The 197,014-nt window shown below is 32.5% G+C and carries 186 protein-coding genes, 1 tRNA gene, 1 other RNA gene and 1 pseudogene (1 of these 189 cut by a window edge); 53 read left to right on the top strand and 136 right to left on the bottom strand.

Features of this window, described 5'->3' with window-relative positions:
- On the bottom strand, positions 1–1,108 hold the 5' portion of the coding sequence (locus LQ189_RS08980) for an aminotransferase class I/II-fold pyridoxal phosphate-dependent enzyme (RefSeq protein WP_230155972.1). Its footprint begins 119 nt before the window's first position; the window shows 1,108 of its 1,227 coding nt (coding positions 1–1,108); it begins with the start codon at positions 1,106–1,108; its stop codon lies beyond the left edge, outside the window.
- A gap of 268 nt (positions 1,109–1,376) precedes the next feature.
- Here LQ189_RS08980 and LQ189_RS08975 point away from each other — a divergent pair, with 268 nt between their 5' ends.
- Entirely contained in the window at positions 1,377–1,835 is a 459-nt protein-coding gene (locus LQ189_RS08975; protein ID WP_230155963.1) for an Lrp/AsnC family transcriptional regulator, read from the top strand.
- 135 nt (positions 1,836–1,970) lie between these two features.
- Positions 1,971–3,374, top strand: coding sequence for a dihydrolipoyl dehydrogenase (lpdA, locus tag LQ189_RS08970; protein WP_230155961.1), 1,404 nt, complete (start codon positions 1,971–1,973; stop codon positions 3,372–3,374).
- 56 nt (positions 3,375–3,430) lie between these two features.
- Here lpdA and LQ189_RS08965 read toward each other — a convergent pair whose 3' ends face one another.
- A complete protein-coding gene (locus LQ189_RS08965; protein WP_230155957.1) occupies positions 3,431–4,324 on the bottom strand; it encodes a DUF4349 domain-containing protein in 894 nt (297 codons plus the stop codon).
- Positions 4,325–4,564: 240 nt separating this feature from the next.
- Here LQ189_RS08965 and LQ189_RS08960 point away from each other — a divergent pair, with 240 nt between their 5' ends.
- From LQ189_RS08960 to LQ189_RS08945, 4 genes are all read left to right on the top strand, one after another.
- Positions 4,565–5,851 (top strand): anthranilate synthase component I family protein, encoded by a 1,287-nt coding sequence (locus LQ189_RS08960; RefSeq protein ID WP_230155955.1) that lies wholly within the window; start codon positions 4,565–4,567, stop codon positions 5,849–5,851.
- A 14-nt stretch (positions 5,852–5,865) separates the two neighbouring features.
- Positions 5,866–7,176 (top strand): tRNA lysidine(34) synthetase TilS, encoded by a 1,311-nt coding sequence (tilS, locus tag LQ189_RS08955; protein ID WP_230155953.1) that lies wholly within the window; start codon positions 5,866–5,868, stop codon positions 7,174–7,176.
- Positions 7,176–9,209, top strand: a complete 2,034-nt coding sequence (locus tag LQ189_RS08950; RefSeq protein WP_230155951.1) for a protein-disulfide reductase DsbD — start codon at positions 7,176–7,178, stop codon at positions 9,207–9,209. Before tilS ends, LQ189_RS08950 begins: the two co-directional genes overlap by 1 nt.
- A gap of 109 nt (positions 9,210–9,318) precedes the next feature.
- Entirely contained in the window at positions 9,319–11,169 is a 1,851-nt protein-coding gene (locus LQ189_RS08945) for a CocE/NonD family hydrolase (RefSeq protein ID WP_230155943.1), read from the top strand.
- Between the two features lie 142 nt (positions 11,170–11,311).
- On the opposite strand, the gene LQ189_RS08940 is transcribed toward LQ189_RS08945, so the two are convergent.
- The 4 genes from LQ189_RS08940 to LQ189_RS08925 form a co-directional block, all read right to left on the bottom strand.
- A complete protein-coding gene (locus LQ189_RS08940) occupies positions 11,312–12,628 on the bottom strand; it encodes an ammonium transporter (protein WP_230155941.1) in 1,317 nt (438 codons plus the stop codon).
- Positions 12,629–12,907: 279 nt separating this feature from the next.
- Positions 12,908–13,285, bottom strand: a complete 378-nt coding sequence (locus tag LQ189_RS08935; protein WP_086455037.1) for a PH domain-containing protein — start codon at positions 13,283–13,285, stop codon at positions 12,908–12,910.
- A 6-nt stretch (positions 13,286–13,291) separates the two neighbouring features.
- Complete coding sequence (locus tag LQ189_RS08930; protein ID WP_230155939.1) at positions 13,292–14,599, bottom strand: amidohydrolase family protein; 1,308 nt, start codon at positions 14,597–14,599, stop codon at positions 13,292–13,294.
- Between the two features lie 55 nt (positions 14,600–14,654).
- Positions 14,655–17,642: an amidohydrolase family protein gene (locus LQ189_RS08925; protein ID WP_230155937.1), complete on the bottom strand. Its 2,988-nt coding sequence runs from the start codon at positions 17,640–17,642 to the stop codon at positions 14,655–14,657.
- A gap of 228 nt (positions 17,643–17,870) precedes the next feature.
- On the opposite strand from LQ189_RS08925, the gene LQ189_RS08920 reads away from it, so the two are divergent.
- A complete protein-coding gene (locus LQ189_RS08920) occupies positions 17,871–19,406 on the top strand; it encodes a YifB family Mg chelatase-like AAA ATPase (protein WP_230155934.1) in 1,536 nt (511 codons plus the stop codon).
- 231 nt (positions 19,407–19,637) lie between these two features.
- Here the strand turns inward: LQ189_RS08920 and LQ189_RS08915 are convergent, their stop codons facing one another.
- The 12 genes from LQ189_RS08915 to LQ189_RS08860 form a co-directional block, all read right to left on the bottom strand.
- Positions 19,638–20,951, bottom strand: coding sequence for an amidohydrolase family protein (locus LQ189_RS08915; RefSeq protein WP_230155932.1), 1,314 nt, complete (start codon positions 20,949–20,951; stop codon positions 19,638–19,640).
- Between the two features lie 91 nt (positions 20,952–21,042).
- Positions 21,043–21,351: a hypothetical protein gene (locus LQ189_RS08910; protein WP_230155930.1), complete on the bottom strand. Its 309-nt coding sequence runs from the start codon at positions 21,349–21,351 to the stop codon at positions 21,043–21,045.
- A gap of 20 nt (positions 21,352–21,371) precedes the next feature.
- Positions 21,372–22,016 carry a CatB-related O-acetyltransferase gene (locus LQ189_RS08905; protein ID WP_230155928.1) on the bottom strand — a complete coding sequence of 215 codons (645 nt, stop codon included), beginning with the start codon at positions 22,014–22,016 and terminating at the stop codon, positions 21,372–21,374.
- Between the two features lie 208 nt (positions 22,017–22,224).
- Positions 22,225–23,199: a hypothetical protein gene (locus LQ189_RS08900; protein ID WP_230155926.1), complete on the bottom strand. Its 975-nt coding sequence runs from the start codon at positions 23,197–23,199 to the stop codon at positions 22,225–22,227.
- Positions 23,200–23,545: 346 nt separating this feature from the next.
- Complete coding sequence (locus tag LQ189_RS08895; protein ID WP_230155922.1) at positions 23,546–23,740, bottom strand: hypothetical protein; 195 nt, start codon at positions 23,738–23,740, stop codon at positions 23,546–23,548.
- 75 nt (positions 23,741–23,815) lie between these two features.
- Positions 23,816–25,012, bottom strand: coding sequence for a serine hydrolase (locus LQ189_RS08890; RefSeq protein WP_230155913.1), 1,197 nt, complete (start codon positions 25,010–25,012; stop codon positions 23,816–23,818).
- 14 nt (positions 25,013–25,026) lie between these two features.
- Complete coding sequence (locus LQ189_RS08885; protein ID WP_230155905.1) at positions 25,027–26,085, bottom strand: serine hydrolase; 1,059 nt, start codon at positions 26,083–26,085, stop codon at positions 25,027–25,029.
- 158 nt (positions 26,086–26,243) lie between these two features.
- A complete protein-coding gene (locus tag LQ189_RS08880) occupies positions 26,244–27,383 on the bottom strand; it encodes an AraC family transcriptional regulator (RefSeq protein ID WP_230155904.1) in 1,140 nt (379 codons plus the stop codon).
- A 387-nt stretch (positions 27,384–27,770) separates the two neighbouring features.
- Positions 27,771–28,292, bottom strand: coding sequence for a GNAT family N-acetyltransferase (locus LQ189_RS08875; RefSeq protein WP_230155903.1), 522 nt, complete (start codon positions 28,290–28,292; stop codon positions 27,771–27,773).
- 83 nt (positions 28,293–28,375) lie between these two features.
- Positions 28,376–28,984 carry a short chain dehydrogenase gene (locus LQ189_RS08870; RefSeq protein ID WP_221917238.1) on the bottom strand — a complete coding sequence of 203 codons (609 nt, stop codon included), beginning with the start codon at positions 28,982–28,984 and terminating at the stop codon, positions 28,376–28,378.
- 76 nt (positions 28,985–29,060) lie between these two features.
- The gene (locus LQ189_RS08865) at positions 29,061–29,636 is read right to left on the bottom strand and encodes a Crp/Fnr family transcriptional regulator (RefSeq protein WP_230155902.1); all 576 of its coding nucleotides are present in this window, start codon (positions 29,634–29,636) and stop codon (positions 29,061–29,063) included.
- A 170-nt stretch (positions 29,637–29,806) separates the two neighbouring features.
- The gene (locus tag LQ189_RS08860) at positions 29,807–30,574 is read right to left on the bottom strand and encodes an MBL fold metallo-hydrolase (protein WP_230155901.1); all 768 of its coding nucleotides are present in this window, start codon (positions 30,572–30,574) and stop codon (positions 29,807–29,809) included.
- Positions 30,575–30,736: 162 nt separating this feature from the next.
- Here LQ189_RS08860 and LQ189_RS08855 point away from each other — a divergent pair, with 162 nt between their 5' ends.
- Positions 30,737–31,402 carry an MBL fold metallo-hydrolase gene (locus tag LQ189_RS08855; protein ID WP_230155900.1) on the top strand — a complete coding sequence of 222 codons (666 nt, stop codon included), beginning with the start codon at positions 30,737–30,739 and terminating at the stop codon, positions 31,400–31,402.
- Position 31,403: 1 nt separating this feature from the next.
- Here LQ189_RS08855 and LQ189_RS08850 read toward each other — a convergent pair whose 3' ends face one another.
- From LQ189_RS08850 to LQ189_RS08790, 13 genes are all read right to left on the bottom strand, one after another.
- Positions 31,404–31,976 (bottom strand): Crp/Fnr family transcriptional regulator, encoded by a 573-nt coding sequence (locus tag LQ189_RS08850; protein WP_221917235.1) that lies wholly within the window; start codon positions 31,974–31,976, stop codon positions 31,404–31,406.
- Positions 31,977–32,433: 457 nt separating this feature from the next.
- Positions 32,434–33,195: a tryptophan synthase subunit alpha gene (gene trpA, locus LQ189_RS08845; RefSeq protein WP_230155898.1), complete on the bottom strand. Its 762-nt coding sequence runs from the start codon at positions 33,193–33,195 to the stop codon at positions 32,434–32,436.
- Between the two features lie 52 nt (positions 33,196–33,247).
- On the bottom strand, positions 33,248–33,568 hold the full coding sequence (locus LQ189_RS08840; protein WP_230155887.1) for a gamma-glutamylcyclotransferase family protein: 321 nt from the start codon (positions 33,566–33,568) through the stop codon (positions 33,248–33,250).
- A 215-nt stretch (positions 33,569–33,783) separates the two neighbouring features.
- Complete coding sequence (trpB, locus tag LQ189_RS08835; protein ID WP_230155885.1) at positions 33,784–34,965, bottom strand: tryptophan synthase subunit beta; 1,182 nt, start codon at positions 34,963–34,965, stop codon at positions 33,784–33,786.
- 18 nt (positions 34,966–34,983) lie between these two features.
- Positions 34,984–35,628, bottom strand: coding sequence for a phosphoribosylanthranilate isomerase (locus LQ189_RS08830; protein WP_370634892.1), 645 nt, complete (start codon positions 35,626–35,628; stop codon positions 34,984–34,986).
- Positions 35,629–35,720: 92 nt separating this feature from the next.
- Positions 35,721–36,506 (bottom strand): indole-3-glycerol phosphate synthase TrpC, encoded by a 786-nt coding sequence (gene trpC, locus LQ189_RS08825; protein WP_230155883.1) that lies wholly within the window; start codon positions 36,504–36,506, stop codon positions 35,721–35,723.
- A 77-nt stretch (positions 36,507–36,583) separates the two neighbouring features.
- On the bottom strand, positions 36,584–37,576 hold the full coding sequence (gene trpD / locus LQ189_RS08820; protein ID WP_230155881.1) for an anthranilate phosphoribosyltransferase: 993 nt from the start codon (positions 37,574–37,576) through the stop codon (positions 36,584–36,586).
- 63 nt (positions 37,577–37,639) lie between these two features.
- Complete coding sequence (locus tag LQ189_RS08815; protein WP_230155879.1) at positions 37,640–38,251, bottom strand: aminodeoxychorismate/anthranilate synthase component II; 612 nt, start codon at positions 38,249–38,251, stop codon at positions 37,640–37,642.
- A gap of 67 nt (positions 38,252–38,318) precedes the next feature.
- Entirely contained in the window at positions 38,319–39,719 is a 1,401-nt protein-coding gene (locus tag LQ189_RS08810) for an anthranilate synthase component I family protein (RefSeq protein WP_230155877.1), read from the bottom strand.
- A 301-nt stretch (positions 39,720–40,020) separates the two neighbouring features.
- Positions 40,021–41,289 carry a hypothetical protein gene (locus tag LQ189_RS08805; RefSeq protein ID WP_086454062.1) on the bottom strand — a complete coding sequence of 423 codons (1,269 nt, stop codon included), beginning with the start codon at positions 41,287–41,289 and terminating at the stop codon, positions 40,021–40,023.
- A gap of 341 nt (positions 41,290–41,630) precedes the next feature.
- Positions 41,631–42,200, bottom strand: coding sequence for a YceI family protein (locus LQ189_RS08800; protein WP_230155874.1), 570 nt, complete (start codon positions 42,198–42,200; stop codon positions 41,631–41,633).
- A gap of 30 nt (positions 42,201–42,230) precedes the next feature.
- Entirely contained in the window at positions 42,231–42,863 is a 633-nt protein-coding gene (locus LQ189_RS08795) for an NAD(P)H-dependent oxidoreductase (RefSeq protein ID WP_230155872.1), read from the bottom strand.
- 12 nt (positions 42,864–42,875) lie between these two features.
- On the bottom strand, positions 42,876–43,331 hold the full coding sequence (locus LQ189_RS08790; protein ID WP_230155870.1) for a MarR family winged helix-turn-helix transcriptional regulator: 456 nt from the start codon (positions 43,329–43,331) through the stop codon (positions 42,876–42,878).
- 268 nt (positions 43,332–43,599) lie between these two features.
- Here LQ189_RS08790 and LQ189_RS08785 point away from each other — a divergent pair, with 268 nt between their 5' ends.
- Positions 43,600–49,638 (top strand): PAS domain S-box protein, encoded by a 6,039-nt coding sequence (locus LQ189_RS08785; RefSeq protein WP_230155869.1) that lies wholly within the window; start codon positions 43,600–43,602, stop codon positions 49,636–49,638.
- Between the two features lie 102 nt (positions 49,639–49,740).
- Here the strand turns inward: LQ189_RS08785 and LQ189_RS08780 are convergent, their stop codons facing one another.
- The 4 genes from LQ189_RS08780 to LQ189_RS08765 form a co-directional block, all read right to left on the bottom strand.
- Positions 49,741–50,580: a methyltransferase domain-containing protein gene (locus LQ189_RS08780; RefSeq protein ID WP_230155868.1), complete on the bottom strand. Its 840-nt coding sequence runs from the start codon at positions 50,578–50,580 to the stop codon at positions 49,741–49,743.
- Between the two features lie 75 nt (positions 50,581–50,655).
- Positions 50,656–52,071, bottom strand: coding sequence for a rhodanese-like domain-containing protein (locus LQ189_RS08775; protein ID WP_230155867.1), 1,416 nt, complete (start codon positions 52,069–52,071; stop codon positions 50,656–50,658).
- A gap of 74 nt (positions 52,072–52,145) precedes the next feature.
- Complete coding sequence (locus LQ189_RS08770) at positions 52,146–52,937, bottom strand: sulfite exporter TauE/SafE family protein (protein WP_230155866.1); 792 nt, start codon at positions 52,935–52,937, stop codon at positions 52,146–52,148.
- A 38-nt stretch (positions 52,938–52,975) separates the two neighbouring features.
- Positions 52,976–53,605 (bottom strand): Crp/Fnr family transcriptional regulator, encoded by a 630-nt coding sequence (locus tag LQ189_RS08765; protein WP_230155865.1) that lies wholly within the window; start codon positions 53,603–53,605, stop codon positions 52,976–52,978.
- Positions 53,606–53,867: 262 nt separating this feature from the next.
- On the opposite strand from LQ189_RS08765, the gene LQ189_RS08760 reads away from it, so the two are divergent.
- The gene (locus LQ189_RS08760) at positions 53,868–54,179 is read left to right on the top strand and encodes a rhodanese-like domain-containing protein (RefSeq protein WP_086454053.1); all 312 of its coding nucleotides are present in this window, start codon (positions 53,868–53,870) and stop codon (positions 54,177–54,179) included.
- A gap of 50 nt (positions 54,180–54,229) precedes the next feature.
- Positions 54,230–55,810: an NADP-dependent glyceraldehyde-3-phosphate dehydrogenase gene (locus LQ189_RS08755; protein WP_230155863.1), complete on the top strand. Its 1,581-nt coding sequence runs from the start codon at positions 54,230–54,232 to the stop codon at positions 55,808–55,810.
- 188 nt (positions 55,811–55,998) lie between these two features.
- Here LQ189_RS08755 and katG read toward each other — a convergent pair whose 3' ends face one another.
- Positions 55,999–58,251: a catalase/peroxidase HPI gene (gene katG, locus LQ189_RS08750; RefSeq protein WP_230155861.1), complete on the bottom strand. Its 2,253-nt coding sequence runs from the start codon at positions 58,249–58,251 to the stop codon at positions 55,999–56,001.
- 186 nt (positions 58,252–58,437) lie between these two features.
- On the opposite strand from katG, the gene LQ189_RS08745 reads away from it, so the two are divergent.
- On the top strand, positions 58,438–58,947 hold the full coding sequence (locus tag LQ189_RS08745; protein ID WP_230155853.1) for a TerB family tellurite resistance protein: 510 nt from the start codon (positions 58,438–58,440) through the stop codon (positions 58,945–58,947).
- Between the two features lie 72 nt (positions 58,948–59,019).
- On the opposite strand, the gene LQ189_RS08740 is transcribed toward LQ189_RS08745, so the two are convergent.
- The 11 genes from LQ189_RS08740 to LQ189_RS08690 form a co-directional block, all read right to left on the bottom strand.
- Positions 59,020–59,619 carry a hypothetical protein gene (locus LQ189_RS08740; protein ID WP_230155851.1) on the bottom strand — a complete coding sequence of 200 codons (600 nt, stop codon included), beginning with the start codon at positions 59,617–59,619 and terminating at the stop codon, positions 59,020–59,022.
- Positions 59,620–59,692: 73 nt separating this feature from the next.
- The gene (locus LQ189_RS08735; RefSeq protein ID WP_230155849.1) at positions 59,693–60,448 is read right to left on the bottom strand and encodes an OprD family outer membrane porin; all 756 of its coding nucleotides are present in this window, start codon (positions 60,446–60,448) and stop codon (positions 59,693–59,695) included.
- Positions 60,449–60,736: 288 nt separating this feature from the next.
- Positions 60,737–61,234, bottom strand: a complete 498-nt coding sequence (locus LQ189_RS08730) for a DUF6691 family protein (protein WP_230155847.1) — start codon at positions 61,232–61,234, stop codon at positions 60,737–60,739.
- A gap of 10 nt (positions 61,235–61,244) precedes the next feature.
- Positions 61,245–61,808 (bottom strand): YeeE/YedE family protein, encoded by a 564-nt coding sequence (locus tag LQ189_RS08725; protein WP_230158649.1) that lies wholly within the window; start codon positions 61,806–61,808, stop codon positions 61,245–61,247.
- A 233-nt stretch (positions 61,809–62,041) separates the two neighbouring features.
- The gene (locus tag LQ189_RS08720; RefSeq protein WP_230155845.1) at positions 62,042–62,263 is read right to left on the bottom strand and encodes a hypothetical protein; all 222 of its coding nucleotides are present in this window, start codon (positions 62,261–62,263) and stop codon (positions 62,042–62,044) included.
- 49 nt (positions 62,264–62,312) lie between these two features.
- On the bottom strand, positions 62,313–62,621 hold the full coding sequence (locus tag LQ189_RS08715) for a DUF202 domain-containing protein (protein WP_230155843.1): 309 nt from the start codon (positions 62,619–62,621) through the stop codon (positions 62,313–62,315).
- 322 nt (positions 62,622–62,943) lie between these two features.
- A complete protein-coding gene (locus tag LQ189_RS08710; RefSeq protein ID WP_230155842.1) occupies positions 62,944–63,159 on the bottom strand; it encodes a hypothetical protein in 216 nt (71 codons plus the stop codon).
- Positions 63,160–63,241: 82 nt separating this feature from the next.
- Positions 63,242–63,559: a rhodanese-like domain-containing protein gene (locus LQ189_RS08705; RefSeq protein ID WP_230155840.1), complete on the bottom strand. Its 318-nt coding sequence runs from the start codon at positions 63,557–63,559 to the stop codon at positions 63,242–63,244.
- A 10-nt stretch (positions 63,560–63,569) separates the two neighbouring features.
- A complete protein-coding gene (locus tag LQ189_RS08700) occupies positions 63,570–64,970 on the bottom strand; it encodes a rhodanese-like domain-containing protein (RefSeq protein WP_230155838.1) in 1,401 nt (466 codons plus the stop codon).
- Between the two features lie 84 nt (positions 64,971–65,054).
- On the bottom strand, positions 65,055–65,723 hold the full coding sequence (locus LQ189_RS08695; RefSeq protein ID WP_230155836.1) for a carbonic anhydrase: 669 nt from the start codon (positions 65,721–65,723) through the stop codon (positions 65,055–65,057).
- 103 nt (positions 65,724–65,826) lie between these two features.
- Entirely contained in the window at positions 65,827–66,624 is a 798-nt protein-coding gene (locus LQ189_RS08690) for a sulfite exporter TauE/SafE family protein (protein ID WP_230155835.1), read from the bottom strand.
- Positions 66,625–67,040: 416 nt separating this feature from the next.
- Between LQ189_RS08690 and LQ189_RS08685 the strand changes: the two genes are divergently transcribed.
- The gene (locus tag LQ189_RS08685) at positions 67,041–68,285 is read left to right on the top strand and encodes an acyloxyacyl hydrolase (RefSeq protein ID WP_230155834.1); all 1,245 of its coding nucleotides are present in this window, start codon (positions 67,041–67,043) and stop codon (positions 68,283–68,285) included.
- A gap of 646 nt (positions 68,286–68,931) precedes the next feature.
- Here the strand turns inward: LQ189_RS08685 and LQ189_RS08680 are convergent.
- The 15 genes from LQ189_RS08680 to LQ189_RS08610 form a co-directional block, all read right to left on the bottom strand.
- Positions 68,932–69,333 carry a hypothetical protein gene (locus LQ189_RS08680; RefSeq protein WP_230155833.1) on the bottom strand — a complete coding sequence of 134 codons (402 nt, stop codon included), beginning with the start codon at positions 69,331–69,333 and terminating at the stop codon, positions 68,932–68,934.
- 314 nt (positions 69,334–69,647) lie between these two features.
- Positions 69,648–70,118 (bottom strand): phage holin family protein, encoded by a 471-nt coding sequence (locus LQ189_RS08675; protein WP_230155831.1) that lies wholly within the window; start codon positions 70,116–70,118, stop codon positions 69,648–69,650.
- 238 nt (positions 70,119–70,356) lie between these two features.
- On the bottom strand, positions 70,357–72,777 hold the full coding sequence (locus LQ189_RS08670) for a hypothetical protein (protein ID WP_230155829.1): 2,421 nt from the start codon (positions 72,775–72,777) through the stop codon (positions 70,357–70,359).
- 10 nt (positions 72,778–72,787) lie between these two features.
- On the bottom strand, positions 72,788–73,453 hold the full coding sequence (locus tag LQ189_RS08665; RefSeq protein WP_230155827.1) for a hypothetical protein: 666 nt from the start codon (positions 73,451–73,453) through the stop codon (positions 72,788–72,790).
- Between the two features lie 18 nt (positions 73,454–73,471).
- A complete protein-coding gene (locus LQ189_RS08660; protein WP_230155825.1) occupies positions 73,472–74,482 on the bottom strand; it encodes a hypothetical protein in 1,011 nt (336 codons plus the stop codon).
- Positions 74,483–74,628: 146 nt separating this feature from the next.
- Positions 74,629–74,922 (bottom strand): hypothetical protein, encoded by a 294-nt coding sequence (locus tag LQ189_RS08655; RefSeq protein WP_230155824.1) that lies wholly within the window; start codon positions 74,920–74,922, stop codon positions 74,629–74,631.
- Positions 74,909–75,196: a hypothetical protein gene (locus LQ189_RS08650; protein WP_230155823.1), complete on the bottom strand. Its 288-nt coding sequence runs from the start codon at positions 75,194–75,196 to the stop codon at positions 74,909–74,911. Before LQ189_RS08650 ends, LQ189_RS08655 begins: the two co-directional genes overlap by 14 nt.
- A 209-nt stretch (positions 75,197–75,405) precedes the next feature.
- Positions 75,406–75,741 carry a hypothetical protein gene (locus tag LQ189_RS08645; protein WP_230155821.1) on the bottom strand — a complete coding sequence of 112 codons (336 nt, stop codon included), beginning with the start codon at positions 75,739–75,741 and terminating at the stop codon, positions 75,406–75,408.
- Between the two features lie 3 nt (positions 75,742–75,744).
- Positions 75,745–76,215 (bottom strand): hypothetical protein, encoded by a 471-nt coding sequence (locus tag LQ189_RS08640; protein WP_230155819.1) that lies wholly within the window; start codon positions 76,213–76,215, stop codon positions 75,745–75,747.
- Between the two features lie 4 nt (positions 76,216–76,219).
- The gene (locus tag LQ189_RS08635) at positions 76,220–76,702 is read right to left on the bottom strand and encodes a M15 family metallopeptidase (RefSeq protein ID WP_230155818.1); all 483 of its coding nucleotides are present in this window, start codon (positions 76,700–76,702) and stop codon (positions 76,220–76,222) included.
- Between the two features lie 357 nt (positions 76,703–77,059).
- Complete coding sequence (locus LQ189_RS08630) at positions 77,060–77,368, bottom strand: hypothetical protein (protein WP_230155816.1); 309 nt, start codon at positions 77,366–77,368, stop codon at positions 77,060–77,062.
- The gene (locus LQ189_RS08625) at positions 77,343–77,918 is read right to left on the bottom strand and encodes a zincin-like metallopeptidase toxin domain-containing protein (RefSeq protein WP_230155814.1); all 576 of its coding nucleotides are present in this window, start codon (positions 77,916–77,918) and stop codon (positions 77,343–77,345) included. Before LQ189_RS08625 ends, LQ189_RS08630 begins: the two co-directional genes overlap by 26 nt.
- Positions 77,919–78,136: 218 nt before the next feature.
- Complete coding sequence (locus tag LQ189_RS08620) at positions 78,137–78,448, bottom strand: hypothetical protein (RefSeq protein ID WP_230155812.1); 312 nt, start codon at positions 78,446–78,448, stop codon at positions 78,137–78,139.
- A 3-nt stretch (positions 78,449–78,451) separates the two neighbouring features.
- The gene (locus tag LQ189_RS08615) at positions 78,452–78,724 is read right to left on the bottom strand and encodes a zincin-like metallopeptidase toxin domain-containing protein (protein WP_230155805.1); all 273 of its coding nucleotides are present in this window, start codon (positions 78,722–78,724) and stop codon (positions 78,452–78,454) included.
- Complete coding sequence (locus LQ189_RS08610; protein ID WP_230155803.1) at positions 78,721–78,972, bottom strand: hypothetical protein; 252 nt, start codon at positions 78,970–78,972, stop codon at positions 78,721–78,723. The genes LQ189_RS08615 and LQ189_RS08610 overlap by 4 nt, the downstream gene beginning before the upstream one ends.
- Here LQ189_RS08610 and LQ189_RS08605 point away from each other — a divergent pair.
- The gene (locus tag LQ189_RS08605; RefSeq protein WP_230155801.1) at positions 78,962–79,165 is read left to right on the top strand and encodes a hypothetical protein; all 204 of its coding nucleotides are present in this window, start codon (positions 78,962–78,964) and stop codon (positions 79,163–79,165) included. The two genes, LQ189_RS08610 and LQ189_RS08605, sit on opposite strands and share 11 nt — an antisense overlap.
- A gap of 563 nt (positions 79,166–79,728) precedes the next feature.
- Here LQ189_RS08605 and LQ189_RS08600 read toward each other — a convergent pair.
- The 7 genes from LQ189_RS08600 to LQ189_RS08570 form a co-directional block, all read right to left on the bottom strand.
- Complete coding sequence (locus LQ189_RS08600; protein ID WP_230155800.1) at positions 79,729–80,163, bottom strand: hypothetical protein; 435 nt, start codon at positions 80,161–80,163, stop codon at positions 79,729–79,731.
- A 6-nt stretch (positions 80,164–80,169) separates the two neighbouring features.
- The gene (locus tag LQ189_RS08595) at positions 80,170–82,353 is read right to left on the bottom strand and encodes a hypothetical protein (protein ID WP_230155798.1); all 2,184 of its coding nucleotides are present in this window, start codon (positions 82,351–82,353) and stop codon (positions 80,170–80,172) included.
- 39 nt (positions 82,354–82,392) lie between these two features.
- Entirely contained in the window at positions 82,393–82,737 is a 345-nt protein-coding gene (locus LQ189_RS08590; protein WP_230155796.1) for a hypothetical protein, read from the bottom strand.
- A gap of 420 nt (positions 82,738–83,157) precedes the next feature.
- A complete protein-coding gene (locus LQ189_RS08585) occupies positions 83,158–83,583 on the bottom strand; it encodes a hypothetical protein (protein ID WP_230155795.1) in 426 nt (141 codons plus the stop codon).
- 142 nt (positions 83,584–83,725) lie between these two features.
- On the bottom strand, positions 83,726–85,057 hold the full coding sequence (locus LQ189_RS08580) for a DUF2586 domain-containing protein (RefSeq protein WP_230155794.1): 1,332 nt from the start codon (positions 85,055–85,057) through the stop codon (positions 83,726–83,728).
- Between the two features lie 297 nt (positions 85,058–85,354).
- The gene (locus LQ189_RS08575; RefSeq protein WP_230155793.1) at positions 85,355–85,534 is read right to left on the bottom strand and encodes a hypothetical protein; all 180 of its coding nucleotides are present in this window, start codon (positions 85,532–85,534) and stop codon (positions 85,355–85,357) included.
- Positions 85,535–85,635: 101 nt separating this feature from the next.
- Positions 85,636–86,223 carry a hypothetical protein gene (locus LQ189_RS08570; protein ID WP_230155792.1) on the bottom strand — a complete coding sequence of 196 codons (588 nt, stop codon included), beginning with the start codon at positions 86,221–86,223 and terminating at the stop codon, positions 85,636–85,638.
- 279 nt (positions 86,224–86,502) lie between these two features.
- Between LQ189_RS08570 and LQ189_RS08565 the strand changes: the two genes are divergently transcribed.
- A complete protein-coding gene (locus LQ189_RS08565; RefSeq protein ID WP_230155790.1) occupies positions 86,503–87,303 on the top strand; it encodes a S24 family peptidase in 801 nt (266 codons plus the stop codon).
- 146 nt (positions 87,304–87,449) lie between these two features.
- Here the strand turns inward: LQ189_RS08565 and LQ189_RS08560 are convergent, their stop codons facing one another.
- The 20 genes from LQ189_RS08560 to LQ189_RS08465 all read right to left on the bottom strand — a co-directional run bounded on the left by LQ189_RS08560 (position 87,450) and on the right by LQ189_RS08465 (position 108,389).
- Entirely contained in the window at positions 87,450–88,103 is a 654-nt protein-coding gene (locus tag LQ189_RS08560; protein ID WP_230155788.1) for a hypothetical protein, read from the bottom strand.
- A 108-nt stretch (positions 88,104–88,211) separates the two neighbouring features.
- Entirely contained in the window at positions 88,212–88,916 is a 705-nt protein-coding gene (locus tag LQ189_RS08555) for a hypothetical protein (protein WP_230155787.1), read from the bottom strand.
- A 10-nt stretch (positions 88,917–88,926) separates the two neighbouring features.
- Positions 88,927–89,883, bottom strand: coding sequence for a hypothetical protein (locus LQ189_RS08550; protein WP_230155785.1), 957 nt, complete (start codon positions 89,881–89,883; stop codon positions 88,927–88,929).
- Between the two features lie 7 nt (positions 89,884–89,890).
- Positions 89,891–90,526, bottom strand: a complete 636-nt coding sequence (locus LQ189_RS08545) for a DUF4280 domain-containing protein (RefSeq protein WP_230155784.1) — start codon at positions 90,524–90,526, stop codon at positions 89,891–89,893.
- Positions 90,527–90,528: 2 nt separating this feature from the next.
- Complete coding sequence (locus tag LQ189_RS08540; protein WP_230155783.1) at positions 90,529–91,527, bottom strand: hypothetical protein; 999 nt, start codon at positions 91,525–91,527, stop codon at positions 90,529–90,531.
- Positions 91,528–91,536: 9 nt separating this feature from the next.
- Positions 91,537–92,838 (bottom strand): hypothetical protein, encoded by a 1,302-nt coding sequence (locus LQ189_RS08535; protein ID WP_230155777.1) that lies wholly within the window; start codon positions 92,836–92,838, stop codon positions 91,537–91,539.
- Positions 92,831–93,388, bottom strand: coding sequence for a DUF6046 domain-containing protein (locus LQ189_RS08530; protein ID WP_230155775.1), 558 nt, complete (start codon positions 93,386–93,388; stop codon positions 92,831–92,833). Before LQ189_RS08530 ends, LQ189_RS08535 begins: the two co-directional genes overlap by 8 nt.
- A 12-nt stretch (positions 93,389–93,400) precedes the next feature.
- Positions 93,401–93,868, bottom strand: a complete 468-nt coding sequence (locus LQ189_RS08525; RefSeq protein ID WP_230155773.1) for a hypothetical protein — start codon at positions 93,866–93,868, stop codon at positions 93,401–93,403.
- 383 nt (positions 93,869–94,251) lie between these two features.
- Positions 94,252–94,446: a hypothetical protein gene (locus tag LQ189_RS08520; RefSeq protein ID WP_230155772.1), complete on the bottom strand. Its 195-nt coding sequence runs from the start codon at positions 94,444–94,446 to the stop codon at positions 94,252–94,254.
- A gap of 815 nt (positions 94,447–95,261) precedes the next feature.
- Positions 95,262–95,786, bottom strand: a complete 525-nt coding sequence (locus LQ189_RS08515) for a hypothetical protein (RefSeq protein ID WP_230155770.1) — start codon at positions 95,784–95,786, stop codon at positions 95,262–95,264.
- A 30-nt stretch (positions 95,787–95,816) separates the two neighbouring features.
- Positions 95,817–96,497 carry a hypothetical protein gene (locus LQ189_RS08510; RefSeq protein WP_230155768.1) on the bottom strand — a complete coding sequence of 227 codons (681 nt, stop codon included), beginning with the start codon at positions 96,495–96,497 and terminating at the stop codon, positions 95,817–95,819.
- 391 nt (positions 96,498–96,888) lie between these two features.
- Positions 96,889–97,209 (bottom strand): hypothetical protein, encoded by a 321-nt coding sequence (locus tag LQ189_RS08505; RefSeq protein WP_230155766.1) that lies wholly within the window; start codon positions 97,207–97,209, stop codon positions 96,889–96,891.
- A gap of 380 nt (positions 97,210–97,589) precedes the next feature.
- Positions 97,590–102,716 (bottom strand): BspA family leucine-rich repeat surface protein, encoded by a 5,127-nt coding sequence (locus LQ189_RS08500; protein WP_230155764.1) that lies wholly within the window; start codon positions 102,714–102,716, stop codon positions 97,590–97,592.
- Positions 102,717–102,719: 3 nt separating this feature from the next.
- Positions 102,720–104,324: a hypothetical protein gene (locus tag LQ189_RS08495; protein WP_230155762.1), complete on the bottom strand. Its 1,605-nt coding sequence runs from the start codon at positions 104,322–104,324 to the stop codon at positions 102,720–102,722.
- Between the two features lie 19 nt (positions 104,325–104,343).
- A complete protein-coding gene (locus LQ189_RS08490) occupies positions 104,344–104,844 on the bottom strand; it encodes a hypothetical protein (protein WP_221917189.1) in 501 nt (166 codons plus the stop codon).
- 173 nt (positions 104,845–105,017) lie between these two features.
- A complete protein-coding gene (locus tag LQ189_RS08485; RefSeq protein WP_221917188.1) occupies positions 105,018–105,215 on the bottom strand; it encodes a hypothetical protein in 198 nt (65 codons plus the stop codon).
- A gap of 17 nt (positions 105,216–105,232) precedes the next feature.
- Positions 105,233–106,066, bottom strand: coding sequence for a hypothetical protein (locus LQ189_RS08480; RefSeq protein ID WP_230155760.1), 834 nt, complete (start codon positions 106,064–106,066; stop codon positions 105,233–105,235).
- 4 nt (positions 106,067–106,070) lie between these two features.
- On the bottom strand, positions 106,071–106,889 hold the full coding sequence (locus LQ189_RS08475) for a hypothetical protein (protein ID WP_230155758.1): 819 nt from the start codon (positions 106,887–106,889) through the stop codon (positions 106,071–106,073).
- Positions 106,890–107,517: 628 nt separating this feature from the next.
- Positions 107,518–107,715 carry a hypothetical protein gene (locus LQ189_RS08470; protein WP_230155757.1) on the bottom strand — a complete coding sequence of 66 codons (198 nt, stop codon included), beginning with the start codon at positions 107,713–107,715 and terminating at the stop codon, positions 107,518–107,520.
- A gap of 23 nt (positions 107,716–107,738) precedes the next feature.
- Entirely contained in the window at positions 107,739–108,389 is a 651-nt protein-coding gene (locus LQ189_RS08465; RefSeq protein ID WP_230155756.1) for a hypothetical protein, read from the bottom strand.
- 381 nt (positions 108,390–108,770) lie between these two features.
- Here LQ189_RS08465 and LQ189_RS16250 point away from each other — a divergent pair, with 381 nt between their 5' ends.
- From LQ189_RS16250 to LQ189_RS08430, 8 genes are all read left to right on the top strand, one after another.
- On the top strand, positions 108,771–108,896 hold the full coding sequence (locus LQ189_RS16250; protein ID WP_255667819.1) for a hypothetical protein: 126 nt from the start codon (positions 108,771–108,773) through the stop codon (positions 108,894–108,896).
- Positions 108,889–112,842 carry a hypothetical protein gene (locus LQ189_RS08460; protein WP_230155755.1) on the top strand — a complete coding sequence of 1,318 codons (3,954 nt, stop codon included), beginning with the start codon at positions 108,889–108,891 and terminating at the stop codon, positions 112,840–112,842. Before LQ189_RS16250 ends, LQ189_RS08460 begins: the two co-directional genes overlap by 8 nt.
- Positions 112,843–112,869: 27 nt before the next feature.
- Entirely contained in the window at positions 112,870–113,601 is a 732-nt protein-coding gene (locus LQ189_RS08455) for a hypothetical protein (RefSeq protein ID WP_230155754.1), read from the top strand.
- A gap of 267 nt (positions 113,602–113,868) precedes the next feature.
- Positions 113,869–115,722 carry a M23 family metallopeptidase gene (locus LQ189_RS08450; RefSeq protein ID WP_230155753.1) on the top strand — a complete coding sequence of 618 codons (1,854 nt, stop codon included), beginning with the start codon at positions 113,869–113,871 and terminating at the stop codon, positions 115,720–115,722.
- 67 nt (positions 115,723–115,789) lie between these two features.
- Positions 115,790–116,509: a hypothetical protein gene (locus LQ189_RS08445; protein ID WP_230155751.1), complete on the top strand. Its 720-nt coding sequence runs from the start codon at positions 115,790–115,792 to the stop codon at positions 116,507–116,509.
- 321 nt (positions 116,510–116,830) lie between these two features.
- Positions 116,831–117,787: a hypothetical protein gene (locus LQ189_RS08440; RefSeq protein WP_230155749.1), complete on the top strand. Its 957-nt coding sequence runs from the start codon at positions 116,831–116,833 to the stop codon at positions 117,785–117,787.
- A 457-nt stretch (positions 117,788–118,244) separates the two neighbouring features.
- Complete coding sequence (locus tag LQ189_RS08435) at positions 118,245–119,858, top strand: CHAP domain-containing protein (protein WP_230155747.1); 1,614 nt, start codon at positions 118,245–118,247, stop codon at positions 119,856–119,858.
- Positions 119,859–119,877: 19 nt separating this feature from the next.
- The gene (locus tag LQ189_RS08430) at positions 119,878–120,780 is read left to right on the top strand and encodes a hypothetical protein (protein WP_230155746.1); all 903 of its coding nucleotides are present in this window, start codon (positions 119,878–119,880) and stop codon (positions 120,778–120,780) included.
- Positions 120,781–121,080: 300 nt separating this feature from the next.
- Here LQ189_RS08430 and LQ189_RS08425 read toward each other — a convergent pair.
- Positions 121,081–121,154 (bottom strand) — tRNA-Arg (locus LQ189_RS08425).
- Positions 121,155–121,227: 73 nt separating this feature from the next.
- Positions 121,228–121,443: pseudogene (locus LQ189_RS08420) on the bottom strand (GatB/YqeY domain-containing protein); the annotation flags it as partial.
- 178 nt (positions 121,444–121,621) lie between these two features.
- Between LQ189_RS08420 and LQ189_RS08415 the strand changes: the two are divergent.
- The 8 genes from LQ189_RS08415 (at position 121,622) to LQ189_RS08380 (ending at position 128,717) form a co-directional block, all read left to right on the top strand.
- Positions 121,622–123,307, top strand: a complete 1,686-nt coding sequence (locus LQ189_RS08415; RefSeq protein WP_230155744.1) for a hypothetical protein — start codon at positions 121,622–121,624, stop codon at positions 123,305–123,307.
- A gap of 31 nt (positions 123,308–123,338) precedes the next feature.
- The gene (locus tag LQ189_RS08410; protein ID WP_230155742.1) at positions 123,339–124,397 is read left to right on the top strand and encodes a hypothetical protein; all 1,059 of its coding nucleotides are present in this window, start codon (positions 123,339–123,341) and stop codon (positions 124,395–124,397) included.
- Between the two features lie 148 nt (positions 124,398–124,545).
- Complete coding sequence (locus LQ189_RS08405) at positions 124,546–125,184, top strand: hypothetical protein (RefSeq protein ID WP_230155740.1); 639 nt, start codon at positions 124,546–124,548, stop codon at positions 125,182–125,184.
- 80 nt (positions 125,185–125,264) lie between these two features.
- On the top strand, positions 125,265–125,513 hold the full coding sequence (locus LQ189_RS08400; RefSeq protein WP_230155738.1) for a hypothetical protein: 249 nt from the start codon (positions 125,265–125,267) through the stop codon (positions 125,511–125,513).
- Between the two features lies 1 nt (position 125,514).
- Positions 125,515–126,312, top strand: coding sequence for a hypothetical protein (locus LQ189_RS08395; protein WP_230155736.1), 798 nt, complete (start codon positions 125,515–125,517; stop codon positions 126,310–126,312).
- A gap of 62 nt (positions 126,313–126,374) precedes the next feature.
- Positions 126,375–126,755: a hypothetical protein gene (locus LQ189_RS08390; RefSeq protein WP_230155735.1), complete on the top strand. Its 381-nt coding sequence runs from the start codon at positions 126,375–126,377 to the stop codon at positions 126,753–126,755.
- Between the two features lie 101 nt (positions 126,756–126,856).
- A protein-coding gene (locus LQ189_RS08385; RefSeq protein WP_230155733.1) for an IS3 family transposase occupies positions 126,857–128,088 on the top strand; the annotation gives its coding sequence in 2 pieces (ribosomal slippage) (positions 126,857–127,217 and positions 127,217–128,088; 1,233 coding nt in all).
- A gap of 110 nt (positions 128,089–128,198) precedes the next feature.
- A complete protein-coding gene (locus tag LQ189_RS08380; protein WP_230155732.1) occupies positions 128,199–128,717 on the top strand; it encodes a hypothetical protein in 519 nt (172 codons plus the stop codon).
- 362 nt (positions 128,718–129,079) lie between these two features.
- Here LQ189_RS08380 and ssrA read toward each other — a convergent pair.
- Positions 129,080–129,476: a transfer-messenger RNA gene (gene ssrA, locus LQ189_RS08375) on the bottom strand.
- 63 nt (positions 129,477–129,539) lie between these two features.
- Positions 129,540–130,739 (bottom strand): serine hydrolase, encoded by a 1,200-nt coding sequence (locus tag LQ189_RS08370; RefSeq protein WP_230155731.1) that lies wholly within the window; start codon positions 130,737–130,739, stop codon positions 129,540–129,542.
- Between the two features lie 247 nt (positions 130,740–130,986).
- On the opposite strand from LQ189_RS08370, the gene LQ189_RS08365 reads away from it, so the two are divergent.
- Together LQ189_RS08365 and LQ189_RS08360 are read left to right on the top strand one after the other, a co-directional pair.
- Complete coding sequence (locus LQ189_RS08365) at positions 130,987–132,189, top strand: NAD(P)-dependent oxidoreductase (protein ID WP_230155730.1); 1,203 nt, start codon at positions 130,987–130,989, stop codon at positions 132,187–132,189.
- Between the two features lie 327 nt (positions 132,190–132,516).
- Positions 132,517–133,581 (top strand): tetratricopeptide repeat protein, encoded by a 1,065-nt coding sequence (locus tag LQ189_RS08360; RefSeq protein WP_230155729.1) that lies wholly within the window; start codon positions 132,517–132,519, stop codon positions 133,579–133,581.
- 54 nt (positions 133,582–133,635) lie between these two features.
- Here LQ189_RS08360 and fumC read toward each other — a convergent pair whose 3' ends face one another.
- Positions 133,636–135,018 carry a class II fumarate hydratase gene (gene fumC / locus LQ189_RS08355; RefSeq protein WP_230155728.1) on the bottom strand — a complete coding sequence of 461 codons (1,383 nt, stop codon included), beginning with the start codon at positions 135,016–135,018 and terminating at the stop codon, positions 133,636–133,638.
- A 205-nt stretch (positions 135,019–135,223) separates the two neighbouring features.
- On the opposite strand from fumC, the gene LQ189_RS08350 reads away from it, so the two are divergent.
- On the top strand, positions 135,224–135,394 hold the full coding sequence (locus LQ189_RS08350; RefSeq protein WP_086453821.1) for a hypothetical protein: 171 nt from the start codon (positions 135,224–135,226) through the stop codon (positions 135,392–135,394).
- Between the two features lie 98 nt (positions 135,395–135,492).
- Here the strand turns inward: LQ189_RS08350 and LQ189_RS08345 are convergent, their stop codons facing one another.
- Both LQ189_RS08345 and LQ189_RS08340 read right to left on the bottom strand, forming a co-directional pair.
- On the bottom strand, positions 135,493–137,949 hold the full coding sequence (locus LQ189_RS08345; protein WP_230155727.1) for an outer membrane beta-barrel family protein: 2,457 nt from the start codon (positions 137,947–137,949) through the stop codon (positions 135,493–135,495).
- A 92-nt stretch (positions 137,950–138,041) separates the two neighbouring features.
- On the bottom strand, positions 138,042–138,386 hold the full coding sequence (locus LQ189_RS08340) for an ArsC/Spx/MgsR family protein (protein ID WP_230155725.1): 345 nt from the start codon (positions 138,384–138,386) through the stop codon (positions 138,042–138,044).
- 78 nt (positions 138,387–138,464) lie between these two features.
- Between LQ189_RS08340 and LQ189_RS08335 the strand changes: the two genes are divergently transcribed.
- Both LQ189_RS08335 and LQ189_RS08330 read left to right on the top strand, forming a co-directional pair.
- Positions 138,465–139,385, top strand: coding sequence for a CPBP family intramembrane glutamic endopeptidase (locus LQ189_RS08335; RefSeq protein WP_230155723.1), 921 nt, complete (start codon positions 138,465–138,467; stop codon positions 139,383–139,385).
- A gap of 25 nt (positions 139,386–139,410) precedes the next feature.
- Positions 139,411–140,460: an AMP-binding protein gene (locus LQ189_RS08330; protein WP_230155721.1), complete on the top strand. Its 1,050-nt coding sequence runs from the start codon at positions 139,411–139,413 to the stop codon at positions 140,458–140,460.
- A 71-nt stretch (positions 140,461–140,531) separates the two neighbouring features.
- On the opposite strand, the gene LQ189_RS08325 is transcribed toward LQ189_RS08330, so the two are convergent.
- From LQ189_RS08325 to prfB, 3 genes are all read right to left on the bottom strand, one after another.
- Positions 140,532–142,160, bottom strand: coding sequence for an acyl-CoA carboxylase subunit beta (locus LQ189_RS08325; RefSeq protein WP_230155719.1), 1,629 nt, complete (start codon positions 142,158–142,160; stop codon positions 140,532–140,534).
- A gap of 162 nt (positions 142,161–142,322) precedes the next feature.
- Positions 142,323–143,321 carry a UDP-3-O-(3-hydroxymyristoyl)glucosamine N-acyltransferase gene (lpxD, locus tag LQ189_RS08320; RefSeq protein WP_230155717.1) on the bottom strand — a complete coding sequence of 333 codons (999 nt, stop codon included), beginning with the start codon at positions 143,319–143,321 and terminating at the stop codon, positions 142,323–142,325.
- Positions 143,322–143,762: 441 nt separating this feature from the next.
- A protein-coding gene (gene prfB / locus LQ189_RS08315; protein WP_182650915.1) for a peptide chain release factor 2 occupies positions 143,763–144,858 on the bottom strand; the annotation gives its coding sequence in 2 pieces (ribosomal slippage) (positions 143,763–144,794 and positions 144,796–144,858; 1,095 coding nt in all).
- Positions 144,859–145,035: 177 nt separating this feature from the next.
- Between prfB and LQ189_RS08310 the strand changes: the two genes are divergently transcribed.
- Entirely contained in the window at positions 145,036–146,058 is a 1,023-nt protein-coding gene (locus tag LQ189_RS08310) for a low specificity L-threonine aldolase (protein WP_230155715.1), read from the top strand.
- A 73-nt stretch (positions 146,059–146,131) separates the two neighbouring features.
- Here the strand turns inward: LQ189_RS08310 and LQ189_RS08305 are convergent, their stop codons facing one another.
- Positions 146,132–146,452 carry a YbaB/EbfC family nucleoid-associated protein gene (locus LQ189_RS08305; protein ID WP_086453816.1) on the bottom strand — a complete coding sequence of 107 codons (321 nt, stop codon included), beginning with the start codon at positions 146,450–146,452 and terminating at the stop codon, positions 146,132–146,134.
- A gap of 66 nt (positions 146,453–146,518) precedes the next feature.
- On the opposite strand from LQ189_RS08305, the gene LQ189_RS08300 reads away from it, so the two are divergent.
- Positions 146,519–148,654 carry a S9 family peptidase gene (locus LQ189_RS08300; protein WP_370634838.1) on the top strand — a complete coding sequence of 712 codons (2,136 nt, stop codon included), beginning with the start codon at positions 146,519–146,521 and terminating at the stop codon, positions 148,652–148,654.
- Positions 148,655–148,724: 70 nt separating this feature from the next.
- On the top strand, positions 148,725–149,765 hold the full coding sequence (locus LQ189_RS08295; RefSeq protein WP_086453818.1) for a PLP-dependent cysteine synthase family protein: 1,041 nt from the start codon (positions 148,725–148,727) through the stop codon (positions 149,763–149,765).
- A 139-nt stretch (positions 149,766–149,904) separates the two neighbouring features.
- On the opposite strand, the gene LQ189_RS08290 is transcribed toward LQ189_RS08295, so the two are convergent.
- Positions 149,905–150,615 carry a YebC/PmpR family DNA-binding transcriptional regulator gene (locus LQ189_RS08290; RefSeq protein WP_086453819.1) on the bottom strand — a complete coding sequence of 237 codons (711 nt, stop codon included), beginning with the start codon at positions 150,613–150,615 and terminating at the stop codon, positions 149,905–149,907.
- A gap of 58 nt (positions 150,616–150,673) precedes the next feature.
- Entirely contained in the window at positions 150,674–151,756 is a 1,083-nt protein-coding gene (gcvT, locus tag LQ189_RS08285) for a glycine cleavage system aminomethyltransferase GcvT (RefSeq protein WP_230155713.1), read from the bottom strand.
- 451 nt (positions 151,757–152,207) lie between these two features.
- On the opposite strand from gcvT, the gene LQ189_RS08280 reads away from it, so the two are divergent.
- The 3 genes from LQ189_RS08280 (at position 152,208) to LQ189_RS08270 (ending at position 154,293) form a co-directional block, all read left to right on the top strand.
- Positions 152,208–153,071, top strand: a complete 864-nt coding sequence (locus LQ189_RS08280) for an NAD(P)H-hydrate dehydratase (protein WP_230155711.1) — start codon at positions 152,208–152,210, stop codon at positions 153,069–153,071.
- Positions 153,072–153,137: 66 nt separating this feature from the next.
- Positions 153,138–153,932 (top strand): HipA family kinase, encoded by a 795-nt coding sequence (locus LQ189_RS08275; RefSeq protein ID WP_230155709.1) that lies wholly within the window; start codon positions 153,138–153,140, stop codon positions 153,930–153,932.
- Complete coding sequence (locus LQ189_RS08270; protein WP_230155707.1) at positions 153,910–154,293, top strand: DUF3037 domain-containing protein; 384 nt, start codon at positions 153,910–153,912, stop codon at positions 154,291–154,293. Before LQ189_RS08275 ends, LQ189_RS08270 begins: the two co-directional genes overlap by 23 nt.
- A gap of 58 nt (positions 154,294–154,351) precedes the next feature.
- On the opposite strand, the gene LQ189_RS08265 is transcribed toward LQ189_RS08270, so the two are convergent.
- The 15 genes from LQ189_RS08265 to LQ189_RS08195 all read right to left on the bottom strand — a co-directional run bounded on the left by LQ189_RS08265 (position 154,352) and on the right by LQ189_RS08195 (position 171,948).
- Positions 154,352–154,876, bottom strand: a complete 525-nt coding sequence (locus LQ189_RS08265; protein ID WP_230155705.1) for a GNAT family N-acetyltransferase — start codon at positions 154,874–154,876, stop codon at positions 154,352–154,354.
- A 372-nt stretch (positions 154,877–155,248) separates the two neighbouring features.
- Complete coding sequence (locus LQ189_RS08260; RefSeq protein WP_230155704.1) at positions 155,249–156,220, bottom strand: alpha/beta fold hydrolase; 972 nt, start codon at positions 156,218–156,220, stop codon at positions 155,249–155,251.
- Complete coding sequence (locus tag LQ189_RS08255) at positions 156,204–157,814, bottom strand: GMC oxidoreductase (RefSeq protein ID WP_230155703.1); 1,611 nt, start codon at positions 157,812–157,814, stop codon at positions 156,204–156,206. The genes LQ189_RS08260 and LQ189_RS08255 overlap by 17 nt, the downstream gene beginning before the upstream one ends.
- Before the next feature lie 288 nt (positions 157,815–158,102).
- Positions 158,103–158,702, bottom strand: coding sequence for a DUF6624 domain-containing protein (locus tag LQ189_RS08250; protein WP_230155702.1), 600 nt, complete (start codon positions 158,700–158,702; stop codon positions 158,103–158,105).
- 89 nt (positions 158,703–158,791) lie between these two features.
- Positions 158,792–159,172 (bottom strand): hypothetical protein, encoded by a 381-nt coding sequence (locus LQ189_RS08245; RefSeq protein WP_221917159.1) that lies wholly within the window; start codon positions 159,170–159,172, stop codon positions 158,792–158,794.
- 365 nt (positions 159,173–159,537) lie between these two features.
- Positions 159,538–160,026, bottom strand: coding sequence for a DUF4199 domain-containing protein (locus tag LQ189_RS08240; RefSeq protein WP_230155701.1), 489 nt, complete (start codon positions 160,024–160,026; stop codon positions 159,538–159,540).
- 632 nt (positions 160,027–160,658) lie between these two features.
- The gene (locus LQ189_RS08235; protein WP_230155700.1) at positions 160,659–161,792 is read right to left on the bottom strand and encodes a PAS domain-containing sensor histidine kinase; all 1,134 of its coding nucleotides are present in this window, start codon (positions 161,790–161,792) and stop codon (positions 160,659–160,661) included.
- A gap of 63 nt (positions 161,793–161,855) precedes the next feature.
- The gene (locus LQ189_RS08230; RefSeq protein WP_230155698.1) at positions 161,856–164,267 is read right to left on the bottom strand and encodes a multicopper oxidase domain-containing protein; all 2,412 of its coding nucleotides are present in this window, start codon (positions 164,265–164,267) and stop codon (positions 161,856–161,858) included.
- Positions 164,268–164,278: 11 nt separating this feature from the next.
- Positions 164,279–164,992 carry a heavy-metal-associated domain-containing protein gene (locus tag LQ189_RS08225; protein WP_230155697.1) on the bottom strand — a complete coding sequence of 238 codons (714 nt, stop codon included), beginning with the start codon at positions 164,990–164,992 and terminating at the stop codon, positions 164,279–164,281.
- 536 nt (positions 164,993–165,528) lie between these two features.
- Complete coding sequence (locus tag LQ189_RS08220) at positions 165,529–168,723, bottom strand: PAS domain S-box protein (protein WP_230155695.1); 3,195 nt, start codon at positions 168,721–168,723, stop codon at positions 165,529–165,531.
- 542 nt (positions 168,724–169,265) lie between these two features.
- Positions 169,266–169,715 carry a VOC family protein gene (locus LQ189_RS08215; RefSeq protein WP_230155693.1) on the bottom strand — a complete coding sequence of 150 codons (450 nt, stop codon included), beginning with the start codon at positions 169,713–169,715 and terminating at the stop codon, positions 169,266–169,268.
- Positions 169,716–169,743: 28 nt separating this feature from the next.
- Positions 169,744–170,160, bottom strand: coding sequence for a VOC family protein (locus tag LQ189_RS08210; RefSeq protein WP_230155691.1), 417 nt, complete (start codon positions 170,158–170,160; stop codon positions 169,744–169,746).
- Between the two features lie 411 nt (positions 170,161–170,571).
- Positions 170,572–170,790, bottom strand: a complete 219-nt coding sequence (locus LQ189_RS08205; RefSeq protein WP_230155690.1) for a DUF4287 domain-containing protein — start codon at positions 170,788–170,790, stop codon at positions 170,572–170,574.
- 6 nt (positions 170,791–170,796) lie between these two features.
- Positions 170,797–171,168 carry a DoxX family protein gene (locus LQ189_RS08200; RefSeq protein ID WP_230155688.1) on the bottom strand — a complete coding sequence of 124 codons (372 nt, stop codon included), beginning with the start codon at positions 171,166–171,168 and terminating at the stop codon, positions 170,797–170,799.
- A gap of 213 nt (positions 171,169–171,381) precedes the next feature.
- The gene (locus tag LQ189_RS08195) at positions 171,382–171,948 is read right to left on the bottom strand and encodes a hypothetical protein (RefSeq protein ID WP_230155681.1); all 567 of its coding nucleotides are present in this window, start codon (positions 171,946–171,948) and stop codon (positions 171,382–171,384) included.
- A 223-nt stretch (positions 171,949–172,171) separates the two neighbouring features.
- Here LQ189_RS08195 and LQ189_RS08190 point away from each other — a divergent pair, with 223 nt between their 5' ends.
- Entirely contained in the window at positions 172,172–173,242 is a 1,071-nt protein-coding gene (locus LQ189_RS08190; protein ID WP_230155648.1) for an IS110 family transposase, read from the top strand.
- Between the two features lie 427 nt (positions 173,243–173,669).
- On the opposite strand, the gene LQ189_RS08185 is transcribed toward LQ189_RS08190, so the two are convergent.
- Positions 173,670–174,167 carry a gliding motility-associated C-terminal domain-containing protein gene (locus tag LQ189_RS08185; RefSeq protein ID WP_230155678.1) on the bottom strand — a complete coding sequence of 166 codons (498 nt, stop codon included), beginning with the start codon at positions 174,165–174,167 and terminating at the stop codon, positions 173,670–173,672.
- 185 nt (positions 174,168–174,352) lie between these two features.
- Between LQ189_RS08185 and LQ189_RS08180 the strand changes: the two genes are divergently transcribed.
- Positions 174,353–175,291, top strand: a complete 939-nt coding sequence (locus LQ189_RS08180; protein ID WP_230155661.1) for an IS110 family transposase — start codon at positions 174,353–174,355, stop codon at positions 175,289–175,291.
- Positions 175,292–175,840: 549 nt separating this feature from the next.
- Here LQ189_RS08180 and LQ189_RS08175 read toward each other — a convergent pair.
- From LQ189_RS08175 to LQ189_RS08165, 3 genes are all read right to left on the bottom strand, one after another.
- Positions 175,841–176,362, bottom strand: a complete 522-nt coding sequence (locus LQ189_RS08175) for a hypothetical protein (protein ID WP_230155677.1) — start codon at positions 176,360–176,362, stop codon at positions 175,841–175,843.
- Between the two features lie 169 nt (positions 176,363–176,531).
- Complete coding sequence (locus tag LQ189_RS08170; protein ID WP_230155675.1) at positions 176,532–177,077, bottom strand: hypothetical protein; 546 nt, start codon at positions 177,075–177,077, stop codon at positions 176,532–176,534.
- 215 nt (positions 177,078–177,292) lie between these two features.
- Positions 177,293–177,688, bottom strand: coding sequence for a hypothetical protein (locus LQ189_RS08165; protein ID WP_230155673.1), 396 nt, complete (start codon positions 177,686–177,688; stop codon positions 177,293–177,295).
- A 231-nt stretch (positions 177,689–177,919) separates the two neighbouring features.
- Here LQ189_RS08165 and LQ189_RS08160 point away from each other — a divergent pair, with 231 nt between their 5' ends.
- Both LQ189_RS08160 and LQ189_RS08155 read left to right on the top strand, forming a co-directional pair.
- Positions 177,920–178,792, top strand: coding sequence for a transposase (locus tag LQ189_RS08160; RefSeq protein WP_230155671.1), 873 nt, complete (start codon positions 177,920–177,922; stop codon positions 178,790–178,792).
- Between the two features lie 19 nt (positions 178,793–178,811).
- Positions 178,812–179,570 carry a transposase gene (locus LQ189_RS08155; RefSeq protein ID WP_230155669.1) on the top strand — a complete coding sequence of 253 codons (759 nt, stop codon included), beginning with the start codon at positions 178,812–178,814 and terminating at the stop codon, positions 179,568–179,570.
- A 96-nt stretch (positions 179,571–179,666) separates the two neighbouring features.
- Here LQ189_RS08155 and LQ189_RS08150 read toward each other — a convergent pair whose 3' ends face one another.
- The 3 genes from LQ189_RS08150 to LQ189_RS08140 form a co-directional block, all read right to left on the bottom strand.
- Positions 179,667–179,813, bottom strand: coding sequence for a hypothetical protein (locus tag LQ189_RS08150; RefSeq protein WP_230155667.1), 147 nt, complete (start codon positions 179,811–179,813; stop codon positions 179,667–179,669).
- 2 nt (positions 179,814–179,815) lie between these two features.
- On the bottom strand, positions 179,816–180,346 hold the full coding sequence (locus LQ189_RS08145; RefSeq protein ID WP_230155665.1) for a hypothetical protein: 531 nt from the start codon (positions 180,344–180,346) through the stop codon (positions 179,816–179,818).
- Between the two features lie 211 nt (positions 180,347–180,557).
- Positions 180,558–181,283 carry a hypothetical protein gene (locus LQ189_RS08140; protein WP_230155663.1) on the bottom strand — a complete coding sequence of 242 codons (726 nt, stop codon included), beginning with the start codon at positions 181,281–181,283 and terminating at the stop codon, positions 180,558–180,560.
- A 212-nt stretch (positions 181,284–181,495) separates the two neighbouring features.
- Here LQ189_RS08140 and LQ189_RS08135 point away from each other — a divergent pair, with 212 nt between their 5' ends.
- Positions 181,496–182,434: an IS110 family transposase gene (locus LQ189_RS08135; protein WP_230155661.1), complete on the top strand. Its 939-nt coding sequence runs from the start codon at positions 181,496–181,498 to the stop codon at positions 182,432–182,434.
- A gap of 529 nt (positions 182,435–182,963) precedes the next feature.
- On the opposite strand, the gene LQ189_RS08130 is transcribed toward LQ189_RS08135, so the two are convergent.
- The 3 genes from LQ189_RS08130 to LQ189_RS08120 form a co-directional block, all read right to left on the bottom strand.
- Positions 182,964–183,245 (bottom strand): hypothetical protein, encoded by a 282-nt coding sequence (locus tag LQ189_RS08130; RefSeq protein WP_230155659.1) that lies wholly within the window; start codon positions 183,243–183,245, stop codon positions 182,964–182,966.
- Between the two features lie 8 nt (positions 183,246–183,253).
- Positions 183,254–183,595 carry a hypothetical protein gene (locus LQ189_RS08125; protein ID WP_230155657.1) on the bottom strand — a complete coding sequence of 114 codons (342 nt, stop codon included), beginning with the start codon at positions 183,593–183,595 and terminating at the stop codon, positions 183,254–183,256.
- A 211-nt stretch (positions 183,596–183,806) separates the two neighbouring features.
- On the bottom strand, positions 183,807–184,490 hold the full coding sequence (locus LQ189_RS08120) for a DUF4304 domain-containing protein (RefSeq protein ID WP_230155656.1): 684 nt from the start codon (positions 184,488–184,490) through the stop codon (positions 183,807–183,809).
- Positions 184,491–184,734: 244 nt separating this feature from the next.
- Here LQ189_RS08120 and LQ189_RS08115 point away from each other — a divergent pair, with 244 nt between their 5' ends.
- Genes LQ189_RS08115 through LQ189_RS08105 form a run of 3 tightly spaced genes read left to right on the top strand, consistent with a single transcriptional unit; the run spans position 184,735 to position 186,436 of the window.
- A complete protein-coding gene (locus LQ189_RS08115; RefSeq protein ID WP_230155654.1) occupies positions 184,735–185,607 on the top strand; it encodes a transposase in 873 nt (290 codons plus the stop codon).
- Positions 185,608–185,626: 19 nt separating this feature from the next.
- Complete coding sequence (locus LQ189_RS08110; protein WP_230154442.1) at positions 185,627–186,166, top strand: transposase; 540 nt, start codon at positions 185,627–185,629, stop codon at positions 186,164–186,166.
- A 15-nt stretch (positions 186,167–186,181) separates the two neighbouring features.
- Complete coding sequence (locus tag LQ189_RS08105; RefSeq protein WP_230155652.1) at positions 186,182–186,436, top strand: transposase; 255 nt, start codon at positions 186,182–186,184, stop codon at positions 186,434–186,436.
- A 102-nt stretch (positions 186,437–186,538) separates the two neighbouring features.
- Here LQ189_RS08105 and LQ189_RS08100 read toward each other — a convergent pair whose 3' ends face one another.
- Positions 186,539–186,838, bottom strand: a complete 300-nt coding sequence (locus LQ189_RS08100) for a helix-turn-helix domain-containing protein (protein WP_210788449.1) — start codon at positions 186,836–186,838, stop codon at positions 186,539–186,541.
- 1 nt (position 186,839) lies between these two features.
- Complete coding sequence (locus LQ189_RS08095) at positions 186,840–187,178, bottom strand: type II toxin-antitoxin system RelE/ParE family toxin (protein WP_230155650.1); 339 nt, start codon at positions 187,176–187,178, stop codon at positions 186,840–186,842.
- A gap of 248 nt (positions 187,179–187,426) precedes the next feature.
- On the opposite strand from LQ189_RS08095, the gene LQ189_RS08090 reads away from it, so the two are divergent.
- Together LQ189_RS08090 and LQ189_RS08085 are read left to right on the top strand one after the other, a co-directional pair.
- Positions 187,427–188,497 carry an IS110 family transposase gene (locus LQ189_RS08090; RefSeq protein WP_230155648.1) on the top strand — a complete coding sequence of 357 codons (1,071 nt, stop codon included), beginning with the start codon at positions 187,427–187,429 and terminating at the stop codon, positions 188,495–188,497.
- 433 nt (positions 188,498–188,930) lie between these two features.
- Entirely contained in the window at positions 188,931–189,404 is a 474-nt protein-coding gene (locus tag LQ189_RS08085; protein WP_230155646.1) for a hypothetical protein, read from the top strand.
- Between the two features lie 149 nt (positions 189,405–189,553).
- Here LQ189_RS08085 and LQ189_RS08080 read toward each other — a convergent pair whose 3' ends face one another.
- The gene (locus LQ189_RS08080; RefSeq protein WP_230155644.1) at positions 189,554–190,006 is read right to left on the bottom strand and encodes a hypothetical protein; all 453 of its coding nucleotides are present in this window, start codon (positions 190,004–190,006) and stop codon (positions 189,554–189,556) included.
- A gap of 146 nt (positions 190,007–190,152) precedes the next feature.
- On the bottom strand, positions 190,153–190,755 hold the full coding sequence (locus LQ189_RS08075; RefSeq protein WP_230155625.1) for a M48 family metallopeptidase: 603 nt from the start codon (positions 190,753–190,755) through the stop codon (positions 190,153–190,155).
- Between the two features lie 217 nt (positions 190,756–190,972).
- On the opposite strand from LQ189_RS08075, the gene LQ189_RS08070 reads away from it, so the two are divergent.
- Positions 190,973–191,485, top strand: a complete 513-nt coding sequence (locus LQ189_RS08070; protein WP_230155642.1) for a hypothetical protein — start codon at positions 190,973–190,975, stop codon at positions 191,483–191,485.
- Positions 191,486–192,290: 805 nt separating this feature from the next.
- On the opposite strand, the gene LQ189_RS08065 is transcribed toward LQ189_RS08070, so the two are convergent.
- The 5 genes from LQ189_RS08065 to LQ189_RS08045 form a co-directional block, all read right to left on the bottom strand.
- The gene (locus LQ189_RS08065; protein WP_230155640.1) at positions 192,291–192,812 is read right to left on the bottom strand and encodes a CbrC family protein; all 522 of its coding nucleotides are present in this window, start codon (positions 192,810–192,812) and stop codon (positions 192,291–192,293) included.
- A 194-nt stretch (positions 192,813–193,006) separates the two neighbouring features.
- Positions 193,007–193,897 (bottom strand): hypothetical protein, encoded by an 891-nt coding sequence (locus tag LQ189_RS08060; RefSeq protein WP_230155638.1) that lies wholly within the window; start codon positions 193,895–193,897, stop codon positions 193,007–193,009.
- Between the two features lie 169 nt (positions 193,898–194,066).
- On the bottom strand, positions 194,067–194,981 hold the full coding sequence (locus tag LQ189_RS08055; protein WP_230155637.1) for a hypothetical protein: 915 nt from the start codon (positions 194,979–194,981) through the stop codon (positions 194,067–194,069).
- Between the two features lie 168 nt (positions 194,982–195,149).
- Entirely contained in the window at positions 195,150–196,388 is a 1,239-nt protein-coding gene (locus tag LQ189_RS08050; protein WP_230155636.1) for a metallophosphoesterase, read from the bottom strand.
- Between the two features lie 190 nt (positions 196,389–196,578).
- Positions 196,579–197,004: a hypothetical protein gene (locus LQ189_RS08045; protein WP_230155635.1), complete on the bottom strand. Its 426-nt coding sequence runs from the start codon at positions 197,002–197,004 to the stop codon at positions 196,579–196,581.
- Positions 197,005–197,014: the final 10 nt, after the last annotated feature.

The following is a 197,014-nucleotide window of genomic DNA, read 5'->3' as shown; positions in this document are numbered from 1 at the left end:
CAGTCAATCCCATTTCTATTTGTTCTTCCATTGGAATTTCGCTTGAAGTTGATGTTCCTGGTGCGCTAAATAAAGTTTTATAAAATCCTAGACTCACAGCTAGGTAACCTAAGTTTTTTTCTTGCATTAATTCCATCAAGGCATTTGCTTTTTCTAAAGTACCTACATCAAGCGTCATCATACCTCCAAAACCATACTCATGATTAATCATAGACGAATATAATTCATGACTAGGGTGACTTTTTAAACCAGGATAAACCGTTTTTAACCCTTCATTTTCAAAACGTTCGGCTAGATACATAGCATTGTAACTGTGTTGTTTTATTCTTATGTGAAGCGTTCTCAAGTTTTTCATCACACTAGCTGAACGCAAACTATCCATTGTAGGTCCTAATAACATGCTGGCTCCACTATTTACATTTTTTAAGCTATTGATAAATTCTTGCGATGCACACGTTACACCTCCCACAGTATCACTACTGCCATTAATGTATTTTGTTAAACTATGAATTACAATATCAGCGCCTAATTTTGCAGGAGAAACAGATAATGGCGAAAAAGTATTATCAACAACTAGTGTTAAGTTGTATTTTTTAGCAATCAAAGAAAGTCCTTTTATATCCGCTACTTCAAGTAACGGGTTACTCACGGTTTCACAATATAGAACTTTTGTATCTGGAGTTATAGCAGCTTCTATAACATCTAGTTTTGTAATATCAACAAAGGTGGTTTTGATGCCTAATCTTGGAGTGAAATTCTTCAAGAAAGCATACGTACCACCATAAATTGTTCTGCTCGAAACAATGTGATCACCAGTTCCACAAAGTTGCAATAAGGTAGGTGTAATAGCTCCCATTCCCGATGCCGAAACATTTGCCGACTCTGTTCCTTCCATAGCAGCTAAGGCTTTGTCTAAGTATAAATTACTTGGTGAGGAATGACGGGAATACAAGTAGCAACCTTCCATATTTCCTTCAAACGTATCGAACATGGTTTTTGCCGAAAGAAAGGTATAGGTTGAGGAATCAGAAATCGATGGATTTACACCTCCAAATTCTCCAAAATACTGTAAATCTTGAATTTTATCTGCGGGATTGAAATTTTTCATAAGTTTTTTTTTGAAGCTATTCCTGCTATTCGCTATATCTTTTATTCGCTGAGGCGCATAAAAGGATGTCGCTTCTATCAGGGCTAGGGGATTACGGTTTTAAGATTAATTCTATTTCAAATTAAAGGTGTTCTAGATTAATAATCAATATTACTCGTTAATTTTAGATTTTAAAACTATAAAAAACATTAAATGGTATTAAATTTTCTAATTTAGCATCAAAAATAGGATTGGTATAGATTTTTTTTCATTTATAAATTTCAAGAATATGATTTTAGATGCTATTGATAAGAAACTCTTGTATTTATTACAATCAGACAGTAAAAAAACAACCAAGGAGCTTTCCTTAAAGTTAAATTTATCTGTAACTGCAGTCTATGAGCGCATTAAAAAATTAGAGAGGGAAGGTGTTATCGATAAATATGTTGTCTTAATAAATCGTTCGAAAGTCGAAAAAGGTTTTGTGGTTTTTTGCCATCTTAAATTAATTCAGCACACTAAAGAGTTCATAGCAAAGTTTGAAAGTGAGGTCATTCAGCTTAAAGAAGTTATTGAATGTCATCATGTAAGCGGAGATTATGACTATATTCTAAAAATAGTTGTAAAAGATATGGAAGCTTACAGAGAATTTTTAGTTACCAAACTGACCACTCTACAACATATAGGCAGTACACATAGTACCTTTATGATAAATGAGGTGAAAAACACCACTGTTATTGATGTCTAATACTATTTTTTATTAAATTCATCTTTTTAAATTCGGTAAATTAATCCTAAAAAAGCTGATCAATACGACCTTAAACAAAACTAATTTCTTAATTTTGTAACACTTTTATATAAACATCACAAAAATTAACATATTATGAGTTCATTTGACGTAGTCATTATAGGTTCAGGCCCAGGCGGATATGTATCTGCTATTCGTTGCGCACAATTGGGATTTAAGACAGCAATTATTGAAAAATATTCTACCCTAGGTGGAACTTGCTTAAATGTAGGATGTATTCCTTCAAAAGCATTGCTTGCTTCTTCTCATCATTACAGTGAAATTGCACATTTTGCAGATCACGGTATTGAACTTTCTGGTGATGTAAAAGTTAATCTTGAAAAAATGATTGCACGCAAACAAGCGGTTGTAGATCAAACTTCGGGAGGTGTTAAATTCTTAATGGATAAAAATAAAGTAACTGTTTTTGAAGGTTTAGGTTCTTTTGTTGATGCTACACATGTAGCTGTAGCAAAAGCTGATGGAACTTCAGAAACTATCGAAGCGAAAAATATTATCATAGCAACGGGTTCTAAACCATCTTCTTTGCCTTTTATCAAAATTGATAAAGAAAGAATTATAACTTCTACTGAGGCATTAAAACTTAAAGAAGTGCCAAAACACCTTGTAATCATTGGTGGTGGAGTAATAGGTATAGAATTAGGTCAAGTCTATTTAAGATTAGGAGCACAAGTTTCTGTAGTTGAATATTTAGACCGAATTATTCCAGGAATGGATGCATCTTTGTCTAAAGAATTGACAAAAGTATTAAAGAAACAAGGTATGAAATTCTACGTTTCTCACAAAGTGAAATCAGTAGAAAGAAATGGAGAAGGAGTTGTTGTTCAAGCCGAAAATGCTAAGGGGGAAACAATAACATTAGAAGGAGATTATTCATTAGTTTCGGTAGGGCGTCGTCCGTATACCGATGGATTGAATGCAGATAAAGCAGGTGTTAAAATTTCTGAAAGAGGAATGGTTGAAGTAAATGATCATTTACAAACAAATATTCCTAATATCTATGCAATTGGAGACGTAGTTCGTGGTGCAATGTTAGCACACAAAGCGGAAGAAGAAGGTGTTATGGTTGCTGAGATTATAGCAGGACAAAAACCACACATTAATTATAATTTGATTCCAGGTGTTGTTTACACTTGGCCAGAAGTTGCTGCAGTAGGACAAACTGAAGAGCAATTGAAAGCTGCTGGTGTTGATTTTAAATCAGGTAGTTTTCCATTCAAAGCTTTAGGACGTGCACGTGCTGGTGGTGATTTAGATGGTTTTGTAAAAATCCTAGCTGACGCAAAAACAGATGAAGTACTTGGAGTTCACATGATTGGTGCTCGTTGTGCTGATTTAATTGCAGAAGCAGTTACTGCTATGGAATTTAGAGCGTCTGCTGAAGATATTTCAAGAATGTCTCATGCACATCCAACTTTTGCAGAAGCGATAAAAGAAGCTGCTTTAGCTGCAACTGATAATAGAGCATTACACGTATAAGTAGACTATATTTTAACAAAAACCCGTTCAATCTAATTTTTGAACGGGTTTTTTATTTAATTGACTTTGCGAAAGTATTTTTTGTATGCGAAATAGCCTATAATGCCAATTAAAATGATCGACCATAATTGAACGATTACCGCAACTATTCCTTCAATAAGATACCAGCCATTTTCGAGTCCATCAACTATTTTCGAACCAAAACCTTGACGAAATTCCTTTTCATTAGCAATCATTTCTTTTTTGATGGTTTCACGTTGGTAAATTTGTAGCGTTAAAGTGCTAAAATTTACTTGGTCAGCTAATGAGATATTTTCGAGTTTGCTGTTATCTTTTTGTTCGCTTTTTTGATTTAGGTCATTTTCTGCTTGCACCACTTCATTTAGTTTTTTGCCTTTGCTATCAATCGCTTTTATAAGGCGCTTTTCTTGATTTGCGTCTCTTTTTTCTTTTAATTGATTGGAGAGCAGTTGTAATGAAACATCGTCAGCCTTAATTATACGATACTCCAGAAAATCAATTTGTTTCGAAATGGTTTTGATTACCGTATCCATTTTGGTATTGGGAACCCGAATGGTGATGTTATTCTCAACAGTATATTTCGTGATTTCTAAAGTACTGTCTTGGCTAATTTTAACCTCTTTTTTTTCAGAAATTGTGCTTTGTAAATTGGTGTAAGTTACAAAACCTCCAAATTTGTTGGTGGCGTTTTCAATAATGTAAGTTGAGTTGGGAACATTTTTTACCTTAAATTTAATATCGGCAGTTCGTACAAATTTTCTATCACTATTTTTTGGTTGTACTGCTGCAGCTGAAGAAACAGTATAACTACTATCTATTGAAGAAGTTGTTGTTTTAGAAGCAGTTTCATCTAAAGAATCGGCTTTTTTACAAGAAATAGCTAAAATGATTAGCAGTAAAGGGAATAGGGCATGGTGTTTTTTAAGCATAATTTTTTGTTTTACAGGTTAATAATTTATTTGTTAATAGGTGTTTTCTTGTTTGCTGGCTTTTTAGATTTTAAGTAAAATGCTACAATTCAAATTTCATGCCATCAAAATAAACTTTGTTTAAATGGGCAAGGAATTACGTTTAAAAGCTGTGTATATTCTTGCTTTTAGAATCAGTCATGATTACCGATTTAACATAAAAATGTTGTAATTTTGAGCTATAAAAAACATTTCAATTCCTTGAGAACATCCATCATAAAAAATGTCGAAAATTCATTACAAATCAAGCAACAACTTGTAACATGGGCGCAACAGTTTCGTGAAATTATTTTTTTAGATAGTAATTCGTATCCACAAGAATACTCCTCTTTTGATTGCGTGCTTGCAGTTGACGCTTTTACCTCTTTAAAAACAGATTATTACAATGCATTCGATGATTTGAAACAATATCAAGAAAGTACTAAAGACTGGTTGTTTGGTTACTTGTCTTATGATTTAAAAAACGATGTTGAAAAGGTTTCATCAAAAAACAATGATTTTTTAGATTTTCCAGATTTATTTTTTTTTCAACCCAAAAAAGTATTTATACTCAAAGGAAACACACTTGAAATTCAATATTTGAATTTTTGTGATGATGAAATAGATTATGATTATGCAACTATTTTGTCTACAGAATGTCCTATCAATACCATTGTTGAAACAGTTCATGTAAAACAGCGGATTTCAAGAGAAAATTATTTGAAGAAAGTGATTAAAGTAAAAGATCACATTCACCGAGGGGATATTTATGAAGCTAATTTTTGTATGGAATTTTTTTCTGAAAATACAGCAATTGATCCATTGCAAAAATTTTTAAAATTAAATTCCATCTCAAAACCACCTTTTGCAGTTTATTTTAAGAATCATCAACATTACATACTTTCGGCGTCACCGGAGCGTTATTTAAAAAAAGAAGGAGAATTAATAGTTTCCCAGCCCATAAAAGGTACATCTAAACGTTTTTTGGATACAACTGAAGATGAAGAATCTAAAAATAAATTAGCATCAGACCCAAAGGAACGTGCAGAAAATATAATGATAACTGATTTGGTTCGAAATGATTTGGCACGAACAGCTCAAAAAGGCAGTGTTCAAGTAACAGAGCTATGCAAGATTTACTCATTTTTGCAAGTGCATCAAATGATTACGACTATTACCTCGAAACTTGATTCTCAATATGCTGTAATTGATGTCTTAAAATCAACTTTTCCAATGGGAAGTATGACAGGGGCACCAAAAATTTCTGTCATGAATATTATTGATGAACTTGAAGAAACCAAAAGAGGCGTTTACAGTGGAGCAGTCGGGTATTTTACTCCTAACGGGGATTTTGATTTTAATGTAGTTATCCGAAGTATTCTGTACAACAGTGCTTCAAAATACGTTTCTTTTTCTGTGGGAAGTGCCATTACTTCTTTATCGGTTCCAGAAAAAGAGTATGAAGAATGTTTGCTAAAAGCTCATGCAATGCTTGAGGTTTTGAGTTAGTTAAGTTAAATAAAATGATACAACAAATAGAGAAACATATTCAGCAAAAGCTATCTTTTTTACTAGGTAAAAAGGTGCTTTTGGCAACCAGTGGTGGTATAGACAGCATGGTTATGGTTCATTTGTTTCAGCAAATGGGATTTAACATGGCTATTGCTCATTGTAATTTTCAGCTTCGAGGTTTAGAAAGTTTTGAGGATCAAAAATTTGTTCAAGAGTACGCATCAAATAACAATATTCCTTTCTTTTTTACCCAATTCGACACCAAGGCATTTGCCGAAGATTATAAAATATCCACACAAGTTGCCGCCAGAGAGTTGCGTTACAGCTGGTTTTACGAAATTTTAGAGCAAGAACAGTACGATTACATTCTTACGGCACACCATGCTGATGACGCTCTTGAAACTTTTATAATCAATTTAAGTCGAGGAACTGGCATTGAGGGTTTGACCGGAATTCCTCAGCAAAATGATCGTGTAGTAAGACCACTTTTGGCATTTAGCCAAGATGAAATTACACGTTATGCCCAAGAGAACAATATCAAATGGAGAGAAGACAGCAGCAATGCCACAGATAAATACCTTCGAAACAAAATCCGACATCAGGTTATACCTTTGTTAAAAGATATTAATTCTAATTTTTTGTCATCATTTCTTAATACGCAAACCTATCTTCAGGAAGCTCAAGTTATGATGGAGGATGCCGCTATTATGATTTATCAGCAGGTGGCAAAGCAAGAGAATGAAATTATATATCTTGATATTAGAAAATTAAAACAATTACCTAATTATAAATCCTATTTGTACCAATGGCTCAAAGAATTTGAGTTTAAATCTTGGGATGATATTTATGCACTTGTTGAAAGTCAATCAGGCAAGTTTGTTCTTGCTCCTCAATACCGATTATTAAAAGATCGTGATTATTTAATCCTTAGTCCGATAAATTTCGTAAATACCAATGAGGAATATTTTATTTCTGAAAATCAAAGAGAAGTTAATATTCCCTTAAATCTGACTTTTTGCAAAGTAGCCGACATTAGTATCGCCACAAATACTTCTATCTTTGTTGATGCAGATTTATTGCACTACCCATTGCGATTACAAAAATGGAGTGAGGGAGCTGTTTTTCATCCTTTTGGTATGCAAGGGAAGTCAAAAAAAGTGAGTAAATTTTTTAAAGATGAAAAATTATCTCTAAATGAAAAAGAAAAAACTTGGTTGCTATATTCCGATGAAACAATAGTTTGGCTTGTTGGATTAAGACCAGACGAACGGTTTAAAGTAACCGAAACAACTAAAAATATTTTAAAAATAGAACTACGCTAATGAAAAAAATAATCCTTTTACTTATAGCATTTTTGGCTTTTACCAATGGTAATGCTCAAATTTTAGATCCAGCAAAATGGACTACTAAAATTGAAAAAAAGTCAGATACTAGATACCTCTTGATTTTTAATGCTGTAATTGATAACGAGTGGCATTTGTATTCCCAATTCACGCCAGATGGGGGACCACTTCCTCTTGAAATTATTTTTAAAAACCAAAAAGGAAATTTTAAACTTATTGGCAAAGCCAAAGAAAGCAAAACAAGAACTGCCTTCAATGATATATTTGAGGTAAACGAAACTTTTTTTGAGAAAAAGGCTCAAATTCAACAAGAAATTGAACTTACAAATACTAAGCTTACTGAGGTTAAAGTTGACTTTAATTATCAGGTTTGTAAAGATGTCTGCATCAATGTTGAAAAGAATTTTACTTTAAAAATTCCTCAAAACGAAAGTGCAACCACAGAAGTAGCATCGGTGATAAATGTTGCGACCGGGGATTCAACCCTGTCAAAAGAGGTTGTTGATACTGTGAAAACAGAGGTGAAAGCTGAGAAAACCGCTAAAATAACTGCTCCTATAGCTGAAAAACCAGAGGAAAAAAGAGGTTTATTATCTATCTTTTTTATTGCATTTTTATCTGGGTTTGCAGCATTATTAACACCATGCGTTTTCCCAATGATCCCTATGACGGTTAGTTTTTTTACCAAACAAAGTAAAACTAAGGCAAAAGGAATTCGAAATGCTATTATTTACGGTATTGCTATCATTTTTATTTACGTAGTTTTAGGTTTTTTGGTAACGGCAATATTTGGAGCTGATGCCCTAAATGCTTTATCTACTAATGTATGGTTTAATATCATTTTCTTCATTTTATTAGTTGTTTTTGCCTCGTCCTTCTTGGGTGCATTCGAAATCATGTTGCCAAATTCTTGGGCAAATAAAGTAGACAATCAAGCAGACAGAGGTGGTATTATTGGTATTTTATTCATGGCATTGGCTCTAGCTATAGTTTCTTTTTCATGTACGGGGCCTATTGTAGGAACTCTGTTAGTAGAGGCAGCTTCCAAAGGCGGTATTGCACCTATTGTAGGAATGTTTGGTTTTTCATTAGCACTTGCATTACCATTTATGTTGTTTGCTATGTTCCCAGGTTGGTTGAACTCATTACCTAAATCAGGTGGGTGGTTGAATACGGTTAAAGTAGTATTAGGTTTCTTAGAACTGGCATTGGCCTTTAAGTTTTTATCTAATGCTGACTTGGTATTGCAGCTCCATTTCTTGGAAAGAGAAGTGTTTTTAGCTATTTGGATTGCTATTTTTGGAACATTAGCTTTATATCTTTTTGGAAAAATTACACTCCCACACGATAGTCCATTGAATCATATTTCGGTAGGAAGATTGTCTTTAGGATTAGTAGTTTTAGCTTTTACGCTGTATCTAATTCCAGGGATTTGGGGAGCGCCATTAAAATTAATTTCAGGTTTTCCGCCACCTATGACCTATAGCGAAAGTCCTTATGGAGTAGGAAATTCAAAAGGAGGCTCAGCAACAACAGCTCAAGTTTTACCAGATGGAGCTCATTTAGGACCACATGATTTAATAGCTTTTGAGGATTATGACAAGGGAGTAGCTTACGCAAAATCAGTTAACAAACCTATTCTATTAGATTTTACAGGTTATGCGTGTGTGAATTGTAGAAAAATGGAAGACTATGTTTGGTCCGATCCAATGATTTTAAAAATATTACAAAACGAGGTTGTGCTTATTTCATTATATGTTGATGATAAAAGGGAACTTCCAAAAAAAGAGCAATACGTATCTAAAGAAACTGGAAAAGAGGTGGTAAGCGTAGGAAATAAATGGAGTGATTTTCAAATTACCAAGTTTAAAGCAAATGCACAGCCATACTACATTGTTATGGACACTGATGGGAATATGCTATCAGATAAACCAGAAAGTTACAACTCAGATATCAATGCTTACAAAGATTGGTTGAGAGACGGAATAGATTCATTTAAAAAGGCCGAATAGGCCTTTTTTTTATGCTTATTTTTTTACAATGAATTTATTTTAGTGTCTTTAAACTGTTTTTATTTCCACATATTTTTTATCTTTAAACCCTATTAAATTTAAAAAACACATGAAAAAACTACTAAGTATTGCATTATTGATATTTGGTGTCTTATTATCCTCGGCTCAGGATTCTAAACCAAATTATGTAGCAGAAAATTACACTAAAAAAGAAGTGCATATCAAGATGCGCGATGGGGCCGAGCTGTTTACCTCAATTTATGCTCCAAAGGATACTTCAAAAAAGTATCCAATCATCATGCAAAGAACACCTTATAACTCGGGGCCTTATGGCGCTGATAAAATGAAAAGGTCGATTTCACCAAGTGAAACGATGATGAAAGAAGGGTATATTGTAGTTTACCAAGATGTTCGTGGTAGGTTTATGAGTGATGGTTTGTATGATAACATGCGTGGCTATGTACCTAATAAAAAATCAAAGACTGATATTGATGAAGCATCTGATACGTATGATACAATAGATTGGTTGGTAAAAAATGTACCTAATAATAACGGAAACGTAGGAACATGGGGAATATCTTATCCAGGTTTTTATGCAACGTATTCTTTATTAAGTAATCACCCGGCATTAAAAGCAGTTTCGCCACAAGCATGTATTGCTGATTTCTTCTTTGATGATTTTCATCACAATGGAGCTTATCTTTTAAGTTACTGGAAAGTGACACCTTTATTTGGACCACAAAAAAAGGCACGTACCACAGAGCCATGGTATACTTTTACCAATACGGGAACCAATGATGATTATCAATTTTTTCTTGATGCTGGCCCACTTTCAAATTTAGATAAGTATTACGGAGCCGATAATGAATTTTGGCAACAGCTAAAAGATCATTCTAGTTACGATGATTTTTGGCAAAAGCGAGGTATTCTTCAACACTTGAACAATATTAAACCTGCAGTTATGACTGTTGGTGGTTGGTTTGATGCAGAAGATTTATACGGTCCTTTAAATACATACAGTACGATTGAAAAGAGCAGTAAAAATTACAATACCATCGTAATGGGGCCGTGGAGTCACGGAGATTGGGCTCGTAATTCTGCTAAACAAGTTATTGGGAATATTAATTTTGGCGATAGCATTTCAGGTTTTTATCAAAAAAACATTGAAGCTAATTTTTTCCGTCATTTCCTGAAAAATAATGGAAAAGGTGAAAACACACTTCCTGAGGCTTATGTTTTTGATTCGGGTAAAAAAGAATGGAAAACGTATGATGCGTGGCCTCCAAAGAATACGGAAAAGAAAGCATTTTTCATGCAAGACAACAAGTTGTCACAAATGGCAAAAAAGAATTTTGCCTTTGAAGAATTTATTAGCGACCCAAAGAAACCGGTTCCTTATTCTGAAGATGTTAAACAACAAGGTCTTACACCTAGAAAATACATGACAGATGACCAGCGATTTGCAGCAAGACGTCCTGATGTTCTTGTTTTTGAAACCGAAATTTTAACAGATGATACAACACTTGCTGGCGATATTTTAGCGCAATTACAAGTAGCAACCACAGGTACAGATGCGGACTGGGTTGTAAAAGTTATTGATGTTTTTCCTAATGAGGAGCCAGAGACTAAAGAGATAGCTCCTCATTTAAAAATGAGCAATTATCATATGATGGTGAGAAGCGAAGTAATGAGAGGTCGTTTTAGAAATAGTTTTAGTAAACCAGAACCGTTTGTGGCTAATGAAAAAACAGCAGTAAATGTTAAGTTGCAAGATGTGTTTCATACCTTTAAGAAAGGGCATAAAATTCAAGTACAAGTTCAAAGCACTTGGTTTCCATTGATAGATCTAAATCCTCAAACTTTTGTAGAAAATATTTTTTATGCAAAACCAGAAGATTTTCAAAAACAAACTCATAAAGTGTTTAATGATTCTAAAATAGAATTTACTATTCTTAAATAAAGAGTTGTTAAGATTTATATCTTTTATGAATCAGTCCATTTGAAATTAAAATACCTCAAAAAGTTATTACTTTTTGAGGTATTTTTTTTAACATAAATTACAAGATAATTATCTATTGCTTATTGTAATAAATAATGTTTGATTATAAAAATTCACCATGTTGAGAAATGTCAAGTCCTAATTCTTCTTTTTCCTCGCTTACACGTAAAGGTGTTATTTTGTTAACAATAAAAAATAAAACATACGATGCGGTAAAAGCAAAAATAGAAACCACAACTAAAGCTTTAAATTGATTTAGAAATAAGGTAGTGTCTCCAAAAATTAAACCTTGATTATCTCCTACAACAGAATTAATTGATTTTGACGCAAAAACACCAGTAAGTAGCATTCCTACCATACCGCCCACACCATGACAAGCAAAAACATCTAATGCATCATCAATTTTGCCTTTATGAAATGCTCTCACTACAAGATTACTTATTATACTAGCAATTGCTCCTATAAACATAGCGTGTGGAATACTTACAAAACCTGCAGCTGGTGTTATAGCCACTAAGCCTACAACTACGCCAATACAAGCACCCATTGCTGATAATTTGTGTCCTAGAATCTTATCTAGAAATACCCAAGCCATACCAGCAGCAGCAGCAGCAACGGTAGTAGTTCCTAATGCTTGTACTGCAAGGCCATTTGATCCTAGTGCTGATCCTGCGTTAAAACCAAACCAGCCAAACCACAGTAAACCAGTTCCTAATAATACATAGGTTATTCTTGCTGGATTAACCTTTTGAACTTTTCTTTTTCCAAGGAAAATAGCTCCTGCAAGTGCTGCCCATCCTGCACTCATGTGTACTACTGTGCCTCCAGCAAAGTCAAGTACTCCCATTTTGAAAAATAAACCATCAGGATGCCAAGTCATGTGCGCAAGCGGAGTATAGATAAATAATATGAACAAAACCATAAAAAGTAAATAAGCCCAAAAACGGATACGCTCTGCAAATGCTCCAGTTATCAAGGCAGGTGTAATGATGGCAAACTTAGCTTGGAATAAGGCAAATAGCATAAACGGAATGGTAGGAGCAAGACTCCATGCGGTGTTAGTCCCTACGCCTTGAAAAAATAAGTTAGGAATTGGATTTCCAATAATACCACCAATTGTAGGGCCAAATGAAAGTCCGAAAGCAATGATAACCCATAAAACGGTAACAATTATCATGGCCATAAAACTTTGTAACATTGTACTAATGACATTTTTTTTTCCAACCATACCGCCATAGAAAAAGCCTAGCCCAGGAGTCATTATAAGCACTAGAGCTGTAGCAACAATAATCCATGCGGTATCGCCAGTATCAAATTTTACAGCCTCGGTTGGAGCAGGTGCGTCGATTAAGAAATAATTTGAAAAAAGGGTAAATAACAAGATCGCAATTAACAGCACACTCAAAACAATTTTTCTCATAGTTTTTTGATTTAAATTTCAATAAAAGTATAAAAATGTTGTTTATGCCCCATTAAAAATAACAGTATGAGTCAAACTTTTAAATATATATTAAAATGACCCCTATTTTTTTAAGGGTTAGTTATAATTTAATCTTAAAATTTACAATTTAACAAGGCCAATTTGAACTTTTTAAAAATTTTGTTATCAATCTTGATTATTTACATGAATTTATGGCATAAAAAAAGACACTAAATTGAAAATATCAATCAGTGCCTATTAAATGTATTGTGCAAACTATTATTTCAACGTGTGTCTACTTAAAATTTGATACACCTCGTTAATGTTGTTACCGCCTTTTCCAAATTGTTTGCTAATGGGGGCATCATCATTATTAAGCCAAATTTTTAATTCAGCATCCATATCCAATAATCCTGCACTTTCTTTTGAGAATTTTTTGATACTAGAGTAGGGAATGGTTAAGTAATCTACTTTAGTTCCTACTAATTGTTTTTCAATCAAGATCAATCTTTTATTGGTGAAAATAAACATATCTCGAATGAGTTTGTATGCTTTTTCAATTACCTCACCCTCAATCAAGATTGGTTCAAATTCTGTAGCAATATTTTGAATATTTACCTCAGACGCATTTCCTAGAATAGCATTAAATAATCCCATAATAATTTATTTTTGATTGTATTTTGTTTTGTAACGATCGTTTAATTTAGTTTGATGTGTTTCTAAGCTGATCATTCTACCTTGTATGAAAGCATTTGTAAGCTTGTTTGTTCTCATATCAAGTGCATCACCATCAGATAAAAATAAGGTTGCATCTTTTCCTTCTTCAAGAGTACCGCATTGTGCATCAATACCTAATATTTTAGCAGTATTTGATGTTATAAGTTGTAAAGCTTGTTCTTTATCTAAACCGTAAGCAGCACAAGTTCCAGCTAAAAACGGTAAATTTCTGGTGTTCATTCTTTCATGTGACCCACTGTTTTCAAGTCCTACAAGTACTCCTTTGTCAGTTAGTAGTTTTGCATTTTTATAAGGTAAATCAATATCATGATCATCATTTTCTGGCATTTCATGAACTCTTTTTAATAGAACACCAATGTTGTTTTCTCGTAATAAATCGGCAGTTTTATAAGCTTCATATCCACCAACAATAACCATTTTTTTGATTCCGCTTTGTTTAGCAAACTGTACGGCATCAATAATTTGTTTTTCTTCATTGGCATGGATATACAAAGTTTGAGTACCATCAAAAAGACCTTTTGTAGATTCTAAAACGATGTTTCTTTCTTTTGAGGATTCGCCTAAATAGGCTTTGGCGTTAGCAAGATAAGACCGTAGTTCTTGAACTTCTTTTGCATATTCTTTGTTAGCTTCAATATTTCCTGGTTCTGCCCACCAGCCGCTTCTTCTAAAAGTGGATGGAAAGTTAACGTGAATTCCATCATTTTCTTTAACCAATGCATCTTTCCAGTGCCAAGCATCCAGCTGAACAATTGAGGATGTACCAGATATTACTCCGCCTCTTGGGGTAATTTGTGCCATTAAAATTCCGTTTGGTCTTACTGTTTCAATAACTTTTGAATCAGCTGTATAGGCAATGATACTTCTTACGTGAGGTTTCATAGCACCTATTTCATCTTCGTCATCAGATGACTTAACGGCATCTATTTCAACAAGACCTAAAGTAGAATTTGGAGCAATAAATCCAGGATAAACATGTTTTCCAGCAGCATTGATCGTAACATCATAAGCACCAGCCGCAAGACGTATCACGGTAGCATCTGCAATGAGTGTGATTTTTCCGTTTTCAAAACCTAAAGCACTGTTTTCAATCACTTTGCCATTTCCTAGATGCGCAGTTGCATTCATGATCAAAACAGATTTGGTTTGTTTATTTGCGGGTGTTTGTTGCGCTTGAGCTAGTATTGGCAAACCGAGTGCCAAAACTAAGAGATATATTTTTTTATAATTCATTTTATATTTTTTTAAAGTTGCTTGACTAAGCTTAAAGTATGAAATTGAGAAAGTGTTACTCCTCAAGAGTATCGCACTCATATTCTTTTCTTTCTTTCTTTTTAGGTTCTTGTGTGATCATTCCTTTGTTTTTTTCTTGTAACAATTGACCAATCAGTTCACTTCTTTCTTTTGTGATTTCCGTTCTTTTTTCAATATCTTTCTTAGCATCAAAGTAAACAACTCCTTCAATTAAAGTTTGCTCTGCTTTTGCATAAATAGATAATGGATTATCGCTCCACAAAACGATATCAGCATCTTTACCTGTTTTTATACTACCTACTTTATCATCAATACGTAATAATTTTGCTGGGTTTAATGTTACAAATTTCCACGCATCCTCCTCAGATATATTTCCGTATTTTACAGCTTTTGCAGCTTCTTGATTTAATCTTCTTGACATTTCAGCATCATCAGAGTTGTAGGCAACTACAAGTCCAGCGTTGTGCATAATAGGACCATTAAAAGGAATGGCATCATTTACTTCAAATTTGTAAGCCCACCAATCAGAGAAAGTAGAAGCTCCCACACCGTGCTCTTTCATTTTATCAGCAACTTTGTAGCCTTCTAATATGTGAGTGTATGTATTTACCCTAAAGTTGAATTTTTCGGCAACATTCATTAACATTAATATTTCTGATTGTACATAAGAGTGACAAGAAATAAAACGTTCTTTATTTAAAATTTCAGCAAGAGTTTGTAGTTCTATGTCAACTCTTGGCGCTTTTCCTTTTTTATTGCTTGCATTAAATGTTTTCCAGCTCAAATCATATTCTTTGGCTCTTTGAAAATAATCAATAAAAACTTGTTCAACACCCATTCTTGTTTGCGGGAAACGAGTAGGATTTGTATTTCCCCAGTTTGATTGTTTTACGTTTTCTCCAAGTGCAAATTTTATAAATCCAGGCTGATTTTTGTAAAGCATCTCTTCAGGAGCTGCTCCCCATTTCCATTTTACAATAGCAGATCTACCACCAATAGGGTTTGCTGAACCGTGTAACAATTGTGATGTTGTTACACCACCAGCTAGTTCTCTGTAAATATTTACGTCTTCAGAGTTTACTACGTCTTGAATGGTTACTTCGGCACTAGAGTTGTGTCCGCCTTCATTCACACCATTAGAAATAGCAATGTGAGAGTGCTCATCTATAATTCCGCTTGTAAGGTGTTTTCCTTTGGCATCAATTACTGTAGCAGAGGCATCCGAAATGTTTTTACCTACTGCTGCAATTTTTCCGTTTTTAACCAAAACATCTGTTTCGGTTAGGATTCCTTCTTTTTCGTTTGTCCAAACTGTTGCATTTTTATACAAGATAGTTTGCGCAGCAGGTTTACTAAGATTTCCAAATGCTGTATTTGGGAATGTTCTAGGGATTACAAAATTGTTTTTTTCAACTTTAGTAGAATCGATGGTTTTTACAAATGGAGCTGTTTTTACTGCAGACCATTTTACTTCTTTTCCGTCAAATAAAACTGCTTTTCCAGAAAGGGTTTGAGTGTCATCAATAAACCCAATTAATCTTGTAAAACTAGTTTTGGTTGAATCCAAAGGTTTAATCACGGTAGATAACCAATTGTTACTCATTGAAAGTTTTGAGTTTACTTTTTTGGCATCAACAGTAGTGATTTCTGATTTTGGTGCGCTAACTTCACCATTAATTTTCCATTTGAATTTTTCATTGTTGATGGTAAGGTCGTAATTTCCTCTAATATCTTTGATGGTTAAATCATTTATTACGAACTTATTACCTTGTACCCAGTTTTCATATAAAATTGTTTTTTCATCAAATATCGCTCCAGATGCAATTACGAAATTAGCTAAGCTTCCGTTTTTTAACGATCCAACTTCATTGCTTTTTCCTAAAATAGCTGCAGGAATTGTAGTCAATGCTTCTAGAGCTTTGGTACTGTCAAAACCAAATTTTATAGCTTTTAAAAGATTTGTTCTAAAATCCTCAATTTTCTTTAATTTATCAGTTGTAAGTGCAAATACCACTCCGTTGTCTGATAAAACTTTTAAGTTAGTAGGAGCTTGATTCCAAAAACGCAAGTCTTTTAACTCCATTTGATTGGCTTGGTTTGGATCCGAAACATCATACGCTTCTGGGAAATTTACGGGAATTATAAATTTAGAATTGGTGTTTTTAATTTCTTCAATTCTTTCAAATTCGTTTCCGTTTCCTTTTAAAACATAGTTCAAGCCAAATTCTTTAGCAATTTTGGCCGCACGTAAACTGTTTAATTTGTCCTCCGATGCAAATATTTGAACTAATTTTTCATTATTTGCAAGCGCCTCAAGCGAAAGATCTTTTGTAGCAGAGTTTCCTTTTTTATACCAATCTAAATCATGATACATTTGTCTCAATAACGCCATCATTCCCATTAAAGACCCAGGATAGGATTGATTTGTGGTAACGCTCCTTGTAAAAGCAAAGTGATTGGTTAACTTGTCTGCCAGCAATTGGTTTTGCTTTTCAAAATTATTCAATGCTATTAAAGTTCCTGTTCCTCTTGCAATACCGTTAGGAACGTGTGTTCCTACTACTCCAAAACCAGCTTTTAGCAATTCTTCTGCTTTGGTTTGGTCATACTTGAAGTTTTCGAAAGCATTTGCTTCGGCTAGGATGCTTTCATTCCAGTAATAGCCTATTCTTTTAGTGTCATATGTAGGCATACGCGGACCTGCAACACTTTTTGGTTTTTCTATACCAAAATTAGTGTAGATGTCTATAAAGGAAGGATAAACTGTTTTTCCCTCAAGGTCTATCGTAGTACAGTTTTTAGGAATGTTAACCGAGGTTCCCGCACTTACTACTTTCCCGTTTTGGATCAGTAAGGTACCTTTTTCAATAATTTGAGTTGGAGTTACATAAATTTTAGCATTTGTAAATGCAGTAAAATTGGTACTCTTGTTTTGTATACTTTCGTTATTAGGAAAGTACTCCTGCGCATACGTTTTAGATAGCACCACGCTAAATAAAAGTAGAAATAGAATTTTTTTCATAGTTTAGTTTCTAATTAGTTCTTAAAAGTAAAAAATTGTTCAAAGAGTGTGGACTGTTTACATGAATTTAACATTTGTTTTTTATTATGTTGATTTACTAAGTATTATAAATTAGAATATGTTTCTATTTTATGAAATTATATAAAAGATACTATTTTTTTATATTGTTTTTGTAGATGTTAAAATATAAGAAATGTTTTTACTAATTTTAATTTAAAATAATAATATATGTTAGTAAAGGTTTTTGGGAGTGCTGTTTTTGGAGTTGAGGCTACAACAATTACAGTTGAAGTTAATATGGATAAGGGTATAGGCTACCATCTTGTAGGTTTGGCAGATAACGCTATAAAAGAAAGTAGTTACCGTATTGCTGCTGCGCTTAAAAACAATACCTATGCTATGCCTGGAAAAAAAATCACCATTAACATGGCGCCTGCAGATTTACGTAAGGAAGGTTCAGCCTATGATTTGACATTGGCAATTGGCATTTTAGTGGCTTCTGGCCAAATCAAAGCAGATGCTCTTGAACAATATATTATAATGGGTGAATTGTCTCTTGATGGAAGTTTGCAACCTATAAGAGGAGCCTTGCCAATAGCAATTAAAGCTAAAGAAGAGGGCTTTAAAGGTTTTTTTCTGCCTAAACAAAACGTAAAAGAGGCAGCCATTGTAGCGGGACTTGAAGTCTATGGTGTTGAAAATGTTCAAGAAGTGATTGATTTCCTTGAAGGTAAAGGAACTCTAGAACCTACCACAATTGATACACGAGCCGAATTTTATAAATCCTTAGACTTTCCTGAATTCGATTTTAGTGATGTTAAAGGACAAGAAAGTATAAAGCGTTGTATGGAAATTGCTGCTGCTGGTGGACATAATATTATATTGATAGGTCCGCCTGGTGCAGGAAAAACAATGCTTGCCAAAAGATTACCAAGTATTTTGCCGCCCATGACGTTGCGCGAAGCACTTGAAACTACAAAAATTCATAGTGTTGCAGGTAAACTTAAAGAAGTGGGTTTAATGAATCAAAGACCATTTAGGAGTCCTCATCACACTATTTCTAATGTTGCCTTAGTAGGTGGCGGAAGCTATCCTCAACCTGGAGAAATTTCTATGGCGCACAACGGAGTTCTATTTCTAGATGAGCTACCAGAATTTAAAAGAGATGTACTTGAAGTCATGCGTCAACCTCTTGAAGATAGAGAAGTTACTATTTCTAGAGCTAAGTTTACGGTCACATACCCATCATCGTTCATGCTTGTTGCTAGTATGAACCCTAGTCCGAGTGGTTTTTTTAATGATCCAGATGCTCCACAAACTTCCTCACCACATGAAATGCATCGGTATTTGAGTAAAATATCTGGTCCATTGCTAGACAGAATAGACATTCATATTGAAGTAACTCCTGTTCCTTTTGATAAACTTTCAGATGATCAAAAAGCTGAGAGTAGTGTCGCTATTAGAGAACGAGTGACTGCAGCTCGAGAAATACAATCTAAACGTTTTGATCACATGGACCACATTCATTACAATGCCCAAATGAATACCAAACAAATCAGGGAGTATTGCGCTCTAGATGAGGTGTCAAAACAATTATTAAAAACAGCTATGGAACGATTGAATTTATCTGCAAGAGCTTACGACCGAATTTTAAAGGTAGCGCGAACTATAGCTGATCTTGAAGCATCCCCAGCAGTGCAGTCAAATCATATTGCCGAAGCCATTCAATATCGAAGTCTAGACCGCGATGGTTGGTTGGGATAATTTTTTTGATGAATTTTAGGTGTATTTTACGACTTTTATCCAATGAAATACAACCTTAATCAAATAGGCAAAGTAAATTCAACGGATTACTTTATATTTTGAATTCTATTTTTACTGAATTTATTTCTATGTATGTGCAACTAGGACAAAAAAAGTGCTGTACATATAACGGATTATTATAATTGTTAAAAAGTAAAAAGTAGTAAAAAATAGGTTAAATTAGCTAATGAATCATTGAACTTCCCCCTTGTAAACAACCTTATGAATTTTTTGAGTGTTTTTGATGTCTAATAATGGATTTTCATTAAGAATTAATAAATCTGCTTGTTTATTTTTTTCAACGGTTCCCTTGTTATAGTTTTTCCCAAACCATTCTGCGGGGTTAACAGTAGCGGTTTTAAGAGCTTCATAATTAGTTAATCCAGCATCTACCATACGTTCTAGTTCTTGATGTAAAGATAATCCGGGTACAAGCCATGGATTAGGGAAATCGGTTCCAGCTAGAATTTTTGCATTGTTTTTATGTAGTAATGCGACTGTTTTTTTTTGGAAATCAATGTACGTTATCACATTTTCTTTTTTACCGTAACCTACGCTAGACCACCAACCAAGTAAACCGTCTAAACCATCACCAATTTTATTTTTAAGTATGCTCTTACAAAATACTTCGTCTGTTTGATTATAAAATAGTACAAGGGTAGGGCAGTTCCATATGTTATAGGCTACCGTCTTACGTACAGCATCATTAAGTTTATTGAAGTCAATATCTTTTGCGGAGATTTCATCAAAAGGGACATCATAATTTTTGAGAAGAATTTTTTTAGGCAAAGAATCGAGTTTTGACGCATATCTAGAGTAGCCGCTAAGGTGTTCTATTTCGCCTCCATTTATATCAAAAAAATGCTGTTTCTGTAATGTCACGGGAATATGATAAGCGACTTTGAAACCTTGTTTTTTGGCGTAAGAAAGTCCTTTTCTAAAAGAGTTTTCATCTAATCGGCTGTATAATTTTATAAAATCATACCCTTTTTTTATTTGCTCGTAAATGATTTTTTCAATATCGGATTCAGATGTTACAATTGGGCCACTGTGGTCTTTGCCAAAAGATGGTGGATTACCATCAATCAATTCAGATGCAGAATATATATCAGGTGAATTACGCAATAATTTCTTGTTAATGCTGTCTCTCTTTTGTAAAACTTGATCATTTCCTGCCATAACCCTTACGGTTGTAATTCCATATTTTAAAAACAAGGGTAAAGAATACTTATCCATGAAAGGATTAAGATGTACGTGCATATCAGTTAAAGCAGGAATAACATATTTTCCAGTTGCATCAAGTACAGTTGTATTGGATGAATTTTTCCAACTTGAACTATTTACAACAGCAATAATTGAACTGCCAGAAATGAGAATGGTTTTATTTTTTAAAATAGCATTCTCTTTTAACGTGATTACATTACAGTTTGTAATTGCTAAATCAATTTTTTGACTATAACTTGCATACAAGCAGAAGTGCAGTACAATTAAAATAACTTTTCTCATATTATTTATATATTTCATTAACTAAAGCAATGGTGTGACAATATTTTTGATAAAAACTAAATTAACAAAAAATAGTTAAATGTCTAAAATTTTATATGGCAATATCAACAATAGCAACAAAAAACGGAATTAAGACTATAAAAAAAGCAATAAAATAGTCTTTTTTATTTTGCCCTTTGCTACAAATTGCAAATAAAAATGAAGTTAATAGGCAGGCTAAAAAAGGTCCCACAACCATCATTAATAATCCAGCTCCTGCTGCGCCACACATTGATTTTGATAGTAACGAATCCATGTTGTGAAAGAAATAAAAAATGAAACTCCACCAAATTAAATATAAAAATAAGATTAGGGTTGTTTTTTTATGTCTTTTGGTATAATCAAAAATAGTTGTAGTCATTTTAATAAACATATTTGAATTTACAGCTCAAGGTTATTTGCCGAATTTATAAACAAGTCAATTTTATCATCAGTAAGATTTTGAATGTTTTTAGTAATTTTTTCAATATCCCAATTCCACCATTGTATTGTTAACAATTTTTCAATTTGTTCTTTTGTAAATCTTTTTTTTATCTCATTAGCGGGATTCCCTCCAACAATGGAGTAGGGTTCTACATTTCTAGTTACCGTCGAATTCGAAGCAATTATCGCCCCGTCACCTATTTTTATTCCGGGCATTATAGTAGAGTTATACCCAATCCAGACATCGTTTCCTATCTCTGTATTTCCTTTATTAGGATACTGTTTTCCTTCCATGGCATTTTTCCAGTCCTCTCCAAATATTGCAAAGGGATAAGAACTGATTGATTTTGTGAGATGATTTGCCCCATTCATTATAAATTTTACACCAGAAGCAATCATGCAAAATTTGCCTATGATTAGTTGATCACCTATAAAATCAAAATGATATTTTACATTTTTTTCAAAATTAGAAACGTTTTCAAAATCATCATAATAGGTATAATCTCCAATAATTATGTTAGGATTTGTGATTGTGTTTTTTAAAAAACAAAGTTTATTGTAATTTTCTAATGGAAATTGGGTGTCTTTATTTGGTATTTTCATTTTTGAATTTTTCTAGATGATTTTTAATTTATTTATTAAAAGAGATTATTTTTTCTTTTAAAAGGCCCACATTATCTGTAAATCATTGGTCATGTTGTAAGTTGAGGATGATAGTAGACTCAAAAGTAATGGTCCTATTGTTTTTAATTTTAAGTGTAGGTAATTTAATTAAATTGGAAATACACTTATATAATTTTTCTTAATTTTTTTACTCCATCAAATCAATTTTGTAACCAATACCAATATCAAAAATGGGGTACTCCTTATTTTTAGAATAGATAATTGGTTTTTCGATTTGTCTCCACTTTGAATCTTTTTCATAATCAAATCGATAAAATGTTTTAGTATCATTTTGCTTTTCAATAATAGGGATGTTTGGTAAAATCCATTTTATAAATTTTTTATCAGCAAATTTTTTATTTACGTCATAAGGCATTTCAATAATTAGGGAATTATTTTCATCAACTTTACCGATAAATGTTATTGCAACAAACAAACCCTCTTCGGGGATTTTAATGTTTTTTTCAAAGTTTGTGGTAAAAGAATCATTTATACGTTCGGAATAGATTACCTCATACTTACAGTAATTATTTAAATTTTCACCAGGCATTCCATCAACACATTCTAATATTTCTAGTTTTATTAAAGTTTTATATGGATATTGTTTCTCGGGATACATATTTCTTGTAACATCATTAGCTTTTTTAAACACCGGAATTTCAATACTTTTTAAATAATTTATTTTTGTTTCATGTGAATTAATTTTAAAAGCAAACTTCAAGCCTATTGCGCTATGATACATCTTGTTATAATCACTATGGATTATTGGTTTTGAATTTATTTTTTTTGCAACATTTAATTTTTGAGTGTTTTTAATTATGATTTCATCTAATTTTATATTTTTTGGTTTTAAAAAAACTATTGAATCGTTTAATTTTTTTAAATCATTTTTTTTTAATTCGTAAGATATGTGTGATATTTCAATTGACTTGATATTAATGTCACTAATATTAATGTCACCATTTTCACTTGAAAACAGTCCATATCCATTTAGAAAATTGATGTTTGCATACTTTACGGGCATTTTTGAAATACTGTCTAAAATGTTTAATTTTCTATTCTGAGAATTTGAAAAATAAATATTAAATGCCGAAAGTGAAATACATAAAAAAAGTTTTTTCATTCAATTAATGTTAATTATAAAAAGTTTTTAGTTCAAACTATAAGACTAAAAGTAAATCAGTAAAGAAACTTCTTTTTTTTAAATTTTAGTATAAATATAGTAGATTTAAACTACAAAAAATATTTTTTTGTAAAAATAATCTGTTGAATGTACGAAATAAAGAGGATACTGAATCCTCTTTATATTCTCTCTTTGTAATTTACGATAACTTTATTGTTTTTGCCAGTACTAGTTCTTGGTTGTCCGTGGTGGATGATTCAACCGGTTTTTAATACTTCATCCGTTTGCTATCGATCGGGCGTTCGTTTGCTTTGGTAATACAACCCAAGTTTACAATTGACTGCAACTATTTTTTAACAGCAATTAATTGAACTTTGCTATTCAGATTATCCCTTGTTATGATTACAGCATTTGGCTTCCCTTGGTCAAATTCAAAATGTAATAAGTTAGGATAATCGATAATTCTAAATAATCCATTTTTTAGATACACTAACTCATTATCATTTTTTCCTTTGAAATGTTCTAAAATAGGTGATTCCACATAGAGGCGATTATTTTTTTTCAACTATCTTAGTTTCCATTCCTTGACCATAAAGAAAATCATCATAAGTTCCAATTAGTTTTTCTTCAAACTTGCAGGTATTTCTTGAATGTCATCAGTAGATGCTTTGTTCCAATCCATTACTTTCAGAATTTTATTTCGAGTATAATTCATCACAGGAAAACGATTGGGTTTTTCACCATTGGCAAGATATATTAATCCGTTGCCATCAGTCATTGTTGCTAAAATATTACCACCAACTCCTGTATTAGAACCATTACACGAAAACCAATCATAGTTATTGTAACCGAAAGACTTTTGCCATCCATAGCCCCAGCCGCCAACAGCATTTTTTAACGCGGTGACTGCTGTTACTTCTTTTGCCACAGTATTAGAAATTACTTTATTGTTTTTATTGCGTAACGCATTTTGAATTTCAATGGCAAGTTTAGCTAAATCAGTTGGTGTAGACCACATGCCTGATGCCGCTACTTGTGGCGTAATTGGCAATCCTGTTTTAATCACTTTCCCGTCTTTATCATGAACAAGAGCCACATTAGTTAAAAATCCATTTTCATTTGGCTGAATCATTGTTGTGTTTTTCAAACCAAGAGGTCCAAAAATATGTTCTTCTGCAAGCTCAGCAATAGATTTTTTCAAAGTGTCTTCTAATGCCATTTGAATAATGGTATAACCACCACCGCTATATTCAAAACTAGTACCAGGCGTAAACAAGAATTCAATTTTTTTATCGTATCTCGGAATCTGTCCTAAAAGACTTTGCTTTATTGTTGGAATTGTGTCTCCTTCATAATAGTCGGCAAACCCACCTTGACTTGTACCAGCTGTATGATTGAAAAATTGTTTCCAAGTTGGACTATTATTTTGTGTGAACTTACTTTTTGGCAAATGCCAACGTTTTAGGTAGTTATCTATGGGTTCATCTAAATTAATCAAGCCTTTTTCTTCTAAAATAAAACAAAGAAGAGCCGTTATTGGTTTTGAAATTGATGCTGTTGAAAAAGCAGTGTTTTCATCTATCTTTTCTTTGGAATTTACCGATTTTACACCAAATTGCTTCGAATAAACGATTTCATAGTTTTCAAAAACAACCACACTAAATCCCGCCAATTTGTGTTTTTCTAATTGTTTATCAATGTTTAAAGTATCCGTAAGAAAGCTGTAATCTCTCTTTTTTGTCAATGATTTATTATTTGTTTGACCACTCGAGATCGTTACTAAAAAAAGTAGTAAATAAAAAGGGTTTTTCATGGTATCTGATTTTTTTATTTTAAAATTGTATTATGAATTTTGTCCAAAAGGTCTTGTCTCATTTTAGAATTTCTTTGATTAAGCAATATTATAATGCCCCAGTTTTGAGCTCTATTGTAACATAGAATAGAACATTGACCCATAGAATCTCCAGACTTCATGTAAATAGTATTTTTGTCATCACTTACGATGTTTAAACCCAATCCCATTTCTCTCTTTTCATCTTTATAAATTATTTTTTCTGTAACTATGGATGCTATACCTACTTTAGTTTCTTTATTTAAAACTGCTTTTAAATAGGTAATCATATCCCTAGCGTTTGATTTTACTAATCCAGCAGGTGCTGTTACATTCCATTCAAATAATTCTTGAGTGCCACCATCAGCATTGTAACCCATTGCTCTATTTTTCACGTTAAAGTCCTTAGTCATGGTTTGGGTCATTTTTAATGGCACTAACATTTTCTCTCTAATAATTACATCATAACTTTTACCATAGACTTTCTCTAAAATTTGTCCCAATAAAGTATAGCCAATAGTAGAATAGCGATATTTACCATAATCTTTCAGTTCAGTACAAGTATTGATGATGTCGGTTAGTGTTTTTTGAGTGACACTACTTACAGGCTGTTGCGGATTTATCTCTATCAACTTTCTAAAATCAATATCAGTCAAACCAGATTGATGAGAAGCTAAATCTGATATTTTTATCTTGTTTTTAAGATTTTTATCTAAAACATATTGTTTAGGAAGGTAATTGTCTATATAGTCGTCCAATTTTATTTTGTTTTCAACAGTCGCTTGTGCAATCAAATTAGAAGTTAATATTTTAGTGATAGAGGCAAGTTCGAATAAGGAATTTTTGTCTACATCAATTGGACTTTCTTTACTTAGTTTGCCATATGAGGTGAAGAATTCTTCGTTGTTTTTAATTACACCAACGCTAATACTTATGTTAGGATTTTTTTGATAATTATCTTTTATTATAGAATCTACTCTTTTAGAAATGTCCTGTGCAAAAGAGAAAGTGCTTGTTAGTAATAGCACTGCTAAAAATTTTAAAGAAGTTTTCATTGTATCGTTTTTTTTTTTTAGTTAAAAAATTATTTCGATACAAATTTGAGACAGAAATCAAGACTAGGCGACCGAGTGGAAGTATTCGAACGCTTTTGTTTTAAAAAATAAGTACGAGTAAATTAAATAACAAGTACGAATAATTACAAAAATCTGGTTTATAATGTTTTACGATAATCAGTAGGTGTGTAACCAGTATGCTTTTTAAAAGCCGTATTAAAAGAAGATTTTGAATTAAAACCTACTTGGTACAAAATTTCTAAAATAGTTACCTTGCTTTTTGTAGTATCTTTTAAAATTTCCATCGCTTGTTCTATACGGTAGGAATTAACGAAATCATAAAAATGCTGGTTTAAGTGATGATTGATTAAAATGGATAACTCTCGAGTTGGGATTTGAATTGTATTGGAAATATCTTGAATAGTTAATGAAGGATTTAGATAAGGTTTTTCAGCCATCATAAACTGTTGTAATTTCGATAACGTTTCATCTTGCTTTTTTTCATTTTCTGCCAAAGGCTCCTCCACTTTATCTTCCAGAATAATATCAGCAACTAATTTTAATTTTGAATCGATATTTCGAAATAAACTAGGATTGTTTAATGCTTTCAATAAATACCAACAAGTAATAAACAACTGAAAAATTAGGAGTCCGCTATTTACCCATTCAGAAATGTATTCATATTGTGAAAATTTAAAAATGTTTTTTACAAGCGCAATCAAATATAAAATGGTTAGTGCTATTGTAAACTGGAACAACCACTTGTATGATTTAATATTAGCTCCTGCATAATTTTCAAGGTATATTTTTTTTGTTTTTCGCAATAGCATAAAAACAGCAATAAGATAAACAACGATTTGAGTATGAAAAAGAATATGGTTGAATTGCAATTCAAGTACACTTTGACGATTTTGCAGCAGATTAATTTTAGAAGCTACATTTACGAAGTAAAAACGAGGCAATAAAATAACATTTGCCAACAAAAATGGTAGCAGATGCAATAGGTATTTAGGCTTAAGCTTAAAATCGGAATAGCAAACTGATAAAACATACAGATAAAAAATAGGAATTTGTAAGAACGCCAATGTATTTCTAAGCATTCCTAGATTTGATAGATTTTGAACGATTAAACTTAGCAAAGGTCCACTTAAATCTATTGCAGTTATAATTAAAAACGTTGCAAAAAGGGCATTGCTTGTTTTTTGTTTTGTTTTAACGGATAATAGAAAAATGGCAAGAAACAATGAAATGAACAAAGAAATAGAAGTTGTAATAACCAATAAATTAATGTCATTCATTATTTGTTTTCTTTTGTTGAATTCGTTTTTTAATACTTCAATTGAGGTTTTATAGAAACAAATATAACAAAAACTTGTTATTAAAACAGGATTTTTCGTATTTTAGGGATGTAATATCATAAGGATTTTTGAATTTCAAAAAAGTTTTCAAGAATAGACGAGGCTATAATTTTAGATAATCAATAACGTTGTGTTGACCCATTTGTATTGTTTATCGATTTTTAAAATAGATTTTAATACAAGGTTTTATAAAAAACCTCTTGAACGCATCACTATTTGAATCAAAACTCATGGATTCGATATTTTTTATCATGATGCGCCAAACAAACGTTGATATGCTAGGTATACTCCGTTCCTTGATTAGTGGGAACTGTTTATTTGATTTTGTTATTTCGGAAGTAAATCCATTTGAAATAAACTAACCGTTGCGTTGTCATAATGTGCAGGAAGTCCTTCAGTATTTTTAAGTTTTAATAAACCTAAAAACTCAAAGCCACATTTTGTGTAGTAATTAATCAATCCTGAATTATCGCCAACTGTATCCATTCTAATGAATTTTTTTTGATTTTCAATAGCATAAATTTTTGCCCACTCAACGATTTTACCCACTAAATTTTGTCCGCGAAAATCAGGACTGGTTGCTATTCGGTGAATGTAAATAGCTGGTTCTTCGTTACGTTCCTCCCAAATTTGTGGATCGTCAAAAGTTGTCGCCCAGACACAAGCAATTTTACCATCAACCACTACTTTCCATTGTCTGTTTTCTAAAATTTCAGTTTCAATAAGTTGTCTGTCAAATTCTGGCCAGTGATGGGTAAATCTCGTCTTCTGAAAATCGGTTGCGATTTTGTATAAACGGAAAATTTCGTCGGTATCGGTACTGTTGCTATTCTGTATTTGAAAGTTCATTTTTGATTTTCTTTTTATTTTATAATAAACAGCATATAGTCAATTTCTTTTTTGAAAAGACTATATGCTGTAATTTTTGTTAATTATGCATCAACAAGTATCACTTGACCAGTAATAAATCCATCAACCGATCGCTCAAACGCTTTACCAACCAATGCACTTGGTACAGGTTGAAATCCTGGCATCATATCGCCGTAAACATCCCAAGCCTCCGCTAAAACTGTTGGATTTACTGAATTTACACGAATACCTCTTGGCATTTCGAAGGATACACATTTTACAAAGGTATCAATGGCACCACTTGTAGTTGCATCTGCAATAGCAAAAGGAATTGGCTTTAAATTTAGTATACCTGTAATAAGCGTAAAGGAACCTTTATCAGCAATGTATTCCTGACCTATTCTAACAATATTGATTTGCCCCATCATTTTACTCATTACTGTAGTCATCCATTGCGCTTCAGTCATTTCCTCGAAGGTTGCATATTCACATACGCCAACTGTATTCACAACTGCATCAAAGTGACCAACCTCCTTGAATAATTTTCTCAAAGATTCTTCACTGGTAATGTCAACTTGGAAGTCACAACCGTCTTGAGAGCGACCTGCTGTAATCACTTTGTGTTTTCCTAAACCTGTAAGTGCTGCTTTTCCCATTTTCCCATTAGCACCTATTAAAATTACTGTTTTCATATATTTAATTATTTTTAATTTGAAGTGCAAAATTACACTCCTGCCCTACTAAGCACGTAGGACATTTGTCTAATAATTAAATCGATGCTCTTATTCTACTTAAATGTCTTTGAGTAATTCCAAGATAGGACGCTATATAGTGAAGTGGAATTTGTTGTACAAATTGTGGATGGTTGTGTATCAAATCTACATATCGTTTTTGGGCGTTGGATTTTTGATGATTAAATATCCATTTTTCGAGTTCAACATATTCTTTTTCAGCAATTATTTTTAAAAAATTCAACCATTTATTGTTTGATTCCGCAAGGTTTTCTAATTCTTTTTTTGAAATTGAAATTATTTCAGAATCGGTTAAAGCTTGTAAATTTTCTTCTGATTTCTTCTGTGTAATAAATGAAGAATAAGCCACTAATAATGTATTAGGAAAGGTAAAACAATAGGTTATTTCTTCGTCATTATTAGAATAATAAAATGATCGAAAAATACCAAAATTCACGAAGGAAAGCGTGGTACAGATTTCATCTTGTTTAATGAAAAAATCTCCTTTTTTTATCGTAGAAATAGTCGCTAAACTCATAAATTCATTTATTTCACTATCTGTAAATAAATTGTATTGTTTTAAGTATTCCAACAGTTGATTTTTCTTAAACATAGTACTTGTTTTAAGCTTTAATTCTATAATTCGTATTTATATTTTGCTGCTTTGCAAAGTTAGCAATTACAAGTGTAGAATTTTAAATCCCTTTCAAATCATTGATGATATAAAAAATATGACATTGATTTACTGGCTGTTTTTCTATAAAATCATTTGTACTTAGTTTATTAAAATAGCCTACTTTCTCCATCATTTGGAATAAAAACCTTGTCAGAAAGTCCAATTTTTGAAACTTCTATTTCTAATTGTTGTCGTGTCGTCGGGCAATGATTTACTGCTTCTAAATGATTGGCGATTACTTGGTTTGGTGCATTTTTTACAAACTTCAAAATGTCATCCATTCGCATTAACAAAGGTTGAAAAATATCTAATTGAGCCGTTCCACAAGCTACAACTGCAATTTCTGGTTTTAATTGCGTTAGTACTTTATGCACATCGTCTGTATAAATGGTATCTGCACTTAAATAGATTGATTTTTCATTCGGTAATTTTAGGTAAAAACCCATAACATTTCCCATTGGTTTAGCTACAAATCCATAACCATGAACGGCTGGAATCCCTTGAATTGTCCCTCCTAAAAAAGGGTTTGTTATCCAATATTCTATAGTCTGAGAAACTTTTAAACCTTTTTTTATTAATGCATCTTCGTCTTTTATGCTACAAATAACAGGAACTTGTTTGGAGCGAAGAAAATTTTCAGCCTCCTTGTCTAAATGATCTGGGTGCAGATGTGTAAGTAAGCAATGGGTTGTTTTTTCAACAATATCCATTGCATTGCTTGGTAAATCCACAATAGGATTTCGTTGAGGTTTGAAACGGAAAAGTGTAAACGTGGGTCCAGCAGTTCCTTTTTTTCCAAGCATAGGGTCAACTAAAATTACTTTGTCTCCCGTTTCTATGATCATAGTGGCATTTCGCAAATGGTGTATTTTCATTTTTTGATGTTTTAAATTGAAAGAACAAAGTTGCTTATTGGCACAATAGATTCCATTGATTGAAATCAATAAATGAAAAAAATAAAGTTTACTCGATATTGATTTGAATCAATGCATCTAAATTTATTCAATATTATTTTTGCAATAATAAAAATTACAAAAATGAATTATAAAGTTGAAGTACTATCGAATACTATTTTTGCAACAAATTCTTACTTAATAATTGATAATCATAACAATGCATTAATTGTTGACCCCAGTTTTGATCCTCAAGCAATCGAACAAAAAATTGTTTTTTTAGGTTTGAAAGTTGTAGGTATATTGGTAACACATGCGCATCAGGATCATATTTTTTGTGTACAACATTTTATGGATTTATACAGAGTCGATGTTTGGGCTTCTGAAAATTCAAAAGAATTGTTTGGAGATCGTGTGCGCAATCTTAGTTTTATTGGTTCTCAACATTTTGGACTAGAGGAAACTATTTTGGATGTTCCAGTAAAAATTTTGGAAGATCAAACCACCTATCAAATAGAAAACTTTATTTTTACAACCGGTATTTATCCTGGTCATAGCATTGGTTGTACTGTTTTTGATTTTGGAGAATTTATGCTGACTGGTGATTTTATTTTCAAAGGAACTATTGGGAGAATAGACTGGCCTGGCTCCAATCCTGAGGATATGAAGAACAGTTTGATGTTATTTAGAGATAGATATAAAACAATCGATATGCCAATATATGCTGGACATAATGATGCTTCAACTATACAAAAGGAATTGGCTACGAATATTTTTTTATTAGATCCAGCAAATGTAAAATGGTTGTAGGCTATATTCGTTTTCTAATTCTGCTTAATGTTTCAGGAGTGATTCCTAAATACGAAGCAATATGATATTGTGGTATTTGTAGTAACCAGTCCGGTTTTGTCTTCATAATATCGAGATATAATTCTTCGGCGGTATTTACAAAATGGTTGAATTCTTCGGTTTCTTTATTGACAACAATTCGTTGAAAAATGGTTTCAACAAATAACTTACCACAATTGTATTGGTTAGTAAATGTCGAAAATATTTCTTTTGATAAAACTCTCAAATCAACATCAGTTAAACATTCTTGGTATTTTTTTGTAGCGGTAGCGTGTGCAAAGGATGAAAAATCGGTTATAAAACCGGCATCTGTAAAAAAATTGATATTTTTTTCTTTGTCGGTGGTTGCATAATATTCTCGGATTATTCCTTGATCTAAAAAACGAAGTTCATTTTCTACTTTTCCATTTTCTAAAATGATTTCCCCTTTTTTGAATGATTTTACAGTAAAAGTATTTACAAATTCATCTAAACCTTCTTTGTTAAAAGGAAATTCATTACTAAAAAAAAGTGATAATTTGTCTGATTTTGTCATATTTATTCTTAAGATAATTTTGCAGTTCGTTCAATAAATTGCTACCAATTTGTCTAAACATAAAATAACCCTTTTTTTAAAATTAAATTATATGTTTATGCGGGGATATGTTCTATCTTTTAATGTCAAATGTATTTAATTTTTCTAATAAAAGGATCTAATGAATCTTTATTTAGTAAATACTTTTCGTTCTAAATTTTGTGTAAAGTAAGTTTGTTTTTCTGAAGTTCTAAATGAAATAATGCAATGAATTCTTAACTTAATTTTTAATTTAAAAAGACTTAATATGCATAATTATTTTATAAAATAATTGAACTGTAATTGTTCATTATCAACGTTCTTCTGTTGTCTATTTAAATAGCTAATAGAACTGGAATTATTGTAATCTTTTAATTGGTTTACAAAAAAAACGGCGCTTCAAGTTACACTGAAACGCCGTTAGCTATTTTTAAACTGATTATCGAATACTTTTTACAAATGTTGCTATATTTTGGGTTCCGTTTTTAGTTAAATCCTGAATAAACGCACTGCCTATAATGGCTCCTTTTGCAAATTGTGTGGCCTGATTAAAAGTTTCGGCATTGTTGATTCCAAAGCCTATAACTTGTGGGTTTTTCAAATTCATGTCGGCAATTCGTTTGAAATATGCTTCTTGTGTGGCTCCAAAACCAGTTTGAGAACCGGTAACACTGGCTGAACTAACCATGTAGATAAATGCATCAGAGACGCTGTCTATGAAATGAATGCGTTCTACAGAAGTTTGTGGTGTTATTAAGAAAATATTTTTAAGACCGTATTTTTCAAATATATCTTTGTAAGAATCAGCGTATACATCTACGGGTAAATCTGGAATGATTAATCCGTCTATTCCTATTGCAGCACATTTTTGACAAAAATTTTCAATTCCGTATTGCAACATAGGGTTAAAGTAGCCCATGATGATAAGCGGTATGGAAACTGTCTCTCTTATTTTTTCTAATTGGTCAAATAACACTTGCGTAGTCATCCCGTTATGCAAGGCTTGGGTAGAGCTTTCTTGAATAGTAGGGCCATCTGCTAGCGGATCACTAAAAGGCAGTCCAATTTCAATCATGTCAACTCCATTTTTTTCTAAGTCTTGGATTATTTGTACGGTATCATTCAAGCTAGGATACCCCGCAGAAAAGTAAATGGAAAGGATTTTATTGTTTTCTTGTAATTTTTTATTAATTCTGTTCATGATATATTAATTTCCCTTTTTGATTAGGGTTTAGTGAAAGGCTTATTTATATTTAAATTACGGCACTGTAGGCCCAAGCTTTCTGGTTTGACTGTAATTGCACTTCAACTCTTTTATAATGCAGCCCTTCATATAAATCAGATTGATGTAACTCCTTAGTACTGATGTCGTACACAATACCGTTTATAGTGTCTTCTTGATTTTCTGTTTGGGTAATGATGGGGTAGTTGACAATGCCAAATTCTTCTTCAATTTGAATTTGTTTTACCACATAACCTATTAATGTTTCTGGAGTGCCCTCTAGAATGCGCCCAAACAGGTCTTTTTGTACGTCCTCGTTTTGTAAACTACCGTAAGCAAATAATTTTTCCATAATGTGGGTTTGACAAATTTAATTTAAAACGTGATATGCTATTCTTGATTGCGTTAAGGATTGCAGCGGTATCTCCCGGTTTAGAAAAACAAGGCTTTTGCCGTAGTTTTTGTTAATCGGGAATTTAGCGTACAGCCTGACCTCGCTTTTTTCGGCGAGGGAACGCCCTAAAATTAAGTCAAAAAAAACATCTCACAGGATAATAGTGTACTAAATTATAATTTAAAATAATCTATGTAAGTATTTAAATCCTTGTCACCACGGCCAGAGAGATTAATTACTACAATATCGTCTTTCTTGAATTTCATTTCGTCTAATACTGCAAAGGCGTGTGCACTTTCTATGGCAGGAATTAAGCCCTCCATTTTAGATAATTTGATACCCCAGTCCATGGCTTGTGCATCTGTAATTGAGATAAATTGAGCTCTTCCAGTAGTGTATAAATTAGCGTGCATGGGGCCAACACCAGGATAATCAAGTCCAGCTGATATGGAGTAAGGCTCTGTTATTTGTCCATCGTTGGTTTGCATTAATAGTGTTTTACTACCATGAATAACGCCTATTTTTCCTAGTGCTGATGTGGCTGCGCTTTCCCCTGAATCTACGCCTAGTCCAGCTGCTTCTACAGCAATAATGTTGACTTCTTTTTCGTCCAGGAAATGATAATACGTTCCTGCAGCATTACTACCACCGCCTACGCAGGCAATGACGTAATCTGGGTTTTCTTTGCCTTCTTTTTCAAGTAATTGCTCTTTTATTTCTTTGGAAATGACACTTTGAAAACGCGCCACCATATCAGGATAAGGGTGTGGTCCCACTACCGATCCTATGATGTAATACGTATCTAAAGGATTGTTAATCCAGTCTCTAATAGCTTCATTAGTAGCATCTTTCAAGGTTTTGGATCCAGACTTTGCAGGTCTTACTTCGGCGCCAAGCATTTTCATTCGGGCTACGTTTGGCGCTTGTCTTTTTATATCTACTTCACCCATGTACACAATACATTCAAGTCCCATTAAGGCACATACAGTTGCCGTAGCTACACCGTGTTGTCCAGCGCCAGTCTCGGCAATAATTCTTTTTTTGCCCAATCGTTTGGCTAGGAGTATTTGACCTATGGTGTTGTTTACTTTGTGCGCACCCGTGTGACACAAATCTTCTCTTTTGAGGTAAATTTTAGTATTGTATTCTTCGGATAAGCGTTTCGCAAAATACAAAGGAGTAGGGCGGCCTACATACTCTTTTAGCAAGGCATCAAACTCTTCTTGAAATTCAGGTTCTGCGGTGATTTTCAAGTAATTTTGACGAAGTTCTTCTACATTTGGGTATAACATTTCAGGAATGAATGCACCACCAAATTCTCCATAATATCCTTTTTCATTAACGTTGTAACTCATTTTGTGTATGTTTAAAAGTTAAAGTTGTAAATTATGTTGCAACTTTTGTAATAATGTAATGTCTTTTAATCCAGGCTCTGTTTCAAATTTACTGTTTAAGTCTAGAGCGTGAATTGGTAAATTGGTATTCAAGATTTGTTTTATAGATTCAACCTCATCAAGGCTTATCCCACCACTTAAAAAAAACGGTTTAAGCGAAGGATATTTTTCTAAAACCCGCCAGTCAAATGTATTTCCGTTCCCACCCGGAAGTTTGCCTTTGGTATCAAATAAAAAGTAATCGCATACCGTTTCAAAAGGTTCTAGGTTTTGAAAATCAAAGGTGTCATTAACCGAGAAAACCTTGATGATTTCTATTTTTTTTTCTTTTAATTTTTCTTTCAAATCACTACAAAAAGCAACCGACTCATTTCCATGCAATTGTATAGCTTGTAAATTATATTTTTCGGCTTTCGCCAAAATTACTTCGATTTCCTCTTGTACAAATACCCCCACTTTTTTTATGGATGCTGATATTGCAGGCATCTCTCCATCAAAATAACGACTTGATCTATCCCAAAAAATAAATCCCAAATAATCAGGTTGTAGGGCAGCAAGTTCCAAAATGTTTTCCGGATATTTCATGCCACAAACTTTTACTTTTACACCCATTTTTCCTGACATAACGGGAGACGAAAGGGGAGTTGTATTTGGGTTATTTATTGAAGGTTGCATAATGACTACCTGTTTTAATTGTTGTGTTTTATTTTTGTAAATTAAGAAAGTAGTTTCTGGATAAATTCAGTAGCTGCTTTTCCTGCATTGTCTGTTTTCATAAAATTTTCTCCTATCAAAAATCCTTTAAAACCATACGGTTTGAGTTCGTTAATAGCTTCCACGCTAGCAATTCCACTCTCGGATACTTTTACAAAATCATCTGGAATTTGTGAAGCGAGTTGCTTGCTGAAATCCAAACTCACTTCAAAAGTTTTTAAATTTCTATTGTTAACTCCTATCATGTCAAGTGACGGCATAATAGATTTTTCAAGCTCCTCTAGATCATGAACTTCAAGTAACACTTCTAGTCCTAAACTATGTGCAAACTCAGATAAATGTTTGATTTCCTCTCGTGTTAAAACCGCAGCGATTAGTAAAATTAAATCGGCGCCGTGAGCTTTTGCTTCTAGAATTTGGTATTCATCAACTATAAATTCTTTGCGCAAAAGCGGAATGTTGACTGTTGCTCTAGCCAAAAGTAAATCATCAAGAGAACCACCAAAATACTTCCCATCAGTAAGTACCGATATCCCACAAGCACCTGCAGTTTCATATCCTTTTACCACTTCTTCAACCGTAAAATTATAATTAATTTCAGCTTTTGATGGTGACCTGCGTTTGTGTTCAGCAATTATTCCAGAGTTACTGGCTCTAAGTGACCGACTTAATGAAATTGTTTTTTTTGTGAAAAATACTGAGGATTCTAGCTGCGATACCGGAATTATTGTTTTTTTGAGAATCACTTCTCTTTTTTTGTCAATTATAATTTTATCTAGGATATTCATTCAATTTTTTGTTTAAAATTTACTTTGTTTAATTTTAAAGGTGTTTGAAATTCCAACAGCCTTAATTTTAAACTATTTTATTTGCTTAATTCTTGTAATTTCTTCAAAGATAAAAGTCCTTTACCAGATAATAAACTTTCTTTTGCTATTTGAAATCCTTCTAAAGGCGAGCAATTTGTAACCGTTGCAATAGCCATTGCAGCATTGGCACAGACGACATTATTTTGAGCTTCGGTTCCTTTTCCAGCAATAATTGTGGTAAACATTTGAGCTGATTCTTCAATGGTTGTTCCGCCTTCAATTTCTTTTTGGGTCAGTAGGTTTACACCAAAATCTTCGGGATTCAACATCCCTTCTTTGGTTTTTGATATTGTTTTTGAAGCGCCAGTCAGGGATATTTCATCATATCCATCTAAAGAATGAAGTATGGTGAAGTTTACATCTGTATTTTGATACAAATACGCATACATTCGGGCTAGTTCTAAGTTAAAAACACCTACCAATTGATTTTTTGGAAAAGATGGATTCACCATAGGTCCTAGCATATTAAAAAATGTTTTTACAGCCAGTTCTTTTCTAATAGGACCCACGTTTTTCATTGCAGGATGAAATAAGGGTGCGTGTAAAATACAAATCCCAGCTTGGTCCATACAACTTTCTAGAAAAGCATTGTCATTACTAAAACGGATACCTAGTTTTTCCATTACGTTACTAGATCCTGAAATAGATGAAACACCGTAATTGCCATGTTTAGCTACTTTTATTCCGGCACCTGCCGCTACAAACGATGCTAATGTCGAAATATTAAACGTATCCTTACCATCACCGCCAGTACCACAAAGATCTATAGTGTTGTAAGCAAATAGATCAACTCGAATACACAATTCTAAAAGCGCTTCTCTAAAGCCAGCAAGCTCCTCAATAGTGATGCTACGCATCATGTAAACGGTAAGGAAAGAAGCTATTTGGCTGTTGTTGTAACCTCCGTTTGAAATAGTAATCAATACGTTTTTCGCTTCCTCTCTAGAAAGGGTTTCGTGATTGATCAATCGGTTTAATATGTTTTTCATTTTTGATAGTTGTTCTTAATGGTAAACTTTTTGTGTGATGTTTTACTAGGAAATTTTTTGAAACTAATTTTTAATCCAGTTTTCCAAAATTCGTTTTCCGTTAGGTGTCAATACACTTTCAGGGTGAAACTGCACCCCACGTACATCATATGTTTTGTGACGCAGAGACATTATTTGTCCATTTTCGTCAAGAGAGGTAATCTCCAAAACATCAGGTAAATTTGTATCTACAACCCAAGAATGGTAACGCCCTACCTCAAAGGAGTTTCCTAAACCTTCAAAAAGAAGTTCATCAGTCACGGTAGTTTCTACCATAGAGGCAACACCATGATATACTTTGTCAAGATTAGAAAGGGTTCCACCGTAAACCTCACCTATGGCTTGCTGCCCTAGACAGACTCCAAAAATACTCTTGGTAGGTCCATATTTGCGAATCACTTCTTTTAACAAACCCGCTTCTTCAGGAATTCCAGGCCCTGGTGAAAGCAGAATTTTATCGAAAACTGAAATTTCATCAATATCAAATTGATCGTTTCTATAAACGGTAACTTCACAGTCTAAATCTTCAAGATAATGTACCAAATTATAGGTGAAACTATCGTAATTATCAATGACTAAAACTTGCTTTCTTACAGCAGTTGTTGAAGTAGATAGAGTGGTTATATTGTTGCTCATTTTGTTTTTTATTTTAATATTTTCTTGAAAATTAAATCCTTTTACAAGGAATTTATTAGAATTGGATTTAAATCGTTTCGGCTAAATCTAATGCGGCATTTAAGGCTCTTAATTTATTGTATACTTCTTGCATTTCACTTTCTTCATCAGAGCTTGCCACAATTCCGGCACCCGCTTGACAATGCAATTGATGATTTTTGCTTAAAAAACTTCGGATCATAATGGCATGATTGAAATTACCATCAAAATCCATAACACCTATTGCACCTCCATAAAAATTTCGACTTGTTTTTTCGTATTCTTCAATGAGTTGCATGGCACGGTGTTTTGGTGCACCACTAAGCGTACCTGCTGGAAACGTATCAGCAACGACTTGCATAGTTGAGGCTGTGTCATGTAAATGTCCTGTAACTTTAGATACCAAGTGAATAACGTGCGAAAAGAATTGTATTTCTCTATATTTTTCTACTTGAACATCATGACCATTTCGGCTTAAATCATTTCTGGCTAAGTCAACTAGCATAACATGTTCACTGTTTTCTTTTTTATCTTCAGATAATTGTTTGGCAAGGTTTGCATCTTTCTCATCATCTCCTGTACGTTTAAAAGTTCCAGCAATGGGATGAATTTCGGCTTTTCTATCTTTTACTACAATTTGAGCTTCGGGAGAGCTTCCAAAAATTTTGAAATCACCATAATCAAAGAAAAATAGGTAAGGAGAAGGGTTGATGCTTCTCAAGGCTCGGTATACATTAAACTCATCACCTTTAAAGCCTTGCGTAAATCTTCTTGACAAAACGAGTTGAAACACATCACCTCTAAAACAATGTTTTTTAGCCAAAGCTACATTTTCCTTAAATTCTGCATCAGTCAAATTAGAGAAACCGTCACCTTCTTTTGAAAATTTATAAGAAGCAATATTTCTAGATTGAAGCAGTTGTTCTATCTCTGCAATATTATTACGACCGTCTAAGCTGTGGCAAAAAAGAAAGGCTTCATTCTTAAAATGGTTAATAGCAATAATATTTTGGTAAACCGCATAATACACATCAGGAATGGAATTGCTGTTTTCTTTTTTTGCGATTGTAACTTTTTCAAAATATCGAACCGCATCATACGAAATGTATCCAAATAACCCGTTGTTTATGAATTTGAAATTGTTTTTATCAGATTTAAATTGTCCAGAAAATTCTTGAATTACAGCTGGAATATCAGTGCTTGCATCAATATTTATTTTTTCAGAACTACCGTCAGGGAATGATTTATAAATCACTTCATTTTCTATTTTTAAGGATGCAATAGGATTGCAACAAATATAGGAGAAGCTATTGTCATTACCGTGATAATCACTACTCTCTAGTAAAAGACTATTGGGGAATTTATCTCTAATCTTAAAATATACACTCACTGGGGTAATGGTGTCAGCTAAGATTTGCTTGTATTTAGTTTGTAATGTAAATGATTTCAATTTTTTATATTTTAAGTGTTGTGTCAATTTTTATCAAAAAAAAAAGGCTTGTCGTGATGACAAGCCTTTTATATTTATAGTTTTAAAAAAATACCATAGGAGCTTAGTTCACGACGTTTGACGTAAATTGTTCCACCACCAAGTATTGTTTAAAATTGTGTTCATTGTTGTTTTATTTAATGCAAATATATAAATGTAAATTCAATTATGATACGTTTTAATATAAAATTAAATATTTTTTTTTCTATTTTTTGTTACAAATGTAAAACGTAGCTTCACTTAGCATTGGTTTTAATATGAATTACTTACTAGCTAAATTTGTGTAGGATCTTAAGCGGAAATCTGGAGTTTTTTTCAATGATGGTTGAATGAAAAAATCTAAAGTTGGTATAGTTGTATAGTCAAATGCGAAGGAGGCGTTGCTGTACCAATTTTCTATTTCAACGTTATTCCCAACTACTTCACTAATTATTTTTGCAGAGCAATTATTAGCAATTACTCCTCTAAAGCTAACTCGATTTAGATTTTCACTGATATATCCTATCTTTGAATCTAAAACAGCAATTGCAGAAAAGCCATGTATTACGCTATTATCTAATGTTAAAAAACACTTATCTTTAATATAAATTGCTTCTTTTACAAGCCCTTGATTGTTTTCTTGTGTGTTCAATAAAGTAATATTATTTGCAGTTACCTGTGTGGCTTTCTTAGTAAAATCACAGTTTTCTATTTTATCATAATTGTCTATTTCAAAGCATCTAGAGCCTGCAACATCACTTGAAAAAGGATCTCTTATGGCAACACTATTGGTAATCTTAGCTTGGGCTCCTTGAGTAAAATCAAAATCATCATCAGTTGCTCTATATGATATTATGTTGTTTAATGTTGCTTTCCCACCATAACATTCAAAAGAATCATCATTAGAAAAACTAATTTGAATATTTTCTAGTTTGGTCTTATTCCCAACTCCTGCAAGTGATAATCCATTAAGTTCTTTTTGTTCTTTGAGTTTTCTACCAGAATATTCAATACGTACATATTTTAAAATTCCAGAACTGTCCTCTTCATTAGTTCCACCGTAATAGCTTACTTCTTGATTTAAATTAAAATCTAAGAAACCGATTCCGCCAATCCTATTGATAGGAGCATCACCAAGAATTACAATTCCACCCCAATCACCTGGTTTTCTTGATAAAACATTATTGTTAGAAGTAAAAACAATAGGAGCAGTTTCATTCCCTTCGGCCATTATTTTAGAACCTTTTGTAATTACAAGCGTTCCACAGCTTTCTTTATCACCACGAATAACGGTACCTGCCTCAATAGTTAGTGTTGCTTTGTTCGTAACGTACACAACGCCTATTAATCGATAGGTGTTTTTACGTTGTAAGGTCATGTTACTACTTATAACCCCAGTTAGTATCGTTGTTGCTTCATTATATTCAGTACTAGCGGGTTTGAAATTAGTCCAATTGTTAAACCAGTTGTCTTCTCCTAATATTCCTTTAAGTTGTTGCGCGTTAATATACAAACAAGAAAGTAATAAAAGTAGTGTCATTTTTAGTTTCATAATATTTGTTTTTGTAGGTTCGGTTATCATAAGATATGGAGGTTTTTAACAATCCAAATTTACTTATGATCTGTTAAGACAGACTCTACTTAATATTATGAGTTTATTATGAATAATCAGCGTATGTTATTTTTATGCAACTTAACTTAATTTGTTGCGCTATTTTAAATTTATTTTGTATTAAAAGTGAAATTCTACTTCTAATCAATTAATAATTATAATTTTAAGATATTTTGAGTCAAGGTTAAACTATTGAGACGGTTAATAAATAATAGAAACTTGTTTAAATACAAAACCCTATCAATTGCTTGATAGGGTTTAGAGTGGTATTTAATTTGAAATTAGAATTTCAAATTTACAGCTAAAGTGAAATCATCATTGATTGCTTTGTCACCAATAGTACTAAAGATGCTAGCTGAGTTGTACTCTATTTTATATTTAGTTCTGTCAACAACAACATTAGCAGTCGCTGTATTAGGAGTAGTAGCCAAATCAAAAGTTACAGGCTTAGTAATTCCTTTTATAGTTAAATCAGCAGTTACAGTGTAAAGATTAGCTGATTTGCTTGCTATTTTTTTGAAAACCAAAGTTGAAGTTGCAAATTTATCAGTTCCAAAAAAGTCATCTGCTTTTAAGTGTCCTTCTAATTTTTCTTTTCCTTGACCTGCTTTCAAGTCAGTTACAGTCATTGATGTCATATCAACAACAAAAGAACCTCCAGCTACTTTTTTTCCTTTGAATACAAGGTTTCCGCTTTTAAGATTGATAGTACCTTCATGTGCTCCTGTTACTTTTTTTCCAACCCAGTTGATAGTACTTTTAGATACATCTACTGCTTTTGTTTGAGCGTTTACTGTTACTGTTGTTAGCGCTATTACTGCTGCTAATACAATTGATTTTAAGTTTTTCATTTTTAGTGTGTTTAAAGTTGATTAAAAAAATTATAGTGTAATAAATAAATCCTCATTATATTTTCTCACTTTTTTATAATGCTGTGTTGCATCTTCTTCATGGCGGTATCCTATTGTTGCAAGTAATGTTGCATTTAGACCTAGTTTATCAAGTCCTAATATTTCATTAACCTGAGCAGGGATGAACCCTTCCATAGGAGTAGCATCAATTTTCAATTCAGCTGCACTGTTTAATAAGTTTCCTAAGGCAATATAGGTTTGTTTTGCTGACCATAAGTTTCTACTTTCTTCTGGCAATCCTACAATATTTCCTTTCATATAATCTACGTACCCTTGAATACTCTCTAACGGAATTTCGCGAGTTTCGCTCATGGTTCTTGCAAAATTATCAATCCCTTCAGCACCAAAGTTTAATTCATTTGCAAAAACAATTAAATGTGAGGCATCTACAACTTGAGCTTGTCCGTAGGCAGCAGGCTGTAATTGAGCACGTAATTCAGGATTTTCTACTATAATAATTTTGTAGGGTTGTAATCCATAAGATGATGCTGTTAAACGAATAGCTTCTTTAAGCGTAGCCAAATCTTCGGCTGTAATTTTTTTTGATGCATCAAATTTTTTAGTTGCATATCTCCAATTCTGGTTTTCTATAAAAGTACTCATAATTATTTTTATTTATTGTTTTCTGTATTTTTCTAATAAAGCGTTTAACTGTTCAATTTCATCGGATGTTAGATTTTGAGCAAAAAAACGTTCATGTGCTATTACTTTTGGATCTAATTCTGATAAAACCTCTAATCCTTTTGATGTAATTAAAACTTCTATTTTTCTACGATTATCAGGACAAACCTTTCTAGTTACATATTCTTTTAGTAGCAATTTGTCTACAAGACGAGTAGTGTTGCTCGTTTTGGCAAGCATTCTCTCTTGAATTACAGACATGTTTGCTGGATTTCCTTTTTGACCTCTTAGAATTCTTAACACATTGTATTGCTCACTAGATATTTCAAATGGCTTTAATATTTCATTAAAATTTTCTGTAATCACATTTTGTGTGTACAAAATATTAAGGATAATTTTTTTTGAATTATCCATTGCAACAGTTGATTTTAATATTTCTTCAATTTTCATATTTGTATATATGTAATTTGTCGGTACAAATATACCATTAATTATTGTTGTATATACAAATGTGTTTTAAATTTTTGTTAAATTTTAGTTTTTAAATGGTAAAAGCCGCATTACTAGGAATCAAAAAACTTTCGTTTTGTTTTTTTATATCGTTTGTTTAACTAGCTAGATGAGTATTTGGACGGCTAAGATGTAAGTTTCATCATTTAATTTTTTAATAGATTATTTTTTTTGTTATATTTAGCATTTACTTTAATACTAATGTTTTATGAATGAGGCTAATTACAGCTATGATGAATTGCTTATTTTAGTAAAGCAAAAAGAATTACAACTTCAAACCTTAATAGAAAAAGAATCTTGTAAAAAAAACTTTGAACAATTGATTCATAGCTCACAGGATTTTGTGTGTGTTGCTAATGCCGATTGTTATTTTAAAGAAATAAATCCAGCTTTTGTTGCGGTTTTAGGGTACACAGAACAAGAACTTTTATCACAGCCTTTTCTAAATTTTATTCATCCTGAAGATCTTGAAAAAAGTTTAAAAGAAGTAAAAAGGCTTGGTACAGAAAAAGAATCAATAAACTTTGAAAATCGTTATGTAAAAAAAAATGGTGAGATTATTTCGATTCAATGGATTATTACCGTTTCTCATCAACATGGTCTAGCTTATGGTATAGGAAGAGACGTCACTTGTATAAAAAGAATTCAAGAGCAATTATTAGAAAGTGAAAAATTACTCAATGATGCCCAACATATTGCAAAATTGGGTAGCTGGAGATATGAGTTAGACACCAAAGAAATGTTTTGGTCCAAGGAATTATATACCATTTATGAATTAACAAAAGTCCCTTATCAAGATTTATATCAGGAATTTTTAAAAATCTTTTCATCCCAAGACGTTACTTTTTTTCTTGATAAAGTTAATCTAGCACTCATTGATAAGAAGGAATTTGATTTTGAACGAAAGGTAGTACTATCTAAAAATAATGAAAAATGGCTGTATGCTATAGTTACACCTCAAGTAGACCAATCAGGTAACGTAATTGCTTTTCACGGAACTGTTCAAGATATAACTGAAAAAAAGCGCATCGAATATGAAATTAAAAAACGTGAAAAAGTTGAGGTTGCTCAGCAGATACAATTAATTCAGCGAGAAAGTGATTTAAAATTTAAAAATTACATAGAAAATGCTCCAGATGGTGTATTTGTTTTAGATGAGTACGGTAATTATCTAGAAGTGAACCACGCTGCAACTGTGCTTTCTGGCTATTCCAGAGAAGAGTTGCTCACTAAAAAGTTTGGGGATTTATCAGGAATGGAAAATCATAAGGAGTATTATAGGGAATTTAAAAATTTAGTTGAAAAAGGAGTTGCCAAAAAAGAAATTCAAGCAATTTTAAAAGACGGCTCTAAACGATATTGGCAAGTTGAAGCAGTAAAAATTGCCGAAAATAGGTTTCTAGGTTTTGTAAAAGATGTTACAGAAAAAAAAGCTATTGAAGATAAAATTGCTCAAAACGAACGTCGTTTTAGAGCATTAATAGAAAATAATGTAGACATCATTTCCTTAGTAGATGAGAAATTAAACATCATTTTTAGGAGCGAGTCAGCACAAAGAGTTACTGGATGGTCACATGAAGATTTCGACAATATTTCAGTTTTTAATTTTATTCATCCTGATGATCAAAAAGAAATTCCATATCTATTAAAAAAAGCACTCAGTGAACCAAGTGCGCCCTTTTTTATTTCCTTACAATTAAAACACAAAAAAGGGCATTACATCTGGCTCGAAGGCTATGTAAACAATTTACTGCATGATCCTGATATAGGTGGAATTGTTATTAATTTAAGAGATGTAACATCTACTAAAAAAGCACAAGAATTATTAAATGAGGAACGCAATAAATTTCAAAAAATTGCCGCAACTTCACCGGGTTTAATATATTCCATGAGACAAAATAAAGACCAATCTTTGTCTTATACGTATGCTAGTAATGCCATTCAAGAAATTTATGGATTTCATTTTGAAGATATTGAGTTTGATACTTCAAAACTATTTGAGCGCATTCATCCAGATGATATTAATGATGTTATTGATAAGATAAAAATAACCAAAACCAAATTAGTACCACTCAAGACACAGTATCGTTATTTTCACCCGCAAAAAGGTTTGGTTTGGCATGAAGTTAACTCATTACCAGTATTGGAACCGGAAGGGACTGTAATTTGTCATGGTATTATTACAGATATCACTGATCGAATTCTAGCTGAACAAAAAATCATTAAAACCAATAGATTGTATTCATTTATAAGTCAAATGAATCAAATGATTGTGCGTACTACAGATGAGCAAACTTTATTTAGAGAAGCGTGTACAATTGCTGTAGAAATAGGTAAGTTTAAGCTGGCATGGATTGGTATGATTGATCCAGTTAGTGAAAAAGTACTTCCTGCCATGGTTGCCGGGGAGTATGAAAATTATGTTTCTGTAATCAAGACAATTTCTACAAATAAAAATATTCCTGCCGGTCAGGGGCCTATAGGAAGATCGGTTAATGATAAAAAGCATGTTGTTTGCAACAATATTGAGACTGATTCTTCAATGAACCTTTGGAAACAAGAGGCATTGAGTAGAAATTACAAATCTCTATTGGCTATCCCTATTAAGAAGTTTGGAAATGTAGTAGGAGTCATTACATTTTACGCTGGTGAGATTAATTTTTTTGATGATGAAGAGATTACTTTACTTATCGAGGCCACAGAAGATATATCTTTTGCACTTGAAATTTTTGAAAAAGAAACATTAAGAAAAAAAGCTGAGGAAATAATTTTTGAAAGTGAACAACGCTACCATACCTTAACAGAGGTTTCTCCTGTAGGTATTTTTAGAACTGACCCTATAGGGTATACCACGTATGTAAACCCATACTGGAGTCAATTATCAGGTTTGTCTTTTCAAGAAGCATTAGGAAATGGATGGTTTAGGGCGGTGCATCCGGATGATATAGTTAATCTTGCAGGTCGCTGGAATAACGATACAAAAAAATTAAGTTCTTCATTTTCTGAGTATAGATTTGTACGTCCAGATGGATCAATATCTTGGGTAATGGGCAAGGCTATACCAGAGCGAAATGTAAAAAATGAAATACTAGGTTACATAGGTACAATTACTGATATTACCGAGCGTAAACTTGCTGAGTCTGAAATTTTGAAAGAAAAACAGCTTTCTGAGGTTGTTATAAATAGCCTTCCTGGAATTTTTTACCTCTATGATGAAAAAGGTAAATTTGTAAAATGGAACCAAAATTTTGAAGAAATCACGGGATATAATGAAGAAGAAATTTTGAATATGAGTCCGCTTGATTTCTTTGATGACGATCAAAAAAAGAGACTCGCTCCCCGGATACAATCTATATTTGATACCAAACAAGGCAATTCGGATTTAAATAGTGAAGGTTTTGAGCTTGAATTCTTTACTAAATCTAAAAATAAAATTCCGTACTATGTAAACTCAAGATGTATTTCATACGAAGGTAAAAAATGCATTGTAGGGATGGGAGTAGATCTTACCGAAATTAAAAAAGCTGAAGAGAAAATTAGAGCTGCCAATGAGCGTTTTGAAATGATCTCAGCAGCTACAAATGATGCTGTTTTTGAAGTCAACTTAATTACAGGAGAGAGTTGGAATAATCAAGCATTTATTGATCTATTAGGTTTTGGTAGCACAATATCAAATGGTATCAATAATATGACTGTCTGGCGTTCAAAACTGCATCCAGATGATAGAGATAGAGTTATTGAAAAACTGGAAGAAACATATGCTGGAACTACTAATAATTGGTCTGATGAGTTTCGATTCATGAAAGCTGATGGAACCTATGGGATATTTTTTGACAGAGGTATAATTTCTAGAGATGAAGAAGGTAAAGCAATACTACTTAATGGTGCATTAACCGAAATTACTGAATTAAAGAATATCAAAGAGCAACTTATTAACAGTGAAGAGCGATATAAAAGTTTGATAGAGCAAGCCTCCGATGCTATAATGATCAGCAATAGTAAGGGTAAATTACTTGAAGTTAATGATAGCGCTTGTAAAATGCTAGGTTTTACAAAAGAGGAATTATGTACTAAGAATTTTGAAAACTTATACATTATAGATGATCTTGTCAAAAGACCAATAATCTTTAATGAATTGATAAATACAGAGCAAACATTGATGGAGTGCAATATGTTGCACAAAAATGGTGCTTCTATTGCTGTAGAGATTACAGCTAAAAAAATTGTAGACGGTAGAATTGTAGCTATTGTAAGGGATGTAAGTGAGCGTAAACAAATTGATGATGAGTTTATGCGCATGCACAAAAAAATGGAGGCTATACTTGGCGCAATTCCAGATATGCTTTTTGAAATTAATCTTGATGGTAAAATTTTTAATTATCATTCCCGAAGAGACGATTTACTTGCTGTACCACCAGAATATTTTTTAGATAAAAAGTTTTCGGATGTGCTGCCTGAATCTGCCTCAAACATAATTCTTGAAGCTATCAATGAAGCTTCGGTTGATGGATTTTCAGCGGGTAAGCAATACATTCTTGAGTTAGCTCAAGAAACACATTGGTTTGAACTTTCGGTTGCACCAATGAAAGAAAATTTAGATAACGAAATTCACTTTATTTGCCTGTGTAGGGATATTACTAAAGCGAAACAATCTGATATTGCATTCTTTAAAAGTGAAGAACGATACCGCGGATTATTGAATAACCTTGATGCAGGAATCATGGTATACAAACCTGATGCCTCCATTATTGTAAACAATCAAAAAGCAAATGAATTATTAGGACTAACCGATGAAGAGTTGAAAGGTATTTCTACTCATGATAGAAATCTTACTCTTTATGATGAATTTGGAAATGAATTGTTAGTTGAGAAATATCCAGTGAACCAAATTATTTCAACTAAAGCGTCCTTAAAAAACTTTAAGATGGGTGTAGTTCACACCTCTAGAAAAGAACCAATATGGGTTTTGGTAAACGGGTATCCTGACTTTGATCACTGTGGAGATATCAATGAAATTGTAATTAGTTTTATGGATATAACAGATCAAAAAGTGCTTGAAATGGAACTCCTTAAAGCTAAAGAATTAGCTGAAGCTGCAAACAAAGCCAAGACAGATTTCTTAGCTAATATGAGTCATGAAATTAGAACACCCTTAAATGGTATCATAGGATTTACACATTTATTAATGAAGTCTAATCTTAAGAAAAATCAAGCGGAGTATATGACCACTGTCAATGAATCTGCTACTTCATTAATGGATATTGTAAATGATGTTTTGGATTTCTCCAAAATAGAATCGGGTAAACTAGAATTGAATCTTGAAAAAGTAAATCTGTTTAAACTAACAAATCAAGTAATCAACTTGTTTAAGATTCAGGCCATCAAAAAAAATATTAACTTAATCCTTGATATTGATAAATCAGTGCCACAATACATCATTGCGGACTCTGTTAGACTCAAGCAAATTTTAGTAAACTTGTTAAGCAATGCAATAAAGTTTACTCATTTTGGAGAAATTAGATTGGACATTAGTCAAATTGATAAAAATAAAAAACAATCAGCAACAATTAAGTTTTCGGTTAAGGATACTGGTGTTGGGATTAAAACTTATAACAACGAAAAAATATTCAAATCCTTTGTACAAGAGGACAATTCTACAAATAGAAAGTTTGGTGGTACAGGATTAGGATTGGCTATCTCAAATCAGTTGCTAGCATTAATGGATAGTAAGTTAGAATTAATCAGTAAATACGGTGATGGTAGTGATTTTTACTTTGTAGTCAAATTTACAAGAGCGAGTTTCAAAAATGATTTAGACACACCAATTATTCCTAAAAATAATATCGTAACTAGCTTGCCGGAATGTATTTTAGATGATAAGAGAGTTTTGATTGTTGAGGATAATAAAATCAATATGTTGCTAGCTAAAACATTAGTGAAAAGAATCATTTCTAATTGTCAAATTTTTGAAGCCAAAGATGGTAACGAAGCTGTGGAACTTTATGAAAAAGAAAGACCTGATGTAATTCTTATGGACATACAAATGCCTAATAAAAACGGTTATGAAGCCACTGATGAGATTAGAAAATTTGAAAACTCTCAAGACATCCCTATCATTGCCATTACAGCAGGAATCATGGTAGGGGATAAAGAAAAATGTTTTGAAGCAGGAATGAATGATTATCTTCCTAAACCAATAATTCAAACAGATTTAGAGCGTGTTTTACAAGCTTGGTTAAAAAAATAACTTTCATCAATGAGGTTCTCAATAAAAAAGGTATTTGAACAGTCAAATACCTTTTTATAATTTACCTATTATGTTACAATATTAACTAGTAAAGCATATTTTCTAGGTAGTACTATGCGGTGCAATTGAATAACTAGCGTCATATATAAGCGCATCTTGAAGTTTTTCAATGGCCACTACTGAGTGACTTACAATGACAATTTCCTGGAAGTTTGTATTTATTGAAACTTGAACTACACCTTCAATTATAGTTAATTTTGATTCTATTGTTTTGGCACAGGTGGAGCATGTAACTCCGTTTAATTCATACAAGTTCACAATAACATTCGTCTTTTTTTCAAACATAAAAAACAACTCAGAGTTTGCTCTTGGCGCAACAGAATTTCTTGCTATTTCCATTTTTTGAATTTGGAAAGCATTTTCAAAAAGGCTTTCATATTCTTTTTGGCTTCCACCAAAGGGAGGTCCAGCTTCAAAATTTCTATTGAAAAGAAGTCCTGCTAAAACTCCATTTTTTGCCAGCAGCTGATGCATTTTCCAAAGGTATTTTTGCCTCATAAACGGTGGAATAGCACAAAAGAAGGTTTGCTCAATAATACAGTCATATTGACCAGAATGTGTAAAAAAATCACCTTGAATAATCTTTATGTTTGGATTGTTAGCATGTTTTTTTGTCAAGGCTGCCACGGGTGATGGTGCAATATCTATAACGGTAATGTTACTAAAACCATTTGCTAAAAGATATTCAGCCTCATAACTATTACCGCAACCCGGAATCAAAATACTACAGTCTTTATTGGTTATAGTATTTATAAATTCTTGAAGTGGTGGTGCTATGGTTCCCAAATCCCACTTTGTAGTTTGTGCAACATATTGCGATTCCCAATAATTTGCATCTTTGGGTTGCTCGCAGCTAACAATGCAACATTTTAAATCAGACATAGTTTTATTATATCAAATCAAATGACTTATCATTTTGACATAAATAAGATAGAATCAATTGATTATAGTTTATTGTTATTTTAATATTTTACTTTGGCAAACAAAATCTGTTTTGGGAATATTTGTTTTTGCAATGGCGTTAAATCCCCCTTCAATTTCGGTAAAGTTTCTAAAACCGCGAGCCTCAAGGATAGAAGCTGCAATCATACTGCGGTATCCTCCAGCACAGTGAATGTAAAAATGTTCTTTTGGGTCAATATCTTTAATCCAATCATTTATAGCAGCAAGTGGTTTATTATAAGCATCGTCTACGTGCTCTGCGCTATATTCAGTCTCTTTTCTTATATCAACTATTTTGCTTTCACCTATTTTTACTTCTTGTTCAAATTGTGCAGCCGAAATTCTATTGATTGTATCTATTTCATTTCCAGCATTAACCCATGCATCAAATCCTCCTTCAAGATGACCTAATAAGTTATCAAACCCTACACGGCTCAATCGAGTTACTGTTTCTTCTTCTTGTCCTACTTCACAAATTATCAATATAGGTTGTTGTACATCAGCCACTAGCGCACCTACCCAAGGAGCGAAATCACCGTCAATACCAATATTTATAGACTGCGGAATAAAACCTTTTGCAAAGACACCATTATTACGAGTGTCAAGAAGTAACGCCCCATTTTGCTCAGCACTGTTTTCAAAATCTTTTGGTGTAAGCGCTTGCATTCCTAAATTTAATACATTTTCAAAACTATCGTACCCTTTTTTATTCATGGCTACATTCATACCAAAATATGCTGGTGGAGGCAATAAACCATCTGTAACTTCTGCAATAAATTCTGCTTCAGTCATGTTTGCTCTTAAGGCGTAATTAGTTTCTTTTTGGTTCCCAATGGTAGAAACGGTTTCTTTACTCATGTTTTTACCGCAAGCACTTCCCGCGCCATGTGCGGGATACACAATAACATCATCTGCCAAAGTCATAATTTTATCACGTAGCGAATGGTACAAAGTAGCTGCAAGTTGTTCTTGTGTCATGTGAGCCGCTTTTTGAGCTAAATCAGGTCTTCCAACATCACCTATAAATAAGGTGTCACCAGAAAAAATGGCATGGTTTTTTCCGTTTTCATCAATGATTAAAAACGTAGTGCTTTCCATGGTGTGTCCTGGAGTATGCAACACCTTAATTTTCACATTTCCTAGAGTAAAAATTTGGCCATCCACAGCAGAGATACAGTCAAATTCGCAAGTTGCATTAGGACCATAAACAATAGGTGCATTTGTAGCACGACTTAAATCTAAATGTCCTGAAACAAAATCAGCGTGAAAATGCGTTTCAAAAATGTATTTTAATGTTACACCATCTCTTTGTAATCTGTCAAGATATGGCTGCGTTTCTCTTAATGGGTCTATAATGGCAGCTTCACCATTAGAAGTAATATAGTAAGCACCTTGTGCTAAACATCCTGTATATATTTGTTCTATTTTCATTTTTATAATTTATTTAGAGTACAAATGTACTTCTGTTTTTTAGTATTAACAGTGATATTTGTTACATAAAGTTTTTATTTAAAGAAAAATTCTTTGGTAATAATATAGATTCCCATAACAAGTACAAACCATCCAAATATAGGTTTTAGTTGTGCTCCATCTATTTTTTTTGAAAGCTGCAAACCAATGATCATTCCTATGAAGGCCATTCCCGATATCAAAAAAAGAATTGTATAATTTATGGGTGTACCAATGTATAAATCTCCACCAAAACCAATACTGGAATTGATGAAAATTATTAATAACGAGGTTCCTACTGCTTGTTTCATAGGTAAATTTGCAAAAAATAAAAGAGCAGGTATAATTAAAAATCCTCCACCAGCTCCCAGAAATCCCGTTACAATCCCGATTAGAAATCCAATGCCACTCAGCTGTAAATAATTAGTTTTAGTTGATGCGACTGCTATTAATTTAGACTTTCTAATCATGGCTAGAGCCGATGCAATCATTAAAACCGAAAAAACAGACATAATAAGAACATTTTTTGAAACTTGGTAAGAAGCAATCGTAAATAGGGTTGAGGCTATGTTAGGGAATATTACTTCGCGAATTATTAATATTGACATTACTGATGGTATGGCAAAATACAATGCCGATTTGATTTTTAAATTTCCCATCTTGTAATGACTAATACAGCCAAATAATGCCGTAACGCCCACAATAAAAAGGGAGTAACTTGTTGCAATTTCAGGGTCTATTTTAAAAAGGTACACTAAGATAGGTATAGTAAGTATGGAGCCACCACCACCAATTAATCCCAGTGAAATTCCAATTATGATAGACGCTATATAACCAATAATTTCCATAAATAGAGGTATTGAAAATAAACTATTCTCCTTTAAAATTATTTAGAAAGTAGTTCAATATTATTACGATGAAGCAACACAATTCCTCTTTGTTCCATTTTTTTTAACAATCTAGAAATTACTTCTCTTGAGGTATTTAAATCAGATGCTATTTCTTGATGCGATAGTTTAAGCTCTTTACAGCCGCAAGAAGTAGCGTGGCGTTGCAAATAAAATTCTAATCGTTCATCCATAGCTCTAAAGGCAATGCTGTCAATCACTTCAAGAACTTCTTCAAATCGGCTTCTGTAAGTATCAATAACAAATTCGTACCAGCTTCGGTGTTGCATCATCCATTTATCCATTAGTGGCAACGGAATCATCAGCAGTTCAACATCTTCAACAACAAGGGCCATAATTTGACTTTTTTCATTTTTAGTAGCACAAATCATAGAAATAGCACAAGCTTGTCCTGGTTGTAAATAATACATGAAAAATTCTCCTCCATTTTCATCCTCTCTATAAATTTTTATTTTTCCTTGAATAACCAGTACGGTACTTTTTATATACTGCCCCGTTCTCATAATTACAGATCCCACTGGATACGTTTGTATGACTGCATTTTTTTCTATTTCTTGAACTAAATCAGTTGAGAAGGATTGGAAAATTTTTTTTAGGGAGTCAATCATTTTTTAGGATTATATATTTTTTATAAAGGTAATCTAAACGCAAAAAACATCCATAGTTTTCAAGAGAATATTAAGATTAAAATACTCATTAACAGATTGTTAAAATTAATATTCCTATAGATTTTATAGGCTTTAAAAAGTTTGGTTTATTGATTTGATTATGAATATTTTACGCAATCGTTTTCTTAGGATTAATATCTAATTAACAATTAATTCAATAATTGTTTGATAAAAACATCGTATTTTTACAAAAAAGAACACTATGAATTTAACACAAGAAGAGTGGGTTTCTCAATATGAGGCCGACGAAAATACAGTAATTTTAGACGTAAGAACTGAAGATGAATTCAATGATGGTTTTATAGCTAATGCCATAAATATTGATATTCACAGAGGACAAGATTTTGTAACTGCCATTGAAGCTTTAGACAGAGATAAAAAATATTATGTTTATTGCAGGTCTGGTATGCGTAGTGCTAAAGCTTGCGAAATAATGAATCAGTTGGGTTTTGAGAATACCTATAATTTATTAGGAGGTATTTTAGATTGGGAAGGAGCGGTAGTAACGCCTTAATTTTTTTCATGGCATGCGCTTGATAGTTTCTAATTTTAAAACCTTAAAAAATGAATGTGATTCCCGAAGAATATCAGATTAAAAGTTTATTAAATCAAGACACCTATCTTGTTGATGGTGAATTAAAAAAGTGGGAGGGACAAACTACAGCCGTTTTCTCAACCATTTCTTCTACTAATGAATATGGACCTACTATTCTGGGGTCAATTCCATTTATGGGTGAAGAGGAGGCAAATGAAGCGGTACAAGCAGCAAGTAATGCCTATAACAATGGCCAAGGACTATGGCCAACCATGAAAGTATCGGATCGTATCAAGTGCATGACAAATTTTGTCAAGCAAATGAAAACTACTCGTGCCGAAGTAGTGAAATATTTAATGTGGGAAATAGGCAAGTCACTACCAGATTCTGAAAAAGAGTTTGATAGAACCGTGGAATACATTTATGATACTATTGAAGATTATAAATTATTAGATAGAAATTCATCCCGATTTACTAAAAGTCAAGGTGTAAATGCCATGGTGCGTCGTGGGCCGTTAGGGGTAGTATTGTGTTTAGGACCTTATAATTATCCTTTAAACGAAACTTTTTCATTGCTAATTCCTGCATTGATTATGGGTAATACTGTAATTTTTAAGCCAGCAAAACATGGTGTACTTTTAATTTCACCTTTGTTAGAAGCTTTTAGAAATAGTTTTCCAAAAGGAGCCATCAATATTATTTACGGTAGAGGTCGCGAAGTAGCTTCGCCAATTATGAAATCTGGGAAAGTGGATATTTTGGCGTTAATAGGGAATAGTAAATCAGCTATTGCACTTCAGGATCAGCATCCAAACAAAAACAGATTGCGATTAATATTAGGACTTGAAGCAAAAAACCCAGCCATTATTTTACCAGATGCTGATCTTGATTTGACGATTCAAGAATGTATAGCGGGTACATTATCCTTTAATGGACAGCGTTGTACAGCATTAAAAATAATATATGTTCATGAAAGTATTGCTGATGAATTTAACACTAGGTTTGCTGCCAAAGTTGATGCTCTCGCTTTTGGGAATCCTTGGGACAACGGGGTAATGTTAACTCCTTTGCCAGAAAAGGAAAAGCCAGCTTACATACAGGAGTTAATTGATGATGCAATTAAAAATGGTGCTACAATCCTCAATGAAAAAGGGGGTGAGCATATGCCAAATTATATTTTCCCAGCAGTATTGTTTCCGGTGAATAAAGAAATGCGAGTGTACCATGAAGAGCAATTTGGTCCTGTTGTTCCTGTAATGACTTTCAAGGATATTCAAGAGCCATTGAACGATATGGCTGAGTCTAACTATGGACAACAAGTTAGTTTATTTGGTAGGGATATTAAAACCATTGCACCATTAATTGATAGTTTGGTAAATTTAGTATGTAGAGTAAATTTGAATAGTTCTTGCCAAAGAGGTCCTGATGTGTATCCGTTTACAGGTCGTAAGGATTCTGCGGTGGGTACTTTGAGTATTCATGATGCGTTGCGCTCGTTCTCCATTAGAACCTTTGTTGCCTCAAAGGATAATGAGTATAATAATGAAATATTACAAGCATTATTAAATAGTAAAGAATCAAATTTTGTGAACACTGATTATACTTTGTAATCCGATTTCATATTTATATTTAGCCATCTCCAAAAGATGGCTTTTTTTATGAATTTTATATTTTGGAATACTTCGTAATTTTTGTTTAAAAAAGGAACCAAGATTATGACGATTTTAATGTAAAATACTTTAATAAAAAAAGGTGATCTATTGCTAGACCACCTTTTAAACAAATTAAAATTCAATATTTACACTAAGTCAAAACGATCAAGGTTCATCACCTTAGTCCATGCAGCTACGAAGTCAGTTACAAATTTTTCATGTGCATCATGGTATCCGTAAACTTCTGCAAGTGCTCTTAATTCAGAGTTAGAACCAAAGATTAAATCAACTCTTGTTCCAATCCATTTTAATCCACCAGCCATTCTATCACTACCTACAAAAGCATCGTCAGATTCTGAAACGGCTTTCCAAGTAGTTCTTAAATCTAATAAGTTTACAAAGAAATCATTAGTAAGTGTTTCAGGTCTGCTTGTAAAAACTCCATTTTGAGATTTATCAAAATTAGTGTTCAATACGCGCATACCGCCTACAAGAACTGTCATTTCTGGAGCTGTTAATGTCAATAACTGCGCTTTGTCAATTAACATTTCCTCGGCAGAAACGGTATATTTAGTTTTTACATAATTTCTAAATCCATCAGCTTGTGGCTCTAAAACTGCAAACGACTCAACATCTGTTTGCTCTTGTGAAGCATCCGTACGTCCAGCGGCAAAAGGAACTTTAACTTGAATTCCTGCATTTGCTGCAGCTTTTTCAACTGCTGCATTTCCTGCTAGTACAATTAAATCGGCAATAGATACTTTTTTATCAGTATTATGAGAATTGAATTCATTTTTGATATTCTCTAACGTAGCTAAAACACGATCAAGTTGAGAAGGATTGTTTACTTTCCAACTTTTTTGTGGTTCTAGTCTAATACGAGCACCGTTTGCCCCACCACGCTTATCAGATCCTCTAAAAGTAGAAGCCGATGCCCATGCTGTACTTACAAGCTCTGAGATACTTAATCCAGATGATAAAACAGAAGCCTTAAGTGCTTCAACGTCTTGCTCGTTAATTAATTCAAATGTAACCTCAGGAACTGGATCTTGCCAAATTAGCTCTTCAGCTGGTACTTCGTTTCCTAAATAGCGTACTTTTGGCCCCATATCTCTATGAGTCAGCTTAAACCATGCTCTTGCAAATGCATCATTAAAAGCATCAGGATTTTCGAAAAAGTGACGAGAGATTTTCTCATAAGCAGGATCAACGCGTAAAGATAAATCGGTTGTAAGCATCATTGGTTGGTGCGTTTTTGATTCATCATGAGCATCAGGAATTGTTCCCGCACCGCCATTTCCTACTGGCTTCCATTGATGAGCTCCTGCAGGACTTTTTGTTAATTCCCATTCAAAGCCAAATAGGTTTTCAAAATAATTATTACTCCAGTTTATTGGTGTAGTAGTCCAAGCTCCTTCTAGTCCACTAGTAATAGTATCTGCACCATTTCCTGTACCATACGTATTTCTCCAGCCTAAACTTTGTTCTTCAATAGATGCGCCTGCTGGTTCAGCGCCTACATATACATTAGGATCAGCAGCACCGTGAGTTTTTCCTAGTGTGTGTCCTCCTGCAATCAAGGCAACTGTTTCCTCATCATTCATAGCCATGCGTGCAAATGTCTCTCTAATGTCACGTGCTGCTAATAGTGGATCTGGATTTCCATCTGGTCCTTCTGGGTTTACATAAATAAGCCCCATTTGTACAGCAGCCAAAGGATTTTCTAACTCACGATCTCCTGAGTAACGGCTGTGTGGTTCTGTACTTAAAGACAACCATTCTTTGTCTGGTCCCCAATAAATATCTTCTTGTGGTTCCCAAACGTCTACACGACCTCCAGCAAAACCAAACGTTTTAAATCCTGCTGATTCTAAGGCACAGTTCCCCACTAATACCATTAAATCTGCCCATGAAACTTTGTTGCCATATTTTTGTTTTATGGGCCATAACAACAAACGAGCTTTGTCTAAGTTGGCATTATCTGGCCAGCTGTTTAATGGTGCAAATCTTTGTGTTCCAAAACCAGCTCCACCACGACCATCTGCAATACGGTATGTTCCTGCACTGTGCCAAGCTAAACGTATAAAAAAGGGACCGTAGCTTCCGTAATCTGCAGGCCACCAGTCTTGAGAAGTTGTGATAACTTCTTTAATATCATTTTTTAAAGTCTCTAAATCTACTTTTTTGAATTCTTCGGCATAATTAAAGTTGGCTCCCATGGGATTGTTCTCTAATGAATTTTGACGCAGAATTTTTAAATTAAGTTGGTTAGGCCACCAATCACGATTTGTTTTACCGTGAGTAGTGCTTTGTTTTGGAGCAGATGTTGAAGCTCCAGAGAAAGGACATTTACTCTCTCCGTTAACATTGTAAGAGGTTGGTTTTGCATTATTTTCCATAGTATGTTTGTTTTTATTTTTCTGATTACAAAGTTATTTAAAACATTCGTAGTGAATTAAAAATTCAATAGATAAAAATTATAGTTTAAATTAATATTTATATGCTAATATATAAAATGTTCCTCTTTTAACCTCAATTTTAGGCTGTTAAGTTTGTGTTAGTCTCTTGTTATTATGAATTTTTTTATGACATCAAAATATACACACACTCAAGATTGTTTTTATAAATGGTTAATTGTAAATTTAGCAAAAAATATTTTGGAAAACGACATTAATACTATGGGAGAAAATCCAATTCAATCTGAAGCTGAGGCTTGGTTAGGAATTTTATATACTTGTATAAAAGCGGATCATCATATATCTGAAGCCGAAAGAAAATCGCTATCAAGAATACTGTATTCTAAGGAAAAATTTAAGAATGTAGATTTTGGACCTTATTATGAAACTGCCATTGCATTTTATAAAGAGTTGGGACAGCTTAAATATATCAAAGCATGTTGTTCTTGGATAGAAACCGAAGATAAAGAAACCTTGTTTGCTCTAGCCTTAGATGTCTTGTTAGCTGACGGAACATTAGAAAAAGAAGAAAAAAGTCTTATTGAAATTTTATCCAATCATTTAGGTGTGAGCACCTCTATGTCTAGTAAAATTATAGAAGTTATGTTTTTAAAAAACAGAGGGAATATTAAAGTGTAGTTGTGGTTTAGCGCTAAATAAATGTTCTTTTTTTTAGTAATGAGACTACAGTCTTTATTATAAAACAAGGGCTTAAAAATTGAAGTTGACTATTAAATTGATATTACCCATGTTGGTCTTATTGAAAATAAAATTTTTATTGCCGTAATTTTCAACTAAATTGAATTTGTGTACATACAATATTTGCGCGTCAAAACCTTTTAACATTCCTTGAAATTGATAGCGAAAATCTACATTTGTTTGAACATAAGAAGGCAATCCGTATTTATTCAGGGCAACGTATTTTACATCTGGTAAATCAAAATATCCAACTGCTAGTTGCGATTTGAATCTCTTTTTAGGATTTGAATATTGTATTTTGGTCATTAAAGCGTGCACATCCCCAAAACCTTCATTTCGTTCTCTGGCCATAAAGGTGTAAAACGGGTCTCGACCCCATTCTCTGGGCATGAGATACCGACCTTTAGCCGTTATTCGGTTGTAGTTTAAAGTAAATTCTATTTTTTTATTTTGCCAACCTAATCTTCCTCCAAAGGTTTGAGAAGTACCATTTTTTTTGAAATAAGTTTTGCTTTGATCCTCATTTCCGCCAAAATTCAATGCATTTTGATAAATTGATTGAAAGCCAAAAAGCAGTTTAGAATTGGGATTCAAATCGTATTTATAATCCATTTGGAACAATGCAGAATTGAATATATCCTCAGCATATTGGTTCCATAAAAGTATCTTTAAATTTTTTATAGATTCATTTTGTAAACCAACAATATAAATTCCACTTTTGTCTAAATTTCCAGCATAATTTGATTTTGTTCCATCGGGATTGATGCCGGAGGGGTAAATGCCTATAGATTCCCAGGTCAAAATATTTCATGGTGCTTCGTGGTGAAATTCCATATAGGTAGCCCAGATTTATTTTAGTTTTCTTGATTTCGTTAAAATCAATCCAAATTCCATCCACTACGGTTGGGCGCATTCTTCCGTCTTGCAGATTTATAAAGGATGTATTGAGTAATTGTTTTCCAAGATTTATATTCGAATTTTTGAAATTGTATTTCACATGTAATTCCTCTAGTCGATTCAAATTGTTTTTGTTTGATGGATTTTGAATGTCAAAAAGCCCAATCTCGTATCTGTTTGATAAATTGGTCACAGGATCTTTTTTAGAAAAATCAGAAGAACCAATATTGAATATGTAATAACCGCTGACACCAAATTGAAAATTATGAAATTTTGCAGTTTCAAATTTCACGCCTCCACCAAGGGCATTGGCATAATAATCAGATAAGCCACTTTCATTATTAGTACTCATAAAAAAATAGCGGAAGTGACCATTGAAATTACCGTTTTTGAAAGCATTTAGAATTGAGGTAGAATCAACTTTTTCGTTATTTTTTTCTTTCCAAACCGTTGGCTTTTCTGAAATTTCCTGATGTTGTGCCACAGCATTATAGCTACTAAAAATAATACCGATTATAAGTAAACTATTGAAAAAATATTTCATTTGTAAGTCATTAAGTTTAGGCAAAACAATCTCAATAGATAGCGGCAATAGGTCTCCTAAATTGTACTGTTTCGTTTTCTAACATCCCTTTTTGTGGGTAGTAACATTTAGTGAAAAGAATTTTACCTCATTATCATGGAGCCAAGCAGTTTTATTGAGGAATTAAAAAACAAAACGACTGATAAAAGTCCTCACAAGAAAACAACAACTGCAAACAGATGTATCAATTTTTTTTTAAGAATGTAATAGATCGTTCTGCAGTTTCTTTCTTTGAAATCATAAAATATATTAATGAGGCAGTTTATCTCTAAAATATCCATAAACCCATGTTCCAACGATTGCAAAGAATAGGGTTACAATCATCACGGTGGCTCCCGTTCCAATTTGTGCAAACAACGGTCCTGGACAAGCTCCGGTTACTGCCCAACCCAACCCAAAGATAAGTCCACCATAAACCTGTCCTTTGTTGAATGTTTTGTCGTGGAACTCAATTTTTTCTCCATAAATGGTTTTGATATTGAATTTTTTTAGCAGGAAAACGGATATTATTCCCACAACAACTGCACTTCCAATTACGCCGTACATGTGAAAAGATTGGAAACGAAACATTTCCTGAATTCGGTACCAACTGATAATTTCTGCTTTGATGAAAACAATTCCAAACAAGATACCAATGACAAGATATTTTAAATTATGGTACCATTTGTTTTGCAATTGGCTTTCGTTAATACAAACGGTGTCTAGTGAACGTGTTTCGAAATCTGTATTTTGATCTTTTATATTCATAATTAGTAATTTAAAGTGAAAGAATAAATGGTAAAATAAGGTTTGCCATAATCAATCCGCCAATGAAGAAACAACATGTTGCAATTAATGATGGTATTTGTAAATTAGACAAACCAGAAATAGCGTGACCACTTGTGCAACCTCCTGCATAACGAGAACCAAAACCAATGAAAAAACCACCAACGACCATCATGAAAAATCCTTTGAGTGTAAACAAACTTTCCCACGAGAATAATTGTTCTGGCAACATTCCGTAAATTTCAGTTATGCCATAGCCTGCTAATTCGGTTTGTAGATTTCCATCAATGATAATCGGATTAGGATTTGACAAAAAGCTGTAAGCAAGTATGCCACCCAATAAAATACCGAAAACAAAAAACATATTCCAGATTTCTTTTTTCCAATCGTATTTGAAAAATTTGATGTTTGCTGGTAAGCACATGGCACAGGTATGACGTAATGAGGCGCTGATACCAAATGATTTGTTGCCAATGATTAACAAAGCTGGAACTGTAAGTCCAACTAATGGGCCTGCAATATACCACGGCCAAGGTTCTTTGATCAATTCTAAAATTTCCATAATTATATTTTTATGGTAACAAAGGTTGTAATTACAAATGAGTAGTTATGTTACTTTTGTCACACAAGGAAAAATTTATGCTAATAAATTCCATTTTTATTTTAGAACGCTGAAACACATGGATATATAAACCCTATAAATTTGATTTTTAGAGGGATAAGCTGAAAAGTAACATGTTTTTTTTAAATGATTTTTGAAATAATTTTTTTTCACTAAAAAAATGGTACTTAAACAGTAAAATAATTGGTAATGGCTTTTGTAATTCCAAATGCAATAATAAAAGATAGAATAGCCGTTTTTGAAGCAATACCAAATTCAATTTCAGCGAATTTTGGAATAATAGTTCGTTCCATTCCTATCATTCCACCAACAAACGCATTGACAATAACCAAAATGGTAAACTGTTTCCAATTTTCTTTCAGTCCAAGTTTGGTTTTGTTTGTTTTCAATTGAGGTGGATTTTTTTAGAAAAGAAATTTGGTGCTTTAAGAGTCACGATTATAATTTGTAATATTCTAATTGATAGTCACCAATGTGTTTTTTATTTTCTGTAATGGATTTTTTGTGCTTAAAATAGTTCACTGTTCCAAAAACAAAAATGATAAAGGAAGTAATAAAAAGTGCTATCTCAATTAGTAAACTATTTTCAATCATCAATAAATTTCTCAAGCTCAAACCTGCGATCAAAAAATACATTGACGTTCTCAAAAAGGAAAGAAAAGTAGATTGATTAGCCAAAGTAGTTCGTTGTAATGCTAATTTTTCTCTTAAAATTAAGTCTTTGTTTGCTGGTTTTATGTCTTCCATATTATTTTTTTCTTATTGATTTTAAAGGTAATTACAACTGTCTTTGATGGATATAAAAAGAAAAATTTAATACCATTTTTTCCAATGACTTTCAAATTTACCTATTTTAAAGCAATTTAAATGTTTAATTTTTTCTAGGTGATTTTGCAAACATATTAAAAATCAAACCTTCTATTAACCACCATATAAAGTGATATTTAAAGGTTTGGATGTTATGGCAAAAGTACGGAATCGCAACCTATGTTCGGATAATACAAATAGCTGACAATTGCTCAGAGAATCACACTAACAACTTTTTTGATGATTGCTTTTTTTAATACTATTAATTTTCCTTGCTGATTTTACTTTCTGATTTCGGAACAGCGCAACCATTTGAACCGCAAAAACTAGTATTTAATAGTGCCATTCCGGTAAATAAAATTCCGGGAAGCAGGAACAAATAATTTTTAGTATAAACAGCTTGAATCATCACAATAAGCCCTAAAATCATACGGATAACTCTGATGTAATTCCAATTGGTGTACATATTTTTAATCATATCTTGATATTTAAACAATTGTGTAGTTTAAAACAAAAAAACGGTTTTGTTTTAAACTACACAGATGTAAATTTTCTGAAGTCTATTTATGAATCATTTCGTTTACATCCTGCCAAGTTCCGCCATTGGTAACGTTTTTGAAACCATTTTGTTCCAAAATCATTTTGGCTTGACCACTGCGATTACCGCTTCGGCAGAAAACAATTATATGTTCTTTTCCTTTGAATTTTTCTAGTTGGCTTGCCACTTTATCCAAAGGAATATTGGCAGAGCCTTTTACGTTACCTTCAGCAAATTCTGCTGCTGTGCGAACATCTACAAGAAACGCACCTTCTTTTATTATTTTTTCCATTTGTGTGGTGTCTTTTTTTGAAAACATATTTTTAAAAATTGTGAACATAATTCTTTTTTTAGTATTCAATTGGATTGTTTTGGTTCACCCATTCATTCATTCCAGGACTATAATTAAGTACATTTTTATAACCATTTTTTGCCAATAAAGAATAGGCAATTGCCGCTCTATCTCCTCCTTGACAATGAATTAATACTTTTTTATCTTTACTTATTTTGTCTAGATTATTTACTAAAGTACCTACAAATACATTATCAGCTCCTTTTATATGACCAGCATTATATTCTGCAACACCTCGAAGATCAACCACCTGAACGTCTTTTTCTTGTTGTAAGGCTTTAAATTCTTCGATAGTAATCTGATTCACATTCTCCAAAGAACCGCCGTTTTCTTCCCATATTTTTGTAGAAGGAACATAACCTTGAATATTGTCTAGTCCTATTCTCATTAGTTTTCTGGTCAAATCATCCAATTGTGACTCATCGGCAAGCAAGATAAAAGGTTCTTCATACGTAAGGAACCATCCTGCCCAAGTAGCAAAGGAATTGTTCCCCTGAATGTTGATGCTTCCTGGAATAAATCCTTTAGAAAACTCTGCTTTATCTCTGGCATCAATTAATTTAGTTCCATTGGCTAAAGCCGCTGTTAATTCATTGTAATCCAATTGTTTTAATTTTGGAACAGCCGTAAGAAGCGGACGATTTACTTTATTAAGTTTTTTCATCATTGCAAAATACTTAGGTGGTTCTGGTTGGTCTTCCAATAAATATTTTACAAATCCAGCTTCATCATTTTTATGCTGAAAAGCCCAGTTTCTTACTTTTTCATAACCTACCGTTGTACTTGGTACAGCTCCTAATGCTTTTCCGCATGCAGAACCCGCTCCGTGGCCTGGCCAAACTTGAATGTATTCAGGTAATGCGTCAAATTTATTAATTGACTGATACATTTGCTTTGCGCCTGCATCTTGAGTTCCTTTTATTCCTGCTGCTTTTTCAAGTAAATCAGGTCTTCCTACATCTCCCACAAACACAAAATCACCGGTGAACAACATAACTGGTTCTTCGCTAGCAGGTATATCTGTCAACAAAAAGCTGATGCTCTCTGGAGTATGTCCAGGTGTGTGAACTACTTCTATTTTTAAATTTCCTACTTTTAGAACATCACCATCTTTTATATCAACATGCGGGAATTCATATTTCCAGTCAGGACCACCTTCTGCTGAAAGGTACATTTCTGCTCCTGTTAAAGCTGCTAATTCTCTAGAACCTGCAAGGAAATCAGCATGAATGTGTGTTTCTAAAATATGAGTAATTTTCATATTGTTTTGTTTGGCAATTTCAAGATAGGTGTCAACATCCCTTTTTGGATCTATAACTGCTGCTACTCCTGCTTTTTGACAGCCAATAAAATAACTTGCTTGAGCAAGACTCTTGTCGTAAATGTGTTGAAAATACATATTTTTATTTTTTTAAGATTCTAATTTATAGGACAAAATTAATGTATGAATTATTGAAATTTAGTGACTTATGTTACATAGCCCTTATAACCTAATTATTTGGCCTGTATGTACGTCATAACGCATAGAAATAATTTTAGTTTTGTGCTCTTTTACAATTGGATTTTCTTGAATCAGCCTATTTGAGTGTTCAATATTTGCATTGATGCAACCCAATATATTATCTTGTTTTGGAGTTTGTTTTTCAGCTTCTAATTCTTCTTTTTCCTCTGCAATAGTTTCAATTATGTCATCAATATGAGTTAGATGTTTTTTGTAACTTTTATTTTCATCATTGATATAAGCTTTAATAGCTCCGCATTCTGTGTGTCCTAAAATGACGATTAATTTTACATCCAGATGCTGAACTGCATATTCAATACTACCCATATCAATATCAGAAATCAAATTTCCCGCATTCCTGATTACAAATAAATCGCCAATTCCCTGATCGAACAGAATTTCAGGTGAAACTCTGCTGTCTGAGCAAGTGACTACAACAGCAAAAGGATGTTGTGCGTTTTGATTGTCTAAAATTGATTTTTTATTTTGATGCGGATGAATTGTTTTTTCTTCTAAAAAGCGCTTATTCCCCGAAACTAATTTTTCTAATGGAGACTGGTTTTTATTTTCATCCAAATTTCTTGTTTCAGTTTTATCAGATACACTTACAGTGAAAAGTATTAAGAAGGCAACTAAAATTATTTTTTTCATCCTACTATATTTTTTCTTTACATGAGCTGCACTAATTTCAATAGTTTAATTAAGACTTAAAACTTCGTAATTGTTAGTAAGAGAATTCCAAACGCTAACTTTGTTACTTCATAAAAAGCTCCTTTGTAATGATATAAATTCCCATGACTAAAACAAACCAACCAAAGGCAGGTTTCAGTTTATTCCCATCAATTTTTTTTGATAATGCTGTACCAATGAAAATTCCAACAATTGCAAATACAGAAATGGTAACTAGAAATTGCCAATTGATACTGTTTTCTTCACCTTCTCCAAAGAAACCAATCAATGATTTGGCAGCAATTATTACTAACGAAGTTCCAACGGCTTCTTTCATAGGAAGTTTACTTAAAATAACCAAAGCTGGAATAATCAGGAATCCACCTCCAGCTCCTACAAGCCCAGTGATAACGCCTACTAATGCTCCTTCAATAAGAATAATTGGGTAATTGAATTTTTGTTCCTCAGGTTGGTCACAAGGCATTTTTTTTTCTTTTTTTATCATGCTGTATGATGCAATAATCATGATTACAGCAAAAAGCAACATCAAAAAGAGATCCTTAGTGAGGATAAAATCGCCTACCGAAAAAATTTCTTTAGGAATTTTAGGAACTATCAAAGCTCGTGTAGTAAAAACTGCAACAATAGATGGAATTCCAAAAACCACTGCTGTTTTTATGTTTACCAAACCTTTTTTGAAATACCCAACACTACCCACGGCACTTGTCAAACCCACGATGAATAGGGAATAAGCTGTTGCAATAACAGGCTCAACAGCAAATAAATATACTAAAACGGGAACAGTAAGAATACTACCGCCGCCGCCAATGAGTCCTAATGCAACACCTATTAATATTGATGCAAAATATCCGAAATATTCCATAACTATAAATTTTATGATGCAAATATTATCCGTTTAAATTGCTGTTACAGTAACATTTATCACACAGCGAAATTTTTTTAAATCAAAGCAAAGATGTTAAAGCCTTTGAAAGAGCTTTTTAGTCTTGATAATCAATTGTTTAATGAGTTATATTTATTGATTTCTATTTTAAATTTTCACTTTTTCATATTTTAATTTTTTCTTTTTTTACTGATAAAAAAGGAACGGGTAACTTTAATTAGGAATAGATTTTTAAATTAAAATCTGCGAAAGTTGAATTTAATTTCATGTGATCATATAAAAAGACTTTGAAACTAAAATAAGATTTTATGGTAAGGTCATTCTTTTTATTATTTTTACCGCTTTTTTAAGGATAGCATTATGAGTATGCGCCTAATAATTTATTGTAGTAGAATATGGTTTCAAGGATAGTATTTTTATTTCTAATTTTTTCATTTTGGGTAGGTTACGCACAAGATATTGATTCAAATGGTAAGAAGGATCATCGTTTTATAGGACTTGGTTTTTCTATGGGTAAAACATTGCCATCAATAAGTATTTTTCCCGAGACTGAAAATCAAAAAGGTATTGATTTAACTTTTGGAAAAACCACCTATCAAAATAAAACATGGGCTAAATTCCTGAATTATCCCAAAACTGGAATTGCAGTCACGTACGCCGATTTTGGTAATCTTAAGCAAGTAGGATACAGTGTTGCCGTTTTACCTTTTTTAGATTTTGGAGTATTTCAAAGTTTTACAAATAGAGTTCGTTTTCAACTAGGACTTGGTGCTTCCTATCACAGTGTGATTTATGATAAGGTTACAAATCCAGGGAATTTTGGGGTTTCAACGCCTATTACTTGGGCATTTAGATCGTTTGTGTATTATGATGTAGCACAAACAAACCAAGTTGCTGTAAAATTAGGAGTGGGGGCAACACATTTTTCTAACGGACATACAAGATTGCCCAATCATGGTTTGAATTCGGTTTTGGCCACGCTTAAAACCGAATTTAAGTATTCTAAAAAAGAGCATATTGACTCGAACAAAATTATAGATGCTAGCCCGTCAATGACACATAATTATGTTTCAACACGTTTTGGTCTAGGGCAAAAAGTTTTGGCAAGAGGTTATAACTCGGTTAAAAACGTGTACACAGCATCATTTGCCATTGGAAAAATAAAAAATAAGACCTACAAATATGGTTTAGGTATGTATTACCGTTTTTATGATGATTATTATGATTTTATAAAAAGTAATGATGAGTTGTCAAAGAATCAATTTGCATACTTAAAAGAAAATCCATTTCACAACGCAACCACATTAGGAGCGTATGCTAATTTTGAAATTTTAATGAATCATTTTAGTGTCGAAACGGAATTGGGTGTGAATTTTTACAAACCTGCCTATAAATTAGATTGGTACTTAAACAACGGAAGTTCAAGCTCAGGACAATATATTGCACAAGATTTTGCGTCTAAAGCCAAGATAAAACAAGTAATTTCATCACGATTAGGTTTTAGATATTATGCCTTTTCTTCTCAAAAATCCCCGCAACACAACGTTTTTCTTGCAGCCAATATAAATGCTAATCTTGGGCAGGCAGATTTTACGGAGCTAAGTCTAGGTTATGTTCATACTTTTAAGCCTAAAAAGTAATTAGCATCAATAATAGTCTTGACATTTACATTTTTATTAAAGTCTTTAATGGCAGTATAGCGGGTACAATTGTTAATTATTAATTATTACGCAATTGTATAGTAGTTGTGTTAAGAGCTAATTCCAAATTATAAAATTATTTCAATTTCAATACGAGTAGTTGTTTTTGTTGCAATAAGACTAAAAAGGACAGCAACATAGTGCACAAACAATTTTTAAGGTTTGGATTTTATTGCTGTTGGAATAAATTTTAGAATTGTTGGGAAGTAAAAAAATAATCCGTAAATACCTTTTTATAAGGTTTTTACGGATTATTAAAGTGGAGTGAATTGGACTACAATCGAACACATAATACCGATATTGACGTTTTTTGAGAGCTTAAAAATATGAGTTAATTGCTTTATTTTTTATCACTTGAATTTTTGGAAGCTTTGACTTTGGCATAGTCAAGTGTCCAGACTTTTATTGTACCAATTTAAAACTGTATTTCATTATTAAAACCCATACTCTTTCTGGCTTTTTTGCTTTTGTGCCAGTTCTTATGTAAGTCTTTCTTCAATCAAATCTTTCCGGTACTCTTTTTTATAAAAAGTTAGTGTTAGATGTAGAGCAATTTTTATTCGTTTGAAAAGAATTTTTTGTCAATTTATTTTTTAAAAATTATTAAACCTTTTTCTACCCCGTCAGATTCCACAAAAGAACTATTTTCTTGATCAAATTGTATTGTAAAATCCGTTTGATAATCAAGAATTTCAAATTGTGATCCGTCACCGGTAAGAGTTATGCCTAAACATTCTTTTAAGGCATCTATTTCTTGGTCACAAATCAATTCGTTGCCGGACAAAAATAAGGTATAACTTTTTATTTCTCTACGACTTTCGGTCCTGAATGTTACTTTATAAATTTCTGCATCAAATAATGCCGAGGATGCTTCTCCATTCACAACAGTGAAAGAATTACTTAAATCTATTGTATTTTTTATTCTTTTTATCTTAAATATTCGCTCTAATAAATAGGGAGTGTTTTTAGTTGTTGATTTCAATTTCATGGGTTATGTTATTCGCTATAATTCGGTAAAAAAATGGCAATAGTTTAATCTCGAGTTATTTATTGTGAAAAATATTTATGAAGTTAATTTGTCTTTCTTGGGTAGAAAGCGGAATTAGGATAGAAGGCATAGGAATCGATAAGGTTATCTTTTCTCCACTATTTTTTTTATTTGATGATCTTAAAAAGTAAATTCAGTATGTGTTTTTATCTTTTTTATAAATGAATAAAACAACTGTTTTTTTTACAGTTGTTTTATTTATTTTGAAATTTGTATAAATTAGAACAGGTCCTATTCTATTGTGAGGTGTTGGTCTATTTGTCTACGTGGTATTTAGGGTCAAATGTAACCAAAAGTCTTTTAAATAGTTGTATTAGACCAGTTCTTATTGCTTTGAGTGTAAGAGTCATTGCGTCAAAATTCTCTACCTCTTTTTTTGTTTTTATAGCAATAATATTACTGATTATTGAAATGCCATCACTAACAATAAGTAAATCCATCACTATGGTTACAAACCATTTAAAGTTGTAATTGAGTCCTTTACTCATTAATGCCAAGGCTGTAGGTATTAGCAATACGGCTAACTTGGATACAAATCCTAAGACTAATTTTTTAAAACTAAATTGGTCATTTAATACTATGGTTTTGATTACTCCTAAAAAAGTATCCATTACCATTAAGTAAAACAATACTTTAACTATTCCCGTATCCATATCCAAGTACATAAAAATCCCGTAAAGCAATAATTTTATCTCATTTAAATATTCTGAAATTTTTTGCACCATTGATTTTTTTTAATTTTTATTGATTTTCTATTGTAACTTTTTTGATTAAGAGTCTATTTAAATTTTATTGTAAGCTTTCTTATTCTACTTTATAGCTACAACATCATTAATTTTTATGCAATAGCGCTGCTATTCTATATAAACTCACTTCGTTTAGCTCAAAAACATTAAAAGTCCACAAAAATTATAAATAATCTTTTGGGGTTTTACACCCCAAAAGATTACAAACTAAACAATCTTATTTTGCAATTACTTCGTCACGGATTGGTGCATTATGCGCCACAATTCCAGCAATTACGTAATTATCTACTGACTCAACATCCAATACAGCCACTTCTAATGGCTCTTCTTTAAAGATGATTGATTCAATGGTTTTGATCTTTCCTGTTTTGTCTATTAATGACATACTATTTACTACATTCTTTGTTCTTAACCATTGCACATTTACTCCATCTTGAGTTGTTAGTAATGAGTGTTCACCCGTTACTTTTACAACAGTCCCATCTTGAGCTGTAATTTCATAATAATTATTAACCAGAGCTGTTTTTTTGTTAATTACTGTTACCGCTGCTTTGCTGGCTTCATTTAGTTTTCCTGTCCAGGCCAAATAGTCTCCTTCAGACTCATCGACTTCGTTAGGAAAAGAGAAGCCTTGAAGCTGATCTCCAACCACCACATTCTTTAATTTTTTTGATTGCCCTGATGCCATGGTTACCAGAGATTCAACATCGAAGCAATTACCAAAATCTAGATCTGTAGTTACCAAAACCTCAGAAGTGAATTCAGAAACATTACCTATACTATTTTTAGCCCTTACTTTATAATAATAATTAGTATTGTAATAATTTCCGGTATCATAAAAATAGTTTTCAGAAACATCAGCCGTATATATTAAACTAGATATACCTCCAGCTGTTCTTCTCCATACCTCAAAACTAACAACATTTTCATTTGCTAATGCAGCACTCCATTGAATGTATATCTCATTTATATTTTGTACATACCCGTATATATCATTTGGAGCTGAGGGCTGAGTAAGATCAATAGTATTTGTTGTTACACTTACGATATTACTATCTGCTGATACATTTCCTGCCTCATCTTTTGCTTTAACATAAAAAGTATAAGATGTGCCAGGTGTCAAGCCATAAATAGTTCGGTTGAAAACATTACCTACTGAGATTGGCGAAATAGCGTTTCCGTATACAATATAATCTGTAACACCAAATTCATCAGTTGCTCCTGACCAATTTAAAGATACACTTGTAGTATCAATGCTTGCTACCATTAAGGTTGGCGCTGTTGGTGCTGTTTTATCACTTGGACGTCCTGTATATTCTATGAAATGTACCACTCGATAAGGAGACATATTTGTATGTGATAGATTACCTCCTTTAAAATCTGTATAAGGATTATTCCCTTCAGAACCATCCGATCCAACTGCAACTCTACCAGATCCAGTCTGGCTATTTGATTGATTTGAAATAGTATGATTGTGTGAAGGCATTTCTTCAATTGATAAAGCATGTTCACGTTTACCTCCTGCATGACCAAGAGTTTTCAAATTATAATTGATCCTATCAGCACCTTGTGTATATACTGGGTCCAAACCAATAGGCATTTTGCCTCTTAAATCTACGTACTCCTCCCAACCTTCTGGAAATGGTGCTGTTTTACCCCAAATAGCAATCATTCCGATAGGCACGGCGATTGCTGGTTTGTTTTCTAAAGCTGTGATACGACTAAGTAATGAGTCGATTAGTGTGTCGCTTTTTGTGACCTGATTTAATCCATCTATTACTAGCAAAGAACCTGTTGAATTCGATGAATTGATATTGTTTAAATATACTTTTCCTCCTACATAAGTATTGGTCCAATCTGGCCCATAATTTAAAGTAAGACTTGTGTTTGATTGGTCACTACTATCTACCAAAGCTCTTCCGGTAGAATCCGTTGGGTTAAGCAATCCTTTTCTTTGAGCCGATCCTAATCTAAAATCTGCTACTCTAACTTTTGCAAAACCACCTTCTTTTATATCTAATTTTGACAATTGATGGGTCCCAAGATCTAAATCTCCTTGCATGGCTTTTGACCCGTTAATCGGGAGATACGATTCGTTAATTAGATTTATATCTTCTTCAATCGTATTGATATTAGCTTGAATTGCATCAATGCTCAAATTTATCGCTTTTAGGATTTCATCGATTGTTTTGATATCTGTAACAGGCACCAAATTGCTTACATCATAATATTTGATCGTTTGCACGTCGCCACTTTTAGTAACGACAACCTCATCATTATATTTCTGCGAGCTATATTCTGCTTCATAATCATAATAGGCCGTTTGAGACGCGCTAGTTCCGTAGATTAAATTTACAGCTGTTCTGGTGGTTTTTAAATAAGGTTTTTGAGTTCCAATAGTAATAGGATACAAAATTCCTACGTTATTTCCTGGGTTTACGGGATCTTCCTGACGGATAACTGCCCAGCCTTTTTGCTGACTTGTTGCATGAGCCAGAATATAATCGTTGGCGAGATCTATACTAAAATGTCTTTTTAAAGCCTCGTACAACTCAGATCTGTAAGCTGTTTGAAGCCTCTCTAATGTTTCTTGCTCTAGGGGAAATCCTCCCGAATTACTAAAATTTACTTGTTTCATTTTTATTGATTTAAATGTCTGTAGTTTTTTCTATTTTTTTATCTGAGGGTTTTTTGGGTAAATACGAATAACTTTCATAACTCTTGCCCGCTAGTTTATAAAAATTAAGAAGACTGTGATACTTAATAGTGGCTACGTTTATAGCTTCTGTATCTATAGCTTCGTCACTTTGGGGCTGAACAACAATACCATCTCCCGTTCCGATTAAAGTTTCTGGTATATATACTCTAAAATTAGCGTAAGCAACGGACGTATAATCTTTGCGATGGGCTAGATAAATGGGTTGGTTATTTCTGTTGTTATAATCATCATGCTTAAATATTTTTAGTTGCGGAATTATTAACGTTCCATTTGGTTCATAATACTCTTTGTGGAGATATAGATATTGTAAAGTAGGCTTGACAGACTCGTCAATATAAATTAACCCTTGTACTCGCTTCTCCTCAATACTTAAATTGGGATTATATTTTGCAAATTGATTAAAGGCTTCGTTGAGTACTTTCTCAAGATAAATAACTTGACCTGTATGTTGCATTTTATACAACGTTTCCTCGTAAATGTTTCGAAGAGGAGTGAGTACAGCCTCAAGCCAATCAAAATGTGTTTTCTTTCTAAGAATTGGAGGAATGAGCCATAGCAATAGCTTTCCCCATTTTAAAACGGTGTAATTATTCATTGGTATATAAAATTTAGACTATTGTTTATCTCGGTAGAAGGTATAAGGAATGTAGTTTACATTAATTTTAAGTTGATCTAAATCGAAATATCCCGCTTGAGGAATGAAATATTCCATTTTAGTAACTTCGGTTAGTGATGGATAATTTTGATTGTTAGGATTTTTTGCCAAAGAAGTATGAATTTTATTAAGTACAGGAATTTTCACCCCTTGAGCTTTCTGAATAGCATCGACTAAAAAAGTTTTCACAAAAGCACCGTTAAACTCGATATTCTTTAAATGATTTTTAATAGCTTCTTCTACAGGTTTTGTTGAAGTGTCTAAAATTAAAGAACCATTGTCCTTATTAAAATTATGGATTACTTTTGGTTCAGGATTTTTAACTATATATTTATAAGCTTCAATGTCTTTAGGATCAATGAAAATTGTCATTGGATCTACATAAACAGTAAGATTCAGTTCTAATATATCTCCTGGGCTTGAGATAATATGCACTTGGTTTCCAGCATCCTTAATTCGAGCAATATATTCTTTAAAACCAGCCAGTTGATCAGGAACATCTATTCTCGAAATTTTACCATTATTTTCAGTAGCTACTTTTATAAAAACAACCCCTACTTTATTACGAAAATAGTCCGAAAAAATTTCATCTACATCTTTATTAGGTTTAAGAACCGTTTCTAAATCTACTTCACTAACTGCACAATACTTGATGATTTTAGCCTTTTCAATTTCTTTATCATCAATAAATCCAGTAGTATCAAATTGATAAGAACCGTCTTTCCATTCAAGTTCTGCCCCATGAATGTAATTTAACGCCTGTTCTCTATACCAGTTTAAAGTGTGTGGTCTAGAAACCAAAGCATTTTTTTCGACTATTTTTTCGTGTACCCAAATTGCAGTTGCCACAATGTTTACCCAAAGTCTCCAAATACTTGTTTTTGAAGAGCTTGTCAAGCCTTTTAAAGCCGATTGATTATCTTTCTCGTTCAGAATTTCATTCTGTATTTCAGCAATTGTACGTGCCATATTTTATTTTTTAGATATAGTTTAGCCTGTAAGACATATGTAATATGCTTATAGATAATTTTTTATGTTTTTTTCTTGTAAATACTACAGAGTTGTAGTTTTCTTTTAGAGACTTCTAAAAGTTGAGATTAATTTTTGATAAATGACTAATGAATGATAAAATCATCTTCTATAATCATATAATCAATTCCTGAGAAGTAATACCCCTCTTCTTCAGTAAGAGCAGTTGCAGGTTTTAATTTTCTGGAATTGTAATATTCTACAATATCTTTTTTAAAGGCCTCTCTACCAATTTTTAAATCTTCGTAAACACAAAGATCATCTGTAATGTCAAACTTTTCATTGTCTTCTAGCAGGTCGAATACTTTTTCTATGCTTCCATATTCTTGCAAAGAAATGTCAAAAATGTTCTGATTTTGTTGTGGTTTAATAGTTTCCATCGATTTTAATGTTTTGCAAATCGTTAACATCTAGTATTTTAATATAAAAGTTGTCATACGATAATTGTTTATCTATTTCGTTTTCTAGTCTTAGCCTAGAGGTTGCATCTGGGCTGTTAATGTATTTTTTAATTCCTACGCCAAGTATAGGAAACTCCTTGTAGCTTCCTTTTTGGCTTAGCAAAAGGTGTTCGATATTTTGCTGATCTGAATCTTTGATGGCAAAATCTCCATTAATAATTAATAAATCGTCTTCAATAATGAAATCTTTCATATTTTGTTGCTTTGTGGGTTAATATCACCTTTGAATTTGCGCGCCATATCCAAAAGATGCTGTTTTATTTGATACTGTAAAAATACGCCATGCTTTACCCTTAACCAAGATTTTGAAGACTTGTAATCAGTAGTTTCAGCAGGTTGTGCATTACAACAAAAAACTATTAATCAATAAATTATGGTGCTTTATTTTTATTCAGAATTAAATTATTTCGTTCTAGGAATAATCACGTCCATAATTACTTTTAAAATAATTTTCACTATATTTTTTTTAATAGTGTTCAGTCTTATTTTTGACAACCCATTGGCCTGAAGTGTTTTTAAAACAACTATATCCAACTGACTTTTTAACAACCATTCTAATTCTTCTTTGGTTATATCTCCAGTAGAAAAAAGAATCATGCAGCGTTCTAATTTACTCTTAGAAATCTCAAAAAAAGTATCAAAATCTTTTTCTAGCTGTGACTTAATATCTTCATAACTATGGAAGAAAACTACTTTTAATTCCTCCTTAATGTTTTCAATTACTTTGTCGTTATTCATGGCTTATGTATTGAGGTTGATTAGATCTAGCAAGGCCTCTTTAGATTCTTTGTCTTTTTTTACTTCATATTGAATGAGTAAATCGAAAGCTTCTAAAATTTGTTTTTTAAATTCCTCTAAAAATGATTTTGACACAATACCATTTATTTCCCATCGTTTAAAAAATCCAGCCAAAAGATTTTTTTCTTTATCGGTCAACATTTTCCACATAGCAAAAGTGATGTCATTGTTGGGTTTATTCTTCTCATATTCTATCAATTTTTCTATGTCTAAGAATAAGTTTTCGACCTCTTCTTTATGAACAACATAAGGAGTAGCTGCTTTATTTATTAGTCTATTGGTGGCCACTTTTAACTCTATGGTTTTTTCGTAAGAGTACTGATCAAAAAGAGCCGTTCTAGTAAGGCTGCAAGAGGAAAAGATCAAAGAAAAAACGATTAAAAAGGCAAAGTGTTTTAGTTTTAAATGTTTCATTTGTTTATTTATATAAGATTACATAGTTTTTTTTGTCCCGTTTTAGCTTGCTTAGTACTTTCCAATCGCTGTATCCTTTTTTATCAAAATGCGAAAGATCTTTAAAGGTTTTCCAGTCACCGCCCCAGTTCCAATTATATTTGGCGAAAATTTTCACACATTCCTGCCAGTCCGAAATCTGGTCATTGTCCCAGTCTTTTGCCGTATCCCATGAGGCTACTTTCCCGTCTATAATTAAACAAATGTCAACGGCAAAACCATAGTTGTGAATCGATTGTCCCCCTTTGGCATTGGTGACTTTTTTTCCCGGTTTTGTTCTACCAAAAGCATAAAGATCCTCTTGTTCCTGAAAAGTTCTAAGACCTTGCGTAATGCGCACTTTTGCTCTTCCTGTTAAAGCAAGATTGCATTCCTCGATAATTTTAGTAACTTCTTCCCTAACCGAAGGATGAAGTAAATCAATGTGTTTTTTTGTTGTTTGATCCATATTTGTATGTAATAATGATTTTAGATTTTGAGAATAAAAGGCCTATCCCGATGGTTCGAAAACAATCACGGTATAAATGAAAGGCGGTAAGGTGATGTTGCTTTGAGAGGTATTTATGACTGCAATAACTCCTGAAAAATGTTCTTTTTTGGATTGCAATAGCCGTTTTTAAGAACACTGTAAAAATACATCGAAATAGCGTGTGCAAAAAATAATATGGCTTTGCAAAACAGTAGTTTCAGTAGAAGATTTTTTCTTTTTATGATTTTTATATTGTAGCTTGAAATTTAGATGAAAAACAAAAAAACACCCGTTTTTCTAGAGGAGAAAAACGGGTGTTTAATATAGATGATTTTTTTAATAAGAACCATCAACTTCTATGTATCCAGCTTTTTTAAGTATATAGAGTAATTCTAAGGTTTCAGCATCAAAATAGGCAAAACAATACATTCCTTCAAATAACGAAATGATTTCGCCGTTTTTATCATATTCTATTTTGTCTTCTGTCTTAAAAGACACTACATAAACCTCTTTATTAGTTTTATCTCTTAGAATAACTAATTCTTTATTGTCACAATCCAAGCCAATATCCTTATCGTATGAGATAACATTTGTTTTTTTTATCCATTTTTTTAAGTTTTCAATTACTTGTTCTTTTGCTTCCATAATCTATTTCTAATTGTGCCTCACTAAATCTAGTTTTATTCTTCATAATTTCATCGAACACATATTCTTCTCGTTTGTAAGTTCTTACAAGATCTAACTCAAGATCTCCACTTACGGCTCTCATCCCTCCAATGTATTCATCTTTCCCAAGTATTCTATATTCTTCTAAGTGTTTAAACTTATGAAAAACTTCGTAATCTGTCATGCCTTTTTGAACATATAAATTACCATTAAATGGATTAAAACCAGCCTTATTTCCGTTCAATAATTTATGCCCTTCAGGAAGTATAATTAGCTTCGATTCTCCCTCCGAAATTACATTTATTTTTTTGATACATTCTTTAATTTCTTTTCTATTTAGTTTTTTAGCTCCTAAATAAACTATTTTGCTAACCTTTCTTCCTTCCCATTTTGATAAATAATCAAAAAAATCATCATATTCTTTGTTGCTCATTTTAGCAACATCTTTGCGTGCTTCTGTTTCAACAAGTCGATTTACTTCCTCGGCAACTCGTCTTATTTCTTTGGCATCTTCTACTGTTTCAGCCAATTCGGCGGCGGCTTTTCCTTCTCGGGCTATTTTGGATAAATTGGGTAGACCAAAAGAAGCTAGATCTACCGTAACACTAAAGGCTATCCAGCCATAACCTTTTTACCACAACGAAATAAGGTACTTGAAAAACAAAAAAACACCCGTTTTTCTGGAGGAGAAAACGGGTGTTAGTGCATAAGTAGTCAATATCTCATTATTCCACTTTTATAAAAGAATCAATAAGATCCATCGACTTCTATATACCCTATTTTTTTCTTGATGTATAATAAATTTAATGTTTCTGCATCAAAAACTGCAAAACAATACATTCCTTCAATAAACATATCAATTTCACCTTTTTTATCATAGGTTATGTAGTCTTCTGTTTTAAAAGATACTACATAAACTTCTTTCTCAGTTTTGCCATCTCTCAATGTTTCTAATTCTTTATCCCAACATCTAAAGCCAATATCTTTATCATAGGAAATAACGTTTGTTTTTCTTAGCCAAATTTTTAAGTTTTCAATTATTTCTTCTTTTGTATTCATAGTCTATTTTATTTTTGTTAAATCAATATCACTGTCAATACAATTTTTAATGACTTTATTCATGTAATCTTGGGCATCTTTTAATTGTACTTCACTAAATCTAGTTTTATTTTTCATAATTTCATCGAACACATATTTTTCTCGTTTGTAAGTTCTTATAAGATCTAACTCAAGATCTCCACTTACGGCTCTCATCGCTCTAATGTATTCATCTTTCCCAAGTATTCTATATTCTTCTAAGTGCTTAAACTCATGTAAAACTTCGTAATCTGTCATGCCTTTTGAACATATAAATTACAGCTAAATGGATTAAAACCAGCCTTATTTCCGTTCAATAATTTATGACCTTCTGGATGTATAATTAGCTTCGATTCTCCCTCCGAAATTACATTTATTTTTTTGATACATTCTTTAATTTCTTTTCTATTTAGTTTTTTAGCTCCTAAATAACCTATTTTGCTAACCTTTCTTCCTTCCCATTTTGATAAATAATCAAAAAAATCGTCATATTCTTTGTCGCTCATCTTAGCAACATCTTTGCCTGTTTCTGTTTCAATAAGTCGATTTGCTTCCTCAGCAACACGTCTTATTTCTTTGGCATCTTCTGCTGTTTCGACTAGTTCGGCGGCGGCTTTTCCTTCTCGGGCTATTTTGGATAAATTGGGTAGACCAAAAGAAGCTAGATCTACCGTAACACTAAAGGCTATCCAGCCATAACCTTTTTACCACAACGAAATAAGGTACTTGAAAAACAAAAAAACACCCGTTTTTCTGGAGGAGAAAACGGGTGTGTTTTATAAAGTATGTTTTTGAAATCTAATTTAATCAATACTAAGATACATGGATTTGTTTTCATCCAAGCACTCTTTTGCAATTAAATAAATATCATTAAAAGCTCTTAAATCCATATCATTAATTTCATTTCTGGTATCTACTTCAATTTTTTCTCCAAAGACTGTTATAGTATATCCATCTTTTATGGGCTTCCTAATAGAAAGTAAATGATTTATTTAACGTTCAAAAACGGCTTTTATTCCCAACGTTTCTTCCGCTGACAATTCAACATCCATTATCTCTGTTTTATTCGCTTTCTCTGGAATGATCTCTTTGAGTAAATCTAAAACAATTAGGTATTTAAGGTCTAAGTCTTTATTACTGACCCATTTTTTGTTTTTGGATTATAAATCAAAAGGATTAAACTCCCTATTAGTTTTTCCCTCTATAATTGAATTACTAATAAATATCCACTCTCCATTTTCGTACAAATGATTCCCCATTTCTTATTTCTTATAAAAATATTTTAACGGCTGATTAGCTTTTATGTGTTCCTCTAAAAGCTTTTTAAATCCGGTTAAATTATATATAAACTTATCAATTTCATACTCTCTTCCTTTATGATATAAATAGTATGTCACTCCTTTGTATTTGAAAGGTTGATTTTCGAATTGTTCAGGAAATTGTTCTCTTAATTCTTTTTTAAAAGGATTGAAATCAGGATGCTTCAATAGTTCATCAATTCTATACTCAGAAGCAAGAACAATTTCCGACATTTCATTTGTACTAATTTCAAAATTATTTTCAGAAAAAATGCGAAGTTTTAAGCTTTTCTTTAACTCTGGACTTATATTCAAATTGGAATAATGATTAAATGCTGTTTCAAGATCTGAACCGCCATATCTTTTCCCATCTACATCTAAAATGTGTAAATATTTCATGATTAATTATTTTATTAAAATTACTATAATAGATTCTCCTTCGCTCACACTTTTAATTTTGGAAAAGCCTTTATGTTTCATTGTATTAAAAAAAGTCGTACTTTCAACAGCTTTATTAACATCCCAAAAAACATCCATAGATTTTGTAAACTCTTTATAGCCTAACGACTCACCATCTGGATATTCTGGTAATTGTTTCCATTCAGCTTTTATAGATTTAATATTGTTTCCAAAAATTTCAAATGCTTCATCTACCCATTTTTTTCCTAAACCACTAACACCGTATGTGTTAAAATCAAACTCTAACTCTCCTCCCCAAAGTCTTGCCTTATTATTCCACATGAATTTAGGGTCATCTACTTTCCAAACAATTTCATCTGAATATTCAAATATATCATATTTTTTATTATTAAATTCTTTGTTTGTTTGAGAAATCAATCCTTGTCTTTCAAAAGTATTTAAGGCAATCTTTTCTTGATTTTTAGAATCTTCTAGTTTTGTTGTTTTTTCAACAAACTTCTCAAACTGCTTTTCGCTCATCTTAGCAACATCTTTGCCTGTTTCTGTTTCAATAAGTCGATTTGCTTCCTCAGCAACTCGTCTTATTTCTTTGGCATCTTCTGCTGTTTCAGCCAATTCGGCGGCGGCTTTTCCTTCTCGGGCTATTTTGGATAAATTAGGTAAACCAAAAGAAGCTAGATCTACAGTAACACTAAAGGCAATCCACAAATTGGCAAGCCAGCCGTAGCCGTTTGCATGCCATTTTTCTAAAGTGCCATTACTTAGCATGGCGTAATGAGTGGCATCTTTTGCCAAAATTGCACCCGCCAATGCTCTTGTGGCTACAGGTACTCCTTTGGCCAAAACAATTCGCAACGCCCCATAAGCAGATAGCAAACTTAATAAATCTGTCGCAATATTGAACAAATCCCAATTTGATTGTTTAGTAGCCATGTCGTGCAGTTTCAAGGCAATAACGAATGTATTGTCATCGCCTATTTGTTCGCCAAAATTGCCCAATTTTGTACCAAAATTTAATTTTGCTAATGGATTAAATGGTTTGTTATGAATGTAATATTCTGGAGCATAGACCTCTTGTACTCCCGGAGGGTACATTCTGTCTAGTTCTTTTGGGTTATAAGATACTCTTGGTTTTCCTACAAGCTTGGTTTTGTCTTGATAATTATTTAGATTAATTGTAGTCCCTGACCAATCGGTTTTTACATGAACGTCTCTAAATAAGTAGTAGGTGTTGTCAAAATATACAATATCTATTGGTTTTGTGTTATCAAAATCGGAGACTAAGTGAGTTAAAAAGCGTAATAAGTCTTGCACTTCTTCACCATGAAGTTTAGTATAGATTTTATATAACAAATCAGTATCCCGAAGTTTTACATATAAAGATTCTTTGTCCTTTATTGCATAAAGAATTTGCAAAATGGCTTTATCCTCATTTGTCCCTACAAAACCGGACATTGCCGACATATCATTTAAAATGAGATCAAGATGCTCATACAAATCATTATCATTTATTTGTCCAAATACAATTTTTGGAAGCGATTCATAAATAACATCTAATTTGTTAGGATCCTTTTTGGCTTCTTCTATTTTTTTGAGATATTGATCAATTACGATTCTGCTCCCAGTATCGGTATATTTAATCCCTAACGACTCAAAAAGAGCCAGAAAAAGATCAAAGTCATGAACTGTAAATTCAAATGCCGTATCAACTAAATCATGGTTAAAAATTGTTAAGGTAAAATTGGTATTCTCTGTCCCAAATTCAATTGCTGTTTTAAAATTTTTAGTTATTAAATTTATTCCCGTAAAAGGAACCCATTTTAAAAGTATTACTCCCTCTTTTACATTTTCCTGACTATTATGATATGTCACATTTTCTGCATTTACAGGAACGTTCATTTCATAAATTGGCATTCCAACTAAATCATTAAAAAGCATTTTATCATGAATACTTCCAATATGTCTTTTAATACTCTCTACAACTTTTTTTATTGATATAAAATTAGTCGTATTATTTATCTTCGAAGATTGAGCATACTGTAGCATTTCAGCAGTATTTTTCTCATCTTCCATCTGCTGACGCCAAATGCTAAGCATAGTTTGCCTAAAGCGAGCCATTTCAGAAGCACTGGTATCTTTAAGTTCTATAGTATGGTTTTTAATAATCATTAGGGAAGTTTTTACAGAAGGATAAAATGGATTTTGTTATTACAAAATCTCTATTGTAACTGGTTTGGGTTGGATATGGTCTGAAAATGCTGTGGTGATATTAAGGCGTAAATCGTCTTCTTGCTCTATTTTGCCATCGCCTCCCAAATAACAGTTTTTGAAAAGCACTTCGAGTGCTTTGAATTCATCCATTTTGGAGGCTTGCAGCACCGCAGAACGAATGCTCATATCTGGTTTTCTGAAATAAGCAAATAGTCGTGTTTCATCATCATCTGCAATGGTAAGTTTAACTACTTTTTTATGCTTGTATTTCCATTGATTGAATTGCGCTTGAGTAATGTTTCCGTCAAGAATATTGGTTTTTTTTGAGGGTACTGTTTCCATGTTGAAACTTAATTATTGGTTGTATGATTGAGTTCTTATTGTCTGAGTTGAAAAGGGCCTTTTGCTTTTTATTTTGATGGTTTAATCAAAATAGCCATACCAGCTGTTGTTTATTGACACAGGTATCGATGTCATTGTTATAGTAACTAATTGACTTTTGGATCGTTTATGTCAATTACATCATTAAAAAAGAGGCTGCTTGAGTTATTCGTTTTGAGTTAAACAATCTCAACACAGCCTCTTGAGGAAGATTCCTAATCTAAAACGGACGAATAAAGAGTCTGTAAAATGGTTTGCATGCAAAAGTTATATTCCTGTTGAATTCGTTTTGCGTAATGCGATTGAATGTTTGGTTTCTCTTTTAAGTCGGTTTTTAGCAATAGAAAAGGGCATTGTACTTTTAGGAATTAATCAGGATGATTAGTTCCACTCAATATGTGAGCAAATCAAATCAAAAGAAACCGCAATTTTGGTATCGCCTTGGCTAATTCCTCTGCTGTTTGAGTTGAACTCACAGTTTCTTACAGTATGTGTAATTACTTCGTTACTATCATCAAGGTAACTTACGATGATACTGAAAGGGTTTACATCTTGCAATCTTTGTCCTTTTGGTAAAGCCGCCAAAATAGATTCTACTTCGTAGTTGTATAAAGTAATTGAAGCTTTTGCTTCATACTTCCCTCTACCTCTGTGTACTGGCATGTCTCCAGCTCCATAATGGTTTTCTTTAGATACTGAGTCACTATAGTTTACAGCAGTGATACCAGTAACGATATTGCCTGCAATACTTACTTCAATTGATGACCAGCTGTGTTGTTGTCCGTTAATTAATGGTAATTTATTCATATCTAGCGTTTATTTGTTTTTTTTATCCCGATAACGATCAGGAGCTATACTCTTTTATTTATTTGTTTTTTATCACAATCCAATTAGAAGGGTAGTGGTTGTGATTTTTTTATTGTTGGTGAATTATAACGAATTCAATACATTATGCTTTGTCGATTCCGAAAGGATTTTTGAATCCTAAATCAACCATAATTTTACGAGCTGTACCAATTGGGGTGATTTCTGCTTTCACTTTTAATTCTGATGTTGCCAAAATGTTTTGTTTTGGATCTACATATACATCAAAATCTGAAACTTCCTGGTTCGCCACCATTCCTTCTAAAGCAGATCTACATAAGCCTTCAAAGCTTTTTGAAACGGATTGAGGTAATTTTCCATCAATATCTACCAAAACTGGAGAAGCTAATTTTGGTAATAAAGCAGTACGCAATAAACGAGTTGCTTTATTTATTGTACGGTTGTTCTCTACATAAGCAAAGTCTGATGTACCCATAGTACAAGTGTGGCTGTCGTTAAAATAAACACCTGATAATCCTGTGTGGGTTCTAGCAAAAATGAATCTCTTTTCGTTTAGCCCGTTTAAAGTTCCTAACGTTTTAATTTCTTTACCGCCTACAAAACCAGCTTTGGAAAAACCCTCGCCAGTAAGATTGAATTTTTCGATCCAAGCGATGTTCTCAGATACTTTTGCTTTAGAGATAGCCCCTAATGCTAATCCTACTGCTGCTGTATTTATGTAAACCTCTTTGAAAGTGAATTCAAGCCCCTCTTTATCGTCATTATTACTGTTATCGATTTTCTGCACCTTGTAAATATTATAAGAATTTTCTACTGGCACTAATTTCTCGTTATAAGCTAAAGTATAGAGTTTGTCATTCTCTGCTGTACTACCTTTCATAAACAATTTTTGCTCAAAAGCTTTCTCAACATCAATGGCAATTACAACAGATACATTTTCTGCGTTCAATTCAGATAGATTCATAGCAGTATCAGGATCAAACCCTTTTCCCTCTAAAATTACCTCAAAAGGCATGTAATCTTTGTAACCAAGGGCTGCTTGTGTTTGTGCTTTTAAAACAGCAGCTTGTGTGTCGGCAAATGTAGCTTCTCCAGAAAAAATAATTGCCAATTGGCGAATATTCCCGTTGGCCTGTTCCTGCATAGCCATTGCTTTATCAACAATGTCCTCATAAGAAGTTGCCGATGTTCTCATAATATACAAGTCTCCAGAAGGATTCATCCTGAAAAATTGTTGAATTTGATAGTAAGCCGATTGCCCGTTTACATCGTAATCAGCAGTAATTCCTAAGGCTTCTGCATCTTCTAATGAAGCCAAACGCTCTACTTTTTCAAAAAGTAATTTTGAAGTTGGAACTCCGTCAAAAAGTAATCCTGAAACCATGTCTTGATCTGGTGTTCTTCTCCCTAATCCGCCTGATAGTTTGTTAATCACAACATCATTTAATGTACTCATAATATAAATTGTTTTAATTGTTTAAATTTTACTTTTGCGTTAAAAAGAGGCAAAAGATGGACTGTAAAAAGTTTAAAAACTTTTTATTTTTAATGATTTTAATTTTAAAAAGGTATTTGTAATCTGGAATCCAAAAAGTAGTTTACTATTTTTGGAAAGCTTTCAAAAAACAGTTTTTTAAATTGAATTTTACTCTTGGCCAAGAGATAAACTTGCTTTTGATATCAAGTACAAATTTAAAGTTCAAACTTGCTTTTTCCAATTTTATTGACTGTCAAAACCAGTAGTTTCAGTGTTTTAGGCTCTGGCTTCAGTAGCGAGCCCTTCGTTTATAATGGTATAAATTGTACGCTCTGTGAGAAACAAGTTATCCGAAAGCTCAGATACGACAACTTTCATTTGTTTTGCTTGATTCATATTCAAATAATTGATTACATATTCTCTTCTTTTGTTTAATAGTGTTCTACTTCTTTTCATGTTTGGGGTTTAAAAAAGGGTATTAGGTTAAATAAATTTTAGATTCGGTCGTTGTCGTTTGTATATGTGTTGTCTGCTCTTAATTTAATAGCGCTAAGATTTTAAGTAGTAGTTGCTGAAGCTGTGTCTAAATCTACAGTTCCTTCAACTTGATTTGGGTTGATTCCAATTATCCCTGAGTTTAAGTCGTAGCCAAGTGCCTCTAGCTCTTCATTACTCAATCCATTATTGAAAAGGATGTATTTCTTTTTCAAGATATTTTCGACCAATGTTGTTTTATAGGTCATTTCCCAAATAAAATAGTCGTTTTTAGCCCAATACACTTCCTCATTGTTCCATTGCTTTTCTTTTACCTTAAACGTTGAATTAGTGTCTAAATTGGCATTACTACTACTAGTGGTCAATATCGCTTTATCTATGCGATGAGCGATTTCGAATACATCCTCGTAGCTTGTTGAAGAAAGGGTACCAACTGGCAGCACTACATAAATACAAAAAGACACATCTGCTTTATAGTTTTTTTCAGAAGATGTTTCCCAAGCAACAGTATCATATTTGAACATTACGATTGGACTTGTAACTGCTGTTTTAAAAACTGCATCACTGTAAAGATGTACTATTGGCGCATTAGAAGAAAACTCCGTTTCGATAGCGCTCTTTTTTTCGTTATAAAATTCGTTTAAAATCATATGATGGATTATTTTTTTACAAATATACAACATATGTTTTATTGATTACAACATATTACGTTAAATAATGCAGTGATTTCAGTAATATGATTTAATAATTTTATATTGAAGTTACAGTAACACAATGAGAAAGAAGCTACAAACATACTGAAAACCAGTGAATTTAGAATAAAATAAACAAATAAAAACTATTTTTTGCTTTATATTATCTAACTTTGCAACATATAGCTGAATCCCTTAAAGAAAAACAAAACATATTACACAAAAAGTATTCATACTATGGAAATACATACTAAGATAAAACATATTATAGACGAGCTTAAATTAAACAATAACTCATTTGCCAAAGTAATAGGGGTAACTAGCACCACAATAGATAGTATTACCATTGGCCGATTGCAAGCCGATGGTGAAAGAAAAAGAACCAAACCAGGATTTGACTTGCTTCAAAGTATAATTACTCATTGTAATGTAAATCCTGATTACCTTTTTAAAAATAGTGATGAAATTTTCGTCAATAAAACAAACAATCAAGTTAGTTTGAACATTCCAAAGATTATCACGGTAGATGCTCACGGTGAAGAAAACATCAATTTTGTTGGAGTAAAGGCTCGTGCTGGTTATTTAGACGGTTATGCTGACCCAGAATACATGGAAACACTTCCTTCATTTAGCATGCCTATGTTAAAAAACGGTACCTATAGATGCTTTGAAATAAAAGGAAACTCAATGTCGACTACAATTCATGATGGGGATTACCTTTTTGGAAAATATGTCGACAACTTTGATGATATCCTTGACGGCAGAATTTATGTAGTAATAAGTAAAAATGACGGTGTCGTAGTAAAAAGAGTTTTAAACAGAATCAGAGAAAGTGGCAAATTAATTCTAAAATCCGACAATAGAGACGGAAACTACCCCATGTATTCTATTTATGCAGAGGATATTCTAGAGATTTGGTACGCCAGCATGTATGCCTCTAAGCAGATGCCAGATCCTATTAACATCTATGAAAAACTTCATGCCCTAGAAAGTAAAGTTTATGAAATGGAAGAGGCTTTAAAGAAAAAACTGAATTAAATCCAACAAAAAACCGCAATACATTGGTTGCGGTTTTTTTGTTAGATCTAAATGTTACAACATAAACGGAGTCATAAGTAGAAAAAGGAAAGTGAGATTATTGCTTTTCTTACCATAGTTTGCAAGGTTCTTTGACCTGTTTAAAGTTATTTAGTCGGTGAAGGAAGAGTTTCATACTTTGTTCTGATACCTAAATTATTAAAATATTTTTCTAAATCATTGTACATATAATCGCTTAGGTCTAAATTTTCTATTTTTTTAAATGATTCTTTTGTTTTGCATTCAAAACAAATTTCTAAATAATCAAATACTTTACCATTCTCGTCAAAAAATAAAATAGCATTTCTAGGCAGGTAACAACCTCTGATGATCTGTGAGCAATTAGCATTTAATCTGGAACAAGTGTTGTACAATATATCAGATAATTTTTCTACTTGAGAAAGATTTAAGGTTTTAATTTGAGTTACATTTTGCAGTGAAAGTGAATCTAAGTTTTTTCTTGGAAGCTCAATTCCAATATTATAATCCAGAGTTGTTACAGTTTTTCCTGTTTCTTTGTCATAAGTTTCTTTTGAAACTCTGGTCATACCATCAAAATTTAAATTGTACGATATGATTTTTATTTGAGAAGCTTTTTTAAAAGGATAAGAATTAATTCGTTTTGAAAGATTAAAGTTCGTTTTGGTTACTTTTTGACTCTTGTGGCTTTCAGATCCGCTAGTCTGTGAAACTTTACGTTGCGCATTTACAATAGTTGTAGTAAATAAGCTAAGACACAAAATGATTCTTATAATCTTCATAAATTTATTCTTTAAAATCTGAACACCTTATTTATACACTTTATGAAACAGAACTATATATTGAAATTTCCTCTTTGTGTTTTACCTTGTGAAGAAGTCAATAATGTTTTATTTATGCTCATCACGCAATACGCCTGGTTTGTCTTCTAATACTTGCCCGCCAATTGGTCCTTCTAAGTTTACACCAAACATTTTCATTATCATTTCCTCTTTTTTACTGCACATATCGAAACCTACTAATTCTTTATTACTAAAACTTGTCCGACGAAATACCTGACTTGGAAAAGCAATATAGTCTTTGTCTTTTCCGTTTTTTACAAATACTAAAATAATCTTAGGATACCTATCTTCAATCCCGTCACAACCTGTTATTTTGTATCGAAATTCTATAGTGTTATCATATTTTATCTCATAATAATTAAATAGGATATCCGAAATTTTATTTAACTGCTCTTCTGTAACTAAAATCTTTGAGTCGTGAAATTTAGATTTTAAATAATTTCGGGGTTCCTTATCTACGTAGTATTTTGGTGTTACAACATAAACGGAGTCATAAGTAGAAAAAGGAAATAGCATTTTTCTCTCCTCCAAGGGAATATTGAAAAGCGAAACAAGTGTATCTTGTTGTACTTTGGGTTCTGGGGGTGATACTGGAAGATTTAATAAAGCTTTACGAAAATTTAAATTTTCATGAAAGAATTCACAATTATCGCCACAATACTTACTGCGTAATTCTGTCAATTTTTTTTCTTGGGCATTGCTTACAATTGTTAGGAATAAAACCATCCCACTTACTATTATTTTTGATCTCATGGTGTTACTTTTATTTAAAATCCGGATATTTTTGTTCTATTTGTTTTTTCCAATTTTCATAGCTTATTGTGGTAACATTTTTTCTGTGGAATGTCTCATATTTCTTCGAAAAATATAATTGGGCATAATGTTCTTTATCAATTTGTACTTGTGTCAATTTACTTTTTCTATCCAACAAAGTGTATATTTCCTTTCCTTTACTATGTAACCAAAGCTCTTTTTTTGTAACAATTAACTCTTTTAGTTTAGTATCATAATATAACCATCCTCTTGTGTCTTGCCATGCAGATGACAAGTAAGTATTTAAAATGGAATGATAGTTATAAATGGTTAATTTACCATATTTGTAATCACTTCCATCATCAATGATAGAAAAATTAGTATTGCCAAATATTTTGATGTTTTTAATCGTGAAATCCGCGAGCTCTTTTAAAAAAGCTGATTCATCTGCTTCATTACAAGCTACCGAAATGAAGGCTCCTTCATCTAGCAAACCACTTATTAAAATTTTTAAACCTAAAAAGGTTTTGATTTTTAATTCATCGGGACCATTTTTAGCAAACACAAGTTTTGACTTTTCTAATATTTTTAAAGCATATGCATCATCTATAGCGTCTGGAATTTCCCCCAACCTGGAAATAACTAATTTTATTTCACGTATTTTATTAGCAAATAAAATTGCCCAACTCGCTTTACCTATAGAAGTGTCAGAAAATATATTCCCATGATGAACAATGCAAATGTTTTTAAATTCAAATGTAGTACAAAGTTTTCTAATTTTACTTAAGTCAGCGAGACTTTCCAGCTTAATAACTTCCCAAATATCATTATAAGTTCTTTTAAATTGTGCTACACCTCCTAATTCCAGAACAATCAAAAGATTAATCTTCTTTTTTTCTACAATTAACGTTTTTTCTTGAAAACTAGTATCTCCATTTACTTCTTTTATTCTAAATGTTCTTTCCATTTTTTAGCTACTCGTTTATGTTTTCAATTGAGAGTTCTTCTTTCAAAATAGCCTGTCCATCTGCATTTACTTCCCCACTAAATTTTAGTAGTTTTGTACCTGTTTTGATGTCTTTTCCATTTACCTCATCAATTACAATGACAATCGTTTCTCCCTCTTTATAGTTTTTTGTTTCTACTATTAAGCTTACTTTATCACCAATATTGGCAGTAGTTATATCGCTGTCTAAATTTGCATTTTTCCAAGTGACACTTATAATTTGTTTTTCTAACTGTATTATTTCGACAGGTGAATAGTCATTAAATATAACTATTTTAGGATCAGTTTGAAGTGCATTTGTAATACTTATCTTTCCTCCAACAGTACATTTTACTGTTGAGGTCTCTAAAAGGGCTTTTTTATTATTTTCGAAAACATTACTTGCTGGCTTTTCCCATTTTGAAGGTATAATGGGGGCGCACGGATTATTCTGATTTGCTGCACAAGTTCCGAAAAAAGGACTCTTAAAAATTACATCTTCATCAGAAGCCATCAATTTGTTTTGGATGAAAACGGTATTTTGGGATTTTACATCCAAAATACCAGGTGCAGACCCTTTATCGCACATACATATAGCGCCGTTGCATACATATTTGGTTGCCATAATTAATTAATTTTTACGTTACTGCCACTAATTGTAGTATCTCCAGAAGCATTGATGTTTATCTTTTCGCTAGATTTTAGAGTAATGTTTTTTGCTTCGATGTTAATGTCGCCTTCAGATTTTAGAGTAATGGCTGTTTTTCCTTTTAATTCAATTAAATTATTATCGTCTTTTTTTAATCGAATACTGTCACTTTCTCCATTAAGTTCAAACGCTAATTTTTTTAGTTCATCATCTTCAAATAAATATCCTGCAATTTTGTTGCCTTCTATTGAAAATGAAGATTGTTTTTTATCTTGATCATTTTTTAATAAAACAACCTGTTTCTCTGGAGTAGTAAAAATTGAATTCAACTCTCTACCTTCGTTATTCTTGAATTTTAAAGTAACATTATCTTTAGATGCAGCTAAGGTCAAACGTTCTTTTATTTCTTTGTTTTCAATCAAATTAAAAGACGTTGTTAGGCTATCAGGTGTAAAAAGTGTAGTCGCTAATGTTTTTTCATCTTCATCAAAATAGCTTATCTTAAAATTTTGATCTTTGTCAAATTCGATTTTAGCAACATCAGTAATTTTCGTTTCATTCTCCTCCGTTTCGGTATCGGTTTTTATATACCGAATGTGCAGCTTATCACCATCAACACTATAGTCAAAAAATAATTTTGGATTATTTTTAGCTTCTATTCTCCCCATTAACCTATCAACTTCCGAAAACTGAGAAATAAACGCCCTTGTTTCTACTCCATCAATAATAGAAGCCAACACCCAACTATCCTTTTTGGGAATGGTAATGATTCCTTGTTCTAAGTCCAGAATAGAAGCTTTCAAACGTACGTTTTTAATGATGGCTCCATCGGCTCTCATAATATTTACAGTATAAGCGTCTTCTGGATTATGGAGCGATTCAGTTTCTGTATTTATTTCAATGACTTTTGCCGCAAACGTTTCAACAAGTTGATTCTTGCTAGCGACATCTTTTATTAGATCTTTTATATTTCCCATTTTGTATTTTTAAACTGTTTCTACTCTTCGTCCTATGTAAATCTTTTGCCTGTAACCGTTTTCACCATAACTTCGCTCAACTTTTTCGACCTGAAAGGTGCCGTTTTTTTCTTTATCCTTAGCGTTTTCCAGAATTACTTTGTCTGTAGGCCTTACAAAGGGTTCTCCAAAAGTTAAAAAATAACCTTCAAATCCATTTGGTTTAGACTGCATGGCTCTCAAGGCACCATATTGATACAATACTGAAGTCGCTTCCGTTGTTGCTTTTTCGAAAGCTTCAATGTCTTTTGGTAAGTCTTCATTATCATTATGTAGGACATGAGTTTTTATTAATTGCCCATTCGGATCACCTAATTCGATATAAACTGGAGTGTTTGAATTCTTAAAGTATTTTTCTACTCGTACACGGGTATTCTTTGTAGATTCATTCACTACTGTTAATTTATCCTCTATAATATTGTAACGAAATTTAAAACGCACTTCACCCGAGAAGACATCAGAATCGGATCGAGTCATTTTACTCAATTGAGATTTTAAAAGACTTAGTCCTTGGTTAATTAACTTTTTTACAACAGCACCTGCTAGAGGGCTTTTTATAAAATTCCGATCTATAAAACCCGCTAGTTCTGTAGCTGTATGTTGTTGCGGATTATTGGTAATTGTAAGTACTGGCCCTGAAGCTTCGGTTTTAAAATAAGTATATATTCCTTTATCTTTCAACATTTCGAAAACCTGAGCCAAGCTTTGATCTCTGTTAATCATAACATTCCCCAATTCTTCGTCAAGAGCATTTACTTTAAAAGGTAATTTTAGTTCTTTTATCCTTTTTTCAAAGAACATTTTGGGATTAAAACTTTCAACATTTGTTGTTGGATTTGTTGACACTACATTGTACATATCATTCTTATCCTGAACATCATTATCTTTTACAGCTTTTACTTTCTTAAAAGCATACATCACGTCTTCACAAGATATTCTAACATTTACATCCGTTTGTACTCCTTTGACATACCCTCTGAAAGCTGGTTTGTAATCGTCATCATATCCTAAAAATATTTCGATGAAACTTTCGAGTTTAAAAAAATCATGGATTGTTTTTTGCGCACCACTTGCATTTGCAAATAAACTCTGGTCAAATCCTTTGGTGTCAGTATATACTTTTTGAGGCATTACAATAGTAGCAGTATCTGTAAGCGTTTTATAAGAACTGCTTATCTCGACATTTTTTACATATGTAAATTCATAAAATTTAGGGGTTGGAATGAGTCTGATGGTTTCGTAAACTCTAATTTTAGCATTTAATTTAAGCATTGTCTCTCATTATTAGTTCTACAGTTTCATCTGATGTGGCACTGGCAGTAAATTTTTGAATATTTTTTGTTCCAGCAATAGATGGGATAGAGTAGGAGTCTATTACTAGTTCATAAATGCCAAATCGGTTTAAGATGGCATGTGTTACTCTTAATGAATAGGGAGCATTAAGGAATTGTTTCAGTAAGAAAAGTTTTTCTTTTGGATACTCATCGCCCGTTTCATTGGCAATTAATCCCTCTATCGAAATACTAAAATCGCCATTTGATATATGCTCTTTGATTGTTGAATCTCGCCCTTCTATACTCTCTTTTTTTATGTTTTTTGAGCGATTTAAATTAACCGTAACAGCATCTACTCGCAAACTTGGTAGATTAAGATCGCTTTTTACCAAAGGCTCAAATACTAAAGGAGCAAAAACCCTCAGGTTAAATTCCCCTCCTGTTTTATCTATAATAAAATCTTTCGATTCTGATTCGTTATAATTGATCCCAGCGTATTCGATGTCCTTGGTATCTAAAATTTCGTTTACATTAAAATTGAATTTCATATTTTTTTATTTTTAATTTGAAAATGTTTTAGCAAAGGCCGTTATGAAGGTGTTTTCTAGTCTTGTCTCCTTGTGTTTTTGTAACCACAGCGCCTCTTCTAGTAATTTGTAAAACTCATCCATAGCTAATTGATAGGGATCTATCTTAAAAGCATATCTGATAAGCGCTGCAGATTTCTTAAATTCATCCTTCTGAGGTGTAAAATCAATGGCAAATTCACTATCTTTTTTTATCATGGCTACAATAGAATTCCCTGCCGAAAGCATGAATTCATCATCATAGATCTCTTTATCCAATACACATTCTTGAAACAAAAACAATATCGCTTCATGTGGATTGTCTTTGTATTTATCTTGATAGTTTAAAAATGTAGTGAACGATGGTTTTCTGCAATAAACGTTTGTTAATTGGTCCTCAGAAGTAAGTTTTAATACGCTACCGTATTTTTCTTTTAGTTTTTCTATTGTTTCGTTTGGCATTTTTTTAGGCTTTACTTATTTTGTGTTTTTACAATGATTAAAAATTAGGCTTTTGAAATTATCCTTAGTTGTGCCATTTCATAGCATAAATTGACTGTCTCTTTTTCACAGACTTTAGCATTTCTGCACTCTGAGACTTTGCGAGTCCAGCTTCACGCAAAGCCACAAAGACGCAAAGTATATTTTCAATACCTTGAATATTGGTATGAGTTACGGATAGTTCGATTAAATTATGACTGTCCACTAAGCAGACGAACAATTCAACACAGAGGGGAGAGATTTTTACTCGTTTTTATATAAAAAATTGTTTTTTTTAACCATTTAAAATCTATGTTGTTCGGGTTCTATTCTCAAAACCGGAAGAAATAGCCGATGGTCAAATTTTAAATCGCACTATCTCTACTTTCTCTTTTTATGACTTCGGCCAAATCTTCATTTTTTTCGGATGTAGTTAAAGGCGTAATCATAAAACTCTCTATAAAAATGTTTCCTTCTAAAGGCTGTCGCAAAGGATTTTTAAAGTTGCTCATGTCTGCTGTTTTAGGTGTTTCGCCTAAGTCTCTTGGTGTAATATCCATGATTATTTACTATTTAGTTATTGATTAAGATTAGTATGGGAGACCTCTAAAATTGAGGTGATAATTCTCGAAAATCTTCTGAGAACGAATAGCACTATTATGTCTGTTTTTAAGTAGTAATAGTGGCTATTGGAGGGTGTAAAAATAATGCAGAAAACCATAAAAAAAGAAAAACAAGACGCCTGTTTTCAGTAGTTTCAGTAAAACAAAAACCTTTACAAAATCTTGTAGAACAACAAAATACACTAACAAAAAGCAATCATAAAAACTATTAACCATAAGGGTTGTGATCACTACTATTTTTCTAATTAAACAACATCTGTTTTTAAATAAAAATGCGCCAAAACCTACAAGAGCACTAAATGCTCTGATAGCCTTTGACGCAATAGTATAAGTGATAAATCAGCATCTGTGTTGGCTTTGAAAAACTCTTAACGCGAACCTCAACTTATTTTATTTACATAAGTTGTCAATGTAATATTGAGGCTATTATTAGGTTTAACCAACATTGAAAGCTGGCTTAACCGATTCGCTGTTTAACAGCTGCTTTGTGCCTTCTATATTGTTCTTTTATTTTTTTGAACTTTACCTTTATCAAGGATTTTCTTTAAGATTTGATGATACTTGTTCATTTCGATTTTTGATTGATTATATTTGCACCTCTCACATCATAAATTAAAATAGCAAAGCCAGCATTAGAAGACTTATGTCCTCCAACGCTGTGGCTTTATGCTTAATTAAATTACCGTGAGAAAGTTTTTAATTGTTGGAGGACTTTTTTTATTTCACGTCCTCCCGATGAAGTTAACCGCATATTAATCTCCTACGACAGGCGGCGGATCTAGCAATGAAATATTAGTCAAAATTCCGTTAATAAAAATGATCTCGTTTTGATGGTTTATTGAAACAGCTCCGCTATAGCCACTAGGCTGATTAGGCGCGTTGATAGCAATTAATTTAAATAAGTGATCAACATTATCTCCAGCTGATGAAAGAGCTAAAACAACAAAGGAATTTAAAGAAGGGTCGAAACGAATAGTCAGCTCGTGTGTATGACCCGAATCAGAACTAGTCGTTTTTGTAATGTTATTTCGAAAGCTTGAAATTAGATATTCAAATTCCGAAGCCATTATTTTTAGAAAGTGAAAATGACCATCTACCATAAGATCACCCACCATAAAATTATAAAGCAAAAAATCCCTAGATTCTTGATCAATAGTTTTTTTTCTCACTTTCCCCTCTGGAGTGATTACTAATTGCTGTGCCGTTCCTTGCTCTATCTCTGTAGCTACAGGAACGTTCATTAGTCTTAATTTCTTTCCAATTACCTGTTTTGACATATTTATAAAAATTTAGTTAATATTAATTTTCTAATTCGGAATAACATAAAGATTAGATATACTTTCTTCATTAAGATCTTCTATACTAATTTGACCCTCTCCAGGTGCGTTATAGAAATAAGTGTACTCTTCAATTTCTTGCAAATCGTTAAACGATAGTTGATCTAAACTGAAAACCGTGACGCTAATGAATTCCCCTAATTGCGAGTAATGAGCTATGTAATATTGAATTGTTTTATCGGTTCCAGCGACAACACTAAATGTTACACTTGTTCCTGCAATAACATTTGAGATATTAAAAAGGGCACCTTCGGTACTATCAGGATCAACATAACTACTAAGCAGTTCAAAATTACCACCGTAAAAAGTGCCAGCATTGAGATATTCACTCTCAACCATTCCCGTTACCGTGTCGCCAGTTAGGGGTTCGTCCGCAAAAAACATAAGGTTGTTTCTGTTGATTAAGAAACGCCCGGTTGTTTTGATTTGGCCAAACAAGTCAGCATGTGCATCTGGATTGGTTAAGTGATTTTGCAAAGCCTCCTGGTCTGCTTTCTCAGCTAAAATATTTTCAATGTCATCAATTGCGGTGATTGGAATCTTTTCATCTTTATGCCTAAAAGAATCCCAAGTGTCCCAAAACTGAGTTTGACTGGGTTTTAGACCGGTTTTAAACCAGTCCTTTATAGTATTTAATGTTTGTAATGCCATATTTATTTGTTTTTAAATTGTTAATTTCTACGAATTCAATATTTTATTGTTTTGGACAAAAGTGAATTAGATGATGATTGCTGTGTGTCGTTAGAAGAATAAAAAAGCGAAATCCTATAAGTCGCGTGAGTGAGAATAAATTCTGATTAAACCCCTAAACAAGCTTGCACGAAACCATCAACCAATAATTAAGCTGATTTTTATTCTAAAGGACAATGAGTCTTTCTTTTTTATCGAAAAATTGGGAGTTTTATTGATCAAGTAGAATTTCAAGAATACCTTCTGACAATAAAATCGAGTTTCAGAAAAACGCTTAACACTAACCTCAGCCCCATTTATTCACATAAGTTGTCCATGTAATGTTTAGGCTATTATTGGGTTTAAAATAATTCTATACCTTCCAGTCTATCGCATCCAAACAATGCTTTTTGGTTAGTATAAAAACGAGGGCTTTTCCTGTTGTGGTTAGGGTTTCGTTTTGAATATTTTTACCCACAACATTTGAAATAGTTTCATTACTGTTTCCAAAATCATAACCATCCCATTTGATTAGTGTTTTGTTCCAAAGTGTTCTAAATTCTCTGTTGGCTAATTTGTCTAACGTAACAGCAGAATCTCTGAAATAGCCTTTGTTGCGTACCAAAAGGAAATTGATTAGCGTAAGTGGTAGATACAAGAGGTAAGCGATTATGAATAAAAGGAATTCTAGCATAACTCCCAATCATTAGGTAGTTGACCATAAATGGTGCGTTCAGAATCAACTAGATCATTTTGCACGAATAGTAATAACCCTTTTTTAGCTTTTTCCCAATCAGATTCTGTTTTTGACATTCCATCAAAATCTCCATCAAGCTCAACAATCTGAGCAAGTTGATTTATCTCTGAGTTTTTTACTCTTTTTTGTCTTGAGTTTATTAATCTCTTTGCTCCATTTTCATCTACAATGAAATCTTCTATTTCATATATTGTAGCGTCCTGTATTACGTTCCATGAGGCTATTTCTATTTGTAGGGTTCCTGTAATTGGAATGGCTCTTTCGATGTGTGTGTATAGGGTGTTTTTAATTGTATCATGATGTATTGTTTTTTTATATTACCAAGTTTTACGTCCAATGGCTGCTTCGAAATTATCTATTATTGTATGCAAGGCTACTACTTCTGCATCCGGAAGCCCTTCGTGTATGGCGGTGAATTGGATGCGTTGATTGGAGTAACCAAAAGGACTACTACTTTGATTTGATGCCCCAATATATATCCCACCTGTTGATGCAGTGCCACCGCCTGTTCCACTTGCTTTTAATGTTTTATTTATGAATAATTTATTTTCACTTATGGAATTACGAAGACCAGTAAAAACACCTCTACAATCAACATTATTTGTAAAAAATGCTCCATTTGCCTGATTGTAGGAAGAAAAATAAGATAGCTTGCTAGTGTTGCTTTGTCTGACGGCAAGCCTAAACATATTTGTTGCAGAAGCTGGATTTGTAGATCCCATCTCTGTTACATCTGAACCGGAATTCGCGTTGTTTGTACCGCAAACAATCGTAGCACCAAAAGAATTAATATTAGCATTAAGGTTGACCGCAAAAAAACTATTAGCATAAGCATTCGTACCATTACATTGATAGCCTAAATTACTATGTGTTGCTCCACCAAAGAATTGTAATCTAAAGGCCGCATTGGTGTCTAGTGGGTTTTTAGCGTTCCATTTGTGCTGCGCTTGGGTTGTGCCCAGAAATGGGTAAAAGGCTTGGATTTTTGTATATAAATTTTGATTTTTCAATCCTATAAACATATCATCAATAATGTCTTGATAAAAAGAATTGGATGAAGCATTTATATAAGCAATAGCATCAGTATCGGTAGCTGTTTTATTCGTAGTTGTAAAATTTACAGCATTACTAAAAGCAGATTTATTATAAAAAACATCCACCGCTAATACGGTAATATTGTAATTCGTAGCAGGAGTTAATCCCGTGATAAATTCACCACTGTTTTTGATTTCTTTGCTTAATTCACCATTAACATAAACTTCATAAAAATCAATACCATTTACTGCTGTTGGAGTAGTAAAATTTAGTTGTACCGATGTATTGTAAATTTTGACTGTTGATAAGTCTGTAATTGGATCTGGTAGATTTTCGTTATACGTAAAACTTACTATTCCCCCGTTGCTCAGAAAAAAAGATACATCACCTTCCAATCCTCCTGAGTTAGATGTTTGCACAAAAGGGTCAATTACCAATCTAGACCCACTAATCAAAGTGCTTCCAGAAAATACTTGAGACTCCCTTAATGAAGAAGCCCCTAAACTCTTTTGTTTAGGAATAATAATTGTTTTTAAACTTGGCAAAGATTGAAATATTTCTTGTGATGAAGTAAAATTAAAAGTGGTTAGTAATGGGGCTTTAAATACTTTTAATGAGTTCATAATCCTACAACCACAATACCCTCCAGTCCATGCGGTAAGTTTAGGTAATATCAATTCTCTTAACTTATGAGAACCTAGAAAACACTCGTCACTTAAAGAAGTTACATTTGGAAAATTTACCCATAACATATTTGGGGCAGAACGAATGAACCTATAACCAAAAGCAGTGATCAATCCTTCTCTGTCATCAAAATACATTATAGTTGAATCATTATTAAACCCCAGAGAAGCTCCAGTATAACTTCCTCCGATGACTATACATTCTACATCCGAACCTGTAACACTAAAGTTTTCTATTCTGTTTGTACTAATGCCTAGTTTTGTAGCCAGTAAAGCTGGAGTATTAATCGTACTACCTATTCCTCCGATATATGTATTAGCAATGCCATCAATAGATCCTCCGTCTCCTATCGTCCAATTATTTGGTGTCATTATCAAAATATCTTTACCCGCTGAACTTGCAGTTGAATGTTTTGCTGTACCAAATGAAATAGTAATTGGTGTTTTTACTGGTCTTGAACTCCATCCATTATAAATTGCATCTAAGTTTGCTGCAGAGAATGTTACTGGAGTTTTACTAAGCATAAAGTTTGTAAAATCTGTAACACTTGATACATTCCAACTACCAATATTTTGGTCAAAAGCTGCTGCTCCATTAAATGTCTGATTCATTGAAGTTACTTTACTCACATTCCAATTATTTAGAGGTTGATTAAATAAAGTGCAGTTCTTAAATGCTCCTGCAAGTGATAAAGTGCCAGTTGTATTTAAAACCCAGTTATTAATATCAGCAGAACCTCCATTGTTAAACTTGTTCGCTCCATTAAACATATCTGAGAATGATACATTTTTAGACATATTTAGTATCCCTAAATTTTGATTAAAAGAAGTTGCATTAAAAAACATAGTATTACAATTTGTAACATTTGACAAATTCCACAACATATCTCCAGCAACACCTGAAGCTAATCCATTATTAAAGACTAATAAATTTGCAAACATTCCAGAAGAGTTTGTAACTGCTGACATATTCCAAGAGCTAATATTCTGGTTAAACGAACCAACTGTTAATGTTCTTCTAAACATATCTTGCGTAGTCGTAACTTTAGAGACATTCCAATTTCCAACTGGCTTATTAAAGGCACAATTTGAAAACATACTGGTCATAGATGTAACGTTAGCCGTATTCCAGTTGTTTATACTATCACTTCCACCATTATCAAAAGCTAAAGCGCTTGCAAACATTGCTGTCATACTAGTTACTTTAGAAGTATTCCAAGACCCCATATTTTGATTAAATAAAATTGCTCCAAAAAACATGTTATTCATTAAAATAGAACCAGTCGTATTTAATGTCCAATTGTTTATATCAGTAGAACCTCCATTATTGAATTTACTAGCGTTTTGAAACATACTAGTAAAGTTTGTACATAATGGTAGATTTAGAGCACCAAGATTTTGATTTAATGAAGTAGCATTTAAAAACATATTATTAACGGTTGTCGCTTCTTGTAAATTCCACAACATATTTCCAGCTACTCCAGAAGTAAGTCCGTTATTAAAAGCACTTGCTCCAGAAAACATAGATGCTGTAGTTGTAACCTTTATTGTATTCCAATTTCCTATTGATTGGTTAAATACCGTTGCGTTTAAAAACATCGAATTCATTGTTACTGGACTCGTTGTATTCAAAGTCCAATTGTTGATGTCTATAGAGCCTCCATTATTAAATTTTGTTGCTCCATTAAACATATCCGTAAGAACTGTGTTTTTAGACATATTAACTGCTCCTAAATTTTGTTCAAAAGAGGTACTATTGAAAAACATTGCACTAGTGCTCGTAACATTTCTAAAGTTCCAAAACATATTCCCTGCTACTCCTGAAGCTAATCCATTATTAAAGTTTGTAGCCCCTTGAAACATAGAAGCCGTACTTGTAACATTTATTATATTCCAATTACCTATTGGTTGGTTAAATACTGTTGCGTTTAAAAACATCGAATTCATTGTTACTGGACTCGTTGTATTCAAAGTCCAATTGTTGATTTCTATAGAGCCTCCATTATTAAATTTTGTTGCTCCATTAAACATACTAGTAAAATTAGTACATAACGACAAGTTTAGAACTCCTAAGTTTTGGTTAAAATCACTAGCATTTTGAAACATTTGTGATACGTTTGTTACTTTTGACATATCCCAAAACATATCACCAGCAACACCCGAAGCTAGCCCATTGTTAAACCCTCCAGCTGTAGATGACTTATAAAACATTCCTGCCATACTTGTAACTTTTGATGTGTTCCAGTTGCTTATATTTTGATTAAAAGCGCAATTTTGAAACATATTAGCCATAGTAATAACATTTGAAGTATTCCAGTTTCCAATACTTGGACTACCTCCATTGTTAAAGTTCCAAGCACTGGAGAATATAGAAGACATATCTATTACTGCAGAAGTATTCCATCCTCCAATATTTTGGTTAAAAGATGTAGCTCCAGAAAACACATTATTCATCCCCTGAACATTTCCTACTGGCCAGCTATTTACATTATTAATTGTTGTAATTGAAGAACAACCACCAAAAAAACTGGACATAGAAGTAACATAATGTAAATCTAAAAACCCCTGAACATTTTGAAGACTTAAATTGGAACAACCATGAAAAACATTACCATTAGATAGTTGTAATCTACCCCAATCTACTATTGAAAGTAATTTTAATCTATCGCCAGAATTCCCAAAATACCATCCATTACACACTCCATTTATTCTAACAGTGTAAGTTCCAATTGCTGAATAAGTATGAACAGTATCTACTTGATTCCAAGCTGTTATAATGTTTTGTGTTCCATCTCCCCAATCTACAGTAAAATTGTAACTCCCACTACTAACAAGTGGTAATTTAATCTGTGTAGTAGATGAAGAGCCAGTAGAAATGTTGTCTGTTTTCCAAGTTGATATGAAATCATTTGACGCTAAAGTTGTAACTGTTATTTCATTAGAAAAATCACCTTTGTTGTAGAACATATCTACTGCTCTTATTTTTATTCTATAAGAAGTGCTTGGTAATAAACCTGTAGCTAAAAAATCTCTTGTATCGTTATTATATTTCCCATCAACATACACCTCATAAAAATCAATTCCGTTTACACTACTTGGTGGAGTAAAATTGAGTTGTACTGCTGTATTATATATTACTCCTAACGATAGGTTGGAGATATTGTTTGGTGGAGTGAAGTTGGTGACATATCGAATGATAGAACCTACACTTCTTGCATATGCAACCTGCGCATCTTCACCTCCAGTATTAGAAGTTGCTAAAAAGGGGTTTAAATATATAGTAGGTCTTGATCCTGTTGCAAATATATTATTTTGCTCAGGTATAGTCGTTAACAAAGGCATATAAATAACTTTTATCACACCAGCACCTTGGAAAGTTTGCCTAAGAACTTGAGTGCATTTTGGGAAGAATGCTCTTAATATTGTATTATTGTTTGACCTAAACGGGTGGGGCTGAAGAGATGTACACTTTCCTTCAATATCATCAAAATATGTGATACCTGTTGTATTTCCTGACCAAGCATCCATTGGCATTGTATAACTACCACCAACAACCGCACATTCTATATCTACCCCTTTAATCTTAAACGACTTAATCCTATTTACATTAATACCCAATCTAGCAGCCAACAAAGCTGGTGTATTTATTATACTACCAATACCACCTATAAAGGTGTTTGGTTTTAATTTCTGCCTTCCAAAATAAAATTTCTTAAAAGTTTGCATAGTCTAAAAGTCTAATAAAATTGTATTTGTGTTACCTCTTCTCATAAGACTACCTGTTGTTTTCTCAGGTGTTGTAGACGGCGTTGTTTCCCAAGTAAATGGTGCTGTAATAGCCCAAGTCACTGTAACTCCTGCTAATGTTCTAAATACAAATCCATATTGTGATAAAAGAGTTGCAGGAACCGTAATGGTACAATTAGCTGTAAATAGAATGGTTTTGCCATTCCAAGAATAATTTACTATTGCATTCGCTCCTATTTCAATTTGAGAATCATTTAGAGCATTGCCTTCTACCGTCCAAGTATCTATGGCTATTTTCCTCAACCTTCTTGTTTCACCTTTGACAGAAGACAAAGATAAGTTTGTAACAAAAGTTATTCCTGCACCCCCAACTGTAACTGTACCATCACCTTGTTGTACAAAGTCTAACTCACTACCTATGGGCAATGGCTCCAAAGCATTCGTAGGGACTGTTAGAACTATAGGATTAGCATTAGTAAAAAGAACGCATTTATTTCTAGAGAAATAATTAGCATTAAGAGTAACAGCAATTGACGCATGAGTATCTACAACTGTTTCTTTATTTGCTTTTGCAGCAAAGCTTTCTAATACAGGTACTCCTATTTGTCTTAAAACAGGATCGGAAATATTGCTTGAGTCATATACAAAACTTATTGTTACTCCTTTTTTAACTTCATGAGTTCCGCTTTCAATACCTTGAACACGAACATAACCTGATGAAGGCATAGCGGGTCCTTCCAAAGCCAAAGGTTCATTTAGCTTATTTATTAAGGTAAATATTTTTCCATTATAAGGTTGAAATCCATTAGCAAATGATATACTAGTTAAGAAAGCACCATTTGGAGCAGCACTTATGACAAAAGTTGATTTTGTACTTGCTATACCGGTAACAAATCCATTCTCATCTGGAACAATACTTAGATAGTCACTCTCGCTTTTATCAACTTTTACTGCATCCAGTTTTTTCCCCATCTCAGCCGTTAAAGCCTTGGTCATTCCACCAGTAGTAAGGTCGTTTACTAAGATTGTACTTAGTGATGCTTGAACCGTTTCGACAGCGTCTACCAACTCCTGTAGCGTGTCTAAATTCACGTTATCAGAAGTAAGCAAGTTGTTGATGGCGTTAACTTGCATTTGCAAAACCTTTCCTTGTTCCGCGCTCAAAAGCGATTCAGCACCACCCGTAACCAAGTCGTTTACAATGTTCAAATATTGCGCTGCCAATTTGGTAAATTCATCCAATGGAGCGTAACCATCGGGTGCGCCTTTTTGGGTTTTATCTTCTTTATCATTAAACAAATCAGCGTGAGCAGCATCGTCTGTTAAATGATTATCCAAAATCATCTTATCCGCTTTCGAATCGATGATCTCATCCAATCCTTCGACCTCTGTCACAGGCACTTTGTCGTTTTTGTGCCTGAACGAATCCCAAGTGTCCCAAAATTGAGTTTGACTGGGTTTTAGACCGGTTTTAAACCATTCTTTTATAGTATTTAATGTTTGTAATGCCATATTTGTTTGTTTTTTAAATTGTTTTTCATTTTTGTAAGTACTCTTTTCTGTGGGCGTACCCATTAGAATCTCCATAGCGTTCTGTTTGGCGACCTTAATTAATGGCATCACTAACAGCGTCTAAATCATCTAGGTCAGCATATTTGTTTAAGTCGTTTTCGTTCCAAAATAAAATGGCGCAAATCATTGCGTTTGCCTCAACAAGAATTAAATCAGGATTAGAAACGAAATCAATCCCTGTTTTGACTTTTAAAAACTCGTAACCGTTACGGAATATGTTTTGCAAAAAGCCACCACCACGAAATTTAAAACCGTCTCCAGATGCTTGGTCGCCATTGCCTCCACGATTAGCATATACATAGTTTGCGCAATGCTGGGGGTTGTGTAAAAAAGAACGAACAAACGAGTCTGTTATATTCTTAAATGGTGTTTTGAAAGTACTTCTAAGCCTGTCCACAGATGTAAAAAATAAATTTTCTCGCCTTGCAACTAAACCGCTCTCGTGTTCTAATTGCGCCATAAAATGTGCAGTTCTTAGAGGCGTGTTAATTTTATTCTTATCTAAAAGCGATTTATATTTTAAATGAAGATTCATGGCTTTTTGTTTTTAACCATCAATATCCATCGATGAATAGTGAAGCCGACGGTAATCAAGAACGCCGTAACTTTCATCCATTTTTCGGCTTCTGAAAACTGAACAGTTAAGCAAAAAATGCCCATAGACGACACTTGTGAATCGATAAGACATTGAAGGTTCTTTTTGTTGTTTTACAATTGTTTTGAAAGTTTTTTGGCGTTGTATTTACTGGTAAAGAAATACCCGTAAATAAGGGCTCCAAGTCCTTCGACAAATTTTATTTGCAGCGCCGAAAGCCCGAAACCGTTTAGGATGTCAAATGTGTGCTCCAATGTAAAAGCCACAATCATCCCTATTAAAATCCAGTATTTTTTGATGAAGTTTTTCATTGATTATAATTTTAAAATTATTTGTAAACTCTTATTTCAATGCAGGTGTTAAACATCAGATTATCAGAAAATGAAGTAGTTTGAGCACCTGAGACAGTGGCTGTTCCTAAAAAAATTGATGAATCACCAAAAATATCTAATCTAGTAAGTGTATTTATATTTTGTCTTCCAACAACGGCAAAAAACTTTGATAACTGAAAAGAAGCATTACTGAAGCTGCCCCTATATTGCCCGCTGGACAGCCTTGTCCATGTTACTGTGTCTCCAAAGGTATTTTCCAAGACTGTAGCTACTGGCGCGTTAGTACCATTTTGCGACAATATAGCTGTATAAACCCAATAGGGACTTGAATTTATGGTAATATTTCCGTTTGCATCTGCGTAATTTCCATTAACAGAAACCGCAAAAGTTTTGTCAATTGCAGCGTTGTTTGGGTATTTGGTATAACTTCTATTTCCAAATGAATCTGTAAAAGCTATTCCCTCTGAAAATAATTCCGCTTTAGTTGGGGTACTAGTCAAATTAGTCCTTTCAATTATTATCCCGTCGCGATATGCAAGTACTGAAGCGTATGGATTTTCAAATTTCAATCCACCACTAAAAGTATGTATAAAATTGTCCCATGGTTGATTTAAAATTTCCTGAAAGCTTTTATCGGTTCCTGAGCCACCTCCAAAAGCACTCCTAGGCACAAATTTCATAATTTTATCGGCGCCAAGAACCAACACGCTATCGGCAGCGGTTCCTTTACCAACCGAGGTTAATTTTAAGGGTTTCGCAATAAGTTGAGGAGCCTGCGCATTCGCCATCATCCCAATGGCTAAAATGCATACTATAAGTAGTTTTTTCATTTTTTTATAAAATATTTTCAGGAAATAACACCGCAGTAAATAAGGGCAAATTGTATATTTCTCTAGTAGTATTGTCCGTAATTTGAACATACAAAACAAGGCAGTAATCAGATTTTCTAAAGTCGGTATAAAAAGAAAAAGTGGTCTGTTTTCCATTATAATTCATAAACACATCCTTGTCAATATCAATATTCAAGAACACATCATTTTCTTGTTTTATCAAGTCTATCGTGAAGTCATTCAAATCTGGAAAATTCTCAAATAAAGAGGGATCATAAGTTAGTGCTACTAGTTCCTCTTCTGTATTAGGATCCAACAAAATCACTCTTTGTGCATCTTCAACGGTACCCAAATGGCTTTCGTATATTATTTTTTGCGCTACATCTCGATAAACGTATGAACTCACTAGCACCTCATTGTTAGCCATAATCAAACTTCGCTGGGTATTTTTGTAATAAAAAGCAAAAGCGGTGGGCAAAACCTCTGGTTGTATGTAACTAGTCAATAGCATTGGATCACCACCATAATAGGTTCTTGCATTCAAAAACGCTCCCCCTACATACCCAATTACGGTATCATTAGGTTCAAGTATAGTAGTATCTAATCCGTTATCAGGGTGTTTTAACAGAAACAACTGTCCCGATTTATAAATTGCCTTCGGAGACAATTGACACGATACTTCATACATCCCCTCAACCATAGCGACGGCTACTTTTTCGTCTTTGTCCCTGAACGAATCCCAAGTGCCCCAAAACTGATTTTGAGTAGATTTAAAACTGATCTCAAACCAGTTCTTTACAGTACTTAATTTTTGTAATGCCATATTTTGTTTGCTTTAAGTTACAGACCCCATATCCACTCAATTCTTTGATTCTTGAAACAATGATGAATTTGAATAAATGTTATAATGACACTATTAGAACAAAACTGGTACCAAATAGTAACATAAAAACCTACAAAACTTCCTTACTGTTTAAAAAAATAATATTTTTTTAACCCTATTTAACTTTTAAAAAATAAATGTAGAATGTTAAAAATAAAACAGAGAAACATAATGAATACAAAACAAACACTTGTGTATACAGTAGTTTCAACAGAAATTAGTTTACTAAAAATCAAACCATTATTGCAATAATTCAAAGCCCATAGATATAATCGCTGCTTTTACTATTTAAACACTGTTTAACAAATATTTAAACCTTAGTAATTCTCATTTTGGCAAATTAAATTACAAAACGACCATGACCCAAACCCAGAACCTACATTAGACTTGCCTATCTTTACGAATAACCTACATCGCATGACAAAATGCACTTAATGAATTAAAAATAAGACCGCAGAGATACCTTTCCCATACTCAACCCACAAAATCCATCGATGAATAGTGCTACAAAAAAAGCCATACAAGACACTTGTGAATCGATAAGACATTGAAGGTTCTTTTTGCTGTTTTAAAATTGTTTTGAAAGTTTTTTAGCGTTGTATTTACTCGTAAAAAAATATCCGTAAATAAGTGCTCCAAGTCCTTCTACAAATTTTATTTGCAGGGTTGAAAACCCTAAACCGTTGAGAATGTCAAATGTGTGCTCCAAAGTAAAAGCCGCAATCATCCCAATTAAAATCCAGTATTTTTTGATGAAGTTTTTCATATTGATTATTTCTTTTTAATGTTTTATCTTGTTTTCGCTAATTCTGGCACTATATATTCTTCTGAATCGTCCAAACCGCCAATAGTATCTGTTAATTTAATAATAGTACCTGGAGTTAATTCAAGCCATGTAACCCATGCTTGAGGGTAGGTACCACTAGGCCATGCACTCAAAAAATCGAGATCGCCTGGTCTTTTATACATAATATAAACTCCATTATAGGCGCCACAGCTGTATGCCCTTTGCAATACTTCATCATTAAGTTCATAAGTAATTACGTCACCATTGTATTGATCGTAAGAATTGAAGGCTATAATTCGCCCTACTTGATTATTGGATTGAGTGTAACTACTCAACAACATCGGATCGCCGCCATAATAAGTTCCTGAATTCAAAAACTCTCCTTCTACATGTCCTATTACGGTATCGTTGGGTTCAAGTATAGTCGAATCTAATACGTTATCGGGGTTTTTAAAAATAAGCAACTGACCCGTTTTATAAATTGTCTTGGGAGGCAGTTGATCCAATAATTGATCGATCCCATCTACTTCTTCCACAGGCACTTTTTCGTTTTTGTGTCTGAACGAATCCCAAGTATCCCAAAACTGAGTTTGAGTGGGTTTTAGACCGGTTGTAAACCAGTTCTTAATGGTAGTTAATGTTTGTAATGCCATATTTTGTTTGTTTTTAAATTATAGTAATAAGGTTTAGATTGTGATTTCATTCCATCCTTTGTTTTTTCAAACAAAGGAGAATTTGCATTAGATCCATAATGACTGTTATAGAGCGGAACTTGATTTTCTATGAGCCTGTTCAAATAATGGCTTCATAAAAACGAAAGCTACTCTTGTCAGGTTTTTTTAGGCTTTTCTCTTATGCCTATCGATAATAAAAAATTCATAGGGACTATTGTTTTTAAGGTGATTACTATATAATGTAGTATGTGATTTTAGAAAAAATGCAGGAGAAACAACAAATTAAGAGTGCCCGCCAATTCCTTTTTTGAGGGTGTAAAAGTAGCACAGAAGCATACAAAAAGAACAAAAAAAGGCCCTGTGAATTCAGTAGTTTCAGCAAAAACAAAACCTACTGAAACTACTGAATACAAGCAGTTTGAAATACAAAAAAAGACAAACTTTGACATTACTTTTACACTCAGAAAAACACCTAGCGATGAGTAAAAATGTAATTCATAATTTCAATCTTTCAATACAAAATAGTGCTGATATAAAAAGCGCTGAACATTTAACCAATGTCTTCATAAAAGAGTTGGCCAAAGTCTCTAAAGAAATGAGCCAACAAAAAGATATAGTACAAATATGGCAGGAACAACAACTGCACAATACTATTACAAACGATCCTAATTCCTCAACCGAAGGAGGCGCCATCGATAACACTGCTGCAACCATCGAAAAAACAGCACTATCCACTGGCACTACTCCTTCGGCTAATGGGGATTCTATCAAAAATAATACTACTAGCTCAACAGTAGCTGTTGGCCAAGTAAAAAATGCAACTTCAAGTCTTCCAGACGGAGGAGGCGTTACTGATACCACTGATAAAACGGCAATGCGTTCTCTCACATCAGTCAACACTACTCCTCCGATTTCGGAAGTCGAAAACGACACGACGAACAAAGGGATCACTAGTATCGCTCCGCAACCTTATGCTAATGTAGGCACTCAAGAAAGTGTTCGTTTGCCACAACACTTAAAAGAAAACAATCTAGCACCTACTATCAATGAGGTGAAAAAAGGGGTGCAAAACCAATTAAATAACGCCATAAAAAATAACGATACAGAAGCCATAAAGTATTGGTCCGATGTATTAGATAAATTAGAAAAAGGCGCTTCTATTGCTGATTACAAAAATGATCCCCGCTTTAATTTAATGTACAACGAATTGAAACCCCTTGGAGGTGAAACAGCAACCTTTCATTGGGACAACATTCGATTAAAAATGATTGCTGCCATAGAATCCAAAATTTTGAATGACCAAATTAGTCTTGGGTCTAAGAATTACTGGAACACTATTTTAAAAGAATTAAAAAATGAACAAGTCAATATTGCCAACCTTTTTGAGCAATACGACGAATTATTTTTATTACTAAGAGAAGTAGAAGGCTTAACCGAATTGCCCAACAGCATAACATTTTTCACCAAAACTAAAGTATATCCAAATTTGAGTCCAGATAAAATGTATGCCAATTTAGGTGCACAAAATGTTTATGCTTTCTTAAAGGAATTAAGTGCGAAAGATGATATAGGAGCTGGTGTCAACAAAGGTGCGGTATTTATTAAAAACACATCGGCTAAAACCTTTATACTAGGCGAAAGTTTAGAATTTGGCTTAAACGAAAAATTAGTAAATCAAAGAAAGTTTGCCAAAGAGAACATCAATTGGGTGGTTTACTTGAACAACAAAAAAGAAAAAACTTTTGTAAACGAAGGCCCTAATTTTAGTTATAATTTTGAAAAACTAGGGAACTATATCATTGAAGCTTATGGAGAAAAAACAGACGCTATTAAAGATAAAAAACATTCTGCTTATGTTGATATCAACATCATAAAACCAGAAATTGAAATTATTGCCCCAACAAATTTTAGTGCTAGCTATGCCCGACCATTTACAGAGGCAAAACAATTTGCAGTAAAATTAAAAGCAAATAAAGCTGCTAAACCAAAAAATCCTTTACAATTATTTTATCAAATTGAACATAAAGCAAAAGATAAATTTGTTTCTATTTCTGAAATTAAACCATTGTCTGAAAATGGTTTATTTAATGTATCGTTACCAAAATTAGGCACTTATACTGTTATTGTTACAAGTAACGGTCAGTATCCGATTAATGGAAAAGTTGATTTTAAAGTAAAAGAAAATTATGTCAAAAAAATAAGTATAACTAAAAACTTTAGGAAAGATAACATTTATTTAAAGTTAGAAAAATTACAACAAGTAGAATATAAGGCCACTGAATTTTTATTTAATCCAGCCACTACAGAAGAAATGAATAACGTAAAATGGGTGTTGTATAATGAAAAAGAACTTCAAGAATTTAACAAAGAGAACCCCACAACAAAACAACCTTTTGCAAAAGGAACAAAAGCCACATTTAATTTGCCTTTAACAGAAGGCAAATATTGGGTTGAAGCCTACAGCAACACCCGCGAAGGCAAAAAATCGACTTCATCGCAACAAATACAAGTGGTACATCCAACAGTCACTGAAGCCAATTGGACAGATGCCAGCGGCACGCCTAAAACCACATCTGGTTTTATAGGCGAAATCAACTATGTTAAAGCTACTGTTCCTAATTTTTGCAACGAAGAGGTTAGAATATATTTTCATGTAAAAGCACACAAAGACAGTACTTACTACAAAAACAGATATTTTATAACTACTAAAACCGATAGTGAAGGAAAAATAAATACAGCAGTTAGTTTTTCAAAAGAAATGAAAGCTAAGTTAGGAATTTCAAATTGGAATGTTAACCTGAAATTTGCACTTGTAGGCGTAGTCGATAATCAATTATATGCTTTTAAAGGAATTAGCTATCCCGTATCAAATGCTGAGTTAAAAGTAACCACCAAAAAAGAAATTTTAGATGTATATTTTAAATATCAAGGAAAACGCTTATTGACCGCAGACCGTGTTCCCTATGGCGAAAAAACAACAAACTTAATTGTATTGGCTAAAACGCGAAATATGGTAGGCGATAGTATAAAATTTATAGCTCATCAATTAAACGAAGATTCTATTTTAGAAGATAAACCAGCCGTAAAAATAGGGTCAAATGGATATGCAGCACTAAATTTTGTCGTTTTTAATAAAGAAAAACTAAAAAAAGGATCAACTTTAACTTATTATGCAGGTGTTGAAGGATTTTCTACAAAACATTTTAAGGATAAAACTTTAGTGCTTGAAGTTGGTGCGAAGTGGGATACTTATCTTATGGATGCAAATGATCCGCAGTTGGTTTGGGGAGATAAAGTGAGTAAGGAATTTAGGTTGAAACTATTAAAAATTTGTGCCGAATTATGGGGAGAATCTAGAAAATATGAAATGGCAGACGCTATGATGATAAGTATGTCTGTAGAAACTGGTGAAACATTCAGTAGTTCAGTAATAATCAATAACAATCAACCTTATTCCAAAGAAGCACATAAAAAAAATCCAAATTTAGTAAAAGGCAAACCTGTTGGATTGGTTCAGTTTACAACAGCTCCTATTAAATCATTAATTTTACAAGAAAGGGGATTAACAGAAAACAAAGATAGATTAGATGCAATTACTACAGATGAAATAAATAAATATAAACAAAAATTAGCATTATTATCTCCTATAGAACAGTTAGATTATGTAAAAAAATACTTTATGTTATATAATAATTATAAAAAAGTACAACGCCCAGAAGATATTTATATGGTAATTTTTGCACCAAGTGCTACTGGTAAAGGCGACAAAGTTGATATTTACAAAAAATATTTAGATGGAAAAATAAATCCAAGTTATCGTGATAACTCAGGGATGGACACAAAAAATGACGGTTTCAATAAAGGAAATAATGATGGGATAATTCAATCGGGCGAATTATTAGCAAGATATAGAGAAATGAAAAGTAAAGGTATTCGTTACGCATTAAGCTATAATGAAACTCGAAAATTAAATCAAGTATTAGCTGAAAAAATTATTAAAGAAAAAAGAATTGCATTTTCAAATTCTCATGTTTCAGGAGTTATTGATAAAGCCATGGCAATAGATAATATAAAAGATGCAAGTGCTGGTAAAAACGCGAAACGAAGTGACTATGGTAATGCTCCTGGCGGAGAAATTGAACTTTTATCCAATATGTTGTATATCATGTATATGTTAAGTAAGGATTATACTTTTAATGTTTCTGAAATTGCTGGTGCTGAACACTCAAATAAAAGTCGTCATTACAAAGGAATGGCCTTTGATATCAACATTATAAATAAAGTACATATGGGGGAAAAAGGACATCCAAATTTTAATGAATCATTTCATGTAGATATACGAAACAAAGCAAAAAATCTTGGAGCGAATAAAGTATTGGATCCTTATAATGAAAAAAAACAACATTATAACCATATACATATTGAGATATAATTTACATTTGTAACAAAGTTTAAAAAAATGAAAAAAAACATATTGATATTACATATTATTCTAATGATATTAATTTCATGTACAAAAAAAGATGAAATAATTCAAAAATATACAGTAGAAAATCAAGATTTAGTTACAGAAACTATAGTTGTAAATAAAAAGATTAATAATAAAGACACTATTAAAGCTTTTTATCTAAAAGGAAAATTAATATCTATAGCAGTTAAGGATTATATTATTTCAGAGTATGACACTAAAGAAGAGCCTCCGTTTTTTTATGAAAATTTCTACTTAATTAACGCTAAAAATATTTTTTATGCATCAAAAGACGAATTAAACAACATCGTGCGAATAGCTAATTATTGTAAGAATAAAGAATATGATATAAAAAATAAAAAAATAATAGAAACATCATCAATTTCTTCTTTTTTTTATGATTATGAAATTTTAAATTTGGATTTAGCTTTAACTAAAATAGGTATCTATATTTATCCCAAGCCCGCGTTTACTGTTCCTGAAAAAGATTTAAATTCTTATTACACAGATCAAAAAAACAGGATAAAATTATACGACATTACAAATATGCGTCTAGTTAAAGAGATCGAGACTAAAGATTTCTCATTTAGATATTTAAGGAATATAAAAGTAATTAATAATAAAGAAAAAATAATATTTGCTAAAATCATTAATGATGAGGATGATAAATTATATTATATTAATCTTAAAGATATAAAAGGAGATATTAAATTTGTAGACTAATTATCACCTATCCAAAAAAATCAGTCAGTAAAAAAGTTAATTTAAGATAGGTTTTATCAAAGTAACCTAAAGCTACTCTCACCAGTAGCTTTTTTTATATCTCTACTATTTTTCAGCTATCAAAATTACTTGCTAAAAAAACAACTTAGAAGCAAGCTTAAAAGAATTTCCAAAACAAAGCAAGCTACTAAACGTTATAAAAAACCTGCCCAAATAATAGACAATATACGAGAATAAAAAAAATCGACTTCATCGCAACAAACACAAGTGGTACATCCAACAGTCACTGAAGCCAATTGGACAGATGCCACCGGCACGCCTAAAACCACATCTGGTTTTATAGGCGAAATCAACTATGTTAAAGCTACTGTTCCTAATTTTTGCAACGAAGAGGTTAGAATATATTTTCATGTAAAAGCACACAAAGACAATGCTTACTACAAAAACAGATATTTTATAACTACTAAAACCGATAGTGAAGGAAAAATAAATACAGCAGTTAGTTTTTCAAAAGAAATGAAAGCTAAGTTAGGAATTTCAAATTGGAATGTTAACCTGAAATTTGCACTTGTAGGCATAGTCGATAATCAATTATATGCTTTTAAAGGAATTAGCTATCCCGTATCAAATTCAGAGTTAAAAGTAACCACCAAAAAAGAAATTTTAGACTTGTATTTTGAATATAAGGGCAAGCGATTGGTGCCAACAGATAGAGTACCTTACAATAGCAAAACACCTACTAAAATAAAAATGGTAGCTCATACCAGAAATATGATAGGCGAAAAAATTAAATTCACTGCTCATGCCTTAAAAGACGATTCTATACTTGAAAATTTGAACGAATCCACAATTAAAGCAAATGGTATTACTGAACTAAGCTTTCAAAAAAAGGCACCAGCCCACTTGAAAAAAGACGACACCGAAACCTATTATGCAGGTGTTGAAGGATTTTCTACAAAACATTTTAAGGATAAAACACTGGTGTTTAAGGTTGGAGCGAAGTTGGATAGTGGAGATGTTTTTGATAAAAATGATCCACAGTTGGTTTGGGGTGCTAAAGTGAGTAAGGAGTTTAGGTTGAAAGTTGTAAAAATATGTAAGAATATTGAAAAAGAAAAAGAAATCTCTTTTTCTCCGAATACTTTAATGAACATTATGGCTTTCGAAACAGCAAATACTTTTTCTCCATCTGCTGGAACTTTTAAAGCAGATCCTAGAGATTCTAGAAAAGGGGGGTTTGTAGGCTTAATTCAGTTTGGAAAAGAAGCTGCTGAAGGTCTTAATATTAAAAGGACTGAGCTTATGAAAATGACCGCAGAAAAGCAATTAGATTATGTAGAAAAATGGTTTTTACTCAAATCTAAAAGTCAATTAAAATCTGCTACAGATATATATTTATCAGTAAATTACCCTAAAGCAGCTGGTAAAGGTCATATTGATAAAGAACCTGTTTATGGCGATCCAAATGCGGCTTATCGTGCCAATAAGCCATTTTTAAGAGAAGCTGATGAGATAAACGAAAAAGGCAAAAAAATAGGTAAAGTTGGTGGTAAAACATATGTTTGGGAAGTCCGCGAAGCATTAGAAGAAAATTATCATGAAGGAGAATATACAAGGAATATTTGGTATAATCCGTTAAAAAAAATGGAATTAAGGGGGTGGTATCGTTCAGGTTGGCTTCCAAATGAAAGTGAATATTTATTAAAAACCAATGTTAGAGATAGTGGAATGCATCAAGGTTTAGATTTATATGCTCCAGTTGGAACAACAGTTTATGCATGTGTAGATGGCGTCAGAGTTAGAGTAGGTCCTGACGTATCTGAAACATATGGCAAAACGATTACAATCAAAGGTTTTTATGAAGGAAAAGAATATTATTTCTTTTATGCACATTTAAGTGAAAGACGTATTAAAATTGGAGACAAAGTAAAAGCGGGAGATATAATAGGTGAAACGGGAAAAACAGGAAATGCTAATAATTTATCTTCAAAAATGGAGCATTTGCATTTTGAAGTTAGAAACAAAAAATCAGCACAAGGCGCTGCTGTAGAACCATTTAAAACTATTAAAGAGCTTAAAAAAAATGTTAAAATAAATCCAGATAAAAATACTCAAATATAATTTGTTTAATTTAAAATGATAATGAAGAAATATTTTTATTTTAGTCAATGAAAAAAATGATAGACAAATGAAAAAAATAACGATTATAACCATTTTAGGAATTTTAATTATTTCCTGTGGAAAAAGTAATAAAAAGAATAATAAACTGATTACTCAAAAAGACAGTTTGACAAGGATTATTGCTAATTCTAAAATTAAAGTGGGAGTAAGTCTTGAGAAAGATTATCAAATAGGAAAGATATATAATGATGTTGATTTTCAATCTGAGTCAAATAAATCTCTAATGACATATGGTATAAATATAAATTATAATGTAGGGAAATTTACTCCTTATGAGAACGAGAATTTATTAGTAGATTCTACTTTAAGTGCCTCAAAACGTGAAGAGAGAGTTTTAAACTTCATAGGGCCTAATAAGGAGTTCGACGAAGAAGCCTTATTAAATATTGATGAATTCTCAGTTGCATTAGCGAAATATAAAAACATTATCCACTTTTTATTATTAAAAAAAGTTTCGGAAAATAGTATAAAAATTCTTGATAAAAAAGTATTAGGAGCTCATAGAGACAATGAAGAGCATTTAAGTTTTTTAAGTGAAAATAGATTTTTTTCACATATATGCCATAGTAGTGAAAAAAGAGAATATTTTGGGATAGTTATAGACAAACTAGATAAGAATAGAAAATATGAAAAAGTGATAAAAGTCTGGAAATTAGATTTAATTAATGAAAAATTTGAGGAAATCGATCTTAAAAAAGAAAAAATTGAATGTTTACCAGAGGATTAAAATTTTGCATGAACATGCTTACTGAGTTTAATTTGAGTGAAACAAATGGCAAAACACAAGTTTTAAAAACAATGTTTTCCTGATTAAAAAAAATTAAAGCTACTTTCGAGTAGCTTTTTTTAAATAAAAAATAAATGCGAAAAATTATAGTTTTAACCATTTTAGGAGTTTTAATTATTTCCTGTGGAAAAAGTAATAAAAAGAATAATAAACTGATTACTCAAAAAGACAGTTTGACAAGGATTATTGCTAATTCGAAAATTAAAGAGGGATTGCTCATGATGGATTTATTGGTTATTTTAGACAAAAATTTTAAAAATTATGTATCAAGCCCTAAAAAAAGTATTATTTATATCTCTTCTAATTGTAGCGTATTCTTGCAAAAATAAACAAGAGAAAAATATTGATGATAAGTTAATAATTGAATATAATTTTGATAAATTCATAAAATTTAAAAACCATGATTATATATATAAAACTAACGAAAATGGCGGTTTTTTTACAACATCTTATGATTATGGAATTACATATGACCCAAAAGGCGGTAATGATTTTGGAAATTTAGTAACTTATTTAATCCCTAAAGACTTTTTGTTTTTTAAAAATAATTTAGATTTTAAAGAATTCAATGATACATATCATCATAATTGGGAAAAAATTATTAACAAAATGAGTGTCAAAGAAATAAAAGAATATTTTGATATCTATGTTTTTTTTATTGATAAGAAGTATTTAATTCCTACTCCTAATGCTGATAGTCCTAATAAAGAAAAAGATAAACACGACATTGATTTGTATCAATACAAAGACAACAAATGGCTAAAATTAGACACATACTCTGGGTTAAAAGAAGAAAATTCAAATCAATATGAATGGAAAGATAATTATATCCAAAAAGTATGTAAAAAAAAGCAAGAACAATTTTTCAATTCTATTTCAAAATTAAAAATTGATGATTTTTGGTACAGAAGCTATTATAAACTGTTCGATTACTTAGAATACAATTGTGATTATGAAATAATTATTGATAAAAATGAATGTTCACTGATTGATCGAAGTTTAAATGATATACTAGTTCCTTATCAATCAAAAGACACTTTGTTTTTATTTCACAAAAAAAGTTTAGGAATGGGTGCTTATAATGGTGAAGTAAATTTGCCTGATATCGTAATCACAAAAGTTAATAATCTATATTATATCCAAAAGCAATCTTTTTTAAAAAATAGAGAGAACATAAAAGAAAAAGTATATGACTATGGTTATTTAGAAGATAAATAGAAAACAAAAAAAGCTACTCACACCAGTAGCTTTTTTTTATATCTCTACTATTTTTTCAGCTATCAAAATTACTTGCTAAAAAACAACTTAGAAGCAAGTTTAAAAGAATTTTAAAAACAAAGCAAGCTACTAAACGTTATAAAGAACCCGCCCAAATAATACACAATATTCGAGAATAAAAAAATCGACTTCATCACAACAAATACAAGTGGTACATCCAACAGTCACTGAAGCCAATTGGACAGATGCCAGCGGCACGCCTAAAACTACATCTGGTTTTATAGGTGAAATCAACTATGTTAAAGCTACTGTTCCTAATTTTTGCAACGAAGAGGTTAGAATATATTTTCATGTAAAAGCACACAAAGACAGTGCTTACTACAAAAACAGATATTTTATAACTACTAAAACCGATAGTGAAGGAAAAATAAATACAGCAGTTAGTTTTTCAAAAGAAATGAAAGCTAAGTTAGGAATTTCAAATTGGAATGTTAACCTGAAATTTGCACTTGTAGGCATAGTGGATAATCAATTATATGCTTTTAAAGGAATTAGCTATCCCGTATCAAATTCAGAGTTAAAAGTAACCACCAAAAAAGAAATTTTAGATGTATATTTTAAATATCAAGGAAAACGCTTATTAACCACAGACCGTGTTCCCTATGGTGAAAAAGCAACAAATTTAATTGTACTGGCTAAAACGCGAAATATGGTAGGCGATAGTATAAAATTTAAAGCTCATCAATTAAACGAAGATTCTATTTTAGAAGATAAACCAGCAGTAAAAGTAGGGTCAAATGGATATGCAGCACTAAATTTTGGAGTTTTTAATAAAGAAAAACTAAAAAAAGGATCAACTTTAACTTATTATGCAGGTGTTGAAGGATTTTCTACTAAACAGTTTAAGGATAAAACGCTGGTGTTTCAGGTTGGAGCGAAGTGGGATACTTATCTTATGGATGCAAATGATCCGCAGTTGGTTTGGGGTGACAAGGTGAGTAAGGAATTTAGGTTAAAGGTAGTTGAAATTTCTAAAAGAATAAAAGTTAACCCAAATTGGATAATGACTATAATCGCAAAAGAAACTATTGGAACATTTGATCCAAAAATTGATAATGGTGTTGGCTATATAGGTTTAATTCAATTTAGTGAAGATTCAGCCAAAGGAGTTGGAACAACACAAGCTAAATTAATAAAGATGAATGCTGTCGAACAATTAAATTATGTTGAAAAGAGATTTGTCAATTTAATGAAGAGTGATGGTTATAAATCATTAACTGATTTATATATGGCAGTATTACAACCTAAAAGTGTAGGAGAAGGAGCTACCGACTCAAATGTTCTTTGGACAAGTGAGAGAATGGCATATTATAATAATCCATCGTATCACAAAGAAAAAGGCGAATATGATAATAAGATAAAAAAAGGCAAAAAAAATAAAAGAGGTTTTGAAGAAGGAACTACCTATATGTGGGAAGTTAGACAAGAATTGGAAAAAATAGAACTAAAAGGGGAAGAATTTAAAAATGTAAATTTGGTAAAAGGTACATTTGATTCTGTTTTAGAAGAAATGAAAACTTTGGTTGATAAAAATATTCCTTATAGTCAAGAGGGTGTAAGAGATTCTTTAACTGAAAAAGGTTTGAAAGCATTAGATTGTTCAGAATTAGTTTCTATATATTTGTACAAGTTAGGGATAACTAAAAGTGTTAAAAATATACATACAGGTATAATGACTAATGAGACAGATTTTAGAAAAGCTATTGACTGCAATGATATTAATTTTATATCTGGAAGTGATAAATCTGATTTTAAACCTCAAAAAGGAGATATTTTTGTTTGGAGAAATGGTAATGGACATACAGGCATAGTTTACAAGTATGAAGAAAAAACAGATTTGGTAACTATATTGGAAGCAATTGGAAATATTGGCGCAAGAGAGGAAAGCCAACAAGTAGCTAATGGAGGATCTTCAAAAAAAGGTTGTACTCGAACAGCGATTTACAAAAGAAAAAGTCAAGCACTATTCAAACATCCTGGCTGGAAAGGTTATTTTAGACCAAAAAAATAAAATTAAACAAAAATAAAATATGAAAATTAATGTATTTCTTTATGGGCTTTTTTTTGCCTTTTGTTCAATTAGTTGTAATAAAAAAAGTAATGATACTGCAAAAGAATTTGGATTAAAATCTGATTCATACAATTTTGAAAATATTTTAAAATGTGGCTATTATGATTTTAGGGAAACTTATTTTGTCACAACAGATAATGGATGTGTTTATAATGAAAAATCTAATAGTATTGGTAATGCAGTCATAATTTTAGTCCCAAAAAAAGAACTAAATAAAAAAATAACTGAAAATGTAAACGATTATATTTCCAAATTAAACACTAAAGAAATTAAAGAAATTTTTAAAATATTTATAAGTATAATACCCAAAAAATTTTTAGTAAATACTCCAGAGGGTTACTATCAAAAAGATAAATATATAAGAAATTTATACAACTATAAGGAAAAGAATGGTGAATGGGTTCTAATAGACACTAAAGAAATTAACTCAAAAGAAGAGGAACAAAAAGATTTTACATTTATTGAGTCGTTCATTCAGAAAAATCTTAATCAAAATGATGGTTTGAAAATTGATGAAAAATGGATTGGAGATTTTCAATTTGATTTTGAGGGATCAAAAATGGAAGAAGATTTTGAAGGAAATATAGTTTTTCATCTAAGTGAAAAAGACGTGTATTTAACTCAAAATTCTACTTCATTTAATTCAGAGACAGGTAAAATCGCACAAAAATCGATTAAAGATAATATTTTTGCAAAAATTATTAAAAATACTGTTGATACTCTAGTTGTTAAAACAATTGAAGAAAATAGAGAATATATTTTATTTAAAGAAAAGGGAAGTTCAAATTATGGTGTTACAGGAAAAGATGTAAAAATTATTAATCCTGAATATGATACATATACATTGACAAAAATAAAATGATTATTATATTCTTAAAATCTTCAATCGTGAGATAAACTCTTTTCGCTAAAAATAAAAAATCACAAATACTGAAACTAAAATTAAGTTTTTTATTGTTACAACAATACAATTTTAAATTTATTGGGCTAAAATTATTACAATCCTTTATTATAAAATGGGAAGTAATACAACAATAGGAGCGATGTGAGTTTTTTGGGGTAATCAACCATACGTGGTTCTTTTTTTAGTTACCCACAAACTACAAAAGGCGTGAAGATTACCAATAGGTTTAATCTTCACGCCTTTTATTTTTCGAGTTTGTGACCACGGCAGGGTTCGAACCTGCAACCCTCAGAGTCGAAATCTGATATTCTATCTAGTTGAACTACGCAGTCAATAGTTATAAAATTAAATTTTAAAATTCCAAACTCCAAAAAAAATGGAATTTGGAATTAAAAAAAATTAAAATTAAGACAATAATTTTTTCACAATTGTTGAAATTGTTTTGCCGTCTGCTTTTCCAGCTAATTCAGCAGATGCCAATCCCATTACTTTACACATAGCTGCCATTCCTGATGCATCGCTATCAGCAATGATTTTAGCTACCACAGCTTCTAATTCAGCTTCGCTTAATTGTGCAGGCAAAAATTGTTCGATAACAGCCGCTTGTAACAACTCTGGTTTTATAGGCGAAATCAACTATGTTAAAGCTACTGTTCCTAATTTTTGCAACGAAGAGGTTAGAATATACTTTCATGTAAAAGCACACAAAGACAGTGGTTACTACAAAAACAGATATTTTATAACTACTAAAACCGATAGTGAGGGAAAAATAAATACAGCAGTTAGTTTTTCAAAAGAAATGAAAGCTAAGTTAGGAATTTCGAATTGGAATGTTAACCTGAAATTTGCACTTGTAGGCGTAGTCGATAATCAATTATATGCTTTTAAAGGAATTAGCTATCCCGTATCAAATTCAGAGTTAAAAGTAACCACCAAAAAAGAAATTTTAGACTTGTATTTTGAATATGAGGGCAAACGATTGGTGCCAACAGATAGAGTACCTTACAATAGTAAAACACCTACTAAAATAAAAATGGTAGCTCATACTAGAAATATGATGGGTGAAAAAATTAAATTCAATGCCCATGCCTTAGAAGATGATTCTATACTTGAAAATTTGAGCGAATCCACAATTAAAGCAAATGGTATTGCTGAATTAAGCTTTCAAAAAAAGGCACCAGCCCACTTGAAAAAAGACGACACCGAAACCTATTATGCAGGCGTAGAGGGCTTTTCTACTAAACATTTTAAGGATAAAACACTGGTGTTTAAGGTTGGAGCGAAGTGGGATAGTGGAGATGTTTTTGATAAAAATGATTCACAGCTGATTTGGGGTGCTAAAGTGAGTAAGGAGTTTAGGTTGAAAGTTGTAAAAATATGTAAGGAACTATGGGGCAATGAATCTAAATTTGAAATGGCTAATCAATTGATGATATGCATGAATGTTGAAACAAAAGGTAAGTTTTCAGCTAGTATAGGATATCCCCATGCAACAGGTTTAGTCCAATTCACAGAATCAGCCATCAAAGATATGAATAGAGAACATAAGGGAGTAAAATATACCGGTCCGGATTACAAAGACAAACTTTTAACAAAAAGAGATCTTAAAAATATGTCTGAAATTCGTCAATTAGATTTCGTGAAACTTTATTTCCAAATGCATATTGAAAGATATAAAAGAGTTATAAATAATGCTGAGGATATGTATATGGCAATATTTGCTCCAATCGGAGTAGGCAAAAAAGGAGATGATACCCTATATACTAAAGTGAATTCACCAGATGCTTATAAATTAAATAAAAGTGCTGATGGAGAATATTGGGATTACAATGAATTCAAAATTCAAAAAGGAGATAAAAATGAAGAAATAACAAAAAATGAAATGACACCAAGAATTAAGCAATCAATACATCTTGGCAAAATGTATTCTATTGATATTTATGAAGATAGAACATTAGATGTGATATTAGCAAAAAAAATACTAGAAGAGAAAAAAATCACATTTAGCAATGTACATCCTTATAAATCAACAAATGATAAAGCTAATGCAGATGATAATATTAAGGACGCCTCAGAAGGTGAGCAAGTTTATACAAGTGAATATGGACATGCAAAAGGGAAGCAGGTTTCACTTTCTATAGGAGTTCTTTATGTACTACACGAATTAAGTAAGTTATATAAATTTAATGTACAAGAACTAGCAGGAGCCTCTCACAGTGAAAATAGTCAACATTATAGAGGTACAGCTATAGATATCAATAAAATTAATTACAAACATGTAGATTCGATAAATTTTGATGAAAGCTTTTTCATAAAATTCACTAAAGAAGTAAAAAAAATGGGAGCAGTTAACGTTTATCATCCATATTGGTCAGCTACAAAAAGCGACAGAGTAAAAACAGAACGAATAAGGAATAATTTGAAACATGGTGAAAAATTAGTGCCTATTTCGGATCACAAAGATCATATCCATATTCAATTTTAGTATATTTGAAAAAAATATTGAAGAATAATTTATGAGAAAACTAATTTTATTAATAGGTATATTGTTTATTTCGTGTCATAAAAAAGAAGGTAATCAACTAGAAAAAACAAAAGAAAGTAAAATTGAAAAAGGAGAGTATTGGTCAGATTATGATAAAAAAGAAAGTTTAATTTATAAGTACAAAACTGATTCAATTAATTTGTTCTTTTTTAAAAACCAACTTAATAGAGTTGAACTAAAAACTTTTTCTGAAAGTTATGGTGGGGATAGCCCTTCAAGTTATATTAGAAATGGTTACCATATTAATAGGAATAATTTTTTTGATGCTTTAGTTTATATAAAAGATACTTTAACAGCTGGTAATAAGGGATTGGATTATCCCATAGAATATGAAGAATATTATGATTTTTATAGAGAAAAATATACTTTCAGCTATACTTCAAGGGACGGAGAGAATATAGAAAATTATTTTAAAAGTGACGAAAAACCATCAAAAGGTTATTTTGCTGATCTCTTATCTTTAGATATTACATTAGCTAAAGCTAATTTTTCAAGTCAAAAAATACCTAAGTCAATTTATGAAATAAAAAATAATAAAGACGAACTATATGCAAATCAAGATTCATTAAAAATATATGAATTAGGTGATGATCAAAAATCCAAATATATTTCTTCTAGTTCTTCATTTAAATACTTAAGAGATATAAAAGTCAAAAAAGTGGGCAGCATTAACAAATATTTCGCAAAAATATTGATTAAAAAAGAAGGATTAAAATATATTGACCTTAAAGAAATTGAAAGTGTTTTAGTAACCAATCCTTCACTAGAAAGCGAGAGGTTTGTTACAAATAAAAATGGATTGGAAATTTATGATGATCTAGATGGGGACAAAAATTTTGGTAACAAAAAGTATGTCCTCACTAAAGTTCCAAAAGGAGAGCGAGTTGAAATAACACCTTACTCAAAAGAATATTTTTTTAAAGATGGTAAAAAAGGAAGTCTAATAAGAATAATTTACTACAATAAATATGGCGAATCTATAAAAGGCATAGCCTTTAGCGGCTATCTAAGTATTAATAAACCTGAGTAAAATGAACTACCTCGAGGCAGAGCCTCGAGGTAGCAATCGGAAGAAAGTAAATTTTTAGTTATATGAAAACCTAAGGTTTTCAAACTTTCCTCTTTTACCCACGAGGCAGAGCCTCGGGGAATTCTATCGATTAAAAATAAAAAGATTTATGGAAAAATATAAATTGTTAGCATGTATTGTTTTTTTACTTTTCTTAGGTTGTAAAAATGAAGACGAAAGAGCTAATACAAATAGAAGAAATAATTCAGTAGTTAAAAAAGATAAAGATGATAAAATTCAAGAAAAACTTATATTAAATAAAAATTTAAATGATTTTAAAGGAGAATATAGATTCTTAAATGAGGAAGATCCTAGTCATAACCTTTTTTTAAAATTAGAAAAAAAAGATATTAAGGAATTAAAAGAATTTGAAGGTTATGCTTGGGAAGAGAAAGATGATTATGGTAAATCTAGAGAAGTTACTTTACAAGGGTTACTATATGCAAATACTGAATTGTACGAAGATACAGGAGAAGGTTATGAAAAAGGATATTTTGTTGCTAAAGTAAAAGTTGAGCCTTTAGAAGAAAAGTTGTTAAAAATAATTATTAATGTAAAACCTTCCGAGATTTTAGAAAGACCAATCGTTCCTCCTATTAAATCTAGTTTCGAGGCTATAAAAAAAGGAAATAAAGTATGGAGTGTAAACGAATATAGTATTGCTAAAGAACTAGTATTTGAAATTGTAAATGATCATATAATTATCTTAAAAACAGATTTTAGTGATAAAGAGTTCAAGAAGAAGTAAATAAATTTTAAATAAGTTAAAAGCTACTCTCACCAGTAGCTTTTTTTATATCTCTACTATTTTTCATTTATCAAAATTACTTGCTAAAAAAACAACTTAGAAGCAAGCTTAAAAGAATTTTCAAAACAAAGCAAGCTACTAAACGTTATAAAGAACCTGCCCAAACAGGTAATGCCTCAGGGCAAGCCTCTAAAATGAATCATTTACATTTTGAAGTACGAAATACAAGTGCTAGGACAGGAGGAAGATTAAATCCTTTAACAACAATTAATGAACTTAATAAGGATGCAGTAACTAATCCAGATAGAAATAAACAAACAGGAAATTAATATGAAAAAACAAACTTTATTTTATATGGTATTAACATTATTATTAGTATTTTTATCTTGTAAAAAAGCTGATAATATTACTAAAACAAATAACTTAAATAATAAAATCAAGCCAATCGATAGTGTTTATGAAGAAAAACAACAAAAAGATATTTTTATAAATAATGAGTTCAATGCAATGACAGAACTAGTTGATGTAAAAGCATTAGATTTTAAGGAAACATCTATAGATAGTATTTGGTATGGTCTTTATAACATACAGAATACCGATGAATATATTTTTTCAGTTAATAAATTTCTTGATAATCAAGATGTTGAAAGATATAAGACAATAGATACAATTAATCTTAAATCTAGAAATATAGTAGTAAAAGTTGAAATTTTCAATGAGTTTAAAACTTTAAACTTATTTTTAAATAAAAAGCTAATAAAAAAATGGAAATTCAAAATAACTAAATCAATTTCAGAGAATTTCAAAGGCAAATTCACAGTTTCAGTTGAAGGAGACTATACAAACCACGGCAGGGAAATGTATAATTATGAAATTAATATTTCAGAAAATGAAATTTCTTTACACGAAACTGGTTCTGAGTTATGCAGTGGTCGTTACAGAGGTAAAGAAAATAACAATAAATTAGAACTATTTTATGTTCAAGATAGTGATGAAAGATGTGAACATAGTAAAGCGAGTTATACTATCAAAAAAGAAGGAGGTCAATTTTATATTCAAGGGGTTGGTGGAGAAGGAACTTATAATGAATGGACACCATTAAAAAAAGTAACAAAATTTGAAAACTAATTTAAAAGCTACCGAAAGGTGGCTTTTTTTGAAAGAGCTTACAACAACACAAGAATTAAAAAATGAATAAGATTAAAATTTTATTTTTATTATTTACAATAGTATCCTGTAATAAAGTTAATAAAGATGCAACATTCGAAAATATTAAAATCGCTACAAAAGAGACTAGCAAGAAAAAAATAAAATCTATTGGCAGTGCATGTAATATTGAAATTGATTTTATTACTAACGATTCAATAAAAGTAAAACTAGAAGACAAAATAATGTATGGTAAATTTGTAAAAAGCAATGCAGCCGACAAAGAATACAATATTTATCAATTTTATGTGAAAAACAGTCTTGTTTTTGAAATGAATTATGATTTTGAAGATTTATATATAATAAACAATGATTATCATATAGGTTGTGATGGAAATAAATTAATAAACCTTGAAGAAGAATAACTAATTTTATTGAATAAATAACCAAAAGCTACTCTCACCAGTAGCTTTTTTTTTATATCTATGTCCCGTCCTAAAATAAGTTGACATAAAATCGACTTATTATGAGTATATCAGAAAGCAGACCAGAAAAACGTAGTCAGCGCGATTATAATTTGGGCTTTAAATTAGCTGTTATTTCGCAAGTAGAAAAAGGCGAACTTACATATAAGCAAGCTCAAAAGAAGTATGGAATTCAAGGCAGAAGCACTGTTTTGGTTTGGTTAAGAAAATTTGGTACTTTAGATTGGAGTAAACCCAACCTATTGTTCATGGCTAAATCTAAAGAAACTCCAGCTCAAAGCATTAAAAGATTAGAGAAAGAATTAGCTGATGAGAAGCTAAAAAATGCTGTCCTTAACACCATGATTGATATTTCAGACAATCAATATGGTACTCAAATTAGAAAAAAGTTTTCTCCCAAACCATCCGACGCATCCAACAAGAACAAGGTGTAAGTATGTCTAGAACTTGTAGATTGTTTGGGATAAGCCGACAAGCTATTTATCAGCAGGAAGCACGTTGTCTAGAACGAGAGATAGAATTGTTAATAGTAAGGCAACTCGTTGAAAAACAAAGAAGAGTAATGCCTCGTTTAGGTACAAGAAAACTTTATTTTTTACTAGAACAATCTTTTGTTGAAAATGGAATTAAAATCGGAAGAGATGCATTTTTTGCTTATTTAAAAAGAGAACAAATGCTTGTTAAGCCAATGAAAAATTACACCAAAACCACCTTTTCTAAACACTGGTTACGAAAGTATCCAAATTTATTTAAAGATATTGTCATCAACAGAACGGAACAAGTTTTTGTTAGCGATATAACTTATGTCAAATCCAGTCAAAGAACACATTATCTATCATTGGTTACTGATGTTTTTAGCAGAAAAATAGTTGGTTATCATTTAAGTGATGATATGAGTGCAGAAAACGTGGTTAAGGCCTTGAGAATGGCTATTAAAAACAGAAAAACAAACCTTCAATTAATACATCATTCAGACAGAGGTCTACAATATTGCTCTCAAATTTATCAAAATGAATTAAACAAAAACAACATTATTACTTCTATGACTGATGGTTATGATTGTTATCAAAATGCTCTGGCAGAAAGGATAAATGGTATTTTAAAACAGGAATTCCTCATTTATAAATGTAAATCAGCTAATGAACTTAATCAGTTAATTAGGGAATCGGTAGAGTGTTATAATACTACAAGACCTCATTTGAGTTTAAATATGAAAACACCTAACTTTGTATATGAAAAAACCAGTGAGAACAAATTCACTGGTTTTAATTAATTTATTATAAAACTTGTCAACCTATTTTAGGACGACTCACTATACTATTTTTCATTTATCAAAATTACTTGCTAAAAAAAAAACAACTTAGAAGCAAGCTTAAAAGAATTTTGAAAACAAAGCAAGCTACTAAACGTTATAAAGAACCCACTCAAATAATAGGAAAATATTCGAGAACAAAAAAATCAACTTCATCACAAGAAATACAAGAGGTACATCCAACAGTCATTGAATCCAATTGGACAGATGCCAGCGGCACGCCTAAAACCACATCTGGTTTTATAGGCGAAATCAACTATGTTAAAGCTACTGTTCCTAATTTTTGCAACGAAGAGGTTAGAATATATTTTCATGTAAAAGCACACAAAGACAGTGCTTACTACAAAAACAGATATTTTATAACTACTAAAACCGATAGTGAAGGAAAAATAAATACAGCAGTTAGTTTTTCAAAAGAAATGAAAGCTAAGTTAGGAATTTCAAATTGGAATGTTAACCTGAAATTTGCACTTGTTAAAAAGTCATCTGTTACAAAAATTGAAGAGAATTTAAAATCTAATAAACTTGTAATAAACCAAAAGAAAATTCTACTAGATGCAGCTCAAGAAAAAATGTTTTCTGTTGAATAGAAATGGATTAAAAATGAGATATCTAAAGACACATATGATAGATGGTACAACACTTATAATACCGCAGTCACATCTTGCAAAGATTCTATCACTCGTCTAAGCCATGTGGATAAACATGTATTTACAATTTTACAAAAAAACTTGGATTTACTTGTTGATTTAAAATCATTATATAATCGTGCTACTATTACCCAAAAGAGAGAATTTGTAAAAATGGTGTTCGACAGCAACTTATACTATCAGGATGGCATTTATAGAACACCTGCAATGATTGATTTGTTGCCTCGTAATCACCTGTTAATGAAGGAAAAAGGTTTGCTTTTGTACAATAAAAAAAGGGATGATTTTTCAATCATCCCATCCAGTGGAGTCGCCGGGAATCGAACCCGGGTCCAAACAAGCAATTCATACACTTTCTACGCGCTTATTTCCTGATTGAATTTTCGACGCAGTGCTAGGCCAGAAACAGCCACACTTTGCTTAGCTACTTTAGTTTCGAAAATTGCCCGTAGCTTACAAAATTCTAGGTTTTAATTTACGATTCCCCTGTTTCGAACGCTAAAAACCAGAGCTTTCGAGGAGAATCCTGCTTTCCTACCTGGTAGGACGAGGCTAATCTTACTATAATTCGGATTATGCAGCAAGAGCGTAGTTTCCTTCGCCGTGTAAATGTTTTGAAACCTTTTATTAACGAGAATTGTCCCAGTTCTCGACGTGCTTATGTATCAATTCGACTTGCTGTCAAAACCAGTCGACCCCTTTTTTAATTAGGTTGCAAATGTACAACTAATTTCAAGCTATTTTCAAAAATTGTGCCTAAATTTAATCTACTTCAAACTTAAATGGATAGTCCCCAAAAAGAACGGCCAGCTTTCTCACATTGTAGGTTTTTCTTGTAAATTTATTAGACAATGCTATAATGGTAACGCCTTCCTCTTTTAAGGTAATGTAGGATGAGGTATTACCATGCCACCAACCATTGTGAAAATAAAAGTTTTGTCCCGTATCCCAGTTGATCATTCTAATACCAAGACCGTAATTTTTTGTCCCTTTTCTCTCATTGCTATATCCTTTGTAGACTTCCTTTAATAACGACGGATTTAAGAATTGAGAACTACTACGAGCACGGTCAAATTTTAATAAATCTCTAGGAGTTGAGTATATGTTTTTATCACCATAAATAGCATCTAAATAATCCTTGCCTATTTCGACTTTATTTCCTTTATAAGATGTAACCGCTGTATTTTTGTCTTTTTCGTAATCAAAAACATAAGTGTTTTTCATATCAAGAGGTTTAAATATGAGCGCCGCCATAGCATCTTTATATGTTTTCTGGGTTACTTTTTCTATTATTAAAGCAAGAATGGCATAATTAGTATTACAGTAACTAAATCGGGTATCTGTTTTATTTTCTAATTCGATATTTTTAGTGGCAAGTAAAGTCAGAATATCTTGATTTGTTAAAATATTTTTTCTGTCCCAAACACTTTCATCTCTATCTGTAAAATAGGCATAGTTACGCATTCCGCTGCGGTGGTTAAGCAGCGTTCTTATAGTTACATCAGGATATGGAAATTCTGTTAAGAGCGTATTTACCTTTTGGTCTAATGTAATTCTTTTAGCATTTACTAATTTTAAGATAGCAGTTGCCGTAATCACTTTACTCACTGAGGCTATATGTAATGGTGTGTTAGCATTTATTAATGATTTATCACTAAAGTTGGAAAAACCTTCGTACTTCTCAAAAATGATTTGACCATTTTTAGCCACCAAAAAACTCCCATTAGCAGTATTATTAGGCCAGTTTTTTTTGTAAAATGAATCTATTTGTGCTTTTTTTTGGTTTACATATAGTGCCTCCAGTGGTGGTTCTTTTTGCAATAAAGGTTTCATTATAGGCAAAGTAGTTTTAGGAAGTTGATCATCTCTAAGTTCTACTTTCTTTTTCTCCTTTTCGCAAGAGCTTAAAATGAATAGGAGCAGTATAATATGTAGTATATTTGTTTTTTTTGGAAATTTCATCAGAAGTGGCTTTAAAGGCAAATATATAGAAACGAAGCCTTTTTAAGGGTAGTTATTTTAGACCTTAACACAATTTTATAAGCCTTTCAGCTAAGGGGTAATTGCTAGTAAATTGTTATTCAAGCTATAGTAAAATCTTTGGTTGATCCTTTTTTTCTAAAAATGAAAATTTTAAGATACTTTTGTTATATTTGTAACAAATAATAGTCGTAAAGTTATATTTAAATTAATTATAAGGTATAAAAACATGAAATTCGGAATTATAAAAGAAAGAAAAAACCCTCCTGATCGTAGAGTTATTTTTTCACCAAATGCCATTAAACAAATTATTGCTACTTATGAAGGAGTGTCAGTAGAGGTTGAGTCATCAGATTGTAGGGTTTTTAATGATTCACAATATGAAGATGAAGGAATTTCTGTAATTGAGGACGTAAGTGATTGTGATTTTCTTTTTGGAGTTAAAGAAGTTCCTGTTGGAAATTTAATTCCTAATAAATCCTATTTCTTTTTTTCGCATACCATTAAGAAACAACCATATAATAGAAAGTTATTACAAGCCATTTTAGAAAAAAACATAGATTTATATGATTATGAAACTATAGTTGACGCATCTAATAAAAGGCTTATTGGTTTTGGGAGATATGCTGGTATCGTGGGGGCTTACAATAGTATTAGAGCATTTGGTTTAAAATTTGAATTGTTTAAGTTGCCTAAAGCAGAGACATTAGCAGGAAAAGAAGCTTTAATTATGCATCTTAAACGTGTTGTGTTGCCTCCTATAAAATTTGTGGTTACTGGTACGGGTAAAGTTGGGAACGGTATCAAGGAGGTTTTAGATGCTATAAAAATTAAAGAAGTATCCGTTGAAAATTATTTAACTAAAAAGTATACGCAACCTGTTTATACACAAATTGATGTCTTAGATTACAATATTAGAAAGGATAAATCTATAAACGATTTTAATGATTTTTACAATAATCCTCAATTGTACGAGTCTAATTTTGAGCGTTTTTCAAAAGTTTCGGATATTTATATAGCAGGGCATTTTCATGCAAATGAAGCGCCAGTAATTTTATCAAGAGCAATGTTACAAGCTACAGATTGTGCTATTAAAATTGTAGGAGATGTGTCGTGTGATGTAAATGGTCCAGTTGCCTGTACCCTGAGAGCATCTACTATTGAAGAGCCATTGTATGGTTATTTACCCAGTGAAGATAAGGAAGTTGAATTATTTCACCCTGCTGCAATTGTAGTAATGGCTGTTGATAATTTACCTTGTGAATTACCCAAAGATGCGAGCGAAGGTTTTGGTGAAATGTTTATTGCTCAAGTAATGCCTGCTTTTTTTAATCAAGATAAAGATGGTATTTTACTAAGATCTAAAATTACTGAAAACGGAAAGTTAACAAAACGATTTAGTTATTTACAAGATTTTGTAGATGGTAAATAATTTTTTAATCAAATAAAGATGAAAAACACTTAATTATTTTTTTAAAGCAGCAATATATAATTCATTTGTAAATTAGAAAAAAAAACACAAGATATTGGAGAGCAAAATCAATATTTACACGAAAATCAAAAAAAAAATAAGCAAATCATAAATTCAAACTCTAAGTAAATATTTATCAATAGAAAAAAAATAAAAAAATAAAAAAAATATTTCTGGTATTGTTTTTGAAAATGAATTAAATAATCTAATTTGCTACACTTAATATAGTGTTAAATGTTAAAATTTGATATTTTAATAATTTTATTAACCAAATACCGTACAGATTTCATGAAAAAGAACTTTACTTTAGTATTAATTTTATCCTTCATTTTTGCTGGATATGCCCAAAAAGAACAAATCAAAGAGGCACAACTACAGTTTAAAAACGGTAATTCTCAGGGAGCATTATCTATTTTAAAAAAATCGCAATATTTAATAAATAATGCTATTGCCGATGATAAATCAGAGTTTTATAAACTAAAAGCTGAAATTTATAAAAGTTTAGCGGATCAAAAAATTGACCCAGCTGCAAACCTTTCATCTGCCGTTGCTACTTACAAGGAATTGATTGATGAGGAAGACCGTATTGAAACCTATAAATACTCTGTAAAAGCCCGCGAAGCGATTAAGTTAATTAAGGATGAGGTTCAAGGTAGTGCTATTGCTGATTTAAAAGTAAACAACTACAGTGAAGGAGCAAAAAAAATGTATTCCTTGTATGAGATAGACAAAAAAGATACCCTTAACTTATACCTTTCGACTTCTTATTTTATGAAGGTAAATGATTATGAGTCTGCCTTACGAAATTATAAAGAGTTAAATAAACTCAATTATACGGGTAGAGTTATGGAATATTATGCTGTTAATAAAAAGTCTAAAGTTGAAGAATTGTATTTAACTGCAGCCGATAGAGACACAAATGTAAAAGCAGGAATTGCTGAAAACCCTAGAAATGTGATGGCTGCTTCTAAGAAAAGTGAGATTCTTTTAAATATGGGTTTTATTTACAGAGAAAAAAAAGATTTAGCAGCAGCTGAAAACTGTTACAAGCAGCTCATTGCTTATAATCCTAATTCAGTTGATGGATATTTAGAAATGGCATATTTAAGTTTAGACAAGAAAAAAGTAATAAGTGAGCAAATGAGTGTATTAGGAACTTCTAAAGAAGAAATGCTTGCCTATGATAATTTAAAAGTTAAAATGGATGATATTGTAAAAGGCGCTATCAAGTATCTAGAAAAAGCTAATGCCTTACAACCTAGTGATAAAACAGTTTCTGATTTGCTATTAAAATTATACCGATCCATGGATTTAATTGCGGAGTATAATGCTTTAAAAGCGAGAACAAATTAGCAAATTCTAAATAAATCTATTAGCCCTGTAAAATAATTTACAGGGTTTTTTGTATTATACCATATCATTAGGTTGTACCCAATTATCAAAATCCTCTGGTGTTACATATCCAAGACGTTCTGCTTCGTATTTTAATGTGGTACCATTTTTATGAGCGGATTGAGCAATTTCTGCTGATTTGTAATATCCTATTTTGGGGTTCAAGGCAGTTACTAACATTAATGAGTTATCCAGTAGCTCTTTAATTCTAGTATGATTTGGTTCTATTCCTTGGGCACAATGAAGATCAAATGACAAGCATGCATCACCAAGAAGTCTTGCTGATTGTAAAAAATTGGATGCTATAAGTGGTTTAAATACATTCAATTCATAATGTCCTTGCATTCCACCTACAGTAATTGCGACATCATTTCCTATTACTTGTGCGCATACCATGGTCAATGCTTCACATTGCGTTGGATTTATTTTGCCAGGCATTATAGATGAACCTGGTTCGTTTTCAGGAATGAGGATTTCATTAATTCCAGATCGTGGTCCAGAGGACAGCATGCGGATATCATTTGCAATTTTATTTAGAGAAACGGCCAATTGTTTTAAAGCGCCATGACTCTCAACAATAGCGTCATGAGCAGCTAAGGCTTCAAACTTATTTTCGGCAGTAATAAATGGGTGTCCGGTAAATTCAGCAATGTATTGAGCAACTTTCACAGCATATCCTTTTGGAGCATTTAGACCAGTTCCTACAGCAGTCCCTCCAAGTGCTATTTCAGATAAATGTGGTAGTGAATTTTTTAAAGCTTTCAAACCATAACTCAATTGGGCTACATATCCTGATATTTCTTGTCCTAGTGTTATAGGCGTAGCATCCATCATGTGTGTACGACCTATTTTTACAACATTATTAAATTCAATTGCTTTTTTATGTAGTGTATCTCTTAATTTTTCAATATTTGGAATAGTACTTTCAACTATTATTTTGTAGGCAGCAATGTGCATTGCCGTTGGAAATGTATCGTTTGATGATTGTGATTTATTTACGTCATCATTTGCATTAATAAATTGATTTTTACCTATTTCTAAACCTTTAAGAATTTGAGCTTTATTTGCAATAACTTCATTTACATTCATATTGCTTTGAGTTCCTGACCCAGTTTGCCAAATGACTAGTGGAAACTGATCGTTAAGCTTTCCCTCTAAAATTTCATTACAAACCAGAGCAATGCAATCTCGTTTTTCCTCTGATAGAATTTTTAAATCACAATTGGTGTATGCAGCCGCTTTTTTTAAGTATGCAAAACCATATATGATTTCTTTTGGCATAGATGCTGGTTCACCAATTTGGAAGTTATTTCTAGAACGTTCTGTTTGTGCTCCCCAATATTTATCTATTGGTACACGTACTTCGCCTAATGTATCTTTTTCTATTCTATACTTCATTTTAAATGGAATTATTAATTGGATGGAAATGGTTACTAATTCATAAAATTATTAGGGATCACGATTTGATCTATAGATTTTCGTAGTTCTGTAATTTAAGAATAATTAATATTATAACAAGCAGATGCTTAGTTTTTGTGTTTTTTTATTGCTACCAAAAATAATTAGAGTTATATTTGTGGCTACATTCAAAATTCCGGAAAACATGTTTGAATTTTCACAGTATTTAGGCTTTTTACTTTTCTTAACCATCCTAACAATGGGATTTTGGTTAATGTTTTTTCTAGTTGGTTTCGTATCCTATTGGGTTGGAGGTGCAAGTTGGGAAGCATATAAAGAAAAGAAAGCAAAAAAGAAGCAAGAACAATCAGTTTAAGCTTTTTAGATTTATAAAAGAACTCATTTTTATGAGTTCTTTTTTTTTTTGATTTAAATGTATAAAAAAAGGACTCATTTTGCATGAGTCCTTTTCTTTTATCCTTGATAATCTCCTTCGTTATCATTTTGCATTTTACGAGTTGGTTTTTCTCTTTCGTTTTTAGGTTTGTTAAAACGATATGTAAATGATACGTTAATCTGTCTCACTCTCCACTGCATTTCGCTGTAAGAATTTGCAAATTGAGGCAGGAAAGTTTCCATGATTCTTTTTCTAGAATTAAAAACGTCACTTACGTTAAAGGATACAGTTCCTTTATCTTTCATTACATCTTTACTAAATGCTAAGTTTGCTGCAAATACACCCAAACTTCTTCCTTGTGCGTTATTTTGAGGACCATTATATGTGGCATTTGTTTGCCAGTCAATTTTGTATGGCAACGTTATTTTTGAGGTGATTCTGGTAAACCAAGAAGTAGCAATGTTATTAAAATCTTGTGTTACTTTTTCGTTTTTAAAATTGGTGTACTCGTTTATTCCTTGCGTTTCATTTCTAAAGAAATTAAAGTTACCGTTCAATTTCCACCATTTGTAAGGAGAATAGTTAAGTGTGAATTCAAAACCAGCTCTGTATTCTGTAGCTAAATTAATAGGCGAGCTAATTGTAATAGGAATTCCATTTACAAAATCTCCAGATTCTCTTCTAGCAAATTGAAAAACATCAGTTGTTTTGTTTACATATAAAGATGTGTTAAAAGTTAGTTTTTCCCATCTTCTGATGTATCCAAAATCAATAGCATCTGTAAAAGCAGGATCTAAATCTGGATTACCCACAAAGATGTTGATGTTACTAGATAAGTTGCTGAATGGGTTTAACATTCTTCCTCTTGGTCTTTGTATTCTTCGACTATAGCTTACTGAGGCACTACTTGCATCAGAGATTTCATAAGTAAAGAAAGCACTCGGGAAAAAGTTATTGTACTTTTTAGTATTAAAATCGTTAGTAGCAAGTTGATTGATATTGATATTTGAATCTTCAAAACGCAAACCAAAAAGTGCTGAAAATTTTGATTTTTTAAAACCATATTGCGTGTATAAGGCATTTACCTTCTCTTTGTATTCTAATGTGTTTGTAAAATTATTATTAATTACACCATTATTGTCAACTCTAAAATCTGTTAGTAGTTCTAAGAATTCTCCACGGTATCCGGCTTCAAATTGACTTGATTTACCAAAAGGAAGTACATAATCTAGCTGAACTAAATTACGGTTTTGTGACTGATTGTTACGGGTAATATCTAGTTGTGTCGTATTAGAATTGCTACGATTATCAGTAATTAATGCATCATTAAATTCATCGCTAATAGAAAAAGATCCATCAACTGTAAGTTTGTGACCATCTTTTTTGAATTTCTTGATATAATTTGTAGCAAATTCAACATTCTCACTGTCGCTATTTTCTAAATTGATACGCGTTCTTCTATAATCAAAACTGCGATCAGCATTAATGTAATCTTGAAAAACGTTGTCAATATTGTTACCGTTACTTTTTCTATAATTAATACTGTTGGTCCATGAAGCGGTTTCACTTAAATACCATTCCATTCCAAAATTACCGTTGTATCCTTTGCTGAATCGGTCATTTTCACGAGATTCATTTACGGCATTAGTAACTTCATTATTATCATTTAGATAATCAGTATTGGTAAAAGCATTTCCTGGATTGTTACGATCATTGTAACCTTGAGTTGTAAAAAGATTAAAGTTTTTTGATTTGTAGTTTAAGGTTCCACTCAAACCATAATTTTCAGGATAACCAGTAGACGCAATTATAGTTCCATTCAAACCTTGATTTTTTCCTTTTTTAAGGATAATGTTTAGTAAACCTCCACCACCTTCCGCATCATATCGTGCAGATGGATTTGTGATTACTTCTACTTTTTCAATGGCATCAGCTGGAATTAGTCGTAATGCTTCAGAGATATTAATTGCGTTTGAGGGTCTACCATCAATTAAAACTCTTACGTTGTCATTTCCTCTTAAACTCACATTTCCTTCAACGTCTACAGACACTGACGGGATGTTATCTAATACATCACTTACGGTTCCACCTTTTACCATAAGATCACTACCAACATTGTAAACTTTTTTATCAAGTTTTATTTCAACGGTAGTTTTCTCTGCTCTTACAATAACTTCATTCAATTGTGCCGCATCTTCTTCTAAGCCTATTACTCCAAGATTAATACTCTTAGTTAAGTTTTTTTGTTTGATATCATTTCCTTTAAAAGAGATAAACTCAATTTTGATATCATACGTACCTGGTTTTACTTCAACATCAAAATCTCCAGTTGCATTTGTAATTCCTCCGGCTACGGGTTTTGGATTATTAGGTAATGAAAAAGTGATGGTTGCATACTCTAATGGTTGTTTGCTTATTTTTTCAATAACTTTTCCAGTTATTTTAATTTTAGGAATTCCTCCACCGGGTTGCGCAAATCCTGTTATTGCTATTAAAAAAAAGGCAAGAATTAAAAAAGGTTTGATTAATTTCATTATTGTTTACTTTAGTTTTTTTCATTAGACGCACAAACCTTGAATTAGTTTAATAGGGTAAATCATAAATAAATGTTAAGACTGAGATTTGTCTATTTCAAAAATTTCTCTACAGATTCAGAATCTCTTCCTATTATTGCTTTTTCACCATCAATTACAATTGGTCTTTGCATTAAAATTGGATTTTCGGCAATAATCTTTAATATTTCTTGATCATTTAAGATTTTGTTTTTAAAGTTTTCTATCCAAAGTTTTTCTTTAGTGCGTACTAAATCCATTGGTTTTATGTTTAGTTTGCTTACAATTGTTGTTAATTCGTCAATAGATAAGGCGTGAAGCAAGTAGAGTTTTATTTCAAATTCTTTATTAGTAGTTTTGATTTGTGCCAAACATGCTCTTGATTTTCCGCAACGTGGATTGTGATAGATTTGAATCATTTTTTTCATTTAAGATTATTATGTAACAAAAATAGTGTTTGTTGAACTAATAATATGAAAACATAATTTCAGAAAAACATGTACATAGCCCAAGGTTTTAAGTCAGGAAATACTTTTTGGAAATATATTCAAGGATCCGTTTTACTAATTCTTGCTTCTATTGTTGGACAATTGTTTTTTACAGCATTTGTAGTTATAGACTCTTTGACTTCTGGGAAACAGTTTCAACCTGCAGCATTGAATATGATGAGCTACTTTGATTCTAATACTACATTGTTTTTTTTATTATCAACCTTTGTGTTTGTATTGGCTGCTCTTTTTTTTATTGTGAAATTATTACACCATCAAACTATAATATCTGTAACAACTTCAAGGGAAAAAGTTGATTGGAGCAGGGTAATTACTGCTTTTGGTATTTGGTCAGTATTTACGATTGGTTCAACACTCATTATGTATTTTGCTAATCCTTCTAATTTTGAAATTAATTTTAAACCCATCCCATTTTTAATTCTAACATTAATAGGAGTAATAATGATTCCTTTGCAAACCAGTGCCGAAGAATATATATTTAGAGGTTATTTAATGCAGGGGTTTGCTGTGCTTGCTCGTAATAAATGGTTTCCGTTATTAATGACTTCATTCATCTTTGGAGGATTGCATTTTTTTAATCCCGAAGTAGAAAAAATGGGTCCTATAATTATGATTTATTATATGGGAACCGGAATATTTTTAGGTATTTTGACACTCATGGATGAGGGCATGGAGCTAGCGCTCGGTTTTCATGCTGCTAATAATACAATTGGCGCCTTATTAATCACTTCTGATTGGACAGCTTTTCAAACAAATTCCATTTTAAAGGATATCTCAATTCCATCTGCTGGAATTGATGTCATTTTACCGGTTTTTATTATTTATCCAATACTTTTACTTATCTTTAGTAAGAAATACCAATGGACCAATTGGAAAGAAAAATTGACCGGCAGGATTCCATCGGTTTAGATTTTAATTTGTAAATATCACAATCATGACCACTACCGTAACCTACCAAAACGTGCATAACTTGTTTAAATTAAATGGTTTTCACCTTGATCGTGATGATTTATGCAGAGTTGCATATAGTTTTATCAAAGAAGGCGAGACGTATGAAAAAGCAGTAGGAGATTTTATTTTAGATTGGTTTGATTCTAAACCTTATCTTATGCTCAATACCTCTGGAACTACTGGAAAACCGAAGCTTATTCGTATTGAGAAACAAGCCATGGTAAATTCGGCTTTAGCTACTGGAGATTTTTTTGATTTGAATCCAGGAGACAAAGCTTTACATTGTTTGTCTACACAGTTTATAGCAGGTAAAATGATGTTTGTTCGAGGTTTTATTTTAGGTCTTGATCTTGATTTTGTTGCTCCAAGCGCAGAACCACTTCTAAGAAATACCAAAAAATATGATTTTGTAGCTATGGTTCCTCTGCAAGCTCAAAATTCAATAAAGGCATTGCAGAATGTGAAAAAAATGATTGTTGGTGGTGCAAAAATGGACAAGGTTCTTGAAAATGAGTTGTCAAAAGTTTCCACAAAAGTGTATGAAACCTATGGCATGACTGAGACAATTACTCATATAGCAGCTAAAAAAGTTAGTGAAGATTTCTTTTCGGTATTACCAAACATTAAAATCTCCCAAGATGACCGAAATTGCTTGGTGATTGATGCACCTTTAATTTCTAATGAATCGATTGTTACGAATGATTTGGTAGAAATTAATGATGACAATCAATTTGTTTTCTTAGGTAGAGTAGATAATGTAATTAATAGTGGCGGAATAAAATTGATTCCTGAAAAAATTGAACAAAAACTATCTGCTAAAATAAAGGAAAGATTTTTTGTCTCCAGTATTAAAGATCCTGAACTTGGAGAGAAATTAATTTTAGTTATAGAAGGAGAAAATCAGTTGTTGCCCGATGATTTTTTTGATGAATTAGACAAATATGAAAAACCTAAAGCTGTTTTTTATGTCCCAAAATTTTTAGAAACAGAAAATGGTAAATTAAGACGAGCTGACATTGTAAATACTTTATAATTGAGTTACACTAAATAAAAAAGCATCCTAAAATATATTTTCAGGATGCTTTTTTATAAATGGTAAGAATGTTATACTTGGATAACGCCTAAATTGAATTTCTTTTCAATAGGAGCGTGGTTTGCCGCCTCAATCCCCATAGAGATCCAAGTTCTTGTGTCTAATGGATCAATAATAGCATCAGTCCATAATCTTGAGGCTGCATAATAAGGAGACACTTGTTCGTCGTATCTTGCTTTTATTTTATCAAATAACTCTTTTTCTTTGATTTCATCAACTACTTCTCCTTTTGCCTTGAGCGATGAAGCCTCTATTTGTGCAAGTACTTTTGCAGCTTGCGTTCCGCCCATAACGGCTAATTCAGCACTTGGCCAAGCAAAAATTAATCTAGGATCATACGCTTTACCACACATGGCATAATTTCCAGCTCCATATGAATTACCAACAATTACCGTAAATTTTGGTACCACAGAGTTGGACACTGCATTTACTAACTTGGCTCCATCTTTTATAATTCCGCCATGTTCAGATTTTGATCCCACCATAAAACCAGTTACATCTTGAATAAAAACTAATGGGATTTTTTTCTGGTTGCAATTGGCAATAAATCGAGTGGCTTTATCAGCACTATCCGAATAGATTACGCCTCCAAATTGCATTTCTCCGTTTTTAGTTTTAACAACTTTTCTTTGATTCGCAATGATTCCTACGGCCCAACCATCAATTCTAGCATAACCCGTAATTATGGTTTGTCCATAACCATCTTTATAGGTGTCAAATTCAGAGTTGTCTATTAATCTGTTAATGATGTCCATCATGTCATATTGTTCGCTACGAGCTTTTGGCAATATTCCATACATTTCATTTTCATCAAATTTTGGTTTTTCAGCTTTGATGCGGTTGTATCCAGCTTTGTCAAAATTACCAATCTTGTCAACAATATTTTTTATACGATCAAGTGCGTCTTTATCATCTTTCGCTTTATAATCAGTCACTCCAGAAATTTCGCAATGGGTTGTGGCTCCGCCAAGAGTTTCATTATCAATACTTTCTCCAATTGCTGCTTTTACCAAGTAACTACCCGCTAGGAAAATACTACCTGTTTTGTCAACAATCATAGCCTCGTCACTCATGATAGGTAAGTACGCGCCACCAGCTACACAACTACCCATTACAGCGGCAATTTGGGTAATACCCATGCTGCTCATTTGTGCATTATTTCTAAAAATACGACCAAAATGTTCTTTATCAGGGAAAATTTCATCTTGTAATGGTAAATAAACTCCAGCACTATCTACTAAATAAATAATAGGCAATCTATTTTCCATTGCAATTTCTTGTGCTCGAAGGTTCTTTTTAGCTGTTATAGGAAACCAAGCACCTGCTTTAACAGTAGCATCATTTGCAACTACAATACATTGTTTCCCTCGGATATAACCTATTTTTACAATAACTCCACCAGAAGGGCAGCCACCGTGTTCAGCATACATTCCTTCTCCAACAAAAGCGCCAATTTCTATACTTTTAGCCTTTGCGTCTAGTAAATAATCTATTCGTTCACGGGCAGTCATTTTGCCCTCACTATGTAATTTTTGAATGCGTTTTTCTCCACCTCCTAATTTTACGACACTTAATTTTTGACGTAATGCAGAGAGTAGAAGTTTATTGTGGTCTTCATTTTTATTGAAGTTCAAATCCATGATTTATTAGATTAAAAAGTTTGTGCTAAAATACAAATTACTACAAAAATACGTTTATTATTTTGTCTAGTAAAATCAAAAAAATGTTTTTATTTTGGTTTTAAATAAAAAAAACAGAAGCGAACTTCTGTTTTTTTTATGAATATGATAAAAATTATGTCTTTATTTTTTTGACTCGTTGACTAGTCTTTTTAAAATAGCCCATTGTTTTAAGGCATCACGAGCTTCAACAGCTGGATACCCTAACATTGTTTTTCCAGGGGCTATATCACCTGTAACACCAGATCCTGCTCCTACAATAGCACCATCTCCTATAGTTGTATGGTCTTTTATGGAAGCACTTCCACCAATTATTACGCCGTTACCTAATGTTACTGAACCCGCAAGCCCGCTATTGCCTGCCATAATACAAAATTTACCTAATTTGCTGTTATGACCTATTTGTACAAGGTTGTCAATTTTACAGCCGTCACCTAGTACTGTTGAACTAAATTTGCCTCTATCTACGCAAGAATTGGCACCAATTTCAACATTATTACCAATGATTACATTACCTATTTGAGGGATTTTAACCAATCCGCGTTGAGGATCAGGTCTAAAGCCAAAGCCATCTGCGCCAATTGTTGCATTGGGATGTATGATGCAATCATTACCAACATGACAGCGTTCTCTGATCACGGTACCAGACCAAATAACAGTATTCTTACCAATGGTACATTCATCTAGAATAGTCACATTAGGATATATAGTACTGTTATCACCTATTACCACATTAGGACCCACATAACATCCTGCGCCAATCTGTACACCATTGCAAATTTTTGCACTAGCATCAATCACGGCTGTGGGATGAATGGCTACGCTGAATATTGGAGTAGGTGGAGCAAAAAGTTCAAGAACTTGAGACATGGCTAAATCGGCATTCTTTACTTTAATAAAAGCACGATTATCACCAGGTTCAATACTAATATCCTCATTTACAACAGCTGCACAAGCTTTTGATGAAATCCAATATTTTTCGTATTTTTTATTTCCAATAAATGAAATTTCTGTAGCACTGGCTGCTTCTAATTGCTCTGGTGCGGTAATACCAGTTAGGGTTGATCCAATAATTTCTCCTTGCAGAATTTCATTGATTTCTAGAATGTGGTAGGTTTTCATTGGATTTTAGAATTTGGTTCTTGATAAAATTTGCCCAAATAAAGGAATTTAGCGTTGAAATTCCTAATCCTACCAATTTCTTTAACATGCTTTTGAAAAAAAGTGTCAAGTTTTGAATGCAATCTAAAGTTATGTATTCTTTGCTAGACATTTTAAAATCGTGATAGACGCAATTTTTTACATTGTAAAAATCTTTAAAAAGTTAACGGAGTTAATTATCTTATTGTAATCATAACGCTTTGTTCGAAGATACTGTAATATTTTGCTGTCTCCGCGTTGGGAAGTTCTTTAAAATCCTCCGTAAAATAAATCTTGTTTTGTGCAAAAATGGGAAAGTAAATTAAAAAAAAAGTGATGTAAAAAAGGTTTTTGTCAGTGATGTTTTTCTTTTAAAATAATAAAAAATCCTACGCAATATGAACTTGTGTAGGATTTTACCATTTATGATTCCTTTTGTCCCATCATCATGAGATAGGCTTTTAAGAATTCGTCTATTTCACCATTCATGACGCCGTCAACATTACTAGTTTCGTAGCCTGTTCGAACGTCTTTAACTAATTTATAGGGCTGCATTACGTAATTGCGTATTTGGGATCCCCATTCAATTTTCATTTTACCAGCTTCAATATCGGCGCGTTGTGCTTGCTTCTTTTTAAGTTCAATTTCATATAATTGCGAACGTAACATCTGCATGGCTCGTTGTCTGTTGTCTTGTTGCGAACGCGTTTCAGAGCATTGAATTTGAATTCCGGTAGGCTTATGAAAAAGCTGTACTTTAGTTTCTACCTTGTTGACATTTTGTCCACCTGCACCACTAGAGCGAGAGGTCGTTATTTCTATATCAGCAGGATTAATTTCAATTTCTATACTGTCGTCAACTAAGGGGTAAACGTAAACGGAAACAAAAGAGGTATGTCTTTTAGCATTACTGTCAAAAGGTGAAATACGCACCAGTCGATGTACGCCGTTTTCTCCTTTTAGATATCCAAAAGAATAATCTCCTTCAAACTCAAGAGTTACCGTTTTTATTCCAGCTGCATCTCCTTTTTGAAAGTTCAATTCTTTAATTTTATAGCCGTATTTTTCGCCCCACATCATGTACATTCTCATGAGCATTTCGGCCCAGTCGCAGCTTTCTGTTCCACCTGCACCAGCTGTAATTTGCACTACAGCACTAAGCGTATCACCTTCATCCGAAAGCATGTTTTTAAATTCAATAGCTTCAATGTGATTATTAGTAGCATTGAATTGTGTGTCAAGTTCATCGGGTGTAAGTTCACCTTCTTTATAAAATTCGTAGGCAAGTTCCAATTCGTCTGTCATTTCAACAGCTTTATTGTAATCTTCTATCCACTTTTTTTTATTTCGAAGATTTTTTACTAGTAGTTCTGCCTCTTTTGGACTGTTCCAAAAATCAGGGGCAAAGGTTTTTTCTTCTTCGTTTGAAATCTCAATTAATTTGGCATCAACGTCAAAGATACCTCCTCAACGCACCAAGGCGCTCCACAATACCTTTTATTTGTTCGGTAGTTGTCATAAGTTAGTTTTTATTTTTTAGAAATCGTTTTGTAATATTTCTTTTGTTCAATTGTTTTAGTTTTAACGGAACTTTTTGCAATATACAAACCGTATTATGTAAATTTGTGCTGCAAAAATAGAAATTTTTTACAAAGGGACAATTCGCGAACCATTCGCACTGAAAATAAACAACAATATGGAAATAAATTTAATTAGTGATACAATAACAAAACCATCTCGTGAAATGCTTGTGCACATGCTTAATGCAGTTGTAGGTGATGATGTGTATAAGCAAGATCCCACTGTTATTGAACTTGAAGCTAGGGTAGCACAAATGTTTGGAATGGAGGCGGGTCTCTTTTTTCCATCGGGAACAATGGCAAATCAAACCGCAATTAAGCTTCATACTCAACCAGGGGAACAATTAATAGCTGATAAATATGCACACGTATATCATTATGAAGGAGGCGGTGTTTCCTTTAATAGTGGAGTGTCTTGTTGTTTACTTGATGGAAATCGAGGCATGATTAATGCTGACCAAGTTGCTGCAGCGATAAATGACCCAGAGTTTTATCATAGTCCATTAACAAGTTTAGTATGTGTTGAAAATACAACAAACAAAGGTGGTGGTGCTTGTTATGAATTGGAAGATTTACAGAAAATAAAAGCTGTTTGTGATGCACATAATTTAAAATTTCATTTAGATGGAGCACGAATTTGGAATGCTTTGGTTGCTAAAAATCAAGATCCTAAAGCGTACGGTAAAATTTTTGACACCATTTCAGTATGTTTGTCAAAAGGTTTAGGTGCTCCTATTGGTTCTGTTCTATTGGGGGATAAAGAAACAATTCACAGAGCATTGCGTATTCGAAAAATACTTGGAGGTGGAATGCGTCAAGTAGGTTATCTAGCGGCAGCAGGTTTATATGCTCTTGAAAATAATATCACGAGGTTAGCGGAGGATCATCGTCGGGCAAAGGAAATTGCCGAAGTGCTCAAGAAAACAAGTTGGGTAGCATCTGTAGAACCAGTTGAAACTAATATTTTAATATTTTCTTTGGTTCCAAATTGTATTGAGAAGAATCTTATTGAGCTTTTAAAGCAAAAAAATATCTTTATCAGTTCTATGGGACACGGAAAATTGAGAATTGTCACGCATCTGGATTATAAAGAAGTGATGCATACGTATGTGCTTGAAACGCTGCAGAAATTAGTATAAATTAAAGTATAAGTTTTGAATTATGAGTTTTGACAATTTAAAAACTCATAATTCATAAACTCATAATTACTGATTACTTAAACAAATTATCCATTCCAGGAATCATTGGCATGTCCATTTTTGCTACTGCATCAAGTTCAGCTTCGTTTGTTTTTGTAGCCTTTTCAATGGCTTTATTTAAAACTAAAATTAAATAATCTTCTAATTGTTCTTTATCTTCAAGTAAAGCGTTGTCAATTTGTATTGATTTTAAAGCTCTATTAGCAGTTAGAGTTACTTTTAATAAGCCATCAGTGCTTTGTTCATCAATAAGAATAGTATCTAATCTTTTCTTAGTATCTTCTATTTTTTGTTGGGTTTCTTTTAATTTACCCATCATGCCCATTAAATCCATGTTGAAATTATTTTAAGTTTTAAATACAAAATTACTACATTAGTGTTTCAATTCAATAAAAGAATCATGAAAAATAAAGCTTTACTAAGTTGTCTTTGTCTTATTTTTGCACTTTCAATAACAAAAATAAACGCACAGCAAATGTCCGAAAATATAAAAGCACCTTTAGCAAAAATAATTCCAACCGTTTTAGAGAAACACGGAGATACTCGTGTGGATAATTATTTTTGGTTAAACAAAAGAGAAAATCCAGAGGTTATTGATTACTTAAATAAAGAAAACAGTTACTACGAAGCTATGACTGCGGATACCAAGGGTTTTCAGAAAGAATTGTATGAGGAAATGAAATCTCGTATTAAGGAAGATGATGAATCAGTACCTTACTTATATAATGGATATTACTACATTACTCGTTTTGAAACAGGAAAAGATTATCCTATTTACTCTAGAAAAAAAGGAAGTTTAACTGCTGCCGAAGAAATTCTTTTTAACTGTAATGATTTAGCTAAAGGGCATTCTTATTTTCAATTGGGTGGATTAAGTGTAAGTCCAGATAACAAGTTTGCTAGTTTTGGTGTTGATACCATTGGAAGACGTATTTATACCATTCAAGTAAAAAATTTAGAAACAGGTGAAATCCTTTCTGATAAAATAGAAAATGCAACTGGTAGTTCTGTGTGGGCCAATGACAATAAAACGATTTTTTATACCAAACAAGATGAAGTTACACTGCGTTCTGATAAAGTATTCAAGCATAAATTAAATACAAGTTCGGATCAAGATGTACTGGTGTTTTTTGAAAAAGACGATACTTTTAACGTATCCGTTGGGAAAGAAAAATCAAAAAAATATATTGTAATAGGATCGGGGAGTACCTTGACTACCGAGTATAGAATCTTAAATTCAGACACTCCTGATGCTGAATTTAAGGTTTTTCAACCTAGAGTTCGTGGTTTAGAGTATAGTATTTCACATTTTGGAGATTCGTTTTATATTTTAACCAATAAAGACAAAGCAACAAATTTCAAGTTGATGAAAACCCCAGAAAGTGCTACTGCAAAAGTGAATTGGGTCGATGTCATTGCGCATAGAGATGATGTTTTGCTGGAAGATATTGAAATTTTTAGAAATTATTTAGTAGTTGAAGAACGTTCTAATGGTTTAAACCACATTCGCATCAAGCCGTGGAGTGGTGAGGGAGAATATTATCTGCCTTTTGGTAGTGAAACTTACAATGCCTACACTACTACAAATGTAGATTTTGATACTGATATTTTGCGTTACAGCTATCAATCCTTGGCAACACCATCTTCTGTAATTGACTTTAATATGAAGACCAAAGAAAAAGAGGTTAAGAAGGAGCAACAAGTTCTAGGTGGAAAATTTGATAAAAACAATTACACGGAGGAGCGTGTTTGGGCCACAGCAACTGATGGGACTAAGGTACCCATTTCAATGGTTTATAAAAAAGGTTTGAAAAAGGATGGTACTAATCCGGTGTTACTTTATGCGTATGGTTCTTATGGCGTGACTATGGATACTTACTTTTCATCAACACGTTTATCTATTTTAGATAGAGGTTTTGTTTTTGCCATTGCGCACATTCGTGGTGGCGAAGATTTAGGAAGACAATGGTACGAAGACGGGAAATTGCTTAAAAAGAAAAATACTTTTACCGATTTTATTGATTGTTCCAAGTATTTAATACAAGAAAAATACACTTCTCCACAACATTTGTATGCCGAAGGCGGATCAGCAGGTGGATTGTTGATGGGAGCAGTAGTAAATATGGCGCCAGAATTATACCATGGAGTGATTGCTCAAGTGCCATTTGTAGATGTTATTTCAACTATGCTTGATGATACCATTCCTTTAACAACGGGTGAATATGACGAATGGGGTAATCCAAATGAAAAAAAATATTACAAATACATGTTGTCTTATTCTCCTTATGATAACGTAAAAGCACAAAAATATCCTAATATGTATGTTTCTACAGGCTTGCATGACTCACAAGTACAATATTGGGAGCCAGCAAAGTGGGTTGCAAAGCTACGTACGCTAAAAACTAACGATACGGTGTTGTATTTAAATACAAACATGGATGCAGGGCATGGCGGGGCTTCAGGTAGGTTTGAGGCTTTAAAGGAATTAGCAAAAGAGTATAGTTTTTTATTAGATTTAGAAAAAATTAAAAACTAATTAGAATATTTTTGTTAAATTTGCACTGTTCGTAGTTGAATTAAAATTTGCTGCGACTAACTATTTTTTTATGAAAAAAGAGATATCTGCTTATAATAATGTCTTAGAATTAATAGGTAATACTCCACTTATTAAGCTAAATAAAGTTACTGAAGATTTAGTTGGAAATTTTTACGCAAAAGTAGAAGCTTTTAATCCAGGACATTCCTCTAAAGATAGAATTGCATTATATATTATTGAAGAAGCTGAAAAAAGAGGCATTTTATCACCTGGTGATACTATAATTGAAACTACATCTGGTAATACTGGGTTTAGTTTGGCTATGGTAAGTATTATCAAAGGGTACAATTGTATACTAGCAGTAAGCTCAAAGTCATCAAAAGATAAAATTGATATGTTGCGTAGCTTAGGTGCAAAGGTTTATGTTTGTCCAGCTCACGTATCTGCAGATGATGAACGTTCCTACTATAACGTAGCCAAGCGTTTACATGAAGAAACCAAGGGTTCGGTTTATATTAACCAATACTTCAATCAGTTGAATATTGATGCACATTACAATTCTACAGGTCCAGAAATTTGGAAACAAACTAATGGCGCCATTACACATCTTGTAGCATGTAGTGGAACTGGTGGTACTATTTCGGGAACTGCAAAATACCTAAAAGAGCAAAATCCTAATATTAAAATTTTAGGTGTTGATGCTTTTGGTTCAGTGTTGAAAAAATACCATGAAACTAGAGAGTTTGATAACGAAGAAATTTATCCATACAGAATTGAAGGATTAGGTAAAAATCTAATTCCATCTGCAACCGACTTTGATATTATAGATAAGTTCATGAAGGTGACAGATGAGGAAAGTGCTCACACTGCCAGAGAAATTACTAAAAAAGAAGGTTTATTTGTGGGATATACTTCTGGAGCAGTAATGCAAGCAATTAAGCAATACGCAGAAGAGGGAGAGTTTGACGAAAATAGTAATGTAATAGCTATTTTTCCAGATCATGGATCTCGATATATGAGTAAAGTTTTTAGTGATGACTGGATGAATGAGCAAGGATTTTTTGATAGTATCAATGAAGAAGAAGTTCAAAAAATTGAATTCATAAAATAGATTATCTTACTATATTATCATATAAAACTCCAGAATTTTTCTGGAGTTTTTTTTGCTATGTTTTTAAATTATTAATGTTGTGCATAGACAAAAAAAAACTCCTGATTACTCAAGAGTTTTTAGGTTTTTAAGAAAGGAATTATTCTTCCATAGTATGATACACGTTCATCACGTCATCATCCTCTTCAATTTTTTCAATTAATTTTTCAACATCAGCCATTTCTGCTTCGGTTAGCTTTTTTGTAATTTGAGGGATACGTTCAAAACCTGATGATAAAATTTCAATGCCTCGACTTTCAAGTTCTTTTTGAATGGTTCCAAAACTACCAAAAGGAGCATAAATTAAAATTCCATCTTCATCAGCAAAAATTTCTTCGGCACCAAAGTCGATAAACTCTAACTCAAGTTCTTCTATATCTTGATTGTTATTTGGAATTCTAAAATTACAAGTATGATCAAACATAAACTCAACAGACCCTTGAGTACCCATAGTACCATTGCATTTGTTGAAATAACTTCTAATGTTAGCAACAGTTCTATTGTTATTATCAGTAGCAGTTTCAATTAAAATTGCAATACCGTGCGGAGCATAGCCTTCAAACAATTGTTCCTTGTAATTTGCTGTATCTTTGTCAGTCGCTTTTTTTATAGCACGCTCCACATTTTCTTTAGGCATATTTACTGCCTTAGAGTTTTGGATTACGGCTCTTAGTCTCGAGTTGGCCTCAGGATTGGGACCACCTTCTTTAACAGCCATTACAATATCCTTACCTATTCTGGTAAATGCTTTGGCCATTGCTGACCAACGTTTCATTTTTCTTCCTTTTCTAAATTCAAACGCTCTTCCCATTACTATTTGTTATTTTGAACTGCAAAAATACAATAATTATGCAGGTTTAAAAATCATTTTATTTCTTATAAAAAGGCAATTTTACCACCTTAGCTAATACATCATTTTTTCTAATACGAATAAAAATTTCACTATCAAGTGCGCTATTGGCAACTGTAACAAAACCCATTCCAATTCCTTTGTTCATTGACGGAGACATGGTTCCAGAGGTCACAATCCCAATCACACTTCCTGATGCATCTACAATTTCGTAATCATGTCTTGGCACTGCGCGCTCTTGCATTTCAAATGCAACTAACTTTTTAGTTACTCCAGTTTCTTTTTGTTTCTTTAAGTTCTCGGCATTTGTAAAATCCTTAGTGAATTTAGTAATCCAACCCAAACCAGCTTCTAACGGAGATGTGGTATCATTGATATCATTGCCGTATAAGCAAAAACCCATCTCTAAACGTAAAGTATCACGAGCAGCAAGACCTATAGGTTTAATGCCAAAAGGAGCACCTGCTTCAAAAACTTTATTCCAAATTTGTTCTACCTCTTCATTTTTACAATAAATTTCAAAACCTCCTGATCCAGTATATCCCGTTGCAGATATAATTACGTTTTCAATTCCAGCAAAATCACCTACCTCAAAATGGTAATACGCAATGGCTGATAAATCTTTTGAAGTTAAAGATTGCATGGCTTGAACCGCTTTTGGTCCTTGAATAGCCAAAAGTGAATAATCTTCAGAAATATTTTTCATATCTACACCCAAATCATTTTGGGCTGAAATCCAGTTCCAATCTTTTTCAATATTCGAGGCGTTAACAACCAGTAAATATTGCTCTTCTTTCATTTTATAAACTAGCAAATCATCTACAATACCGCCGTCTTGATTTGGCAAACATGAATATTGTGCTTTGCCAATCGTTAAAGTCGATGCATCATTTGAGGTTACTTTTTGTATCAAAGCCAATGCATTTGGTCCTGTAAGCAAGAATTCTCCCATGTGAGAAACATCAAAAACTCCTACTGCATTACGAACCGTTTCATGTTCTGCATTAACTCCTTCGTATGAAATAGGCATGTTGTATCCAGCAAACGGTAGCATTTTTGCTCCCAAACTCTCGTGTATGTGCGTTAGCGCAGTATTTTTCATGGTGTTTTGATATAAAATTTGAAGTGGCTAATTTATTGATTTTATTTTGGCTTACAAAGGCTGTAGGAGCAAAGTTTCAAACGTTTTCGGTATTTTTTAGTTTGCTTAAAAAAATAATTTTAAGGAGCCATTTCTTGCTATTCGCTATATCTTTATTTGCGGGGTACAGCCATTTTTATGGCTGTACCCCGCAAATAAAGGATGCCGCTGCTATCAGGGCTATGGTCTTTATTAACTTGAATTATATTTTTCTTTTTGAAATGTGTAACAAATAATCGATTGTTATGACAAATTGCATTTGTGTTGTATTAAGAAATTATATTTTTTTTGATAAATTATATAAAATTAGAACTATTAACTTAATTTCGATTTTTTGATATTTATTTTAAAGATCTAATTATTATATTGATTTCAGATTTAAAATTAATTATTGTATTTTTAAAAAAAAATAATGCCAAAATTGATACCTATTACTCATTCTGAAATACTAAAGATTTATAAAGAAATCGATCAATTTACGCATAAAGGAATTCAGGGACATGCACTGATTATAGGTGGAAGTTATGGAAAAATTGGCTCCATAAGTTTAGCTTCAAAGGCTTGTTTAAAGACTGGTTGCGGATTGGTAACCGTTTTTATTCCTAAATGCGGATATACCAGTATACAAACTTCAAATCCTGAGGTTATGGTTTTAACAGATCTAGAGGAAGAAGTGATATCAGATATTGATTTTGATTTTAAACCACAAGCTGTTGGTATAGGTCCTGGATTAGGTCAATCGGATAAATCACATAATGCTTTACAACTGTTTTTAAAAACGTATAAAATCCCCATGGTTATTGATGCTGATGCCTTGAATATTATTTCAAAGTTTAAAAAATTATTGATCCATCTAGCACCCAAAACAATCATTACTCCACACCCAAAAGAATTACAGTCATTGATTGGTAGTTGGATTTCCGAAAAAGACAAGCTAAATAAAAGTATTTCTTTCTCTAAAGAACATCAAATTATTATTGTGATGAAAGGCGCTCCTACACGTGTTATTGATGGAGACACAATTTATGAGAATACCACAGGAAATGCTGCCCTAGCCACAGCTGGGAGTGGAGATGTGTTAACAGGGATGATAACTAGTTTATTAGCACAGTCATATCCTCCTCTTCATGCAGCTTTGATAGGTGTTTATCTTCATGGTTTAACGGCCGATATTGCTTTGCCAGAAACAGGTTATCAGTCTTTCATAGCTTCAGATATTATTGCCCACATTGGCAAAGCTTTTTTGAGTTTAGAAAAGGAACACAAAATAAATTGAGACAGTAAATTCATTTCTTAATTTGTAAGTTTGCACCATAGCAAAATTGCTTTATCCAATTCAATTATGGAAAAACAACCCCATCTCAGGACCGTAAATGTTACACGATACATAACTCCGCTGCGGGAAGGCGGTTCTTTACCAGCGCTCGCTGAGGCTGATGATGATTTTAAATATGTTTTAAAGTTTAAAGGAGCGGGCCATGGCGTAAAAGCCTTAATTGCAGAATTGATAGGGGGTGAGATTGCCAGAGTTTTGAACTTGAAAATGCCCGAATTAGTATTTGCAAATCTAGACGAAGCTTTTGGGCGTAGTGAAGCTGATGAAGAAATTCAAGATTTATTACAAGGCAGTCAAGGACTTAATTTAGCCTTGCATTATTTATCTGGAGCTATTAATTTTGATCCTGTAGTAACTGCGGTTGACGCTAAACTAGCTTCACAAATAGTTTGGTTAGATGCTTTTATTACTAATGTGGATAGAACATTTAGGAATACCAATATGCTCATTTGGCATAAAGAATTATGGCTAATTGATCATGGAGCAAGTTTTTATTTTCATCACTCTTGGAGCAATTGGGAGAAACATGCAAAAAGTCCTTTTGCCTTGATAAAAGATCATGTTTTGTTGCCTCAGGCTTCTTTGTTACAAGAAACAAATCTTGAATTCAAATCTATTCTTTCAACAGAAGTTATTAGAAACATTGTCAATCTTATACCTGATGTTTGGCTTCATTGGGAAGAAACTCAGGAACAGCCCGAAGCCATAAGGGAAGTTTATTTTCAATTTTTAAGTACTCGTTTAGATCATTCCGAAATTTTTATAACAGAAGCACAAAATGCAAGAGCAACACTTATATGAGTATGCCGTTATTCGTGTTGTGCCTAGGGTAGAGCGCGAAGAATTCCTTAATGTTGGGGTTATTCTTTTTTGTAAAAGAGCAAAATTTATAAAAGTTTTATTCGAAATTAATGAGGGTAAACTCCGTCTTTTTTCGAAAGACTTAGACATAGAACAATTGAAATTAAACATTCAAGCTTTTGCAAAAGTAGCTCATGGTGAAAAAGATGCTGGGCCAATTGGACAATTTGATCTCCCTTCGCGATTTCGATGGTTAACGGCGCTTCGTAGTTCAGCCATTCAAACTTCAAGACCACATCCAGGATTATGTGACAATTTAGACCATACAACTCAACGCCTTTTTGAAGACTTAGTGTCGTAGCATCTTGGTATTCAAAAATATCCTTTTAAATGCTTTAATTCAAAAGGGTATTTACACTTTAAAGTGTTTCGGGTGTGTTTATAGCTTTGCTAAGTACCATAAATTCTAAAGGTTCATTAGCAATAGGAATATGTACTTCACTTGACGGAAACGGTTCTCTCGCGCCAGTGTCCTCATAACCATTACGAAGGTACCAAGCAATTAATTCTTCACGTACCGTAATTACGGTCATGACAATTTTTGGCAAACCTAGTTCCAAAGCATGAATTTCAGCTTGCTGCAATAATTTTTTTCCAACACCTACATTTTGCAAATGTGGTGCAACGGTCAACATGCCTAAGTACAAGTGATCGGTTTTGTCAACTAGTAAAACGCAACCTACAATTTCATCGTTACTACTAAATTTTAGTAGTGTATTTTTTGTATTTAAAACGGTTTCTTTTAATTCAGTCTCTGTGGTACGCAATCCTTCCAGAATGTTAGCTTCGGTAGTCCAACCTTTCTTAGAGGTTTCTCCGCGATAGGCTGAATTAATCAATTGATTCAATGCTGTAAGGTCTTCAAGTGTAGCTTTGGTAATCATATAGGACTGTTTTTTTAGATACCAAAGGTAAAAAAAAACATTTCACTATTACAATAAATTTGTTTCTTTTCAAGGGAACTGCAATTGCGTTTATTCAGAAAATTTAATATTTATCCTTTAATTAATTACTATTATTTTGCTCACAAAGAAGGGGGCTAATGAGCAATTTTAATTGCTGTAAAACTTCCGTTTTTGTGAATTATCGGCATCGAGACAGTTGATTTACAATGAAATTAAATTGACTTTTTGTAAATACTAAAGGTGGAAGTTCCTAATGTGCTGACTTCTGGTAAATAGGATTGGAATTTGCAGATGGACATTCTTATTCCACAATTGTTTATCCTAAACTATAATCTAAACTTGTAGTCCTTTTTAAAATTTTTTAGTGCTATTGAGATCTTTTTTCAAGAACTCAAGTACTGGTTTTAAACTTTCGATGGGACTTTCCTCCATGGGAGTATGACCTGTTTTTTGTATTATAGATAATCTATTATTAGGCAAATCTCTATGAAATTTCGCGGCATTTTCTAATGGAATTAATAAATCTTCAGATCCCCATAGTATCAGTGTAGGCTGCTTGATTGTTTTGATGTTCTTGTAAGCTGAGGTGTCTTTTTCTATCGTAAAACGGTCTACAAATGCTTGACGATTGCCTTCTCTCAAGGTTAGTTCATAGTAGCGATCAACTAATGGCGGAGTCACTTTCGATTTGTCAAAATAAATGTTTTCGACACTTGCTTTTACTATAAAACGCGGCGTAATATACGTGAGAATTTTATTTAGAATGGGAGTTTGGCCAATTTTAAAAGCAACAGGTACACTTTTAGAATTTTGCCGATATCCTGCTGCATCTATTAAAATCAATTTTTCAACCATTTTAGGTTGAGCTACTGCAAAATTCCAAGCGATTTCGCCTCCTAGAGAATTACCAGCTAAAATGCATTGCTTAACTTGTAAAGCATCCAAAAAGGTTTTGATAAATTCAGTGTAATGTTGAATCGAATAATTGCGACCAGGAAATGGTCCGGTTAAGCCATAGGCAGGCAAATCCATTCGGATCACGCGATTGGTTATTTTTAAACGGTTCGCCCACGCATCAAAGGTATGCAAACTGGATGCCGTGCCGTGAATAAGGACAATAGGGATGGTATCTTTTTGATTGCCTTCGTCACGATAATGAACATTCATTCCATCAATTGAAATAAAGGAGGAAGCCTCATTCGTATACTTTGTTTTCAAGTATATAAATGGAATATCACGATGACCAAAAAACAGCAGTATGGCGATAATAGCGATAGCTAAAAAGCCTCCAATAATTTTTATAAACTTAATTAAGTATTTCATCGACCTCCACTGATTGTTTGATGATAATTTCTTCCAATTTTTTGAAAGGAATTTGGTCCATCGCATGTTCTGCAATTGCTGTGATAGACAAAGATGGATTTACCCCAGGATTTGCTGAAATCATTGAACCATCTATGATATAGAGATTTTCGTATCCAAAAACTTTATTGTTTTTATCAATTACACCTTCACTAGCATTTGATCCCATCACTGCACCGCCTAATATGTGAGCTGTAGAAGGAATTCCAGCGATAGTTTCTACAGCAAAAGAAGTACTTACACCATTTACAGCCTCACTGAATTCTTTGATTAATTGAACAGACTCTGGAATAAAAGGAGAAGGTTTTTTACCTGTGCTAACGGTTGAATTCATGAATCCAAAAAAGTTGATTTTGAGTTTTAGTGTACTGTCTAATGTTTGCATAAAAAGCAGTACTACCGTTTTTTTTGCCCAACTGTTTCTAAAATATATTGTAAAATAATTTGCTGGCGACTTTACTAAAGCACCAATAACTTTAGCAATCCGAACAAAAGCGTTACTGTCTGTTACATATGGAAAGTGAATTAATTTCCACGCATTTGAACCTTCAGAATAGCGGCAAATTTCTAGGTGACTGTTCTCATCTGTGTCTAAAATACTTCCGATGGCAACTCCTTTTGAAAAGTTTTTCTCTTTATCAAGTGTGGAAACACTAACAAGAGTTTCATTATTAGTTCTAATGTCTTCTCCTAAGCGATCTGAAATATTAGGTAATGATTTTGTCTTGAGTTGCAGTAGTAATTTAATAGTTCCTAACACACCACCAGAAAAAATGACTCCTTTGCTCTTAATTGTGCTTTTTTTGGTAAAAAATTGTGTACTTGTTTTTATGGAAACTTCGTAGCCATTGGTGCCATCTGAAGTATTGATTGGTTTAACATCATAGACTTCCTGCTCCGCCATAATAACCGCTCCATAATGTTGTGCGAGGTACAAATAATTCTTGTCAAGGGTGTTTTTAGAATTGTTTCTGCAGCCTGTCATGCAAGCGCCGCAAAAATTGCAACCTGTTCTTTCAGGTCCTTTTCCATCAAAATAGGGGTCTTTTTTAGTAACGTTTTCTTCTCCAAAATAAACGGCAACATTTGTGGCATCAAATTTATCTTCCATACCCAATTTCTGGGCTACTTTTTGTAATCCAAGATCACCATCAAATAATTTAGGATTTTTAGCGGCGCCAAGCATTTTTAGTGCTTCTTGATAAAAAGGCGCGAGTTCTTTCTCCCAATCGTTCAAGGTACTCCAGCTTCCAGTTTTAAAAAAGGTAGACTTTGGAATGGGTAGCGTATTGGCGTAGACCAAAGAACCTCCACCAACACCAGTTCCCGAAAGAATAGCGACATGTTTAAAAATGGTAAGTTTCATGATACCAAAAAAACGGAGACTTGGCAACCAAAGCCATTTTTTAAAATTCCAGTTGGTTTTGGGAAAATCTGCTGCTTGAAACCATTTTCCTTTTTCAATTACGACTACTTTATACCCTTTTTTTGATAGTCGCAAGGCACTCACTGAACCACCAAAACCACTACCTACAATAACATAATCGTATTCCATTGTATTTGTTTGATTATAATTTACCGCAAAGTTTGGATCGATGCTTTTGAAATTTTGTTTTTCTCAAATGTATAAAATGTTTTAATCTTAATAGAATAGTGTTATCAGTAATTTGTTGACTTTGTAAAATATATTTGGCTTTACTGATGTGGTTACCAAACTCAAAAAATGATATTCACCTTTTAAGGCAACAGTCTTTATTGGCTATAATAGAATATACATTGCTAAAATTATCCATTTTTATGCTAACGTAAATTGAGGTCTTGAAAAAAGCTTATTCAGGCTATTTTATTTAATCCATCCAACTTTTTTTTTCCAAAGATTAATTTCTATTTCTCTTTCAAAAAGGTTTTTTGGAACTGTTTGATTTTCATTTTCTGCTTGTAGTCTTATTTTTTGTGTTTGTTCTTCTATAGTATTTAAACCAATTTTTAATCTTCGAATGTTTACCATCGATAAATCATCGCACATATTTGGACTTAGGACACCATTTTTGTCCCAATCAAATTGAGTCCCAAATAATTGAGGTTTTCCCTCCAATACCGCTATTCTATCTGATAAACGAGCCAAATTTTCTTCGTAATTTTTATTTTCAACTATACCGTTCTCTAAAATCTTCAAACATTTTTTCATGAAATCAGGTTCGCTAATAGCATGTTGTATAATTAGCCAAGCAGATTCACTTGCTTCAATTCCAACTTTTTCAACAGTAGTAAAACCCACTTCATCAATAATCGCATTGAGTTTTTTTGCATTGCTAATGTGAAGATTTTCCATTTCAAGATCATAACCATGAGAGAGCTTTTTTTGCTCAATCAATTTTTGTCTTAATTCTAAATCCTTATTTTTTAATTTGATTATTTCATTTGCAACTTCAGAATAATTCATTTTATTAGAAAAATTTTCGGTTTTAAAAATAGCTATTCCTTTCAGTCTATCTAAATAAACGTTTTTAACGGTTGGAAGTTTTTCAGTTGTTATTTTCCAACCTTTTCAATTGGCCTGAAACGTAAAGCACTCCAAGTCTCATCAATAGATATTGCAGTTACTGTCGTAATGCCGAAATCTTCACCTGTCATACTAATTGTGTCTCTATTGATATCAGTTTTAATTTTTGATGTGCCTTTTGGATATGCAAACCATAAAACACTATCGTGTTCAATATTTTTTAAAACTGTTGTAAGAAAGTCTAAATATTCTTTCTTATTGTTTATAAAAATTAACGTGTTTGTGCTTTTATTTTTTTTATCAAAAGTTAGTTTAAAATCAAGTTTTAAAAATTCACTCTCCAAGGCTGATGGAGCATTAATGATTACTCCATTGTTTTTAAATTTAAATTTTTTTATGATCTCTTGCATTTTTTTTGTAAATATTCTATTAAAAATTGACGAGGGTTAAATGATAAAAATAGCAAATAATTAGGTCTAATATTTCCCATCTGATTTGATTTTTGAAACTTCAAATTCCTAAGCTTTGTATTTTCATCAATCATATTATTTAAAAGTATTTCTCTTTTCTCCATGTTTTTTTTTAAATATTTCACCACTTTTTAATGTGATTACAGTAGGTTCTATTTGTGAAAAACAAATGTTAATTGTAAAAATCAATAGCATTGATAGTAATTTTTATTTCATAGTTTGTAAGTTATTATCCGATTAATTTTCGGTTTAAAAATAGCTATTCACTTTAGTCCCTCTTAAAAACAGCTTTAAACGTTTGTAAGTTATTCTAACTTTTTTGATCTTATAAAAATCATAGCAATGGCAGTTGTCACGATTCCCATTATCAAAGCACCTATTGCACCTTGTTTAGCATAATTTGGATAGTTAAAGTTTGCTTCTGCTTCAGCAATCGATTTGAAGTAACCAATTTCAACAGAGCGTTTAATCACATTCGGAAAATATTCTGGTGAAATTACATATGAAATGATCCATTGAGTCAACGGACTTAATAATGCAATGATAACAGACAAAATTATACCCGAAATAAGTCCTTGTTTATAACTCATTTGGCCACCATAATAAACCTTCTTTTTTTCTTGTAACGCCAGAACCATAAATACTATAGCTGGAATTGCAAACAGGTTTGTAAGATAAAAATGGTAGTCAATATAGGTACTATGGAGTCCGCTCAACTTTTCTAATACCATCCAAAGTAAAGTCATAATAGAAAATAAAATTGCCCATTTGATTTCAATTTTTAATTTTTTCATGGTCTATTTTTTAAGTTAGTTTCATATAGTTTTATCCATTCCCTAAGCCGTATATTTCATAATATTACCATATACTTAAGTTATATAAAAACTTTTAAACGAGTAAGTTACCGTTAATTACAAAGTAAATATATTTGATTTAAATTACAAATTAAATTTTTTCTGGTAAAAATTGCTTTTTGAGTATAAGAATAAACCGAAGTATAAAATGATTTAAAATCGCTATTTGAGTTCTAAAAAAGTAAATTCTTCCAGTTCCAGTTCTAGTTATAAAAAGTATAGAAACAGCTGAATGAGCAGCACTTGGTGGTTTGTGAGATGGTAATATCGAGTGATGCGAAAAGGGTATTTAACTTCCATCTTCTGCTATGATGCACTGTATTATGCTCTTAAGATTTAGAAAATTGGCTTGTTTTGAATAACCAATAAGAACAATGTTTTAGGTAAACATACACCTATTTTAGAGGATATTTTGGGTGAAAAGTTCTTATACAATTTGACGTTGTTGCCGTTTTGATTACGGAACTGTCTGCATCGATTAAAGTGTTATTGTATCACAACTGCTTATTTTTTTCATCTATAGACGTAAAGAAACGCTGCTGATACAATCAGTTTTTGGTTTATTTATAGTATTATTTAGTTTTCTTTGCGGGTAATGTAAAATAAAAAGAAGAACCTGCGCCTTCTGTACTTTCTACCCAAATTTCACCTCCATTTTTTTCTACAAAGCCTTTCGATAATATTAATCCGATACCGGCTTCTTTATCCTTTTTCCATGTATTTGAAATAGTGGTTATTTCAGGTGTAAAGAGTTTATCTTTTATATTTTTTGTAATGCCAATTCCATCATCTTTTATCTCAATGATAATTGAATTTTCTTTTGTTTTCGCACGAACTACAATTTTGCCGTCTTTATGCGAATATTTTATTGCATTGTTGAGTAAGCTATGGAGTATAGAAGACAGCATTTCGCTGTCTGCAAAAACATTTATATTTTTCTTTATGTTGTTATGAAGGTGAACCTTATTTGCAACAGCAATGTCATTTAGCGCATCAAACACTTTTTTAACATCGGTATAAAGATCAATTTTTACGGGAGCAAAAGCTTCTGATGCATATTTTATTCTTGCCCATTCTACTAAATAATCCAACAGGTTTAATTGCTGTTTTGACGTTATATGCAGTAGTTGGAGCATTTCTTTTGTTGCATCCTTATCCATTTTATCAAAATTTTTATTCAGATATTCAGCAGTACCTGTTATACCTGTGAGTAGGGTTCTGAAATCATGTGACAGTATAAAAAGTATACTTTCTTTATGCACGCTAAGTTCTTCTACATCTCTTGCATACTTTTCTGCATTCTGTCTCTCGGTTAGGTCTCTAAGGATTTTGACATACCCTTTTACTTCTCCATCTTCACCTTTTAAAGGATAAACTTGACCGTATGCATAAAATTTGCTTCCGTCTTTACGAATGTGCCATCTGTTGTCTGCAGCTTTTCCATCTTGTAGTGCTTTTTTAATTTCAGCTTTTGGCAGGCCTTTGGTTTTGTCATCTTCAGTAAAAATAATATCAAAGTCCTTCCCCAATATTTCTTCTACTGCATATTGAAATAGTTGTGTTGAGCCTGAACTCCAGCTGTTTATTTTTAAGTCATTATCCACTGAAAAAATGGAATAATCAGGCATGCTGTCTATGACTTGACTAAAAAACTCTGCTGAAAGTATGTGCTCACCTTCGGGTGCTTTTGATTTTTTATTTTTCATTGGATTCGTTTAGAAATACGTATTATTGCCTAATTGCAGATTTTTAATCTCTTTTTACTTTGATTAATAATTCAAATTCACTCCAAAACCTAATCCCATATCACTATCGAAATGTGTTTTAATGCTAACGTTTCTTTTAATAATATAGCGCATTCCTGCCATGAATTCTTTATCGGTATTCCACATCAAATCCATTCTTAATCTTTTTGAAACGGGAATGTCCATTCGTTCAAATTGCAATCTGAAATTACCGTCTGTAAAAACTTCGGCTTGTGCTTTTATAAGCATGGGCAATGTGTATTCTAATCCTGCACTAAAAACAGAACGTTCGTCTTTGGTGCTACCTTGTCCAAAAAGGTTTTTCTCCATTTCACCATCTTCCATTTTTCTGTATCGCCAATCAAAGCCAACAAACGGCATAATCCATTGCATTTTGCCAATGTAACGCCCAATGTGTGTTTCTGTTTCATAACCGTGCATTTTGTTATAACCCAATCTCCATTCTGTTCCGATGCTCCAACGTGTATTGCTAAACATTGCCATACCGTCGTTTCCATTCGTAGCAAAATCATTTTCTGCCATAAGATGAAATTTTCGGTCTTCGCCAAATAATTTACGTTGTGCTAATTTTGGATTTGGTATTAATGGATTTGGTGCTTGATTTTCATACGTAAAAACTCTGCCCATTCCTGCCATCATGTGATAGAGGATATGACAATGAAAAAACCAATCGCCCTCTACATTAGCGTTAAATTCTAAAACATCCGTTTCCATCGGCATAATGTCGATGATGTTTTTGAGTGGTGCGTAATCGCCTTGTCCGTTAAGAATTCTAAAATCGTGTCCATGCAAGTGCATCGGGTGTCGCATCATGGAACCATTGTATATTGTGATCCGAACATTCTCGCCTTTTTTGATTAAAATTTTATCGGTTTCAGAAACCACTTTGTTGTCTAAACTCCAAACATAACGGTTCATATTTCCTGACAATTCAAATCGCAATTCTTTAACAGGTGCATCTTTAGGTAGCGTTGTCTTTTTTGGCGACTTTAACATGGCGTAATTTAACGTTACAATTTCCGAAAGTTTATTACTGTTATAATCGTCTTCGGTGCTGCTTGCTACATGCGCTGGCATTTTCATTTCATTCCCATTGTGTTTAGAATGATCCATTTTTTCACCGTCACTTTTTTCTGCTTTCTCTTTGCTCTTGCCGTTTTTCTGATCTCCAGTAATTTCGGGATACATAACTACGTTCATATCCATCTGATTGTAGGACATACTCATTCCCATATCGTCTAAATCACCGTTCATTTTCATCATATCATTCATCATTTTCATTCCTTCAAAATATTTTAATTTTGGTAGGGGAGAAGTAAGCTGTTTGATGCCATCGCCTAAATAAAGTGATGCTGATTTTGTGCGGTCTTCAGAAGTCACCAAAAATTCGTAAGCGGTTTTATCGGCTGGAATGGTAACAATTACATCGTAAGTTTCGGAAACGGCAACAATTAATCTGTCCACTTCTACTGGTTCTACATCGTTACCATCATTAGCAACAACAGTCATTTTTCCGCCTGCATAATTGAGCCAAAAGTAGGTTGATGCACCACCATTTGAAATTCGTAATCGCACTTTATCGCCACCTTTGAATTGAGATAATTGGCTTTCGTTTTTACCGTTAATTAAGAACTTATTGTAATAGACATCACTCACATCCATTGCGTTCATTCGTTTCCATTCGTTCGTTACTTTGGTTTTGAAATGTCCTTGTTGGATTGCTTCGGCATAACTTTGAGTGGTACCTTTTTGAATGGCAAACCAATCGGTTGCGTTGTGCAACATGCGGTGTATGTTATGTGGATTTACGTCTGTCCATTCGCTTAAAAGTAAAGGTACGCTTGGCAAATCATCAATTCCTTTTCTAAAGGTTGGGTCGTTTGGTTTTTTGAGCATTATAAAGCTGCCGTACATCCCAATTTGTTCTTGTAAACCCGAATGACTATGATACCAATGTGTTCCGTTTTGAATGATTGGAAATGTATATTTGTGAGTAGTATTTGGTTCAATTGGCATTTGGGTTAAATAAGGAACGCCATCTTCTTTGTTTGGTAAAAATAATCCGTGCCAATGCAACGAGGTACTTTCTTTTAACTCGTTATGTACATAAATTTCGGCAATGTCACCTTCGGTAAAAGTGAGGGTTGGCATCGGAATTTGTCCGTTTACAGCAATGGCATGTTTTGGTTTGTCACCAAAAGTTACTAGTGTATCACGAACAAATAAATCATAACGAACGATTTTTTGAGCTGATGAAATTGTTGAAATAAAAGAAAGAAATAAGCTTACAATAATTATTTTTGAGTTGTACGTATTGCAGCCCGACTTGAACGGAGCTCTTTTTTGTGAAGCGTAGCGGAGCAAAAAAAGCGGGAGTGGAAGGCGGAATAGCTGCCCAAATGATTTTAATTTCATATTTTTTTTTTTTAAATCAGTATACATAACATAATGCCACTCATTACAATCATCATAGCATCTTCAATAATAGTTACAGTACTCATGGGTAAATTGAAAATTGCACCTAAACAGGCACATTGAATTTTCTGTTTGTTTAAGACTGATTGCAATACACCAATGATACTGATACTCATTACAAGTACAGTAAGTGAATTAGTTAGTATGGGATTGAAATTAATTAGAAACGCAATTCCTAAACCTAATTCAATAAAAACATATAGGTAAGCCCATACTGGAATTTTTTTCGCTAAAACATCATACATCACATAACTATCCGCAAAACCTTTGATATTTAGTAATTTAAAAAAAGAGAAAATAAGAAAGAATCCGGACATAAAATGTCTCATTGCTTGCATAAAATCAAATTTTGTGTTTTGAGTTTGCACCAATGTCGTTACTATTATGATGTAGAAAAAGATCAGCAAAATGGGTTTGTAGGTTTCAAACCATGATTTTGTTTGTTCTCCAATTTCGCTGTGATTGATTGCTGATATTTGGTATTTTGATTCTAAAACTTTTTGCAAATCGAATAATGCAATGTGTTTGTCCATTGTAATTGTTACTGTTTCTGTGTCTTTAGAAACAGTAACATTTGTAACGCTATCTAATGTTAGTAGAGCCGATTTTACTTTGGCTTCACAACTAGAACAAGTCATTCCTGTTAATTTATAGGTGTGTGTCATTTTATTTTAAAAATATAAGATTCAAAAAATTGGTTTTGTTTATATAATTGTTCTTATTTGTTTTACTTAAACTATCTTCTAGCGTTTAAAATGCTGTTAAATTCTCTTTAAAATCTATAATAAAATGCGCAAAGTAGTAAAAAAGCAGAAGTTTTTTTTTTAGTTATGAAACTATAAATCATAGATTAATAATTACTCATAATAGTACAATGAATTTATCTTGAAAAGTTACAGATTTTATAATATAAGTTGTTTAGTTCACGTTTTTATAGCTTAAAAGTTTCGGCAATTTTTCTATTGCTCAAGATGGTAGAATTAGGATTCTAATTTTTAAATGTAAGTAGTATTGTTTGGAAATAATTTGGAATGTTTTTAAAAATTCAAAATTGGAAATAATTATACTTTTGGCGAAAGCCAAACGGAATTGAAACCTAAAATAAAAGAAGGTTTATATGGTTCCAATTTTGATTTTTGTACCTAAAAATCAAAATTAATGTTTTCAAACTCTATTTGTAAAGTATAATTTAATTACCCTTTCAATCGGTTTTTTGGAGCGCCTTAATAATTTTACTGTATAGCAGTTGTTCATCAACAGGTTTAGAAACATAATCATTCATTCCCATTGCCTGGGCTTTTTCTAAATCAACAGAAGTAACATCTGCAGTTATTGCTATGATGGGAATATCAGATTTCATAATGTTGCGAACGTATGCGGTTGCATCAAAGCCATTCATTTCGGGCATTTGTAAATCCATGAGCACTAGATCGTACTTATTTTGTTCTATTTTTTCAATCGCAATTTTTCCGTTGGCCGCAATGTCTACATCAAAGCCAAAGTCAGCAAGTATTATTTTAATTAAAAGCTGATTGAGAGGCATATCTTCGGCAACCAATATGTTTATTTTTTTTACCTCGGCTTGTATGTTTGAAACCGGTTCCGATTCCTGCTCTATTTTTTGATTTGTTTTAGCAAAGTTTAATTGGAAACTAAAGGCTGATCCTTTGCCTAATTCGCTTTCCACGCGTATGGTGCCACCTTGCTGTTCTATCAATTTTTTAACGATGGTTAGCCCAAGACCAGTACCTCCATAAAGGCGCGAGTTTTCATAAGTTGCTTGTCCAAAATCTTCAAAAATATGTTCGAGTTTGGTTTTATGGATTCCAATTCCGGTGTCGGTTATGGTAAATTCAATAGTTATTTCCTCTGTATCTTGTTTAAGCAAGGAAACACAAATGGTTATTTTTCCTGCGTTGGTAAACTTGACAGCATTGCTTATTAGATTCAAAATGATTTGTCGCAACCGAATTGAATCGCCCATTATAATTTCGGGTATTGCGGTGTCAAATTGTTTTACCAGTTCTAAATTTTTCTCCTTTATTTTCATATCGAATAATTGGAGCATTGATGAAAGCGAATCAGCTAAATTGAACGGAGTTTGTTCAAAAGTCATTTTACCAGCATCTACTTTGGCAAGGTCAAGAATATCGTTAATTAAAACAAGCAGGGCATCCCCTGAATCCTTAATTGCCGTTAGGTAGTCTTGCTGACTCTGGTCTAATTTCGATTTTAAAAGTACATTAGTAAACCCTATAATGGCGTTCATAGGAGTTCGTATTTCGTGGCTCATGTTGCTCAAAAATTGTTGCTTGGCTTGCATGGCATCCTCAGCAGCAATTTGTGCAGTTTCCGCTTTGTATTTAGCATCTTTCTGCTCGTGAATATCGGTATTAGTTCCTACCCACATTTTTATTTTTCCGTTTTCATCTTTAATGGGTAAAGCTCTGCTTAAATGCCATTTGTATGCACCGTGTTTATTTAAGATTCGGCATTCCATGTCAAAAATTTCTCCTGTTTTAAAGGAGTTTGACCAGTTTGTTTTAGTCATCTCCACGTCATCTGGGTGAATTACTTTTTCCCATCCCCAACCTTTTAATTTTTCAAACTCTAGTCCGGTGTCATCCAACCATTTTTTATTAAAATAAATCACATTACCCTCTGTGTCGGCATTGGTTATTTTTTGAGGCATAGAATCTAAAATCTGTCTTAAATTCCTTTCGCTTTCTATAATTCCCCTTTTTGCAATCACCTGCTCAGTTACTTCATTACCAATAATAGTAATACCTGAAATAGTCTGGTCCGCTTCTAAATAAGGCTGGAAAACAAAATTGAAAAAATACTCTTCCTTTATAGTTCCATGCATATTTTTAGGGCTCTGTACTTCAATACCATGAAAAGGAATACCGGTGGCACGCACCTCATCAAGCATATCTAGGAAAGTAGTGTTTTTAAGTTCGGGCATAATTTCAAGCAGCGATTTACCTTCTATATCGTTTCCTCTTCCCCAAACTTCTTTAATCTGGTCGTTGGCAAGTTCAATAATCAGATCTTTACCTTTTAACACTGCAAAAGTAAATGGTGAATTCATCAGCATCATGTTATATCGCTTATCGCTTTCTTCTATTTTTTTGCGCGCCATCACCATTTCTGTTACTTCATACGCTATTTGTGTAACACCAGAAATGAAGTTGTCTGCGTCATAATAGGGTTGGAAAACAACGTTAAAGTATTTATGTTTTAGCTTACCATTGTAGGTTACTTTCCCGAGTATTTCATTGGCATAGAATGGAATACCTGTTGTGTATACTTTGTCAATCATTTCAGGAAATGGCTGATCCTTAATTTCCGGTAATATTTCCAAAAGCGTTTTATCTTCTACATCTTTACCTTTTCCCCAAAAATCTTTCATTAAATCGTTAGCAAGGGTAACCAACATGTCTTTTCCTTTCATTACACAAAAAGCAAATGGCGAATCCATAAGCATCATGTAATATCGATTGCTAATTTCTTCTATTTTCTTCAATGCTTTCTGGTCTGCATTGTGTAGTGCGGCTAATGCATTTTTTACAATCACAGCTGCTGTTACTTCATAAGCAATAATGGTTATCCCAGAAATAGTCTCATCTGCTTCCAAATAAGGTTGATACACAAAATTGAAATAAACATCCTCCAATTTACCATTGCGAAAAACTGGGCAAAGTACCTCATCTCCGCAAAACGGAGTACCGCTGGTATAAACCTTATCGAGCAAATCGGGAAATTCGGAATCTTTGATCTCAGGTAAAACTTCAAGTAGAGTCTTTCCTTCTAAGTTCTTGCCTTTTCCCCACATTTCTTTTATAGAACCGTTGGCTAGGGTTATCACCATATTTTTTCCCTTGAGTATAGCAAAACCAAAAGGAGATTTAAGAAGCATCATGTTGTATCGCTTTTCGCTTTCCTCCAGTTGCTTTATGGCTTTTTGCTCTGCATCAAGTTGCGCTACAAGCGTTTTATTTTCAGTAACATCATCAGAACGCTGAATGATATATTGTACATTATTGTTATCATCTAGAATAGGGGAGTTCACTACTTTCCAATACTTTGTTTCAAATCCACCACCTTCGGATGCAGGTTTAGGAATATCGTATCTTATTACCGGCAAGGTATCGGCAGTTTTATTTTTGATCACGCGGTTGAAAGAAGCTCGAATCGTACTTTCTCCATTTCGGTTTGTATTGTCAGGATTAGATGGAAACACATAAAAAATGTCTTGTCCAGTAATAAACTCACGGGTGGTTTTGGTTTTTCTAATAAAATCGTCTGAAGCAGCAATAATGATAAAGCTGGTATCTATAACAAGCATCAATGCTGGAGACTGCTCGAATATCCTGATGTAATCTTTTGCATCCATATGTTTGTAAATATCAGATAAAAAATCCGATTAATGAATGTAAAAGGTTGCCAATGAATTTATATTTGCTTGCTTAATGATATCGGTATATCAAATGAAGTTCGCTTTATCAGAATTTTGACTGATGGTAAGCAAAAGGATTTGCCACTTAGAGATGACTGGGAGTTCGTAAACGCTCAGTTGTCGTCTAAAGGGAAGCTTAGAAAACGGTAATTCTACAAAATACAGCTAGCTTAAAATTGCTAGTATGGGATGTTGTTATTTTTGAATTATTTTAACTGGAAGATTATCTAAAAACCTCAAAACGAAAATTATTTGTTAGAGAACTATAACAAAGGATTTAAATTATAATTAAAACCATTCTCGGTAAAAACTGCTTTCTATATTAAAAATAAAACAAAGCGTAAACAAGCAATAAAAATCACTATTTGAATCCCAAAATATAAAGCTTACCCTTTTTGAAGTTTTTTAATAAATTATTCATCAGGAAATCTATGTAAGTAGTGTGTATGCAAAAGAATTCTTAATATTGGAAGTGGTTTTTACTTATTATTTATATTTCTTTTATAATTTGGGTCAAAATCTACTATCCATTCTATACCAAATTTATCTCTAAACATTCCGAAATAAGAACCCCAAGGACTGTCATTAATTGGTATTTCAATATTCCCACCTTCTGAAAGGCCATAAAATAATTGATGAGCTTCTTCTTTACTTTCAGCGCTAATTGAAATTTTACTTCTAGTTTCATTTTCGTTATGTTTTCCCATTATTTCGGGAGTATCACTCGCCATTAATACATTGTGTTTCCCAATTGGCAAAGCAATATGCATAATGCGGTTTGCTTCGCTTTCTGAAATTGGAAATTCAGGATTTGAAAAATCTTTGAAACGACTTATCATTGCAAATTCTCCACCGAAAACGGATTTATAAAATGTAAATGCAACTTCAGCATTTCCATTAAAATGGATATAAGGGTTTATTTGTGCCATTTAATTTTTTTTTATTTAACTCAAATTATTATTTTGGTTGTTCAGTTGGAAATTTTGAAACATCCATATAAAATATTTCCCATGTATGTCCGTCAAAATCTTCAATAGTTCGTTGCTGCATAAAACCATAATCTTTCATTTCTGTTGGTTCAATACCACCTGCTTTAAGTCCATTTGACATTAAGTTATTGACTTCGTTCATACTTTCTAATGATAATGAAAAAAGTCCTGCAATATTAGTTTTTGTGTCAGCAATAGGTTTAGATGTAAAACTTGTAAACTTCTCATGTGTTAAAAGCATTACAAAAATGTTTTCACACCAAACCATACATTTTGCGGTTTCGTCTGAAAATTGTGGATTATTTGTAAATCCTAATGCAGTATAAAAGTTAACTGATTTTTCAAGTTCTTTAACTGCTAAATTTATAAAAATTTGTTTTCCCATTTTTATATTTTTTATGGTTCTCTTTATTGTAGTACGTCGTGAAGCAATTATGGTCAATGTCATTTTGTTTAAAAATCTTTAAACAAACATTATTGGATTAATTTTTAAGTAAATATATTTGATTTAAACTACAATTAAAACTCTTTTAGGTAAAAGTCACCTTATGGTTAAATAGGTTTAAAATTCGGCGTAAGTTTTGTAGGTTATAAATACGAATCCAATATAAGCTGAATTGAGAGCTTGATTGTTTTCATAGTTCCTGTTAAAATAGGTTTTAAGGGTAGGTGCAGGTTTGCTAAAAAGTAAAGGAAAAACACTAAAAAAAACAAGCTAAAAACGGCTTCAAAAAAAGAGGATACTAAATCCTATTGATATTTTGTATCTAATTTTTGTGGTATGTTATTTTTCTTGTCATTCAGTTTTCCCTTTGAATGTTGCATAAATTGCCATTGCGTGTCCGTGTCCTAATTCAAATTCTTCTTTGAGCCAATTTGTAATTTCGGAAGCCTTAATTTCCGGATTAAGTTTTCCGTCAATTATAAATTCTTTTGTTTCAGCCATTTTTTTAAAGTCAGCAGGAGTCTTGCCTGTTTTCGCTTTTATATTATCAATGTATGCTTGAAATGACATAAATTTTTAATTTTCGTTAGAATTTAATCTATGATAGTAAATATATGAAATGGCCAAAATTCCTAACACAATCAATGGGAAAAATGTTTGTCCATTTATTCCGTCAACTGCTCCGTGACTAATTGTTGCAAAAACAAAGTTAAATGCAAATCCGGCATAAGCCCATTCTTTTACTCGTTTCGGAACTTGTGGAATAACTAACACCAAAACTCCTAAAATCTTAAAAACAACCAATGCGTTTCCAAAATATTCTGGATAACCCAAATGTCTAATTCCTTCTTTTGCTAATTCTGTTTGTGAAGTCAATGCAGGCATTAGTCCTTCAAATAAAGCAATGATTGTTGTCGCTGTCCAATAAATTATTTTTTCTTTTTTCATTTTTTTTATTCTTTATTATTTTGTCATGAGTTACAGTACAATTCTAACTAATGTTCCCTTGCTTGGCTAGTTTGCATTCAAAGCGGAACGAGTATTCTTCGCTAAGATAGAATTTATTCCTAAAAATAGAATTGAAGCTGCTGAAAACCAGTAATAATTGCATAGGAAGTATTAGCGGTCCTGACCTATCCTGATTCACTTTTTTTATAATGTCTAAGTGTTTTTTTTGGACGAGATAAAATATGAAATTTTTGTTATGATAAATTGTATTCCGGGTTTCACTATTAGATATAAAACCGCTCCAATTAAGCTAAGAATTGATATTATTCCGATGGGTAGCACACCACCAAAAGTAAAAGTCATACCAAAAACAAATCCTAGAAAACATTCAGCCTTGTAAATAGGCAAGAAAATTGCTATAACTAACAATGAAACAATCATATAGAATGGTATTTCAGAATATCCTAAAGTAAAAAAAACGGATAACAATAAACCGAAAGATAATGCTGCAATGAAGGCATAAAGTATATTTACTGGGAACTTAGAAACAGTTGAATTATTTCCAATTCTCTTTTGTATTCTGTATAATAGAAACCACGTAAGCAATGGAATTAGAATTCCTCCCAACCAATTTGAAAATTTAGGTAAGTCTTCATTTTGTAGGATGTGATGGCTAGGTACACCATCATGGAAATGATCCCAAATTAAAAGCACCCAAATAGCAGCAGTAGTTATTGCAGTGAAATATAAACGAATCTTATAAAATTCCCTTTCTCTCATTTTTTTTACATTTTAGGATTTCTAATCTCTAGCGGTTTTCCATTGACGCCTTGCATGATTGCTAAAATTCTGGTAATACAAGCAGTTTGGTACTAAATTAATCTCTATTTTCGGATTTGCCAAATCTTCCAAATACAAACCAATTTTTCCATTAAGCCAAATGCCCAAATCCGTTGTAGCATCTATGTAAAAGCATAACTTAGAGTTACTAAAAACGAAGATTATGCAATTACAAGATGCCTTAACTATTCCAAAGATATTCATTGGTTTAGACATTCACAAAAAAAGCTGGAGCGTTTCCATTCAAACGGATTTGTTTTTTCACAGAACGTTTTCGATGCCTTCTGTTGCCGAGGATTTATACCAATATGTGGAGCGAACATTTCCAAATCACGAAGTAGCTTTAGTTTACGAAGCAGGATGTTGCGGATTTTCTGCAGCGCGCTATTTTTTAAACTTAGGTTGGCATGTTTTGGTGGTCAATCCCTCCGATGTCAAGACTGGAGATAAGGAGCGGTATCAAAAAACTGACGCTTTAGATTCCAAAAACCTGTCCAATCAATTAAAAGCGGGTGTGCTCAGGAGCGTTTATATTCCTACCGAAGCACACGAACAGTTTACCACTTTGGCTCGTCACAGAACCCAAATCACCAAGAAACTCCGACAAAGCAAATCGCAAATCAAAAGTATGTTGCTCTTTCATGGGATTGAAATACCTCCAGCATATGATAATTCAAATTGGAACAAAGATTTCATAGTTTGGCTGGAAAATATAGAATTCAGCTCCCCTTGTGGAAAATTGGCTCTTCAGGGCAAAATACGGATGTATCAATTTATCAGGTTAGAGTATTTGGAAATTGCCAATCAAATGCGTGCGCATTGCAGAAAGACCTGTAAGAACGATTATAATCTCTTGAGGAGCATTCCAGGAATTGGCGGTTATCTGTCCAGTGTAATTTTGGCTGAATGTGGTGATTTGCGCCGATTCAATAACGAAGGACAATTTAGCTCTTACATCGGATTAGTACCAGGGATTTATAATAGCGGCGGATCAGAAAAATGTTTAGGAATAACCCCCAGAAGTCGTTCCCAATTACGAAGTTATTTAGTAGAAGCAGCCTGGATTGCCATTAGAAAAGATGCCGAAATGCAGCAATATTACCGCAAACATCAAGGCAAGAATGTAAAGACTGTCATCATTAAAATAGCTCATAAATTAGCACGAAGAATACTCTCGGTCATTAAAACCGAAACACCTTATCAAATCAATAGAAACTTAGTATTAGAAAAATAAAAATAACCTTCTTAAAAAGCTCAATCATACCAGAGAATAGACTGCAAAACAGCTAGGGCGGTTCTTTAAAATAAGCCGCATTTTGTAGTAGGCAGCTATTTTTATTCTTACAATCAAACCGATGCTGGTGGTCTCGTTCTCAAAACGAGAACCACATATAGGAGTGGGAGCTTTAAGAATTTAAAAAGAAAGACAATGAAATAAAAGAGATCTAAATACGTGGCATTATTGAAAAAGTTAGAATAACTTTTTCAGTCTAAGCCTTCGGCAGACAAAAAGTTGTTTCCAACTTTTTCAACAAGCCGTTGGGACGGCATTTTATACTCAAAAAATAACCAACATATAACCCTTTCAAAAGTTGTGAATAACTTTATGATGCTTTACATAGGAGTGGCTGTTACCAAACGTTTATTCAATTCAATTCATTTTATTTTTGAAATATAATTGGGTCGTAAAAAGGGAATGTGCATTCAGTTTCTGCGCTAAATACTTTACCTTCTTCTTCTGTTTTAACGATACACACGTATCCATACTCAACGAATGTTTGTTCATTTTCCACTACAAGTTTATATTTCACGGTTCCGCTTTTAATATTATCTCCGCAAAAAGAGTTGGAGTTTTTACCATAATTTTCTGTTGTGAAAAGAATTTCATCATTTAAATCATATATGGTTAAAGAGTTAAATGAATATTTATATAAATTCTCCACGACTAAACAATCGTTAAAACCATCTTCATTTGGAGTAAATACTGAAATAACATTTATTTTTCCAGCTGTTTGGTTAAGATTATTTATGTTCTTAGATTGCAATTGATTTTCTCCACAACATAAAAAAGTTTTTTGTTCAGTATCTGAATCATTGTTATTACAACTATAATTGACTAATAAGATTAAAGAGATAAAAAATGCAATTCTGTTTTTCATAAAGTAGGTTTTTAAATGTTTGGTAACGTCCTGGCACTACAGCGGGTTTGGGATTAAATTAAGCCCTATTTTCGGATTTGCCAAATCATCCCAAATACAAAACCATTTTCCCATTAAGCCTAATGCCCAAATCCGTTGTAGCATCTATGTAAAAGCATAACTTAGAGTTACTAAAAACGAAGATTATGCAATTACAAGATGCCTTAACTATTCCAAAGATATTCATTGGTTTAGACATTCACAAAAAAAGCTGGAGCGTTTCCATTCAAACGGATTTGTTTTTTCACAGAACGTTTTCGATGCCTTCTGTTGCCGAGGATTTATACCAATATGTGGAGCGAACATTTCCAAATCACGAAGTAGCTTTAGTTTACGAAGCAGGATGTTGCGGATTTTCTGCAGCGCGCTATTTTTTAAACTTAGGTTGGCATGTTTTGGTGGTCAATCCCTCCGATGTCAAGACTGGAGATAAGGAGCGGTATCAAAAAACTGACGCTTTAGATTCCAAAAACCTGTCCAATCAATTAAAAGCGGGTGTGCTCAGGAGCGTTTATATTCCTACCGAAGCACACGAACAGTTTACCACTTTGGCTCGTCACAGAACCCAAATCACCAAGAAACTCCGACAAAGCAAATCGCAAATCAAAAGTATGTTGCTCTTTCATGGGATTGAAATACCTCCAGCATATGATAATTCAAATTGGAACAAAGATTTCATAGTTTGGCTGGAAAATATAGAATTCAGCTCCCCTTGTGGAAAATTGGCACTTCAGGGCAAAATACGGATGTATCAATTTATCAGGTTAGAGTATTTGGAAATTGCCAATCAAATGCGTGCGCATTGCAGAAAGACCTGTAAGAACGATTATAATCTCTTGAGGAGCATTCCAGGAATTGGCGGTTATCTGTCCAGTGTAATTTTGGCTGAATGTGGTGATTTGCGCCGATTCAATAACGAAGGACAATTTAGCTCTTACATCGGATTAGTACCAGGGATTTATAATAGCGGCGGATCAGAAAAATGTTTAGGAATAACCCCCAGAAGTCGTTCCCAATTACGAAGTTATTTAGTAGAAGCAGCCTGGATTGCCATTAGAAAAGATGCCGAAATGCAGCAATATTAACGCAAACATCAAGGCAAGAATGTAAAGACTGTCATCATTAAAATAGCTCATAAATTAGCACGAAGAATACTCTCGGTCATTAAAACCGAAACACCTTATCAAATCAATAGAAACTTAGTATTAGAAAAATAAAAATAACCTTCTTAAAAAGCTCAATCATACCAGAGAATAGACTGCAAAACAGCTAGGGCGGTTCTTTAAAATAAGCCGCATTTTGTAGTAGGCAGCTATTTTTATTCTTACAATCAAACCGATGCTGGTGGTCTCGTTCTCAAAACGAGAACCACATATAGGAGTGGGAGCTTTAAGAATTTAAAAAGAAAGACAATGAAATAAAAGAGATCTAAATACGTGGCATTATTGAAAAAGTTAGAATAACTTTTACAGTCTAAGCCTTCGGCAGACAAAAAGTTGTTTCCAACTTTTTCAACAAGCCGTTGGGACGGCATTTTATACTCAAAAAATAACCAACATATAACCCTCTCAAAAGTTGTGAATAACTTTATGATGCTTTACATAGGAGTGGCTGTTATGAGCTGTTTTTTTATTTCATAGTCCATAGCTTTCATTTACGCAATCTATTTCATTTAGATTGTTAATAGGGATTATTCTTCCGTCTATTGAATTTGCTTTCCAAGCCTTTACAATTTTATTCAAGTATTCTGTGTCATTTTTTTCGTCTTTTACAACCGCAATAATTTCACTATTATTTATACCATTTACTCGACAAGTACAAAGTGAAATAATTTCATCTTCTTTCAGACTATTAATCATAACTGTGTCCAATATTTTGTTTGATATAACTTTACTTTTTCCACCTATTTTTTCTTCCAGTATTAGAAGATATTTCCCTTTGTTAAAAAATTGTGATATACCAAATTTATATTCAATGGATTTCTTTCCTTCATAATCAATCATAGATCCAGCTTGAAACTCAAAATTTTTCAATTCGGGAATTTCGTTAATTTTAGTATAAATTTTTCCCTTCAGTGAATTCTGTTCTTCTTTAGTGTCATTTTTGCAACTAAAAAGAAATATTGCAAAAAATAATAGTGTAATTGTTATCTTCATAGTTTTTGTCTCGTCAGGTAAAATAGCTCATAACGTCCCGCCGCTTGGCGAGGTTGGGGACTAAATTAAGATTTATTTTCGGTTAATCACAAAATTTCCAAATACAACACCACTTTAAATTAAGCCTAATTCCCGACTATTGCTTACTAGCTGTTAGCGGATGTTTTTCTCATTGTCTAGTAAATATTTCCGCTCCACCTGAACCAAAAATACCAAAGTGTTTTTCGTTCGGTGAAAATCCAAATTTCAATGTTGTGTATTCAAGATTGATTAATGAAATTAGTTCGAACTCTTTCCAATATTCAGTCTGATTTTGTCTAGTTTTGATATTCTGTATTCCAATTATTTGCTCTCCAAGTGATGGACTAAAAGAGTCCAAATTCCAAAAGTCTGTTGTGCAATGATTGCCATCTCCACCTCGAAGTCCAAATATTTTTATAGTTTGTCCAAGTTCATCAATATTAAATTCTAAATTGTCCTTAGAAAATTTTGTCATTGCGGAATTATCCTCGTCATAGTTTCTTATTTCTCTTTGCCCTGTTATTGGGTCAGATATTGAATATTCGTCTGACGAAAACAGAAACACTTTACTGTCAAGTGTCCAGCCACTAGCAATAACTCCAGCCGCAGAAATAACAACCCTGTTTGTCCAAGGTAATGAAGGTTCTTTTACAAAGTCAAATAGGTTTGTTTTACTCTTTTTAAAGAAGTCCATTTCTGAAATATATTATATAGTTGTCTTTCACGTCTCTGTCTTTTTAAAATATCCGCTAACGTTCCCGAGCTACAAGTAGTTTGGGACTAAATTAAGCCCATTATTCGGATTCGCCAAATCTTCCAAATACAAAACCAATTTCAAATTAAGCCTAATACCCAAATCCGTTGTAGCGCATGTTAGCAGTAGCTTTTTTTTATTTATATTGTTTTTCATCAGTCCATTTTGACATAAACAAATTCATACTCTTTATCAAACATTATACTTTTTATTTTTATGTATTCACATTGTGTTTGTATAATTTTTGTAGTCAAAAAATCTCCTGCTTTTGCAAAGTAATTTGGTATTGTCACTTCAATTATTGTTGTTTTATATTCACAATCATTTAGAAATTCCATTTTTGATTTCACATATTGACCATTTTCAACATATTCTGTTTGAATTCCATCTTTAACAATCATATAATATTCTTTCGGACTATAGCTTGTACTTGCAAATTTTCCACTTTTCATTATTCCACAATTCGGCACTTTGTCTGCTTCAAGAAAAATATTTTCTTGCGCTTCTGATAAATTCCAAAATAGTAAGAATAAAATTGTAATTGTTTTCATATCGATTATGTTGTTTTCTGCGCGAAAGTTACTGCTAACGTTCCGGCGCTTGGCGAGGTTGCGAAGTTCGGAACCGATTATTTTCTATCAAAGATAAAATTTCTTGCGAGAAATAAACGTGTATTTACTACAAAATTCGCAATCTTGCCAAACGCCTGTGCTTGTTGCACAACTCGAACAAATATATCAAAAAAAACTTGCAAAAAAGTAAAAGAAATTATATTTTTAACTATGCAAGGAAGAAAAGAACTCACGCCAAAAATGCTCTATCAAGTTCATTTACAGGACCTGATTCCTGAGCATAATTTTTATCGATTGCTTGATACAGCTATCGATTTTCATTTTTTATATAAAGCTACTGCAAAGTATTATGGAGACGAAGGACAGGAGAGTATTGATCCTGTTGTGTTTTTCAAAATCTGTTTGGTTGGCTATTTAAACAACTTAAATTCGGACAGGAAACTCATCGAGTATTGCTCAAATTGTTTAGATGTTCGCCTTTTTATTCGATATGACATTGATGAGGCTTTACCTTGGCACAGCACCATTAGTCGCACGCGTGGGTTGTATGGTGAAGAAGTGTTTTTAAGTTTGTTTAAAGCCGTTTTAAAGCTATGTGTTTCCAAAGGTATGATTCGCGGCAAGCGTCAAGCCGTAGACAGCGTTTTTATCAAAGCCAATGCCTCTATGGATAGTTTGGTAGAGAAAGAAGTATTGGAAGATGCCAGTGCCTTTGTAGATGAATTAGAAGAAAACAGCGAATTTAAAACTACCAGCACCAGAAAGAAACTAGTAGAACAGCACCATAATTGGAAAAAAGAAGCTTACAAGAGCCAACCCAATCCCAACTTCAACATTGATAAAGTAGATGAACACGGCAATTCAATACGTCCGAGATTTGTATCGAATCACACCCATTATTCTCCCACAGATTTAGATGCTAGGGTAAGTGTAAAACCAGGAAAAGCAAGACAGTTAAACTATTTTGGACAAATAGCTGTAGACGATTCGCATCATGTAATAACAGGCGCCTGTTCTGATTTTGCAGACAAACGCGATAGTCAAATCGACGAAGGAGATTCATCGAATACCTATGAAAAATAAAATTAGAATGAGATAATGCGTGCAAAAAATAGTAGAATTAACAGAGGAAAATCTAAATGAAAATGGCATTGAATTAGAAGAACTTTTAGTCGATGGAGGTTATAGTAGTGGAGAAGCGTTAAAATATTTGCACCAAAAAAACATCGATGCCTATATTCCAAACTTCGGACAGTACAAACCCGAGCGAGAAGGTTTTATTTTCAACAAAGAGCTGAACCAATATGAATGCATCAAAGAAGGTTCCAACAAAGCTATTTTACTCTTTAAAGGCGAAAAGAACGATAGCAAAAGCTACACCAAAAACAGCTATCGAAGTAGTGAGCGCGATTGCAAAAACTGTCCACTACGAGAACAATGCTGCGGAAAAAGCACTAAGTATAAAAAGATAGACCACAGCATCCACAAAGAACACTACGATCGAATGCACCAAAAACTAACTCAAAACGCACGCTATGCCAAGCAAATGGTGCGAGTGAGAAGTAAAACCGTAGAGCCAGTAATAGGAACATTGGTCAATTTTACCAATATGAAGCGCGTAAACACAAGAGGAATCAAGCAAGCCAACAAACACGTTTTAATGGCAACGTTAACCTATAATCTCAAGAAATACTTGAAGTTTATCACCAAAAAAACAAAAACAAAAGCCGGAGTTGTAAGTGAAATACAAGCAAAAGCACCAACTTCTCTAAAAACAGCTTTCATAGACTTGAATACCGACTTTTTAAGGCATTTTATTTTTACAAACTACAACCTAAAACCAAAAATAAACCTCGCTTAAATATCCTTAAACGAGGTTGTTTTTTATCCTTATCTTGAAATTTTACTTTATTAAGAGAGTTGCGCAACAGCTACGTGTGTTGTAGGATGTACTTTGTTAGGTATTAAGTTTCTTTTTTTCCGTTGTTTTCTTTGTTGATTTTTTCTTTTTAAAGAAGTCACTCAAAGCTTTTTCTTCGGACAATGTTAAAGAACTTAATCCTCCAATAGTATCAATTTCTAAATCTAATTTTTTAGTTTTCATAATTATTTATTTTGAAAATATTTATTGATTAATTTCAGTGCTGATTTTGTTTCAATTATCATAATTCTACCACCAAAATGAAATGCTCCTAATGTTTTTTCGTAATGTTCAACTAATTGTGATTTCGAAAGAAAGGAAACATTTCCATCGTGTCCACGCTGAAAAGATAATTTACAAGCATATGCAACTAAATTACCAGCTACACCAGCATAAACTTTAGTTTGACCTTTGTTAAATGGAGCATTTTCTACAAGATGCATATAAACGTGGTCAGATTTGACTTCTAAACTGACAAGACCTTGAATAATTTTAGAGTTTCCCGAAATTGTAAGTTTATAAATATCTCTAACTGGATTTTTATATTCTTCGCTCCAATTAAAAAGCCAACCATTTTTCTTTGTTACAGATTTTAAATCAGAGTTTTGAAGAATAGAAATTTCAGTCTGAAAACTGTCCCCAGTAATCACATTTTCTATTGAATTTGTTAGCTTGTCAATTACAAAATCTAGTCCTATTTCTCCTTCTTTATTCATTCAGCTAATTTAATGAATATAATCTAATTTTGGAAGTTTTTGTGTCTGCTCATTTTCGGGCGTATATCCTACAACGTCCCGCGGCTTCGCGAGGTTTGGGACTAAATAAAGACTTATTTTCGGATTTGCCAAATCATTCCAAATACAATACTATCTTTCCATTAAGCCAATTGCCCAAATCCGTTGTAGCGTGTGTTGTGCGATCGCTTTTTTATTTATAATAATAGTACCAATTACCTTCATAATTTTTTTCAAGATTTTCTTTACTGTCAAAAGCAAGATTTATGTATTCTTTCTTAAAAAGTCCAAACTCATCTTTTTCTTTTACAATTTCAAAATATTCTTCTTTTATTTTTTCAAATATTGGATTTATTCTATTTTTTTCAATTTGATTTTCTTTCTCTACAAATATTGTGATGTAAAATGAATTCATATGAATTTCCCAAACATTGTCTTTTTTGTATTTTTTTATAAGCTCTGCAATTTTCTGTTTGGAAAGTTCGCCACTTATTTCGTTTGCATAAACTGTCAAAAAAACTGAATAGCAAACCCAAATATTTTTAAAGGATTTTTTATTTATATTACTTTTTATACCAAGATTCAAAAGAAATTTATCGACAAAAGTATTTTTATTTTGGGCAATATTATTCTGATTTTCAACGCTTAATAATTCTTGATACTTTTTCGAAATTTTGCTTTGTATTTCTTTATCGTAACCACTTTTGCTTAATATTTTTTGATAATCTTTTTGTGATTCCAGAATTAAGTGTAATCTATGTTTGTTGTCTTTTTTGTCAATTTCAAATTCTATATAAATTACATTAATTTCAAAACGTTCATTTGTCCAATTAACAAGTTTATCAAAAACAATTTCTTGCTTTTTTCCTCTTAAAGTTTCTTTGGATAATTTATATAGTTTGTCTGTTGAAAAGTACATTTGGTTTTTATAAGTTTCTGTTTTTTAGTGATTTGCTGTAAAGTGTCGCACAACGTTCTCGCGCTACAGCGGGTTTGGGACTAAATTAAGCCTATTCTTCGGATTTGACAAATCATCCAAAATACAAAACCATCTTTCCATTAAGCCTAATGCCCAAATCCGTTGTAGCATCTATGTAAAAGCATAACTTAGAGTTACTAAAAACGAAGATTATGCAATTACAAGATGCCTTAACTATTCCAAAGATATTCATTGGTTTAGACATTCACAAAAAAAGCTGGAGCGTTTCCATTCAAACGGATTTGTTTTTTCACAGAACGTTTTCGATGCCTTCTGTTGCCGAGGATTTATACCAATATGTGGAGCGAACATTTCCAAATCACGAAGTAGCTTTAGTTTACGAAGCAGGATGTTGCGGATTTTCTGCAGCGCGCTATTTTTTAAACTTAGGTTGGCATGTTTTGGTGGTCAATCCCTCCGATGTCAAGACTGGAGATAAGGAGCGGTATCAAAAAACTGACGCTTTAGATTCCAAAAACCTGTCCAATCAATTAAAAGCGGGTGTGCTCAGGAGCGTTTATATTCCTACCGAAGCACACGAACAGTTTACCACTTTGGCTCGTCACAGAACCCAAATCACCAAGAAACTCCGACAAAGCAAATCGCAAATCAAAAGTATGTTGCTCTTTCATGGGATTGAAATACCTCCAGCATATGATAATTCAAATTGGAACAAAGATTTCATAGTTTGGCTGGAAAATATAGAATTCAGCTCCCCTTGTGGAAAATTGGCACTTCAGGGCAAAATACGGATGTATCAATTTATCAGGTTAGAGTATTTGGAAATTGCCAATCAAATGCGTGCGCATTGCAGAAAGACCTGTAAGAACGATTATAATCTCTTGAGGAGCATTCCAGGAATTGGCGGTTATCTGTCCAGTGTAATTTTGGCTGAATGTGGTGATTTGCGCCGATTCAATAACGAAGGACAATTTAGCTCTTACATCGGATTAGTACCAGGGATTTATAATAGCGGCGGATCAGAAAAATGTTTAGGAATAACCCCCAGAAGTCGTTCCCAATTACGAAGTTATTTAGTAGAAGCAGCCTGGATTGCCATTAGAAAAGATGCCGAAATGCAGCAATATTAACGCAAACATCAAGGCAAGAATGTAAAGACTGTCATCATTAAAATAGCTCATAAATTAGCACGAAGAATACTCTCGGTCATTAAAACCGAAACACCTTATCAAATCAATAGAAACTTAGTATTAGAAAAATAAAAATAACCTTCTTAAAAAGCTCAATCATACCAGAGAATAGACTGCAAAACAGCTAGGGCGGTTCTTTAAAATAAGCCGCATTTTGTAGTAGGCAGCTATTTTTATTCTTACAATCAAACCGATGCTGGTGGTCTCGTTCTCAAAACGAGAACCACATATAGGAGTGGGAGCTTTAAGAATTTAAAAAGAAAGACAATGAAATAAAAGAGATCTAAATACGTGGCATTATTGAAAAAGTTAGAATAACTTTTACAGTCTAAGCCTTCGGCAGACAAAAAGTTGTTTCCAACTTTTTCAACAAGCCGTTGGGACGGCATTTTATACTCAAAAAATAACCAACATATAACCCTCTCAAAAGTTGTGAATAACTTTATGATGCTTTACATAGGAATAGCTGTTAGTGGCTGGCTCTTTCACGATACCATTTGTCGGTCAAATATTTTTCTGGAATATCTTCATTCCAAGGTTCAATTCCAAGTTTTTCAATTTCATCAAACCATTTTTCTCTTTTTGAATTCGGCAATTTTTTTCCACACCAAGGACAAAATTCAATTACTACGTATGAAGTTGCACCATCGCAAATTTTTACACCATATTCGTCAAATTTTTCAACGTAAACTATTCCAGTATCTGAGTTATTATATTTTGTTGAAGAATTGAGTTGTATTTTTTCGCACATTTGGTTTTTTAAAATTTTGGATTGATATTTCCTTTTCGGTAAACTTCTAATTTAAATTCCACAACATTTTCAAAATCTTTATCCCAAATCCTAAATTCCATTTTGCCGTATAGAGACTTAATGTTTGAGAAAAGATTTACCTTATTTATTTCAGTTGACTCATTTCTACTAGTTACTAGATGAAGAATTTCTTCAGTAAAATTTATATTAAAAATTTCGTTTGCGTCAATTTCAGTTAGTGCTTTTGGATTTAAATAATGCCATTCACTTTCCGAATTGTTTTCGGGTTTTATCCAATGTATTTTGTTTAGATATGTTTTGTCAGATTCATAAATAAGCCTTGATTCCATATTACTTTCTGCGTTTTTTATTGTGCTTGCCACTAACGTTCCGGCGCTTGGCAAGGTTGCGAAGTTCGGAACCGATTATTTTCTATCAAAGATAAAATTTCTTGCGAGAAATAAACGTGAATTCACCACAAAATTCGCAATCTTGCCAAACGCCTGTTAGCGGTTCGGGCTTTTTCATTTATCTGTATATTTTATTTTAAAGTACTCATTGTCAGTCTTTCAATATTATTCCAAGTCTATCGGCAAGTCCTTTTACATATTCTTTGTGACCGTTCTTTATTTCAATATCATTGTAATATTCCTGAAATAGTTTTTCTGCTTTTGATTTGTCTCGGTGAATCTCGATTAAAGCAACGTCTAATTTTCCTCTAGGTGAATCACATTCAAAATTTCCTAAGTTTCTGCAAATCTTATCTCGGTTTTCAAATTTGTCAAGCCAATCAAGTCCGTGTGAACTGAGTCCGTCAATAACTTCTTTCGCTGATTTATTGTTGTCGTCTAAAATTGTCCACCAATGGTCTTGTTTAATAGTCAAATGCGGTAGCCGTTCTCTAATTTGGCAATCGTAGTCTTGGTATATGACTTTCTGTTTATTGTTACTTTCAAGTTCATAAACTTCTTTAACCATAATTCCCAAATTGATTGTAAAGCTTCCATAAAGGTTTGAATAAACTTGACCACTTTGAATATTTATAACTTGGTAAATTCCTTCTTCAGTTTGGCGGTTAAATGTTTTACCTTTTTTCTTAAAGCCAAATGGTTTTAAGAATTGAAAAATTTCATTTTGTATTCTGTCCAAATTAGTTTTTAATTCTTCTTTATTTGGCAAAACTATATTTTCTGATTTTTCATCAATCAATTTTGGTTTGTTTTTTAAGAAGTCAAAAATTCCCATTTTTATTTGTTGGTGTTTTTATTCCGTGTCGTCTTTTAGCCTGACCGCTAACGTTCTCGCGCTACAAGCAGTTTGGGATTAAGGAAGCGTAATCTTTCGGATTTACCAAATCTTCCAAATACAAAACTAATTTCAAATTAAGCCAAATACCCAAATTGCTTGTAGCGTGTGTGCTTGTTGCACAACTCGAACAAATATATCAAAAAAAACTTGCAAAAAAGTAAAAGAAATTATATTTTTAACTATGCAAGGAAGAAAAGAACTCACGCCAAAAATGCTCTATCAAGTTCATTTACAGGACCTGATTCCTGAGCATAATTTTTATCGATTGCTTGATACAGCTATCGATTTTCATTTTTTATATAAAGCTACTGCAAAGTATTATGGAGACGAAGGACAGGAGAGTATTGATCCTGTTGTGTTTTTCAAAATCTGTTTGGTTGGCTATTTAAACAACATAAATTCGGACAGGAAACTCATCGAGTATTGCTCAAATTGTTTAGATGTTCGCCTTTTTATTCGATATGACATTGATGAGGCTTTACCTTGGCACAGCACCATTAGTCGCACGCGTGGGTTGTATGGTGAAGAAGTGTTTTTAAGTTTGTTTAAAGCCGTTTTAAAGCTATGTGTTTCCAAAGGTATGATTCGCGGCAAGCGTCAAGCCGTAGACAGCGTTTTTATCAAAGCCAATGCCTCTATGGATAGTTTGGTAGAGAAAGAAGTATTAGAAGACGCCAGTGCCTTTGTAGATGAATTAGAAGAAAACAGCGAATTTAAAACTACCAGCACCAGAAAGAAATTAGTAGAACAACACCACAATTGGAAAAAAGAAGCTTATAAGAGCCAACCCAATCCCAACTTCAACATTGATAAAGTAGATGAGCACGGCAATTCAATACGTCCGAGATTTGTATCGAATCATACGCATTATTCTCCCACAGATTCAGATGCTAGGGTAAGTGTAAAACCAGGCAAAGCAAGGCAGTTAAACTATTTTGGACAAATAGCTGTAGACGATGCGCATCATGTAATAACAGGCGCCTGTTCTGATTTTGCAGACAAACGCGATAGTCAAATCGACGAAGGAGATTCATCGAATACCTATGAAAAATAAAATTAGAATGAGATAATGTGTGCAAAAAATAGTAGAATTAACAGAGGAAAACCTAAATGAAAACGGCATTGAATTAGAAGAACTTTTAGCCGATGGAGGCTACAGTAGTGGAGAAGCGTTAAAATATTTGCACCAAAAAAACATCGATGCCTATATTCCCAACTTCGGACAGTACAAACCCGAGCGAGAAGGTTTTATTTTCAACAAAGAGCTGAACCAATACGAATGCATCAAAGAAGGTTCCAACAAAGCCATTTTACTATTTAAAGGCGAAAAGAACGATAGCAAAAGCTACACCAAATACAGTTATCGAAGTAGTGAGCGCGATTGCAAAAACTGTCCACTACGAGAGCAATGCTGCGGAAAAAGCACTAAGTATAAAAAGATAGATCACAGCATCCACAAAGAACACTATGATCGAATGCACCAAAAACTGACTCAAAACGCACGCTATGCCAAGCAAATGGTGCGAGTGAGAAGTAAAACTGTAGAACCAGTCATAGGAACATTGGTCAATTTTACCAATATGAAATGCGAAGCATTCACGAACACCATTTAAAATCAATAAAAACTTGTGAGTAATCGCGTAAACACACGAGGAATCAAGCAAGCCAACAAACACGTTTTGATGGCAGCTTTAACCTATAATCTTAAGAAATACTTGAAGTTTATCACCAAAAAAACAAAAATAAAGTCCGGAGTTGTAAGTGAAATACAAGCAAAAGTATCAACTTCTTTAAAAACAGCTTTCATAGACTTGAAAACCGACTTTTTAAGGCATTTTATTTTTACAAACTACAACCTAAAACCAAAAATAAACCTCGCTTAAATATCCTTAAACGAGGTTGTTTTTTATGCTTATTTTGAAATTTTACTTTTTTTAGAGAGTTGCGCAACAGCTACGCCTGTTGTGTGCTGTAATAATATTTACTTACAAAAAGGTTAACCCAATTCTTTTATTTAATCCTATTTCAAAGATTCTTATTAATGTTGAAAGTTGAATATTTCCTCTTCCGTTTTCAATTCTCGAAATGTAGCTTTTTTTTGTTCCAGTTCTTTCAGCCAATTGCTCTTGAGTTATTTTAGCTTCTTTTCGAGCGTCTTTAAGCATTTCACTTATGATGAACATCTGTGATTTTTCTTCGTAGCTATTTCTACTTTCTGTTCCGATTTTTCCGTGTTCAACTTCAATAAGTTGATCGAAATTTTTTATGTTTTTATAATCTTTCATTTTAAATGTTTTTTTGTTGAAAATACTCGTTCATTAAATTCAATGCTTTTTCCAATTCATTTTTTGGTGTCTTTTGTGATTTTTTCTTAAAACCATTAAAAAGCACAACTAATTTCCCTTTATCAAAGCAACAAAATATTCTATAAATATTTGACTGATATTCAATTCTTATTTCATAAAGTCCGGTTGTTCCTGTCAAATGTTTTAAAAATTTTTCCGGAACTTTCTCAACTTGTTTTATTAATTCAAGAACGTATTTCATTTTTTCTTTTACCTTTTCATCTTGACTTTGGTAAAACTCAATAAAATGATTTTCGTAAAATATAATTTCTCTGCTCATTTGACAAAGTTATCTTAAAAGTTAACAATTAGCAAATAAATTTTGATTTTTTTCTTGTAGTTTACGTTCAGCGGAATTATAGCACACAACGTTCTGGCACTACAGCGGGTTTGGGACTAAATTAAGCCCTATTTTCGGATTTGCCAAATCATCCCAAATACAAGACCATTTTTCTATTAAGCCTATTGCCCAAATCCGTTGTAGCATCTATGTAAAAGCATAACTTAGAGTTACTAAAAACGAAGATTATGCAATTACAAGATGCCTTAACTATTCCAAAGATATTCATTGGTTTAGACATTCACAAAAAAAGCTGGAGCGTTTCCATTCAAACGGATTTGTTTTTTCACAGAACGTTTTCGATGCCTTCTGTTGCCGAGGATTTATACCAATATGTGGAGCGAACATTTCCAAATCACGAAGTAGCTTTAGTTTACGAAGCAGGATGTTGCGGATTTTCTGCAGCGCGCTATTTTTTAAACTTAGGTTGGCATGTTTTGGTGGTCAATCCCTCCGATGTCAAGACTGGAGATAAGGAGCGGTATCAAAAAACTGACGCTTTAGATTCCAAAAACCTGTCCAATCAATTAAAAGCGGGTGTGCTCAGGAGCGTTTATATTCCTACCGAAGCACACGAACAGTTTACCACTTTGGCTCGTCACAGAACCCAAATCACCAAGAAACTCCGACAAAGCAAATCGCAAATCAAAAGTATGTTGCTCTTTCATGGGATTGAAATACCTCCAGCATATGATAATTCAAATTGGAACAAAGATTTCATAGTTTGGCTGGAAAATATAGAATTCAGCTCCCCTTGTGGAAAATTGGCTCTTCAGGGCAAAATACGGATGTATCAATTTATCAGGTTAGAGTATTTGGAAATTGCCAATCAAATGCGTGCGCATTGCAGAAAGACCTGTAAGAACGATTATAATCTCTTGAGGAGCATTCCAGGAATTGGCGGTTATCTGTCCAGTGTAATTTTGGCTGAATGTGGTGATTTGCGCCGATTCAATAACGAAGGACAATTTAGCTCTTACATCGGATTAGTACCAGGGATTTATAATAGCGGCGGATCAGAAAAATGTTTAGGAATAACCCCCAGAAGTCGTTCCCAATTACGAAGTTATTTAGTAGAAGCAGCCTGGATTGCCATTAGAAAAGATGCCGAAATGCAGCAATATTACCGCAAACATCAAGGCAAGAATGTAAAGACTGTCATCATTAAAATAGCTCATAAATTAGCACGAAGAATACTCTCGGTCATTAAAACCGAAACACCTTATCAAATCAATAGAAACTTAGTATTAGAAAAATAAAAATAACCTTCTTAAAAAGCTCAATCATACCAGAGAATAGACTGCAAAACAGCTAGGGCGGTTCTTTAAAATAAGCCGCATTTTGTAGTAGGCAGCTATTTTTATTCTTACAATCAAACCGATGCTGGTGGTCTCGTTCTCAAAACGAGAACCACATATAGGAGTGGGAGCTTTAAGAATTTAAAAAGAAAGACAATGAAATAAAAGAGATCTAAATACGTGGCATTATTGAAAAAGTTAGAATAACTTTTTCAGTCTAAGCCTTCGGCAGACAAAAAGTTGTTTCCAACTTTTTCAACAAGCCGTTGGGACGGCATTTTATACTCAAAAAATAACCAACATATAACCCTTTCAAAAGTTGTGAATAACTTTATGATGCTTTACATAGGAGTGGCTGTTAGCAGGAGTACGAATTTTAACAACAAAATATCTTATGAAAACGACTTATTTAGAATTACTTAAAAAAATTGACGCATCTATTTTTCAAAACTATAAGATTGTAGATGATGAAGAAATAGATATTGATGAAAGTGAACTTGAAAACTGCATTAATAACTCTATTCCTGTAAAAATAGAAATGTTAGTTGATTTTTCTTGGTACGAACCATTGGATTATGACACAGAAAAAGTAACCTTAATCAGAAGCGGTTGGGTTTGGGATTTCTTTTCATTTGATGAAGGTCAGGAATTATATGATTTACTTTCTAAAATTGGAATAGGAGATGAATATTGGAAAGATTGGCTTAATCAAAGTTGGGGAAGTCCAGAGTATCATCAAATATGGGATGGAGAAGAATTATTTGAAGATGATTTTTTTGACACTATTGAAGATGCTAAAAAATACCGTTCAGTTTGGGCTATAAAAGGGACTATTGAGATTGAACTTGATTGTTTTGAAAACGAATAGCAGTATTCCTGCTAACGTTCTCGCGCTACAAGCAGTTTGGGACTAAATTAAGCCCATTATTCGGATTTGCCAAATCTTCCAAATACAAAACCAATTTCAAATTAAGCCTAATGCCCAAATTGCTTGTAGCGTGTGTTAGCACCAGTAATTTATCCGTCAACTATAATTCCTTCTTGCGGTTCTAGGTCTATAAACTCAATTGTCACATAGTGATTTATTTTAGTAGAATATAGCGTTAGTGACCAATGTACAGAATTGTCTGTTATGCTTGATAATGAAATTCCATCAATAGTAAATTCTTTATCAAAGTCAATAATTTGATTTTCTTCTTCCCAATCTTCCAATTCTTTTTTTAAGTATGGAATAATTACGTCAACTTTTATTGAAGCATAATTGCTCAGCAATTTAGTATAGAATTCTTTTTGGCTTTCTGTTGGTCCATTTTCATCTGCGTCAATATTTATTCCAACTTTTTGTGAGTCAAATTTCACATCGCCGTCATAAAAATTTTTCGTAGTGTCACTAAATTTCGTGTAATTTAATTCGCCAAATAAGCCGTCTACAAATTTCGGTTTCTTTTTAAAAATGTCAAATATTCCCATTTTGGTGTATTATTGGTGCTAACGTTCCGCTGCTTTGAGATGGCTGGAAGTTCGTAACCGCTCAATTTTCGGCTTAACGGAAACTTGATGCGAAACGGTAATTCCACTAAATTCCAGCTATATCAAAACAGCTGTTGTATGCTGTGCTAATTATCAGTTCCGTTATGCCACAAAGCAATTAATTCGGCTTTAGTTTTAAATTTGTATTCAGTTTTATACACTTTTAATATTTCGTTGTCTGGAAAATCTCGACTTATGTTTTTCAGTTCAAGTTCTGCTTTTTTAAGTTCTCCTTTTGTTTCTAAAGCAGATAAATATTCCATTCGGAAGTTAAAATCATTTTTCAGTTCGGTTTTCAATAAGTTTTCATATTCACTTAAACCAATTTTATAATTTTTTTCAGCTTCAGTTTTGTTTCCATCGATGTCAAAAAAAAGTCCTCGTTGAATTTTCCATAAAGGTTGTTGTGGTCTTAGTTCAATCATTTTCGCATTATTTTTAATCGATTCTTTAATGTCTTTTTTCCAAGTCAAGAATTTACTTTTGGTATAATAAGCATTAAAATAACTTCCGTCAATTTCGATAGCTTTGTCAACTAAAACTAAACAACTGTCGATTTTTACATTTTCGTCTTGATTAGATTTCATAAATAAATCGTTAGCTTTTTTTACTAAATCTTTGGCTTCTTTTTCTTGTCCATTACAAGAAACAATCGATAAAAATATTGTCAGAATAAGTAGTTTTTTCATTTTAGTATTTTTGGCCGCATAGCATACAACGTTCCCGCGCTACAGCGGGTTTGGGAATAAAAATGCGTAATCTTTCGGTTATGCCAAATGTTTCAAACACAAGACCAGCTTTCCATTAAGCCAAATACCCAAATCCGTTGTAGCGTGTGTTGGCAAATCGGTTTTCTTTTTCCCACCGAATTAAGCGAAAAAAATTAACTTTACAAAAACAATTATTATGAACGCAATTGAAACAAAAAAACACACAAAGTATTCTTTAGAATTAATTTTTAATGAAGCGGATAAAATGTCCACAGAGCTTTTAGGTTCTATAGCAGAAAACACAAATAAATCGTTTATTCTAATAGCTATTTATTTTTCTGTATTATCATATTCTTTTTTTAAAGTTATAGAGGATTATAATTTTCTGTATTTCATATTGATATTAGGCTCTATTTTAGGATGTTTTGTTTTGAGAAAAAATATTTTTCCAAATACGATTTGTATAAAAGGAGCGCTTCCTGAAAATATGATACAAGAATACTTTTCTTCATTTACAGAGGAAGATTTAGATAAAGAATATTTAGCCACACAAATAGAATCTTATAACTATGCGATGATAGAAAATAAAGAAACTATTGAAAAGATGGTAAATAGATTTAAAAAGTCAATTTACATAGTTTTTTCATCATTCTTTCTTTTTAGTTTGATTTCCGCTTTTTTGCTCTTTACTGAATGTTTGCAACCTTGAGGTTGTATTTGGTCTTTGAGTAGTAGCAGGTTTTGGTGTTTGTTGATTGCTACTACTTTGTTATTTTTCTTTACTCATAATATATTTTCGGTATTTCGGTTTTCTAAACTGTTTGCCAACGTCCCGCCGCCTCATGCCGTTGCGAACTTCGGGACCGATTAGTTTCGGCTAAGATAAATAAACTTGCGAAACGAAAGCGTCAATTTAGAAGAAAATTCGCAATGGCTTGAGACGGCTGTTATAGGGCGGTTGAATATTTTAAAGTTTCTATTTTTCAGATTTTGCCTTTCAAGTTTCGCTTTTCGGTTTCCACTTTCAAGTTTCGTTTTTCAGATTCTACTTTTCAAGTTTCTGATTTTCAAATTCTGCTTTTCAGATTCTGCTTTTCACGTTTCGCTTTTCACGTTTCGCTTTTCGGTTTCCACTTTCAAGTTTCTGCTTTCAAGTTTCGCTTTTCGGTTTCCACTTTCAAGTTTCTGCTTTTCAGATTCTGCTTTTCAGATTCTGCTTTTCAGATTCTGCTTTTCAGATTCTGCTTTTCAGATTCTGCTTTTCAGATTCTGTTTTTCAAGTTTCGCTTTCAAGTTTCTACTTTCAAAAACTCTAGCGGAAGATTAATTTATTTCTAATTCTTAACGTCTGCGTAAATTCGCAACTGCCCTATAACGTTCTGGCACTACAGCGGGTTTGGGACTAAATTAAGCCCTATTTTCGGATTTGCCAAATCATTCCAAATACAAAACTATCTTTCCATTAAGCCAAATGCCCAAATCCGTTGTAGTAGCTGATGGTGGCAGTATTTTTATTAATCACAATCTATGTGTAATCTATGTTGTCCACAATTCACGCATTGAAACAAATAGCCAACTAAACTTCCATCTTTTGATAAATATTCTTTGACCATTTCAGTTTCATAACCATTATTCTCAATATCATCAATCAATTCATCTATTAACGGTTCAATAGTTTTAGTGTCTGCATAGCTGATTAATTTACAAGGTTCGTTACAGTGAGTTAGCCAAACTTCTTGTTGCCAACTTATATAACTTGGTGTACGTTTACTTACTTCTAATAGTAGTTCTTTATTATCAATATTTTTATAATTTTCAATTCCATCGTAGTCATTAAATACTCCATCAAACATTTCTGCAACTTTTCCGTTTTCAATACACCAAGGACAAATATAATCGGGTTCTTTTTTACTGTAAAATGAACCTGTGTATTTTAGATTTCTATTTTCGTTACAACACGAACAAATTCCGTCAACTTTTTCAAAAACATTAAGTTCATATGCGTTTGGACTAAATTTGAATTTCGGTAATTCCATAAAGTGAGTAAATTTTAAATTTTCTTGTTTTACGATTTCTGCGGTAATATTGCCACCATCGTTCTGGCACTACAGCGGGTTTGGGACTGAATTAAGCCTATTCTTCGGACTTGCCAAATCATCCCAAATACAAAACCATCTTTCCATTAAGCCCAATGCCCAAATCCGTTGTAGTGGCTGTTAGCAGTAGTACTTTATATTATTTTTCTTAATCGTGCAAAACGTAAAAGTAGTTTTTTAACTCCGTCATTAAATTGTATTTCTCCCTTTAAATCCTTTATTGCTGTTGACCCAACTTCATCTATTGAAATTATTTTTCCCAACCCAAATTTATCGTGAAACACTTGTTCATTTACAGTTAAGTTTCTTAATTCTGGCAAAGTATAAAAATCGCCAATTTTAAATACTCCTTCTTTAATATTTTCATCAACTAATCCACCATAAAATTTATTAGTTGCATAATAGATTTCATTACTTCTTGTTTTTAAAGAACTTCTATTATTGTTGTTGTTTGAAGATTCTATATTTTCTATTTTGCGTTCTAAACTTGATAATGTATTTAAAATTAATTCTGTATCAATTGTAATTTCTTTAGTTTTAGAAATTTCGGCTGGTTTTAAACTTAATAATGTAACTAAAGAATTTATTTCACTATCATTACTCTCATAAGTTAGTTTTATTGTTTCTGCAAGTGACTCTATGGATAATTGTACATTATCTACTCTTAAATTTTCATCATATTCAAAATCTCTAAATCCTTGTATATCAAATATTCTTTTTGTTTTTGAATCTTTAATTAATGTAACAGGTTTGTCAAAAGCTTGACGAATCCCTAATTCATATAATACATTTGGATTTTGAGAACTTAAATCACAAATTGCCATATCTGATTCAATAATTCTTTTTATTATGTCGATTGCAATAAAATTTGTATTTATGATATCGTCTGCGCGAATTGCTTTAAATCCCGCAATTTCGCAAGCAGGAATTATTATATGCTCATAAACTCTTCTGAAATGTCCTTCAGAATAATTAGGATTATCGCTAATAGGCATTATGACAAAGCAACTTTTAATTTCACTCATATTTTTCATTTTTTTCGCAGTATTACTGCTAACGTCCCCGCGCTACAAGCAGTTTGGGACTAAATTAAGCCCATTATTCGGATTTGCCAAATCTTCCAAATACAAAACCATATTTAAATTAAGCCTAATACCCAAATTGCTTGTAGCGTGTGTTAGCTGTAGCCTTTTTTTATAGATTTTCGTAATAATTTACGAGACTTTTGTAAAATACTTTATCTGCTGGTTGAACTCCTGTTCTCCCAACTTCTGTTTTTAGTTTTACAGCTCGCATACTTGGATGAACATCCTTTCTCATTTCTTGATATAATGTATGATAAAAATTTAATGCTTGATAAGTTCCAATATGGTTTTCTAATAAAAAAACATCTATTGATTTAGCTATTGACCAAAGTAAACTCTGATATTTTAATGTTCTATCTCTAGAAATAGTTTCAGTTGGTATAAATTTCTTTATTGCGTGTTCTCGGGCTTCTTCAATATCTCTTCCAAATGAATGACCAACTTTGTTTCTTAATTTTCTTATTTGTTCAAGTGAACTAACATTTTTTGTTAGTAATTCTGGTGCTTCACCAAATATTTTTTCAAAAGAAGTTATTCGGCTACTCCAATCTCCTTTAGTACATTTTATAACTTCGTCTTCAAAGTTTAATTTTGTTGGAGCTCCATTTTTAAGAATTGTGATACCATCAACCATTTTTGATGCACCAAATATTATTCCTGGATTTGATTTTAGTGCCAATGAAATTACTGATGCTAGATAGGTTTCAAAGTTAGCAGAAATTGACATTATAATGTTCAGGTTCACCCAATTGTCAAATTGCTTATAAGAATTCGACCATTCTTGTAAATCATTATATAATTCATTTTTCTTTTCGGTAAATTCGAAATGAGACTCTACTTTATCAGTCCATTTTGCTGAATTTTCACCTAAGTTTTTATAAATTTTTTTTGATGTTGGAAAAAAAGCCCAAATATTTTTTTCTAGTTCATTATTGTATTTTTGAAATACTTGAAAAGTCCAAGTTGATTTTTCATTCGGTATCCATCGGTCAAAAGCCTTTTGATATATCCTTTTGGGTGTCATTTATTTTTTGGTCATTTAAGGTTACAGCTAACGTTCCGGCGCTTGGCGAGGTTGCGAACTTCGGAACCGATTATTTTCTGTTAAAGATAAAATTTCTTGCGAGAAATAAACGTGAATTTACCACAAAATTCGCAATCTTGCCAAACGCCTGTTGGCAGTAGTATCTTGTCATTTCAATTCTGATTTAATCCCCAAAGCGTCAATTTTGAACACTTTTTCTTTTTCAAATAATACCCCTTTTGTTTTTTTAGATCTTTTTTCAAGTCCATGTAGCACATCAATTTTAATTAGACTGTTGTTAAAATCTGTTGAAATGTCTTCATTTATTGTATGTCCTATAACACATTTTTTTACCCTAAAAAATTTTAAGATTTTCTCATATTCAATTTGCTTTATTTTATCATAGTATTTATAATCTGTTGCCATACCTCTGTACCAAAAAATACCTTCCTTTCCATTTATTAAGTCAGTAAAAGAATCTCCTGACGTCTTGCTATATATATCACTTTTTGCGTTCTTCCTTATATTTTGATTTATTTGTTCTATGCTGTGTTTGTAAAGTAGTATTTTTGGACTTATTCCTCCGTGAACAAATAGTAAATCTCCAATTTTTACAGTTGCATTTTTTGAGTTTAACCAATTGGTTAAAAAGTTATCTTCATTGTATAGAGATAAATAAGCTTCGCTAAAATCTTTTTTACCACTCAAGGTCTGTGCAATTTTTATATATTTTTCATTGGCATAAGCTGGTCTGCCTTGTAAATTCATTATTTCATGGTTTCCCAATACAAAATGTACTTTTCCTCCACTTTTTTTTGCATCAAATTCTAATTTGTAGATTAACCATAAAACTTGTGTGACATTTTCTCCTCTATCTACAAAGTCACCAAGTAACACTAAATGACCTTTATCAAAAGTCCATTCAAAATTCTTATTTATTACTCCATTTGAAATAAGAAAACTGCTCAACGCATTAAAATTTCCTTCAATATCAGATATAGCTATTATTTTACAGGGCAATTCATAAATACTCTTTTCGTTTTCAATTACTGCTGGTTTTACAAAGAAAATATCCTTATCATCATTACTAACTTTTACGATTAAAGAATCAATTTTACCAAATTTTTCTTCTACTAAACTATTTTGTTCTGTAACATAATATACTTTTTTAATTGTATCATTTTGATAAAGATAAGGTCCGTCTAATCCTTGATAATTTACCTCTTCGTAATAATTTAGTTTAATACCTAATGGCCTCTCGTCAAAGATGGCTGACAAACCACTCCAATGAAATTTGACAAATCCTTTATCTTTGTCGATTCTGTAAAAAGGTATCCATAGTAGCCAAATAATTACAATTGAAATTAATAAAAAAATAATACTTTTAAATTTGTTTTTAAATGTCATGTCTTAATAATTTTTCACGTTCTGAGGTGATATTACTGCCAACGTTCCGGCGCTTGGCGAGGTTGCGAAGTTCGGAACCGATTATTTTCTATCAAAGATAAAATTTCTTGCGAGAAATAAACGTGAATTTACTACAAAATTCGCAATCTTGCCAAACGCCTGTTAGCGGTTCGGTCGTGTTAAAACGAAATTATGTATTTAGTATTTTTCCTTTTTTTCTTGTTTCATATATGTTTTCAAATTCAATAAACATTATAGAATTAATGAATATAAAAATTATAGCATACCAAAATCCATAATAATTACTTAACCAACTTGATGCGCCAAATGAATGTGCAATCAAAACAAAAAGTGCAAAAATTTTCAGTTTTCTATTTGATAGTTTAAGACCTATTATTCCAATCAAGATTAACCATAAAGCACAAACTATAAATATTCCAGAAGTGTGATTTGCCATCATAAACGCTCCAATTGGATTTCCTTCATTTGCTTTACTTAAATTTCCTTTCCAATATTCGTCAGATTGATTTATAATTGTGATAATAATGTCAAATATGCAAGTCCAATATGCTGGAATTAATAAAATTAATTTTGAGTTCAGTATTTTCTCTTTCATTGAATATGGC

The sequence above is a fragment of the Flavobacterium sp. CECT 9288 genome, from assembly GCF_918731615.1.
GTDB lineage: Bacteria > Bacteroidota > Bacteroidia > Flavobacteriales > Flavobacteriaceae > Flavobacterium.
The sequence above is the reverse complement of the archived record's forward strand: the minus strand, read 5'-3'. Positions and strand labels throughout refer to the sequence as shown.

Excerpts from the sequence above, each read along its gene's own strand:
- LQ189_RS08800 (WP_230155874.1), bottom strand. The coding sequence starts at position 42,200 with ATGAAAAACTTAAAATCAATTGTATTAGCAGCAGTAATAGCGCTAACA.
- LQ189_RS08530 (WP_230155775.1), bottom strand. The coding sequence starts at position 93,388 with ATGAAATTCAATTTTAATGTAAACGAAATTTTAGATACCAAGGACATC.
- LQ189_RS08655 (WP_230155824.1), bottom strand. The coding sequence starts at position 74,922 with ATGGAAACTATTAAACCACAACAAAATCAGAACATTTTTGACATTTCT.
- LQ189_RS08100 (WP_210788449.1), bottom strand. The coding sequence starts at position 186,838 with ATGAAAGATTATAAAAACATAAAAAATTTCGATCAACTTATTGAAGTT.
- LQ189_RS08755 (WP_230155863.1), top strand. The coding sequence starts at position 54,230 with ATGAATGTGATTCCCGAAGAATATCAGATTAAAAGTTTATTAAATCAA.
- LQ189_RS08930 (WP_230155939.1), bottom strand. The coding sequence starts at position 14,599 with ATGAATTATAAAAAAATATATCTCTTAGTTTTGGCACTCGGTTTGCCA.
- LQ189_RS08870 (WP_221917238.1), bottom strand. The coding sequence starts at position 28,984 with ATGAAAACAGTAATTTTAATAGGTGCTAATGGGAAAATGGGAAAAGCA.
- LQ189_RS08765 (WP_230155865.1), bottom strand. The coding sequence starts at position 53,605 with ATGATTGACTCCCTAAAAAAAATTTTCCAATCCTTCTCAACTGATTTA.
- LQ189_RS08620 (WP_230155812.1), bottom strand. The coding sequence starts at position 78,448 with ATGAATACAAAAGAAGAAATAATTGAAAACTTAAAAATTTGGCTAAGA.
- LQ189_RS08860 (WP_230155901.1), bottom strand. The coding sequence starts at position 30,574 with ATGAAAATACACCATTTGCGAAATGCCACTATGATCATAGAAACGGGA.
- LQ189_RS08640 (WP_230155819.1), bottom strand. The coding sequence starts at position 76,215 with ATGAAACATTTAAAACTAAAACACTTTGCCTTTTTAATCGTTTTTTCT.
- LQ189_RS08540 (WP_230155783.1), bottom strand. The coding sequence starts at position 91,527 with ATGGGAAATATAAAAGATCTAATAAAAGATGTCGCTAGCAAGAATCAA.
- LQ189_RS08535 (WP_230155777.1), bottom strand. The coding sequence starts at position 92,838 with ATGCTTAAATTAAATGCTAAAATTAGAGTTTACGAAACCATCAGACTC.
- LQ189_RS08280 (WP_230155711.1), top strand. The coding sequence starts at position 152,208 with ATGCCAAAATTGATACCTATTACTCATTCTGAAATACTAAAGATTTAT.
- trpA (WP_230155898.1), bottom strand. The coding sequence starts at position 33,195 with ATGAACAGAATTAATAAAAAATTACAAGAAAACAATAAAATCCTTTCC.
- trpC (WP_230155883.1), bottom strand. The coding sequence starts at position 36,506 with ATGAATATCCTAGATAAAATTATAATTGACAAAAAAAGAGAAGTGATT.
- LQ189_RS08215 (WP_230155693.1), bottom strand. The coding sequence starts at position 169,715 with ATGGCACAAATAAACCCTTATATCCATTTTAATGGAAATGCTGAAGTT.
- LQ189_RS08690 (WP_230155835.1), bottom strand. The coding sequence starts at position 66,624 with ATGGAATATTTCGGATATTTTGCATCAATATTAATAGGTGTTGCATTA.
- LQ189_RS08670 (WP_230155829.1), bottom strand. The coding sequence starts at position 72,777 with ATGAAACAAGTAAATTTTAGTAATTCGGGAGGATTTCCCCTAGAGCAA.
- LQ189_RS08160 (WP_230155671.1), top strand. The coding sequence starts at position 177,920 with ATGCAAGGAAGAAAAGAACTCACGCCAAAAATGCTCTATCAAGTTCAT.
- LQ189_RS08270 (WP_230155707.1), top strand. The coding sequence starts at position 153,910 with ATGCAAGAGCAACACTTATATGAGTATGCCGTTATTCGTGTTGTGCCT.
- LQ189_RS08555 (WP_230155787.1), bottom strand. The coding sequence starts at position 88,916 with ATGAGATCAAAAATAATAGTAAGTGGGATGGTTTTATTCCTAACAATT.
- LQ189_RS08865 (WP_230155902.1), bottom strand. The coding sequence starts at position 29,636 with ATGTTTAAGAAAAATCAACTGTTGGAATACTTAAAACAATACAATTTA.
- LQ189_RS08235 (WP_230155700.1), bottom strand. The coding sequence starts at position 161,792 with ATGAAAAATAAAAAATCAAAAGCACCCGAAGGTGAGCACATACTTTCA.
- LQ189_RS08475 (WP_230155758.1), bottom strand. The coding sequence starts at position 106,889 with ATGGCATTACAAAAATTAAGTACTGTAAAGAACTGGTTTGAGATCAGT.
- LQ189_RS08065 (WP_230155640.1), bottom strand. The coding sequence starts at position 192,812 with ATGGAATTACCGAAATTCAAATTTAGTCCAAACGCATATGAACTTAAT.
- LQ189_RS08070 (WP_230155642.1), top strand. The coding sequence starts at position 190,973 with ATGAACGCAATTGAAACAAAAAAACACACAAAGTATTCTTTAGAATTA.
- LQ189_RS08350 (WP_086453821.1), top strand. The coding sequence starts at position 135,224 with ATGTTTGAATTTTCACAGTATTTAGGCTTTTTACTTTTCTTAACCATC.
- LQ189_RS08520 (WP_230155772.1), bottom strand. The coding sequence starts at position 94,446 with ATGGATATTACACCAAGAGACTTAGGCGAAACACCTAAAACAGCAGAC.
- LQ189_RS08175 (WP_230155677.1), bottom strand. The coding sequence starts at position 176,362 with ATGAAGATAACAATTACACTATTATTTTTTGCAATATTTCTTTTTAGT.
- LQ189_RS08685 (WP_230155834.1), top strand. The coding sequence starts at position 67,041 with ATGGTTTCAAGGATAGTATTTTTATTTCTAATTTTTTCATTTTGGGTA.
- LQ189_RS08775 (WP_230155867.1), bottom strand. The coding sequence starts at position 52,071 with ATGAAAATAGAACAAATATATACAGGATGTTTAGCACAAGGTGCTTAC.
- LQ189_RS08410 (WP_230155742.1), top strand. The coding sequence starts at position 123,339 with ATGAGAAAACTAATTTTATTAATAGGTATATTGTTTATTTCGTGTCAT.
- LQ189_RS08975 (WP_230155963.1), top strand. The coding sequence starts at position 1,377 with ATGATTTTAGATGCTATTGATAAGAAACTCTTGTATTTATTACAATCA.
- LQ189_RS08075 (WP_230155625.1), bottom strand. The coding sequence starts at position 190,755 with ATGAAAAAACTACTTATTCTGACAATATTTTTATCGATTGTTTCTTGT.
- LQ189_RS08245 (WP_221917159.1), bottom strand. The coding sequence starts at position 159,172 with ATGCAAGAGATCATAAAAAAATTTAAATTTAAAAACAATGGAGTAATC.
- LQ189_RS08205 (WP_230155690.1), bottom strand. The coding sequence starts at position 170,790 with ATGTCATTTCAAGCATACATTGATAATATAAAAGCGAAAACAGGCAAG.
- LQ189_RS08395 (WP_230155736.1), top strand. The coding sequence starts at position 125,515 with ATGAAAAAACAAACTTTATTTTATATGGTATTAACATTATTATTAGTA.
- LQ189_RS08560 (WP_230155788.1), bottom strand. The coding sequence starts at position 88,103 with ATGAAGATTATAAGAATCATTTTGTGTCTTAGCTTATTTACTACAACT.
- tilS (WP_230155953.1), top strand. The coding sequence starts at position 5,866 with ATGATACAACAAATAGAGAAACATATTCAGCAAAAGCTATCTTTTTTA.
- LQ189_RS08875 (WP_230155903.1), bottom strand. The coding sequence starts at position 28,292 with ATGAACTTTCAAATACAGAATAGCAACAGTACCGATACCGACGAAATT.
- LQ189_RS08130 (WP_230155659.1), bottom strand. The coding sequence starts at position 183,245 with ATGTGCGAAAAAATACAACTCAATTCTTCAACAAAATATAATAACTCA.
- LQ189_RS08790 (WP_230155870.1), bottom strand. The coding sequence starts at position 43,331 with ATGAAAATTGAAGAAATATTAAAATCAACTGTTGCAATGGATAATTCA.
- LQ189_RS08855 (WP_230155900.1), top strand. The coding sequence starts at position 30,737 with ATGAATTATAAAGTTGAAGTACTATCGAATACTATTTTTGCAACAAAT.
- LQ189_RS08200 (WP_230155688.1), bottom strand. The coding sequence starts at position 171,168 with ATGAAAAAAGAAAAAATAATTTATTGGACAGCGACAACAATCATTGCT.
- LQ189_RS08050 (WP_230155636.1), bottom strand. The coding sequence starts at position 196,388 with ATGACATTTAAAAACAAATTTAAAAGTATTATTTTTTTATTAATTTCA.
- LQ189_RS08940 (WP_230155941.1), bottom strand. The coding sequence starts at position 12,628 with ATGAGAAAAATTGTTTTGAGTGTGCTGTTAATTGCGATCTTGTTATTT.
- trpD (WP_230155881.1), bottom strand. The coding sequence starts at position 37,576 with ATGAAAAACATATTAAACCGATTGATCAATCACGAAACCCTTTCTAGA.
- LQ189_RS08150 (WP_230155667.1), bottom strand. The coding sequence starts at position 179,813 with ATGAAAACTAAAAAATTAGATTTAGAAATTGATACTATTGGAGGATTA.
- LQ189_RS08135 (WP_230155661.1), top strand. The coding sequence starts at position 181,496 with ATGCAATTACAAGATGCCTTAACTATTCCAAAGATATTCATTGGTTTA.
- LQ189_RS08080 (WP_230155644.1), bottom strand. The coding sequence starts at position 190,006 with ATGGGAATATTTGACATTTTTAAAAAGAAACCGAAATTTGTAGACGGC.
- LQ189_RS08545 (WP_230155784.1), bottom strand. The coding sequence starts at position 90,526 with ATGGCAACCAAATATGTATGCAACGGCGCTATATGTATGTGCGATAAA.
- LQ189_RS08880 (WP_230155904.1), bottom strand. The coding sequence starts at position 27,383 with ATGAATGACATTAATTTATTGGTTATTACAACTTCTATTTCTTTGTTC.
- LQ189_RS08695 (WP_230155836.1), bottom strand. The coding sequence starts at position 65,723 with ATGAAAAAAATAATTTTAGTTGCCTTCTTAATACTTTTCACTGTAAGT.
- LQ189_RS08180 (WP_230155661.1), top strand. The coding sequence starts at position 174,353 with ATGCAATTACAAGATGCCTTAACTATTCCAAAGATATTCATTGGTTTA.
- LQ189_RS08730 (WP_230155847.1), bottom strand. The coding sequence starts at position 61,234 with ATGAATATAAAAGATCAAAATACAGATTTCGAAACACGTTCACTAGAC.
- LQ189_RS08745 (WP_230155853.1), top strand. The coding sequence starts at position 58,438 with ATGACATCAAAATATACACACACTCAAGATTGTTTTTATAAATGGTTA.
- LQ189_RS08760 (WP_086454053.1), top strand. The coding sequence starts at position 53,868 with ATGAATTTAACACAAGAAGAGTGGGTTTCTCAATATGAGGCCGACGAA.
- LQ189_RS08435 (WP_230155747.1), top strand. The coding sequence starts at position 118,245 with ATGAAAGCTAAGTTAGGAATTTCAAATTGGAATGTTAACCTGAAATTT.
- LQ189_RS08365 (WP_230155730.1), top strand. The coding sequence starts at position 130,987 with ATGAAATTCGGAATTATAAAAGAAAGAAAAAACCCTCCTGATCGTAGA.
- gcvT (WP_230155713.1), bottom strand. The coding sequence starts at position 151,756 with ATGAAAAATACTGCGCTAACGCACATACACGAGAGTTTGGGAGCAAAA.
- LQ189_RS08910 (WP_230155930.1), bottom strand. The coding sequence starts at position 21,351 with ATGACTACAACTATTTTTGATTATACCAAAAGACATAAAAAAACAACC.
- LQ189_RS08330 (WP_230155721.1), top strand. The coding sequence starts at position 139,411 with ATGACCACTACCGTAACCTACCAAAACGTGCATAACTTGTTTAAATTA.
- LQ189_RS08675 (WP_230155831.1), bottom strand. The coding sequence starts at position 70,118 with ATGGTGCAAAAAATTTCAGAATATTTAAATGAGATAAAATTATTGCTT.
- LQ189_RS08225 (WP_230155697.1), bottom strand. The coding sequence starts at position 164,992 with ATGACACACACCTATAAATTAACAGGAATGACTTGTTCTAGTTGTGAA.
- LQ189_RS08830 (WP_370634892.1), bottom strand. The coding sequence starts at position 35,628 with ATGTCAGGAAAAATGGGTGTAAAAGTAAAAGTTTGTGGCATGAAATAT.
- LQ189_RS08305 (WP_086453816.1), bottom strand. The coding sequence starts at position 146,452 with ATGGATTTAATGGGCATGATGGGTAAATTAAAAGAAACCCAACAAAAA.
- LQ189_RS08590 (WP_230155796.1), bottom strand. The coding sequence starts at position 82,737 with ATGGAAACAGTACCCTCAAAAAAAACCAATATTCTTGACGGAAACATT.
- LQ189_RS08780 (WP_230155868.1), bottom strand. The coding sequence starts at position 50,580 with ATGTCTGATTTAAAATGTTGCATTGTTAGCTGCGAGCAACCCAAAGAT.
- LQ189_RS08600 (WP_230155800.1), bottom strand. The coding sequence starts at position 80,163 with ATGAAATATTTACACATTTTAGATGTAGATGGGAAAAGATATGGCGGT.
- LQ189_RS08445 (WP_230155751.1), top strand. The coding sequence starts at position 115,790 with ATGAAAAAAATAACGATTATAACCATTTTAGGAATTTTAATTATTTCC.
- LQ189_RS08490 (WP_221917189.1), bottom strand. The coding sequence starts at position 104,844 with ATGAATCTTCATTTAAAATATAAATCGCTTTTAGATAAGAATAAAATT.
- LQ189_RS08785 (WP_230155869.1), top strand. The coding sequence starts at position 43,600 with ATGAATGAGGCTAATTACAGCTATGATGAATTGCTTATTTTAGTAAAG.
- LQ189_RS08230 (WP_230155698.1), bottom strand. The coding sequence starts at position 164,267 with ATGAAATTAAAATCATTTGGGCAGCTATTCCGCCTTCCACTCCCGCTT.
- LQ189_RS08485 (WP_221917188.1), bottom strand. The coding sequence starts at position 105,215 with ATGAAAAACTTCATCAAAAAATACTGGATTTTAATAGGGATGATTGTG.
- LQ189_RS08480 (WP_230155760.1), bottom strand. The coding sequence starts at position 106,066 with ATGAAAAAACTACTTATAGTATGCATTTTAGCCATTGGGATGATGGCG.
- LQ189_RS08735 (WP_230155849.1), bottom strand. The coding sequence starts at position 60,448 with ATGAAATATTTTTTCAATAGTTTACTTATAATCGGTATTATTTTTAGT.
- LQ189_RS08165 (WP_230155673.1), bottom strand. The coding sequence starts at position 177,688 with ATGAAAACAATTACAATTTTATTCTTACTATTTTGGAATTTATCAGAA.
- LQ189_RS08185 (WP_230155678.1), bottom strand. The coding sequence starts at position 174,167 with ATGAAAAACAGAATTGCATTTTTTATCTCTTTAATCTTATTAGTCAAT.
- LQ189_RS08115 (WP_230155654.1), top strand. The coding sequence starts at position 184,735 with ATGCAAGGAAGAAAAGAACTCACGCCAAAAATGCTCTATCAAGTTCAT.
- LQ189_RS08715 (WP_230155843.1), bottom strand. The coding sequence starts at position 62,621 with ATGGAAGACATAAAACCAGCAAACAAAGACTTAATTTTAAGAGAAAAA.
- LQ189_RS08510 (WP_230155768.1), bottom strand. The coding sequence starts at position 96,497 with ATGGCATTACAAACATTAAATACTATAAAGGACTGGTTTAAAACCGGT.
- LQ189_RS08660 (WP_230155825.1), bottom strand. The coding sequence starts at position 74,482 with ATGGCACGTACAATTGCTGAAATACAGAATGAAATTCTGAACGAGAAA.
- LQ189_RS08125 (WP_230155657.1), bottom strand. The coding sequence starts at position 183,595 with ATGGAATCAAGGCTTATTTATGAATCTGACAAAACATATCTAAACAAA.
- LQ189_RS08360 (WP_230155729.1), top strand. The coding sequence starts at position 132,517 with ATGAAAAAGAACTTTACTTTAGTATTAATTTTATCCTTCATTTTTGCT.
- LQ189_RS08465 (WP_230155756.1), bottom strand. The coding sequence starts at position 108,389 with ATGGCATTACAAACATTAACTACCATTAAGAACTGGTTTACAACCGGT.
- LQ189_RS08145 (WP_230155665.1), bottom strand. The coding sequence starts at position 180,346 with ATGAATAAAGAAGGAGAAATAGGACTAGATTTTGTAATTGACAAGCTA.
- LQ189_RS08460 (WP_230155755.1), top strand. The coding sequence starts at position 108,889 with ATGAGTAAAAATGTAATTCATAATTTCAATCTTTCAATACAAAATAGT.
- LQ189_RS08440 (WP_230155749.1), top strand. The coding sequence starts at position 116,831 with ATGTATCAAGCCCTAAAAAAAGTATTATTTATATCTCTTCTAATTGTA.
- LQ189_RS08815 (WP_230155879.1), bottom strand. The coding sequence starts at position 38,251 with ATGAGCAACAATATAACCACTCTATCTACTTCAACAACTGCTGTAAGA.
- LQ189_RS08885 (WP_230155905.1), bottom strand. The coding sequence starts at position 26,085 with ATGAAAACTTCTTTAAAATTTTTAGCAGTGCTATTACTAACAAGCACT.
- fumC (WP_230155728.1), bottom strand. The coding sequence starts at position 135,018 with ATGAAGTATAGAATAGAAAAAGATACATTAGGCGAAGTACGTGTACCA.
- LQ189_RS08925 (WP_230155937.1), bottom strand. The coding sequence starts at position 17,642 with ATGAAAAAAATTCTATTTCTACTTTTATTTAGCGTGGTGCTATCTAAA.
- LQ189_RS08580 (WP_230155794.1), bottom strand. The coding sequence starts at position 85,057 with ATGAGTACATTAAATGATGTTGTGATTAACAAACTATCAGGCGGATTA.
- LQ189_RS08965 (WP_230155957.1), bottom strand. The coding sequence starts at position 4,324 with ATGCTTAAAAAACACCATGCCCTATTCCCTTTACTGCTAATCATTTTA.
- LQ189_RS08805 (WP_086454062.1), bottom strand. The coding sequence starts at position 41,289 with ATGAAACTAAAAATGACACTACTTTTATTACTTTCTTGTTTGTATATT.
- LQ189_RS08500 (WP_230155764.1), bottom strand. The coding sequence starts at position 102,716 with ATGCAAACTTTTAAGAAATTTTATTTTGGAAGGCAGAAATTAAAACCA.
- LQ189_RS08615 (WP_230155805.1), bottom strand. The coding sequence starts at position 78,724 with ATGACAGATTACGAAGTTTTACATGAGTTTAAGCACTTAGAAGAATAT.
- LQ189_RS08915 (WP_230155932.1), bottom strand. The coding sequence starts at position 20,951 with ATGAGAAAAGTTATTTTAATTGTACTGCACTTCTGCTTGTATGCAAGT.
- LQ189_RS08300 (WP_370634838.1), top strand. The coding sequence starts at position 146,519 with ATGAAAAATAAAGCTTTACTAAGTTGTCTTTGTCTTATTTTTGCACTT.
- LQ189_RS08220 (WP_230155695.1), bottom strand. The coding sequence starts at position 168,723 with ATGGATGCAAAAGATTACATCAGGATATTCGAGCAGTCTCCAGCATTG.
- LQ189_RS08595 (WP_230155798.1), bottom strand. The coding sequence starts at position 82,353 with ATGATTATTAAAAACCATACTATAGAACTTAAAGATACCAGTGCTTCT.
- LQ189_RS08250 (WP_230155702.1), bottom strand. The coding sequence starts at position 158,702 with ATGAATTATTCTGAAGTTGCAAATGAAATAATCAAATTAAAAAATAAG.
- LQ189_RS08665 (WP_230155827.1), bottom strand. The coding sequence starts at position 73,453 with ATGAATAATTACACCGTTTTAAAATGGGGAAAGCTATTGCTATGGCTC.
- LQ189_RS08575 (WP_230155793.1), bottom strand. The coding sequence starts at position 85,534 with ATGAAAAGAAGTAGAACACTATTAAACAAAAGAAGAGAATATGTAATC.
- LQ189_RS08390 (WP_230155735.1), top strand. The coding sequence starts at position 126,375 with ATGAATAAGATTAAAATTTTATTTTTATTATTTACAATAGTATCCTGT.
- LQ189_RS08090 (WP_230155648.1), top strand. The coding sequence starts at position 187,427 with ATGCAATTACAAGATGCCTTAACTATTCCAAAGATATTCATTGGTTTA.
- LQ189_RS08495 (WP_230155762.1), bottom strand. The coding sequence starts at position 104,324 with ATGGAGATTCTAATGGGTACGCCCACAGAAAAGAGTACTTACAAAAAT.
- LQ189_RS08710 (WP_230155842.1), bottom strand. The coding sequence starts at position 63,159 with ATGATTAAAAATATGTACACCAATTGGAATTACATCAGAGTTATCCGT.
- LQ189_RS08170 (WP_230155675.1), bottom strand. The coding sequence starts at position 177,077 with ATGGACTTCTTTAAAAAGAGTAAAACAAACCTATTTGACTTTGTAAAA.
- LQ189_RS08905 (WP_230155928.1), bottom strand. The coding sequence starts at position 22,016 with ATGAAAATACCAAATAAAGACACCCAATTTCCATTAGAAAATTACAAT.
- LQ189_RS08295 (WP_086453818.1), top strand. The coding sequence starts at position 148,725 with ATGAAAAAAGAGATATCTGCTTATAATAATGTCTTAGAATTAATAGGT.
- LQ189_RS08570 (WP_230155792.1), bottom strand. The coding sequence starts at position 86,223 with ATGATTTTAAACGAATTTTATAACGAAAAAAAGAGCGCTATCGAAACG.
- LQ189_RS08095 (WP_230155650.1), bottom strand. The coding sequence starts at position 187,178 with ATGAGCAGAGAAATTATATTTTACGAAAATCATTTTATTGAGTTTTAC.
- LQ189_RS08325 (WP_230155719.1), bottom strand. The coding sequence starts at position 142,160 with ATGGATTTGAACTTCAATAAAAATGAAGACCACAATAAACTTCTACTC.
- LQ189_RS08190 (WP_230155648.1), top strand. The coding sequence starts at position 172,172 with ATGCAATTACAAGATGCCTTAACTATTCCAAAGATATTCATTGGTTTA.
- LQ189_RS08370 (WP_230155731.1), bottom strand. The coding sequence starts at position 130,739 with ATGAAATTTCCAAAAAAAACAAATATACTACATATTATACTGCTCCTA.
- lpdA (WP_230155961.1), top strand. The coding sequence starts at position 1,971 with ATGAGTTCATTTGACGTAGTCATTATAGGTTCAGGCCCAGGCGGATAT.
- LQ189_RS08470 (WP_230155757.1), bottom strand. The coding sequence starts at position 107,715 with ATGAAAAACTTCATCAAAAAATACTGGATTTTAATTGGGATGATTGCG.
- LQ189_RS08345 (WP_230155727.1), bottom strand. The coding sequence starts at position 137,949 with ATGAAATTAATCAAACCTTTTTTAATTCTTGCCTTTTTTTTAATAGCA.
- LQ189_RS08610 (WP_230155803.1), bottom strand. The coding sequence starts at position 78,972 with ATGAGCGACAAAGAATATGACGATTTTTTTGATTATTTATCAAAATGG.
- LQ189_RS08525 (WP_230155773.1), bottom strand. The coding sequence starts at position 93,868 with ATGCCAAACGAAACAATAGAAAAACTAAAAGAAAAATACGGTAGCGTA.
- LQ189_RS08240 (WP_230155701.1), bottom strand. The coding sequence starts at position 160,026 with ATGAAAAAATTAAAAATTGAAATCAAATGGGCAATTTTATTTTCTATT.
- LQ189_RS08210 (WP_230155691.1), bottom strand. The coding sequence starts at position 170,160 with ATGGGAAAACAAATTTTTATAAATTTAGCAGTTAAAGAACTTGAAAAA.
- LQ189_RS08405 (WP_230155740.1), top strand. The coding sequence starts at position 124,546 with ATGGAAAAATATAAATTGTTAGCATGTATTGTTTTTTTACTTTTCTTA.
- LQ189_RS08850 (WP_221917235.1), bottom strand. The coding sequence starts at position 31,976 with ATGACAAAATCAGACAAATTATCACTTTTTTTTAGTAATGAATTTCCT.
- LQ189_RS08770 (WP_230155866.1), bottom strand. The coding sequence starts at position 52,937 with ATGGAAATTATTGGTTATATAGCGTCTATCATAATTGGAATTTCACTG.
- katG (WP_230155861.1), bottom strand. The coding sequence starts at position 58,251 with ATGGAAAATAATGCAAAACCAACCTCTTACAATGTTAACGGAGAGAGT.
- LQ189_RS08700 (WP_230155838.1), bottom strand. The coding sequence starts at position 64,970 with ATGTATTTTCAACACATTTACGACAAGAGTCTTGCTCAAGCAAGTTAT.
- LQ189_RS08045 (WP_230155635.1), bottom strand. The coding sequence starts at position 197,004 with ATGAAAGAGAAAATACTGAACTCAAAATTAATTTTATTAATTCCAGCA.
- LQ189_RS08920 (WP_230155934.1), top strand. The coding sequence starts at position 17,871 with ATGTTAGTAAAGGTTTTTGGGAGTGCTGTTTTTGGAGTTGAGGCTACA.
- LQ189_RS08140 (WP_230155663.1), bottom strand. The coding sequence starts at position 181,283 with ATGTACTTTTCAACAGACAAACTATATAAATTATCCAAAGAAACTTTA.
- LQ189_RS08645 (WP_230155821.1), bottom strand. The coding sequence starts at position 75,741 with ATGAATAACGACAAAGTAATTGAAAACATTAAGGAGGAATTAAAAGTA.
- LQ189_RS08935 (WP_086455037.1), bottom strand. The coding sequence starts at position 13,285 with ATGGGATTATTTAATGCTATTCTAGGAAATGCGTCTGAGGTAAATATT.
- LQ189_RS08290 (WP_086453819.1), bottom strand. The coding sequence starts at position 150,615 with ATGGGAAGAGCGTTTGAATTTAGAAAAGGAAGAAAAATGAAACGTTGG.
- LQ189_RS08455 (WP_230155754.1), top strand. The coding sequence starts at position 112,870 with ATGAAAAAAAACATATTGATATTACATATTATTCTAATGATATTAATT.
- LQ189_RS08630 (WP_230155816.1), bottom strand. The coding sequence starts at position 77,368 with ATGGAAGCAAAAGAACAAGTAATTGAAAACTTAAAAAAATGGATAAAA.
- LQ189_RS08680 (WP_230155833.1), bottom strand. The coding sequence starts at position 69,333 with ATGAAATTGAAATCAACAACTAAAAACACTCCCTATTTATTAGAGCGA.
- LQ189_RS08585 (WP_230155795.1), bottom strand. The coding sequence starts at position 83,583 with ATGAATAAATTACCATTAATTAACGGACAACAACACAGCTGGTCATCA.
- LQ189_RS08890 (WP_230155913.1), bottom strand. The coding sequence starts at position 25,012 with ATGAAAAACCCTTTTTATTTACTACTTTTTTTAGTAACGATCTCGAGT.
- LQ189_RS08900 (WP_230155926.1), bottom strand. The coding sequence starts at position 23,199 with ATGAAAAAACTTTTTTTATGTATTTCACTTTCGGCATTTAATATTTAT.
- LQ189_RS08795 (WP_230155872.1), bottom strand. The coding sequence starts at position 42,863 with ATGAGTACTTTTATAGAAAACCAGAATTGGAGATATGCAACTAAAAAA.
- LQ189_RS08085 (WP_230155646.1), top strand. The coding sequence starts at position 188,931 with ATGAAAACGACTTATTTAGAATTACTTAAAAAAATTGACGCATCTATT.
- LQ189_RS08515 (WP_230155770.1), bottom strand. The coding sequence starts at position 95,786 with ATGTCAAAACAGGTAATTGGAAAGAAATTAAGACTAATGAACGTTCCT.
- LQ189_RS08415 (WP_230155744.1), top strand. The coding sequence starts at position 121,622 with ATGAAAGCTAAGTTAGGAATTTCGAATTGGAATGTTAACCTGAAATTT.
- LQ189_RS08840 (WP_230155887.1), bottom strand. The coding sequence starts at position 33,568 with ATGGAAAAATTATTTGCTTACGGTAGTTTACAAAACGAGGACGTACAA.
- LQ189_RS08550 (WP_230155785.1), bottom strand. The coding sequence starts at position 89,883 with ATGGAAAGAACATTTAGAATAAAAGAAGTAAATGGAGATACTAGTTTT.
- LQ189_RS08740 (WP_230155851.1), bottom strand. The coding sequence starts at position 59,619 with ATGGATTATAAATACGATTTGAATCCCAATTCTAAACTGCTTTTTGGC.
- LQ189_RS08310 (WP_230155715.1), top strand. The coding sequence starts at position 145,036 with ATGGAAATAAATTTAATTAGTGATACAATAACAAAACCATCTCGTGAA.
- LQ189_RS08120 (WP_230155656.1), bottom strand. The coding sequence starts at position 184,490 with ATGGGAATTTTTGACTTCTTAAAAAACAAACCAAAATTGATTGATGAA.
- LQ189_RS08945 (WP_230155943.1), top strand. The coding sequence starts at position 9,319 with ATGAAAAAACTACTAAGTATTGCATTATTGATATTTGGTGTCTTATTA.
- LQ189_RS08255 (WP_230155703.1), bottom strand. The coding sequence starts at position 157,814 with ATGGAATACGATTATGTTATTGTAGGTAGTGGTTTTGGTGGTTCAGTG.
- LQ189_RS08260 (WP_230155704.1), bottom strand. The coding sequence starts at position 156,220 with ATGAAATACTTAATTAAGTTTATAAAAATTATTGGAGGCTTTTTAGCT.
- LQ189_RS08335 (WP_230155723.1), top strand. The coding sequence starts at position 138,465 with ATGTACATAGCCCAAGGTTTTAAGTCAGGAAATACTTTTTGGAAATAT.
- LQ189_RS08565 (WP_230155790.1), top strand. The coding sequence starts at position 86,503 with ATGGAAATACATACTAAGATAAAACATATTATAGACGAGCTTAAATTA.
- LQ189_RS08195 (WP_230155681.1), bottom strand. The coding sequence starts at position 171,948 with ATGAGAGAAAGGGAATTTTATAAGATTCGTTTATATTTCACTGCAATA.
- lpxD (WP_230155717.1), bottom strand. The coding sequence starts at position 143,321 with ATGAAAACCTACCACATTCTAGAAATCAATGAAATTCTGCAAGGAGAA.
- LQ189_RS08650 (WP_230155823.1), bottom strand. The coding sequence starts at position 75,196 with ATGAAAGATTTCATTATTGAAGACGATTTATTAATTATTAATGGAGAT.
- LQ189_RS08340 (WP_230155725.1), bottom strand. The coding sequence starts at position 138,386 with ATGATTCAAATCTATCACAATCCACGTTGCGGAAAATCAAGAGCATGT.
- LQ189_RS08950 (WP_230155951.1), top strand. The coding sequence starts at position 7,176 with ATGAAAAAAATAATCCTTTTACTTATAGCATTTTTGGCTTTTACCAAT.
- LQ189_RS08505 (WP_230155766.1), bottom strand. The coding sequence starts at position 97,209 with ATGCTAGAATTCCTTTTATTCATAATCGCTTACCTCTTGTATCTACCA.
- LQ189_RS08265 (WP_230155705.1), bottom strand. The coding sequence starts at position 154,876 with ATGATTACCAAAGCTACACTTGAAGACCTTACAGCATTGAATCAATTG.
- LQ189_RS08430 (WP_230155746.1), top strand. The coding sequence starts at position 119,878 with ATGAAAATTAATGTATTTCTTTATGGGCTTTTTTTTGCCTTTTGTTCA.
- trpB (WP_230155885.1), bottom strand. The coding sequence starts at position 34,965 with ATGAGTTACAACGTTAATGAAAAAGGATATTATGGAGAATTTGGTGGT.
- LQ189_RS08635 (WP_230155818.1), bottom strand. The coding sequence starts at position 76,702 with ATGGATCAAACAACAAAAAAACACATTGATTTACTTCATCCTTCGGTT.
- LQ189_RS08060 (WP_230155638.1), bottom strand. The coding sequence starts at position 193,897 with ATGAGTGAAATTAAAAGTTGCTTTGTCATAATGCCTATTAGCGATAAT.
- LQ189_RS08275 (WP_230155709.1), top strand. The coding sequence starts at position 153,138 with ATGGAAAAACAACCCCATCTCAGGACCGTAAATGTTACACGATACATA.
- LQ189_RS08705 (WP_230155840.1), bottom strand. The coding sequence starts at position 63,559 with ATGTTCACAATTTTTAAAAATATGTTTTCAAAAAAAGACACCACACAA.
- LQ189_RS08055 (WP_230155637.1), bottom strand. The coding sequence starts at position 194,981 with ATGACACCCAAAAGGATATATCAAAAGGCTTTTGACCGATGGATACCG.